Source organism: Bacillus sp. FSL K6-3459 (assembly GCF_038003305.1).
GTDB classification, from domain to species: Bacteria; Bacillota; Bacilli; order Bacillales; family Bacillaceae; genus Bacillus; species Bacillus pumilus_O.
Map to the genome: position 1 here is coordinate 2,017,112 of NZ_JBBOOW010000001.1, position 227,090 is coordinate 2,244,201.

The 227,090-nt window shown below is 41.3% G+C and carries 258 protein-coding genes, 1 tRNA gene, 1 pseudogene and 4 riboswitches (2 of these 264 running past the window's edge); of the genes and pseudogenes, 40 read left to right on the top strand and 220 right to left on the bottom strand.

Annotated elements, in window-relative coordinates:
• The 16 genes from nth to MHI35_RS10130 form a co-directional block, all read right to left on the bottom strand.
• Nucleotides 1-494 carry the 5' portion of an endonuclease III gene (nth, locus tag MHI35_RS10055; RefSeq protein WP_211064263.1) on the bottom strand. The gene continues 169 nt to the left of window position 1, outside the view, so the window shows 494 of its 663 coding nt (coding positions 1-494); its start codon is at nt 492-494; its stop codon lies off the left edge, out of view.
• Nucleotides 495-511: 17 nt separating this feature from the next.
• Nucleotides 512-1,216, bottom strand: a complete 705-nt coding sequence (locus tag MHI35_RS10060; protein ID WP_335349470.1) for a DnaD domain-containing protein — start codon at nt 1,214-1,216, stop codon at nt 512-514.
• Nucleotides 1,217-1,313: 97 nt separating this feature from the next.
• Complete coding sequence (gene asnS / locus MHI35_RS10065; protein WP_335349469.1) at nt 1,314-2,606, bottom strand: asparagine--tRNA ligase; 1,293 nt, start codon at nt 2,604-2,606, stop codon at nt 1,314-1,316.
• A 115-nt stretch (nt 2,607-2,721) separates the two neighbouring features.
• On the bottom strand, nt 2,722-3,207 hold the full coding sequence (gene tseB, locus MHI35_RS10070; RefSeq protein ID WP_012010354.1) for a cell wall elongation/penicillin-binding protein regulator TseB: 486 nt from the start codon (nt 3,205-3,207) through the stop codon (nt 2,722-2,724).
• 12 nt (nt 3,208-3,219) lie between these two features.
• Nucleotides 3,220-3,390, bottom strand: coding sequence for a YpmA family protein (locus MHI35_RS10075; protein ID WP_003215469.1), 171 nt, complete (start codon nt 3,388-3,390; stop codon nt 3,220-3,222).
• A 133-nt stretch (nt 3,391-3,523) separates the two neighbouring features.
• A complete protein-coding gene (gene dinG, locus MHI35_RS10080) occupies nt 3,524-6,316 on the bottom strand; it encodes an ATP-dependent DNA helicase DinG (protein WP_335349468.1) in 2,793 nt (930 codons plus the stop codon).
• A 113-nt stretch (nt 6,317-6,429) separates the two neighbouring features.
• On the bottom strand, nt 6,430-6,813 hold the full coding sequence (gene panD, locus MHI35_RS10085) for an aspartate 1-decarboxylase (RefSeq protein WP_034620444.1): 384 nt from the start codon (nt 6,811-6,813) through the stop codon (nt 6,430-6,432).
• On the bottom strand, nt 6,806-7,672 hold the full coding sequence (panC, locus tag MHI35_RS10090; protein ID WP_335349467.1) for a pantoate--beta-alanine ligase: 867 nt from the start codon (nt 7,670-7,672) through the stop codon (nt 6,806-6,808). Before panC ends, panD begins: the two co-directional genes overlap by 8 nt.
• A complete protein-coding gene (gene panB, locus MHI35_RS10095) occupies nt 7,669-8,508 on the bottom strand; it encodes a 3-methyl-2-oxobutanoate hydroxymethyltransferase (RefSeq protein ID WP_335349466.1) in 840 nt (279 codons plus the stop codon). Before panB ends, panC begins: the two co-directional genes overlap by 4 nt.
• 196 nt (nt 8,509-8,704) lie before the next feature.
• On the bottom strand, nt 8,705-9,688 hold the full coding sequence (locus tag MHI35_RS10100; RefSeq protein WP_335349465.1) for a biotin--[acetyl-CoA-carboxylase] ligase: 984 nt from the start codon (nt 9,686-9,688) through the stop codon (nt 8,705-8,707).
• A complete protein-coding gene (locus tag MHI35_RS10105; protein WP_335349464.1) occupies nt 9,661-10,863 on the bottom strand; it encodes a CCA tRNA nucleotidyltransferase in 1,203 nt (400 codons plus the stop codon). The genes MHI35_RS10100 and MHI35_RS10105 overlap by 28 nt, the downstream gene beginning before the upstream one ends.
• On the bottom strand, nt 10,856-12,001 hold the full coding sequence (gene bshA, locus MHI35_RS10110; RefSeq protein ID WP_211064257.1) for an N-acetyl-alpha-D-glucosaminyl L-malate synthase BshA: 1,146 nt from the start codon (nt 11,999-12,001) through the stop codon (nt 10,856-10,858). Before bshA ends, MHI35_RS10105 begins: the two co-directional genes overlap by 8 nt.
• 2 nt (nt 12,002-12,003) lie before the next feature.
• Nucleotides 12,004-12,708, bottom strand: a complete 705-nt coding sequence (bshB1, locus tag MHI35_RS10115; protein WP_144521258.1) for a bacillithiol biosynthesis deacetylase BshB1 — start codon at nt 12,706-12,708, stop codon at nt 12,004-12,006.
• Complete coding sequence (gene mgsA / locus MHI35_RS10120; RefSeq protein ID WP_144521256.1) at nt 12,695-13,114, bottom strand: methylglyoxal synthase; 420 nt, start codon at nt 13,112-13,114, stop codon at nt 12,695-12,697. The genes bshB1 and mgsA overlap by 14 nt, the downstream gene beginning before the upstream one ends.
• Nucleotides 13,115-13,131: 17 nt before the next feature.
• Nucleotides 13,132-13,935 carry a 4-hydroxy-tetrahydrodipicolinate reductase gene (gene dapB / locus MHI35_RS10125; protein WP_058014826.1) on the bottom strand — a complete coding sequence of 268 codons (804 nt, stop codon included), beginning with the start codon at nt 13,933-13,935 and terminating at the stop codon, nt 13,132-13,134.
• A gap of 5 nt (nt 13,936-13,940) precedes the next feature.
• On the bottom strand, nt 13,941-14,276 hold the full coding sequence (locus tag MHI35_RS10130; protein ID WP_003215805.1) for a nucleotide pyrophosphohydrolase: 336 nt from the start codon (nt 14,274-14,276) through the stop codon (nt 13,941-13,943).
• Nucleotides 14,277-14,413: 137 nt separating this feature from the next.
• On the opposite strand from MHI35_RS10130, the gene MHI35_RS10135 reads away from it, so the two are divergent.
• Entirely contained in the window at nt 14,414-15,286 is an 873-nt protein-coding gene (locus MHI35_RS10135; protein ID WP_003215598.1) for a YitT family protein, read from the top strand.
• Between the two features lie 30 nt (nt 15,287-15,316).
• Here MHI35_RS10135 and ypjB read toward each other — a convergent pair whose 3' ends face one another.
• The 36 genes from ypjB to MHI35_RS10315 all read right to left on the bottom strand — a co-directional run bounded on the left by ypjB (nt 15,317) and on the right by MHI35_RS10315 (nt 47,065).
• Nucleotides 15,317-16,120 carry a sporulation protein YpjB gene (gene ypjB / locus MHI35_RS10140; protein WP_144521252.1) on the bottom strand — a complete coding sequence of 268 codons (804 nt, stop codon included), beginning with the start codon at nt 16,118-16,120 and terminating at the stop codon, nt 15,317-15,319.
• 65 nt (nt 16,121-16,185) lie between these two features.
• Nucleotides 16,186-16,779: a DUF1405 domain-containing protein gene (locus MHI35_RS10145; RefSeq protein WP_335349463.1), complete on the bottom strand. Its 594-nt coding sequence runs from the start codon at nt 16,777-16,779 to the stop codon at nt 16,186-16,188.
• Between the two features lie 101 nt (nt 16,780-16,880).
• Entirely contained in the window at nt 16,881-17,648 is a 768-nt protein-coding gene (locus MHI35_RS10150) for a menaquinol-cytochrome c reductase cytochrome b/c subunit (RefSeq protein WP_012010369.1), read from the bottom strand.
• Between the two features lie 42 nt (nt 17,649-17,690).
• Nucleotides 17,691-18,365, bottom strand: a complete 675-nt coding sequence (gene qcrB / locus MHI35_RS10155; protein ID WP_003215804.1) for a menaquinol-cytochrome c reductase cytochrome b subunit — start codon at nt 18,363-18,365, stop codon at nt 17,691-17,693.
• A 2-nt stretch (nt 18,366-18,367) separates the two neighbouring features.
• Nucleotides 18,368-18,874, bottom strand: coding sequence for a ubiquinol-cytochrome c reductase iron-sulfur subunit (locus tag MHI35_RS10160; protein ID WP_007500911.1), 507 nt, complete (start codon nt 18,872-18,874; stop codon nt 18,368-18,370).
• Between the two features lie 144 nt (nt 18,875-19,018).
• The gene (locus tag MHI35_RS10165) at nt 19,019-19,465 is read right to left on the bottom strand and encodes a YpiF family protein (protein ID WP_144521248.1); all 447 of its coding nucleotides are present in this window, start codon (nt 19,463-19,465) and stop codon (nt 19,019-19,021) included.
• Nucleotides 19,466-19,526: 61 nt separating this feature from the next.
• Nucleotides 19,527-20,066: a ReoY family proteolytic degradation factor gene (locus MHI35_RS10170; protein ID WP_003215573.1), complete on the bottom strand. Its 540-nt coding sequence runs from the start codon at nt 20,064-20,066 to the stop codon at nt 19,527-19,529.
• Nucleotides 20,067-20,141: 75 nt separating this feature from the next.
• Nucleotides 20,142-21,413 (bottom strand): tetratricopeptide repeat protein, encoded by a 1,272-nt coding sequence (locus MHI35_RS10175; RefSeq protein WP_211064256.1) that lies wholly within the window; start codon nt 21,411-21,413, stop codon nt 20,142-20,144.
• 291 nt (nt 21,414-21,704) lie between these two features.
• Nucleotides 21,705-22,991, bottom strand: coding sequence for a 3-phosphoshikimate 1-carboxyvinyltransferase (aroA, locus tag MHI35_RS10180; RefSeq protein WP_211064255.1), 1,287 nt, complete (start codon nt 22,989-22,991; stop codon nt 21,705-21,707).
• Between the two features lie 10 nt (nt 22,992-23,001).
• Nucleotides 23,002-24,117, bottom strand: a complete 1,116-nt coding sequence (locus tag MHI35_RS10185) for a prephenate dehydrogenase (protein ID WP_211064254.1) — start codon at nt 24,115-24,117, stop codon at nt 23,002-23,004.
• 113 nt (nt 24,118-24,230) lie between these two features.
• Nucleotides 24,231-25,328: a histidinol-phosphate transaminase gene (gene hisC / locus MHI35_RS10190; protein ID WP_335349462.1), complete on the bottom strand. Its 1,098-nt coding sequence runs from the start codon at nt 25,326-25,328 to the stop codon at nt 24,231-24,233.
• Between the two features lie 10 nt (nt 25,329-25,338).
• A complete protein-coding gene (gene trpA / locus MHI35_RS10195) occupies nt 25,339-26,142 on the bottom strand; it encodes a tryptophan synthase subunit alpha (protein WP_335349461.1) in 804 nt (267 codons plus the stop codon).
• The gene (trpB, locus tag MHI35_RS10200) at nt 26,139-27,338 is read right to left on the bottom strand and encodes a tryptophan synthase subunit beta (RefSeq protein WP_144471865.1); all 1,200 of its coding nucleotides are present in this window, start codon (nt 27,336-27,338) and stop codon (nt 26,139-26,141) included. Before trpB ends, trpA begins: the two co-directional genes overlap by 4 nt.
• Complete coding sequence (locus MHI35_RS10205; protein WP_335349460.1) at nt 27,319-27,978, bottom strand: phosphoribosylanthranilate isomerase; 660 nt, start codon at nt 27,976-27,978, stop codon at nt 27,319-27,321. The genes trpB and MHI35_RS10205 overlap by 20 nt, the downstream gene beginning before the upstream one ends.
• A gap of 5 nt (nt 27,979-27,983) precedes the next feature.
• A complete protein-coding gene (trpC, locus tag MHI35_RS10210) occupies nt 27,984-28,736 on the bottom strand; it encodes an indole-3-glycerol phosphate synthase TrpC (protein ID WP_144521231.1) in 753 nt (250 codons plus the stop codon).
• Nucleotides 28,729-29,751: an anthranilate phosphoribosyltransferase gene (gene trpD / locus MHI35_RS10215; protein WP_144521229.1), complete on the bottom strand. Its 1,023-nt coding sequence runs from the start codon at nt 29,749-29,751 to the stop codon at nt 28,729-28,731. Before trpD ends, trpC begins: the two co-directional genes overlap by 8 nt.
• Nucleotides 29,723-31,270, bottom strand: coding sequence for an anthranilate synthase component I (trpE, locus tag MHI35_RS10220; protein WP_335349459.1), 1,548 nt, complete (start codon nt 31,268-31,270; stop codon nt 29,723-29,725). The genes trpD and trpE overlap by 29 nt, the downstream gene beginning before the upstream one ends.
• 232 nt (nt 31,271-31,502) lie before the next feature.
• Complete coding sequence (gene aroH / locus MHI35_RS10225; RefSeq protein ID WP_144504655.1) at nt 31,503-31,886, bottom strand: chorismate mutase; 384 nt, start codon at nt 31,884-31,886, stop codon at nt 31,503-31,505.
• Nucleotides 31,883-32,974: a 3-dehydroquinate synthase gene (gene aroB / locus MHI35_RS10230; protein ID WP_144521223.1), complete on the bottom strand. Its 1,092-nt coding sequence runs from the start codon at nt 32,972-32,974 to the stop codon at nt 31,883-31,885. The genes aroH and aroB overlap by 4 nt, the downstream gene beginning before the upstream one ends.
• Nucleotides 32,974-34,146: a chorismate synthase gene (gene aroC, locus MHI35_RS10235; protein WP_088000992.1), complete on the bottom strand. Its 1,173-nt coding sequence runs from the start codon at nt 34,144-34,146 to the stop codon at nt 32,974-32,976. Before aroC ends, aroB begins: the two co-directional genes overlap by 1 nt.
• A gap of 73 nt (nt 34,147-34,219) precedes the next feature.
• Nucleotides 34,220-34,999: a CheR family methyltransferase gene (locus tag MHI35_RS10240; protein WP_088000990.1), complete on the bottom strand. Its 780-nt coding sequence runs from the start codon at nt 34,997-34,999 to the stop codon at nt 34,220-34,222.
• Between the two features lie 144 nt (nt 35,000-35,143).
• A complete protein-coding gene (ndk, locus tag MHI35_RS10245; RefSeq protein ID WP_144521217.1) occupies nt 35,144-35,590 on the bottom strand; it encodes a nucleoside-diphosphate kinase in 447 nt (148 codons plus the stop codon).
• Between the two features lie 130 nt (nt 35,591-35,720).
• Nucleotides 35,721-36,683, bottom strand: coding sequence for a heptaprenyl diphosphate synthase component II (gene hepT, locus MHI35_RS10250; RefSeq protein WP_335349458.1), 963 nt, complete (start codon nt 36,681-36,683; stop codon nt 35,721-35,723).
• A gap of 24 nt (nt 36,684-36,707) precedes the next feature.
• Nucleotides 36,708-37,412, bottom strand: coding sequence for a demethylmenaquinone methyltransferase (locus tag MHI35_RS10255; RefSeq protein WP_003215527.1), 705 nt, complete (start codon nt 37,410-37,412; stop codon nt 36,708-36,710).
• Between the two features lie 3 nt (nt 37,413-37,415).
• Nucleotides 37,416-38,183: a heptaprenyl diphosphate synthase component 1 gene (locus MHI35_RS10260; RefSeq protein ID WP_144521215.1), complete on the bottom strand. Its 768-nt coding sequence runs from the start codon at nt 38,181-38,183 to the stop codon at nt 37,416-37,418.
• Nucleotides 38,184-38,297: 114 nt separating this feature from the next.
• Nucleotides 38,298-38,528: a trp RNA-binding attenuation protein MtrB gene (gene mtrB, locus MHI35_RS10265; protein WP_003216082.1), complete on the bottom strand. Its 231-nt coding sequence runs from the start codon at nt 38,526-38,528 to the stop codon at nt 38,298-38,300.
• A 24-nt stretch (nt 38,529-38,552) separates the two neighbouring features.
• Nucleotides 38,553-39,122, bottom strand: coding sequence for a GTP cyclohydrolase I FolE (gene folE, locus MHI35_RS10270; RefSeq protein ID WP_003215789.1), 570 nt, complete (start codon nt 39,120-39,122; stop codon nt 38,553-38,555).
• 190 nt (nt 39,123-39,312) lie between these two features.
• A complete protein-coding gene (gene hbs, locus MHI35_RS10275; RefSeq protein WP_003215863.1) occupies nt 39,313-39,591 on the bottom strand; it encodes a non-specific DNA-binding protein Hbs in 279 nt (92 codons plus the stop codon).
• A gap of 374 nt (nt 39,592-39,965) precedes the next feature.
• A complete protein-coding gene (spoIVA, locus tag MHI35_RS10280; protein ID WP_008344534.1) occupies nt 39,966-41,444 on the bottom strand; it encodes a stage IV sporulation protein A in 1,479 nt (492 codons plus the stop codon).
• 204 nt (nt 41,445-41,648) lie between these two features.
• Nucleotides 41,649-42,374 (bottom strand): hypothetical protein, encoded by a 726-nt coding sequence (locus tag MHI35_RS10285; RefSeq protein ID WP_335349457.1) that lies wholly within the window; start codon nt 42,372-42,374, stop codon nt 41,649-41,651.
• 18 nt (nt 42,375-42,392) lie between these two features.
• Nucleotides 42,393-42,596: a DUF2768 domain-containing protein gene (locus MHI35_RS10290; protein ID WP_034318888.1), complete on the bottom strand. Its 204-nt coding sequence runs from the start codon at nt 42,594-42,596 to the stop codon at nt 42,393-42,395.
• A 265-nt stretch (nt 42,597-42,861) separates the two neighbouring features.
• Nucleotides 42,862-43,899: an NAD(P)H-dependent glycerol-3-phosphate dehydrogenase gene (locus MHI35_RS10295; RefSeq protein ID WP_335349456.1), complete on the bottom strand. Its 1,038-nt coding sequence runs from the start codon at nt 43,897-43,899 to the stop codon at nt 42,862-42,864.
• Nucleotides 43,900-43,913: 14 nt separating this feature from the next.
• Nucleotides 43,914-45,224 carry a ribosome biogenesis GTPase Der gene (der, locus tag MHI35_RS10300; RefSeq protein WP_003215663.1) on the bottom strand — a complete coding sequence of 437 codons (1,311 nt, stop codon included), beginning with the start codon at nt 45,222-45,224 and terminating at the stop codon, nt 43,914-43,916.
• A 156-nt stretch (nt 45,225-45,380) separates the two neighbouring features.
• Nucleotides 45,381-45,575, bottom strand: a complete 195-nt coding sequence (locus MHI35_RS10305) for a capping complex subunit for YIEGIA (RefSeq protein ID WP_003215794.1) — start codon at nt 45,573-45,575, stop codon at nt 45,381-45,383.
• A 6-nt stretch (nt 45,576-45,581) separates the two neighbouring features.
• Nucleotides 45,582-46,466: a YIEGIA family protein gene (locus tag MHI35_RS10310; protein WP_058014805.1), complete on the bottom strand. Its 885-nt coding sequence runs from the start codon at nt 46,464-46,466 to the stop codon at nt 45,582-45,584.
• Complete coding sequence (locus tag MHI35_RS10315) at nt 46,463-47,065, bottom strand: YphA family membrane protein (RefSeq protein ID WP_249407477.1); 603 nt, start codon at nt 47,063-47,065, stop codon at nt 46,463-46,465. Before MHI35_RS10315 ends, MHI35_RS10310 begins: the two co-directional genes overlap by 4 nt.
• A gap of 120 nt (nt 47,066-47,185) precedes the next feature.
• Here MHI35_RS10315 and MHI35_RS10320 point away from each other — a divergent pair, with 120 nt between their 5' ends.
• Nucleotides 47,186-47,317 (top strand): YpzI family protein, encoded by a 132-nt coding sequence (locus MHI35_RS10320; protein WP_081112329.1) that lies wholly within the window; start codon nt 47,186-47,188, stop codon nt 47,315-47,317.
• A 51-nt stretch (nt 47,318-47,368) separates the two neighbouring features.
• On the opposite strand, the gene fni is transcribed toward MHI35_RS10320, so the two are convergent.
• The 17 genes from fni to MHI35_RS10405 all read right to left on the bottom strand — a co-directional run bounded on the left by fni (nt 47,369) and on the right by MHI35_RS10405 (nt 63,393).
• The gene (fni, locus tag MHI35_RS10325; protein WP_211064249.1) at nt 47,369-48,436 is read right to left on the bottom strand and encodes a type 2 isopentenyl-diphosphate Delta-isomerase; all 1,068 of its coding nucleotides are present in this window, start codon (nt 48,434-48,436) and stop codon (nt 47,369-47,371) included.
• A gap of 14 nt (nt 48,437-48,450) precedes the next feature.
• Nucleotides 48,451-49,602, bottom strand: coding sequence for a 30S ribosomal protein S1 (gene rpsA / locus MHI35_RS10330; protein ID WP_144521207.1), 1,152 nt, complete (start codon nt 49,600-49,602; stop codon nt 48,451-48,453).
• Nucleotides 49,603-49,825: 223 nt separating this feature from the next.
• Nucleotides 49,826-50,503, bottom strand: a complete 678-nt coding sequence (cmk, locus tag MHI35_RS10335; RefSeq protein ID WP_144521205.1) for a (d)CMP kinase — start codon at nt 50,501-50,503, stop codon at nt 49,826-49,828.
• A gap of 71 nt (nt 50,504-50,574) precedes the next feature.
• Nucleotides 50,575-50,757, bottom strand: a complete 183-nt coding sequence (locus tag MHI35_RS10340; protein ID WP_003215744.1) for a DUF5359 family protein — start codon at nt 50,755-50,757, stop codon at nt 50,575-50,577.
• 63 nt (nt 50,758-50,820) lie between these two features.
• Nucleotides 50,821-51,468 carry a flagellar brake protein gene (locus MHI35_RS10345; RefSeq protein ID WP_335349455.1) on the bottom strand — a complete coding sequence of 216 codons (648 nt, stop codon included), beginning with the start codon at nt 51,466-51,468 and terminating at the stop codon, nt 50,821-50,823.
• Between the two features lie 101 nt (nt 51,469-51,569).
• On the bottom strand, nt 51,570-52,919 hold the full coding sequence (ypeB, locus tag MHI35_RS10350) for a germination protein YpeB (RefSeq protein ID WP_335349454.1): 1,350 nt from the start codon (nt 52,917-52,919) through the stop codon (nt 51,570-51,572).
• A gap of 16 nt (nt 52,920-52,935) precedes the next feature.
• Complete coding sequence (gene sleB / locus MHI35_RS10355) at nt 52,936-53,847, bottom strand: spore cortex-lytic enzyme (RefSeq protein WP_335349453.1); 912 nt, start codon at nt 53,845-53,847, stop codon at nt 52,936-52,938.
• Between the two features lie 131 nt (nt 53,848-53,978).
• Nucleotides 53,979-54,635, bottom strand: a complete 657-nt coding sequence (prsW, locus tag MHI35_RS10360) for a glutamic-type intramembrane protease PrsW (RefSeq protein ID WP_106049684.1) — start codon at nt 54,633-54,635, stop codon at nt 53,979-53,981.
• Nucleotides 54,636-54,790: 155 nt separating this feature from the next.
• On the bottom strand, nt 54,791-55,762 hold the full coding sequence (locus MHI35_RS10365) for a YpdA family putative bacillithiol disulfide reductase (RefSeq protein WP_335349452.1): 972 nt from the start codon (nt 55,760-55,762) through the stop codon (nt 54,791-54,793).
• A 123-nt stretch (nt 55,763-55,885) separates the two neighbouring features.
• Nucleotides 55,886-57,160, bottom strand: coding sequence for a Glu/Leu/Phe/Val family dehydrogenase (locus MHI35_RS10370; protein WP_003215501.1), 1,275 nt, complete (start codon nt 57,158-57,160; stop codon nt 55,886-55,888).
• A 195-nt stretch (nt 57,161-57,355) separates the two neighbouring features.
• Nucleotides 57,356-57,937: a genetic competence negative regulator gene (locus tag MHI35_RS10375; protein ID WP_003215601.1), complete on the bottom strand. Its 582-nt coding sequence runs from the start codon at nt 57,935-57,937 to the stop codon at nt 57,356-57,358.
• Between the two features lie 165 nt (nt 57,938-58,102).
• Entirely contained in the window at nt 58,103-58,891 is a 789-nt protein-coding gene (locus tag MHI35_RS10380) for a metallophosphoesterase (RefSeq protein ID WP_144521193.1), read from the bottom strand.
• An 87-nt stretch (nt 58,892-58,978) separates the two neighbouring features.
• Nucleotides 58,979-59,431 (bottom strand): DUF2663 family protein, encoded by a 453-nt coding sequence (locus MHI35_RS10385; RefSeq protein WP_211064247.1) that lies wholly within the window; start codon nt 59,429-59,431, stop codon nt 58,979-58,981.
• A 64-nt stretch (nt 59,432-59,495) separates the two neighbouring features.
• Nucleotides 59,496-60,257, bottom strand: coding sequence for a LysM peptidoglycan-binding domain-containing protein (locus MHI35_RS10390; protein WP_335349451.1), 762 nt, complete (start codon nt 60,255-60,257; stop codon nt 59,496-59,498).
• Entirely contained in the window at nt 60,202-60,843 is a 642-nt protein-coding gene (locus MHI35_RS10395) for a CPBP family intramembrane glutamic endopeptidase (protein ID WP_211064245.1), read from the bottom strand. Before MHI35_RS10395 ends, MHI35_RS10390 begins: the two co-directional genes overlap by 56 nt.
• The gene (locus tag MHI35_RS10400; RefSeq protein WP_335349450.1) at nt 60,840-62,348 is read right to left on the bottom strand and encodes a RecQ family ATP-dependent DNA helicase; all 1,509 of its coding nucleotides are present in this window, start codon (nt 62,346-62,348) and stop codon (nt 60,840-60,842) included. The genes MHI35_RS10395 and MHI35_RS10400 overlap by 4 nt, the downstream gene beginning before the upstream one ends.
• Nucleotides 62,341-63,393 carry a helix-turn-helix domain-containing protein gene (locus MHI35_RS10405; protein WP_335349449.1) on the bottom strand — a complete coding sequence of 351 codons (1,053 nt, stop codon included), beginning with the start codon at nt 63,391-63,393 and terminating at the stop codon, nt 62,341-62,343. The genes MHI35_RS10400 and MHI35_RS10405 overlap by 8 nt, the downstream gene beginning before the upstream one ends.
• 267 nt (nt 63,394-63,660) lie before the next feature.
• Here MHI35_RS10405 and MHI35_RS10410 point away from each other — a divergent pair, with 267 nt between their 5' ends.
• Nucleotides 63,661-63,909: a ferredoxin gene (locus tag MHI35_RS10410; RefSeq protein WP_003215700.1), complete on the top strand. Its 249-nt coding sequence runs from the start codon at nt 63,661-63,663 to the stop codon at nt 63,907-63,909.
• A gap of 102 nt (nt 63,910-64,011) precedes the next feature.
• On the opposite strand, the gene MHI35_RS10415 is transcribed toward MHI35_RS10410, so the two are convergent.
• Both MHI35_RS10415 and MHI35_RS10420 read right to left on the bottom strand, forming a co-directional pair.
• Nucleotides 64,012-65,367: an IS1182-like element ISBpu1 family transposase gene (locus MHI35_RS10415; RefSeq protein ID WP_340992056.1), complete on the bottom strand. Its 1,356-nt coding sequence runs from the start codon at nt 65,365-65,367 to the stop codon at nt 64,012-64,014.
• A gap of 98 nt (nt 65,368-65,465) precedes the next feature.
• Nucleotides 65,466-66,047 carry an ECF transporter S component gene (locus MHI35_RS10420; RefSeq protein ID WP_335349781.1) on the bottom strand — a complete coding sequence of 194 codons (582 nt, stop codon included), beginning with the start codon at nt 66,045-66,047 and terminating at the stop codon, nt 65,466-65,468.
• 144 nt (nt 66,048-66,191) lie between these two features.
• Nucleotides 66,192-66,323, bottom strand: a riboswitch (FMN riboswitch).
• Nucleotides 66,324-66,610: 287 nt separating this feature from the next.
• On the opposite strand from MHI35_RS10420, the gene serA reads away from it, so the two are divergent.
• Nucleotides 66,611-68,185, top strand: coding sequence for a phosphoglycerate dehydrogenase (gene serA, locus MHI35_RS10425; RefSeq protein ID WP_144521180.1), 1,575 nt, complete (start codon nt 66,611-66,613; stop codon nt 68,183-68,185).
• Nucleotides 68,186-68,220: 35 nt separating this feature from the next.
• Here serA and MHI35_RS10430 read toward each other — a convergent pair whose 3' ends face one another.
• The 15 genes from MHI35_RS10430 to MHI35_RS10500 form a co-directional block, all read right to left on the bottom strand.
• Nucleotides 68,221-68,865, bottom strand: coding sequence for a M23 family metallopeptidase (locus tag MHI35_RS10430; protein ID WP_144521178.1), 645 nt, complete (start codon nt 68,863-68,865; stop codon nt 68,221-68,223).
• A gap of 100 nt (nt 68,866-68,965) precedes the next feature.
• Nucleotides 68,966-70,075 carry a sigma X negative regulator gene (locus tag MHI35_RS10435; protein ID WP_144521176.1) on the bottom strand — a complete coding sequence of 370 codons (1,110 nt, stop codon included), beginning with the start codon at nt 70,073-70,075 and terminating at the stop codon, nt 68,966-68,968.
• Complete coding sequence (gene sigX, locus MHI35_RS10440; protein ID WP_144521174.1) at nt 70,020-70,595, bottom strand: RNA polymerase sigma factor SigX; 576 nt, start codon at nt 70,593-70,595, stop codon at nt 70,020-70,022. The genes MHI35_RS10435 and sigX overlap by 56 nt, the downstream gene beginning before the upstream one ends.
• Nucleotides 70,596-70,796: 201 nt before the next feature.
• Nucleotides 70,797-72,578, bottom strand: coding sequence for an ATP-binding protein (locus MHI35_RS10445; RefSeq protein WP_211064230.1), 1,782 nt, complete (start codon nt 72,576-72,578; stop codon nt 70,797-70,799).
• Nucleotides 72,575-73,297 (bottom strand): response regulator transcription factor, encoded by a 723-nt coding sequence (locus tag MHI35_RS10450; RefSeq protein WP_012010420.1) that lies wholly within the window; start codon nt 73,295-73,297, stop codon nt 72,575-72,577. Before MHI35_RS10450 ends, MHI35_RS10445 begins: the two co-directional genes overlap by 4 nt.
• 87 nt (nt 73,298-73,384) lie before the next feature.
• Complete coding sequence (ccsB, locus tag MHI35_RS10455; RefSeq protein WP_211064229.1) at nt 73,385-74,563, bottom strand: c-type cytochrome biogenesis protein CcsB; 1,179 nt, start codon at nt 74,561-74,563, stop codon at nt 73,385-73,387.
• A complete protein-coding gene (gene resB, locus MHI35_RS10460) occupies nt 74,547-76,226 on the bottom strand; it encodes a cytochrome c biogenesis protein ResB (protein WP_335349780.1) in 1,680 nt (559 codons plus the stop codon). The genes ccsB and resB overlap by 17 nt, the downstream gene beginning before the upstream one ends.
• A gap of 1 nt (nt 76,227) precedes the next feature.
• Nucleotides 76,228-76,758: a thiol-disulfide oxidoreductase ResA gene (resA, locus tag MHI35_RS10465; protein WP_144521168.1), complete on the bottom strand. Its 531-nt coding sequence runs from the start codon at nt 76,756-76,758 to the stop codon at nt 76,228-76,230.
• Nucleotides 76,759-76,848: 90 nt separating this feature from the next.
• Nucleotides 76,849-77,583 (bottom strand): 23S rRNA pseudouridine(2605) synthase RluB, encoded by a 735-nt coding sequence (gene rluB, locus MHI35_RS10470; protein ID WP_144521166.1) that lies wholly within the window; start codon nt 77,581-77,583, stop codon nt 76,849-76,851.
• A gap of 137 nt (nt 77,584-77,720) precedes the next feature.
• On the bottom strand, nt 77,721-78,257 hold the full coding sequence (locus MHI35_RS10475; RefSeq protein ID WP_003216139.1) for a spore maturation protein: 537 nt from the start codon (nt 78,255-78,257) through the stop codon (nt 77,721-77,723).
• A 4-nt stretch (nt 78,258-78,261) separates the two neighbouring features.
• Nucleotides 78,262-78,849 (bottom strand): nucleoside recognition domain-containing protein, encoded by a 588-nt coding sequence (locus MHI35_RS10480; protein ID WP_012010425.1) that lies wholly within the window; start codon nt 78,847-78,849, stop codon nt 78,262-78,264.
• The gene (locus MHI35_RS10485) at nt 78,837-79,988 is read right to left on the bottom strand and encodes a D-alanyl-D-alanine carboxypeptidase family protein (protein WP_335349779.1); all 1,152 of its coding nucleotides are present in this window, start codon (nt 79,986-79,988) and stop codon (nt 78,837-78,839) included. Before MHI35_RS10485 ends, MHI35_RS10480 begins: the two co-directional genes overlap by 13 nt.
• A gap of 309 nt (nt 79,989-80,297) precedes the next feature.
• Nucleotides 80,298-80,777, bottom strand: coding sequence for a YpuI family protein (locus tag MHI35_RS10490; protein ID WP_119125063.1), 480 nt, complete (start codon nt 80,775-80,777; stop codon nt 80,298-80,300).
• A gap of 113 nt (nt 80,778-80,890) precedes the next feature.
• The gene (gene scpB, locus MHI35_RS10495; protein WP_012010428.1) at nt 80,891-81,484 is read right to left on the bottom strand and encodes an SMC-Scp complex subunit ScpB; all 594 of its coding nucleotides are present in this window, start codon (nt 81,482-81,484) and stop codon (nt 80,891-80,893) included.
• Complete coding sequence (locus MHI35_RS10500) at nt 81,474-82,232, bottom strand: segregation/condensation protein A (RefSeq protein ID WP_012010429.1); 759 nt, start codon at nt 82,230-82,232, stop codon at nt 81,474-81,476. The genes scpB and MHI35_RS10500 overlap by 11 nt, the downstream gene beginning before the upstream one ends.
• Before the next feature lie 208 nt (nt 82,233-82,440).
• Here MHI35_RS10500 and MHI35_RS10505 point away from each other — a divergent pair, with 208 nt between their 5' ends.
• A complete protein-coding gene (locus MHI35_RS10505) occupies nt 82,441-82,533 on the top strand; it encodes a YjcZ family sporulation protein (RefSeq protein ID WP_012010430.1) in 93 nt (30 codons plus the stop codon).
• 87 nt (nt 82,534-82,620) lie between these two features.
• The gene (locus tag MHI35_RS10510; RefSeq protein ID WP_144521160.1) at nt 82,621-83,145 is read left to right on the top strand and encodes a DUF309 domain-containing protein; all 525 of its coding nucleotides are present in this window, start codon (nt 82,621-82,623) and stop codon (nt 83,143-83,145) included.
• Between the two features lie 24 nt (nt 83,146-83,169).
• Here MHI35_RS10510 and MHI35_RS10515 read toward each other — a convergent pair whose 3' ends face one another.
• The 7 genes and pseudogenes from MHI35_RS10515 to MHI35_RS10545 all read right to left on the bottom strand — a co-directional run bounded on the left by MHI35_RS10515 (nt 83,170) and on the right by MHI35_RS10545 (nt 87,507).
• Nucleotides 83,170-83,523, bottom strand: coding sequence for a GNAT family N-acetyltransferase (locus tag MHI35_RS10515; RefSeq protein ID WP_088000942.1), 354 nt, complete (start codon nt 83,521-83,523; stop codon nt 83,170-83,172).
• Between the two features lie 113 nt (nt 83,524-83,636).
• Nucleotides 83,637-84,101: a 6,7-dimethyl-8-ribityllumazine synthase gene (gene ribH, locus MHI35_RS10520; protein ID WP_012010433.1), complete on the bottom strand. Its 465-nt coding sequence runs from the start codon at nt 84,099-84,101 to the stop codon at nt 83,637-83,639.
• 47 nt (nt 84,102-84,148) lie between these two features.
• Nucleotides 84,149-84,754 (bottom strand): annotated as a pseudogene (ribB, locus tag MHI35_RS10525) (3,4-dihydroxy-2-butanone-4-phosphate synthase); the annotation flags it as partial.
• A gap of 11 nt (nt 84,755-84,765) precedes the next feature.
• Nucleotides 84,766-85,416, bottom strand: a complete 651-nt coding sequence (gene ribE, locus MHI35_RS10530) for a riboflavin synthase (protein WP_144521156.1) — start codon at nt 85,414-85,416, stop codon at nt 84,766-84,768.
• 254 nt (nt 85,417-85,670) lie between these two features.
• Nucleotides 85,671-85,812, bottom strand: a riboswitch (FMN riboswitch).
• 105 nt (nt 85,813-85,917) lie between these two features.
• Nucleotides 85,918-86,262, bottom strand: coding sequence for a hypothetical protein (locus tag MHI35_RS10535; protein WP_034623431.1), 345 nt, complete (start codon nt 86,260-86,262; stop codon nt 85,918-85,920).
• Nucleotides 86,263-86,484: 222 nt separating this feature from the next.
• On the bottom strand, nt 86,485-86,718 hold the full coding sequence (locus MHI35_RS10540) for a DUF2164 family protein (protein WP_144486435.1): 234 nt from the start codon (nt 86,716-86,718) through the stop codon (nt 86,485-86,487).
• Nucleotides 86,719-86,925: 207 nt separating this feature from the next.
• Nucleotides 86,926-87,507: a TetR/AcrR family transcriptional regulator gene (locus tag MHI35_RS10545; RefSeq protein ID WP_335349778.1), complete on the bottom strand. Its 582-nt coding sequence runs from the start codon at nt 87,505-87,507 to the stop codon at nt 86,926-86,928.
• Between the two features lie 244 nt (nt 87,508-87,751).
• Between MHI35_RS10545 and MHI35_RS10550 the strand changes: the two genes are divergently transcribed.
• Nucleotides 87,752-89,008, top strand: coding sequence for an MFS transporter (locus tag MHI35_RS10550; protein ID WP_335349777.1), 1,257 nt, complete (start codon nt 87,752-87,754; stop codon nt 89,006-89,008).
• 43 nt (nt 89,009-89,051) lie between these two features.
• Here the strand turns inward: MHI35_RS10550 and MHI35_RS10555 are convergent, their stop codons facing one another.
• Complete coding sequence (locus MHI35_RS10555) at nt 89,052-89,489, bottom strand: peptidylprolyl isomerase (protein ID WP_211064222.1); 438 nt, start codon at nt 89,487-89,489, stop codon at nt 89,052-89,054.
• A 323-nt stretch (nt 89,490-89,812) separates the two neighbouring features.
• On the opposite strand from MHI35_RS10555, the gene MHI35_RS10560 reads away from it, so the two are divergent.
• Complete coding sequence (locus tag MHI35_RS10560; protein WP_041815682.1) at nt 89,813-90,697, top strand: DUF1002 domain-containing protein; 885 nt, start codon at nt 89,813-89,815, stop codon at nt 90,695-90,697.
• Nucleotides 90,698-90,934: 237 nt separating this feature from the next.
• On the opposite strand, the gene lysA is transcribed toward MHI35_RS10560, so the two are convergent.
• The 23 genes from lysA to MHI35_RS10675 all read right to left on the bottom strand — a co-directional run bounded on the left by lysA (nt 90,935) and on the right by MHI35_RS10675 (nt 108,896).
• Complete coding sequence (gene lysA, locus MHI35_RS10565; RefSeq protein ID WP_211064242.1) at nt 90,935-92,260, bottom strand: diaminopimelate decarboxylase; 1,326 nt, start codon at nt 92,258-92,260, stop codon at nt 90,935-90,937.
• 115 nt (nt 92,261-92,375) lie between these two features.
• Entirely contained in the window at nt 92,376-93,848 is a 1,473-nt protein-coding gene (locus tag MHI35_RS10570; RefSeq protein WP_151021299.1) for a spore germination protein, read from the bottom strand.
• Nucleotides 93,802-94,410 carry a stage V sporulation protein AE gene (locus tag MHI35_RS10575; protein WP_151021297.1) on the bottom strand — a complete coding sequence of 203 codons (609 nt, stop codon included), beginning with the start codon at nt 94,408-94,410 and terminating at the stop codon, nt 93,802-93,804. Before MHI35_RS10575 ends, MHI35_RS10570 begins: the two co-directional genes overlap by 47 nt.
• Nucleotides 94,411-94,416: 6 nt before the next feature.
• The gene (gene spoVAE / locus MHI35_RS10580) at nt 94,417-94,767 is read right to left on the bottom strand and encodes a stage V sporulation protein AE (RefSeq protein ID WP_012010442.1); all 351 of its coding nucleotides are present in this window, start codon (nt 94,765-94,767) and stop codon (nt 94,417-94,419) included.
• Nucleotides 94,767-95,783, bottom strand: a complete 1,017-nt coding sequence (gene spoVAD, locus MHI35_RS10585) for a stage V sporulation protein AD (RefSeq protein ID WP_211064220.1) — start codon at nt 95,781-95,783, stop codon at nt 94,767-94,769. The genes spoVAE and spoVAD overlap by 1 nt, the downstream gene beginning before the upstream one ends.
• Nucleotides 95,784-95,795: 12 nt before the next feature.
• The gene (spoVAC, locus tag MHI35_RS10590; protein ID WP_144521147.1) at nt 95,796-96,248 is read right to left on the bottom strand and encodes a stage V sporulation protein AC; all 453 of its coding nucleotides are present in this window, start codon (nt 96,246-96,248) and stop codon (nt 95,796-95,798) included.
• A 19-nt stretch (nt 96,249-96,267) separates the two neighbouring features.
• On the bottom strand, nt 96,268-96,684 hold the full coding sequence (locus MHI35_RS10595; RefSeq protein ID WP_088000925.1) for a stage V sporulation protein AB: 417 nt from the start codon (nt 96,682-96,684) through the stop codon (nt 96,268-96,270).
• Nucleotides 96,674-97,294, bottom strand: coding sequence for a stage V sporulation protein AA (locus tag MHI35_RS10600; protein ID WP_211064219.1), 621 nt, complete (start codon nt 97,292-97,294; stop codon nt 96,674-96,676). Before MHI35_RS10600 ends, MHI35_RS10595 begins: the two co-directional genes overlap by 11 nt.
• A gap of 114 nt (nt 97,295-97,408) precedes the next feature.
• The gene (gene sigF, locus MHI35_RS10605) at nt 97,409-98,176 is read right to left on the bottom strand and encodes an RNA polymerase sporulation sigma factor SigF (protein ID WP_003215778.1); all 768 of its coding nucleotides are present in this window, start codon (nt 98,174-98,176) and stop codon (nt 97,409-97,411) included.
• Nucleotides 98,177-98,189: 13 nt separating this feature from the next.
• Nucleotides 98,190-98,630 carry an anti-sigma F factor gene (spoIIAB, locus tag MHI35_RS10610; RefSeq protein WP_012010447.1) on the bottom strand — a complete coding sequence of 147 codons (441 nt, stop codon included), beginning with the start codon at nt 98,628-98,630 and terminating at the stop codon, nt 98,190-98,192.
• On the bottom strand, nt 98,627-98,980 hold the full coding sequence (gene spoIIAA / locus MHI35_RS10615) for an anti-sigma F factor antagonist (RefSeq protein ID WP_335349776.1): 354 nt from the start codon (nt 98,978-98,980) through the stop codon (nt 98,627-98,629). Before spoIIAA ends, spoIIAB begins: the two co-directional genes overlap by 4 nt.
• A 161-nt stretch (nt 98,981-99,141) precedes the next feature.
• Nucleotides 99,142-100,296, bottom strand: a complete 1,155-nt coding sequence (locus MHI35_RS10620) for a D-alanyl-D-alanine carboxypeptidase family protein (protein ID WP_201792261.1) — start codon at nt 100,294-100,296, stop codon at nt 99,142-99,144.
• Nucleotides 100,297-100,453: 157 nt separating this feature from the next.
• Nucleotides 100,454-101,266, bottom strand: a complete 813-nt coding sequence (locus MHI35_RS10625; RefSeq protein WP_119125069.1) for a purine-nucleoside phosphorylase — start codon at nt 101,264-101,266, stop codon at nt 100,454-100,456.
• Between the two features lie 12 nt (nt 101,267-101,278).
• The gene (gene deoB, locus MHI35_RS10630) at nt 101,279-102,463 is read right to left on the bottom strand and encodes a phosphopentomutase (RefSeq protein ID WP_335349775.1); all 1,185 of its coding nucleotides are present in this window, start codon (nt 102,461-102,463) and stop codon (nt 101,279-101,281) included.
• A gap of 151 nt (nt 102,464-102,614) precedes the next feature.
• Nucleotides 102,615-103,505 (bottom strand): site-specific tyrosine recombinase XerD, encoded by an 891-nt coding sequence (xerD, locus tag MHI35_RS10635; RefSeq protein ID WP_335349774.1) that lies wholly within the window; start codon nt 103,503-103,505, stop codon nt 102,615-102,617.
• A 6-nt stretch (nt 103,506-103,511) separates the two neighbouring features.
• Nucleotides 103,512-103,739 (bottom strand): YqzK family protein, encoded by a 228-nt coding sequence (locus MHI35_RS10640; protein WP_211064217.1) that lies wholly within the window; start codon nt 103,737-103,739, stop codon nt 103,512-103,514.
• Nucleotides 103,740-103,856: 117 nt separating this feature from the next.
• A complete protein-coding gene (fur, locus tag MHI35_RS10645; RefSeq protein WP_003215577.1) occupies nt 103,857-104,309 on the bottom strand; it encodes a ferric iron uptake transcriptional regulator in 453 nt (150 codons plus the stop codon).
• Between the two features lie 118 nt (nt 104,310-104,427).
• On the bottom strand, nt 104,428-105,075 hold the full coding sequence (gene spoIIM / locus MHI35_RS10650) for a stage II sporulation protein M (RefSeq protein ID WP_034661156.1): 648 nt from the start codon (nt 105,073-105,075) through the stop codon (nt 104,428-104,430).
• A 116-nt stretch (nt 105,076-105,191) separates the two neighbouring features.
• Complete coding sequence (locus MHI35_RS10655; protein ID WP_335349773.1) at nt 105,192-106,322, bottom strand: S8 family peptidase; 1,131 nt, start codon at nt 106,320-106,322, stop codon at nt 105,192-105,194.
• A 109-nt stretch (nt 106,323-106,431) separates the two neighbouring features.
• Nucleotides 106,432-106,653: a hypothetical protein gene (locus tag MHI35_RS10660; RefSeq protein WP_335349772.1), complete on the bottom strand. Its 222-nt coding sequence runs from the start codon at nt 106,651-106,653 to the stop codon at nt 106,432-106,434.
• Nucleotides 106,654-106,721: 68 nt separating this feature from the next.
• Nucleotides 106,722-107,174, bottom strand: coding sequence for a GNAT family N-acetyltransferase (locus MHI35_RS10665; RefSeq protein ID WP_211064215.1), 453 nt, complete (start codon nt 107,172-107,174; stop codon nt 106,722-106,724).
• Nucleotides 107,161-108,342: a TIGR00375 family protein gene (locus MHI35_RS10670; RefSeq protein WP_335349771.1), complete on the bottom strand. Its 1,182-nt coding sequence runs from the start codon at nt 108,340-108,342 to the stop codon at nt 107,161-107,163. Before MHI35_RS10670 ends, MHI35_RS10665 begins: the two co-directional genes overlap by 14 nt.
• Nucleotides 108,339-108,896: an NUDIX hydrolase gene (locus MHI35_RS10675; protein WP_012010458.1), complete on the bottom strand. Its 558-nt coding sequence runs from the start codon at nt 108,894-108,896 to the stop codon at nt 108,339-108,341. Before MHI35_RS10675 ends, MHI35_RS10670 begins: the two co-directional genes overlap by 4 nt.
• Before the next feature lie 167 nt (nt 108,897-109,063).
• Here MHI35_RS10675 and MHI35_RS10680 point away from each other — a divergent pair, with 167 nt between their 5' ends.
• Both MHI35_RS10680 and MHI35_RS10685 read left to right on the top strand, forming a co-directional pair.
• The gene (locus MHI35_RS10680) at nt 109,064-109,987 is read left to right on the top strand and encodes an aldo/keto reductase (protein WP_335349782.1); all 924 of its coding nucleotides are present in this window, start codon (nt 109,064-109,066) and stop codon (nt 109,985-109,987) included.
• Nucleotides 109,988-110,241: 254 nt separating this feature from the next.
• Nucleotides 110,242-111,594 (top strand): IS1182 family transposase, encoded by a 1,353-nt coding sequence (locus MHI35_RS10685; RefSeq protein ID WP_172692994.1) that lies wholly within the window; start codon nt 110,242-110,244, stop codon nt 111,592-111,594.
• 116 nt (nt 111,595-111,710) lie between these two features.
• On the opposite strand, the gene MHI35_RS10690 is transcribed toward MHI35_RS10685, so the two are convergent.
• Nucleotides 111,711-111,974, bottom strand: a complete 264-nt coding sequence (locus MHI35_RS10690) for an LCI fold-containing protein (RefSeq protein WP_249407465.1) — start codon at nt 111,972-111,974, stop codon at nt 111,711-111,713.
• A 300-nt stretch (nt 111,975-112,274) separates the two neighbouring features.
• Complete coding sequence (locus MHI35_RS10695) at nt 112,275-112,496, bottom strand: YqkE family protein (RefSeq protein WP_335349507.1); 222 nt, start codon at nt 112,494-112,496, stop codon at nt 112,275-112,277.
• A gap of 125 nt (nt 112,497-112,621) precedes the next feature.
• Here MHI35_RS10695 and MHI35_RS10700 point away from each other — a divergent pair, with 125 nt between their 5' ends.
• Nucleotides 112,622-113,554, top strand: a complete 933-nt coding sequence (locus MHI35_RS10700) for an alpha/beta hydrolase (protein WP_211064210.1) — start codon at nt 112,622-112,624, stop codon at nt 113,552-113,554.
• A 26-nt stretch (nt 113,555-113,580) separates the two neighbouring features.
• On the opposite strand, the gene MHI35_RS10705 is transcribed toward MHI35_RS10700, so the two are convergent.
• From MHI35_RS10705 to MHI35_RS10725, 5 genes are all read right to left on the bottom strand, one after another.
• The gene (locus MHI35_RS10705; protein WP_012010464.1) at nt 113,581-114,843 is read right to left on the bottom strand and encodes a response regulator aspartate phosphatase; all 1,263 of its coding nucleotides are present in this window, start codon (nt 114,841-114,843) and stop codon (nt 113,581-113,583) included.
• A 306-nt stretch (nt 114,844-115,149) separates the two neighbouring features.
• Nucleotides 115,150-115,389 (bottom strand): YqkC family protein, encoded by a 240-nt coding sequence (locus tag MHI35_RS10710; RefSeq protein WP_012010465.1) that lies wholly within the window; start codon nt 115,387-115,389, stop codon nt 115,150-115,152.
• Nucleotides 115,390-115,401: 12 nt separating this feature from the next.
• Nucleotides 115,402-115,728, bottom strand: coding sequence for an iron-sulfur cluster biosynthesis family protein (locus MHI35_RS10715; RefSeq protein ID WP_088000252.1), 327 nt, complete (start codon nt 115,726-115,728; stop codon nt 115,402-115,404).
• A 115-nt stretch (nt 115,729-115,843) separates the two neighbouring features.
• Entirely contained in the window at nt 115,844-116,821 is a 978-nt protein-coding gene (locus MHI35_RS10720) for a GNAT family N-acetyltransferase (RefSeq protein ID WP_335349508.1), read from the bottom strand.
• A complete protein-coding gene (locus tag MHI35_RS10725; protein WP_088000256.1) occupies nt 116,818-117,297 on the bottom strand; it encodes a GNAT family N-acetyltransferase in 480 nt (159 codons plus the stop codon). The genes MHI35_RS10720 and MHI35_RS10725 overlap by 4 nt, the downstream gene beginning before the upstream one ends.
• Nucleotides 117,298-117,570: 273 nt before the next feature.
• On the opposite strand from MHI35_RS10725, the gene MHI35_RS10730 reads away from it, so the two are divergent.
• From MHI35_RS10730 to MHI35_RS10745, 4 genes are all read left to right on the top strand, one after another.
• Nucleotides 117,571-118,020, top strand: coding sequence for a YfmQ family protein (locus MHI35_RS10730; RefSeq protein WP_012010469.1), 450 nt, complete (start codon nt 117,571-117,573; stop codon nt 118,018-118,020).
• A gap of 149 nt (nt 118,021-118,169) precedes the next feature.
• Complete coding sequence (locus tag MHI35_RS10735) at nt 118,170-119,402, top strand: DNA polymerase IV (protein WP_211064207.1); 1,233 nt, start codon at nt 118,170-118,172, stop codon at nt 119,400-119,402.
• Nucleotides 119,403-119,417: 15 nt separating this feature from the next.
• On the top strand, nt 119,418-119,762 hold the full coding sequence (locus MHI35_RS10740; protein ID WP_211064206.1) for a YolD-like family protein: 345 nt from the start codon (nt 119,418-119,420) through the stop codon (nt 119,760-119,762).
• A gap of 189 nt (nt 119,763-119,951) precedes the next feature.
• Nucleotides 119,952-121,187: an MDR family MFS transporter gene (locus tag MHI35_RS10745; RefSeq protein WP_012010472.1), complete on the top strand. Its 1,236-nt coding sequence runs from the start codon at nt 119,952-119,954 to the stop codon at nt 121,185-121,187.
• A gap of 30 nt (nt 121,188-121,217) precedes the next feature.
• Here the strand turns inward: MHI35_RS10745 and coaA are convergent, their stop codons facing one another.
• Nucleotides 121,218-122,177 (bottom strand): type I pantothenate kinase, encoded by a 960-nt coding sequence (coaA, locus tag MHI35_RS10750; RefSeq protein WP_211064205.1) that lies wholly within the window; start codon nt 122,175-122,177, stop codon nt 121,218-121,220.
• A gap of 186 nt (nt 122,178-122,363) precedes the next feature.
• Here coaA and MHI35_RS10755 point away from each other — a divergent pair, with 186 nt between their 5' ends.
• The gene (locus MHI35_RS10755; RefSeq protein ID WP_335349509.1) at nt 122,364-123,692 is read left to right on the top strand and encodes a CoA-disulfide reductase; all 1,329 of its coding nucleotides are present in this window, start codon (nt 122,364-122,366) and stop codon (nt 123,690-123,692) included.
• A gap of 65 nt (nt 123,693-123,757) precedes the next feature.
• Here the strand turns inward: MHI35_RS10755 and MHI35_RS10760 are convergent, their stop codons facing one another.
• Together MHI35_RS10760 and MHI35_RS10765 are read right to left on the bottom strand one after the other, a co-directional pair.
• On the bottom strand, nt 123,758-124,534 hold the full coding sequence (locus tag MHI35_RS10760) for an SDR family NAD(P)-dependent oxidoreductase (protein WP_335349510.1): 777 nt from the start codon (nt 124,532-124,534) through the stop codon (nt 123,758-123,760).
• A 12-nt stretch (nt 124,535-124,546) separates the two neighbouring features.
• Nucleotides 124,547-125,497: an MBL fold metallo-hydrolase gene (locus tag MHI35_RS10765; protein ID WP_335349511.1), complete on the bottom strand. Its 951-nt coding sequence runs from the start codon at nt 125,495-125,497 to the stop codon at nt 124,547-124,549.
• Nucleotides 125,498-125,920: 423 nt separating this feature from the next.
• Here MHI35_RS10765 and proC point away from each other — a divergent pair, with 423 nt between their 5' ends.
• Together proC and MHI35_RS10775 are read left to right on the top strand one after the other, a co-directional pair.
• Nucleotides 125,921-126,748 carry a pyrroline-5-carboxylate reductase gene (gene proC, locus MHI35_RS10770; RefSeq protein WP_335349512.1) on the top strand — a complete coding sequence of 276 codons (828 nt, stop codon included), beginning with the start codon at nt 125,921-125,923 and terminating at the stop codon, nt 126,746-126,748.
• 153 nt (nt 126,749-126,901) lie between these two features.
• The gene (locus tag MHI35_RS10775; RefSeq protein ID WP_012010478.1) at nt 126,902-127,174 is read left to right on the top strand and encodes an antimicrobial peptide LCI; all 273 of its coding nucleotides are present in this window, start codon (nt 126,902-126,904) and stop codon (nt 127,172-127,174) included.
• Between the two features lie 156 nt (nt 127,175-127,330).
• On the opposite strand, the gene MHI35_RS10780 is transcribed toward MHI35_RS10775, so the two are convergent.
• Entirely contained in the window at nt 127,331-128,944 is a 1,614-nt protein-coding gene (locus MHI35_RS10780) for a M20/M25/M40 family metallo-hydrolase (protein ID WP_335349513.1), read from the bottom strand.
• 140 nt (nt 128,945-129,084) lie between these two features.
• Here MHI35_RS10780 and namA point away from each other — a divergent pair, with 140 nt between their 5' ends.
• Together namA and MHI35_RS10790 are read left to right on the top strand one after the other, a co-directional pair.
• Nucleotides 129,085-130,101, top strand: coding sequence for an NADPH dehydrogenase NamA (gene namA, locus MHI35_RS10785; protein WP_144521107.1), 1,017 nt, complete (start codon nt 129,085-129,087; stop codon nt 130,099-130,101).
• A gap of 119 nt (nt 130,102-130,220) precedes the next feature.
• On the top strand, nt 130,221-130,985 hold the full coding sequence (locus MHI35_RS10790) for an alpha/beta fold hydrolase (protein WP_335349514.1): 765 nt from the start codon (nt 130,221-130,223) through the stop codon (nt 130,983-130,985).
• Between the two features lie 46 nt (nt 130,986-131,031).
• On the opposite strand, the gene MHI35_RS10795 is transcribed toward MHI35_RS10790, so the two are convergent.
• Both MHI35_RS10795 and rnz read right to left on the bottom strand, forming a co-directional pair.
• On the bottom strand, nt 131,032-132,339 hold the full coding sequence (locus tag MHI35_RS10795; RefSeq protein WP_335349515.1) for an aminotransferase class I/II-fold pyridoxal phosphate-dependent enzyme: 1,308 nt from the start codon (nt 132,337-132,339) through the stop codon (nt 131,032-131,034).
• A gap of 138 nt (nt 132,340-132,477) precedes the next feature.
• Nucleotides 132,478-133,407, bottom strand: coding sequence for a ribonuclease Z (rnz, locus tag MHI35_RS10800; protein WP_144521101.1), 930 nt, complete (start codon nt 133,405-133,407; stop codon nt 132,478-132,480).
• A gap of 220 nt (nt 133,408-133,627) precedes the next feature.
• Here rnz and zwf point away from each other — a divergent pair, with 220 nt between their 5' ends.
• Nucleotides 133,628-135,103 carry a glucose-6-phosphate dehydrogenase gene (zwf, locus tag MHI35_RS10805; RefSeq protein WP_335349516.1) on the top strand — a complete coding sequence of 492 codons (1,476 nt, stop codon included), beginning with the start codon at nt 133,628-133,630 and terminating at the stop codon, nt 135,101-135,103.
• A 46-nt stretch (nt 135,104-135,149) separates the two neighbouring features.
• On the opposite strand, the gene MHI35_RS10810 is transcribed toward zwf, so the two are convergent.
• The 10 genes from MHI35_RS10810 to MHI35_RS10855 form a co-directional block, all read right to left on the bottom strand.
• Complete coding sequence (locus tag MHI35_RS10810; protein ID WP_003215808.1) at nt 135,150-135,872, bottom strand: GntR family transcriptional regulator; 723 nt, start codon at nt 135,870-135,872, stop codon at nt 135,150-135,152.
• Between the two features lie 153 nt (nt 135,873-136,025).
• Nucleotides 136,026-137,432, bottom strand: coding sequence for a glycoside hydrolase family 1 protein (locus MHI35_RS10815; RefSeq protein ID WP_417894685.1), 1,407 nt, complete (start codon nt 137,430-137,432; stop codon nt 136,026-136,028).
• On the bottom strand, nt 137,416-138,762 hold the full coding sequence (gene celB / locus MHI35_RS10820) for a PTS cellobiose transporter subunit IIC (RefSeq protein ID WP_012010487.1): 1,347 nt from the start codon (nt 138,760-138,762) through the stop codon (nt 137,416-137,418). Before celB ends, MHI35_RS10815 begins: the two co-directional genes overlap by 17 nt.
• Before the next feature lie 25 nt (nt 138,763-138,787).
• A complete protein-coding gene (locus MHI35_RS10825; RefSeq protein ID WP_144521095.1) occupies nt 138,788-139,120 on the bottom strand; it encodes a PTS lactose/cellobiose transporter subunit IIA in 333 nt (110 codons plus the stop codon).
• 3 nt (nt 139,121-139,123) lie between these two features.
• On the bottom strand, nt 139,124-139,435 hold the full coding sequence (locus MHI35_RS10830; protein WP_012010489.1) for a PTS sugar transporter subunit IIB: 312 nt from the start codon (nt 139,433-139,435) through the stop codon (nt 139,124-139,126).
• 142 nt (nt 139,436-139,577) lie between these two features.
• Complete coding sequence (locus MHI35_RS10835; RefSeq protein WP_144521093.1) at nt 139,578-140,363, bottom strand: SDR family oxidoreductase; 786 nt, start codon at nt 140,361-140,363, stop codon at nt 139,578-139,580.
• A 12-nt stretch (nt 140,364-140,375) separates the two neighbouring features.
• Nucleotides 140,376-141,224 (bottom strand): GRP family sugar transporter, encoded by an 849-nt coding sequence (locus MHI35_RS10840; protein ID WP_335349522.1) that lies wholly within the window; start codon nt 141,222-141,224, stop codon nt 140,376-140,378.
• Nucleotides 141,225-141,343: 119 nt separating this feature from the next.
• The gene (gene gndA / locus MHI35_RS10845) at nt 141,344-142,753 is read right to left on the bottom strand and encodes an NADP-dependent phosphogluconate dehydrogenase (protein WP_088000283.1); all 1,410 of its coding nucleotides are present in this window, start codon (nt 142,751-142,753) and stop codon (nt 141,344-141,346) included.
• 98 nt (nt 142,754-142,851) lie between these two features.
• Nucleotides 142,852-144,096, bottom strand: coding sequence for a DNA polymerase IV (locus MHI35_RS10850; RefSeq protein ID WP_144521089.1), 1,245 nt, complete (start codon nt 144,094-144,096; stop codon nt 142,852-142,854).
• Nucleotides 144,097-144,241: 145 nt separating this feature from the next.
• On the bottom strand, nt 144,242-145,234 hold the full coding sequence (locus tag MHI35_RS10855; RefSeq protein ID WP_249407463.1) for a carbon-nitrogen hydrolase family protein: 993 nt from the start codon (nt 145,232-145,234) through the stop codon (nt 144,242-144,244).
• A gap of 180 nt (nt 145,235-145,414) precedes the next feature.
• Here MHI35_RS10855 and MHI35_RS10860 point away from each other — a divergent pair, with 180 nt between their 5' ends.
• Complete coding sequence (locus tag MHI35_RS10860; RefSeq protein WP_012010495.1) at nt 145,415-145,696, top strand: hypothetical protein; 282 nt, start codon at nt 145,415-145,417, stop codon at nt 145,694-145,696.
• A 27-nt stretch (nt 145,697-145,723) separates the two neighbouring features.
• Nucleotides 145,724-146,542, top strand: coding sequence for a membrane protein insertase YidC (locus tag MHI35_RS10865; protein WP_058014732.1), 819 nt, complete (start codon nt 145,724-145,726; stop codon nt 146,540-146,542).
• A gap of 36 nt (nt 146,543-146,578) precedes the next feature.
• On the opposite strand, the gene MHI35_RS10870 is transcribed toward MHI35_RS10865, so the two are convergent.
• From MHI35_RS10870 to mce, 4 genes are read right to left on the bottom strand one after another with little or no spacing between them, the layout of a single operon-like run.
• Nucleotides 146,579-147,043, bottom strand: a complete 465-nt coding sequence (locus MHI35_RS10870; RefSeq protein WP_211064193.1) for a chemotaxis protein CheW — start codon at nt 147,041-147,043, stop codon at nt 146,579-146,581.
• A 14-nt stretch (nt 147,044-147,057) separates the two neighbouring features.
• Nucleotides 147,058-148,179 carry a M20/M25/M40 family metallo-hydrolase gene (locus MHI35_RS10875; protein WP_144457742.1) on the bottom strand — a complete coding sequence of 374 codons (1,122 nt, stop codon included), beginning with the start codon at nt 148,177-148,179 and terminating at the stop codon, nt 147,058-147,060.
• A 16-nt stretch (nt 148,180-148,195) separates the two neighbouring features.
• A complete protein-coding gene (locus MHI35_RS10880) occupies nt 148,196-149,659 on the bottom strand; it encodes an acyl-CoA carboxylase subunit beta (RefSeq protein WP_335349517.1) in 1,464 nt (487 codons plus the stop codon).
• Nucleotides 149,652-150,074, bottom strand: a complete 423-nt coding sequence (gene mce / locus MHI35_RS10885; protein WP_211064191.1) for a methylmalonyl-CoA epimerase — start codon at nt 150,072-150,074, stop codon at nt 149,652-149,654. Before mce ends, MHI35_RS10880 begins: the two co-directional genes overlap by 8 nt.
• A gap of 102 nt (nt 150,075-150,176) precedes the next feature.
• Between mce and prli42 the strand changes: the two genes are divergently transcribed.
• The gene (gene prli42, locus MHI35_RS10890; protein ID WP_017357951.1) at nt 150,177-150,269 is read left to right on the top strand and encodes a stressosome-associated protein Prli42; all 93 of its coding nucleotides are present in this window, start codon (nt 150,177-150,179) and stop codon (nt 150,267-150,269) included.
• Nucleotides 150,270-150,307: 38 nt separating this feature from the next.
• On the opposite strand, the gene MHI35_RS10895 is transcribed toward prli42, so the two are convergent.
• From MHI35_RS10895 to MHI35_RS10920, 6 genes are all read right to left on the bottom strand, one after another.
• Nucleotides 150,308-150,817, bottom strand: a complete 510-nt coding sequence (locus MHI35_RS10895) for a L,D-transpeptidase (protein ID WP_335349518.1) — start codon at nt 150,815-150,817, stop codon at nt 150,308-150,310.
• 52 nt (nt 150,818-150,869) lie between these two features.
• Nucleotides 150,870-151,823 (bottom strand): aromatic acid exporter family protein, encoded by a 954-nt coding sequence (locus MHI35_RS10900; RefSeq protein WP_335349519.1) that lies wholly within the window; start codon nt 151,821-151,823, stop codon nt 150,870-150,872.
• A 120-nt stretch (nt 151,824-151,943) separates the two neighbouring features.
• A complete protein-coding gene (locus MHI35_RS10905; protein WP_211064189.1) occupies nt 151,944-152,666 on the bottom strand; it encodes an amino acid ABC transporter ATP-binding protein in 723 nt (240 codons plus the stop codon).
• Nucleotides 152,659-153,315 (bottom strand): amino acid ABC transporter permease, encoded by a 657-nt coding sequence (locus tag MHI35_RS10910; protein ID WP_041815705.1) that lies wholly within the window; start codon nt 153,313-153,315, stop codon nt 152,659-152,661. Before MHI35_RS10910 ends, MHI35_RS10905 begins: the two co-directional genes overlap by 8 nt.
• Nucleotides 153,316-153,441: 126 nt before the next feature.
• Nucleotides 153,442-154,206: a transporter substrate-binding domain-containing protein gene (locus MHI35_RS10915; RefSeq protein ID WP_335349520.1), complete on the bottom strand. Its 765-nt coding sequence runs from the start codon at nt 154,204-154,206 to the stop codon at nt 153,442-153,444.
• Nucleotides 154,207-154,401: 195 nt separating this feature from the next.
• Nucleotides 154,402-154,839, bottom strand: coding sequence for a BrxA/BrxB family bacilliredoxin (locus MHI35_RS10920; protein WP_144521076.1), 438 nt, complete (start codon nt 154,837-154,839; stop codon nt 154,402-154,404).
• A gap of 170 nt (nt 154,840-155,009) precedes the next feature.
• Between MHI35_RS10920 and MHI35_RS10925 the strand changes: the two genes are divergently transcribed.
• Nucleotides 155,010-155,903: a YegS/Rv2252/BmrU family lipid kinase gene (locus tag MHI35_RS10925; RefSeq protein ID WP_144521074.1), complete on the top strand. Its 894-nt coding sequence runs from the start codon at nt 155,010-155,012 to the stop codon at nt 155,901-155,903.
• A gap of 117 nt (nt 155,904-156,020) precedes the next feature.
• A protein-coding gene (locus tag MHI35_RS10930; RefSeq protein WP_340991683.1) for an IS3 family transposase occupies nt 156,021-157,171 on the top strand; the annotation gives its coding sequence in 2 pieces (ribosomal slippage) (nt 156,021-156,294 and nt 156,294-157,171; 1,152 coding nt in all).
• Between the two features lie 19 nt (nt 157,172-157,190).
• Here MHI35_RS10930 and MHI35_RS10935 read toward each other — a convergent pair.
• The 9 genes from MHI35_RS10935 to MHI35_RS10975 all read right to left on the bottom strand — a co-directional run bounded on the left by MHI35_RS10935 (nt 157,191) and on the right by MHI35_RS10975 (nt 167,629).
• Nucleotides 157,191-157,502, bottom strand: a complete 312-nt coding sequence (locus tag MHI35_RS10935; protein ID WP_335349188.1) for a YesK-like family protein — start codon at nt 157,500-157,502, stop codon at nt 157,191-157,193.
• Nucleotides 157,503-157,567: 65 nt separating this feature from the next.
• Nucleotides 157,568-158,824 carry a dihydrolipoamide acetyltransferase family protein gene (locus MHI35_RS10940; RefSeq protein WP_211064187.1) on the bottom strand — a complete coding sequence of 419 codons (1,257 nt, stop codon included), beginning with the start codon at nt 158,822-158,824 and terminating at the stop codon, nt 157,568-157,570.
• Nucleotides 158,825-158,842: 18 nt separating this feature from the next.
• Nucleotides 158,843-159,826 (bottom strand): alpha-ketoacid dehydrogenase subunit beta, encoded by a 984-nt coding sequence (locus MHI35_RS10945; protein ID WP_003215848.1) that lies wholly within the window; start codon nt 159,824-159,826, stop codon nt 158,843-158,845.
• Between the two features lie 12 nt (nt 159,827-159,838).
• Nucleotides 159,839-160,831, bottom strand: coding sequence for a thiamine pyrophosphate-dependent dehydrogenase E1 component subunit alpha (locus tag MHI35_RS10950; RefSeq protein ID WP_012010510.1), 993 nt, complete (start codon nt 160,829-160,831; stop codon nt 159,839-159,841).
• 17 nt (nt 160,832-160,848) lie between these two features.
• Nucleotides 160,849-162,273, bottom strand: a complete 1,425-nt coding sequence (lpdA, locus tag MHI35_RS10955) for a dihydrolipoyl dehydrogenase (RefSeq protein WP_211064186.1) — start codon at nt 162,271-162,273, stop codon at nt 160,849-160,851.
• Entirely contained in the window at nt 162,263-163,384 is a 1,122-nt protein-coding gene (buk, locus tag MHI35_RS10960; protein ID WP_144521064.1) for a butyrate kinase, read from the bottom strand. Before buk ends, lpdA begins: the two co-directional genes overlap by 11 nt.
• A 33-nt stretch (nt 163,385-163,417) precedes the next feature.
• Entirely contained in the window at nt 163,418-164,512 is a 1,095-nt protein-coding gene (gene bcd / locus MHI35_RS10965) for a branched-chain amino acid dehydrogenase (RefSeq protein ID WP_144521062.1), read from the bottom strand.
• A gap of 24 nt (nt 164,513-164,536) precedes the next feature.
• Nucleotides 164,537-165,514: a phosphate butyryltransferase gene (yqiS, locus tag MHI35_RS10970; protein WP_260982958.1), complete on the bottom strand. Its 978-nt coding sequence runs from the start codon at nt 165,512-165,514 to the stop codon at nt 164,537-164,539.
• Between the two features lie 42 nt (nt 165,515-165,556).
• The gene (locus MHI35_RS10975; protein ID WP_335349187.1) at nt 165,557-167,629 is read right to left on the bottom strand and encodes a sigma-54-dependent Fis family transcriptional regulator; all 2,073 of its coding nucleotides are present in this window, start codon (nt 167,627-167,629) and stop codon (nt 165,557-165,559) included.
• 149 nt (nt 167,630-167,778) lie between these two features.
• On the opposite strand from MHI35_RS10975, the gene MHI35_RS10980 reads away from it, so the two are divergent.
• A complete protein-coding gene (locus tag MHI35_RS10980) occupies nt 167,779-168,015 on the top strand; it encodes a DUF2627 domain-containing protein (protein WP_003215815.1) in 237 nt (78 codons plus the stop codon).
• A 34-nt stretch (nt 168,016-168,049) separates the two neighbouring features.
• Here the strand turns inward: MHI35_RS10980 and MHI35_RS10985 are convergent, their stop codons facing one another.
• The 30 genes from MHI35_RS10985 to MHI35_RS11130 all read right to left on the bottom strand — a co-directional run bounded on the left by MHI35_RS10985 (nt 168,050) and on the right by MHI35_RS11130 (nt 193,586).
• Nucleotides 168,050-168,787, bottom strand: coding sequence for a glycerophosphodiester phosphodiesterase (locus MHI35_RS10985; protein WP_335349186.1), 738 nt, complete (start codon nt 168,785-168,787; stop codon nt 168,050-168,052).
• Nucleotides 168,788-169,012: 225 nt separating this feature from the next.
• Nucleotides 169,013-170,113: a Rap family tetratricopeptide repeat protein gene (locus tag MHI35_RS10990; RefSeq protein WP_144521056.1), complete on the bottom strand. Its 1,101-nt coding sequence runs from the start codon at nt 170,111-170,113 to the stop codon at nt 169,013-169,015.
• The gene (locus MHI35_RS10995; RefSeq protein WP_041815709.1) at nt 170,101-170,298 is read right to left on the bottom strand and encodes a hypothetical protein; all 198 of its coding nucleotides are present in this window, start codon (nt 170,296-170,298) and stop codon (nt 170,101-170,103) included. Before MHI35_RS10995 ends, MHI35_RS10990 begins: the two co-directional genes overlap by 13 nt.
• Nucleotides 170,299-170,569: 271 nt before the next feature.
• Nucleotides 170,570-171,373: a sporulation transcription factor Spo0A gene (gene spo0A / locus MHI35_RS11000; RefSeq protein WP_012010520.1), complete on the bottom strand. Its 804-nt coding sequence runs from the start codon at nt 171,371-171,373 to the stop codon at nt 170,570-170,572.
• Between the two features lie 285 nt (nt 171,374-171,658).
• Nucleotides 171,659-172,936 (bottom strand): SpoIVB peptidase, encoded by a 1,278-nt coding sequence (spoIVB, locus tag MHI35_RS11005; RefSeq protein ID WP_211064183.1) that lies wholly within the window; start codon nt 172,934-172,936, stop codon nt 171,659-171,661.
• A gap of 198 nt (nt 172,937-173,134) precedes the next feature.
• Nucleotides 173,135-174,871 carry a DNA repair protein RecN gene (gene recN / locus MHI35_RS11010; RefSeq protein WP_211064182.1) on the bottom strand — a complete coding sequence of 579 codons (1,737 nt, stop codon included), beginning with the start codon at nt 174,869-174,871 and terminating at the stop codon, nt 173,135-173,137.
• A 33-nt stretch (nt 174,872-174,904) separates the two neighbouring features.
• Entirely contained in the window at nt 174,905-175,354 is a 450-nt protein-coding gene (gene ahrC / locus MHI35_RS11015) for a transcriptional regulator AhrC/ArgR (protein ID WP_211064181.1), read from the bottom strand.
• Between the two features lie 363 nt (nt 175,355-175,717).
• Entirely contained in the window at nt 175,718-176,572 is an 855-nt protein-coding gene (locus MHI35_RS11020; protein ID WP_144557038.1) for a TlyA family RNA methyltransferase, read from the bottom strand.
• On the bottom strand, nt 176,569-178,470 hold the full coding sequence (gene dxs / locus MHI35_RS11025; protein ID WP_211064180.1) for a 1-deoxy-D-xylulose-5-phosphate synthase: 1,902 nt from the start codon (nt 178,468-178,470) through the stop codon (nt 176,569-176,571). Before dxs ends, MHI35_RS11020 begins: the two co-directional genes overlap by 4 nt.
• 150 nt (nt 178,471-178,620) lie before the next feature.
• Nucleotides 178,621-179,517 (bottom strand): polyprenyl synthetase family protein, encoded by an 897-nt coding sequence (locus tag MHI35_RS11030; RefSeq protein ID WP_213019783.1) that lies wholly within the window; start codon nt 179,515-179,517, stop codon nt 178,621-178,623.
• Nucleotides 179,501-179,761, bottom strand: a complete 261-nt coding sequence (locus MHI35_RS11035; protein WP_003215880.1) for an exodeoxyribonuclease VII small subunit — start codon at nt 179,759-179,761, stop codon at nt 179,501-179,503. The genes MHI35_RS11030 and MHI35_RS11035 overlap by 17 nt, the downstream gene beginning before the upstream one ends.
• Nucleotides 179,758-181,104: an exodeoxyribonuclease VII large subunit gene (xseA, locus tag MHI35_RS11040; RefSeq protein WP_012010528.1), complete on the bottom strand. Its 1,347-nt coding sequence runs from the start codon at nt 181,102-181,104 to the stop codon at nt 179,758-179,760. The genes MHI35_RS11035 and xseA overlap by 4 nt, the downstream gene beginning before the upstream one ends.
• Nucleotides 181,105-181,174: 70 nt before the next feature.
• Nucleotides 181,175-182,026: a bifunctional methylenetetrahydrofolate dehydrogenase/methenyltetrahydrofolate cyclohydrolase FolD gene (gene folD / locus MHI35_RS11045; RefSeq protein WP_335349185.1), complete on the bottom strand. Its 852-nt coding sequence runs from the start codon at nt 182,024-182,026 to the stop codon at nt 181,175-181,177.
• An 11-nt stretch (nt 182,027-182,037) separates the two neighbouring features.
• Nucleotides 182,038-182,433 carry a transcription antitermination factor NusB gene (gene nusB / locus MHI35_RS11050; protein WP_012010530.1) on the bottom strand — a complete coding sequence of 132 codons (396 nt, stop codon included), beginning with the start codon at nt 182,431-182,433 and terminating at the stop codon, nt 182,038-182,040.
• 210 nt (nt 182,434-182,643) lie between these two features.
• Entirely contained in the window at nt 182,644-183,051 is a 408-nt protein-coding gene (locus tag MHI35_RS11055; RefSeq protein ID WP_211064178.1) for an Asp23/Gls24 family envelope stress response protein, read from the bottom strand.
• Nucleotides 183,052-183,076: 25 nt separating this feature from the next.
• Nucleotides 183,077-184,426: an acetyl-CoA carboxylase biotin carboxylase subunit gene (accC, locus tag MHI35_RS11060; RefSeq protein ID WP_211064177.1), complete on the bottom strand. Its 1,350-nt coding sequence runs from the start codon at nt 184,424-184,426 to the stop codon at nt 183,077-183,079.
• 11 nt (nt 184,427-184,437) lie between these two features.
• On the bottom strand, nt 184,438-184,920 hold the full coding sequence (gene accB / locus MHI35_RS11065) for an acetyl-CoA carboxylase biotin carboxyl carrier protein (RefSeq protein WP_012010533.1): 483 nt from the start codon (nt 184,918-184,920) through the stop codon (nt 184,438-184,440).
• Nucleotides 184,921-185,116: 196 nt separating this feature from the next.
• Complete coding sequence (locus MHI35_RS11070) at nt 185,117-185,749, bottom strand: SpoIIIAH-like family protein (RefSeq protein WP_211064237.1); 633 nt, start codon at nt 185,747-185,749, stop codon at nt 185,117-185,119.
• Nucleotides 185,749-186,420 (bottom strand): stage III sporulation protein AG, encoded by a 672-nt coding sequence (gene spoIIIAG, locus MHI35_RS11075; RefSeq protein WP_144521036.1) that lies wholly within the window; start codon nt 186,418-186,420, stop codon nt 185,749-185,751. The genes MHI35_RS11070 and spoIIIAG overlap by 1 nt, the downstream gene beginning before the upstream one ends.
• The gene (spoIIIAF, locus tag MHI35_RS11080; protein WP_211064176.1) at nt 186,413-187,045 is read right to left on the bottom strand and encodes a stage III sporulation protein AF; all 633 of its coding nucleotides are present in this window, start codon (nt 187,043-187,045) and stop codon (nt 186,413-186,415) included. The genes spoIIIAG and spoIIIAF overlap by 8 nt, the downstream gene beginning before the upstream one ends.
• Before the next feature lie 14 nt (nt 187,046-187,059).
• Entirely contained in the window at nt 187,060-188,253 is a 1,194-nt protein-coding gene (gene spoIIIAE, locus MHI35_RS11085) for a stage III sporulation protein AE (RefSeq protein ID WP_144521032.1), read from the bottom strand.
• A gap of 19 nt (nt 188,254-188,272) precedes the next feature.
• Nucleotides 188,273-188,686, bottom strand: a complete 414-nt coding sequence (spoIIIAD, locus tag MHI35_RS11090) for a stage III sporulation protein AD (RefSeq protein WP_087978339.1) — start codon at nt 188,684-188,686, stop codon at nt 188,273-188,275.
• Nucleotides 188,683-188,889, bottom strand: a complete 207-nt coding sequence (gene spoIIIAC / locus MHI35_RS11095; RefSeq protein WP_003153142.1) for a stage III sporulation protein AC — start codon at nt 188,887-188,889, stop codon at nt 188,683-188,685. Before spoIIIAC ends, spoIIIAD begins: the two co-directional genes overlap by 4 nt.
• Nucleotides 188,890-188,908: 19 nt before the next feature.
• Nucleotides 188,909-189,424, bottom strand: coding sequence for a stage III sporulation protein SpoIIIAB (spoIIIAB, locus tag MHI35_RS11100; protein ID WP_034661265.1), 516 nt, complete (start codon nt 189,422-189,424; stop codon nt 188,909-188,911).
• Nucleotides 189,418-190,341 carry a stage III sporulation protein AA gene (spoIIIAA, locus tag MHI35_RS11105; protein WP_144521030.1) on the bottom strand — a complete coding sequence of 308 codons (924 nt, stop codon included), beginning with the start codon at nt 190,339-190,341 and terminating at the stop codon, nt 189,418-189,420. Before spoIIIAA ends, spoIIIAB begins: the two co-directional genes overlap by 7 nt.
• A gap of 66 nt (nt 190,342-190,407) precedes the next feature.
• Complete coding sequence (locus tag MHI35_RS11110) at nt 190,408-190,689, bottom strand: YqhV family protein (protein ID WP_050943774.1); 282 nt, start codon at nt 190,687-190,689, stop codon at nt 190,408-190,410.
• 176 nt (nt 190,690-190,865) lie between these two features.
• The gene (efp, locus tag MHI35_RS11115; protein ID WP_012010541.1) at nt 190,866-191,423 is read right to left on the bottom strand and encodes an elongation factor P; all 558 of its coding nucleotides are present in this window, start codon (nt 191,421-191,423) and stop codon (nt 190,866-190,868) included.
• 25 nt (nt 191,424-191,448) lie between these two features.
• Nucleotides 191,449-192,510, bottom strand: coding sequence for a M24 family metallopeptidase (locus tag MHI35_RS11120; RefSeq protein WP_213019781.1), 1,062 nt, complete (start codon nt 192,508-192,510; stop codon nt 191,449-191,451).
• Nucleotides 192,507-192,950, bottom strand: a complete 444-nt coding sequence (aroQ, locus tag MHI35_RS11125) for a type II 3-dehydroquinate dehydratase (RefSeq protein ID WP_144522026.1) — start codon at nt 192,948-192,950, stop codon at nt 192,507-192,509. The genes MHI35_RS11120 and aroQ overlap by 4 nt, the downstream gene beginning before the upstream one ends.
• Before the next feature lie 108 nt (nt 192,951-193,058).
• Nucleotides 193,059-193,586 carry a YqhR family membrane protein gene (locus MHI35_RS11130; RefSeq protein WP_211064175.1) on the bottom strand — a complete coding sequence of 176 codons (528 nt, stop codon included), beginning with the start codon at nt 193,584-193,586 and terminating at the stop codon, nt 193,059-193,061.
• 222 nt (nt 193,587-193,808) lie between these two features.
• Here MHI35_RS11130 and MHI35_RS11135 point away from each other — a divergent pair, with 222 nt between their 5' ends.
• Together MHI35_RS11135 and MHI35_RS11140 are read left to right on the top strand one after the other, a co-directional pair.
• Nucleotides 193,809-194,765 (top strand): DUF1385 domain-containing protein, encoded by a 957-nt coding sequence (locus MHI35_RS11135; protein WP_335349184.1) that lies wholly within the window; start codon nt 193,809-193,811, stop codon nt 194,763-194,765.
• 38 nt (nt 194,766-194,803) lie between these two features.
• Complete coding sequence (locus MHI35_RS11140; protein ID WP_003215754.1) at nt 194,804-195,199, top strand: SA1362 family protein; 396 nt, start codon at nt 194,804-194,806, stop codon at nt 195,197-195,199.
• On the opposite strand, the gene MHI35_RS11145 is transcribed toward MHI35_RS11140, so the two are convergent.
• From MHI35_RS11145 to MHI35_RS11155, 3 genes are all read right to left on the bottom strand, one after another.
• The gene (locus tag MHI35_RS11145) at nt 195,196-196,071 is read right to left on the bottom strand and encodes a patatin-like phospholipase family protein (RefSeq protein WP_144522032.1); all 876 of its coding nucleotides are present in this window, start codon (nt 196,069-196,071) and stop codon (nt 195,196-195,198) included. The two genes, MHI35_RS11140 and MHI35_RS11145, sit on opposite strands and share 4 nt — an antisense overlap.
• Before the next feature lie 103 nt (nt 196,072-196,174).
• Entirely contained in the window at nt 196,175-196,609 is a 435-nt protein-coding gene (gene mntR / locus MHI35_RS11150) for a transcriptional regulator MntR (protein ID WP_012010548.1), read from the bottom strand.
• 86 nt (nt 196,610-196,695) lie between these two features.
• Nucleotides 196,696-197,532 (bottom strand): lipoate--protein ligase family protein, encoded by an 837-nt coding sequence (locus MHI35_RS11155; RefSeq protein ID WP_003216009.1) that lies wholly within the window; start codon nt 197,530-197,532, stop codon nt 196,696-196,698.
• Between the two features lie 220 nt (nt 197,533-197,752).
• On the opposite strand from MHI35_RS11155, the gene MHI35_RS11160 reads away from it, so the two are divergent.
• Nucleotides 197,753-198,133, top strand: coding sequence for a rhodanese-like domain-containing protein (locus MHI35_RS11160; protein ID WP_041816283.1), 381 nt, complete (start codon nt 197,753-197,755; stop codon nt 198,131-198,133).
• A 43-nt stretch (nt 198,134-198,176) separates the two neighbouring features.
• Here MHI35_RS11160 and gcvPB read toward each other — a convergent pair whose 3' ends face one another.
• The 3 genes from gcvPB to gcvT are packed head-to-tail and all read right to left on the bottom strand — an operon-like array spanning nt 198,177 to nt 202,087.
• Nucleotides 198,177-199,634, bottom strand: coding sequence for an aminomethyl-transferring glycine dehydrogenase subunit GcvPB (gene gcvPB / locus MHI35_RS11165; protein WP_335349183.1), 1,458 nt, complete (start codon nt 199,632-199,634; stop codon nt 198,177-198,179).
• Complete coding sequence (gene gcvPA / locus MHI35_RS11170) at nt 199,627-200,973, bottom strand: aminomethyl-transferring glycine dehydrogenase subunit GcvPA (protein WP_335349182.1); 1,347 nt, start codon at nt 200,971-200,973, stop codon at nt 199,627-199,629. Before gcvPA ends, gcvPB begins: the two co-directional genes overlap by 8 nt.
• Nucleotides 200,974-200,989: 16 nt before the next feature.
• Nucleotides 200,990-202,087 carry a glycine cleavage system aminomethyltransferase GcvT gene (gcvT, locus tag MHI35_RS11175; protein ID WP_144522038.1) on the bottom strand — a complete coding sequence of 366 codons (1,098 nt, stop codon included), beginning with the start codon at nt 202,085-202,087 and terminating at the stop codon, nt 200,990-200,992.
• A gap of 104 nt (nt 202,088-202,191) precedes the next feature.
• A riboswitch (glycine riboswitch) is annotated at nt 202,192-202,288 on the bottom strand.
• 3 nt (nt 202,289-202,291) lie between these two features.
• Nucleotides 202,292-202,399: riboswitch (glycine riboswitch) on the bottom strand.
• A gap of 249 nt (nt 202,400-202,648) precedes the next feature.
• On the opposite strand from gcvT, the gene MHI35_RS11180 reads away from it, so the two are divergent.
• The 4 genes from MHI35_RS11180 (at nt 202,649) to sinR (ending at nt 205,847) form a co-directional block, all read left to right on the top strand.
• Nucleotides 202,649-204,319: a DEAD/DEAH box helicase gene (locus tag MHI35_RS11180; protein ID WP_335349190.1), complete on the top strand. Its 1,671-nt coding sequence runs from the start codon at nt 202,649-202,651 to the stop codon at nt 204,317-204,319.
• Nucleotides 204,320-204,333: 14 nt separating this feature from the next.
• Nucleotides 204,334-205,131 (top strand): YqhG family protein, encoded by a 798-nt coding sequence (locus tag MHI35_RS11185; RefSeq protein WP_224925732.1) that lies wholly within the window; start codon nt 204,334-204,336, stop codon nt 205,129-205,131.
• 182 nt (nt 205,132-205,313) lie between these two features.
• On the top strand, nt 205,314-205,478 hold the full coding sequence (locus MHI35_RS11190) for an anti-repressor SinI family protein (RefSeq protein ID WP_003217357.1): 165 nt from the start codon (nt 205,314-205,316) through the stop codon (nt 205,476-205,478).
• A 33-nt stretch (nt 205,479-205,511) separates the two neighbouring features.
• On the top strand, nt 205,512-205,847 hold the full coding sequence (sinR, locus tag MHI35_RS11195) for a transcriptional regulator SinR (protein WP_012010555.1): 336 nt from the start codon (nt 205,512-205,514) through the stop codon (nt 205,845-205,847).
• A 67-nt stretch (nt 205,848-205,914) separates the two neighbouring features.
• Here sinR and tasA read toward each other — a convergent pair whose 3' ends face one another.
• Genes tasA through tapA form a run of 3 tightly spaced genes read right to left on the bottom strand, consistent with a single transcriptional unit; the run spans nt 205,915 to nt 207,921 of the window.
• Nucleotides 205,915-206,715 (bottom strand): biofilm matrix protein TasA, encoded by an 801-nt coding sequence (tasA, locus tag MHI35_RS11200; protein WP_144462730.1) that lies wholly within the window; start codon nt 206,713-206,715, stop codon nt 205,915-205,917.
• 57 nt (nt 206,716-206,772) lie between these two features.
• Nucleotides 206,773-207,345 carry a signal peptidase I SipW gene (gene sipW, locus MHI35_RS11205; protein WP_211064171.1) on the bottom strand — a complete coding sequence of 191 codons (573 nt, stop codon included), beginning with the start codon at nt 207,343-207,345 and terminating at the stop codon, nt 206,773-206,775.
• A gap of 51 nt (nt 207,346-207,396) precedes the next feature.
• On the bottom strand, nt 207,397-207,921 hold the full coding sequence (gene tapA / locus MHI35_RS11210) for an amyloid fiber anchoring/assembly protein TapA (RefSeq protein ID WP_211064170.1): 525 nt from the start codon (nt 207,919-207,921) through the stop codon (nt 207,397-207,399).
• Between the two features lie 299 nt (nt 207,922-208,220).
• On the opposite strand from tapA, the gene MHI35_RS11215 reads away from it, so the two are divergent.
• Nucleotides 208,221-208,499: a DUF3889 domain-containing protein gene (locus MHI35_RS11215; protein ID WP_249407469.1), complete on the top strand. Its 279-nt coding sequence runs from the start codon at nt 208,221-208,223 to the stop codon at nt 208,497-208,499.
• 33 nt (nt 208,500-208,532) lie between these two features.
• Here the strand turns inward: MHI35_RS11215 and MHI35_RS11220 are convergent, their stop codons facing one another.
• The 9 genes from MHI35_RS11220 to MHI35_RS11260 all read right to left on the bottom strand — a co-directional run bounded on the left by MHI35_RS11220 (nt 208,533) and on the right by MHI35_RS11260 (nt 213,798).
• On the bottom strand, nt 208,533-208,727 hold the full coding sequence (locus MHI35_RS11220; protein WP_012010560.1) for a YqzE family protein: 195 nt from the start codon (nt 208,725-208,727) through the stop codon (nt 208,533-208,535).
• Nucleotides 208,728-208,786: 59 nt separating this feature from the next.
• A complete protein-coding gene (locus tag MHI35_RS11225; RefSeq protein ID WP_144522046.1) occupies nt 208,787-209,170 on the bottom strand; it encodes a competence type IV pilus minor pilin ComGG in 384 nt (127 codons plus the stop codon).
• Nucleotides 209,167-209,697 (bottom strand): competence type IV pilus minor pilin ComGF, encoded by a 531-nt coding sequence (gene comGF / locus MHI35_RS11230; RefSeq protein WP_249407460.1) that lies wholly within the window; start codon nt 209,695-209,697, stop codon nt 209,167-209,169. Before comGF ends, MHI35_RS11225 begins: the two co-directional genes overlap by 4 nt.
• On the bottom strand, nt 209,606-209,923 hold the full coding sequence (gene comGE, locus MHI35_RS11235) for a competence type IV pilus minor pilin ComGE (RefSeq protein ID WP_144522050.1): 318 nt from the start codon (nt 209,921-209,923) through the stop codon (nt 209,606-209,608). Before comGE ends, comGF begins: the two co-directional genes overlap by 92 nt.
• Nucleotides 209,907-210,353 (bottom strand): competence type IV pilus minor pilin ComGD, encoded by a 447-nt coding sequence (gene comGD / locus MHI35_RS11240; protein WP_144522052.1) that lies wholly within the window; start codon nt 210,351-210,353, stop codon nt 209,907-209,909. Before comGD ends, comGE begins: the two co-directional genes overlap by 17 nt.
• Nucleotides 210,346-210,639, bottom strand: coding sequence for a competence type IV pilus major pilin ComGC (gene comGC / locus MHI35_RS11245; protein ID WP_144522054.1), 294 nt, complete (start codon nt 210,637-210,639; stop codon nt 210,346-210,348). The genes comGD and comGC overlap by 8 nt, the downstream gene beginning before the upstream one ends.
• A gap of 17 nt (nt 210,640-210,656) precedes the next feature.
• Nucleotides 210,657-211,736 carry a competence type IV pilus assembly protein ComGB gene (gene comGB / locus MHI35_RS11250; protein WP_249407457.1) on the bottom strand — a complete coding sequence of 360 codons (1,080 nt, stop codon included), beginning with the start codon at nt 211,734-211,736 and terminating at the stop codon, nt 210,657-210,659.
• Nucleotides 211,678-212,748 (bottom strand): competence type IV pilus ATPase ComGA, encoded by a 1,071-nt coding sequence (gene comGA / locus MHI35_RS11255; protein WP_340992143.1) that lies wholly within the window; start codon nt 212,746-212,748, stop codon nt 211,678-211,680. Before comGA ends, comGB begins: the two co-directional genes overlap by 59 nt.
• 177 nt (nt 212,749-212,925) lie before the next feature.
• Complete coding sequence (locus MHI35_RS11260; RefSeq protein ID WP_211064168.1) at nt 212,926-213,798, bottom strand: STAS domain-containing protein; 873 nt, start codon at nt 213,796-213,798, stop codon at nt 212,926-212,928.
• 98 nt (nt 213,799-213,896) lie between these two features.
• Here MHI35_RS11260 and MHI35_RS11265 point away from each other — a divergent pair.
• Nucleotides 213,897-213,967: transfer RNA gene (locus tag MHI35_RS11265), tRNA-Gln, on the top strand.
• Nucleotides 213,968-214,021: 54 nt separating this feature from the next.
• Here MHI35_RS11265 and MHI35_RS11270 read toward each other — a convergent pair.
• On the bottom strand, nt 214,022-214,402 hold the full coding sequence (locus tag MHI35_RS11270; protein ID WP_003217382.1) for a Spx/MgsR family RNA polymerase-binding regulatory protein: 381 nt from the start codon (nt 214,400-214,402) through the stop codon (nt 214,022-214,024).
• Between the two features lie 212 nt (nt 214,403-214,614).
• Between MHI35_RS11270 and MHI35_RS11275 the strand changes: the two genes are divergently transcribed.
• A complete protein-coding gene (locus MHI35_RS11275; protein WP_003217440.1) occupies nt 214,615-214,857 on the top strand; it encodes a DUF2626 domain-containing protein in 243 nt (80 codons plus the stop codon).
• A gap of 244 nt (nt 214,858-215,101) precedes the next feature.
• Here the strand turns inward: MHI35_RS11275 and MHI35_RS11280 are convergent, their stop codons facing one another.
• Entirely contained in the window at nt 215,102-215,740 is a 639-nt protein-coding gene (locus MHI35_RS11280; protein ID WP_144522058.1) for an MBL fold metallo-hydrolase, read from the bottom strand.
• A gap of 157 nt (nt 215,741-215,897) precedes the next feature.
• Between MHI35_RS11280 and MHI35_RS11285 the strand changes: the two genes are divergently transcribed.
• Nucleotides 215,898-216,071 (top strand): DUF2759 domain-containing protein, encoded by a 174-nt coding sequence (locus tag MHI35_RS11285; RefSeq protein WP_003217333.1) that lies wholly within the window; start codon nt 215,898-215,900, stop codon nt 216,069-216,071.
• 28 nt (nt 216,072-216,099) lie between these two features.
• Here MHI35_RS11285 and MHI35_RS11290 read toward each other — a convergent pair whose 3' ends face one another.
• The 10 genes from MHI35_RS11290 to rpmG form a co-directional block, all read right to left on the bottom strand.
• The gene (locus MHI35_RS11290; RefSeq protein ID WP_211064167.1) at nt 216,100-216,414 is read right to left on the bottom strand and encodes an MTH1187 family thiamine-binding protein; all 315 of its coding nucleotides are present in this window, start codon (nt 216,412-216,414) and stop codon (nt 216,100-216,102) included.
• Between the two features lie 78 nt (nt 216,415-216,492).
• A complete protein-coding gene (locus MHI35_RS11295; protein WP_335349181.1) occupies nt 216,493-217,746 on the bottom strand; it encodes an MFS transporter in 1,254 nt (417 codons plus the stop codon).
• A 155-nt stretch (nt 217,747-217,901) separates the two neighbouring features.
• Nucleotides 217,902-219,026, bottom strand: coding sequence for a M14 family metallopeptidase (locus MHI35_RS11300; RefSeq protein WP_335349180.1), 1,125 nt, complete (start codon nt 219,024-219,026; stop codon nt 217,902-217,904).
• 86 nt (nt 219,027-219,112) lie between these two features.
• A complete protein-coding gene (locus MHI35_RS11305; RefSeq protein WP_144522062.1) occupies nt 219,113-221,032 on the bottom strand; it encodes an LTA synthase family protein in 1,920 nt (639 codons plus the stop codon).
• 213 nt (nt 221,033-221,245) lie between these two features.
• Nucleotides 221,246-222,199 carry an ROK family glucokinase gene (locus MHI35_RS11310; RefSeq protein ID WP_211064165.1) on the bottom strand — a complete coding sequence of 318 codons (954 nt, stop codon included), beginning with the start codon at nt 222,197-222,199 and terminating at the stop codon, nt 221,246-221,248.
• A 13-nt stretch (nt 222,200-222,212) separates the two neighbouring features.
• The gene (locus MHI35_RS11315) at nt 222,213-222,416 is read right to left on the bottom strand and encodes a YqgQ family protein (protein WP_335349179.1); all 204 of its coding nucleotides are present in this window, start codon (nt 222,414-222,416) and stop codon (nt 222,213-222,215) included.
• Nucleotides 222,417-222,482: 66 nt separating this feature from the next.
• Nucleotides 222,483-224,015, bottom strand: a complete 1,533-nt coding sequence (locus MHI35_RS11320; RefSeq protein ID WP_335349178.1) for a rhomboid family intramembrane serine protease — start codon at nt 224,013-224,015, stop codon at nt 222,483-222,485.
• Nucleotides 224,016-224,101: 86 nt separating this feature from the next.
• The gene (locus MHI35_RS11325) at nt 224,102-224,275 is read right to left on the bottom strand and encodes a hypothetical protein (protein WP_017367602.1); all 174 of its coding nucleotides are present in this window, start codon (nt 224,273-224,275) and stop codon (nt 224,102-224,104) included.
• Nucleotides 224,276-224,536: 261 nt separating this feature from the next.
• Entirely contained in the window at nt 224,537-225,097 is a 561-nt protein-coding gene (locus tag MHI35_RS11330) for a 5-formyltetrahydrofolate cyclo-ligase (protein ID WP_335349177.1), read from the bottom strand.
• A gap of 48 nt (nt 225,098-225,145) precedes the next feature.
• Complete coding sequence (gene rpmG, locus MHI35_RS11335; protein ID WP_012010579.1) at nt 225,146-225,295, bottom strand: 50S ribosomal protein L33; 150 nt, start codon at nt 225,293-225,295, stop codon at nt 225,146-225,148.
• A gap of 420 nt (nt 225,296-225,715) precedes the next feature.
• Between rpmG and MHI35_RS11340 the strand changes: the two genes are divergently transcribed.
• Nucleotides 225,716-226,063 carry a hypothetical protein gene (locus MHI35_RS11340; RefSeq protein WP_058014670.1) on the top strand — a complete coding sequence of 116 codons (348 nt, stop codon included), beginning with the start codon at nt 225,716-225,718 and terminating at the stop codon, nt 226,061-226,063.
• The gene (locus MHI35_RS11345) at nt 226,060-226,560 is read left to right on the top strand and encodes an endolytic transglycosylase MltG (RefSeq protein WP_335349176.1); all 501 of its coding nucleotides are present in this window, start codon (nt 226,060-226,062) and stop codon (nt 226,558-226,560) included. Before MHI35_RS11340 ends, MHI35_RS11345 begins: the two co-directional genes overlap by 4 nt.
• A gap of 43 nt (nt 226,561-226,603) precedes the next feature.
• Here MHI35_RS11345 and pstB read toward each other — a convergent pair whose 3' ends face one another.
• Nucleotides 226,604-227,090, bottom strand: the 3' portion of a protein-coding gene (gene pstB, locus MHI35_RS11350; RefSeq protein WP_335349175.1) for a phosphate ABC transporter ATP-binding protein PstB. It continues 296 nt past the right edge of the window; the window shows 487 of its 783 coding nt (coding positions 297-783); its start codon lies beyond the right edge, outside the window; the stop codon is at nt 226,604-226,606.

Genomic DNA, 227,090 nt, shown 5'->3' on the forward strand with positions numbered 1-227,090 from the left:
AAGGTTTGTTCTACTTCGAGAACAGAATCCTTCCAGCGGCAGATTCCAAGTCGTTTGCTGACACGTTCTACATGTGTATCGACTGCAATTGCCGGCACCCCAAAAGCGACCGAAACAACGACATTTGCTGTTTTTCGGCCCACCCCAGGAAGCTTCACAAGCTCATCCCGATCCTTTGGCACTTCGCCGCCATATTCTTCAATCAGCATTTTGCTCAACTTTTGAATATTTTTGGCTTTATTTCGATAAAGGCCAATCGAACGAATATCTTGCTGCAATTCTTCAAGCGGTACACTTAAATAGTCTTCTGGTGTTTTATATTTTTGAAATAACGTTTTGGTCACTTTGTTGACAAGCACGTCTGTACACTGCGCAGAGAGTGCTACAGCGATCACAAGTTCAAATGGATTGGAATGAACAAGCTCACACTCAGCTTCTGGATACATATCTCCTATAATATCTAAACATTCATTGATTTGTTTTTTTGATAACATGACTTCTCCTTTATTGGTTATTGTTCCAGCCAATTATAAAAAGGAACTTGTCGCTTATATGTTGACGTCTCTTCTTTTGAAGGTGGCGCTTTTTGCTGAGAACGGAAGTGCTGGCTATGCTCTTTTGCTTCTTCCGCTGTTTTCAGCCCTTTCTTTTTCCACTCAAACAAAATTCGATCAATATAACGGAAATTTAATTTTCCCGATAAAACGGCTTCTCTTAGCGCTAGCCGAATCATTTCAGCATCATGATGGTCTTGATCCATCCAGATCGAGAGTGTTTCTCCTTCAAGAGGAGAAAGCGGTCTGCCAAATTCATCTTCAAATAAAGCATATAAAGACCTTTCAGCCTGTACATGTTGTTTTTGACCTTCCTTCGCTTGTTTAGCCTCTAAAAAGTCATACAACACGCCCCATAATGGCTCAACTGAGTAACGGTCATGCTGAATACCAGACCCGTCCTCAAACGGCTGAATCGAAATAAATCCTTTTTGAATTAAATGCTGAACCATATACGCACACTCTTCAGCTGATATGGTCATGCCATGGGAAAGCTCTTCAAATGTTTGAAAGAACACACCTTGTTCTTCATTCATTTTAATCTTAAGCATCACCATCATCTGTGATTCATTCAGTCCTAATTGCTCATAATGAGCAATCAGCAAATTAGGCAAACTGGTCGACCCCATTTGCTGCATATTAATAAATTGCTGCCTATTCATCGGATACACCTCTTCACTTTAAGTATATCACGTTTTATTTCACGTGCCCCTTCAAAAACGTTTGAAAAAGCCTCCATATGTTGGAGGCTTTCACGTCTTAAGGATATAAACGGTTTAATAATCTTGGGAAAGGAATGGTTTCACGCACATGCGGCGCTCCACTAATCCAAGCAACTGTACGTTCAAGTCCAAGACCAAAACCTGAATGCGGTACAGAACCATATTGTCTTAATTCTGTGTACCATTTGTAAGTTTCTTTGTCTAGTCCATGTTCTTTCAATCTTGCTTCAAGAAGTTCTAGATCATGAACACGCTCAGAACCACCAATGATCTCTCCGTAGCCTTCTGGTGCAATCAAGTCTGCACAAAGAACGACATCATCACGATCTGGTGCAGGCTGCATGTAAAATGGTTTTAATGATGTTGGGTAGTGAGTGATAAACACTGGTTTATCGTAGCTTTCAGCGATCGCTGTTTCGTGAGGCGCGCCGAAGTCATCTCCCCATTCAATATCGTCAAATCCTTTTTCTTGCAAGAATTTAATGGCTTCATCGTAAGTGATACGCGGGAATGGTGCTTTGATATTTTCTAGTTTAGCTGTATCACGGCCAAGTGTATGCAGTTCCACTTTACAGTTTTCAAGTACACTTTGAACCACATGAGTCACATAGTTTTCTTGGTACTCAAGGTTTTCATTAAATTCGACAAAAGCCATCTCAGGCTCGATCATCCAAAACTCAATTAAATGGCGTTTTGTTTTAGATTTTTCAGCTCTAAATGTTGGACCGAAAGAGAATACTTTCCCAAGTGCCATAGCAGCAGCTTCCATGTAAAGCTGTCCACTTTGAGAAAGGTACGCGTCTTCATCAAAATATTTCGTCGCAAACAGCTCCGTTGTGCCCTCAGGTGCACTTCCAGTTAAAATTGGCGGATCTACTTTCACGAAGCCTTCTTGATGGAAGAATTCATATGTAGCACGAATGATTTCGTTGCGAATTTTCATAATGGCATGCTGCTTTTTAGAACGAAGCCATAAATGACGGTGATCCATTAAGAATTCTGTTCCATGCTCTTTTGGTGTAATCGGGTAGTCAGTTGCTTCGTGAATCACTTCAATGGATTTCACTTGCAATTCAAAACCAAGAGGTGAACGCTCGTCTTTTGTTACTTGTCCTGTCACATAGACAGCTGTTTCTTGAGTGACTGATTTCGCAAGCTTAAAGACTTCTTCTTCTACTTCTGCTTTTACTACGACTCCTTGAATAAAGCCTGTCCCGTCACGCAGCTGCAAGAATGCAATTTTACCGCTTGAACGTTTATTGGCAATCCATGCGCCGATGGTTACATCTTCATCGACATGTTTGAACACTTGATTAATCGTTGTTTTCAACATAATTCCCTCCAAAGCCAGAAAGAAGCTCACCTTTTCAATAGGTGTGATTCTTTTTTCATACATTTTATTATAACCGTTCTAAATCAGCATGGTCAACGCAAGACAGGAGAAACTATGGTGTTACATTTTTTTCTACGTGTCCTGTCGAGAAATCGACATAGCTAAAGCTGTATTGATTGTTTTCATTTAAGTACGTCACTTCCCAAAGGAGTACATCACCTTCTCTTGCTAATTGAACGTCCTTTAGCTTAGAGACCGTGTTCTCCTTTTGAACAGCTTGTACTGCTTGGTTTGAGGTTACACCATCTTTTGCCCTTTTTGCGATCACTTTTTCTTTTTTGCTGGCAGGTACCCAAACATAAGTTGTTTCATTTTGTTTGTTTTTGCCTTCAACAATAAATTGTTTTTCTTTTCCGACAAAGGTTTCTACTTGCTCCACTTGTACGATGTCTGCTTGTTTTTTTGCTCGTTCAATCGCCGTTTCATGCCCTTGTTCTTTTTGCCCCATGGCAATCTGATAAATCCACGTAAAGCTGATGATGCCAATAAGCAAAACGAAAGCCACAACGGATGAGATGATCCAAACTATTTTTTTCATGTCAAGCTTCCCCTATGTGCGATATATTGTAAATATCGCTTGATTTTGATCTTCTTGATCTAATGCTAGTCCAAACATGAGATCTTCTCTTTTAAGCGTTCTATTCAATAAGTCAACAATTTTATACAGGTCCTCTGAATGCTTAATGTGAACAGTTGAAAGTACCTCTATTTTACTTTCCACTTCTAATTCCTCCTCGGTACGTAAATATTGTTAGTCATACTTTTCGGCGCGGGAACCGATACTATTTTTACAACGGAACACAAAAAAGCCGTTACGATAAATTAACTCCAAACCCACACCAGCTAAAGGCCGCTTATGACAGCGGCTTTTCGTTGTTGAGCTTCTCTATATACGCCTCAAGTGATTCTTTTGTCATCTCGTGGACCGGCGCATGAGGGAGTGATTCTAAAAATAGCTTTCCATATGACGCGGTTTTCACTCGGCGGTCTAAAATGAGCAATGTCCCAATGTCTTTTTCAGAGCGTAGCAAGCGTCCTGCACCTTGTTTAAAGGTTAACACAGCTTCTGGGAGAGCAACGGCTTTAAACGGGTTTTTGCCTTGTTTTTTAGCGGCATCACATTTTGCTTCAATAAGCGGTGAATCAGGCGGTCGAAACGGAAGACGTGCCATAATGACTGTTGTCAGCTCTGATCCAGGAAAATCGACACCTTCCCAAAAACTACCTGTACCAAGTAAAATTGCATGTTTTGCTAATTTAAACATCTTCGTTAATTTAACAGGACTACCACCCGTCAAACCTTGAGCAAAAAGGGCGGCTTGCATCCCTTCTGTTTTCAGTTCATCATACACTGCTTTTAACATCTCATGTGAATTAAACAACACCAATATCTTCGCTTGATGCTGTTTTTCCATCATCTTAATGTACCGTACTGATTGCTTTACATAGTCGCGCTCATCACGGTTCGTAATCGGCGGCATATCAACTGGTACAATCACCTTGAGCTGTTTTTCAAGTTCAAACGGTGATTCAATCTGTACAAGATGCGGATAAAAGTCCTGCAGACCAAATCGTTCTAAGCAATAATCAAAACGACCATTGATTGTGAGTGTCCCTGATGTGAGAACAACACTTTTTTTGTTCATAAAAAACCGATCCGCTAAAAGCTCTCCAGTATCTAGCGGCTGCGCGTGCATAAAGACAGCATTTTTGGCACCCTTTGCATCAATCTCAATCCAAACCGTTTCATCGTTTTTCGGTTCAAAAATGAACCGGTACAGCGTACTGCAAAATGTTTGCATAAACGACATCACTTGATCGTATTCCTCTGCTTCAAACGCAAAGTGTTCTGTCAGTTGATCACTTTTTTGAAGAAGCTCGCTTTTCTGCTGTTCATACAGCTTTTCACAAGCAATTAACAAGGAACAAAGCTTACTTGCCGTCTCTTTAATCCGTTTCCACTGCGCATGCTTCGACTGATGACGTACTCTATGAATGAGACGATTGATGTCTGCTTTTGGTTTTGTCCTTTTGACAAAAGAATGGACGGTACTAAAAAAGGCGTCACTTTCCATTTGAAGCTGATAGAGATACTCATCCATTTCAATAAAGGTGTCCGTCTGTAAACCGGCACCGTGGAATCTTTTTTTCAGCTTCTTTAACAAACCACCCTGTAAGGAACCAAGCTGCGTTAATTTCGCATGAAGCTGGATATAAGATGCGCTATCCCCTAGCGTTTCATTGGCTGTTTTCTCAAATTGGTGAGCCTCGTCAATCACATATACGTCTGCATGCTGAAAGATAGATGATGCCTCCGTTTGTGATAAGAGCAGGCGATGATTCGTTAAAATTAAATCAGCTGTTTTCGCCCTTCTTTTCGCGCGCTCATAAAAGCAGTATTCTTTAAAGCGGCGCTTTTTCGATGTAAATGGCATGTGCACACACGAAATCCGGTCTTTTATATTGGCAGCTCCCGACGGTAAATTTAGTTCAGATAAATCACCCGTTTCTGTGACAAGGAGCCACATTAATATTTGCGCCTTCGTTAAGACCACATCATAGTTATCATCTTCCTCATGGAGCACATGCTCAAACTTATCTAAGCAAATATAATGCGCCCGACCTTTGAATACACAGGCTGCTGGCTCAAATGGTAGTAATTGATTTAAAATCGGCACATCGCGCTGAAGCATTTGCTGCTGCAAAAGAATGGAATATGTACTAATAATGACAGGTTTTCCTGATTTCTTTGCTTCTAATGCAGCTGGTATGAGGTATGCCAGCGTTTTTCCAATACCTGGTGCCGCTTCAATTAAAGCATAAGCTCTTTCATGAAACACATCTCTCACTTTATTCATCATCGTGAGCTGGCCTTCTCTTACTTCATAGCCTTCCACTGTTTGGGGCAGCTTCTTTTTGATCTCCTCAAACAGCTGTTCATCGTCTTCCCCTACTGAATTTGTCGTATCCTTTTCAGAATTAGTGACATCTTTAACAGCAAAAGAGCCGACTTCTACCAATGAATCTTCGCTGCTAGCATCACTCGTTTCAAGCTGCTGGATTAAAAGTCCTATATCACTTAAAAGATAAGAGGATAATCTGCGCAGCTGCTTAAGCACATTTGTCGGTGTATGCGTTAATTGATGGAGTAAGGTTAAAAATAACATAGCAGTAACTTCCGCATCACTATCCGCCCTGTGCGGGTGGTCATGTGGAAGCATGAGCTCTTCGCTTAATTCAGTGAGCTTATAGCCTTCAAGCTCTGGATAAAGAATTCTAGAAATTTCAACTGTATCAATCGCTAGCACATCCAGCTCATTTTTCCCGCATGCTTTTAGTTCATCATTTAAAAAATTCAAGTCAAAATGAACATTGTGCGCAACAAAATAAGCGCCTTGAATGAGATCATACACCTCTTGGGCAATGTCCTCAAAAAACACCGCATCGTCGACCATATGCTGCTGAATGCCTGTCAGCTGTTCAATAAATCCAGGGATCGCTTTTCCTGGGTTCACATATTTTGAATACCGTTCGACAATTTGTCCATTTTCAATGACCACCGCAGCAATTTGAATGATTTTATCACCCTTTTTGGGTGAATTTCCGGTGGTTTCAATATCAACGACAACAAACCTTTGATCGGCCATAAAATGGACACCTCAATTCCTCGTTTCACTCGAAGCGAAACACGATCTGGGCAAAAATAGCTGAAACAGAACAGCTTCTTTTCTTAAACTGTTCTGTTTCATTAGAGCATGCGTTATAAAATCGTTCTCGCAGGCTCTTGCCCAATCATTTGTTCAATTTGATTTTCTTTATTTAACACGACCACTTTTGGTGTATGCGTCTTTGCTTCTTCTTCTGAGAGCATTCCATAAGCAATAATAATCACTTCATCACCCGGCTGAACCAATCTTGCTGCTGCGCCATTTAGACAAATGACCCCGCTTTTTCTTTCACCCGGAATAATATACGTTTCAAGTCTCGCGCCATTGTGATTGTTGACAATCTGTACTTTCTCATTTGCCATCATACCTGCCGCATCAAGTAAATCTTCGTCAATGGTGATACTTCCAACATAATGTAAGTTTGCTTCTGTTACCGTCGCTTTATGAAGTTTAGAAGTCATAAAGGTTCTATACATGCTTTTCACCGCTTTCAGGAACATGGAATATGACATTATCAATCAGTCTTGCCCGTGAGAATTTCACCGCAATCGCAATGATGACCTGACCTGCTAACTGCTGAAGCGGCTCAAGCTCTGGATAGGAGTAAATTTCAATATAATCAATTTCCCCGCTTGTTTGAAGAATATCCTCTTCTACCAACTGATAAATGCGACTGACGTCACGTTCACCATTTTCAATCGCTGACTGTCCTTTTTTCAGTGCGCGGTACAAAGCAGGTGCTTCTTGTCTTTCTTTATCAGACAAGTACACATTTCTTGAACTTTTCGCTAAACCGTCTTCTTCTCTAACTGTCGGTACTGAGACAAGGTGAAGATCAAAGAAGAAATCCTTGATCATCGCGTCGATCACAGCGACTTGCTGTGCATCCTTTAGACCAAAGTATACATTTGTTGGTGCTACAAGATGAAATAGCTTTGTAAGCACAGTAACAACACCGTCGAAATGTCCCGGACGTTTTTTCCCGCATAAGACATCCGTCCGCTTTCGAACCGTCATCGTGATCGATGGTTCATTTGCATACATTTCTTTCACATCAGGTGTAAATAAAATATCTACCCCTGCTTCTTCTGCAAGGTGCTGATCTCTTTCCATATCCCGTGGATAGGATTCAAAGTCTTCGTTCGGTCCAAATTGCAAAGGATTAACAAAGATGCTCATGACTACAAGGTCATTTTGATCCCTTGCTTCTTTCGCAAGCGTCAAATGTCCTTCATGAAGAAAGCCCATCGTTGGGACAAAGCCGATGGAATGCTGCTTTTCTTGATGTTGCTTAATCAATTCCTTCAACTCGTGAATATGGGTGACAACGTTCATTTTTTGCCCCCCCCATATAAACCATCAAGGACTTCTTCTTTGATATGAAATGTATGCTTGTCTTCTGGAAATGTGTGTGCTTTTACTTCTTTCGTATATTGAATAAGCGCTTCTTCTAATACTGTATCAATTTGCGCGTATTGTTTCACAAACTTAGGTGTTCTAGACACCCCGTATCCTACCACATCATGGTAAACGAGAACTTGTCCGTCTGCGTCAGTCCCTGCACCAATACCGATCACAGGAATTTTCAGCATGTCGGTAATTCGTTTTGTTAGTTCACCAGGTACGCATTCAAGCACAAGTGCAATTGCACCAGCTTCCTCACATTTCAAGCTGTCTTCAATCAATTTCTGCGCACTTTCGTGGTCTTTTCCTTGCACTTTATAACCACCAAGTACTCCAACTGACTGAGGTGTGAGGCCTAAATGACTGACGACAGGAATCCCGCCTCTTGTGAGAGCTTGAATGGATTCAAATACGCCATCTCCGCCTTCTAGCTTTAAGGCATCCGCACCGCTTTCTTGCATGATGCGTGCTGCGTTTTTCAATGTTTCTGCTAATGAATAATGATAAGACATAAATGGCATATCCGTCACAATAAATGTGTCTTTTGCGCCTCTTTTCACTGCTTTTGTGTGATGAATCATGTCATCGATCGTGACTTGTACTGTCGAATCGAGTCCAAGTACAACCATTCCAAGTGAATCACCAACTAAGATCATGTCGACTTCCGCTTTTTCTGCTTGCTTTGCAGATGGATAGTCGTATGCTGTCAGCATCACAATGGGTTCGTTTTGTTCTTTCATTTTGAAAAAATCTAGCTTTGTTTTCATTTGTTCCTCCTCATTCTGGAGAGGAGATGGCTTGCCTCACATCACATGCTTGATCTCTCATGCGCGGCGAATCATCCCTCTGTCCAAGTCCCTTAGGATCAAGGCAGAAATTGATCAAATTTTTATTTCTAACAGGTACAGCTCTTTTCAGATACTGCCCACACGAAGTATATCAAAAATGTGCCGGGTGTTCCACTTAAGTTGACTTGATCTCGATGTCTGCGGAGTAGATTTTTTGGATCTCTTCCTCCGTTTCAAGCAATAAAACACCTTCTTCATTGATTCCGAGTGCTTTGCCAGTGTATTGCCCATTGACGGTGCGGGCCACAATATGCTGACCGATTGTCATCGCAAACGATTCCCATAATTGTTTAATGGGCGCAAATCCATGCTTCATATAATCAGCATATCTTTTTTCAAAGGTGGACATGATCTGTTGGATGAGCGTAGCACGGTCCACTTTTTCATTCAGTTCCATTCGCAGGCTCGTGGCGACATTTTTTAGTTCATCAGGAAAATCATCAGCCGTTTGGTTCACATTAATGCCCGGTCCAATAATCACCGCATGAACCTGATCCGCCTCTGCTTTTAATTCAGTCAAAATGCCAACGACTTTTTTGCCGTTTAATAAAATATCATTTGGCCATTTAATAGATGGTCTGAGTCCTGTTTGGTCTGCAATGGCTTCAGCGATGGCTACAGATGCCAAAAGCGTCATCTGCGGCGCTTTGTGCAGCGGAATTTCTGGCCGTAGAATGAGACTCATCCAGATGCCTGTCCCATTTGGTGAATGCCATGCTCTTTGAAGGCGGCCTTTCCCGTTTGTCTGGTGATCACTGACAACGAGCGTGCCGTGTGGTGCACCTTCATTTACAAGATCATGGGCAATCAGCTGGGTGGAGGCGACTTCTTTCTGAAAATATATGTGTCTGCCAAAGCTCTCTGTATCTAGACCAAATAGAATTTCGTCCTCACTAATTTTGTCTGGTTTACGAAGCAGACGATAACCTTTTCTTCTGACGGCTTCTACTTCATACCCCTCTTTTCTCAAGTCCTCCATGTGCTTCCAAACAGCCGTTCGAGAACAACCAAGCTCATCACATATTTGCTGACTCGAGACAAAGTTCTGGTTAGATGCTGTAAATAGTTCAATTAATCGTTTTCTAATTGCTGATCGCATGCGGTAAGCCACTCCTCTATGGCTTCTTTTCGGTTTTCCAAATGATTGTGCAGAACGGCTTTTTTCACCAAATCAAGCTCTTCTGCAATCCATTTTCCTGATGTCTTTTGCCGAAAGGCCATTAAATCTTTTCCTGAAACAGCAAGGTCTTGAAGTGTTTTAATCGGCAATGCATCATAAGAACTCTTGGCAGCCTCCAGTTCGTCAAAGAAAATGCGGCGCTCGTGTTTTAGCTGTGTGATCTTCAAGCTAGATAAAAGCACGTGTTCACCAGCTTCAAACATCTTTTCGGCATTCCATTCACAATCGACGTATCGGCTAATGGCGACCGCGTCTTTCAATAGCTTTGTTGACAGCTTCCATTCTTTTAAGAAGAGCGCGGCCTCCTCTTCATCTAAGCCAAGTAAATGGATAACAGCCCCCCATACTTCTTCCAGTCCATCCAGTAAATAATACGGAAATGACTGAAAGGAGTCTTGCAGACGATCCTTTTCGAGACCCGGCAATTCTTCATATAATTTGGTAGAAATGAGCACTTTGATCGCCTGCTCACAATAACGTCCTTTTAAAAGCTTTTCCATTTCAATCTTTTTGCGTTCAACGGATATATTGGCAAGAAGGTGCTTATCTTTTTCCATTGCTTCAGCTGTTTCTGCAGCGAGTTCAAAGCCAAGCTGGCTTAAAAAACGGACCGCTCTCATCATACGAAGCGCATCTTCCTGAAAGCGGCACGCAGGATCTCCTACGGTTTGAATTCGTTTCCGCTCAATATCCTGTTTGCCCCCTACATGGTCAATGATTTCTCCATTTATATCCATAGCCATCGCATTGATCGTTAAATCTCTTCTTAAAAGATCTTCCTTCAATGATGTGATAAACGCCACTTCTTTCGGTCTGCGAAAATCTTCATATTCTGATTCAGTTCGAAACGTCGTCACCTCATAGCTAATCCCATCATGTAACACAATGACCGTGCCATGCTCTTTGCCAACATCAACTGTTTTTTCAAATAAAGACTCGACCTTATCAGGCGTTGCATCCGTTGCTATATCGATATCGCCGATTTCCCTGCCTAAGAGGACATCTCTCACTGCTCCGCCGACAAAGTAAGCTTGATGTCCATGTTCGTGCAGTGTATGTAATATAGGGATCGCATGTGTGAATGGTTCATTCATGTTTATCATCACCTTCGATCAATTCTAGGTAAAGCTCTTCATATTCACTTACAATTTTTTCAGAAGAAAAATGGGCTTGAACGCTAGATTGGGCCGCCGCCGACACTTGCTCATGAAGCGCTTTGTCTTTGAGTATAGAGACTGCGTGTTTAGCTGCCGCGTCTATATCACCGAGCGGGACAAGGAAACCTGTTTCCCCATGTGTAATGACTTCTGGAATCCCGCCAACATCAGTCCCAATACATGGGACACCGCATGCCATTGCCTCAAGAAGCACAAGTCCGAAGCTCTCTTTCTCAGAAAGAAGTAGCTTCAAATCACTGATGGAATACAGCTCTTCTACTTTCTCTTGCTTTCCTAAAAATAACACGCGATCTGTCAGTCCTAGCTTTTTCACGAGTTCGCAAACAACCGATTTTTCTGGACCGTCCCCAATGAGCAGCAGTTTTGCATTCACCTGTTCAGAGATTTTTTTAAATACATGAATGACATCATGCACTCGCTTCACCTTGCGGAAATTCGATACATGGATGACGACCTTTTCATGATGTAAAAGACCATAGTGTCTCTTCAGCACATTGTGATCATCACGCAAGTATACACGCTCATCGACAAAATTATGGATTGTTTCGATCTTTTTATTCGGTTTGATGAGGTCGTACGTCTGCGCAGCTAATGAATGCGACACCGCTGTTACCCGGTCTGATGATTCAATTGCAAAGCGAATGACTTCCTTTAATGATGGATCATAGCCTAAAACCGTAATATCCGTCCCATGAAGCGTCGTGACAACTTTTACAGAGTGTCCAGTCATTTGCTTCGCTAAGTACGCACAGACGGCGTGAGGCACCGCATAATGTGCGTGAATAATATCAAGCTTCTCTCGTCTTGCGACTTCTGCCAATTTACTTGCTAATGCAAGATCATAAGGAGGATATTGGAAAACAGCGTATTGATTGACATCCACCTCATGAAAATAAATATTTGGATACACTTTATTGAGCCTAAACGGAATACTTGAGGTAATGAAATGAACATCGTGCCCTTTTTCAGCTAAACGTTTTCCAAGTTCCGTCGCAATAATGCCCGATCCGCCGACACTTGGATAACAAGTGATTCCGACCTTTAGTTTTTTCATAATTACCCCCCAAGTAAGTCGTCATCAATCAAAAGTGGTGTCTTTGTGATAAACCCTTCTGCATAAGCTTTATTGACTTCCCTTCCATACATAGACTCTCTCATTTTGACAAAATCAATATACCCGTTCACAAGAGGTGTCTCAACTGAATTCGCCGATTTCACAAATTGGCTTTGATACGCATGCAAGCTATCAATCTTTTGATGCATTTCCTCAGAAATGTCAATCACAAAATCTGGACGATGATGGCCGTTAATCATGTAATAATACATCTGACTTACTTTATGCGGCGGCTGCTTGTATGAATCTTCAAATTTATGTATCCCTGCCGAAAAAGCAGCCTCTTCAACAAGTGTACCCGCATGACCATGATCTGGATGCCGATCTTGGTGATACGGAGCAAAAATGAGTTTCGGTTTGTATGTACGAATCACGCCTGCAATGTCCTTCATTGCTTCGTCATTTACATAAAGCCCTCTGTCAGGCAGCGTGAGCTGGATTCTCGTTGACACGCCTAAAATGGCGGCAGCCGCTTTTGCTTCTTCTTGACGGCTCTCTACCGTGCCATTCGAAGATAATTCAGCCTGGGTCAAGTCGCAAATTCCGACACGCGACCCTTTTTTTACGTATTTTGCAATCGTTCCGCCCATACCGATCTCTACATCATCGCTATGGGCTCCGAATGCAAGGATATCAAGTCGTTTCATTAGTTCCTCCGTTTTTTGCTACATCTCGAAAATCAAACGTACCTTTATTTAAGTTCCTGACTAAAATTTCAGCGGTCCCCATATTGGTGGCTAGTGGGATCGTATACACATCGCAAAGCCGAATGAGTGCAGATACATCTGGTTCATGCGGCTGAGCGGTAAGTGGGTCTCTAAAAAAGAGCACAAGATCCATTGCATTATCAGCAATTAAAGCACCTATCTGCTGATCTCCCCCAAGTGGTCCTGACTGGAAACGATGAATGGTAAGCCCCGTCGCTTCTTTCACTCTCAAACCTGTAGTCCCTGTTGCGTAAAGTGTATGATTTGCCAATATATCACGGTACGCAATGGCAAATTGGATCATGTCACTTTTTTTCTTATCGTGAGCGATTAAAGCAATGTTCATCAGGAATCCACTCCTTATTAGTCGATGATATTTTCTAAACCATAGACGAGCTGATCAATGTGCATAACCTGTTCAACAGAAAGCTTTACACCTGACATAAATGAGGCACGGTTATAAGAGTCATGACGAATGGTGAGCGTCTGTCCATCCATTCCAAATAGTACTTCTTGATGTGCGATCATTCCCGGAAGTCTTACGCTATGTAAACGGATACCGTCATAATCTGCGCCTCGTGCACCTTCGATTAATTCTTTCTCTTCTGGATGTCCTTGTTTTTTGCTTTCTCTGACTTCCGCAATCATTTCAGCTGTTTTAAGCCCTGTACCGCTCGGAGCATCTAGTTTTTTATCATGGTGAAGCTCAATGATTTCAACGTCAGGAAAATAATTTGCTGCCATTTTGGCAAACTTCATCATTAAGACCGCACCGACAGCAAAGTTTGGCGCAATAATACAGCCTATGCCCTTTTCTTCTGTTAATTGCTGGAGCTCTTTCAGATCAGCTTCAGAAAATCCAGTGGTTCCGACGACTGGACGTACGCCATGTTCAAGCGCCTTTTTTGTATGTACTTTTCCTATTTCTGGTGTCGTCAAATCAATTAAGACATCAGGTGCTGTCTCTGAAAGACACACATCAATATCTGTATAGATTGGCGCCTCAGATGTTGTATGAATCACATCAGATAATTTTTTTCCTTCATGTGCGTGATCAAGGGCTGCCACTAGCTCAAAATGGCTCGTCTCTTCTGCCAGCTTCACAGCTTCTATCCCCATTCTTCCTCTTGCTCCAGCGATTACTACTTTGATGGTTTGGTTCGTCATCGTCTCTACTTCCCTTCTTTTTTCGTCCAGCGGTCTTTGTCTCTAGTATTGAATTTATGCATCACACGATCATGTGCTTCCTCTAGTGATATATCTAGTGAATTAGCGAGACATGTTAACACAAATAAAACATCGCCAATTTCTTCTTCCATGCTTTTTTCTGTTTCCGTTGTTTTTTTCGGCTTTTCTCCATAGTAATGGTTGACCTCTCTTGCTAGCTCGCCTAATTCTTCTGTCAGGCGGGCCATCATGGCAAGCGGGCTGAAATAGCCTTCTTTAAATTGTCCTATGTAATCATCTACTTCTTGCTGCACGTGACGCAGCGTTTTTTCATTCGTCATGAAGCTCATCCTCCTATCCATCTCTTACATGTTAGCGAAATCATAAATATTTGACAAATGTTTAAAACTCAGTTTGCTTGTTTCTCTCCCATACCATATAATATTATCGCTGTCTAAGCAAAAAAAGGAGTGGTCTCTTGCTAAAAGAAATTCGTCTTAAGAATATCGTATTTATTTTAATAGGATCTGCGATTTTTTCTTTCGGTCTTGTTCATTTTAATATGCAGAACAATTTGGCGGAAGGCGGATTTACAGGTATTACACTGCTTTTATATTTTCTATTCCACATTGACCCATCCATTTCAAACCTTGTCTTAAACATTCCGATCTTTTTTATCGGCTGGAAAATGCTCGGCAGAACCATGTTTACTTATACAATTGTAGGCACCGTCAGTCTTTCTGTCTTTCTCGCCATCTTCCAGCGCTTTCAAATACATATGCCTCTTCAGCACGATTTGGCCCTTGCCGCACTCTTTGCCGGTGTGTTTATCGGAACAGGCCTCGGGATCATCTTTAAGTTCGGTGGTACTACCGGCGGTGTCGACATCATCGCAAGACTCATCAACAAGCATTATCAGGTCGCTATGGGACGAACAATGTTCATCTTCGACGCTTGCGTCATTACGATTTCTCTAACTTATTTAAATTACAAAGAAGCCATGTATACACTCGTCGCAGTATTTGTTGCTGCGAAGGTCATTGACTTCATGCAAGAAGGCGCTTACGCAGCCAAAGGCGCCATGATCATATCTGAAAAAGATGACATCATTCAAAAGAAAATTACAGAGGAAATGGAGCGGGGTGTCACCATTTTAAAAGGGGTCGGTTCTTATACAAAACAGGAACGCAATGTCCTTTATTGCGTCGTCCCAAAAAACGAGCTTGTCCATCTCAAAAGCGTCGTGACCTCAGTTGATCCTCATGCGTTTGTATCCGTTAGTGACGTGCATGATGTGCTTGGTGAAGGCTTCACATTAGATGAACACAAAAAGCCGCTCAATCCGCATTAAAAAAAGAAGCCCAAAAATGGTGCTTCTTTTTTATGATTTCGGATAATCAGCTTGTCGCTTTTTCTTCTTCTCTTTTTCAGCCCGGTATTTCCGAAACCCAACATACGTTAACGTGAATAAAATGATGCTTCCCGTTGTTAAAATGACCCATAAAAGCGATGGGTCAGCCTCATCTTGATCAACGTGGGAGAACACACTCGATAAATCCTCTTCAAGCTTCGTGAGGCGCTCGAGCTTTGTCCCACTTGATGCTTTTAAAAATTCACCTTGCTCAATCACTTCCATATGTTGCTTGATCGTTTGCAGCTTTTCAGGCGAAACATCAATGGTTAAACTCGGATAGATCATATCGTATAAAGAAACCAGCTCATTCCAAGTTTCATAAAACGTCGTCGACTCCGGATCATTCACTTCTTTTTTCAACGTAGGAAAAGACCCCATAATGGGCTTCTCCAGCGAACCCCAAAGTGGCTCAGAGTCTGACTGGATCGCATCGAGCAGCATTCTAAACTGAGAGGCATAACGAAGCTTTTCGCGCTCATTCAATTCTTCCTGCGGCAGCCCTTTTATGATATCTTGATAGCCAACTGTAATTTGCCGAATCTGCGTATTTGTCAGCGTTCCGCGCCAATTCTCAGCTTTAAATGTCTTTTCAACATACAATGCGACCTGTAACGCCTCATCATATTTAGCTTGTCTTGTTAATTGAAAGATTGAATCTGATAGTTCCGTTAATTCTTGCAGCACACTAGCGGCTGTTTCCTCGCCTTTGGCAACTGATGGCTGTAATACGAGAAAAAATAATAGAATCATCGCAATTGGCTTTCGTTTCATGCAAGTCCCTCCTAGCCCTTCTCCATACAGCGTATGAAGAAAAGGACAAGGTTAGACCAATATTGTTAAGGGAGTTCAAGCTTGTTCGATTTTTTCGATAGGACGAGATAATATGAAACAAGAAGAACGGCAATGCTTAACCAAAACGTGACATAGCCGATCTCGTTTGTATAAGCAGACAGCATAGAATAACGCGGCATCATACCAAATACATAATCAATCACATCGTTATGTAAGATCCATATGCCAGCTACGACCAAATGACGCATGTTAAAACGATAATACGGTGCAAACAATACGGCTTGAACCGCCATCGCAAAGTGGGAGCCAATCAGCATGTATCCTTCCCACGGAAAGTCATCAACAGATAAAAGGACAAAGATATTCATCCCTACAGCCCATAACCCGTACTTCATTAAGGTCACGAGGGCAAGTGCTTCAAAATAAGGAGCGTTACGTTTCATCAAAAACGCAAGTAGAACAAATAAAAAGAAAAAGCTTGCCGTTGGACTGTCTGGAACAAAAGCTAAAAAGATAGCTGGCGTTTCAACAAGCTGTGGAATATACCAATAGTAGCCGTACACAGTGCCAAGGAAATTAATTATCAGGATTAGCACAAGCATATAGCGTGTGGCTAGTAGATATTGAATCCATCTCATACGTCTCTTCACTCACGATCTAATAAAATCAGAAAAAAAGCTGACAGCGCCAGCTTTTTCTCTTTTGAGTATATCCTTGTACTTGCATTTAAACAACTGAATTATTTAGATTTGACCTCAGATAAATATTTAGACAGCTTTTCAAGTTCTTCATCGCTGCCTTTAAAAATACCCTTAGGCATATTACCTTTTCCTTCAACAGCAATCTTAGCAATCTCTTCAGGTGCAAGACCGTTGTCAACAAGTGACGGTCCGGCTGCTCCGCCCTGCATGTTATCTCCATGACAGGAGATACATGTTTGCTCCTGATAAATTTTATACTCTGCCGCCGAGGTATCAATCTCTGCTTCTTTCTTAATTTCACCTTGCTTTGCCGCTGCTTCCCAATCATGAGTAGCAACAGACTCCCATGTTAAATATGTTGCTGCGCCGACTGCAAGGATCATCATCCCCACTGCAACCGGTCTTCTATACGGTCTACGTTCAGGACCAGAATCAAGAAATGGTGCGAGCAACAGTGCACCAAACGCAATCCCAGGCATAATCATCGCACCAACTACCGTATAGCCACCTGCAGCAAATTCATATTTTAATAACTGGTACAAGAATAGGAAATACCAGTCTGGCAGCGGAATATAGCCGGTATCTGTTGGATCAGCCATCCGCTCAAGCGGAGGTGCATGAACCACAGTTAGGACAAGAAATCCAATTAAAAAAACGGCACCTACAAGCCATTCCTTTAAAAGAAAGTTCGGCCAAAAGGCTTCTGTTTTTCCCGGATATTCGGAATAGTCTTTAGGTATGTTAGGTTTTCTTTCTGCCGGAATTCTAGAGTCTCCGACAAACTTCATCCCTTTTCCCCTATGCAAAGTCATCCCCTCCTCATTGAACATTCATCAAACGCAACTTTTTTATAGCGGTCCAGAAATTCCTTGCTTACGAATCATAATAAAGTGGGCAGCCATCAGCCCAAATAATGCCGCTGGCAAGAAAAAGACATGGATAGCGAAAAATCTCGTCAGCGTTTGTGCCCCTACAATGTCAGGATGACCTGCAAGCAGCGTTTTGATCTCTTTCCCAATGAAAGGTGTCGCTTCTGCAATTTGAAGACCAACCTTCGTCGCAAATAGCGCCTTCATATCCCATGGCAAGAGATAACCTGTAAATCCAAGACCAAGCATCACAAAGAAAATGAGCACACCAACAATCCAGTTGAGCTCTCTAGGCTTTTTATACGCCCCTTGGAAAAAGACCCTTAGCGTATGTAAAAACATCATGACAATAACTAAACTTGCACCCCAGTGGTGCATCCCTCTAACAATCTGACCAAATGCCACTTCATTTTGTAAATAATAAACAGATTCCCATGCGTTTTTAATATCCGGCACGTAATACATCGTTAAAAACATGCCCGAAAGGACTTGTATGACTGTCACAAAAAACGTTAAACCGCCAAAACAGTACACAAAAGCGGAGAAATGATGTGCTGGATTGACATGCTCAGGCACCTCATGATCCGCAATATCTCTCCATATTGGTGTAATGTCCAGCCGCTCATCTACCCAATCATAAATCTTGTTAAGCATCGTTACCCTTCCCCTTTCGGCACAGCTTTTCCAAGATAGAGGTATCCGTCCTTCACTTGCTGCTTATAATGGTCAAGCGGTGCAAGTGGCGGAGTTCCGGGTACGTTTGTACCATCCTTGTCGTACAGCCCATAGTGGCATGGGCAGAAAAATTTGTTTGGATTTTTTGGATCACTGTTCCAGTTCACTGTACATCCTAAATGTTTACAGATTGGCGATAAAGCGACAATTTCATCCCCTTCTTTGTACACCCATGCTGACCTAGATTCCTTTGACTCATACCATGCATCTACTTGATCAATTTTAAAGTCAAAGCGCTTCGGTTCCTTCGTCAGTTCATCTACACTGACAACTTGAACCATATCCTGATCCTCTGTTCCTTTTAGCACAGGGTCAAGCGCAAAGCGAACCATAGGCATGAGCATTCCAGCGGCCATAAATCCCCCCACGCCGGTCAACGTGTAATTCAAAAATTGACGCCTGGACACTCCATGTCTCTTCTCGCTCATTTTTTTCTCCCCCCCTCAGGTCGTCAGCTACTTTATAACTGAATTAGAAAAAATTTCATAAAACTAGGACACCCTCATAATATATCAATCTATTCACAAGGTCAACAGCCTAAAAAGCTATGTACAATGCAAATGTAAGGGTTTTTATGAAGGGTTCCACTTTTGTAACAAAAAGTTCAAAATTTGTTCCACACTATCTTGAACAATCTTTTGCTTTAATTCTACCTTTAAATGCTCGAGCGGAACCGGCTTTAATAAAAATAGTGATTCACTAACTGCCGCATGCTCTTTCCACCCGTGATCAGATGAGATCAATACGACATGCTGAAAATGATCTTCAAGCGATTGCTTCATCGTGAAGATGTCTTCTAGTTTTCGATCATTGATTTCTACATATGTATGTGATGGAAAAAGAAAGACCCGCCCTTTCAGCTGCCTTTCAAGTTCCTCTGCTACAAGAATAGTAAACTCCCCTAAAGATACGGTTTGCTTGATTTGATTCGCATCTATTCCAACTAATGGAATGATAGCGGTATCAATGTAATCTTTAGATTGTAAAAAGCGATCCGCATCCTCCGCTTGAAACTTCATCAATTTCCCCTCTTTCATGGCATAAGCCCTGCCTGGATAGGGCAAGGCTTATTCGTTCAGTTTATGACAAAAGGCTTAATTCTCTTGCTAACTTATTAAATGTTTCTTGATCATGACGGTCAAGTGCTTCATCTATCTCTTTCATAAGTCGTTCTTTTTGGAAAGTTGCGATTGAGTGTTCAAGTACTTTCTCTGCAAGATCCTTATCTTTTTCGTTCTCATAAAGATCCTTTGGAATATGAGGATTTGTTTCAAGCACAGCTGCATATTCCGGCGAACGATAAGCAGAACGGAAATTCAATTGAATAAATAAATCTTGCTGTTTATTCAAACGAATATCATGAAATGACTTTTCAGCATCTGTCGTCATGATGTTTTCTTTATAAAATCTAAAGGGAACTTCATCCACACAGTGTGTTGACATAATGATTCCCCTTGGGCAAAATTCTGCTTGCTCTACAAAATGAACCTTTTCCATCAAAGAGTCGTGACTCATTAAATAATTTAATATCCAAACACACTCTCTTCGCTTTAACTGATAATGGTTTAAAAACCACCGGATGAATTCCTTCTTTTCATTGACAGAAACAGGGGTCTGCATGTTATTCCCTCCTCTATCGTAAATTAAATTGCTATACATGAATTATTCAACAAACCAGTTCTTCATTCCTGCAAACTATAAGGAAATTTCGTCTTCAATTCTTAAAATCGTTTCTTCGATTTCTTCATTCGTGCCATCTTTCTGAAGAACTTTGCGTAATAAAGGCAATGCTTCTTTTTGTCTGCCTTCTTCTAAAAGGAACGTCGCGTATTCATATAAAAAGTCACGTTCCTCATCAAAATCAGGCAGAGCCAGCTTGAAGTACTCTGCTGCTTCTTTATATTCCTCTCGTCCAACAGATGCAGATGCAGCATACCAATTCCATTTTGGATCCTCTTCCCCAAAGCTTTTAACCTCTTTAATGACATCTAGAATTTCATCAAAAAGCTCTTCATTTAAGTAGATCGCAAGCAATGTTTGAATCGCTTCAATATAGCCTGGGTCAAGAGCAAGAGCTTCTTGAAGCAACTTTTTTGCATCTTCTGAATCCCCATTTTTCAAGTCAATCTTTGCGCCATATAAATATAATTCTTTGTTATACTCATCAATTTTAATACCCTCTTTTACTACCTCTAAAGCCTCGTGATATAGTCCTTCTTCCTCATAACTTTTTGCTAAAGGCATATAAAGAGACGAGTAAGACGGATCAATATCTTTTAGTTCAGAAAGCTGCTGAATGGCTGTTTTCGTTCGGCCAGCCCTCATCGCTGTAAATCCGTAACCAAAAAGGGTATTCGGGTCTGTTTGACCTTTCACTGCCTTTTCATACCATTCAAGCGCATCTTCAAATTCTCCAGCTGTGCTGAGTGATTCAGCGAGCCTCTGAAAAACATTGACGCCGCCAACCTCATGTTGTTGATCTGCGACCTTGTAAAAATAGTCAGCCGCTTTCTTTGAAAGACCTTGCGAAAAATACAATTCACCTAATGCAAAATCTATAATGGCTTCATTCGGTAGTAGCTCTTTTGCTTTTAAAAGTTTTTGTTCACTGACTTCAAATAGCCCTTGCATTTGATACAAATCTGCCATTAACAGTAGGCTCTCTGGATATGCAGCGTCATCTTTAGGAATTGTCTCTAATACCGAAATAGCCTTTTCTTCTTCATCAGAGTCAATCAGAAGTTCTGCATAAAAGCATGTTAACCCTGTTTCCTCTGGATATAAATCATGTAAATCACTGATGAGATTTCTCGCTTTATCGATATCTCCCCAATCATAATATAACTGAGCTGCCTGCGCCTTTTCTTCATCATGCAAATGCTTTTCTGCCTGAGCAAGTGTTTGAAGTCCTTTTTCAGTCTCACCCGCCTCAACTAATTTTATGGCTTCTTGTAATGAACTATTCAAATCAAACCGTTCCTTTCTGTTTTCCAAAAACCTAAACTATTGTTACTTCATATCATAATCGACAGGTACTCATCCAGCAAATATGTTGCACTCTTAAAATGAACCCAATTTTGTGTTTTAAAGACTGTTTTTCATTTCATCCTTTACGAAACGGAGGTTTTGTAAACTGAAAACACCTGAAATTCATTTTTTGATCAAATAAAATGATTTTTTTCCAGGTTTCATCTTGAGACAAGCTATGCTATATTCCTTACAAATATGCCTAAGAAAAGAAACAGCCTGAGGACATCCTCAGACTGTTTTGGTTAAGTATTCAATATGTTCAAAGAAATTCGGGTATGAGACGCGTACAGCATCTGTATCTTCAATCTCAACCGCTTGATTTGTGATACATGCAGCAATCCCAAGCATCATACCGATTCGGTGATCTCCGTAGCTTGATACAACAGCTCCGCCTTGAAGCGGGGTTTTACCATGAATCTTCATACCATCATCTGTTGCTTCAATATCAGCACCGAGTTTTTTAAGTTCTGAAACGACAGTATCTATTCGATTGGTCTCTTTTACTTTTAACTCAGCAGCATCTTTAATGATCGTTGTTCCTTCTGCTTGTGTTGCTAGAAGCGCTATAATCGGAATCTCATCGATGAGCCTTGAAATCACATCACCAGAAATTTCGATCCCTTTTAATGAAGAAGTAGAAATCGTTAAATCGCCATATGGTTCTCCGCCTTTTGCATCTACTTCATTGATCTCAAGATTCGCACCCATTTGTTTTAGAACATCAATAATACCCGTTCTTGTTTTGTTTAGCCCAACATTTTTTAACACAATTCGGCTGTTAGGAACAATCGATCCAGCAACAAGGAAAAATGCAGCTGAAGAGATGTCTCCAGGTACAAATATATCTGTTGCTTTTAATGTTTGACCGCCTTCAATGGAAACACTTTGTTCATCTTCGTCTAGTTTCACACCAAACATGGAGAGCATTCTTTCTGTATGATCTCTTGATTTATGTGGCTCAGTTAATGTCGTTGTTCCCTCTGCTTGAAGCCCTGCTAAAAGGACAGCGGACTTAATTTGTGCACTTGCCACTGGAGACTCATATGAGATTCCTTTTAAATGACCGCCACGAATAGACAGCGGCGTATACTCGCCATTTGCTCTACCATCTATCTTCGCTCCTAGTTGTTTAAGTGGACCTGTTACTCGTTGCATTGGTCTTTTAGCAATACTCTCATCACCAATCAGTGTACTGTGAAACTCACAACCAGCTAATATTCCCATCATTAATCGAATGGTTGTGCCAGAATTCCCGACATCCAGGACGTCAGACGGCTCCTTGAGCTCTTTCAGTCCCTTCCCATGGATCACAACATCTGTCCCTTTTTGTTCAATGTCAACGCCCATCTTTCTAAAACAATCAATTGTACTTAAACAATCAGCCCCAGGGAGAAAGTTTTTCACCACTGTCGTCCCATCAGCAATTGCTCCAAACATCACTGATCGATGAGAAATGGACTTATCACCTGGAATATGAATGACTCCATTCATTGGAGCATGTTTATGAATTTTCATCTTTGTCACCTCAGTCAGCATAAAATGTATCGTAATTCGCTCTATTTTTTATACAGATCTCTGCACGTTTACGGTCGTCTTCTGTTTGAAAACTAATGCGTAAAATCCCATTAATGTCTTCCCGCGTTTCAATAATACGGATATTTGTAATACTAATGTTCTCATTTGCTAAATGCCCTGTAATTTCCGAAATGACCCCTGGGTGATCTGGAACATCCACATAAAGGTCATAAAAAGCAGGAATAGCACCTTTTTTCCTCAAAGGAAGTCCATCACGATATTCCTTTGCCTCTTGAAAATAAGAGAACAAGCCTTCAGCGTCTTCTTGTTGTACAAAGGTCTCAATGCGGTCGATCTCTTTTTTCCATTCATGGAACCGGTCTAAAATCTTATTTTTGTTGTGCAGAAGGATATCTCGCCACATTGCAGGATTGCTTGATGCAATACGTGTAATGTCACGAAAGCCTCCAGCAGCAAATCGTTTAACAAGTGGGAATTGTTCTTCAAAATGATGTGCTTGATGCACAAGGCTGGCAGCAACAATATGAGGGAAATGACTAATCACACTTGTTACACCGTCATGTTCTTCTGGGGTCATTTCAATAAAATGAGCATTTGTCCCCTTTAACAAGTCCTTCAAACGATCAACAGCCTCGCGGTTTGTTTTCTTTGCTGGCGTTAAAATGTAGAACGCATTTTCAAATAAAAAGTCTTTCGCTGCAATGACACCTGACTTGTGAGAGCCTGCCATTGGATGTCCTCCAATGAATTGATAGTGATTAGGAAGCGTTTTTTCTGCAAAATGGACGACCTTTTGCTTTGTGCTGCCGACATCAGTAATTGTAAGCTCTCTCTCAATTCCAGAGTTTGCAATATCACGAAGCATCTTAACTGTTTGCTGAACTGGTGTTGCCAAAATAATAGTCGCACATTCAGCCAAACCTGCCGCAAATGAATCAGCTGCTAAATCAATGATACCCAGCTTTGTTGCTGCAATCATTTGTTCTTTGGACACATCGTATCCAACAATTTTTTTATAGGGATACTCTTTTTTGATCGACAGTGCGATGGAACCTCCAATTAAACCAAGTCCAGCGATTAATATTGTTTCATTTGCATCATTCATGTTCATCACCTGTTTTTTCGCGAAAATTAAAAAAGCCATTTCAAAAGCTTATATGTATGAGGTTGGTACAATGAAAGCCATATCCTGTAAAAGGATATGACTTTATGGTTATGCTACGTACGAATGCCTTGCAATAAATCAGCAAGTGTACTTAGAATTTCTGCATTTTGCTCCATTGTTCCGACCGTAATACGTAAAGACGTTGGAAAACCAAGTGCTTTACCAGATCGAACAATGTAGCCTTTTTTCAATAATGCATGAAATAATTCATCTGCATCTCTTTTAAAATCAATCAGCACGAAGTTTGTTTGAGACGGATAAATAAATAGTCCAAAACGGTCAGCAAATTCTTGATATTGCTTGAGACCTGCTTCATTTTTCTGTCTGCATGATTGAATGAAGTCCTGATCTTTTATCGCTGCTCGAGCAGCTGCCTGGGCGATACGACTCGTATTAAACGGCTCTCTCGCTGGCTCAATCGCAGTAATCAATTCTTCTGATGCAATGCCATAGCCTACTCGAAGCGCGGCCAGTCCATACGCTTTAGAAAACGTACGGAGTACGATAACATTTTGATAATTGTGTAATAAAGATAAGCTGTTCGGAAAGTCTTCCGCACGAACGTATTCGACATATGCTTCATCTAGTACTACAAGCACATGAGCGGGTACTTGATCTAAAAACACCACAAGCTCAGATTCTGACAAATGATTTCCTGTCGGGTTATTCGGGTTGCATACCCAAACGACCTTCGTGTTCTCATCAATTGCATCCAGCATGCCCTTTAGATCGTGAGCTCCTCCGTCTAAAAGCGGCACCTCTCGAATCTCTGCCCGCTCAATGATTGCATTGTGACGATATTGCGGAAAAGACGGAGCTGGTATGACGGTATTTGTATGTTGGTCAAGGAATGCCCTAGCAATAATTTGCACAAGTTCATCTGAGCCATTCCCGAATATTAATTGTTTTTCATTTACTTGAAGAAACTCAGCAAGCTCTGTTCTTAAACTTGCGCTGTATCCATCCGGATAGATCGCTAAATGTTCAAGCTCAGCTTGTATCGCCTCTCTTGCATGTGTGGAACATCCAAAAGGGTTTTCATTTGAAGCCAATTTCACAATTTTGTCTAATTGATATTCTTTTTTGACCTCTTCAATTGGTTTCCCAGGTTGATACGGTTTTAGTTGTTTTAATTGATCTTTGATTTGCAAAAGTTTCACCTCATTTGAATGAATAGAGGGGACTAAATGTTTTTGCATAGGTTTCAAATTCTCTTAAAGCGTCTTGACGTGTATCACTTGCTAACAATTGATCCTGAAGTTCTTCAATTTTTTTCACAAGTGCACTGCCTACAACGACGCCGTCACTCAGTTTATTCATTGAGTCTACCTGCTCTCTTGTTGAGATACCAAAACCGACCGCAACTGGTATGTGACTCAGCTGTTTCACTTGTTGAATAAAATCAGTAATCGATTCGTCAAAGGTTTGTCTGACACCTGTTACACCAAGAGATGAAACACAATACACAAAACCTTCTGCCTGCTCTACAATGTTTACTAATCGTTCCTTACTGGTTGGTGCAACGAGCGAAATATATGAAATGTCATAAGTTTGACAGTTCTTTTGCAGCTCACTGCTCTCTTCAAACGGCAAGTCGGGTGTTAAGAGTCCCGAAATATGATTTTTGCGCAGTAAAGCGAAAAAGTATTCTGTGTCTAATTGTAACACAGGATTATAATACGTAAATAGAATAACAGGAATTTTTACACCGTTTTTTTTCATCTTCCCTGCTAATTCTATCGCTTTTACAATATTCATGCCATGATTTAGAGCTCTTTTTGAGGCTCTTTGAATGACAGGACCGTCTGCTAGCGGATCGGAATAAGGAACACCTAGCTCAATCGCATGTGCACCGGCTGCTTGAAGGGACACAGCTAAATCAATCGTCACTTCTTCTGACGGATCTCCTGCCGTCATAAATGGGATGAATAATTTCTCGCCTTGCTCTAATTGAAATGTGATCATTTGGTTTTGCCCTCACTTTCAAGCACATTCATTAATGTATGCACATCTTTATCTCCTCTTCCCGACAGGCAGACAAGGATGATTTCATCTTCACTCATCGTCCTGCTCATCTCAAATGCCTTGGCTAAAGCGTGTGCTGATTCAATCGCTGGTAGAATTCCTTCCTTTTCTGTCAGCAGCTTGAGTGCATCCAGGGCTTCTTGATCTGTAGCACTCACATATTGAACGTGTCCACTCGCATGTAAATACGCGTGCTCTGGTCCGATCCCGGGATAATCTAAACCAGCTGAAATGGAATAGGGCTCAATAATCTGGCCGAATTCGTCTTGGATTAAATAGGTCAAAGATCCATGAATGACCCCTTTTGTCCCCTTCGTAATGGTTGCTGCATGAAGCGGTGTATCAATTCCTTTTCCAGCCGCTTCTACACCAATCAAATCAACCTCATCATCCAAAAACGCTCGGTACATTCCAATCGCATTACTTCCGCCGCCAACACAAGCAATAACTTTATGTGGGAGCCTGCCTTCTTTTTTAAGCATCTGCTCTTTTGCTTCATCACCTATCATCCGCTGGAACTCACTGACGATTTGGGGATATGGATGAGGTCCTACAACTGAACCAATCATATAGAAATGATCACTACAGTGCTGGACCCAGTAACGAATTGCTTCGTTTGTCGCATCTTTTAATGTGCCGTTTCCGCTTGTGACAGGTATAACTTCAGCGCCAAGGAGCTTCATTCGGAATACATTGAGTGATTGTCTTTCCACATCTTCTTTTCCCATAAATACCGTGCACGATAATCCAAACTTTGCAGCCACCGTTGCAGCTGCTACTCCGTGCTGTCCAGCGCCTGTTTCCGCGATGATGTTTGATTTGCCCATTTTTTTTGCAAGCAGGGCCTGACCAAGTGCATTGTTGATTTTATGAGCACCTGTATGGTTTAAATCTTCTCTTTTTAGATAGATTTTTGCGCCGCCAAGATATGCGGATAATTGATCGGCATATGTCAGTGCAGTCGGTCTGCCTGAATAGTTGTGCAATAGAGAAAGATATTCTTGCTCAAAAGCAGGGTCTTCTTTTAATTCGTTAAATGCTTGTTCGATTTCTTTGAGTGGCTGCATGAGCGTCTCGGGAACAAATTTGCCTCCAAATTCTCCATACCTGCCAAGCTCATTTGGATATGCGTACATTGTTTAACATCCTTTCTTCGAGCGCTTTGATCTTAGCGCTGCTTTTCTTCCCGTTTTCTTCTATGCCGCTTGAAAGATCGATCGCTTTTGGGTCATAGGCAAGAAGCTCTGGCAGTGTTTCTGGTGTTATTCCGCCTGCAATGATGCATGTTTTCTCCAGTCGTTTTGCATGCTGATTGTATACAGGTACCGCTTCCCATGTAAAAGCTGTGCCAGAACCGCCTCTCATCCCTTTTACTTTCGCATCAATGAGAAAGCCATCAACAAATGGCGCAAATGCCGTCATTTGATCAAGTGTTTCTTTTATATCGGGACCGTGATGAAAGACTTTCCACACTATCGTCCCTGTTTGTTGTTTTATTTGTTTTGCATCCTCTTTTGTTTCATCTCCATGTAACTGCACGATATCTAAAGGAATATGTTTTGTGATGTCACACACTTTTTGGGTGTTTTCATTTACGAATACACCCGTAATCTTTTTACGGCACTGCGACTTGGTGAGCCATTGTTTCACTTGATTTGGATCGACTTGTCTTTTACTTGGCGCAAAAATAAATCCGATCGCATCTGCTTGAGATTGAGCAATGCATTTTACATCTTCTAGTGAGCCCGCTCCGCAATATTTTAAAAAAGGTTTCATCGTGCTCATTCTCCAAATAACGTCTGAACGGCTTTTTCTTGTGATGGTTCTCTCATTAATGATTCACCTACAAGAACGGCACTCGCTCCATGTTTTTTGACAAAAGTCAGATCATCAAACGTTTGAATACCGCTTTCACTTACTAGTAAGACATCCTTTGGAACAAGTGGGGCAATCTCTTTTGTTTGCTCAACTGTTGTGTTAAATGTTTTTAAATTTCGGTTATTCACGCCAATGATTTCAGGGGTGAATAGGTTTAAAATTTGTTCCAGCGTCTCTGCTGCATGAACTTCGACAAGAATATCTAATCCTTTTTCCTTCGCTTCAATATAGAGTTCATGCAGCTGTTGTGGTTCAAGCACTTCTCCAATTAATAAAATGGCATCTGCACCGATACGTCTTGACTCTTCTATCTGTATGGAATCGATGATGAAATCTTTTCTTAAAATGGGACGTGCAATGTGTTTTTTAATGAGGGAAAGATACTCGTTCTTTCCTTGAAAAAATGGTTCATCTGTTAAGACTGATAAGCAATCAGCATTCGATTTTTCGTATGCTTTTGCTGTTTGCAGAGGATCAAAATTTGGCTGAATGATTCCTTTGGAAGGAGATGCCTTTTTCACCTCAGCAATCAGCCCAATCGAGCGGTGAGGGTTCACAAGGGCTTCTTTAAATGAGCGCCTTTCAAAGTGTCCATCATCAGGTAACTGTAACGTTTGGATATGTTCTTTTTTGCGTGCAATGATTTGATTAAGCATAGATCTCTTCCTCTTTCGTTTTTTGTTTTAAACGAGCCAATTGTTCTTTGGCTGCTCCGTTTTTAATCGTTTCTAATGCTTTTAATGTTCCTGCCATGAGGCTTTCAGACTTACCTGCGACATATAAAGCCGCTCCGGCATTCAGCGCTGTAATATGAAGAGGCGCCCCTTCTGTTTGATGATTCAATATATTCTGAATCAATTTTGCACTCTCATCCGGTGATTGGACCTGAATATCTGATAAGTATCCTTTCTCCAGTCCAAAGTCTTCTGGGTTTAGCGTATATTCTGTCATGGCACCTTTTTTGAGTTCAATCACATATGAATTGGCTGTAATCGTTAGTTCATCCAGCCCGTCTTCCCCGCATACAAACAGGACATGCTCTGGCTCTAATGGGGCAAGGGCTTCCGCCATTAATTTTGCCTTTTCCTTTGCATACACACCGATGATTTGCTTTTTGGCTTGCATCGGGTGGCAAAGCGGCCCTAATAAATTAAATACCGTCCTGAAGCCAAGCTGCTTGCGGACAGCCGCTACTTGTTTCATAGATGAATGGTACATTGGTGCAAATAAAAAGCCCATGTTTTTCTCTTGTATTTGTCTCCTTGTTTCTTCTGGAGTGGATTGAATGTGAATTCCAAGGCACTCTAGGACGTCGGCACTTCCACTTTTAGAAGAAACTGAACGATTTCCGTGTTTTGCAATTTTAGCACCAGCGGCGGAAGCTACAATTGCAGCTGCAGTTGATATATTAAATGTGGAGAGGCCATCGCCTCCTGTGCCGCATGTGTCAACGACATCAAGTGATCTTTCCGCTGGTTCTGCTTTTTGCCGCATGGCCCTCACGAAGCCCGTCATTTCCTCAGCGGTTTCTCCTCTATGCGCTAAAATCGATAGACTTGCAGCAACTTCGGCATCTGTTAAGAAGCCGCTCATCATATCATGCATGAGTTGATGTGCTTCATTTTCTGATAGGAAGCCTCCGTTAACAAGTGCTGATAGTCGCTGATTCATCTTGCACACTCTCCTTTTCTGAGAAAATATGTTCAGCAAGCTGAATGGCCCTCAGAAGCGCTCCTGCCTTGTTACATGTCTCTTCCCATTCATTTTCTGGTACAGAATCTGCAACAATGCCTGCACCTGCTTGTATGGAAGCGGTCTGATTTTTGACGCTCATGGTGCGAATGGTAATACAAGAGTCGATATTACCGTCAAATCCAATATAGGCAATACAGCCGCCATACGTTTCCCTTGGCTCTGGCTCCATTTCATTTAATAATTGCATCGCTCTTATTTTTGGTGCCCCTGTTAATGTGCCTGCTGGAAATGCGGACATGAGTGCATCAACTGGATGTGTATCCTGCTTTAGCTTCCCTGTCACAATGGAGATGATGTGCATAACATGTGAAAAGTTCACTACTTTTGTAAAGGTCGGTACGGATACGCTGCCGTATTCTGCTACGCGGCCGACATCATTTCTGGCTAGATCTACTAACATGTAATGTTCTGCTTTTTCTTTCTCATCTTCTATTAGCTCTCTTGCCAGCGCGGCGTCCTCTTCTTTTGTTGCTCCTCTTTTTCTAGTGCCTGCAATAGGATGAATTTCTAAGTGCCTATTTTTGGCATGAATTAATCGTTCTGGTGAGCTTCCGACTAAATCACGGTCTTTTAATTTCATAAAATACATGTATGGAGATGGATTCACAATGCGAAGCACACGATATAATTCAAATGAACTCACTGACACTGGGATATCGAAACGCTGTGAGAGTACGCCTTGAAAAATATCACCCGCTCGAATGTATTCTTTGATTTTTTCTACGTCCTTTAGAAATTGCTCTTTTTCATAGGTTGATGTCACATGTTCAAACGACGGTGATTCGTTCATATTCCCTGTTAAAATCAGTTCTTTCATATCAATCTTTGTATGGAGCTTGTGAATCATCTGTTCAAGCTGCTTTTGATTCTCTTCGTAAGCTTGTATTTTTTCGTCTTCTGTTTCATTTCCGGTTAACTGGGTGTATTGGATAAAATGAACGTGATTCGTTTCGTGATCAAAAGCAATCATCGTTTGGCAGACAAATAGAGTACAATTGTCTGTCGTTGATGCGCTTCGGTGAGGCCTGACAGAAGGTTCAATGCTTGGAATAAGATCATAACTTAAATACCCAACTGCCCCGCCTGTAAACGGGATGTCAACATCTGGTGTCTTGATTTGATATTGCTCTTTCATCCAGTCTAATAAGTCTTTCAGTTCTTGTTTTTTCATGACTTCCTGCCCAGCAGCGTCACGTGCAATATATTCGTTTTGGTCATCATGTAAGGTTAAAAAAGGATGTAATCCGATGAAGGAATATCTCGACCAGCTAGAAGACTCATCTTTACTTTCTAGTAGATACACAATATCTGCCTTGAGTTTTTCGACAATTTGAATCGGTGAGAGCGTATCAACTGTAATGGTTTCAACAATCGGGATCGTTTTGTGGGACTCGCTGTCCCTTAAAAATCGGGTTACATTTGAATGGGAATTCATAAGCACACTCCTTAAATGGGATTAAGGAGAATGAGGGGGACCTATAGAGGGTTTGTATGAGTATACGAAATAAGCCTAAAAGAGGGGTGCTCTTTTAGGCAGTATGATTAAATAGAAGTATCGTATCTCAGCTCAACTCTACTCATCTCAACTACCCTAGTCTCATTCTCATCTTCTCTAAACTTGCAATGCCGTTTACACCTGTGTGTAAACTTCGGCTGTTCATATCGTATTATAATTCCTTGTTTTTTGTCAACTGTAAATCAGGGCGAAGCGTCACAGCTTCTTCCAAGTACACATGCTGCACATCTTCCTGCTTTGTGTCTGTTTGGACCGTCATTAACACACGAATACAATGCTTTAGACCGCCATGAATGTCCAGCTCCTGCATACAAGTAACAGGCACATACGTCCACCCTTCAAACTGACGAAGGGCTTTTGCCGGAAAAACGGAGTGAATATCTTGTGTAGCTGAAATTAAAATCTGCACGACACGTTCTGGATCTACTTCATTTCTTGAAATAATCGCTTCTAGCAGCTGTTTCGTTTTGTTTAACACTTCTGTTTCTGTATCTTCTGCCACAGTTGTAGCTCCACGTATCCCGCGAAACATCATAGACATCCCTCCTCCCGTTTCCATTCTTCGAGCCATTGATGCAGATCATCTTTTGTGAAAGACTGCAAGACAGCATCTCCAACCTGTTTTAATAAAACAAATTGCACGGTTCCACCTCTTGCTTTTTTATCACCAATCATGCGGTCAACAAATGTTTTCGTGGAAATATCTTGGGTGACTTGTACCGGAAATCCGAGTTTTTTCATCCACTCTTTTAGTTCCGTACGATGAAGGCTGAGCCCCAGCTTCTTTTCGCTCACATATAGCGCAAACTGCATACCGATTGCAATAGCATCTCCGTGTGTAATAACGCCGTATCCATACTCTGCTTCAATGGCATGCCCAAGTGTATGACCTAAATTCAAAAATGCACGCACACCTTGTTCTCTTTCATCTTTTTGAACAATCGACGCTTTGACCTCAATGCCTTGATACAGCATATGTGCGAGCTCGCTTTTTGAGCATTCATCCAAAGAACGAATAGACATCAGCTCTTTTAAAAAGTCTTCACTTGAGATGAGGGCATGTTTGATGACCTCAGCAAAGCCTGACCTCATTTCAGTTTGAGATAGTGTCTCAAGCATGCTCGTATCATAAATAACGGCTTTCGGCTGATGAAACGCACCGATTAAATTTTTACCGAGAGGATGGTTAATCCCCGTTTTCCCGCCAACTGCACTGTCATGTGCCAGTAGCGTCGTCGGTACTTGAATAAAATCAATACCTCTCATATAACTAGCAGCAACAAAGCCCGCCAAATCGCCAATTACGCCGCCTCCAAGCGCAATGATGCACGAGGAGCGATCCAGCTGAAACTGAATCGCTTTTGTATGGATATGCTCAAACTCAGCAAAAGATTTCGACTGCTCTCCGCTTGGCACAACGACTTTATGCACAGACCATTTTTGTTCGAGTAATCGAACCATTTCATTACCGTAAATGGCATCAACCGCTGTATCTGTCACGATTAAGAGCTTCGTATAGGAATGCCCCGTGGAAGTCATCAAGTCGACGATATTGCGTTTAATCCCATCACCGATGTATACAGGATAAGTGGCTGAAGACGTCTTAACTTCCAGTGTTTTCATTAAAATTCCCTCTGAAGCTGGCGCATTTTTTCAACATTTTCTTTAATGCGGTCAATTTGATCAAGGCCAAACTGCTCCACTACAGCATTGGCGATTTCCCAAGCCACGACTGCTTCTGCGACAACACTTGCAGCAGGAACAGCACAGCTGTCAGAACGTTCAATACTTGCGGAGAAAGGTTCTTTCGTTTCGATGTCAACACTTTGAAGCGGTTTGTAAAGCGTTGGGATTGGTTTCATGACCCCTCTTACGACAATTGGCATACCAGTTGACATTCCGCCTTCAAGACCACCTAAGCGATTTGTTTTTCTCGTATAGCCCTTTTCTTCATCCCAGATGATTTCATCATGGACCTCACTGCCATTTTTAGAAGCCGCCTCAAAGCCGATACCGAATTCAACCCCTTTAAAAGCGTTGATACTCAGGACAGCACCTGCAAGCTTGCTATCTAATTTGCGGTCATAGTGAACATAGCTTCCGACTCCAACCGGCATTCCTTCAACGATAACTTCCACAATTCCACCAATTGAATCACCGTTTTTCTTCGCTTCATCAATGGCGTCCATCATTTTTTGACCTGCTTCACTGTCATAGCAGCGAACAGGTGACTCTTCCGTTACCTTTTGCAAATCTTCAATTGATTCATATGCCGTTTGAGCTGCTTTCACTCCGCCAATTTCAAGAACGTGGCCTGCTACCTTGATGCCTAAATGAGCCAAGATTTGTTTAGCGACTGCGCCTGCTGCTACGCGAACAGTTGTCTCACGAGCTGATGAACGCTCTAATACGTTTCGCATGTCACGATGTCCATATTTAATCGCACCATTTAAATCCGCATGTCCCGGTCTAGGGCGCGAAATTTGACGCTTCATTTCACTCTCTTCTTCTTCTGTGATCGGCTCTGCCCCCATCACTTTTGTCCAATGCTTCCAGTCGTTGTTTTCAACGACAAGTGCAATAGGAGAACCTAATGTTTTCCCGTGGCGAACCCCGCTTAACACTTTCGCTTGGTCTTTTTCTATCTGCATTCTTCTGCCGCGGCCGTGACCTTTTTGTCTTCTAGCCAATTCATAGTTAATGTCATCCTGCTCTATGTAAAGTCCCGCTGGAACGCCTTCAATAATTGTGGTCAATTGTGGACCATGTGATTCACCTGCTGTTAAGTATCTCATGACTTGATCTCCCTTCATCGCATTAACGCTTTTAAGTAAAACTATAATAACACACTTACGACTAAAAAGTCAGCTACATACCCTTTTTTTGATAAAAGAAAGTATCAGCAGATGTCAGTCCAAACTTTTCTGGGTGAAAAATTTGTTCAGTTGAACCAACAAATAATACGCCATTTGGTTTTAAACTACTGCTCATTTTCATGTAAATCTCTTCTTTTGCCTCTTCTGTAAAGTAGATAAGGACATTTCGGCACACGATAAGATCAAGCTGTTTTTCATAAGGATCTGCTAAAAGGTTGTGCTTTTTAAATTGAATATGCCTTCTCACTTCATCTTTCACAGTGTAAAATGAAGAATCTTCTTTTGTGAAATATTTTTGCTTAATTTGATCTGGTACCTCTTGTAGTGATCGTTCATGGTATCTTCCTTTTTGAGCTGATTGCAGCACTTTATCATCAATATCAGTTGCGATAATTTGGAAGTCCTTCACAAGTGGATGGCTTGATAGCAGCATTGAAAGTGTATATGGCTCCTCGCCTGTCGAACATGCTGCACTCCATATTTTCAAAGTCCCACCGTTTTTCGAAAGCAGTGGAAGAATTTTTTGATCAAGCACTTCCCAGCGCTGATAGTTTCGGTAAAATTCTGACACATTGATCGTCATTCGATCCATCGTCTCATCTAATAGTGCTCTATCCTTTTCAAGGGCAGCCGCGAACGCTTCAAAATCTCTATAGCCTTTTTTATCATAAAGTGACGTTAATCTTCGTTTCATTTGTGCTTCTTTATATAAATTCAGATCCACCCCGGTTAGTTTTTTCCATTTTCCAACAAATACTTGATATTGATCCATCAAAGTCCTCTCCTGTCTCATCTATCTTTGTCCTAGTATAGCTGTTTTTATCGAAAATTTGTATCTTCTCATGCTAAATTTCGTATAGAAATATTCATACAAAAAAGCCAAGGTGCTCATTTGATGAACACCTTGGCTTGAATTTTAATAAATCCAGCTTGAGATGGTTTGATCCCAGTTTGTAATTTCTTCTTGTTTAAAGAATAAGTTGATTTCTCTTTCAGCACTTTCTGGTGAGTCTGAACCATGTATAATGTTTTTTCCAACTGTCAATCCATAGTCTCCTCTGATCGTGCCCGGAAGCGCTTCCTTCGGGTTTGTTTTTCCGATAATCTGTCTTGTGACTTCTACTACCTGCTCACCTTGCCATACCATTGCAAACACTGGTCCTGACGTAATAAAGTCCACCAATTCCCCGAAAAATGGTTTTTCTTTATGCTCTCCGTAATGAGTTTCTGCTACTTCTTTTGGAATACTCATTAGTTTTGCACCAACAAGCTGAAGTCCCTTTTTTTCGAATCTTGACACAATTTCACCGATTAATTGTCTTTCCACACCATCAGGTTTGACCATAAGAAATGTTTTGTCCATATACGTTCTCCACCCCGTCGTTTATGTATGTATAGGCTTACATTGTTACAAAGTGATCGTATCATTTTTTTATACAATAATCAATTTTCGACAAAAAATTTCACAAAAAAACCAATCAACAATATGTTGATTAGAATTTTCGTTTTCCAATATATTTGGCAATGGAGGCGAGTGACGTTCTTGCCCGTCCTCGAGGAAGTTTGTCCAGCTGTTCGAATGCCTTTTTCAAATACATTTCACTCACTCGAATCGAGCGGTCGATCGCACCTGTTTGTTTGAGGTGTTCAATCACAGGCTTTAGCTGCATTTCTGTTGTTTCACTATTAATCAGCTTTAATTGGCCTTCGAGTGTAGGATTCTTCAGTGCATATAAGACTGGGAGTGTGACATTTCCTTGTAAAAGGTCCCCTCCAACAGGCTTACCAAGCTCTTCTTCGGTTGATGTGAAGTCGAGCACATCATCAATGATCTGATAGGACATCCCGACATAGTAGCCAAACCAGTAAAGGGCTTTATGTGTTTTCTCATCTGTACCTGCTGCTATTGCACCTAACTGACAGCTACCTGCAATGAGCAAAGCTGTTTTCCGTTTGATTCTTCTTAAATATGTACGCAGGTTTTGATCCATATTATATTTGTCTTTCACTTGCTCGATTTCACCAAGACAAAGCTCGACGACCATTTTTGACAAGATTTCATGCGCCATTGGGTGATTGATCTTTGTCATATACTCAAGTGATCTTGCAAACATATAATCTCCTGTGTACATGGCAATTCGATTGTCCCATTTTGCCTTAATCGTTGGCTTGCCTCTTCTCAGCTCTGCATCATCAATGACATCATCGTGAACGAGCGATGCCATATGAATGAGCTCAAGCGCAACGGCAACATATTTAATTTTATTAATGTCATAGTCGCCAAACATGCCTGAAAGAAGAACAAAAACGGGGCGGATTCGTTTTCCGCCCGCTTGCAGCAAATGAAGACCTGCTTCACTTAATAATGCATAATCAGAGCGAACTGTTTGTTCAAGCTCTTTTTCGATAATATCGATATCATGATTTAAAAAAGAGATCATTGCTTTTAGTTTCATTATTTTCACCCAAATATCGTTTATTCAAAGCTTCTTTCCGATATGTGTTGCTGCTACACCGCCTGTAAATGGATGATACGAGACATCAGACAGACCCGCCTCTTCGAAAAGAGCCGCCAATTCTTTCATGCCAGGGAACGCTTTGGCTGATTCTTGAAGCCATGAATACTCCTGATAGCTTTTGGCAAACAGTTTACCAAAGAGTGGCATGATGTATTTGAAATAGACATAGTAGCCTTGTTTAAACCCAATCATTTCAGGTTGTGATGTCTCTAGACAGACAACCATTCCACCAGGCTTCACGACTCTCGTCATTTCTTTTAGCACCGTTAAGTAATCAGGGACGTTCCGTAGGCCAAAACCGATCGTGACATAATCAAATGTGTTATCCTCAAAAGGAAGCTCCATCGCATTTCCGTGGAGCAATTCAATTTGATTATAGCCCCCAGTCTTCACCTTCGTTTCTCCAACACTCAGCATATTTTTACTAAAATCAAGGCCCTTGACCTCACCTTTGTCTCCAACAGCATCAGCAAGCGCAATGGTCCAATCGGCTGTTCCGCAGCATACGTCTAATGCTTTGGCTCCCTTTTGAACATTCATGAGTTTCATTGTTTTATCGCGCCATTTTTTATGCTGCTTAAAGCTAATGACAGAGTTCATTTGATCGTAGTTTTTATAAATTTTTTCAAATACACCGTGTACTCGCTGTTCTTTTGATTGCTGCATGACTTACCCTTCTTCCACTTTCTGATGATACGCAGGTTCATTTTTCATATGATCCAGGCGATTTAATAGCTCTTTTTGAACGACCGGAGATGAACCAAGATGCTCCTTGATTGATCGTTTGGCCTTTTCATAGCCTTCATTCTCAAAGTTGTCAAAACATGTATAGGCGTCCGTATAGCTATCGTTCAAAAAAAGTTTTAAATGTTTGTCATCTTCTGCTTGTTTCATGAAACGCTTATAAACAAGGAAACGACTTGCAATCTCATTCCAATGCGTTAATTGAAAATGCTCAGAAACCCTTTGAAATAACGCAGACTCAACCGTTGCTACACTTTTGTAAAAGTGCGCCGCATCTTGAATGGATCGATCATACAGTCTAATTTTATGTTCATTGATTTCTTTGATCGCCGTTGCGAGCGTGCGAATCATGTAGATGTCTTTCATGTCGGAGAGAAGAGAATAATAGAGACCGCTGAAATAGTCTCCTGCCAAGATAGTCAGCTGACGATTTTTGAATTCGTCTTGTTTGATCGCTGCAGCAGTTGTGACTTCGTCATGGGTATCAAGGGCAATTTGCACAAGCATCGCCGTTAAAATATAATTTTCCTTTTTCTCTGCATCAATTTGAGCTTCATCAAACATTGCATGAAAAAGAAGGAGCTTATCTTCATCGATGAGTGGCGCACGTAAATGTTTCGCCAAATAAGGATGAGAAAGCTTTTTATTTAATTTTATATTTAGATTAGATAAAATTCCGTAGATGTCTTGCAAAGATATCACCCTTGTCCCAAAAATTACAGTTTCATATGTAGCCCTGCACGTTGTATAGAGATTTATTATACCATATCAGCTCTCACTTTGATGCTATCAAGTGCATTCAAGTATTTATTTCTTTGCTTCGCTTTGAATTTCCCCGAAGCTTGTTTGAATGACAGCATCGCCTCTTACTTTGATCGCTGACGTATGCTCAGTAAATTGTGCAATGATGACTTCACCTTTATCGAGCTTTTCGGAATGGTGAAATCTTGTATCAGAGCCTCTAGTTAAGCCGATGACGTTTACACCATTTTCATTGGCTTTAATGACTACAAAATCAGATGCTTTATTTTCACTCAATCTGTTCACCTTCCATCTATTGAATTAGTCGTTTTTAATAAAGGAAAGCACTTCTGCTCTTGCCGCTGCATCATTTGCAAATGTACCGCGCACTGCTGAAGTCACTGTTTTTGCGCCTGGTTTTTTCACTCCGCGCATCGTCATACACATATGCTCTGCTTCAACGACAATCATCACGCCATGCGGATTGAGTGTTTCCACCATACTATCTGCAATGGTCGATGTGATGCGTTCCTGAAGCTGCGGGCGTTTGGCGACAGCCTCTACAGCTCTTGCAAGCTTACTAAGTCCTGTCACTTTTCCGCCACGCGGAATATAAGCGACATGAGCTTTTCCGTAAAAAGGTACAAGGTGGTGTTCACACATTGAATGGAAAGCAATATCTTTTACAAGAACGAGTTCTTCGTGGTCTTCACCAAAAATGGTTTTAAAATGTTCTTTTGGATCTTCATTTAATCCCGAGAACACTTCTTCATACATTTTTGCTACTCGTTTAGGGGTATCAAGAAGTCCTTCACGATCTGGATCTTCTCCGATGGCTTTTAATATATCGCGTACTGCGTGTTCGATTAGTTCTTTATTTATTTCACTCATGTATTATATCCTCCAAAGGCGATTACATTTCAATCAGATTCTAGCACACTTCAGATCCTAAAAGCAAAGGAGAGCGTTCTAAACGAACCTTTTGATTCAAAAGGAAAAGCCCCTTATGAAAGGGGCTTTTCTAGACCAGTGTGAAACTGTATATGTATAACTCCTGCAATAGGATCATTACACATAACGATTATTTACCTGCCACCGCGTCTTTAAGTGCTTTACCTGGTTTGAAAGCAGGTACTTTGCTTGCAGGGATTTCGATCTCTGCACCAGTTTGTGGGTTACGTCCTTTACGAGCTGAACGCTCACGTACTTCAAAGTTACCAAAACCGATAAGTTGGATTTTGTCACCATTTTTAAGTGCATCTAAAATTGTATCAAAAACAGAATCAACTGCTTTCGTCGCGTCTTTTTTAGATAACTCGCTTGCTTCAGCAACCGCGTTAATAAGTTCTGTCTTGTTCATGCCTTTCACCTCCTCCCAAAAATATGCATTCAATAGATTGTTATCATTTCTTCACAATTCATCTTCTTTCTATACACTTTTTTCGAAAAAAATAGCGTCTAGAAAGCGGTATACATGGCTTTTCATTAGAAAACAACTCTTTGAAGGAATGTTTGTCCAACAAAGTGAAGATTTTCTGTAAGTAGATTAACACATATGAAATACCATATCAAGCATTTTAAAGGGAAGAATCCTTATTCGTCAAGGATTAAGGGCACTTTTACGAACGAATATTCCTAATTTCAACCTGAATCTGACTAATCTTTATACAATTGTCTTTTTATGACTCATTCCATACGCAAAAAAAGACCCCCGTCAATGAGAGGTCTCACATGCTATAGAATAATCGCGATCAAACCGCCTGATCCTTCGTTGATGATTCTTTCAAGTGTTTCTTTCAGTTTATATCTTGCATTTTCTGGCATCAGTGACAGCTTTGCTTGAATGCCTTCTCTGACAAGAGAGCTGAGGGAACGTCCAAATATATCTGAATTCCAAATCGAAAGCGGATCATCTTCAAAGTCTTGCATTAAGTAGCGGACGAGCTCTTCACTTTGTTTCTCTGTTCCGATAATCGGTGCAAATTCACTCTCTACATCTACCTTAATCATATGAATAGATGGTGCAACCGCCTTTAGTCTTACGCCGAATCTCGAGCCCTGCCTTATGATTTCTGGCTCATCTAAACTCATATCTGACAAGGCCGGAGCCGCAATTCCGTATCCCGTCTGCTTTACCATTTTTAAGGCATCTGATACTTGATCATATTCTGTCTTCGCATGCGCAAAATCTTGCATGAGCTCTAAAAGATGGTCTTTCCCTCTAATTTCTACACCAACCACTTCTTTTAGAATATGGTCATATAGATCATCTGGGGCGTATAGGTCAATTTCCGCAATCCCTTGACCCATTTCAATCCCTGCTAAACCCGCTCTTTCAATAAAGTCAAATTCACTGAATTGACCAACGACACGGTCAACATCTCTTAATCTTTTAATATCTTTTACGGTTTCTTTCACTGAGTCCTGATAGCTTTCTCTCAGCCAGTGATCTTCTTTCAGCACCATGACCCAGCTTGGGAGGTTCACATTCACCTCTAGGACTGGGAATTCATATAATGCTTCACGAAGCACACTGAGGACATCTTGCTCTCTCATACTTTCTACACTCATGGCGAGTACTGGAATATCATATTTTTGGCTCAGTTCCTGCCGCAGCGCTTCTGTTTCAGGGTGATAGGGTCTCACAGAGTTGATCACCATAATAAACGGCTTTCCAACCTCTTTGAGTTCATCAATCACACGTTCTTCAGATTCAATGTAATCATGTCTTGGGATTTCCCCAATGGAACCATCCGTTGTAATCACAACACCGATGGTTGAATGCTCTTGAATGACCTTGCGTGTGCCAATTTCCGCAGCTTCATGGAACGGGATTGGCTCTTCATACCACGGCGTGTTAATCATTCTTGGACCATTTTCATCTTCATACCCGCGCGCACCTGGGACTGTGTATCCTACACAATCGACAAGCCTGATGTTGACATCAAGACCGTCACTTACATGAATTGATGCCGCTTGATTCGGTACAAATTTTGGCTCAGTGGTCATAATGGTTTTTCCTGCTGCACTTTGCGGCAATTCATCCTGTGCTCTTGCACGATCTGCCTCATTATTGATATTCGGGAGCACCACGAGCTCCATAAACTTTTTAATAAACGTAGATTTCCCTGTACGAACAGCGCCAACGACTCCTAAATATATATCGCCTCCTGTTCGTTCAGCGATATCCTTGAAAATATCGACTTTTTCCAAGTGATCCCCTCCCGGACTTGCTATCCTCGTTTTCAATTAAAATACTCTATTCTTCAATCAAACTTGCTTGAAAGGTGTCTGGACAATATATGTGTATGACGTTGTCCTATTTGAATATGACACCTTTTTTGTTTTGAGAGTATGTTTAGCCATAAAAAAACCTTTCTCCTCATTTATATGCAGAGGAAAAAGGTTCATTCTTGTTTATGAGGTCTTTTTTTCTAAAAAGTCGGGCTCGCCTTTTTTGTTGATGGTATATGGGACAGAAAACGCGGGTACAAACGGGGTTTCCTGCCAATAGACATCTTGAATGTTTTCACCTGGTTTCAACTTTTGTTTCGTATTCTTCAAAATATGAGCAAAATCACTGCGGTAGTCCACATAGATTTCGCCATTTGATGAAATCAGTAATGGGAGGGAATTCCCTGTCACAGGACTCATGACCGTAGGCGGCGATTTTAAGCCTAGCTTTTTTTCATTTAACGTATATAAATTGTTTGATACAACTTTGCCGTATGGCGGATATGTATGTTCATCTTGATATAATTTGATTCTAAGCCGTAATTCACTGATGGTTTGCGTCATTTTAACATCAAGCAGTTTCACAGTTGGTTTTTTTTCGACGTCTGTGAGGACATAAATATATTCTCCCCCACCTTCAAAGGAAGTAGACGGTACATCGTGTAAATATCTTGGTGATAAGCGCTTAAAGTCGATGACGTACTTCTGATAAACCGGCGTGTCTCCTTCTTTCGTTTCAATCGGCAAAAGACCATTTGTTGCTTTTTGAAATTCCTTAATCGCTGTCTGAACGCTTTGCAGCTGCTCTTCGTACGGCACACGGTTTTCAGTTTTGCGATTTTCTGGATACAGACATCCTGTTAGTAACATAAGTGCTAACAACGTGACACTGACTTTTGCTTTGATCATCACATTCTTCCTTTTTCTTTATTCATTGACCGGCCCGCTAAATACAACTAAAAACACAATGATACCTGATATCAGCATTAAGCTGTATGCGACGGTCGAGGCTGTTATTTTAAGAAACCGGCTCTTCAGCTTAAATCGACTGAAATAAATGGTTACTACAGCTAAAAACATGAGCCCCATTGAACCAAGTGCAAACCACATCTTGATTAAAGCAAAACTCATCGTGCCTGTCCCCCTTTAAAACGAACAAATTGTAAGCGTTTATATTTCATTCTAAACCAAAAATAAGGTAAATATCAATCATTTTTCCAATCATTCAGAAAAAAGCGCATAAAAAAACTGAAGCAAAGAGGGGGACTCCGCTTCAGTCATTAGGTCGACTATTTTTCCTCATTCTGTAGAGGCAAAGCTCTATTCAAACTTCATTGCTATGTTATGCAAGTCTTCCCCTTCTTGCATCCTCTACACGCCTAAGTTAGTCTTCCATTTATTTTGTTTGGTTCTCAAACATGTTCACAAGGTCTTCCATTTCATGTGTTTTCACACGTGCCATTAATGACTCGACAGCATCGTCCACCTTTTTCCCTTCAAACAGGACGTGGTAAAGCGCCTCTGTAATCGGCATGCTGACTTTGTATTCTTTGGAGAGCTGATAAGCGCCTTTTGTTGTACGGACGCCTTCAACGACCATCCCCATCTTCTCGAGCACTTCTTCAAGCTTATACCCTTTACCAAGCAGATTTCCGCAGCGCCAGTTACGTGAATGAACACTTGTACATGTCACAATCAAATCTCCAACGCCCGTTAAGCCAGCAAATGTCAGAGGATTCCCTCCCATTTTTGTACCGAGACGTGCAATTTCAGCGAGTCCTCTAGTGATGAGCGCCGCTTTCGCATTGTCACCATATCCAAGCCCGTCTGTGATCCCTGCCGCAAGAGCAATGATATTTTTCAGTGCGCCGCCAATTTCTACACCAATCACATCAGGGTTTGTATAGACTCTAAAGTTGTTGTTCATGAACAAATCTTGAACAAATTGAGCTGCTTCAATATTTTCTGATGAAACAGTGACAGTTGTCGGATGACGCAAACCTACTTCCTCAGCATGGCTCGGTCCTGATAAGACAACGACAGCTTCTCTTTTCTCGTCTGGGACTTCTTGTTCAATCATTTGAGATATTCTCAGAAGTGTATCTGGTTCAATCCCTTTACTTACATGGACAAACGGCACTTTTGATGTGATCAGCTCATTTGCCAGCTTCAACACTTCACGAATGGCCTTTGTTGGCACAGCAACAATAATAGCGTCTGTTCCCTCTAACGCCTGCTTCATGTCTGTCGTCGCCTTGATAGACGCTGGCAGTGCAACATTTGGCAAGTAATCATGATTTTCATGTTTCTCACTGATTTGGTCAATGAGCTCTTGTCTATGTCCCCACATGTGTACATCATGATGATTATCAGCTAATACAAGAGCAAGCGCTGTTCCCCAGCTTCCTGCTCCAAGTACTGAAATTTTCTTCATTCTGCTCACCCTTTTTATTTTCTCGCTCTCGCAAATATTTTAATCGGTGTTCCTTCAAAACCAAACGCATCTCGAATGCGGTTTTCTAGGAAACGTTCATAAGAAAAGTGCATAAGCTCTGGATCGTTTACAAACACAACAAAGGACGGAGGCTTAATAGCCACCTGTGTCGCATAATAAATTTTCAGGCGCTGTCCATTGTGTGTCGGTGTTGGATTCATTGCGACTGCATCCATGATGATATCGTTCAAAATATTCGTTTGAACGCGCATCGCATGATTTTCACTAGCTGTAATAATGGACGGCATTAACGTATGAATTCTCTTTTTCGTGAGAGCAGACATAAATAAGACAGGTGCATAATCTAGGAATTGAAAATGCTCACGAATGTTTTGCTCAAATTCCTTCATCGTACGCTCATCTTTTTCAACAGCGTCCCATTTGTTCACAACGATTACAACGGCTTTACCAGCTTCATGTGCATAGCCTGCAATACGTTTATCCTGCTCAATAATGCCTTCTTCACCGTCTAGAACAACAGCGACAACATCAGAACGATCAATAGCTTTTAATGCACGAAGCACACTGTATTTTTCTGTTGTTTCGTATACTTTTCCTTTTTTCCTCATACCTGCTGTATCAACAATGACAAAATCACGCTGATTGTACGTAAACATCGTATCCACAGCATCTCTTGTTGTACCAGCGATGTTGCTGACAATGACGCGGTCTTCTCCGAGCATCGCATTCACTAAAGAAGATTTCCCTACATTCGGGCGGCCAATTAAGCAGAACTGGACAACTTGTTCATCATACTGCGTATCTGGTAAGTTCTTAAAGTGTTCTGCAACTGCATCAAGTAGATCGCCAAGACCTAATCCGTGCGTTCCAGAAATCGGATATGGCTCGCCAAACCCTAGTGCATAAAAGTCATACACGTCACTTCTCATTTCAGGGTTGTCCAGTTTATTGACAGCAAGTACAACTGGCTTTTTCGTGCGATATAAAATTTTTGCGACTTCTTCATCCGCTGATGTCACGCCATCTCGGCCATTCACCATAAAGATGATGACATCCGCTTCATCCATTGCAATTTCTGCTTGATGGCGAATTTGCGCTAAAAATGGCTCATCTCCAATATCAATTCCACCAGTATCTATTAAATTAAAGTCATAATTTAACCATTCAGCAGAGCTATAAATTCGATCTCTTGTTACACCAGGTGTGTCTTCTACAATCGATATTCTTTCGCCTGCGATTCGATTAAAAATTGTAGATTTTCCAACGTTGGGCCTTCCAACAATGGCTACGACAGGTTTACCCATAGTACCCTTCCTTTCAATCCAGCCGCGATTCAATATGTTCATCATGTTTCAACCGGGATTTAAAATTTTCATTCAGTTTTATGAAATAAACCCTTCAAACATGAAGGGTTCAACTTATATATTATATCAATTTTTAATCAGACCACAATGAATAACTTAAAAATGTTTGACAATCAAGTAAAGATCTTCTCCAATTCCGTGTGCAATGCCATCTAAAATGGCCTCTAAATTCATGGCGTACATATCTAGTTCTTCTTTATTTTCACAGAAAAAAACCGCTGTTCCGCCCATGACCCGCTCTTTATTTGTTGTAGCCACAGCGAGTATAAATTGTTCAATGGTGTTCGCCATGCCCTATTACCTCACTTTCTTTTTTATGAACTCTGTCGGCATTCTGATGGCATTTTCTAAAATGGGTACTTCTTCTAATACACGGACAGCGAGATCTTCACGATACCATTGCGGTAAAATGAACACACCAAGTGTGCCGTTATTCAAATCACGCTTTGCGAGCGGACAGAGTGATGGTTCACCAGAGTCACGATACACACCAAGTACATTGGATAAATCAAATAAAATGGCTTGCCGCTGCCCAAGGTTAGCAATCGTTGTGGCTGCGTTGAAATTTTTCGGTGTCAAAACAAAACCCATCCCATGCTCTAAAATGAGCTTTTGTTTTTCGGGCAGTCCGATATTCATGATGTAAATATCGTTCACATAAAGCCCTGCCCCATCAAAGCGAAGTTCTCCTTTTTGTATGTTGACAATATCCTTTAATTGACTGCCAGACATTAATAGCTTTGCCAAGAAAAAACAAAGAATACCGACCACTGTTCCAATAACGAGCGAGAAGAAAATGCAAGCTGTAGTCGTAATCAGTGCCGTGAGAATCGCAATATAATTTCGACTTTCAAAAGCAATAGCAATGCCTTCTATATATGTACTGCCTCTTGATACTAGCTCATATGAATCCATTTGAGTTAACGTATTTCTTTCCATATTGCGGACATCTCGGAATTGCGTGGCCGCCAGTGTGAGAAAGGTAATTGCCGTAAATTCCTCCTGAATGAGTGCAGGCATAATGATCGCACCAAGTCCTGAAGCGATAAAACCAAGCGCAATGTGAATCACTTGTCCATGAATATACGTAGGATATTGCCGGTAATCTGTTCTTAACATATAAAGCCTTGCCGCCATCCCAAAGATGACACCAATAATCACAGGAAACGTATAATCCGTCATGTTGATTTTGCAGCCCCTTTTACTGGTTTTCTTGATGAACGGGCGTTCAAGAGCTTTTCAAGCTGATCGACACCTAATAGGAAGATGGACCCTTGAACAACAAGGGACAGAAAAGAGAGATCTCCTATGACAATCGATGATGTCAGGCGGTGAATCGTAAGCGCATAAAGGGCTTCGCCAAGACATATAGACATCATCCATAAGGTGACTCGTTCCTTGAAATCATGTCCATATGTCAAAGACATTAAGATCAGCAAGGTAAATACGACCCAATCCACTTTTATTAGCGTGAACCAAACCGGGTCATATAATGCAAAAATCATAAAAAAGGCATATGCGCTCACCATAGAACCTAATTGTATGATTCTCATTATTTGATGACCAGACCGGCATAGAACGAAACCTGCACATGCATATAAAAAGGTCATCAAGTACCCCGCATTCAGGCTCATGTCAAACATGGATATCATGAAATGACTACATATAATATGAACAAGAACACAGATGCCTAACACATTGCGCCATGAGCTTTTTTCCATAATAAATGTCACGATAATCCAAACGAACCAGATGGACCAATAATAGTACAAAGCCTCCAACGTCTCATCACCTCAATTACATTATGGGAAAATCCCCATTTTTTAAACGTAAGGTATTGCTTTGGGCATTGTATGAAATAAACAAGAGGTGACACCCTAATGGATGAGGAGGGATATATTATGGGAAGAGATAGACAGGAAAAACGTTTAAAGGCATCAAAGAGAGTGGAATCTGACCGTGATCAATCCATTCATTATAAAGGGGCAACAGCATTAGAAGGTCCAGATAGCGCACGAAAAAGAAATCAATAAAAAAAGCATGTGATCACCACATGCCTTAGATGGTAAAGGGCTAAACTCGCTTTAGCCCTTTTTCTTATTGGATCTTACACTATAGTACGTTGTGTCGATGCCTCTTTCTTTGAGCCAATGACTTGTTTCACCTGAAATGACAACTTGGGTTTGTCTCAGTTCTTCAATGGTCTTTACGCCAAGGACTGTCATCATCATCTTCACATCTTCTTGAAGATCTATCATATCTGCGATGAGACCGCTCTCCCCACCGTCAGTCAGTGCTTTTAAGAAAAAGCCAGCTAGACCAGCAGCGGATGCGCCGAGAGCAATTGATTTTGTGACATCAAGGGCGTCTTGTATACCTCCCGAGGCCAAAACCGTTTGGTCTGGAAAACTTGTATGTACTTCAGCAAGACTCGCTGCAGTTGGAATCCCCCATTGATCAAAATAATGAAGTGCTTTTTGGCGGCGAAGATTTTCGATCTTAGAAAAGTTCGTACCACCAAATCCGCCTACATCAACGGCAGTAACCCCAGCACGAAATAACTTTTTGGCCGTTTCCTTGCTCATGCCAAATCCAACTTCTTTTACGACAACAGGCACACCAACTGATTCATTGATGGCTGCGATGCGCTCAAGTGCCCCCCTGAAATCACGGTCCCCTTCAGGCATGACAATCTCTTGAATCACATTTAAATGAATCTGGAGCATATTGGCCTCCAGCATCTCAACTGCTTCCTTCGCTTGTTTTACCGTTGCCTCACTGCCTAAGTTCGCAAAGACAATTCCATTTGGATTCACTTTTCGAACAACTTCATACGTACGTCTTTCTTCTTTATCTTTCAGTGCAGCCATTTGTGATCCAACTGCCACCGGAATATTGGTTTCCTTCGCTGCGATCGATAAAGAGCGATTAATCTCATAGGTCGATTTTCCGCCCCCGCCAGTCATTGCATTGATAAAAATTGGCGAACCGAAAGTCAGTCCGCCAATTGTTGTATGTGTATCAATTTGTGATGTCGCAAGATCTGGTAAACTGGCGTGAACGAAGGAAACATCTTTTAAACCTGTTGTTGCATGCTGTCCAGTGGACAAGGCATGTTCAATATGCTGCTTCTTTCTTTCTGCTCGCGTCAATTTTGATCACCAAATTATTTTAATTTATTGAGCTTATCTCCGATCAGGTCACCAAGCTGGAATCCGCTTGTGTTTTCTTCTTTCGCCTGATATTGACGATAATTCTCTTCGATTTGTTTTTCAGGATTTTCTTCTAAATCACGAATGCTTAGTGAAATGCGCTCTTCATCTTCATTCACATCAAGCACTTTTACTTTCACAGTCTGCCCTTCTTCAAGGACTTCATGCGGTGTACCGATATGTTTATGAGAGATTTGGGAAATATGCACAAGTCCTTCGACGCCTGGCAGAATTTCAACAAATGCACCAAAGCTCACAAGACGTTGAACAGTTCCTTCAAGCACATCACCTTGTTTTACCTTTTCGCCAATCTGGCTCCAAGGTCCTGGTAATGTTTCTTTAATAGATAGTGAGATACGCTCGTTATCACGATCAACAGCAAGTACTTTGACCTGAACTTCCTGGCCTTCTTCCACTACGTCAGCTGGTTTTTCAACATGCGCATGGGATAGTTGAGAAATGTGAACCAATCCATCAATGCCGCCAATGTCTACAAATGCACCAAAATCAGTAAGGCGTTGCACTTTACCATCAATCACACTGCCTACCTCAAGTTTTTGCAGGAAGTCTTGCTTTTTGTCTAATTGCTCTTGCTCCACTACTGCACGGTGCGAGAGAATCACACGATTTTTTTCGCGGTCAAGTTCGACCACAACAAGTGAGAGTGTTTTACCTTTGTAGTCTGAAAAGTCCTCAACATAGTGCGCTTCTACAAGAGATGCAGGAATAAATCCACGCACACCAATGTCTACGACAAGACCACCTTTTACAACGTCTTTTACTTCAGCTTCAAATACTTCTTTTGTTTCAAACTTTTTCTCTAGGTCTTCCCAAGCGCGGTCTGCATCAACAGCACGTTTCGATAAAATCAAAGCATCGTCTTCTACTTTTGTTACTTTAAGCTCTAATTCGTCGCCATCTTTCACGACATCTGATGCTTTTTCAACGTGAAGACTTGATAATTCACTGATTGGGATGATCCCAGGCTGTTTCACATTGACGATATCTACATTGACATGCTTGTCCTCAACTTTAGAAACAATCCCTTTCACTACATCTCCAACCTCTGGTACCTGAACATCGATTTGATTCATTTCCTCTGTCATTTCGATAACCTCCTTGGTCCAAACCTACACAGCTTAGTTAAAACGACTGGGTGAATATGTGTCTTAAGCATGATGATTGCCAGCCGAGTATGTATTATAGAAACATTCAAATCAACAGAATTGCTTGAATGATCAATAAAAATAGTATTAGTATAAACTTCTAATAAAAGACCTTGTTTGTCAAGAGATAAACCTCTAACTTATAAAAGTTTTCTAAAATTTCTTACTGTTTCTCCACGCGGTCTGCTGCATCTAAAATTTTACCTGCTACCTCTTGAATGGAAAGAGAAGTGGTGTCAATTTCAATGGCGTCATCCGCTTTCTTTAGCGGTGAAACTTCGCGCTCAGAGTCAAGCTTGTCACGCCTTGCAATCTCTTCGATCAGTTGATCGTAATTGACATCGTAGCCTTTTTTCTGATTCTCTTCGAAGCGGCGTTTTGCTCTTTCTTCTACAGATGCAAGCAAGAAAATTTTCACTTCGGCATCAGGAAGCACGTGTGTACCTATGTCTCTTCCGTCCATCACGACACCGCCTTTTTTACCAAGCTCTTGCTGCCTGCGGACCATTTCTTCCCGAACAGCTCTGTGCTTTGCAACAACCGATACTTGGTTGCTCACGCGGTCTGTGCGAATCTCCTCTGTCACATCAGTATTGTCTAGATGAACTTTTTGACCCTCGTCTGTTGAGACAAGTTCAATCACAGTTTTTTTCAGTAGTGCATCAAGCGCCTGCTCGTCTTCAAGGTCTACACCATGTTGAAGTGCCGCAAGTGTAATCGCTCGGTACATGGCACCTGTATCGATATAAATATATGATTTTTTTGCTGCGACAATTTTTGCCACAGTGCTTTTTCCTGCTGCTGCAGGACCGTCAATTGCGATAGATAATTTCTTTTTCATAATACCTCTCCTTGATTGAATCTCCCATATGAATTGTAACACGATCACCGGTCAAACGGGGGAATTTTCTATCAATCCTTCTGCTTAAACGTCTCGATCCAATCTTCAATGCTCATGTTATTTACACCCTCGTATTGCACGACTTTTGACAAAAATAGTTCTCCTTTCGTCAAATGAAGTGTGATCTGAACGGCTAATAATAAGACAAGCTGAATGAGCACCGCTTTAAATAACCATCTTTCCATTGTTTTCATACAAAAAGCCTCCACACTAGATTTTATCACCTCTAGTATGGAAGCTTTTAACATCCTTTATTCTTATGCTTTTTTCACACGTGTTAAAAGCTGCTGCTGGAAGCAGTACTTCATAATGTGCTGCTGCTGATCATTTGAGATCTCAGAAAACTCCATGATCGCTCTTGTTTTGCCAGTCTGCTCATCTTGATAGACTCGGCTCATCTCTGCAACCGCTTTAATTTTGACAGGCTCTTTCAGCGGAAGTTCAAACTCTGTGATCACTTCTCCGTCTTCTTTCAATGAGACACCTTCAGGAACAGCAATGGCTAAGCCGCCAGCACTCATATTGACAATAAACGTGTCAAAGGATTCTTCACCCGTTTGTGTGATCGCGGCTTTGACCATAGTGTCGACTCTCAGATATTCTCTCCGCTGAAGCCGAATCATTTCTTCTTTTGGCGGAATGGAAATGACGATCATCGGAATATCTTCTTTCCTCTTGCCGATGACTTCGCTTGTGCATTTGTATGGAATTTGGCTTTCATCGAAAAAGAAAACGGTGATTTCTGTTTGCTGGTTTAAATAGATCGTGCGTCCCGTTTCTTTATCAGCTGGATAATTAATGCAAATATCATCGTTATTATTTTCCAAAACTTTCGATTTTGCAGTTTTCACTTCTTTGTTCTCATTGACATATTCAATTGTGATTGCATCCCCTATTTGTAACATTCCTCATCACTCTTTCATCTGTGAAATCATATCCTCTCCTATATTAAACCATGTATAAAACAAAAGGAAAAGGCTTATTCGCCTTTTCCTCACTTCCTTTTCTATAGGTCTTTATATATAGGTTCTGCGTTTTTTAGTTTATCTACTCGTTCTTCTTTTCCGGTATCCGCATTAATGAACATTCGGTACGTATCACTTTTTATCGTTCCAAGGAACTCATAGCATAAAACTTCTTCTGACATATCGTTTTGAACAATTGCCACATGAGTATCTTCGATTTTCACATGCTGATTGAGTGTTTTCTTCGCTTCTTTTTGTGAGATTTTAGGTGCTTTGATGTCTCTTGTTTTATGATTCGTTAAATAGTCTTTTGCTGAAAATCCAACCACTTCTCCATCATCTAATGCAACCTTCATGCGTACACTATCTGGATACAACAGTACATTTTTTTGTAGTGGCACATAGGTAAATACACCGATATTATCAAATTGCGCACTTTCATCTAAATGGAATGACTCTGCATCAAATCCTTGCTTCTTTAAAAAGCTGAGTGCTTTTTCTGATGCTTGGTTTAAACTGATTTTCTGTTTTTTTACGTCTCGATTTTGAAGAAGGTAAACGGGATGTCCTCCTTTTTCAGTCAAGTCTAAATAGAAATTCGCTTTACTATCTGGATCTGACATTGATAAGCTGTACACATCTCGATTGGTTTTGCTTCCACTTTTTCTCACCTTAAAATGTTGATTATGGTCAGGTGTGAATTGCTGGGCAATGCGTATCGCTTCTTTCTTTGAAATCTTTTTCCCTTTTAAATGATTATAGCCACGTGTTTCTGCTTCTGTCGACACATTTGTCGGTCCGAGATCGACATCTGCAAATGCATCTGCATTTTTCTCGACTGTTTTCAACCCGTCAATGATGGTATTATCGTTCTTTCGGTCACCATCAGCAAGTGCCATTTCAACATCCATCCATTTTAAATTTTTGTTGAGGACGAGATGCTGCACTTGTCTCAATTCGTTTTGGATATCAGATGCTTGTTGATATAAAGACGTAATGGTTTTGTGCGTATTTTTATTTAATGGTTCATCTGACAAGGACTTAACTGATGATTTGTAGCTAAAGTCTCCGACATTCGCCAAAAATTCTTCCGTTTTGTTAAAAGGCATTAATGTGAGCGGAAGCTGACTCACATTGTTATGTGCTTCTGATGACATTCTCCATACATCTGCAAGTGCCGGTGAAATCGATGATTGACTGTTCATCGCAAGCGTTGCTCCAAGTTTGTCGTGCAACTGATCCACTTGGTACGTTAAATCGTGGAAGGCCCTCTGATAGTTGTTCTCTGCGTGCAAAAGCACGGCGTCTTTTTCTTGATGCTCTTTATAGCCCCAATAACCTGTTGAGATGACAGCAATTCCTAATATGGCAATCAATATTCCTCTGATCATTTATTTACACCTCTTTCTATTCGCAGAAAATATGTTTCCCAATGCGTTTAATTTGTGGTCTTCCCCAAATCCATGGACTAGTGGCCGTATCAGGATTAAAGTAATAGACGGCACTCTCAGATGGGTCCCAGCCGTTAATGGCATCAAACACAGCCTTTTTTGCAGTTTCATTAGGTGACATATAAAATTGACCATCCGCCACAGCTGTAAACGCAAGCGGTTCAAAAATAACACCTGCGATTGTATTTGGAAAAGTCGAGTTGTTCAAACGGTTTAAGATGACAGCAGCGATCGCCACCTGTCCTTCATAAGGCTCGCCTCTTGCTTCACTATAAACCGCTTGTGATAAGAGCTGAATATCATTACTAGAAAAACCACCTGGCATGTTGGCTGCCGTTTGTTTCGGAGTTTGATTTGCTTGCTGATTGCCTGACTGTTTCGCAGACTTTCCAGATGCGCCACTTTTACTTTTTTGATTCTCTTTTGCACCTTGGGCTGTCTTTTTTTGTGAGCTTCTTTTCGCAGGAGCTTTTGTTTGCTGGTCAAGAGGTTTCCCGCCATAATGGGTAAACTCATTCCCCTTTTGCAGCTGCTGCTGAACAAAGTCTTTATAGTATTTTGTCTTTTGAACTAATAGGTTTTTTGTTTGTTTACCTACAAGTCCATCGACCTTCTTTACACCATATTGGCTCTGAAAGTTGCGAACGGCCCAGTACGTCCCCCAGCCATATACACCATCAATTTTGCCATTATAAAAGCCATTGTATTGAAGTCGTGCTTGAAGCTCGACTACATCTTCTCCTGTTGCACCACGCTGGATGACTTGACTGGTGAAGGCTTCACTTTTTTCAGCTGTCATCAGTGAAGTTGCGAGTAGAACGATTGAGAAGATAAGGACGATTTGTTTTATGAAACGAGCTTTGTCCATATTTGATCCTCCTGTACTTTTGATGTTTGAATATATATTTCTTCCAATCCCTATTTTTATACATTCATCACAGGAGAGAATTGGATGAAAGACAAAAAAACGCCCTATCAACTGATAAGACGTTTTCTACATTAAATTTGCACCATTTTCACGGAACGAGCCTTTTTTGCTTTTCGCAGGCCAAACCACCATAAAAAAATCATGAATGGCAGCATGATATATCCCCAATTTTTCATCCCTAACAAAATGAAATCATAAAGGCCGTGAAAAAGCACAGGAAGCGTTAAAGAAAGGATCAGCCACTTGCGTTGCTCCTTTTTATCAGAGAAGCGAGCTTTGCCGATATAAAATCCCATCACAACACCGAATAAAGCATGACTTGAGACGGGTAATAAAGCACGGGTGAAGGCATATTCGACTCCGTGACCGACCAAATAAAGAATATTTTCAAGTGTTGCGAAACCAAGTGAGACACTTGTTCCATATACAATCCCATCATAGTGTTCATCAAATTGTGCATGTGCATAGACACTGACCATTAAAATAAACCATTTTAAAGATTCCTCTAAGAAGCCCGACGTCACAAATGAAATCAAGATAGGGTTCGTTGCGATATGCTCCTCTTGAAGGACATATTGAATAAACATGGTTGGAAACACAAGTATAACGCCTAGCATAAAAGATCTGATGACCATGTGAACCGGCTCATTGTCGTACTGATCTTTCAAATAAAAATAACTTAAAAGTGCGATGCCGGGAGCTAATCCTGCTGAGATGATTGCGATCATAACCAGACCTCTTTCCCTACATTATCCTTCATTATCGTACCATGATTTACCCTTTTTTTATATGTCTCGAGCCCATTTTTATGAAATTCACTTTCTATATAATCCCATTTTATATCAAAAAGAACTGAATCCTTGAGAAGGATCCAGTTCTTTTTTTATCTCTTCATTCTTTTGTTGATTTCTTCTGCAATGAGCCCCCCATGAAATCTCCCATTTTCAATGAAAATTTCATTGGCATTATTTCCAGCTGCGATCACTCCTGCGATGAAAATACCTTCTACATTTGTCTCCATCGTCTGTTCATCAAACGCTGGACGGCCTGATTCTTGATCAATTGTCACTCCCATTTTTTCTAAGAAAGAATGATCTGGATGATAGCCTGTCATGGCAAAAACATAATCACTTTTCACTCGCTCTGTTTGCTCTTGCTGATTTGTAAAAATCACTTCTTCTTCTGTGATTTCTTTCACCTGCGCTCCAAACTCCATTCGTATCGTTCCATTCCGCACAAGTGCTTCAAACTCTGGCAAAATCCAAGGTTTGATGCTAGATGAATATTCAGTGCCTCGATACAGTACAGTGACTCTGCTTCCGCATTTCACAAGTTCTAGCGCAGCATCGACACTTGAGTTTTTCCCACCGATCACCGTGACATCTTTATCAAAGTATGGGTGTCCTTCTTTAAAATAATGATACACATGTGGAAGGTTTTCACCTTTGACATTCATATAGTTTGGATGATCATAGTAGCCAGTCGCAATCACGACATAATCACATACATAATCGTCTTTAGATGTGCTCACGGTAAAATGACCGTCTTTTTTCGTCACAGCGTTCACTTTTTCAAAGGCATGTACACGCAGGCTTTTTCTTCTGACTACTTCTCGATAATAAGAAAGTGCCTGGATACGAACGGGCTTGCGATTTTCAGTAATAAAAGCGACATCACCAATCTCAAGCTTTTCACTTGAACTGAAAAAGGTTTGATGTGTTGGATAATGATAAATACTATTGACGACATTCCCCTTTTCAATGACAAGTGCATCAATGCCGATTTGCTTGAATGCGATGGCAGCTGATAGTCCGCATGGGCCGCCTCCGATTATGATCGCTTTTTCTTGTTTCATTTGTTCCACTCCTGTCGTTTCAATGCAATAACAATTGCTAGCTGTTTCATGAGTTGTTCCATTCCATAAAAAAATCTCCTATTTAAGGATAGGAGATTTTAAGGCGCGATGCAAATGAGCCGCTTAAATCCAGCCTCTGAATCGAGAAGCTTCAGCCATTTTACGTACGCCGACCATATATGCAGCAAGACGCATATCGATGCGGCGATTTTGCGCCATTTCATAAATATTATTAAATGATTTCACCATCATATCTTCTAAACGAGTTTCGACTTCCTCTTCGGTCCAGTAGAACCCTTGGTTATTCTGTACCCATTCAAAGTAAGAAACCGTTACACCACCCGCACTCGCAAGTACGTCTGGGACAAGCAGTACTCCACGATCTGAAAGAATTTTTGTTCCTTCAAGTGTCGTTGGACCATTCGCTGCTTCTACGACAATTTTAGCTTTAATGTTTGCCGCGTTATCTTCAGTGATCTGGTTCTCAATGGCTGCAGGTACTAAGATATCACAATCGAGCTCAAGCAGCTCTTGGTTTGTGATGGTATCATTAAATAATTTAGTAACAGTTCCAAAGCTGTCACGTCGGTCAAGCAAGTAGTCAATATCAAGACCATCTTCATCGTATAATCCGCCGTAAGCATCTGAAATCCCTACGATTTTCGCTCCAGCATCATACATGAATTTAGCCAAATAGCTTCCTGCATTTCCGAACCCCTGTACGACAACACGTGCCCCGTTTATGTCAATTCCTTTTTTCTTCGCCGCTTCTTTGATGCAGATCGTCACACCTTTTGCTGTTGCAGTATCACGTCCGTGTGACCCTCCAAGAACAATTGGTTTTCCTGTAATAAATCCTGGCGAGTTAAATTCATCCATTCTAGAATATTCGTCCATCATCCATGCCATAATTTGAGAGTTTGTAAACACATCTGGTGCTGGTACATCTTTCGTTGGACCAACGATTTGACTGATTGCGCGAACATAGCCGCGACTTAGTTTTTCAAGCTCTCTAAATGACATTTCTCTTGGATCACAGATAATACCGCCTTTTCCTCCGCCATAAGGAAGATCCACAATTCCACATTTTAAACTCATCCAAATTGAAAGCGCTTTTACTTCTTTTTCAGTAACGTTCGGGTGGAAACGAATACCGCCTTTTGTCGGTCCAACAGCATCATTGTGCTGCGCGCGGTAACCAGTAAAAATCTTCACTGATCCATCATCCATCCGTACTGGAATTTTCACAGTTAATAGACGAATTGGCTCCTTCAGCAATTCATACACTTCTTGCGGATACCCTAATTTGTCTAGCGCTTTATGTATGACGGTTTGAGTTGACTTTAAAACATCTAGCTTATCTTCTGCGTTATGAGCGGCGTTTTGATCGGCTGCCATTAAAATAAACCCCCTAGAAATCTTTCATGATCTACTGCTCCCTTTCAAGCAATAGTATACACCTTCGTACTGGTAAAGCAAAGGTAAAAAACGTTTTTTATCAAAATAAAATATCAGCGTTTATAAATATAAAAAGGATATAAAAAAATACTGTTGTTTCATCACAACAGTATTAAATATAATAGAAAAAAGTGATTAAAAATACATTTGGATCGTTTTCACTGCATCATCTTGCATGATCACTTTTCCGTATTCTTTTAGCCGATGGATCGTTAATGTCGTAGGAGAACCGAACTCCGCTAAAATGGAAATGACGGTATCAGCTGATAGTTCTTCAAAATCATCTAGGCTGAGAAAATATTGACCTTCATAATGGTAAACTGTACCGCCTAAAAGTCCAATACGACTTAAACTATGGGACAGTTGAATCACATCTTCAAATGAGGCAAATTGATAGAGCACATGATGACTCTCGTCGAGCTTGACTTGCATCTCAATGTAATCTTCATCAAACTCATCATCATCAGCATCATCTTGCTGACTCTTTGTGACAATGACGACCATCCCCTGCGCCTGAAGTGAAAATACTTCAACAGCAATCGGTCCACTCGCTTCAAAACCGAGCTCTTGATTCGCTTCGTTCATCATGTCTTTAAACAGTTGATGGACTTTGAACGAATCTTTCCAAAGGTCTTCTTTCGTAAGACCCCGGTCTGTCAGGTCATCTAGTGTGAGAAAAATTTTGATTTTATTATAATTCAGACGCTCCAGTCGCATAACGTTCCCTCCTGCCTCTTCTAAACACACATCATACTGTAGTATATGAGATGATGAGTCATAGGTTCTTAATTTTGTATTCAGTTTACACTGTGTCAAGACGGAAGACAAGCATGAAGCTATGCTTACGGTGACTTTTATGGAAAATATTGAGGGCGCAGCCAGTCATCGCGTTTTGACAGGCATTAAATAGATCAGATGGGTTTCTGGCTCTGCCCCGAGACGCATTGGAATCTTCGTTGTCCCATAGCCATTACTAATGAGAAAAAATGCGCCTTTTACCTGACCTGTTCTTCCTTTTTCATACGGACCAAATTTCCCAATTCGGATCTGACCTCCATGCGTATGACCGCTCAAAACAAGGTTGATCCCCTCATCTTCACTCATTAAATGATGTACATCTGGGTTGTGTGATAAGAGAATATTTACATCACCTTTCGCAAACTCAGGTCGTATCGCTTCATAATCCGCCTTTTCAAGTCGAATATCATCGATGCCTCCAATTTTGATTGGTTGGCCTTCGAAATCCCACACTGCCGTTTCATTTTGCAGAGTCGTCACATCAAAAGCATGAAGAATATCTTTAAGCTTTTGCTGGTGCAACTCGTGATCATTATTTCCCCAAACAAAATAAACGGGCGCAATTCTTGATAAACGTTTCACATTTTCTTCAATTCTAGCGTAGGGTACACCTTTTTCTGCTAAGTCCCCGCCTATCATAATGACATCCGGTTTTTCTTGTGTGACCTCTGCTAATAATGAGTCACTAATCAGCCGCCGGTGTGTATCAGAAATGAAGAAAATCACTGCTGGTCGATCTGATTGAAGTGCTTCTATTGTAAAGTAATGCTTTTTGATGTTGTTTTGTTTTGCCGTTTTCACCATTTTTGCCGTTACACACACACCTGTTGTAACAGCCGCAATGGCGGCGGTAAATCCGATGGCATATTTCATCATAAATGGCTCCCTTGCATATGTGTCGTTCATAAGACGCTTGAATGAAAAAAGACGTTTCAACTATTAAAACGTCTTTTTACGCATTTATTTACTTTCATAATAGAGATTAATGTCATATTGCTGGTGCATATAGTGAAAAACCGCTTCACGCTCTTTCCACTGGTCTGATTGCGGCCATAAGTCTGTGCTTTTTTGTATAATCTCACATCTGAGGCGATGATATTCATCCTCAGCCTTTTCTTCTTTTTTCTTATAGTAATAAGAAGCATAAAAAGCAAACACCTCAGCCATGATCCAAAATAGAAAGACCTCATGACCGAGCAGTGTTGCAATCATCGCTTCTGGCTGAAGAGAGCCTCCCTTATTTGCCGTTATCACAAAATAAAACAAAAGAATGCCCAGTGACAAAAGGGCTGTCCATTGCCACCTTTTACACTGCCTAGCAAAGCCTTCATATTTGTGCTTTCTTTTGATCAACGTTTCCATCATTTTCTTTGTCGGCTGATCCATATAGCGGCTGATTGCGTGCAAAGTCATCACATACACCCTGTCCCTTTTTTCTACATATGTATGTGCTTTTTCATTTGTTCATGTCAGGTAATTAGTTTTCCAATGGAATGTTGAGTACTTGACCACTGTATACACTGTTCCCATTTAAATGATTATAGGCTTTTATTTTCTCTTCACCTGATCGGCTTTTGTAATATTTCATCGAGATTCGATACAGGTTTTCCTCTGGTCCAACAGTGTGCTGCACGACACGAACTGGCTTTTCTTCCTGCTTCTTTTTCTCCTCGGCTTCTTTTCGTTTTTTCTCTTCTTGCTGTTTTTGGAGGGCTAGCTGCTGCTGTTCACGCTTTTTCGCAGCTGCGGCTTTTTCACGCTCTTCTTTCTCTTTTGCAGCTTTTTCTTTTTTCTTCTGCTCTGCTTTTTCTTTTGAACGCTGCTTTTCTTTTTCTTCATCTTTCTTTTTCTTCTCTTCATCAGACGCATCCGCTTTATCAGCGTTTGCGTCATTTTTTGTTTCGGCTAGTGCTGATGGAACTGGGTCTGTGTCGGCACTTGAGGTTTTATCAATGTATACATCTTGATTGTTGTTATCATTTATTTCCTTTGATGTGTAGTAGATCAATAGAAAGAAAACAGTGATGACGATAATAGGAAAGATAATAGCCAATGTCGTAAACAAAGGATTGCGCACTTTTTTCGTACGCTGCTTCTTATATTCATGAAAGTCTTCTCGTGTAGGAAAGTGAGAGTCATCAGAAGGATGTACTTTGTCTTCAAGAATTTCCTCTACATTGTCGTCATGGTTGTTTGTGAGTTGCTCCTTCTTTCTCTGCATTCTCGACATTTCTTCCATGTTCATCCCTCCCCTTATATTTCAAACGAATTTGACAAGCAAAGACTAAATCAATGACAAAATGTGTCATAACAGGAACAAATAGATTCCCCGTCCACTCGTATAAAAGTCCTAAAAAAATACTAATGGAAACCACGAGGATAAACAAGAGTATTTTTGATAAATAGCGAAAGTGAAGAAGTGCAAACACGATGCTGGCAATCTCTAGCCCAAATTGTTGTTGAACAATTCCGCGAAATAGTATTTCCTCTGAAAAGGCAATGAGAAGTGCTAACCAAACAATATGCGGGATGCTTCGGTTTTTGAACATCTTTTCATTTAAACCGCCATCATCATACATATGAGCGGGAAACACCTTCATGACAATTGCATCTACAATAATGACGAGCAACGCACCGCCAATTCCATAAGTCAGAATGCGCATATCATGAATCTGCCAAAGGGATGTAAAATCTGTCCATTGATCGAACATAAATATGCCTAGTAAAAAAGAAACGATAAGCATAAGTAGCTGCGTGAAATACAGCTGTTCTACGACTTGTCGATCGGTTAATTTTTCAATGATTCGGCGATGTTGTTCTATCAATGCTGCGCCTCTTTTGTCAGATGAAATATACGATCCAGCACAGTCTTCCAGTGTTTCATTTCATTCAGCTCCAATGATTGTTCTTTTTTTTCATAATCAGACAGATTCAGTCCGCAAGAAGAGCAGCAATCGTCAGAGCATGCACGCTCTGCTTGATCAAGCTGTTCGTGAAAGTATGATAACAGAGATTGTCTAAAGCAGTCATGATCCATGATCCGCTCTTTAAATTGCCACACCTTTCTCAGCTTTTCTGTTTGTCTGTCCTGTAATTTTTCTTTTAGATTTATAAGGATTGCCGGGCGCTGCTTGGACTCATGCATCATGTAATAATGCGTCAGCATTCTTGCACGCGTCTCTTGAAGCCCTGTATCCATCAATCGTTCACGTAATTTTTTTTCATCATTTGTCTGCATTTGTGTCAGTTGTGCTAAGTAGAAATCAATTTCTGGATCGTCAAATCCTTCTGCTTGGATCAAGTGTTGCTGAATTTCTGCATCCTCTTCTGTATATAAAAGAATACTCACACTGTTTTTCCCGTCTCTTCCCGCTCTTCCAATCTCTTGCATAAATGCTTCAATCGATTGTGGCGGGCTCATATGAATGACAAATCGGATATTTGCTTTATCAATTCCCATGCCAAAAGCACTCGTACAGCAAATGAGATCAAGCTGACCGCTGATAAATTGCTGCTGAATCAGCATGCGGTCTCCTGCATCCATTCCGCCATGATAAAACTCAACTCGCTGATTGGTTTTTTGTTTCATACAGAGAGCAAGCTCTTCTGTCATTTGCCGAGTCGGGCAATAAATAATGCCTGGTCCTTGCAGAAAATCTACAAGCTCAATAGCCCGTCTCTCTTTTGCTTCTTTCGTTTCGTGCACTTCTTTGACTAAGGCAATGTTCGGGCGATTGACGGAATGAATATGAAAGTCTGGCTGCTGTAATCTTAACGTTTGCACAGTATCTTTTAGCGTTTGTTTCGTTGCTGTAGCTGTAAGAGCTAAAGCCACAGGATGACCTAACGCTTCTCTCCATTCTCCAAGCTTCGAATATTCAGGACGGAAATCATGCCCCCACTCTGATATACAATGCGCTTCATCGACAACAAACAGACCAATACGCATCGATTTGAGCTGTTCTAAGAGCACTTCTGACATCAATGCTTCAGGTGCGACGAATAGAAATTTATATGATGGCAAATGCCGAATGATATGTCGCCTTTCCTGAAAAGACAATGTACTATTAAGTGCCGCCACTCGTTTTTCTCCGCGCATTTTCATTCGTTCGACTTGGTCCTCCATTAGCGATAAAAGCGGCGAAATGATCAGAACTAACCCGTCTGTCATATAACCGGGAATTTGATAGCAAAGTGATTTTCCTCCACCAGTAGGCAGCATGGCCACCGTGTCTTTTTGATGCAGCACACTTCGAATAATGTCCTCTTGACCTGATTTAAATGTGCCATGGCCAAAGTATCGCATGAGCGTCTGATGAAGCTTATCCATTTGCTTTCACCATCCTTGTCAGTGCCAATCGTATTTGAAAATAAGTAAATGTATGCTCGAGTTTTTCTTTAATCAGCTTCATTTTATTTGTTTGCAGCTCTCTGGCTACAGCAAGAATTGCCTGCTGCTCTTCTATACTCACATATGGCTCTATTGAAAAGCTTGGCTCATGTATCGACAGCTCTACAATATGATCTTCAATCGTTGCCTTTTTTAATGAACGAATGTGAGCAATTTGTTCAATATCAAATCCTTTTTGGACAAGCTCTAGTGTTTTGTGAGTAGAAGTTGTTAACACGCGTTTAAATTCAAGATCACCTACGATTTGCTGCACAATCGGCGCTTCACCTTTTTGGGCAGATTGAATAAAATAATGGAGTACATTCCAAAAAAGCAGATACACATACCACACATCTTCTTTCATCCACTCCGCCATTTGCTGATACGTACGCCCGATTCGTTCATTTGAGGTCAATGAGTAAACAAAAATCAGTGCCTCTTGCTCACTAAGGTTCATCAGAAGTTTTTCTAGTTCATGATGTAGCTCTTCTGAAAGCTTGCTTTTCTGCTGATGCTGTTTCAAAAAAGATTTCGTCCAGCTTTGAACTGAGATATCTCTTTGTATTGGAACATATTGATGTGATCCAGCCATATGGTGAGAAAGCACTTGTACAAGTAAAGAGAGCCTCATCCATAGCATCTTTGCTTTATCATGATATTTGGCACCATGAAAATGAGCAGGCATCGGTTTTTCAGAAAAATGCTGGTGTAGCGTTCGCTGCCCTGCTTCAGTGATGCTGAGCGTCTCATCGCTCTTTCTAATGTAGTGCTTCTCTTCAAGCTTTAAAGCAGAACGATTCAGCTGATCCCTCGTAAACCCTGGGTAACAGCCGAAGTACCTGGAAAGCTCAAACAAGCTGGCATCCTGTATGGTTTGTGATGATTTTTTTCCTTTAAAAAGATGGTAGACAGCACTAATGGAGCGTTCTCCGTTCAATTTATATACGCTGTCCATTAACATGACATCCAAATAATGAAGAGTCATTCATCAAAGCACCTGTCTTCCTGACAAAATTCGAATATTTTCTCCCTTTATTTTAACAGATTTCATACAAGAAGAAATGTTTAAACTCAATTTATGGGGGAAAGTTATGAACAAACCCTTATGTGATAAGCATTCTCATTCACTTTACAGTTGAAATGTGAATTTAAAATCATTACAATAAGGTTTGAGGAAATTGTTTTTTATCGGTGAAACTAAACAGGTTAAACCATGTGTTCCATCGAACTATTTGGGAGGTATTTTTTTAACATGGCAAAATATACAATTGTAGACAAAGACACATGTATTGCTTGCGGCGCATGCGGTGCAGCTGCTCCAGACATTTATGATTATGATGATGAAGGCATTGCATTTGTTACGCTTGACGACAACCAAGGGACTGTAGAAGTTCCAGAAGTACTTGAAGAAGATATGCTTGATGCATTTGAAGGATGTCCAACTGACTCAATCAAAGTTGCGGATGAATCTTTCGAGGGTGACCCACTTAAGCATGAATAGTATAAAAGCCCCTTATGCAGGGGCTTCAGACCGTAGACAAACCCCACCTTTACTTCAAGTAAAAGTGGGGTTTTCACTTTTTTTGAAAAAACATCATGTGTTTTACGCTGGACATGGTACTTTCCATGTCCAGTTTGCTAGCTTTTTAAGGTTCATGGCAGCGAAAGTAAGCATCGCTTGCATTGAAACTTTTTTTAGTCCACGAAGTTTCGTCCAACGCATACCATGCTTTTCTTTTGCATCCGCAAAAACGCGTTCAATCGTTTCTTTCCGTTTTGCGTAGATGCTCTTATTTATTTCAGTAAGTCTCAGATTTTCTGCTTCATCTAGGTAATCCTGCCAAATATGCCGATGAATTTGTTTGGTGTGGTTTTGACTTTGGGTACAGTTATCTAAAAACGAGCAGGACTTACATACTTCTGAATCGGACGCATATTGCTTATAACCTTCTCTAGTCGTTGTACGATAAGAGAGAATTTGCCCGTTGGGGCAAATGTAACAATCAAAATATGCATCGTATACGTATTCATTCTTTTTCAAATAACCAGCTTTTGTTCTTGGACGAGTGTATGGCATGACAGGTCTTATCTCTTGATCCATTAAGAACTTAGCGATGTAAGGTGTTTTATATCCCGCATCTACTGCGACTACATTTGGTTTTCCGACTTTCTCTGTCACCTTTGATACGAGTGAATCCAACATACGACTATCATGAACATTTCCGCCTGTGACCAGCGAGCCTAAAATAAATCCTTTTGAATCACAAGCTGTATGAAATGAATAAGCAAATGACTTTTCACGTTCATCCTTTACATAATAGCCACTCTCTGGGTCAGTTGTACTGACTTTCATTTCTTTTTTCTTCTCTTTATTCTGTAGGGGTAACGGCTTTTTTCCATGTTCCTCACGATCAACATTGATCTCCTCATGAAGCTGATTTTGATAACTTCTCGTCTCTACCCGAACGATTTTCTTTTCAAGTTTTTTCTTATTGGCATTCGCTTTGACATGAGTGGAATCAATAAAGGCAATAGACGGGTCAACGAACCCTTTTTTCATCGCTTCTCTTAAGATTCGGTAAAAAATTTCTTCAAATAAATCTGTATCGTGGAAGCGTCTCACGTAGTTTTTACCGAAGGTAGAAAAGTGCGGAATTTTCTCCGAAAACCCATATCCAATAAACCAACGATAAGCCACGTTGGTTTCAATTTCTTTAATGGTTTGACGCATAGAGCGAATACCAAATAGATATTGGATTAAGACCATCTTAATGAGAACAACAGGATCAACACTTGGTCTACCATTATCAGAACTATAATGATCTTTGACAAGATCATAAATGAAGTCGAAATCGATTGCTTGTTCAATTTTCCGCACAAGATGATCTTCAGGCACTAATTCATCTAAAGCCACTACTTCTAATTGATTTCTTCTTTCTTCTTCACGTTTCGATAACATGTTTATCCCCCACAGATTATTGTTATTACCCTTATTATACAAAAAAGCTTGTAGACTTTGTCTACAAGCTGAAGCCCCTTAATGGGGCTTTTTTTATATTAACTATTTTGAAGTTGGCGTTTATTTTCAAACCATGGACGCATTTTCACAAAAATGAAGCTAAATACGATGGTAATGATGATTCCTTTAATAAAGTTAAAAGGTAAAATCCCTGCTGTAATGGTGGTCTTGAGCGCATGATCTGATAGTTCCGGTGCGTTTAAAAACCATGTGTAAGCTGGCAGGAATAAAAAGTAATTTAAAATGCTCATCATCACAGTCATAAGTAATGTACCCATGATCATTGACCAAGCCATTCCTTTTGCTGATTTAATTTTTTTGAACATAAAGGCGACTGGTAAGATGAATAGTGTGCCTGCAATGAAGTTCGCGACTTGCCCAACTGGAACGCCGGACATACTGCCTTGAATGAGATAATGCAGAACATTTTTTAATGCCTCAACGGCAATTCCTGCACCTGGCCCATAAATTAAAATCGCAATAATCGCTGGGATATCGCTGAAATCAATTTTCAAATACGCTGGAAGCCCTGGGAAAGGGAAATCCAATAAAATTAACACAAATGAAATACTGCTAAGCATACTGGTGACAACTAAACGTTTTACTTTACTTTGATTCAATATTCTCTCTCCTTTTCGATCAAATCTAACGAAAAGAGGATTGTTCAATTTCAGCCACAAAAAAACCGCTCATGAAAACAGGAGCGGGGAATTTAGGCTAGACAAATAAACGTGTGAAAAATCCAGTTTTCAACGTTTACGAACCTCCATCTTCTCCCATCCAGACTATACTGTCGGCTTCGGAATCACACCGAATCCTGCCAAAAAAGGCTCGCGGGCTTAGAGACTACGCTCATCACCGCCGGTAGGGAATTGCACCCTGCCCCGAAGATTGATCATTATTCAATTCGACATCATTATATATGATATATGAGCATTTGTACAGATAAAAATCCTGAGCAATTTCATCAGTTTTAAGAAATCGTAAAAAACTTAAAAATTATAATGACAAATGCGAAAAAATTGGTTATCTTTTGTTTAAAGGTGTCCATTCTTTATAAAGACACCAAGAAATGTTCGTGTTTTCTTTTTCGCTTTACTGCTTTAATTTGATTGACACAGTGAAAAGGAATATGGTAAATTATCAGATATTTATGACGTTTATTTTAGGAGGAAATCTTACGATGTTTCGAGTATTAGTCTCAGATAAGATGAGCAATGATGGTCTTTTACCACTTTTAGAATCTGATTTTGTAGAAATTGTCCAAAAAAATGTAACAGAAGCAGAAGATGAATTACACACATTTGATGCCTTACTTGTCAGAAGTGCGACGAAAGTGACCAAAGAGCTTTATGAAAAAATGACTTCATTAAAAATTGTCGGCCGTGCTGGTGTGGGAGTAGACAATATTGATATTGATGAAGCAACCAAGCATGGCGTCATTGTGATCAATGCACCAAACGGTAATACGATCTCCACAGCTGAGCATACATTTGCGATGATCTCTTCGCTTATGCGTCATATTCCACAAGCCAACATTTCTGTGAAATCAAAAGAATGGAACAGAGGTGCATATGTTGGGGCTGAGCTTTATGGAAAATCTCTTGGGATTGTTGGACTTGGTAGAATCGGCAGCGAAATCGCCCAACGCGCAAGAGCATTCGGTATGACAGTCAACGTATTTGATCCTTTTCTGACAAAGGAACGTGCAGAAAAAATCGGTGTCAACGCCAAATCACTTGATGAAGTACTTGAAGTATCAGATATTATCACTGTACATACCCCGTTAACAAAAGAAACAAGAGGACTTCTCAATAAAGAAACTATTGCAAAAACAAAAAAAGGCGTTCGCCTAGTGAACTGTGCACGCGGTGGTATCATTGATGAGCGTGACCTTCTTGAAGCGCTTGAAAGCGGTCATGTTGCAGGAGCTGCACTCGATGTATTTGAAGTAGAACCTCCTACTGATAATCCGCTTGTAGACCATCCGCTCGTCATTGCAACTCCGCATCTTGGCGCATCAACGAAGGAAGCACAATTAAATGTAGCGGCGCAAGTATCTGAAGAAGTACTTCAATTTGCAAAAGGACTCCCTGTGATGTCATCTATTAACCTACCAGCGATGACAAAAGACGAGTTCAAAAAAATTCAGCCTTATCATCAGTTTGCAGGAAAACTCGGACGTCTTGTCTCTCAATCAATGAGAGAACCAGTAAAAGAAGTAGGCATCTCTTACGAAGGCTCTATTTCAAAACTCGAAACATCCTTTATTACCAAAAGTCTTCTGTCAGGCTTTTTAAAAGAGCGTGTTGATTCGACTGTAAATGAAGTCAATGCTGGAATGGTGGCAAAAGAACGCGGCATTAGCTTTAGTGAAAAGATTTCTTCCAGCGAATCTGGTTACGAAAACAGCATTTCTATTGAAGTCAAAGGCGACCTTTCAACCTTTACTCTTAAAGCAACTTATATCCCGCATTTAGGAGAACGCGTTGTTTCCATTAATGGATTTAATATTGATTTTTATCCTGACGGACACCTTGTCTACATCCAGCATACCGATGCACCTGGTGTGATTGGAAAGGTTGGACAAATTTTAGGCGACCATGATGTCAACATTGCGACAATGCAAGTAGGACGTAAAGAAAAAGGCGGCGAAGCCATCATGATGCTTTCTTTCGACAAGCATCTTGAGGACAAAATTGTCAAAGAATTAACCGAAGTGCACGATATACTTTCTGTCCGTCTGATCGACCTATAAAAAATCAAAATAAACCTCATGCAAATGCATGAGGTTTATTTTTTTGAAATCATTAAACGATCTCCCGTTCTGATGAGATGAGTGGTCAGCTCATTGATCTGTTTCAATTGCTCCACAGACATCTCATGCGCCTTTGCAATTGACCAAAGGGTATCTCCTTGTTTAATGAGGTATGTATTGTTCTCTTGTCCGTTTACATGTAGAGCCGGCTCTTGGAAGCGATCCATTGCAATGATTGTGAGTGGATCTACCGCATCCTCTTTGCTGACTGACCAATGACCCCTGTGCACCTCAAAATGCAAATGAGTGCCTCTAGACGCCCCTGTGTTACCAATAATGCCGATCGGCTGTCCTGCTTCTACATGGTCACCCTTTTTAACAAAACGCTCGTGTAAATGGGCATAGACGGTTTCATATCCATTTGGATGCTGGATAAACACAACCTCGCCATATGTAGCAGATACATACGAACGCGAGATCTTACCTTCACTTGCAGCAAAGATGGATTCTCCTTCTGGTGCAGCTATATCTAATCCCATGTGCGAGCCGCCTCTTGTCCCAAACAAATCTGTGACTTCTCCTTTTATCGGCTCCACCCATTCGCTTGTTTCTTTTGCATGAGCAACAGGCGAAAAGATCATCAAAAAACAGCTGGCACATATGAAGCAATACCTTTTCATCAGTGACTCCCCTTCTTTGAGGTTCTTTTTATGACAGCTTAGTATACAGCAAGGAAGCTATTTTCTATACATCAAAAAAGAACGCAATTTCTCGCGTCCTTTAACGGTCTTTTATGACAACTGGATTCGGCAGAGCCGGCACCTCTATCGGTTCTTCTAATTCATATGGACCAACTTGATCTGTTCCCGCCTGTTGAATGGTAACCTCTGTAAAACCAAAATCTTTCGCTGAGAGCAGCAGACCTTCAATGAGTAAAATATGATCATTTGAGTCCGATAATTGCGCTGATGCTCCAAACGTAATGGTCACCTGTTTTCCTTTAGATGTCACTTCTTTAATCGGTTCATCTTTAATTAATGGATCAAGTCCTGCATCACTTGTACGCTTCATCGCTTCTACCGCATCTTCATACGATGAATAGTGCGTTTTTGAAGGCACCAAAAAAGTCCCGCTCTTATTCTCTAAAACATAATAAGCGTGCTTTGTTTGTTTTTCAATCGATATCGTTCCAACACTCCCATTTGCTCCTAGTTGAAGATGAGAACCTTTGGCTGTCTTGACCTGCACCTGCTTATATTTGCTCCATTTTAGCGTTTCTTTTACCATATCTTTAAACCGGTTGGCTTCTTTTAACGTATCTAGGGACAAATCACTTTTTAATTGAAAAATAAGTGTATCTCCCTTTTCGCGAAGATCCACCATATCTATATAAGATTGAAGAGGTTTTGTCATTTCAGGCAGTCGCACCTGTTCATATGTGTTCATCATATTCTGCAAATGATCATACTCATCCTCTTTTTCAATGCTAATTGGAACCACTTGAGAGGTCGATTCATCTATGTATGCAATGGTCATATACTTTTGCTGCTGATTACGAGAAACGACGTGTGAGGGTCCATCAGTCTGTTTGACCGCTTCTAATGTGGCGTTCACCTGGCTTTTGTCAGCACTTGAATCCATTTTCATTTGCTGATGGTGATCTTGAGCAACCTGCTGAAATAAATGAGGAGAAATTAAAAACGCCATAAATAAAACCACAACGGTTGCGACCGCTGGACCGATCCATTTGGCACTTTTCTTTTTCTGCCTGCTTGTCATCAGCATCTGCTGGTATATTTGCTTAGATGAACGGTTGTCCTCCACCTTTGGAAGCTCACTTAGTAACACCTTGATTCGTTCTTCGCTCCAATCGGACCTGTTCGTTTTCATTCACTAGCTCCTCCTTCAAAAGCTCCATATGTTTTCGGAGCACTTTCAGGCCTCGGTGCTGCGTTGTTTTGACTTTGCTTTCCGAGAACTTTAGCGCCTTTGCCGTCTCCATGATTGAGTAGCCTTGAATAAATCTTAAAATGATGACAGCTCGTTGATCAATCGTGCACTGATCAAGTGCGGCATAGATTTCTTTTACATTTTCATCCTGTACAGCTAGTTCGTCTGGGAGTAAGTCTGGGTCCTTTACATCCTGCTTATCCCAATCAAACGTGCCGAGTACCCGTTGCCTAATGGTTTGCTGTTTGCGAAACCAATCAATTGCCACATGCCTCGCAATTGAAAACAGCCATGTTTTCTCGCTGCTTCTTCCTTCAAAAGTTTTATATGAGTGAAGTACCCGAATGTAAACCTCCTGAACGAGATCCTCTGCCTGATTTTTATCTTTAACCATATAAAATAAAAACTGGTACAAATCTTGATGGTACGAATCATATATTTTTTGAAAGGTTTCATGCATAGGAAACCCCTCCGTTCACTTATTTTTGTCGAGTGACTCTTACAAAACGTTACATTACAACTTTATGACAAATATATTACAAGTTCGACAATTTGGAAAGGGCTTTTTGTTTAACTTCTCCTTAAAAATATGAAAATAAAAAAACACTTCTTTTTCTTTCGAAAAGAAGTGTTTCTCATGTAACAAGATTCTTCGTCAGGATTAGACGAGTTCCTGCTTTTTTCTCGGAATATAAAAGGTAAAGTGTGTACCAGTACCTGCTTTGCTATGTGCATGAATGGAGCCTTGATGTGCTTCTACGATGTTCTTCACAATTGCAAGACCAAGTCCAGTTCCAGAACGCCCTCTTGTTCTTGCCTTATCCGCTTTATAGAAACGTTCGAAAATAAATGGCAGATCCTCTTCTGGGATTCCGCTTCCTGAATCTTTCACATCCATTTTCAAACCGCTTTCCACCGATTGAACCGAGAAGTGAACCTCTCCGCCCTCTGGTGTATGACGAATGGCGTTATCAATGAGATTCGTAAACACCTGCTCCATCTTATCCGGATCAAGCACAAAGTGCGGTTCATCCACTTGAATATCATATGTGAGATCAACTTGCTTTTCTTTTGCTATACCAAGAAACTTGCGGTAAATCTTCTCGGTCAGCTCTTCTGTATCCGTTGATTCAAGATTCAGTGTAATATGGCCAGCTTCCATTCTCGCTAGGTCTAGAAGATCATTTACAAGACGTCCCATTCGAAGCGATTCGTCGTAAATAATTTGCGCAATCTCTTTCTTTTCCTCTTCTGAGCCTGCGATATCATCTACAATCGCCTCACTATACCCTTGAAGCATAGCAATTGGAGTACGAAGTTCATGACTGACATTGGCAATGAAGTCTTTTCTCAGCTTATCAAGTCTTCGTTCCTCTGTCATATCACGAAGGACCGCAACTGCTCCTCTAACGTCCTGCTGATTATAAAGCGGAGACATGAGAAGAACCCAAGTGCGCCCTTGCAGTGTGACTTCGATCATTTGCTCTTTTTCCGTGCTGACGGCTGTATGAAACAGTTCTCGAGCTTCTGGAGGTAGTTCATCTCCATCTTTGATCTTCATATTTTGCTCGTAATACCATGCCTGCAAGAATCGCTCTGCAGGAGGATTCGTCATGAGGATCGTTCCATCAATATTGATGGTGATGACCCCATCTGCCATACTGCTTAAGATGTTGGATAAATGTTCTTTTTCTTGATTTAGGGCTGTGATATGAAATGTAAGTTGCTTGCCCATTTGATTAAAGGCGATGGCCAGTTCTCCAATTTCGTCTTGCGTTAATATCGGAATCTTTGTATCAAATTTCCCTTTCGCCAGATCCTGTGCTCCCTCTTTCATCTTTCTAAGAGGATAGGTGACACGTGTTGATAAGAAGAAAGCGAAAATAGTGGTCAGAACTATTGCAATTCCGGCTGCTAGGAAGATATAACGCGTCGTATGTTTTGTTGTTTGTTCTACTGCGAGTAATGATTGAGAAAGAAAGACCATGCCTTTTTTACCGTTGGCCTCGAATGGAACACCGACGACAATTCGTTCATCTTTATGGTTGCCTGCATTTGGTTCTGCACGTTTACTGATTTTTTTACGATCTTTTAGTGCTTGATTCAAATCAACGTCTGCTTCAATTTGTTTCTTTGTAATCGCAGGAAGCTTCCCGTCTTTTTCAGACGAATACCACTCTAGCCCGTCCTCTTGGATAATTGCAATACTCGTCAATTTGTCAGCAAGTTCTGATGTGATCGACCTTGCGAGCGATTGATCGTCATGGCTTTCTAAAATGACTGCCACTTTATTTGCCATCTGCGTTAAATCTGACTTTGCTTCTTCTACATGGTAATTTTCAATAAACTCTAAAAGAAGCACGGTTAAAATAGATAAAACGATTAGGACGAGAAAGAGAATGGTTAACCATAGCTTTCCAACGACACTTTTCCACAGTTTCATTCAGCGCCGACCTCAAATTTGTACCCGACACCCCATACTGTCACGATTTTTTTCGCAGCTTCTGGTGACACTTTATTCAGCTTTTCTCGAAGTCGTTTGACGTGGGTATCGACTGTTCTCAAATCTCCAAAGAATTCATACTGCCATACTTCTTTTAACAGCTTCTCTCTGTCATAAACCTTATCCGGTGTTTTCGCAAGGAAATATAAAAGCTCATATTCCTTCGGCGTGAGACTGACTTCTTTGCCATCAGCTGTTACTCTATGCGCATCGTGGTCAATTGAAAGATGAGAAAACACAAGTACATCTTTTGTTGTTGTCCCAGTATTGAGATAAGACGTTTGAGAAGATCTTCTGAGCAATGCCTTCACACGTAAAACAACTTCACGCGGGCTAAAAGGCTTCACGATGTAGTCATCCGTTCCTGCCTCAAACCCTTGCACGCGGTTGGCTTCTTCTCCTTTTGCCGTCAGCATAATGATTGGAGTCGCTTTTTTGTCTCGAATTTGATTACACACTTCGATCCCATCTGTGCCAGGCATCATTAAATCGAGCAAAATGAGGTCATAATCTGATTGGAGTCCTTTTTGAATGGCCTCATCTCCATTTTCAGCTTCATCGATTTCATAATTTTCACGCTCTAAATACATTTTTAAAAGGCGGCGAATTCTTGCCTCATCATCTACGACTAATATTTTCGTTTGAGTTGTGTGTTCCATTAGACAATCCTCCTGCTTTCTCCGTTGTTACATTCATTTTAACAAAAAGCCGAATCGATTCATAAAAAGTTGGCCTTTTTCATGTGATTACGCGTATGAATGAAGCCCTGCAATCACAAGATTGACAAAGATGAGATTAAACATAATGATGGCGAATCCAATGACAGCTAACCAAGCGGACTTTTCGCCATGCCAGCCCCTTGATAAGCGAAGATGAAGGTATGCTGCATAAAAGAGAAACGTAATTAATGCCCATACTTCCTTCGGGTCCCAGCCCCAGAACCGAGTCCATGCAATTTGCGCCCAGATCATTGCAAAAATGAGCCCACCTAATGCAAATACAGGGAAACCAATGGAAACAGCTCTGTATCCAATTTCATCGACTAAATCTAGGTTTACCTGTTTCACGAGCGGTTGAAGCAGAGCACTCAGTCGTTTGCGAATGATCAAGCGAATCAGTCCATACAAGATCAGCCCAGTGCCGAATGACCATAACACCGTATTGACCTTTCTTCCTGAAAAAACAGGCGGCAAATCAACAAACGGTTCCAAACGATCTTGCGTCACAAGCTCCCCTTTATGAGGCCCTACTAGAGCTGGCAGCTCATAGACCATCTCACTTTCCTCTTTATTTTTATCCACCCAATTAAATTTTGCTTCGTATCCTGTCATTCTAAAGATTGACGTGACAGCGATAAATGCCAGTGTCACAACAATCATAAACATGACGAGCTCTAAACCAAATGTCTTCTTCCCTGGCTTAGTTTGATCGACATGCTTTAATAAGAAAATGACGCCTGCCACAAAGCTGATCGCTAAAATAGCTTGCCCTAGTGCTGCTGTTGTCACATGAATATAAAGCCAATTACTTTGTAATGAAGGAATTAGCGGTGATATATCAGATGGGAACATACTTGCATAGGCAATAATCAATAAAGCGATTGGAAGTGTAAATAACCCAAGTACAGACACTTGATACACAAAATATAAAATGATGAATGCAAGCACAAGCATCATGCCAAAAGCCGTTGTGAATTCAAATAAATTACTGACTGGTGCATGACCAGACGCCATCCACCTTGAAATAAAGTAGCCAAATTGACTTAAAAAACCAATGATGGTAAGCGTAATGCCGATAAGTGCCGCCTTATTCCTACGCGGTCCATCAACTTTCTTTTTTCCTTTAATGGCACCACCAAAAAAAGGAACTGCCGCTAAATACAATAGAAAAGCTGCAAATAACAGGTTTTCACTGACTGCTGCCATCTAATCCTTCCCCCTTGCTTTTGCTGATACTTGTTGTATCAGGCAGTTCTTTTTGATCAACTGGCTGTTTAATGCCACTGTCACTTATGATCACGCCAAGATCAGACTTTAAGCCAAACCAGTTTTTGTTTGTATGTCCTGCCACGAATACTTTTCCATCCCTTGCAGACAGCCAAATTCTTCTATGCTGCCAATACATCCCCTGTACGACACCAATCATGAAGATGATCCCGCCTACGATGAGCACCCCAAGAGTTAAATCTTTTCTCACCGTCAATCCCGTGACGTTTTTCGTTTCCACTCGATCAAACTTCATTTTATATAAGTTATTATCCGAGCCCTCTACTGTCTCTTGAATCGCCACAAAGCTTTTTTCACCTTTAGGCTTTTCAGGAGAAACCATTTCAAACACGAAAGCAGGATTATTCGGATTCCTTGTCTTCGTACTCGGCGTTCCATCATCGTCAAAATAAAAATCAGGGAGATAGCTCATCACTTTAACTTTGTAACCGCTACCAAGATCATATTCTGACTTAGGCTCCAGCAGATTAATCTTCACTGTTCCGAAAGATTTTTCTGTATCTTTACGAATCAGCTGAAAGACCATTTGATCGAGTTCGTTTTGTTTAAAATCCACTTGATATAATGAGAAATGATCAAACTTGAGCGGTTCGTTCACTTTGATATCGTGTTCTGTTACCTGCTTCAGTTTGGGCTTTTCACCAAACACAACTTCCCCTTCACGCTTGTATAAAGTGGCATCGGTTTTATAACTTTTCACTACTTGACCGTCGCCAGCTCTTTCAATCGCATTCTCAAACACTTCTTTTTCATTTCCAGTTTCATAGCGGTCAATCGAAAACGCATTATTTCTCAAAAAATATTGACCATCTGTGCCTGGAATTGGGGCAGTTTCACCCTCTCTAACCCACAGCGTTTCATCCACATACATGCCTGGGACAAAGCGGAGCATTGATCCAATGAGAAAGATGATTAATCCAATGTGATTGACGTATGGGCCCCAGCGTGAGAAGCGGCCTTTTTCCGCTAAAATATGTCCGTTTTCTTCTCGTACCCGGTAACGCTTTTGTTTCATTGCTTTCATGATGCCTTCATATGTATGCTGATCTAACGTTTTGTCTGTCTCACTGAACAGACGCTGTCTTCTCATAAAGCCTTCTTTTTTGATAACCCCTTGGTTTTTAAGTGCTCGATAAAGAGGGATAACCCGGTCGAGACTGCAAATGACAAGGGAGATTCCGATGGATGCGACTAAAGCTAAAAACCACCAAGAATTATAAAGATCATGGAATCCAAGTGTGTAGTACAGCTTACCAAACGATCCATATTGTTCTTCATAATAGGTGGAAGCAGATGCACCTGGTGGAATAAATCGCTCCTGCGGAAAAATCGTTCCTAATGAGGAAGCAAGTAGTGTAATGACAATCAGCCACACACCCACCTTAACGGAAGAAAAAAAGTTCCATACTTTATCAACAATCGTTTTGTTGTATGTTTGCGAGCGTCTCGCACTGCCGTCATATCTCATATCAAGCAGCTTTGAAGAGTTTTTCTCTTTAGCTGCAATAGGATTCCCGCACGACTCACATAAAACAGTACCGATTGGATTAATATGTCCACACTCGCATTTTACCTCTTTCATTCTATGACCCCTTTGGTTTAATCAAATTCATATATTCATAGACATTACGTTCTGTCATGGTTCCCTTTATGACTTTGATTACCTTGCCTTCAGGATTAATTAAAAATGTGGTTGGCAGCGGCGTAATATCATATGCCTCTGTCACTTGACGATCTTTGTCCATGGCAACAGGAAAATTAACGCCATAGGACTCCATAAAATTCTTCACGGCAATATTGGATTCCCCAACATTCACTGCAACAATTTCCACACCGCGATCCTTGAACACTTCATATTGATTTGCCATGTAAGGGAATTCTTGTTTACATGGACCACACCAGGTCCCCCAAAAATTAAGAAAGACACCTTTGCCTTTTAAGTCCTTTAATTCAACCCGATCCCCATCCACAGATTGAAGGACAAAGTTTGGCGCAATAGATCCTTCTTTGACCCGATCCTGTTTGGCAAAAACTGAGTTATACATGGTATAACATAGTGCAGCAAGCATCACGAGGAGAATGCCCGTCCGTATGAAAAACCGTCTTTTTTTCATCTGAAGTACCCCTTCCCCATAGACATTCAGGTAAATTATAGCATTCTCCTTCTTTTGATGCTTCTTCATTTTTTGAAGTTTATGTGAAAATTAAAAAGCGCTTTTTCCGTGATCCGCAATCGCTCTCAGACGCTTCACTTCATGTGGAGACAATTCTCTGCGGTCTCCTGGTCTCATGCCTTCAATATGAAGGAACGCATATTGCTCTCTTTTTAGCTTTAACACATCATGACCGATCGCTTCAAACATGCGTCGCACTTGTCTGTTTCTGCCTTCATGAATGGTTAATTGGACAATACACGTTTGCTTTCGTTTATCAATCGAAAGCATTTTGGCACGGGCAGGTGCAGTTTTTTTATGATCTAGCATAATCCCTTTTTCTAACTTTCTAATCAATTCCTTTGATGGGATTCCTTTTAGCTTCGCTGCATATGTTTTATCAATTTCGTATTTCGGATGCATGAGCTTATGGGCAAACTCCCCGTCATTTGTAATTAAAATCAAACCGCTCGTATCATAATCTAACCGGCCGATTGGGTAAAGTCTCTTCGGGACGTCATCAAAGAAATCTGTGACAACCTTACGTCCTTTATCATCCTCGGCAGCTGAAATGACCCCGCGCGGTTTATAAAGCATAAAGTAAACCGGTTCTTCTCTTTCAAGCTTTAATCCGTTGACTTCAATTTTATCTGAAGAGCCCACTTTTACTCCGAGCTCAGTCACTGTTTGACCATTAACGGTAACTCGTCCTTCTTTAATTAATTCTTCTGCCTTTCGCCTTGAAGCCACGCCGGCATGTGCAATTACTTTCTGTAAACGTTCCATTTTGTCTTTCACCTCATGTACTATCTTACTTGCTTGACTTAAAACAAACAAGCATTCGTGGAAAAATAAGCGATTCGTCTGTTTAATTTCAGCTAAAAAGCCATTTTCCATCCATTGAAAGACAAAAAAGCGCCTCTTTAGGCGCCGCTAAATAACAAACTGACGATGATAACAGATGCAATGATGCCAATGAGGTCCGCTAATAGACCTACTTTCAGCGCATCTCCCATTTTTTTAATACCGACTGCCCCAAAATAAACCGTTAAAATGTAGAGCGTGGTATCAGTTGATCCTTGCATGACAGCTGCGAGTTGTCCGATAAAAGAATCTGGTCCATATGTCGCAATGAGGTCTGATGTCATCCCGAGTGCAGCTGTGCCAGATATCGGACGAATAAACGCAAGCGGCACTACTTCTGCTGGGAAGCCGATTGCTGTAAACACGGGTTTTAACAGTCCCATGACAAAGTCAAGTGCACCAGACGCGCGGAATATCGTAATGGCCACGAGCATGCCGACTAAATAAGGAATGATTGAAAAGGCAATTTGAATACCCTCTTTCCCGCCCTCGACAAATGTTTCATAGGTCGGTACCTTCTTAATGGTTCCCGCAATTAAAATGCCTGCGATGATCAGTGGGATCAAAGCAAGTGACAGCCAGTTAATAAATGACACGAGATCACCCCCGCCTGCTTCTGCGATAGTGGAAATAGCGATCAATGAGAATGGCACCAATGCCTGAAATGAGTGTCGCCAAAATGGTTGGGCCCACAATGTCTGTTGGCTGATCTGCACCATAGGTCATTCTAATTGCAATGACAGTTGTTGGCACGAGTGTGATAGAGGATGTGTTGACCGCTAAAAATGTAATCATGGACCGGCTTGCTTCATTTTTCCCGCCGTTTAATGCTTTCATCTGCTCCATTGCCTTAATTCCAAGCGGTGTAGCGGCATTCCCGAGACCAAAGAAATTCGCCATCAGATTGGACAAAATATATCCCATCGCAGGATGATTAGGCGGAATATCCGGAAATAGCTTTGAAATAAAGGGACGGCACAATTTACTAAAGAAATTTAACAAACCTGCCTCTTCTGCAATCTTCATCAGCCCAAGCCAAAAAACAAGGACACTAATCAGACCAATTGAAATGGTCACTGCTTCCTTTGATCCTTTAAATACAGCTTCGTTTACTTCCTCCATCGTTCCGTTGAACATCGCATACACAAGACCGATGACAGTGAGGAATACCCAAATTAGATTGACCATGAAGATCCGCCTATCGATGTCTGAAAGACAGACTTAAACATTTCTTGGAAGCTTTTTTGAGGCATTCGATTTCGTTTATTTTCATAAAAAATCGGTACTTGCTCGATCACCTGACCATCTAATAAAAACGTCATTTTCCCTACAACATCTGGGATGGCTTCGGCGTTTTTTGCCCACTTCTTTTGAGGAGTAAGCATTTCGGTTTCAATTTCTACTAGCTTTTTCTCATCTTCATTTAAAAAATAGTCCACATCACGTTTGATAAATGCCTTTTTTTCGTAAAAGGTTCCTTTTAATGAAGCGAGTCTTCCTTTTTCAGCAAGTACGTACGTTTTATAGTGATCAAACGCATATTCAAACATAGAGATATGATCCTTCCAATCATCTGGCGCATTAATGGTCACAGCAATCAGCGCTGCATCCCCTTTTGCAGCAGTAGAAACAAGTGTGCGTTTTGCAAGTTTTGTATATCCTGTTTTCCCCCCAGTAGTATATTGATATAAACCAGTGAGGAGCTTGTTTTTATTTTTCCAATAGCCTTCCATCGTTTTTGCTTTATAGAAAGTCGTGCCCGCAATTTTTTGATATTGTTTATGCTCCATTGCGTATTTTGTTAAGATGGCCATGTCATAGGCTGATGAATAATGGTTCTTATGATCATCGAGTCCATGCGGATTTTGAAAATTCGTATTCTCCATTCCTAGTTCAGACGCTTTTTGATTCATCATAAAAATAAATCCTTCTAAGCTACCGCCCACATGCTCTGCAATGGCAACAGCTGCATCATTTCCAGAACGCAGCATAAGCCCGTATGTCAAGTCTTCTAAGCTCACCTTCTGCCCTTCTTTTAAATAAATCGATGAGCCCTCTGCTTGAATCGCGCGCTTTGATACTTTGACGGTGTCTTTCATTTTCCCTGATTCAATAGCTAATACCGCCGTCATAATTTTCGTAATACTGGCGATTCTTCTTTTTTCATGCTCGTCCTTTCCAAATAGGACTCTGCCTGACTGTCCATCTATTAAAATGGCGCTTCTTGCACTCACCGATAATGACATATCTGCTTTGGCATGTGAGGAAAAAGGCAGTAAGAGTGTAAATAGAAGAAGGACTGCTGTTCCAATTTTTAAATAGGGCATGTTCATTCACGTCCTTGTCCGTTTTGTACAAGTGTATGCGCGGCTGAAAAAGTTATGATGCCTCGTCCATAAAAAAAAGCGTCTCTCTATGTAGAGACGCTTCAGCGTGTAGACAAACCCTCGCATTCGTTGTCAGATCTGCGCTCCGGTGCTCACGAATGTCAAATTCGCTCCGCGCCAGTACTCGTCCTTCCTAGACTACAAAGGTTTTCTATCACGCTAAAAGACAAAGGGCTAAAATTTAGATCATTTTAGCCCTTTGTCAACAATTTGAAGCGTCTCTCTACGCAGAGACGCTTTTTCCTCTTGCTATACCATTTTCATTTGCTGATGAGATGTCGTATATTCTAGCTCTTCTCTCATCACTAAAAAATCTTTTTCTAATGAAGAAAATAATCGTTTGATCTCAGCGGATACTTCATGGTGGAAAACAATGCTGCTCTTTCCTGTATACGCGGAACGGCTGTCCTCATACCATGTATCCTTTTTCGGCGTGAAAAACTCTTCAATACATTGATGATAAATACGGTGAAGCGTCTGCTGTGCGGCTTGCTGCGGGAATGTCTGCTGCTGGCTGATTTTCCTGCAAACTGCCGCTGCATCCTCGCTGTACACTGCAAGCTTCCGTAATGTATTCAATATGTCACAATAATAGGCTTCCGCTTCAGGGTTTAATCGTTTCATACTTGATAAGGTAGCTTCGTTCAGAAAACCATTCATTTCAGTTGCAACCTTTGATAAAAAGACGCCTGCTTGATCAACTTGAGCCTTTACATTCATATGTGCCATTTGTTTTGTGTTTACCTTCCCCTCATGGCTTTATGACCATTTTATCTGACATCAATAGATGTTAGACCTAAAATCTTCTTTATATTTTATCATACATTTTTCATTCTTTTGAACTATTTTATCTCTTCAAATGTTTGATTGAAGTTTTCAAAAAATAGATCAGCCTCTTCTTGTACACCATCTGCTTCCACATTCTCTGGAAGCGGCGGTAATTCATCCAATGCCTTTAAGCCAAACTGCTCTAAAAATGTAGGTGTTGTCCCATAAAGAATTGCTCGCCCAGGGCCATCGGCACGTCCAACTTCACAGAGTAGCGCTTTGGCTACTAAACTATGAAGCACTCGCTCTGATTTGACTCCTCTAATTTCTTCAACCTCACTCCGTGTGATCGGCTGTTTATAAGAAACGATTGCGAGTACTTCAAGCGCTGCCTGAGACAAACCTTTGGATGGGGTCTCGACTAATTTTTTTAAATAAATGCTGTATTCCTTTTTCGTCAGCAGCATATAAGAATCTGCATATTCGATGAGCTCAATTCCTCGTTCTTGTTTTTGATATTCTTCCTTTACGGCAGACATCATGTCAAGTAACGCTACCTCTTCTACTTCAAGAACAGACATAAGCTGTTTTTTTGTTAAGCCTTCGTCACCTGCTGCATAAAGCAGCGCTTCTATGATGGCTTTCCAATTCACGATATCAAGCGTCATGAATCGTTTCACTCCCTATTATATAAATGTCTTCAAAGTTTCCTTCCTGCTCTAACATGATTTGATGACTTTTCATCAATTCAAGAACAGCAAGAAACGTCACGACAAGGTGCTCCTTTTGATCATGTTGAAATAGAGTCATGAAATTGGTCCGCTTTTTCGTTTTTCTTAAATGGTTCATAATCTCATTCATTTTGTCTTCAATCGGGATTTCTTGTCTTGTAATCCTAGATGGTGCTGGTTTCGTTATTTTTTTTCGGTTCAATACCTTTTGGAACGCACCTAACATATCATACACCGTGACATGTAAGTTTGTGTCCTTCGCTTCCGATTCTTTTGCAAATTCGCTTAAATCACTCGGAGGTTTTGTAAAGGCATTTTGCCTTTCTTCCTCGCGTTCCTTTAGTTCTTGTGCGGCATCTTTATACTTTCGGTATTCAATCAGTTTGCCAATCAGTTCTTCTCGAGGGTCCTCTTCCTCTTCAAGCAGATCTTCATCAAATAGCTCTTCCTCTTGTTTTGGAAGGAGCATTCTGCTTTTAATACTCAGGAGGGTTGCAGCCATCACCAAATATTCACTTGCCACATCAAGTTCAAGCTCCCTCATGGTATGGACATATAATAAATACTGCTCCGTAATTTTAGCAACGGGAATATCATAAATATCAATTTCCAACCGGTTAATTAAATGTAAAAGTAAGTCCAATGGACCTTCAAACGAATCTATTTTCACCTGATATTCCAGCATTTTTTCTCACCATTTCTACTGTCTTCTAAGTACCGTTTCACCGGCTAACCTTTAGTATAAGACAGGATAAAGCTCTCGTCCAATATAATTTCGACCATGATGTCTTAGGCAAAATAAGAAAAACAGTGGTTTCGCCCATACCACTCAGGGCATTTATACATAGAATACCATTGTAAACAGAACTGATGAAAAAGGAGGCCGTATCATTATGGGAGATGGCTATAACTTTGGCGGAGGTTTCGCGCTTATTGTCGTGCTTTTCATCTTGCTGATCATCGTTGGCGCGGCTTGGGTTTATTAAAGAAACAGAGCGTCCTTTCACGAAGGGCGCTCTTTCTTCTTTTCTTTTCAATATGTTAGACTGAGAGTGGAAAAGGAGATGACCACTGTGTATCCTGAAGCGTACGTGGCTTTTTTACATGAATTTCATACGACAAGAGATTATTTTGAGTGTCATGAAATTCTTGAGGAATATTGGAAAGAAGACCCGCCTGAGCAGCGCAAAGAATATTGGGTTGGCTTCATTCAGCTTGCCGTTGCTCTGTATCATCAAAGACGGGGAAATGGAAAAGGTGCAAAACGGCTCATGTCAAATAGCCTTCACTTACTAGAAGCAAACCGGTCCGTATTATCGAATCTCGGCCTGGATGATGAGGCGTTTCTCAAACTTCTGAGAATGCTAAAGAAGAAAATGGCTGAAGACATGCCATACGAAAGTGTGATGCTCCCGATTAAAGATGAAGCACTCCTGTCTCTCTGCCAAGAAATAGCTCAAAAAGAAGGACTGACCTTTGGCCAGGAGAGTAACTTATCCCACACATTTTTGATTGAAAAACATAGACTGCGTGACCGGACAGATGTATTGCTTGAACGAAAAAGGCAAATCGAACGTAAAAAAAGCAGAGGACTGTAGCCTCTGCTTTTACATGTGTGATATTTAGTTTGTTTCGCTGTGACACTTATGAAAGAAGCCTTGCGTTAATTCATTTGGAATGAGTGTTTTGGTTTTGAATACCTCTTCCACGGCTAAAACCATTTCCTTGCCGATTCCTTGATCTCGATGGGATGGATTCACACTAATATGCTCGATTTGTACTTGGTCGTCTGTTTTCAACACACCAATGGCACCTACGATATCCTCACCATCTTTCCAAAGGAACAGCTGCCGACTTTCATCCATTTCATAAGACTTCATCGTCTGCTGAAGCTGTTTGACGTCTTTCTCACCCGGCATGAAGGAGAGTAGCCCCATGGCAATTTTTTCAAAAGACCTCTTATAACGAATTAACATATATACCCCTCAATATTCAAATTATCCTTATGTCCAGCAAATGTCTCACGAATCATTTGCTCATCACACATTATAAACATTTTTATATCGTTTTTAAACTCTTTTTCACTAAATTAACGAAAGGTTCGATTGAGATTCGCCATTTCAATGGCAGCTGCAGCCGATTCGCTACCTTTATTTCCAGCTTTTGTGCCGGCTCTTTCAATAGCTTGTTCAATGGATTCTGTTGTGAGTACACCGAAGATAATCGGTACCCCTGTTGACATAGCACTTTGAGCAATTCCTTTAGCAGCTTCATTACAAACATAATCGTAGTGAGTTGTTGCGCCCCTAATTACAGTTCCAAGTGTAATGACAGCATCATATTTCTCTGTTTCAGCTAGTTTTTTTGCCATATACGGAATTTCAAAAGCTCCCGGTACCCACACGACATCAATATCGTCACCGTTTGCTCCGTGTCTGAGCAATGTATCTTCTGCTCCATCAAGCAATTTACTTGTAATAAAGTCATTAAATCTCGCGACGACAATTGCAAATTTTAGTCCTTCTGCTACTACATGCCCTTGTATTGTATTCATATGTTGATCATCCTTTTTTGTGATTTTTATTTTGTTTCGATCGTTGCTGTTTCTTTATGATGTAAATAGGTCTGCAATGCTTCTATTGTCAGCATCTTTAGTCCGTGCTGTTTTTGGATATCTTTTAATTCTGGAACACGCGCCATTGAGCCATCTACATTCATAATTTCACATATGACACCCGCCGGCTGTGAACCTGCCAGTTTCGCAAGATCTACCGCTGCCTCTGTATGACCCGGTCTTTCTAGTACGCCGCCTTCTTTTGCAATGAGCGGAAATACATGACCTGGGCGGGCAAATTCTTCTGGTGTTGCGTCTTTATTTAACATGGCAAGCATGGTCATAGAGCGCTCAAAAGCACTAATACCAGTCGTCGTTGTCACATGATCGATGCTCACTGTAAAAGCTGTATGGTGTGCATCTGTATTTTGTTCTACCATTGGATGCAGGTTTAGGTGTTTGGCAATCGACGCATGGACCGGCGTACAAATGAGACCTCTTCCATGTAAAGCCATAAAGTTAATCACTTCAGGCGTGGCATGCTCAGCAAGTGCCACAAAATCTCCTTCGTTTTCTCTATCTTCATCATCCACTACGATAATGATTTCTCCTTCTTTTAGAGCTTTTACTGCTTCTTCTACTGAATGATACATACAATCGCCTCCTAGAATCCGTGCTCTTTTAAAAATGATGGGGTCAATCGGGATGGTTGCTTTTCGCTTTGTTCTTTTGTTAAGAAGCGATAAATATATTTACCGATCATGTCACACTCTATATTCACAATCTCTCCCATAGATTTAGTCGGGAAAATAGTTCCTTCGAGCGTATGGGGAATAATAGAGACTGTGACGTGTGAATCTTGCAAATCGAAAATGGTTAAGCTGACACCATCTATTGCGATCGAACCCTTTTGTGTGAGCATATCTGTGAGGGTCTTGTCCATCTCTAAATCATAGTAAATGGCATTACTTTTCTTTTCTATTCGGGTAATGACTGCTGTCCCGTCAACATGGCCTGAGACAAAATGACCGCCGAATCGTCCATTCGAGGACATGGCTCGCTCTAAATTCACTGGACTTCCTGATGTCAGCTGATCTAGTGATGTCGCTTTGACCGTCTCTGGCATCACATCTGCTGCGAACTGTGCTTTTGTAAAGCTTGTGACAGTAAGACATACACCATTAATCGCAATACTGTCTCCAAGGTGAACATCTTCTAGCACATGGCTACACTGAATGACAATTTCCATGGCATCTGCTGACTTTTTACTTAATGATTGAACGGTGCCTACTTCTTCAATTATCCCCGTAAACATGTGATCCTCCCTTTCTTTTCATTTGTATTTCTCACTTTATAAAAAAGCGATGTTAGGGACATGTGATCGATTGAACACCTTCGTCGCTTTTTATGGTCCATACAAGGTAGATGAGGGATCACCTAATAAACACTGTATGCCAGTTTATTCACTACATGTACATACAGAAAGCCCCGGAAAAAATTCCGGGGCTTTGGCTTTTTTGCATCAGAAATAAAACTATGATCAACAAATATTTTTCGTTCATAGCTTTCTTTATCCTTCTCCCATCCAGACTTTCACTGTCGGCTTCAGCTTTTCACTGAATCAACCGTTAATAAATTAACGGGTCACGGGCTGTAAAGCATTTGCTTTATTACCGTCGGTCGGGATTTTCACCCTGCCCCGAAGGATACAATCGATATTTAGCTGTCCTTAGGGGCTATTATAGCGATCCTCGTTGTCAAATGCAACAATCAAGATTTCTCACAAAAAAAGCCTCCTTATAGGAAAGGAGACTTGTTAATTAACGACTTTTACTACTTTTATAAGACCATCTATTCTTTTTTCATTACTAAAGTAGGCTTTAATACGATCACCTTTCTTCAAGTCAGCCACATCATCTTCAAATTTCTTTCCATTAAAAATGATTTTCGTGCCGTTTTTTGCTTGACCGTAATATTCATCTCCATCAATTTTCGTAATGGTATATTCATAGATGGTATAATCTTTATCATTATTTGTTAAGCTTTCACCGATGGCTGTTGGCACGTCTTCAATTTTCATGCCATTCATGTATAAATAACCTGCGCCTAAACAAAGCAGTAAAACAAATAAGATGGCCATTTTTAATTTAATTTTCCCCATATTTAGAACCTCCATCATCTGCACTTCGCCTATTTGTATGTTTTATTCCTTCTTTTGATGAAATAAAACCAAAAAGCTGATTTCCATTAATGGTTACTTATATAACGATTGAGATGGACCTTTGGTTCCACCTTTTCATCATTACATATGATACGAATATGCGTTCTTTGTTAAGGGGGTCTCTTTCCTCTTTATCAGTAGCAAGACGTACATCATTGATGATCATCTTTTTTCAAGTGCGAATAAATCTTCCTCTAACAATTGCGATCTCTGAACAGCGATGTCCCGGCTGTCACGAACCCCTTGATTATAATAATAGCTTCCAAGGTTTTTTGTGATAAATTCTAGTATATTGATGGCTGCTAATTCACCAATTTCTTCTTCTCGTTCTTCGGCAAAGTAACGCTGAATGGCAATCATCATTTGATTTTTTTCTTCTTTTGTTAAAGGTTTCAAATTATCTCCTGCTTTCTTTCAGCATGATCACGCTTTTTTGATTTGTACTGGCAATGTGGTGACACCTACAAATGCGAATGTTTGTTCTCTTATCATATCACAATATCGAGTTTTGTGCATCACTGTCCTAAAAGAAAAAGCGTATTTTGAATGTCAAAATACGCTATCGCTCTTATTGAAGGAGGATACCATAGCATGTTGGCCATTTTATTTTAATATGGAAAGTATCGTCGCTACAGAATGATCTACAAATGAACGCTCTGGACGAGATTTCATGAGAACGGTCAGTCCAATGAAAGAAACGACGAGTGTTTGTGCTAAAGCTTTCGCATTCAGGCTGCTTTTGAGCTCACCTAAGTGAATACCTTGAACAATTCTTTCTTCAAATATGACGGAAAGATACATCTGATGCTCTCTTGTAAGAATTTCAAATTTCTCTTCGTGTGGCGCAAGTTCCACTATTGTATTGATGCAAAAACATCCTTTACTCGGACCCTCTCTGTATTCCTCTTCTACTAAATCTGCATATAATGCATGAAATGCTTCTTTGACAGAAAGATTGTTTTGAAGTTTTGTTCGAATATGGGCAGCATGGTGCTTTGTATATTTTCGTAATGCGGCCTCAAATAATTCCTCTTTATCTCCAAACGCTGAGTATAAACTTGGTCGCTGTATTCCCATTTTTTCAGTCAAATCGCTTAATGTAGTAGCCCTATACCCCTTTTCCCAAAAAAGCATCATTGCCTCATCCAACGCTTTTTCCTTGTCAAATTCCCGTTGTCGAACCATCAGTAATTCCTCATTTCAACAATAAAATTTTTAACAAATTCAGCCATCTATATATCAATCTTTATTTTGATTACCAATCGGTACATTATCATTTTATTTTACCGACTTACTATTGTCAAATTGCCTTCCTCTTTCAAGATAAAAGTATTGACTTTAAAATGTTTTGATCGTTATCCTTAACAAGAACCATAATATACTGATCAGTATATTATACCTTTCAGTAAAAAAGGAGACGATGAAATGCATGGCGAAAGAAGAAAACACTTCCATTGAACATCTTGAGCTGGAAACGGCTCATTTACAAAACAAACCGAAACAAGCAATGACTCGCTATATGGCTCTGCTGTTTGCGTCAGCCTGCGGAATGGCAGTTGCAAACATATACTTTGCACAACCATTATTAGACTCCCTCGCATCCGAGTTTGGTATCACCTATTCATCTATAGGCATGGTCATTACGATCACTCAGCTTTGTTATGCACTGGGACTGCTCCTGATTGTACCACTTGGTGATTTGTTCAACCAAAGGCGGCTCATCATGGCTCAAATGCTTGTTTCCATATTATCTCTGATTCTAGTCGGCATCGCCCCTTCTGCCGCCGTCCTGTTCATAGGGCTAGCTGCTGTCGGTATGCTTGCTGTGGTCACTCAGGTACTCGTAGCGTTCGCCGCGACATGGGCTGCTCCTGAAGAACGAGGCCGTATCGTGGGTTTGGTTCAAAGTGGCATTGTGATTGGTATTCTCCTCGCACGAACGTTCGCTGGAATACTAACCGATCTCGCCGGCTGGAGGTCAGTCTATCTCGCGTCTGCCGTTATGATGCTCATCATAACAGCCGTGTTATACCGGTATCTCCCGCGCACTGACAGCATGAGAGCGTCAATATCCTATATGAAGCTGCTCGCTTCAATGTTTACATTGTTAAGACAAGAACGAATTCTTCGTATCCGAGGTATACTGGGTTTTCTGATCTTTATCGTGTTTGGTACGTTGTGGACTTCGCTCGTGCTACCTCTCAGCAGCTCGCCATACAATCTTTCACATACGGCGATTGGTGCATTTGGTCTTGCCGGAGTTGCAGGAGCTTTAGGCGCTGCCCAGGCTGGAAGCCTTGCTGATCGTGGCTTAGGCCAATTAACAACTTGTATCGCCCTTGTCCTATTATTCGTTTCATGGTTTTTTATCTTTTTCACTGAATATACACTTATTTTATTAATCATCGGTATTATCATTCTTGATCTATCTGTGCAAGCTGTTCATGTGACCAACCAAAGTATGATTTTCACAGTGCTGCCTGAGGCGAGAAGCCGGCTGACTGCTGCTTATATGATTTTTTACTCCCTTGGCAGTGCGACTGGTTCCATTGCTTCCACTAGCATATATGCAAACAATGGCTGGAGCGGAGTATGTTTATTTGGCGCCTCTGTTAGCGCCATTGCATTTTTATATTGGTTCATCACCTACCGCTTCACGAAACAAGTAACCTTCAAATCCGATTGATAATAAAAAAACACCGCGTTTAAGCGGTGTTTTGCATTAAGCATTAAGCATCGAAAACTTCGACTTTTTCCATTCCTTGGCCTTGTTCCATATCTAGAACAGCCTCGATACCAGATGTTACTTTGCCAAAAACAGTGTGAACACCGTTTAAGTGTGGCTGCGGGTCATGTACGATAAAGAATTGGCTACCGCCCGTGTCTTTACCAGCATGCGCCATAGATAATGAACCTCTTTCGTGCTGATAAGGATTCCCTTCTGTTTCACATTTAATTGTGTAACCAGGACCACCAGTTCCATTACCGTTTGGATCGCCGCCTTGGCTTACGAAACCAGGGATTACGCGGTGGAATTTCAATCCATCGTAGAAGCCTTCATTCGCTAATTTTTCAAAGTTTGCTACTGTACCTGGAGCAGCCTCTGGGTATAGTTCAAACTCAAGTTTCTTACCATTCGTTAGTTGTATGTATCCTTTTTTCGCCATTTTCCACATTCTCCTTTCAGGTTAAACAACGCTCATTATAGCACATTTTCGGTCATGTTAAACATCCCCTGCTCTTTGATTGTGATTTACCTCTTTTCTTAGGATTGATACAATAGTAGAGCTTAATCCTTTTTTCCTATTAAATTGATGACAGTATGAGCAACATGTCTTTATTTTTTGGAAAAGGAAAACATCTTAAAAAGAAAATTGAAACGTCGAATCGATTTGTTACGTCTATATGATGGAGTACATTTCTTTACACGTGTACTCAAAAGATGCGTTTCTCTTGAAAGAGGAACCCTTTCGACTTGAAGGAGGTCAACATGTTTAAAAAATCAATGCTTGGTATGATGGCAGCGCTCCTTTTCCTTATTGGTGCGCCAAAAGTCAGCTTAGCGGATGCAGCTGTCGGCGATGTCATCGTCACACTTGGGCAAGACTTAACTCCGGCTGATCGCCAGAAGGTGCTTGACGAGTTGAATCCACCTGAAAATGCGACAAAAATTGAAGTAACCAATAAAGAAGAGCATGAATATTTAGGAAAGTATATCCCTCGTTCTTCTATCGGGACGAGAGCATTATCATCATCATCTATCACCATAGAAAAATCAGGTACTGGTCTGACTGTGGATACACATAACATCAAGACCATTACAGATGAGATGTATTTAAATGCTTTAATGACAGCCGGTGTCAAGGATGCCAAAGTTGTTGTGACTGCACCGTTTGAAGTTTCTGGTACAGCCGCACTGACGGGTTTATTAAAAGCCTATGAAGTGTCTAGCGACAAAGCTATCCCAGAAGATGTGAAGCAGGTAGCAAACGAAGAGCTTGTGACAACGTCTAAATTGGGTGACTCCATCGGGAAAGACAATGCGTCTGCCCTTATCGCAAAAATCAAGGATGACATTGCGAAAAATGGTGTCCCTAAAACAACAAAAGAAGTAGAAGAAAAAGTGGATCAGGCTGCTTCTGATTTAAACTTAAATCTAACGCAAGAGCAAAAGGATCAGCTTATTTCACTATTCGATAAAATGAAGAACATCAATATTGATTGGAACCAAGTAGGATCTCAAATCGATAAAGCAAAAGACAAGATTACGAAATTCATAGAATCAGATGAAGGGAAAAACCTACTTCAAAAGATTTGGGATTTCTTTGTCTCCATTTGGAACGCGATCGTCTCTGTATTTACTGGAGGAAAATAAGTCATCATAAAAAGCTGCCTGGTATACAGGCAGCTTAGATTGTTGACAAAGGGCTAAAATGATCTTGATTTTAGCTCTTTGTCTTCTTTTCAGCGTGATAGAAAACCTTTGAAGTCTAGGAAGGACGAGCATCGGAGCGGAGCGAATTTGACATTCGTGAGCACCGGAGCGCAGATCTGACAACGAATGCGAGGGTTTGTCTACACGCTGAGCTGCCTGGTATACAGGCAGCTTTTTTTACGTAGATGATTTTACTTTTGATTGATACGGTAAATCAAGTTTGACAATATCCGCATATGTTTCGCGTTCAACGACAAGCTGCGCTTCCCCGTCTTCTACAAATACGACAGCTGGGCGCGGGATACGGTTATAGTTGTTAGACATACTGTAGCCGTAAGCTCCGGTACAAAAGACAGCTAATAAGTCACCTTGTGATAACTCTGGCAAATCGATATCCCAAATAAGCATATCACCACTTTCACAGCATTTCCCTGCAATGGAAACCGTTTGATCGTGCGATTGACTCATTTTGTTGGCACTTGCTGCTTCATATTTCGCTTGATATAAAGCTGGACGAATGTTGTCACTCATTCCCCCATCTACCGCAACATAATCGCGAATACCAGGTACGTGTTTTGATGAACCGATTGTATAAAGCGTTGTCCCTGCATCACCAACAAGAGAACGGCCTGGCTCAATCCAAATCTCCGGCATATCAAACGCATAGCGTGTCACATTCTCTTTTACAGCTTGGATAATTTTCTCGACGTATTCTGTCGCGGGAAGTGGTTCATCCTCTTCTGTATAACGGATACCAAAGCCGCCGCCTAAGTTTAATACGGTCGAAATAAAACCAAATGATTCTCTCCATTCATCCAGCTTCAAAAAGATCTTGTCTGCTGCAAGGACAAAACCAGCTGTATCAAATATTTGTGAACCGATATGGCAATGTACGCCCAACAGCTCAATCACTTCTGATTCAAGCACTTGTTTCACCGCTTCATCTGCTTGTCCATTGTGAAGGTCAAAACCGAATTTAGAATCTTCTTGGCCTGTTGTAATATAATCATGCGTATGCGCTTCGACACCTGGTGTGATACGCAGCAGTACTTTTACTTGTTTTGACAGCTCTTGACCAAGCTCTTCAAGAAGCTTCATTTCGTAAAAATTATCTACAACGATACAGCCGATCTCGTTTTCTAACGCCATTTTTAATTCATCTCTGCTTTTATTGTTACCATGGAAATGAATTTTTTCTACCGGAAACCCGGCGCAAATGGCTGTGTGAAGCTCCCCGCCTGATACGACATCAAGAGATAATCCTTCTTCTTTGGCAAGCTGAAACATCGCGATGGAGGAAAATGCTTTACTCGCATATGCTACCTGCGCCGTTAGTTCTTCTTCTATAAATGCTTTTTGAAAGCTTTTTGCGCGCTCCCGTATTAAAGCCACATCATATACATAAAGTGGTGTCCCGTACGTTTCAGCTAAAGAAACGGCATCAACACCACCAATTTCTAAATGACCGAGTTCATTTTGTCTGCAAGTGCCGTGTAAATACAATGTCATTCCCTCTTTCTCCGCCTCGGCTGAAAAAAGACAGCTGCGTGAGCTGCCTTTTGCCGTTTCTCAAAGTTAAAAATACAATATCACAATCTTCAGCCACTTTCAATGAGCGTTAAGAATTTGGCGGAATTTTTGATCTGTTTTGAGGGTGGACAATGCTTGGCCTTACTTTTGAGCCAGGAACAGACGTCCGAATTAACACTTGCCACAAAGCCTTCCCGTTAAAAGGAAGGAATGGCCACATATAAGGCGTCTGCAATGAACGAATGGATGTTAAGTAGATGAGTAACAACGTAAAACCAATGATGAGTCCATTCAGCTTAAAGATCGCCACAAGCGCTAATATGATGAGTCGTACAATCTTATTGGCGACACTCAGCTCATAGCTCGGGGTTGTAAATGTACCGATAGCTGCTAGTGAGACGTATAAGATGACCTCTGGTGTAAATAAACCGACATCAATGGCAATTTGTCCAATTAAAACAGCCGCAATCAGTCCCATGGCGGTCGACAATGCGGTTGGCGTATGAATTGCAGCCATCCTTAAAAATTCCACCCCAAAATCAGCTAGAAATACTTGTAAAATTACAGGGATATGAGACGGTTTGTTAAAACCAATATAGTTTAAATGATCTGGCAGGAGACTTGGTTCAAGGATAAACAGAAACCAAATCGGTAAAAGAAACGTTGAACATAAAATGCCTAAAAAGCGAACCCATCTTAGGAACGTCCCAACTGCAGGTGCCTGGCGGTATTCTTCTGCATGTTGAACGTGGTGAAAAATGGTGGTTGGCGTAATGATGACGCTAGGAGATGTATCCGTAATAATGATGACATGCCCTTCTAGTATATGGTTAGCGGCAACATCTGGACGCTCGGTGTAACGTACAAGGGGAAAGGGATTATATCCTTGTTTAATAATGAATTCTTCAATCGTTTTATCAGACATCGTCAGCCCGTCGACTTTGATTCCTGACACTTCTTTCTCTATGATATCGACAAGATCTGGGTCGGCAATATCTTCAATGTAGCAAACACATACATCTGCTTTCGAACGTTCGCCTACTTTAAGCATTTTGTATCTCAGTTTTTCATCTCGCACCCGTCTTCGTATGAGTGCTGTATTGACAATAATGTTTTCAACAAAACCGTCTCTTGCGCCCCGGACAACCTTTTCTGTATCCGGCTCCTCTGGCGTTCTGCCAGGATAGCTTCTGACATCAATGATAAATGCGTAGTTTTCACCTTCAACTACAACTGCCACAAGGCCCGACAACACTTGGTCTACCGCTTCATCAAGTGTTTCAACCTTTGAGACCTGCTGATTGACAAGACGGTTCTCAATCACACGGGCCATGTCATCTGATTCAGGTTCGTTGTCATTGATTTCAACTAACTCTTTTAATAAGTAGATGACATACTGTGTATCACATAGTCCATTTACATAGTAAAGTTGGATTTCCTGATCGTGTATATAAATTTTCCGCACGCCAAGGTCAAAGCTGAGCCCCATTCCGACATTTTCTTTAAAGTAATCTTCATTTTTCTTCGGATCTCGGTACACGTTTACCTTGTCTTTCTTCATGGAAACCACTCCTTTCTAAAATTAATTCAACTGCTTTCATTGTGATCGGAGATCCTTTGCTCAGATCATCTTTCCGTCCCATTTTGCCAATATCTCCAATTCCAACAACAAGTGGAAGATCGAGCGAGTCAAGACAATACACGGTATCTCCGCTCATTTTATGAGGCTCCATTTCGGGAAGACCATGCTTGTCGACACCGTATTCTGTCAGTTCACCCTCACGGTCAATGGCAACATGAACCTTTGTCCATTCAGCTTGATGCGTTTTGGATGCAACGGCGATCGCCCCGATGACTTCAATTTCAGGGTGACGCGCCACATGCTTCATCGCTATCTCCCCTGTTCCTTCGCCTGTCAGGCCAGAATCATCAAACATGACAAATACTGGATCATTCGGCGTTTTTAAAATCATCTGCACAAGTTCAGGTCCTGTTCGTTTGCTTGGATTTCCTTTTGAGCTGGAAATACATCGCCCACCGACATTTTTAGCAGCAAGCTCAATGGTTTTGGCAGCATATATATCTCCGTCTGTCACTAAAATGACTTTCCGTCTTTGCCCCATATTAGGTTATCCTTTCGGTTTAAAGATAAGAGCGATAAGAAATGAGAATAAAATCGCAGCTGAAATCCCAGCAGAAGTTAATTCAAAAATACCGATCCCGATTCCGATGAACCCGTGTACATCTGCCTGATGCATCGCTCCATGAAGCAAGCTATGGCCAAAGCTGACGATTGGTACGGTTGCCCCCGCACCCGCAAATTCAATAAATTTATCATAAATACCGAATCCGTCTAAAATGGTACCCGCCACAACAAAGGTAGTCATGACATGTGCAGGCGTCAGTTTGAGTACGTCTAGTAAAAGCTGACCAATGACGCAAATAAGTCCGCCTGCAACAAAAGCGATAAGATAATCCATTAGCTCTCTCCTCCTGCACGCTCAAATACGACACCGTGCGCAATGGTTGGAATGGTCTCTTTTTGCTGGACCATCATAGGGCTTAGTAGCGCTCCGGTTGCCACAACGAGTACTCTTTGCAGATTCCCTGCTTTCATTTCTTGAAAAATGTGACTAAATGTCACAACAGCTGAACAAGCACAGCCACTCCCACCAGCGAACACATTTTGATCGGGTGTATAGATGATTAACCCGCAATCATCATGCTTCCTCCCAAGTTGAATGCCTTCTTCCTTCAGAAGATCCTTTAAAATTGGTGAACCAATACCAGATAAATCTCCTGTTAAAATCAGATCGTAATCGTCAACCGTTCTTCCGAGGTCTTCTAAATGCTGCTTAATGGTATCCGCCGCTGCCGGCGCCATGGCCGATCCCATATCAAATGGATCTGTAATCCCAAGATCCATCACCCTGCCTACTGTCGCGCTTGTAATTTGAATTGGAGAGGGCGCCTGGCTAATAATAACGGCCCCGCTCCCAGTGACAGTACTTGTAGCTGTATCTGGTTTTTGTCCGCCGTATTCTGTTGGATTACGAAATTGGCGTTCTGCCGTTGCATTATGACTGCTTGTCGCTGCAATGGCTCTATTGGCAAAACCGCCATCAATGAGTGCTGACGCAATGGCGACCGATTCCATTGAGGTTGAGCATGCCCCAAACAAACAGAGAAACGGGATTTTCAGTTCTCTTGCCACATAGTTTGCTGTGACGTTTTGGTTAAGTAAATCCCCTGCCAGCAATAGATCAATATCGTTTTTTTGTAAATTTGCTTTTGATAAAGCACTGGATATCGCATCTTCCATCAGTTTTCTTTCAGCCATTTCCCAGTTCTTTTGATCACAATGCATTTCATCATACGTTTTATCAATTAAATGACCAATCGGTCCTTCTTTTTCTTTCGGTCCTGCAGCTGTTCCCTCTGCATTGACGTAAAGCTTGTGCTCAAACACCCAAGATTGTTTACCTGTTAGTTTCACGTTTCATTCCTCCTACGAAAACATCTTTTCAAAGATGTATCGAATGATCCCTACGACATATGCCGAGACGACACCAAACACAATGACGTTCCCAGCGAGTTTAAACATATTGGTGGCGACCCCTAAAACAAGCCCTTCACTTTTATGCTCAAGGGCAGCGCTTGTCATACTGTTAGCAAATCCTGTCACCGGAACAGCCGATCCCGCTCCAGCAAACTGGCCAATTTTATCGTATATACCGATACCAGTTAATATAGAAGAAATTAAAATGAGGGTCGCCACTGTTGGGTTCCCTGCTGTTTTTTCATTAAAATCAAAAAAGTGAATATAGAAATTTTGCAGCCCCTCGCCTATGGCACAGATCAATCCACCAACAAGAAAAGCCTTGATGCAGTTGAGGACATAAGGAGGTTTAGGCTGATACGTTTTCACCTTAGATGGATAGTTCTCTTTTAAACTCGACACGGTTGTTCCCTCCAAATTTTTAAATATAAATTAGCCAATGGAATAGTGAACCAAACACTTTGCCTAAGACAATGGCCATGAGAAGCAAAACAATTTTCCCGTCCATTCCAATTCTTTTCGTTAATATAGGAAGTACATTTAAGACTTCAGTCAGAGCAGCTGCAAGCATGCCGACGAAAATGCCAGCCAAAAGACCGATCGGGAGCACAAGCCATTTGGATAAATGCAAATGCACTTCGCTCAAGGTTGCCCAGCCGCCAACGACCGCTCCGGTGATGACAGCTGCCTCGTATCCTTGTATGAAACGCTGCGTTTTCGTTAATTGCATTAAACGAGGGATGATGCCTAGCACTGCGAGAAATGCCACAAACCCTGCTCCTACCGTTAAACCGCCGCCAAGTCCAACTAACGCGACAAAAAGCCACTTACCGATCATGGATATCTTTCATTGTTTCTTTATTTTCTTTAAGGGCGACATATTGATCGAGATCGAGCTGGTATTTAAACATTTCCACTTCGAGCGGACTTGGTTCTTCATTTAAACGCTTTTTAAATACATGATTGAAAAATAAAATCATGCCAAAGCCTAGTCCGAAGCTATATGGAATTTGCAATAAATAAGGATGCTCAACCGTTTTTCCAGTGATCATTTCATATAGGCGGATATGGACGAGCCGCATACTGACATCCTCGTGGAAATTCATAATGGCAAGCGCCGCTCCGACAAATAATAAAAGCCACACGAACACAAATAATACGGGAGAAAGCTGGCGTTTGCCTGTATCAATTTCAACAATGGCTTCAGCGCCTCCGACAGTTTGAATGTCGATGGCTGGCCATGTTTTTTTGATCGTTTTGACCACATGCATGATATCAAGAACGGCAATGTGACGATCCTTTTTACTGACATGATATATCGGCATCTTGCTAAGCTTTTGCACAGCCAACTCATCACCAGTGATTTGGGCGATATCTTCTAAATAAATGAGCTGATCATTACCGGTCTTAATGCGATGGCGCAGCCGAATAAAGATTTGTCCGTCCATCCAAGTCACTTCCTATACGATGGGTTAAAAATAGTATGTGGTGAAAAATGGTTCTCATACCGAGAGAACTTCATTTACCGGTAATTACCACACAAAAAAAGCCAGCCGAATTGGCTAGCTCTCTTTTTGATCCATTTGCATTTGGATTTGTTTTAAAATTTTCTTTTCAAGCCGCGAGACTTGTACTTGTGAAATGCCGAGTCTCTCCGCTACCTCAGATTGTGTTTGGTCTTTATAATATCTTAAGTACACTATGAGTTTTTCTCGTTCTTCTAATTCCTTGATCGCTTCTTTCAGCGCGATTTTATCAAACCATCTTTCTTCTGAATGATCGGCAATTTGATCAAGTAATGTAATCGGGTCCCCGTCATTTTCATACACCGTTTCATGAATCGACGATGGCGTTCGGACCGCTTCTTGGGCGAGGACGACATCCTCTGGTGTGATATCTAGATATTCGGCTATTTCCTGGACGGTCGGCATTCTTCCGTGAGACTTAGACAATTCATCTCTTGCCCGCCGGATTTTATTTCCGAGTTCCTTTAGTGACCGGCTGACTTTGACTGTTCCATCATCTCGAATGAATCGCTGGATTTCACCAATAATCATTGGAACAGCATAGGTCGAAAACTTCACATCATATGACAAATCAAATTTATCAACGGATTTTAGTAGTCCAATACAGCCAATTTGAAACAAATCATCTGGTTCATATCCTCTATTTAAAAAGCGCTGAACAACGGACCAAACAAGACGCATGTTTTTTTCTACGAGGAGGTCTCTTGCTTGCTGATCACCGTCTTGGCTTTTTTTGATGAGCTCTTTGACTTCATCATTTGACAGCTGGGCTTTTTTCGCTTGCTTTTTTACCTCCACATCCATATGAGCAGCTCCTTTAATTACAAAGCGCTTTGCTTTTTGATAGATGCTTTGTTAAACGGATGGTTGTGCCCATTTCTGGAGATGAGTCTATCATGACATCATCCATAAAATTCTCCATAATGGTAAAGCCCATGCCAGAGCGTTCTAAGTCTGGTTTTGTCGTGAAAAGTGGTTGTCTTGCTTCTTCAAGATCTGTAATGCCCATTCCTTCGTCACGGATGGTCAGGTACACAACATGGTCATCAAGTGTGACTTCGATATGCACCTTGCCATCTGGATTTCCATCGTAGCCATGGATAATGGAGTTTGTCACCGCCTCTGACACAACCGTTTTGATTTCAGTTAGTTCATCTAATGTCGGATCAAGCTGGGCGATAAACGCTGCGACTGTTACCCTCGCAAAGGATTCATTTTGACTTAAAGCAGAGAATGTCAGGTTCATTTCATTCCTCATGATGCCACCCCCAATGTTTGCAATGCCGTTTGCTCTGAAGGCTCCATACGGATAATTTTAAATAAGCCAGACATATCAAATAACCTGTTTACTGCTGGCGAGATAGCACAGACGACCATTTCTCCACCAAGCTGCTTAATTTCTTTATATCTTCCTAAAACCACTCCGAGACCTGAGCTGTCCATAAACGTTAAATCAGCCAAATTCAGCACAATGTGGCGAATGTCCTCTGTTTCCAAATAATTCGTCACCTTTTGTCTCAATGTTTCTGCGGAGTGATGATCGAGCTCTCCTGTTAATCGAATGCAAAGTACGCTCTCTTTTACTTGAAAATCAATATCAAGGCTCATCTTTGTATTCCTCCTTGCTCTAATTTCGGATAAAGATTGTTTCTCTTTTTTATTAAGTAAATCCTTCACCATGACAAAACTAGTGACCATTCGTCACATTTAGATGTTCTTTTCTTCTTCTCATAGCAAAAAGACTGCCAATTACAGCAGCCTTTCACATTTTATTTCCATTTCACAAATTCAGCCATCGCTCGTTTGAAGAATGTCCAAACGCCGGCTTTTTCCATTCCTTCTTTGGCTTGTACAGGGCTTTCATGCAACACTTTTCCGTCTTTTTTCAAGACAATGGTTCCAAGTTCCGTTCCTTTTGAGAATGGGGCCGTAACATCCTGAGACAATTTGATTTCTTTTTTAATCTGATCCACATTTTCGCCTTTTTTCGTTAAAAGGGAGATTGGTTCAGAGGTGACAAGCTGAATTTTTTTCTTTGTCCCTTTGCTTACTTTGATTTCCGCTACATCTTGTCCTCGTTTGTAAAGCGGGTGTGTGGTGTATTGACTAAATGCATAGTCTAACATTTTGACCACTTGGGCGTTTCTGTCTTTCGGTGTACTTGCCCCGAAGACAACTGCAATGACGCGCATGTTTCCTTTTTTAGCGGATGCGGTCAAACAGTATTTGGCTTCGCCTGTAAAACCTGTTTTCAACCCATCGACACCTGGATAAAATTTAATCAATCGGTTCGTATTCACAAGCCAGAATTTTTTATCGGTGTTTTGACGGAGGTAGTCTTCGTAGACACCTGTAAATTTGGTGATTTGTTCATATTTCAACAGCTCTTTTGCCATTTTAGCCATATCATGAGCTGTACTGTAGTGGTCTTTTTCAGGAAGTCCTGTTGGGTTTTGAAAGACCGTAGAGGTGAGGCCAAGTTCTTTTGCCTTCTTGTTCATTTGCTCCACAAATTGTTCTTCAGATCCTGCAATATGCTCTGCCATGGCAACTGAAGCATCATTTCCAGACGCAATCGCAATGCCTTTCAGCATTTCTTTCACGGTCATTTCTTCTCCAGGTTCAAGGAAGATTTGTGACCCTCCCATTGAAGCTGCATGGTCACTTGTTCTTACCTTGTCAGTCATTTTCAGTTTTCCTTGATCAATCGCTTCCATGATGAGAAGCATCGTCATGATTTTGGTCATACTTGCGGGTGCTAGCTTTTCATCGCTGTTTTTGTTGTAAAGCACTTTTCCCGTGTCACGTTCTATTAAGATGGCTGATTTGGCTTCGTGTGCCAATTCTGATGTTTGTTTTTCTTCTGGTTTTTCAATCTTTTCTTTTGCTATCGCTGATGGTGAAACCATTGAGATAAGGATCATTAAAGTAAACAATGCACATATATGACGTTTCAAGTGGCAGACCTCCATTATCGTAATCCTTTCTATTTTTTCCTCATCGAGGCTGTTTTATTCAGAGATCGTATGATTGCCATAAAAAAAGCCTTCTGTCGATAAACAGAAGGCTTCTTGAAACATGCTATGAGAGTTGTTTGACAATGTCTTTGACTAAATCAAGGAAACTTGCTTTCACTTTTTCCGTTACTTCAATGACTTCATCATGAGACAGCGGCTGATCTAAAATACCTGATGCCGCATTAGAAATGCATGAAATACCTAGCACTTTGATTCCTGCATGACGCGCAACAATCACCTCTGGGACTGTCGACATGCCTACAGCATCTGCGCCAAGTGTTCTGAGATAACGAACTTCAGCTGGTGTTTCATATGAAGGACCTGTCATCCCTGCATAAACACCTTGCTGTACAGATATGCCTAAGCGCTGAGCTGTTTCTTCTGCAAGTGCCAGCAAATCTTTATCGTACGGGGCAGACATATCAGGGAAACGAACGCCTTGACTGTCATTTGGTCCAATTAATGGATTGGTCCCCATCATATTGATGTGATCTGTAATCAGCATGAGATCGCCTGGATGGAATGAAGTATTTACACCGCCGGCTGCATTTGTCACAATGCATGTCTCAATGCCAATTTCTTTCATCACACGGACTGGAAACGTCACTTGCTTCATATCATATCCTTCATAGAAATGAAAACGTCCTTGCATCGCACAAACGACAGTGCCTTTCAGTGTCCCGATGACGAGCTGTCCTGCATGACCTTCTACTGTTGAAACAGGGAATCCAGGAATATCTTCATATTTCAATTTGATTGGATTTTCAATCTCATCTGCTAAAATGCCAAGCCCTGAACCTAAGATCAATCCAACTGTTGGTACGTATGTCGATGCTTGTTTAATGTATGCCGCCGCTTCTGAAAACTGTGCTCCCACGAGATTTCCCCCCTATTTGAGTTTAGATAAAAAGCTTGTGCCGTATTTTGGCATCGTTGTCTTGAAATTGTCTGCGACCGTTGCTCCAAGATCAGCAAAGGTTTTTGACGTTGGCAGTTCATTTGCTCCTTGATGCTTTTTGCTGTAAGCAATGAGCGGAACATATTCTCTTGTATGATCTGTACCGTGATGAACAGGGTCATTTCCATGATCTGCTGTAATCACAAGAAGATCATCTTCTTTTAACAGGTCAAACACTTCAGGAAGACGGGCGTCAAATTCCTCTAGTGCTTTTCCGTAGCCCTCTGGATCTCTTCTATGTCCGTAAAGAGCATCAAAATCAACAAGGTTTAAAAAGCTGAGTCCTGTAAAATCTGTTTTAAGTGTATCGACCAGCTTGTCCATTCCGTCCATGTTCGATTTTGTTCTGAGAGAAGAGGTGATTCCTTCGCCATCATAAATATCAGAGATTTTGCCGATCGAAATCACATCGAGCCCACTATCTTTCAGCTCATTCATCACTGTACGGTCAAATGGTTTTAAAGCATAGTCATGACGGTTTGGTGTTCTGACAAATGCGCCAGGCTCCCCGACAAATGGACGAGCGATAATGCGTCCAACCATGTATTTTTCATCTAATGTGAGCTCACGTGCAATTTCACAAATACGATAAAGTTCTTCTAATGGCACCACTTCTTCGTGCGCAGCAATTTGCAGCACAGAATCCGCAGATGTATAAACGATTAGATCGCCTGTTTTCATGTGCTCTTCGCCAAGCTCGTCTAAGATTTCAGTACCAGACGCAGGTTTATTCCCAATAATGCCTCTACCTGTTTTTTCTTTTAGTTCATTTAAAAGTTCATCTGGGAACCCGTCTGGAAAAACTCTGAACGGTGTGTCTATGTAAAGACCCATAATTTCCCAGTGTCCTGTCATAGTATCTTTACCATTTGATGCTTCCTGCATTTTCCCATAATACGCAAGCGGTTTCTCATCCGCTGGAATTCCTTTGATTTCTTTAATATGACTCAGCCCAAGCTTCGCCATATTTGGCATATGAAGCCCGTTCATTTTTTCAGCAATATGTCCTAGTGTATCTGCACCTACATCATTAAATTCAGCAGCATCAGGTGCTTCCCCAATTCCTACTGAATCCATTACGACGAGGAAAATGCGTTTATACTGATAATCAGGCATTAAAAAGCGCCTCCTTCAATATTCTTGTCTTTTAACCTTTTAAAAAGAGAGGTCTGACATCTCAAGTATAAACCGTTTACAAGCTGGTTGACAACCATAAACGGTGCAAACATAAAAAAGCATGACACACGTTCACCGTGCCATGCTTTACTTATGCCCTTGGATGGAATTTGTGATACACATCTTTCAATCTTGTTTTCGTCACGTGTGTATAAATTTGTGTTGTCGAGATATCGGCATGCCCGAGCATCTCCTGCACAGCTCTTAGGTCTGCACCGTTTTCAAGCAGATGTGTTGCAAATGAATGCCTGAGTGTATGGGGTGTGAGTTCTTTTTGAATCCCTGCTTCGAGAGCTCTTTTTTTTAGGTTCTTCCAGAAACCTTGCCGCGACATTTTTTTTCCGTGATGATTGAGAAATAAGGCATCTGCTGGCTGTTTTTTTAACAGTTTGCCTCTTCCCTTTTCGAGATATTCTTCAATCGCACTTGCAGCTGCTTCACCAATTGGCACAATTCGTTCTTTTCTTCCTTTTCCAAAACAACGGATAAAGCCCATTGTGAGGTGAACATCTGCAAGTGTCAGATCCAGCATTTCACTGACGCGAATGCCTGTTGCATATAAGAGCTCAAGCATCGCTTTGTCACGGTAGTCAAATGGCGTGTGCTGATTTGGTGTATCAAGCAATTTTTCGACTTCCCCTAGTGATAGAACTTTCGGTAGTTTCCGCTCTGTTTTTTGCGTTTCAATGTTCCATGACGGATCGTCTGTTGTCACTTTTTCCCGGAGCAGAAATTGGTGGAAGGAACGGATCGAGGAGAGATGCCGCACTGACGTTTTGCTCGATTTCCCTTCCTCTTTTAGCTGTTTTAAATAATGAATGATATGCAGGCGCGTGACATCTTTTATATCTGACAACTGCTCATGTGTCATTAAAAAAGACAAGTAGCTCTGTAAATCTCGTTTATAAGAAACAATGGTATTTTCAGAGAGTCCTCTCTCTACTGTCATAAAATGAATAAAGTCGGATAATTGATCGTTCAATGATTTCTACTCCCCGTTTTGATAAAAATAAATCAATCGGTCTTGCCAGTTGTCTTGATTCGGCTGATCCATTTCCATCACTTTAATTGCTGCACCCTCTGGTTTATCATAACGATGGTAGCTTTCATATTCTGAATTTATCCATATCATAGCATAATAGAACAGGACGGTAAAACCAGTGAACAAGATAAATACCTTCAACACTTCACCTGTTGTTTTGAGCCATCTTCGCATGATTCTCATGTCCTTTCTCAGCTTCTCATTACTTCAGCATATGCCAGATGGGACAAGGAATATACAGCGAAAATGCAAAAAACCTCTTCATCTTAAATGAAAAGGTTCCAATTCGGATTATTTGCCGGATTCATCATCATGACACCGGTGGCAAATGCCATGGAATGTCAATCTATGATCCTTAATTTTAAATTTCCAGTCACGTTCAATAATCTCTTCAACGTCTTCTAATAAATCATCTTCTATCTCATCGACTGTCCCGCACTCCATGCAGACAAGATGATGATGGAAGTGAGCGGCTCCTTCTTTGCGAAGATCATATCGCGAAACGCCGTCTCCAAAGTTAATTTTATCAACAACTTTTAGTTCAGTTAGCAATTCTAACGTTCGATAAACAGTAGCAAGACCAATTTCAGGAGACTTCTCTTTTACGAGGAGGTATACATCTTCTGCACTTAAATGGTCTTCTTCATTCTCAAGCAGTACTCTTACTGTTGCTTCACGCTGTGGCGTGAGCTTATAGCTGGAAGAATGAAGCTGTTTCTTAATTCGATCAATCCGATTTTCCATTGACTTTCCCTCCTACGCCACATTACTTGATCATTATATCAAATGATGTGCGAGGAGCCAACTATAATCATTTTAAATTGATAAATAAATTGATTATTATTTAATAACAATTATAAATTTATGAGAAAAGAACACCTGCCAGCTTTTTCATGAGCATGAAGGAGACGTACGATTCAAAAAAGGAAGAAAGTGCAGCAAGCGCTAAAATCATCAGTAGAACAGATGCATAACGGGCGAACCATTGAACAGGTGCTTGACTGATGGTTTTTTTCATGAACAGTTGCCCAATGAGCCGGATAGAAAACGCAATCGCGCATGTCCCAATCACTAAGTAGGCTGGAATAAGCAATATGTTTTGCGGAAGAACTGATACGAACGAAAGGAAGAAACCACTCAGCCCCATTTGATTTACTAAAAAACCAACTGTAAACCCCACAACAATTCCTTTTAAAAAGATCATGAGAAAGATGAGTGGCAGACCAATGATAGAGATTCCTAGGATCCACATAAGACCTAAATATTTCATATGATGCAAAAAGCTTTGCAAAAACATTTCTTTTGATTCTGCTGCTTTCTCATTTGTCAGCTGACCAAAAAATTGATTTAAATAATAGAATAAATCTTCTTTTTGACTTATTGTCATACTATTGACGATGATAGCACCAAAGATCACGCCCATTAAAAAGAGTACAGAGACAAACAAATAAATCGATAGATGGTCTTTTACGTGCTGAAGAAGATGTTCCTTCCAAGACTTTTTCCGCATGCGTCTTCCTCCCAAATAGTAAAGGTTACTAGATTCTATGAGAGAGATTACGAAACATGACAGTTTTATTGAAAGAAAAAAGAGAAAGCAGCCTAAACAGTGCTCTCTCTTCCTAGTTATCGTGCCGCTTTTTGTACGTTCACTAGCCCGGCACCATAGTAAAAAGGTTCTCCCAGCTGTGTAGCCGTTTTTGTAAGTCTCTCGCGCACTTCATCGTTTGTCAGATTCGGATGTTTTGATAGAATGACAGCCGCAGCTCCTGCTACATGTGGTGATGCCATGGAAGTTCCGCTCTTGTAGCCATATTCATTATGAGGAATGGTGCTGAGCGTTGAAACGCCCGGTGCTGAAACTTCCACTTCTTCTCCGACAGATGAATCAAAGGCTCTTTGTTTTCTTTGGTCAACAGAAGCCACCGCTATTACTGAGCTGTATTTGGCTGGATAATCAACCGTGTTGAGAGAGCCATAACTTCCTGCATTCCCAGCAGAAGCCACAATGAGAATACCCTTGTCATATGCTCGATCTACCGCTTCTTTCAGCGCTTCAGATTCACTTGCTCCTCCCATACTAATATTGATGACATCCATGTCATTCTCAATGGCCCATTCAATTCCTTTAATGATCCAGCTATAGTAGCCGTCACCGTTTTCATCTGCCACTTTGACCGCATAGATTGAGGCTTTTGGTGCAACACCGACGACACCTACCTTATTATCTAGCGCTGCAATTGTGCCCGCCACATGCGTTCCGTGTTCATGAGGGTCAACAAGCGGATCTGACTCTGTTGGAACAAAGCTGACTCCGCCGGTGACATGTAAATCTTCATGTTTGCCATCAATACCGCTGTCAAGAACGGCTACTTTCACATTTTGTCCAGCGTATCCCCGTGTATGTACCTTATGTGCTTTAATGCTTTTGATGCCATATGGAACTGTTTGACCACTTGTTTTTGCCTTTTGGTCCTCTTCAATGAAGGTCACTTCTTTTACCTGATTCAGTTTCTCTTTCGATGCCTCATTCAAGGAAACTTTCATCATATCTATTTTCTCTATGGATTCTTTAACATGTCCACCAGCTTCTTCAACAAGCTGTTTTTGCGTATGATCTTGAACGGAAGAAGAAAAGCCGATCATGTACTCTTTTTTTGCTTGCTCCTTTGCAGAAATATGTGAGGCGCCGAACGCGACCGATGCCAGCATCATACTTGCCATACAAAGCCCTGCTCCAATTGACTTGACGTTCACAATACCCACTCTCCCTTTCATCTTTTTGTCATTTAACTACATTTTTAGACAAAAAGAAACGATCGTTTGTCCTATTTTTTTAAATTTTTCCATTTATTTAAGCTAGTTGTCACAAAAAAGCAAAATAAAAATGCTTATGATCCTCTTGATAGTGATCATAAGCATTCCTTCTTTTATGTTTTCTCATCATGTGCTGCAAGGCTTCTTGTTTTGTTTTTGTCTTTCTTTCATGTGTACTAAAGTGCGGCATGTTCGCTCTCGACAATTCCGGGTTTCGGCTGTGCTGCCTTTCAAGATGTTCTCGTTTTTTCTTTGCATTGCTTTTTCCCATTTGGTAAAACCCCTTTCGTTGACGTTATGATACACGATATGACATAAAAAAGATAGACGTCTACACGCCTATCTTTCTGTTTTCACCATATCAAGATGCGGAATCCCATCTTCATCGTAACAATCTGAAACGGCCTTAAAACCAAAGGATTCATAGAACGACTTCAAGTAGGCTTGCGCCTGAATTTTGACTCTGGTTTCACCTAATTCACTCAGCTTTTCCAAAGCCTTGCTGAGCAGCATTTTTCCATAGCCTTTTTTTCGGCCTGCCTGCGTCACAAGAACGCGGCCAATGGACGCTTCTTCGTACATCATTCCGCTTTGGAAAATTCGGCAATAGGCCACAATCGTGCCGTCCTCTTTTGCCATCAGGTGAAGCGCTTCTTGGTCCCGATGATCAATTTCAGGGTAAGGGCATGTTTGTTCAACAACAAATACATTGACTCTTTCCATTAAGATCAGGTAAAGATCCTCTTTTGACAATTGTTCAAATGTTTCACATGTCCAGTTAACTTGATTCATGATTGATATCCACCTTACCGTACACGCCGCCCCCGCCAGCGATCAGTTCAACTTCACCTTTTCTTGCCTTGATGATGTAATTGGCTGTTTTTTCTGGCAGCACAGCTTTTAGTTCTTGTTCTGTTGCTTGATGAAGGATATTCATCTCTGTGTGAAACACGGCTTTTAGCTTCTCCAGCGTTTTGGCTCCGACACCCGGAATAAATTGAAGTGGAAGCTGATGAACATAAGGAGGTCTTGTTCCTTTGTCACTTTCTTGATCAGCCAGCTCCTTTAAACGCTCACTCACTCCTTTTGTCATTCGGGTATGTCCGCATGCATGGCACTTTTCTTGATCTAGCGCGCGAGGTCTTACTCCGCACTTCTCGCAGGTTGTATGATAGTACTTCCCAAGCCGCGGGGCGAGTCCATAATTTCCTGTGATGGCTCTCCCCTCTTTCCCTTCAAGGGCTAGTTTGAATTCGGTAAAAGAGGCATGATCCATGCGGATTTTTGTATATTCTCTCGCGATTTTTCCTAAAGAATGAGCGTCTGAATTCGTTAAAAAGGGATAACGGTTCAGTTCGCTTAACTGAGACGCCATTGACGTATCGCAGCTAAGTCCTAGTTCAACAGCATCAATGAGGTCTGGATCGAATACTTCCGTTAAAGATGTGCTGACTCCTTTGCCAAATAAGCTTTTATGCGGTGTGAAAATATGAGCAGGAATGAATAAGCCTCCTAGCTCCTTGGCCTTATGCTGAAGTGTTTTCCCATCCACATAGAGGCGCTGTGAACTCAAATGCACATTTTTCATATGAAGCGCGAGCCATGCGGAAAACTCAGTCATTTTACGCAGTGTGGGCATAAATGCAAGCACGTGAATCGGACCTTTTGAATGATTATCGTTAATTTCTAATTCACTGCCTAAAAGCAGCACCGTCTGTTCAAATGATAGACCGCCATCACTTAGTTCAGTATATTTGCCTTCCTCTACACCTTCTATTAATTCTTCTAGGACTTCTGGAGATTGTGCATCAATCACACCTATCATCCCCATCCCTTTACTTTGCGTTGCTTCAATGAGAATTTGGTCAATGGTCAGTGACCTTGCACCTGTAATTTTAACAGCTCTACCTGTTCTTGTTCTGCCAATATGAATATGGATGTCTGCAAAAAACTCCCTCATTTTGTTGACTTAAGTACCTCTTGCAGTTGTAAGTACTGAATGGCATATGCTGTTTTTGCATCATAAATATGCTGCTTTTCAATGAGGTGCAAGGCTTCTTCTAATGAAACTTCCATCACTTCAACAAATTCGTCTTCATCCAGCTCTCTTTTTTCTTCAAGCGGAATTAGCTGATCTGCAAGATACATATGGACAATTTCATCTGCAAAACCTGGTGATGTATAAAAAGCCGTCAGCTTTTGAAGCTTCTGCGTGGTGTATCCTGTTTCTTCTTCTAGTTCTCGCAGTGCTGTATGTGCTGGCTCTTCCCCTGGCTCTAATTTACCAGCCGGAATTTCAACGATGGCTCTCTCTAGTGCTTTACGGTATTGCTTGACCAAGATGATTTTATTTTCGTCTGTCCGAGCAATGACGGCTACTGCACCAGGATGTTTGATGATTTCGCGTTTGCCTTGTTTTCCGTTTGGCAATTCTACATCTTCAAGAACCAAATCAATGATTTTTCCGTTGTATAATTCTTTGGTCGATAATGTTTTTTCTTCAAAGTCCTTCAATTTTGTCAGCTCCTCGTTCTACTTTCACTTTTTACTTCATTCATTTTAACATAGATGATTTAAGAGAAGCGAAATGCGGACACTTGCTTTAATGCGCCACTTGAAGTCAACTAGCTTGAATTTCAGATTTTTTTCACTTAATGTGAAAGGATAGGAGTGTGATGAAATTGAAAAAAAGACGAATTGGTACATCAGATCTTTTGGTGAGCGAAGCGGCTCTAGGATGTATGTCCCTTGGAACAGAAAAAGGAAAAGCGCTCTCCTTATTAGATGAAGCCATTGATCTTGGAATTAACTATTTGGATACAGCCGATTTATATGATTTTGGGACAAATGAGGAAATTGTCGGGGAAGCGATTAAAAACAGACGACAAGATTTAATTTTGGCCACAAAAGGCGGCAACCGCTTTGAAAAAGGAAAATCCGGCTGGGACTGGGACCCTTCAAAGGCATACATAAAAGAAGCCGTAAAACAAAGCCTCAAGCGCCTGCAAACAGATTATATTGATTTATACCAACTGCACGGAGGCACGATTGATGATCCTATTGATGAGACGATTGAGGCTTTTGAAGAATTAGTGGAAGAAGGCGTTATTCGCTATTATGGCATTTCTTCTATCCGTCCAAACGTTATTAAAGAATACGCCAAAAAATCGAATATCGTTAGTGTCATGATGCAATATAGTTTACTCGACCGCCGTCCAGAGGAATGGTTCTCTCTTCTTGAGGAACAAAGCATTAGTGTCGTGGCCAGAGGACCTTTAGCAAAAGGGCTTTTAACTGAAAAACCACTTTCGCAAGCAAGTGCCTCGATTCAAAAAAACGGCTATCTTCAATATTCATTTGACGAGCTAGAGCAGGTCATTCCTTCTTTAAAGAAAGTCGCTTATGACCTATCACTCACAGAGCTGTCCATTCAATATTTGCTTAAGAATTCTGCCGTCAGTTCCGTTGTATTTGGCGCAAGCTCGGTGGAACAATTAAAAGAAAATGCGGCAGCGGCCAATGCACGTTCTTTAAGTGACCAAGAAGTAAAAGCATTGACTTACTATACAAAGCCATCTGTGTACGAGGTGCACCGGGTTAAATAAGATAAAAAAGAGATCACTGTATGTAATCTCTCGCGATTGTAAAGAAACTCATGTTTTTCTACAATTTTTTATTTTATCGTATGTATGATGAGTGAACTCTTTTCAAAAAATTCTACAGACATGGGAAAAGCAAGAAGGGGCTAAAAGCCCCTTCTTGCTGTCGAGAAAATCTCGGCAGCTTTATTTTTCCCTTAAATTTTCCACCACTCCATTTTATAATAGAGAAAAGCATTCTAAAGGAAGGTGTTTTTCTCATGTTCCACACTAGAAATTCTTCTCAGCACGAAGCCGAATTTGTATTGCTAGATCAACTGGTCGAAGAGGATCACCTGCTTCGTAAAATTGATCAGTACATTGATTTTTCATTTATCGTAGATAAAGTAAAACCCTATTATAGTGAGAATAAAGGTCGTCCTTCTCTTGATCCGCTTATTTTGTTCAAAATGATGTTTATCGGATACCTTTACGGTATCCGTTCTGAAAGACAACTCGAAAAAGAAATTTACTATAACATGGCGTATAGATGGTTTTTAGGTTTGAACATCAATGATCCCGTTCCCCATCACTCCACTATTAGTTGGAATCGTCGTACTCGATTTAAAAATACAACGATTTTTCAAGACATTTTCGATGAGATTGTGCTTCAAGCTATCAATCATGATATGGTAGGAGGTCGCGTTCTTTTTACTGATTCAACTCATCTTAAAGCCAATGCTAATAAACATAAATATACGAGAAAAACGATTGAACAAGATACCCAGAACTATATCAATGATTTAGAAGAAGCAGTCCAAGAAGATCGGGTGGCACATGGAAAAAAGCCCTTAAAGGTAAAAGAGGAGGTGAAAACAGAAAAAGACATTCGTCAAAGTATGACTGATCCTGAAAGTGGCTATCTATATCGCGAAAACAAGCCTGAAGGCTTTTTCTACCTAGACCACCGGACAACAGATATGAAGTATAATATCATCACCGATGCTCATGTCACGCCTGGAAATGTCCATGATTCTGTTCCATATCTTGATCGGTTAGATCACCAAATCGCACGATTTGGTTTTCAAGTAGAAGCTGTTGCGCTTGATTCAGGTTATTTGACAACACCAATTTGTAAAGGTTTATCTGATCGACATATTTTTGGTGTCATTGCCCATAGACGTTTTCATCCAACAAGAGGATTATTTGAGAAGTGGAAATTTCAGTATGATTCTGAAAATGATCATTACATATGCCCAAAAGGTGAGAAGCTTTTATATACGACAACAGATCGAAAAGGTTATCGATTCTACAAATCAGATCCTAAAAAATGTGCATCGTGTCCTTTCCTTGAAAGATGCACAAGGTCGAAAAATCATCAAAGAGTCATCTCAAGACACATATGGGAAGAACATAAAGAAAAGATCAGACAGAATCGTCTAACTGTTTCTGGAAAAGAGCTATATAAAAAAAGAAAAGAAAAAATAGAGCGAAGCTTTGCAGATTCAAAACAACTGCATGGGCTTCGCTACTGCCGGTTAAGGGGGAAACAAAATGTGAGTGAGCAAGTTCTCCTCACAGCTGCGTGCCAGAACATGAAAAAGATTGCCACACACCTAGCGAAGCTAGGCTAGGTGTGTGGGAGGCCTTTTTCATTAAATCTCATCCATCATAATTACGATGAAAATAAAAAAGCCTGTAGAAAAACATGAGTTTCTCTACAAGTGAAGGGGCTAAAAGCCCCTTTGTCTTATCTTGCACTTTCGTAATATGCATAATTTCCAGATTTGCCTTTAAGATAAAATGTCGTACCAAAACGACTGAAACTATTTGCAAAAGAACCATTATCCGAATACATACATAATCGATTACTTGCGCCTTTAAAAGGAGTGACAGAACAATCTACAATTGAAGTAGCATTTGTACGAAAATCTGCATTCGTTAAATCATTTGTAGCAAGAGCTTGTCCAGAAACAGGTAAAAGCAATCCTAAAGATAGAGTGACTCCAGCCATAATTTTTCTCAATTTGATGTAAATCATCTCCAATCCCAAATATTGTAATTCATCTTCATTATAAGTATTACGACCTCCTAAGAAAAGGGACTTAAATACTATATTTGTTATAAAAAGGAACAATATTGAATCATACTAGCCTTTCCTTTTGTATAAACTGTTGGTGGAATTTAGTGATAATTCATATTGTCACATGGGGTCGAAATGAAGTAAGAATAGAATGAGCAGAAGCACTTGTGTGTTGGTCAATTTCCATGACCATGATGACATAAAAAAAAGAAGCAACAGTGCCCCCTTTTTTTAGCTTTTATATTTTCTCCAGTCCAAATGACTTTCATCTAGCAACTCGGAGAAGCTTTTGTTTTTTTCTCTTTCTTTCTGCTGCCGAAGGAGGTCTTGCCGTTTTTGTTCTTCTCTTTTTTCTGTCTCGGCGGCCAGATTCTGCTTCATTTGAAGGAGCTGCTTTTTGAGATCCTCGTTTATGCCGTCCTTTAATTTCGCTTGATCATTGTTCTTTTTCATTGTGCCTCTCTCCTTTTGCCTCTAAGTGTATCATCCGTTTTATTTCCTGAGCAAGAGTCACGCCATTCTCCCAACATGTGGTATGATCGTCATAAGAAAAACCTCGGAAAGGAAGAGGCAGCTAGATGAAAAAATGGATCGCTATACTTGCCTTCATATTATGTCCGCTCATTGCAATCGGCATTTTTTTCACCAATAAAATGATGTATATTCGAAAATTAACAGATGAAGAGCTCATCAAACGAGAATCAGATGAAGGGCATTATCATCATGAAGAGTTTCAACAGCTTAAAAAAGAGAAAGTGTGTATTCCTTCAGCATTTGGTTATGATCTCCATGGCTATTTTGTGCCGCACTCACATCCGCATACGACACGCACCATCGTACTTTGTCATGGCGTCACAGTCAGTTTAATCAATTCCGTTAAGTATATGAAATTATTCCAAACCCTTGGATGGAATGTGATGCTTTATGATCATAGAAGACATGGAATGAGCGGCGGAAAAACCACGAGTTATGGATACTACGAAAAAGAAGATTTAGCGCAGGTCGTGAAGTGGCTCAGACAAAGACTCGGGGAAAATGCTATTATCGGTATACACGGAGAATCAATGGGGGCAGTCACGACTTTGTTATATGCTGCAAAGCCGGAAGCAAGCGCCAATTTTTACATCGCTGACTGTCCTTTTGCTTCTTTTGAGGATCAGCTTCTCTATCGATTAAAAACAGATTTTCGTCTTTCAGGGAGATGGATTCTTCCACTAAGTGATCGCGTGTTAAAATGGCGTGATGGATACAGCATTCGGCAAGTGTCACCGCTTGATGTGATCGATCAGGTGAGAGAACCTGTACTTTTTATCCATAGCCTTCACGATGACTATATTCCATGCGAGCAGAGTCAGCAGCTATATACTCGAAAAAAAGGTGAAAAACAACTATTTATAGCGCCGCACGGGGCTCATGCGATGTCTTTTAGCGAAAATAAAGAAGCTTATGAACAAGAAGTTCAAGCATTCCTACAACCATTTGATTTGAATGAAGATAAAAGAGGAGAATGAACAGCGGTTCGTCTCCTCTTTTTTAGTTAACTTATACGATAGTCACCACTGTTGTATGGTGTCTGCCCGCCAGTTCCATATGGCTCTCTTCCGATTGTTGCTGACTCATGACCGATAATCCTGCAGTTGCTGCCAATAAAAGAACTATCAAACTCGTTTTCATATAAATGACCCCCATTTTGAATTTTTGATATGGCTTGAATCTTCCTTTCATAAAACCGTGTCGATGCTTCATACAGTCCAAGCTCATTGTAATAATGAGCCGCATCAAGTGCCAATTCCTCAATGTCTGGGTATAAGCGCTTGTCCTCGAGCAGGTCTAACGTATCGTCTATGATCGCTATTTCTGCATCAACGTATAAGGCTTTTAAGAACTGAAATTTGCAAATGTAAATTTCATCTTCTAATTCACAGGCTTTCATAATACCTTTTTGATAGAGGGTTAATGACTCTTCTATTTGTTTTTGTTTAAACAGGATTTGGGTGAGCATAAATAGTGGGTCTAGAGAGCGATTAAGATGGGTTAAATTCTCCTTTTCAAACACTTCAAGAGAGTCTTTCAGATAACGGCTTGCTTCCGCAAGGTCGTTCATTTGGTAATAACAGTTACCTAAGTTGAAAAGGGCCGAACCTATGACTCGAGGGTTTCCAATTGAGCGTGCTCGATTTAGAGCATTTTTAAAGTAGGGCAATGCATGTTCATAGCATTTCAAATCATCATAGTTTGCACCGATGACAAATTCACAGTGGATGATTCTCAGCGTGTACGTTCTGTAGGCAGAGTACGTATCTAACGCTTGCAAGGCATAGTGCATCGAAAAGTGGGTTTGTTTCATGTGGTAGTATATTTCAGCTAATTTAAAGTAAAATTCTGCTCTTTCTATATCATCTGATATGAGATTGAGCTTTTTTTCTGCTGAACGGTAATAGGCAATGGCACTTAAATAGTTTTGCTGTTCAAACTCAAACATTCCTGTGAAAAAATGAACATAGTATTCAAGCATGTCCGTTAATTTCGTTTGCGAATGTTCGATCGTTTCTAGCAGGTTTTTAATTTCTTCATCATTTGAGGCTTTCTTTGCTGGTTCAAAATATTCAAGCATCACCTTATGGCGAAAATCCATCAGCTGGTAAAACAGCAGCAAGTTTTGATCTTGCTCCATCTCCAGAATTTCCTGCTCGATCTCGGCCTTCAGCTTCTCTGCTTTCATGACATGAAATCCGCAAATCTGCCTATACCATTCGTTTATTTTAATTCCAACCTGAGGCGATGACAGCTTGAGCTTCAATTCACTTTAGCACCTCCCTTCTCATATACGATACATGTTGTATTCTATCATATTTCCTCGAATGGAAGAAATATGAAATGTCATTTTTCGCAAAGTTTGCGGTATCCCGCAATAACCGCTTCCATTGCCTATTTTTCGGCATTTATATCCACGTTTTTTTCATTTCTATTTTTCTCATTTTGTCGATTTGGTTGTTATAAAACGGGTTATTTGCCTTGCAAAAGATCATTTTTCAAATTAGACATTCTCAGTTGCTTGATGAGATGATGAAGGCACGAAAAAAAACCCTTTTGTCAAAAAGGGCTTTTATAATACATCTGTTACCTGTTCCATATTCTCTTTAATCCAATTGACAGCTAATTCGAGCGTTGGAAATTCTTCCGTTTCAAAAGTGACTTCATCTTGAAGAAGCCAAACATCCTTTTTCACCGAATCCATTCCACCTATTGACCAGTGCAAAAGGGTATAGGGATGATTGTTATTTAAAAACGACACCCATGTCTTATTTTGTGCCGTGTTTTGTATCACTTTTAGCTTTTGATCCACTACATTTCCACCTTACTTTACAAGTATACCCATTCTCGGGCTGAGTATTTGTTGAGGGCTTTTCAGCATGAGTGTGTTGGCTTTTTCATTAAAATCAATGGTCATTTCCTCGTCAAAAAAGACCTTTTGTGCTGTGTGTATATACAGTTTAAATGGCTGATTATGCTTGAGCTGTTCCCACTCACCCGTTCTTTCACCTATGAGCCAAATCATGGGGACACCGCTTACCGCACAGCCGCATCCATCTGAATCATAGCGAAGAAGCAGTTCTTTCGTTTCATGCTCTGCTTGTCGTTTTGTAAGGAACGCTGCTGCTGGTTCTGTTATATGAATATACATGCCGAACATCCTTTTTTCGTTGATTGTTCCATTGTAACATACCAACCATCAATTAAACACGTTCATCCCCTTGCCAGGCTCATTGCCAAAATACCTTGTTCTATGTAATAACCCTTTACTTGTCCCGTCCTTTGTCTTTCAACTGCTTTGACCATTTGTATGCCTCTTGTTCAATCTCTTTAATAATGGCATCTTTTCCATTGATATAATTTTCCATATCTTCCGGATGGGCTTTTGCCAATTGGCGCTTTTTATCTGCATAAGCTTTGGCACGCTCAGGTGCTGCTTTTAAATAATCACGAAACACCAAATGTCTTTTCACATCATTATGACCAGTTTCATAGGCGTGAACGTGATGTGATCGATTCAAACCGCCTTTTCTAAAAAAACGTCTTCCTTGAAGTCCATATTCTCCTAGTGGTTCATATCCAAGCTGACGAAACAGATGGTTACACTCATCTAAATCACTAATATGTTTCACTTCTAGCAGGATATCAATGATCGGCTTGGCGGCCATACCTTTGATTGACGTACTGCCAATGTGGTGACCATCGACCCAGTTACTGCCCACCACCTCTTTCAGCTTGGCAAGCTCACGGCGACATTCGTCTGGCCAGCTCGTTTGATATTTAATCACTTTTACCTTTCGAAGCATCGACCGTTCCATTTTGGTTAAGATCAGATTGTTTTCTACTTGTAAACGATCCGTCTGTTGAAACCCTAGCTTTTCATAGAGCTGAATCGCTGGGGTATTCGCTTCCGCCGTAGTGAGCTCGATTGGTAGTTGATGATTGATAATGAATTGCATCAGCTTTGTTCCGATTCCTTGATGGACATGATGAGGGTGCACAGCCAATCGGCTGAGGACAATCCGGTCCTCATGCATTTCATATGAAGCGATTCCTAACAACTGTCCTTCTGTCTCAAACCCTATGAACTTTTCATCTGTTTTCATAATGTCTTTGACCGTTTGTTTTAAGGGTGGTAAATCTTGATAGCCAATTTGTTCTGCCTCGCGCTGATATGCGGCAAGTTGGATATGTAAAATTTGTTTTGCTTGCTCTTTGTTTTGTTGATTGAGCCGAATGATCATACCTTTTCCTCCAGCTTTTTCACAAATAACACACGGTCTTCATGAATGCCGTCGTAATCTGAAAAAACTGAAATGCCGTCCACTGTTTTATCTCCCTTTTCGATTTGAAAACCAAGTTTTGTATGGTAAGCAATGGAGACTCTATTAACAGGAGCTGTGACAGCTTTAATTGTTGTTCTCCCTTCCTTTTGAGCCGCTTCATAAAACGCTTGATAGAGGATTTTGCCGATCTTTAATTTCCGGTGATCAGGATGTACCCCAACAAAGTGAATATACGCTTCATCTGAATGAGATTGCGATAAAAAACCGACTAAAAAGCCAATCAGTTCCCCTTTTTCGACGACGACAAAACTTGTTTGCTGAAAATGTTCAAAAAATAGTTTCGGCAATTTTGCGCGCAAATCCCTACCTCCCCACCAGCTTTGGATGACGGATGTGACGGCATAAAAATCTGACGGCTTCACTTGACGTATCATGATGACCTCGCCCCTTTTCATTTTGGCTTACCTCTCTCTTTTTTATAAAAACCTGTTGTTTCAATAGTCTACCTGCCCGATGAATTATTTGTAAAGATTACGTGCCTGCCTTTTTTCTTTCAGCTTTGTTGATTTCGTTCTTTCACCGTCATCTCCTTTTAAATCTTCACACTTATTTCAAAAAGTTCACTTTTTGTGCGAAAGTTTCATTCTTTTGGTATGTTAAGATGGTTCATATAGGAATGTAACAAATGTTTATTGGAGATGATGATATTGGTTTGGATTGTTACTTCACTTGTTGTGTTTAGTCTCTTAAAGCTTCTTGTCACTTCGCTGCCTTCTGGTGTTGTGGAACGCCTTTTTAGTCGTTATGCAGTGCATGCAAAAGTAACAAGTGATCAAACAACGATCATGTTTGAGGATCGTCCGCTCGATGATCAACAAGCATCTGACATTATTCAACATTTTAATGATGCGATCTTTATTGAACGCTATTATATTTATCCTGGTGATGAGGAGCGTTTTCTTCATCCGCAGGAAGGGCCTGCGCCGCTTACTATGCAAACAAAGCTTGGTAAGCATGATGTGACCCTTTATCTGTATCATTACGATGACCACGTAGATGTGGTTCGGCAATTTACTCATAAGCCTAAGAAAAAACTGACGGCCTATCGTTTGCGTTCTGAGCCGCTCCAAACATCTTACAATTTAGCACATGCTTAAAATATGTTGTATCAAATGAGACGAAGTGTTTTCCACTTCGTCTTTTTTGTATGGTTTTACACTCTTTTCTTTGAATGATTTACCAGTATCAATTTCGCCTCCTGACGGTTAAAATAAGAACAGAACATACGTTCTAAGAGGTGAAAATAATGAATGAACGAGCCATTCTGCTTGTGGATATGCAATCGTTTTATGCGTCAGTCGAAAAAGTGGAGGCTCCCCACTTGAAGGATGTGCCGCTCATCGTCTCTGGAGATCCTGAGCGGCGGAGCGGGGTCGTACTTGCCGCCTGCCCGCTTGCTAAAAAACGGGGCGTACAAAATGCATCAAGATTATGGGAAGCACAGGAGAAATGCCCCGAGGCTGTCGTCGTACGCCCTCGGATGCAGCGTTATCTTGATATTTCTGTCATGATCACAGAGCTACTTGAACAATACACAGATCTTGTCGAACCATATTCAATTGATGAACAATTTCTCGATATTACAGGCAGTCTGACACTACTTGGTTCTCCCCGTGAGATCGCTCAAAATATACAAACAACCATTATGAATCAGACGGGTATTTACGCACGTGTTGGCATCGGTCCTAATAAAGTGCTCGCCAAAATGGCTTGTGACCATTTTGCTAAAAAAAACGCATCTGGCATCTATGAACTTCGCGCAGACAGTGTTTCGGCTGATTTATGGCCGCTTCCGATTGGAAAATTATTTGGCGTTGGCAAACGAATGGAGCACCATTTAAAACGAATGGGCATTAGTACCATCGGAACGCTTGCTACTTATCCGTTAGATCGGCTTAAAAAACGCTGGGGAATCAACGGAGAACTTTTGCAGCGAACAGCATTAGGGCATGATCCCTCTCCGGTCACCGTACACACACATAATGAGCAAAAAGCGGTGGGACATCATATGACTCTCCCCCATGATTATGCGTCTTTTGAGGACATCAAAGTCGCTCTTCTTGAATTGAGCGAAGAAGTGGCAAGACGTGCACGCTTTAAGCATTATCTTGGTCAAACAGTGTCTGTTGGCGTGAGAGGCGCTGATTTTTCTCACCCGACTGGATTTCATAGACAAATCAAGCTTCATTCACCTACACAGTACGGGACAGATATTGCAGAGGCAGCTATTCAGCTATGTCAGCAGCACTGGGATGGTCAGCCCATTCGGAGTGTCGGTATTACTCTCTCACAGCTGCAGCCTGACAGCCAGTATCAGCTAAATTTATTTGATCATCATGTTCAAAAAGACAAACTCAGCAAAGTATTTGATATGATCCACATAAAGTATGGACCTGCTGCCTTGCTGCATGCTTCGTCACTGACAAGCGCAGGGCAGGCGTATCACCGCGCCGAAAAAATTGGCGGACATTACAAATAACGGAGGCGAACAGCCATGAATCCCAATAAATTAACACCTGGACACAACCTCATGTGGGAATCAAGCCGAATGATGCTTCCAGAGCACCGGGAGCAGCTGCTTGCTCAAAAACGGCAGAAAAAAGAATACACCCCTCCCCCGCTGAGCACCGATCAACTGGAGGAAATGAATTTTTTGATCACACAGTCGATTACCGAGGATCAAGCGATTTGCGTAACATATGCCGCAGCAGGTAGGAAAGAGCAGTTTTGGGGCTGGGTAAAAGCCATTCATTATGAAATGCAACGCATAAAAATCGTCAATGATGAAGATGTTCTCAACCTGTCCTTGCAACAAATCGTCGCGATCGACCTTGATTAAATGAGGGCAAATGACCGCGCGAATCAGTGTGATAAAAGCACCGTCAGAAAAAAGCACGTCTCTTTCAAATACGAGCCAATCAAGCCTCTCTGCCATATGGCGGATGTCCTCTCCATCAAATTGTGTATTTAATTTGCACAATTTTTCATGTATGATTGGAACATCTTACAAACTCAGGGGAGAAACAGCATGAAAAATAACTTACGTACGCTACATCCGCTTAGTTGGACGATCATCATCGGCACCATATTTGGCCGAATGGCGACGTCCATGAGCATTCCTTTTTTGGCCGTTTATTTAACACAAGTCAAAGGCGCCTCAGCTTCTTCTGCTGGATTAATCATTGCCGTTAGCTCTCTGATTGGGATCGTTGCAAGTTTTTACGGTGGATATATTTCTGATCGTATCGGAAGAAAAAAGGTCATGCTTCTATCAATCTTTGGTTGGACACTTGTCTTTGTTGGCTTTGCATTTGCAGATGCCATTTGGGTCTTCTTTATCATGAACGCTTTAAACGGACTGTGCCGAGCACTGTTTGAACCAACATCTAAGGCGCTCTTATCTGATGTCACTCCATCAAGTATTCGGTTGTTTGTGTTTAATTTACGATATACAGCCATTAACATAGGGGTCATCTTCGGTCCTCTACTTGGCTTATATCTCGGGTCATCGAAAACAACCTTTCCATTTCTCGTCGCTGCCTTCATTTATTTGTTATACGGATTAACGCTAGCCTGGCAATTTCAGAAGCATCCAGTTGCTGCTCCAGAAAGCACGAAACAAATTGGTGTCAAAAAAGCGCTTTCCATTATCCAAAAAGATACGGTCTTTAGCATTATCCTCATCGGCGTTACCCTATGTTCATTCGGGTATTCGCATTTGAGCTCAACGCTACCTCAATATTTATCCGCTTCGCCTATGATTGAGGATGGCCCGAAGCTATTTGGATACCTTTTATCTTTAAATGCAGTTGTTGTCATTGTTGTACAATATCCGCTCATCATGATCGCCAAGCGCTACTCCACCATTTTGTCGCTCACCACTGGGAATGTTCTTCTTGCCGGCAGTTTGTTTGCCATTGCTTTTTCACAGAGTCTCGGCATGCTTGCTTTCATCATTGTCGTGTTTACAATTGGAGAGGTTCTGCTGTTTGCGATGATGGACCTTTTTGTAGACAATGTGGCAAAGCCCGAAGTAAAGGGATCGTACTTTGGCGCGATGGGATTTTCTCAGCTCGGTAGCGTCATCGGGCCATTTGTCGGCGGACTGTGCATTGACTATTTTGGCGCAGCCCATCCCTTCTCCATTTTTTCAGTCTTGTCGATCATCACGATCGCGGGTGTTCCGTTCCTACTTATTGGATACTACCGCCTGAAAAAACGATCCGCGGCTACGGTCGCTGTGAAAGTAAGTGGAGGTCATTAAAAAAACCGCTCTCGTATGAGCGGTTTTTCTTTATACTCGGCGGATAGCAATCTCTTCCACCTTATGCCGATCACCTTTTTTCAAAATGAGATCAGCTCGATATTTTGTCGGTAAAATATTTTGATATAAATTAGGGCGATTGACTGTATTCCAAATGGTGCTTGCCATGTGATCTGCCTGTTCATCCGTCAAATCTTTGTATTGATGAAAGAAGGATTCAGGGTCTTGGAAAGCTGTTTCCCTCAGCAAACGGAACCGTTCTTTATACCACGATTGAATTTGCGATTCAGCCGCATCTACATAAATCGAAAAATCAAAGAAATCTGATACAAACACACGCGGTTCATCCTTCAGATCATCCAGCGCTGGGGATTGCAGCACATTGATTCCTTCAATAATGACAATATCGGCATCCTCCACCGTTTCATACACCCCTTCAAGCCGGTCATAGGTCAAATGCGAATAGACCGGGGCATGCACAGTTTGTTTCCCTGATTTTAATTCGTTTAAAAAAGACAACAAGGCTTTGACATCATAGCTTTCCGGGAAGCCTTTCTTTTCCATGAGGCCTCGATCCTTTAATTCTTTTTGAGGATACAAAAAGCCATCCGTTGTCACAAGACTCACTTTTAGCCCGTCTCCAAGCCTCGATAACAGCGTTTCAATGATACGGGCCGTTGTGCTTTTCCCGACAGCCACACTTCCCGCAATCCCAATTAGAAAAGGAATTTTCGCATGATGCGGGTAATTTAAAAAGGCATTCACATGCTGATTTTTTTGTTTTTCTGCAAAGACATGCAATGTCAGAAAACGAATAAGTGGTATGTAAATATCTTGAACTTCTTCAAGCGATAAATAGTCATTTAATCCTTGAAGTGCTCTTGCTTCCTCTTCTGAAACAGATACCGGCATATATTCTCCAAGAGCAGACCAAGCCTCTCTTGTATGACGTGTATATAAAGTATTAAAATCTAGTCGCGCATCACTCAAAGTCTTTCCCACCAATCTTCACTAAACTCGTAACCAAAAAGACGATAATCCGATTGTAGCTTAAAATGAAGGCGCTGTCTTTATTTTTCCACTAAAGTTTCCTTCTTTTGCGAAAAAAAGCATTAAAAAAAGGAAAATGAGGGTAAATAAGAGTATTCAGTTCGATAAATAGAAGGGAGCAACCAAATGAAATATGTGATCATTGGCGGAGATGCAGCAGGAATGAGCTGTGCGATGCAAATATATCGAGAGGACCCAGATGCACATATTGTCGCTTTTGAAAAAGGAGAGATTTTTTCATATGGACAGTGCGGCCTTCCCTACTTGATTGGCGGTCTCATTGATCATCACAGCAAGCTGATTGCACGCAGCGCTGAAACGTTTCGCGACAAATACGGAATTGATGCTAGATGCTTACACGAAGTGACCTCCATTGACCCAAAGCAAAAAACGGTGTCAGGGTCTCATACAAAAACAAAAGAACCCTTTACCGAAAGCTATGACCGCCTCTTAATTGCCACAGGAGCAAGCCCAGTCACACTGAATTTAAATAATCAGCCGCTAGAAGGCGTACACGTATTAAAAACCATTCCGCATGCGCTGTCCATTTTAAATCACTTAAAACAAAATATCACACATGTCACGATCATTGGCGGTGGATATATCGGTTTAGAGATGGCTGAAAATTTAAAAGCGCTGGGGAAAAAGGTACATATCATTCAGCGGGGTTCAACGCTTGGTCCGGGCTTTGACCCCGATATGGCAAAGCACCTGAAAGAAGAGGCGAATGCCGAGGGTATTCACGTGACACTCGGGGAAACCGTGCAGACATTAGAGGGCAAGTCACATGTCACAGCAGTTCAAACAGACAAACAAACCATAAAAACTGATATGGTCATCATGGCCATCGGCGTCACTCCGCAAACATCCTTTTTAGACAAAACAGGAATCAAACGTCTTTCAAATGGCGCCATTGTTGTAAATGAATACATGCAAACCAATGTAAAAGACATCTATGCTGCCGGGGATTGCGCAGCCACTTATCACCGCATCAAACAATCACTCGATTATATTCCGCTCGGCACAACGGCGAATAAACAGGGAAGAATCGCTGGTTTTCATATGACGGGAACAAATCGGGCGTTTCAAGGGGTGACTGGAACGGCCGTCATGAAATTTATGAGCATGACAGCAGGACGAACGGGTTTATCTGAAAAGGAAGCACAAGCTGCTGATATTCCTTTTTCCACCATCACCATTGACAGTACGGATCACGCTGGATATTATCCAGATGCGCAGAAAATGAAAATCAAACTGATTTACAGAAGTGATGACTACACCTTGCTCGGTGCCCAAATCATCGGAAAAAGCAGTGTAGATAAACGGATCGATGTGATGGCAACTGCTCTTTACCAGCAGTTAACCATAACAGATCTTGAAGATTTAGATCTTAGCTATGCACCGCCTTTTAACAGTGTGTGGGACCCGCTTCAACAAGCAGCAAGGCGGAGTTAAAAAGACGGTCACAATAGCGGCTTAGTTCAAAAAAAGAAACCAGTTCACAACCGGTTTCTTTTTTGTTATTTTTTCATCATCGCTTTGCGTGCTGCTTTTTCAAATAAAAATGGGAATAATTGATACAATTTACTGCCAGCGTTCATCCATCCAGGCAGATTAATCTCTCTTTTTTTCGTCATCATAGCGGATACGACCTTCCCAGCCACTTTGTCCGCACTAAGCATCATGAATTCCACATTCTTCACATATTCACCGCTGCGATCGGCGATGGTAAAGAAGTCAGTGGCAATCGGGCCTGGATTCACTGTCGTGACGTGAATGCCGATGTCTGACAGCTCCATTCTGAGACTGTTTGAAAAGCCAAGGACAGCATGCTTCGATGCGGAATAAATGGCTGATTTCGGGGTGGCAATCTTTCCTGCCTGGGAGGCAATATTGATAATATGTCCATGTCCTCTTTGTTTCATCTCTGGGATGACCTTTTTCGTGCAGGCGATTAAACCAAACACGTTTACTTCAAACATCGACACCATTTCCTCAATGGATGCATCTTCAACGAGGTCAAACGCACCAAAACCGGCATTGTTCACCAAAATATCAACTGCCCCCACTTCTTCATATGCGCGATCAATGTCCTCAAGATGGCTGACATCTAGCTCCACGATGTGACACACCCCGCCAGCATTCGTAATCTTTTCTTTTACATCCGTTAACTTTTCAATACGTCTTGCTGAAATAATAATCTCTGCGCCTTCTTCTGCTGCCAAGTACGCCATTTTTTCACCAATGCCACCAGATGCGCCTGTAATCCATATTCTCTTTCCTGTTAATCGCCCCATGCGTTTCACTCCTTAGTTTACCCTGTAATAGAGAATTCCATCTTTTTGAACTTCTTCAATTTGTCCAGCTTCTAAGAGGACATCAAGCTGCCCAACTGTCTCTGACAACGTTAAAAATAAGGCCTCTTCGTAAAGCACTGGAAATAGCTTGCGGCAAAGATGAAAAGCAGTCATTTCTTTTCGTTTGAGCAGCTGATACATCGTATTTGCCCGTTTTTCTTGTTTCTTAAATCTTTCTTCGATTAATTCATGATGAGACGTGATGAGTTTCCCGTGTCCTGGATAAATCGTCTTGATGGGTAGATGAAGTAATCGATTAAGTGATGCTTTATATTGAAGCAGCGATTTTTGGCGTTCCTCCCCTTCAAACGGCGCTTCCATTAACGGGTTTGAGGAAATGGTCGTCAAAAGCAAGTCTCCACCAATGAAATGACCCGTTGTTTCATCTAAAAAGGAAAGATGAGATTGTGCATGACCCGGTGTTTCCATCACGAAAAAATGTTCATGCCCTTTCAATCGATCGCCTTCTTTGATGACATCATCAACATGTGCAGTACAGGAATATGTATAAGATTGCTTCACGATTCTTTCACACTCATCAGGGCGAAGCGGCACACCTAATTGTTGAAAAAGGTGTTTCGTAAAAGCAATTTGACGCTCTTTAAACGCAGGGTCTTGGCTAATATACGGCTCATTTAACTCATGTCCAATCACACGGACATGAGGTTTCATCAGATTTAAAAGACCGACATGATCTGCATGATGATGGGTCAACACCACTTGATCAATATCGTCAATTGATAAACGATGCTCATGTAATTGCGTGACAAAGGCGTGCTCCGCCTCTTCTGTCATCGGCCCGCAGTCCACTAAGGTCACAGCTTCACCTTTTAAAATATATGCATGTACATCCCCCACAGCGAATGGTGTCGGGATGGATAATTGAATGATGTCTTCTTTCACTTTTTTATGTCATCTCCTGATTTTTGACTCATGATTCATTGTATCTACGTCTTCTTTATTCATTGTATCCTGCAAAGGGCAGACTGTCATGCGGTTTAGGCGGTCAATTTTTTTATCTGTCCCTATTGACACAAACTTGTCCATCGTTGCATAATGAACAACAAATATAAGATGCGTGATGACAAGGATTAGTAAGCAAAATAATGATGTAAGAGAGTGAGGTCCACCGGCTGTAAGACCTCACCATCCTCTTATTTGCTGAACCTGCCCTTTGAGCTGTTAGGCAAACCTAAACGTTTCCCGCGTTAAGGGACTAGAGCTGAGTATGCATATTTGCATGCTAATTGAGGGGGGGTACCGCGAAAAACCTTTCGTCCTTTTCAGGCGAGAGGTTTTTTTATTTTCTACAAGGAGGAGCAGCTTATGAGTAAAATTGGATTTATTGGTGCAGGCTCAATGGCAGAGTCTATGATAAAAGGTTTATTAAAAAGCGGCATCATGTCAAATGAAGATATGATTGTCACAAACAAAACAAATGAAAAACGGCTAGAAGAATTAAAGGTGCGTTATGGGGTGAAAACGGATTTCTCTCGTTCTTTTATTTATGAAGAAGCCGATATTCTCGTATTTGCTTTAAAACCGAAAGATGCGGAAAACGGGATATCTGAAGTGCGGCCTCATTTACAAGGGCAGCTGATCATTTCGATTTTAGCGGGCATCTCCATCGAAACGATTCAACACTATGCTGGCGAGAAGACTGCAGTGGTTCGCGCGATGCCAAATACATCTGCGGCCATTCAGCAATCAGCAACAGGCATTGCCGTTAGTCAAGAAGTGACAGAGGATCAAAAGAAAAAAGCAATCGAGCTGTTTGAAACGATCGGTCATGTGACGGTATTAGATGAATCACAGCTAAATGCTGTTACGGCTATTGCAGGAAGCGGCCCAGCCTTTATTTATCATTTGATTGAAGGAATGGAGCGTGGCGCTTCGGAACTTGGGATGGACCAAGCAACTGCGAAGCTGCTCATCTGCCAAATGATTGCGGGCGCCGCAAACATGCTTCAAAGCAGCGGTAAAGAACCTGCTGAACTGCGCAAAGAAATCACAAGTGAAGGCGGAACGACAGAAGCCGGCCTGAACACACTTGCTGCCTATCAATTTGAAGAAGCAGTTGTCGATTGTGTCAAAACCGCAACAAAACGCGCAGCAGAATTAAACGAAATGTTTTCAGCAAACACGTATAAATGATAGAGAAAAGCACCTGTTTTGATGACAGGTGCTTTTTATTTTTATATAATAAATGATTTGTCACAAAAAATTAACAAATATTAACAAGGGATATATTACCTTTTATTGAATTACTTATATGTACCATAAAAATGAGGAAGAGGAGTGTTTTAAATGAAATTAGTTAAGGTTCTTACTGGATCCGCATTGTCACTCGCTTTACTTTTTTCCGCAGCACCGGCATTTGCTACAAGTGCACATTCTAATGCAGAGGATGTCCGTGTAACAAGTGATTTTAAAGCTCAACTTTACACATGGGATATTACCAACTCTACTGGTATTTTTGCCAATTCGTTTGAACAAGATGGGATTAAGTGGTATATAAAAGGCATCACTAAAAATTCTGATGGAACTTGGACAGCTCATTATGAGGGTAGACGAGTATAATTCTAACTGGGAGCCTATGGCTCCCCTTACTATTTTAAAGTAATAAAACATTCTCCCCCCTTCTTCTTTTCTCATTAACCTTCATTTACTCTACATCCTTCACTCAAAAGCACATAAGCTTTCAAAGACTCTAGAAACCTCATACATAAACAAGACTTACTTTTTCTCTAACAAAGCATGAATCGCTGATTCTAGTAATTCTGGCAAAATGCCGAATGAGAACGGAATGTGCAGGCGCTCTGTCCATTTGTGCGGGTCCTTACCTAATGGACCCACGTTGATGACTGGAACGTAAAGTGCTTCCTTTTCTCCTTCTGGTAAAGAATAGCCTTTCTGGTAAAGCGGCATATTGGTCGTGTAATGCCCTACGTCCTGTTTTTCGAGCTGTAAGTAACTTAAATCAGACAATCCTGGAAAATATTTCACTTCTTCTATTTCAAGCCCATAACTCTTCTTTGCCTCTATTTGAACCCTCTTTAAGGTCGCTTGAATATGCGGATCTTCCGTTGAGGAAACCGCTGGATAAAATGGTGGACTATAAAATAGAACAATGAGCGGCCCTTCTTCCTTACAAAGCGTCGTCAGCTCAGAGACGATTTTGGTTGAAAAATCACGGTCTCCAAGCTCACCTCGATTGGCGAACGCATAGTTCACAATGCGTTCAACCTCCTGTTTACTTGAGCGTTCAGCAGCTTTTTGATACAGCTCATAATACGTGAGAACAGTAATCTTCGTATCTATCGGTGTAAAAGATTTAAAGCGCTGAAATTCTGCTGTTTTTTGTTTGAGATCAGCTTCGATTTGGTCTGCTGCTTGTTTCGCCGTATCATAAAGAAGCCCGTGCAGTTCTTCACTTGAACGATTCATCATCAGCACATTAAATAAAGAAACAGCTGTGTGAGGTGTTTGAACGGAATAGGCTTCTTTTAAATCCTTTTGCATTAAGTTGGTTGGAGGCGGCGTGACTTCACCGTCTACTTCCTCACAGTAATCACTATTCAGCTCTAACAACCGATTTAATTCAGAGACCATAAAATTCGCATTTAAGCCTGAGAACGGCTCCCCTACATGTGTTTCAATTCCTTTGCAGAAAAATCCAGCCAGCACCTTCCCGATACTGCCTGTATACATATAATAATGTTCATCACCTGGATATTTTTCAAACATAGGCTCACTGTTTAAGCACGCGGTATAATCAAGATTGTGCTTTTCTTTAAGCTCTTTTAGTTTTGGAACAGCTTCAAGCATTCCTTGAGAATTCACTTCTTCATCCGGCACTGTGACGAGTAGCACATTTCCATCAAATGTCTCTGCCATCGCTCTTTCCAGCATAGACAGCTGTACAGTAAGCCCTGCCTTCATATCCATGGCACCTCTTCCAAACAACCAGTCACCTGAAGCTAGATCTTCTCTTGCTCTTTTTGGAAGAAGCGCACTTTTTTGAGAAAATGACGCCATTAACTCCTCTGGCTTGCATGCCATGTTTTGAAATTCACCGTAATCTTCTGTATCGACGACATCGAAATGACTGAGCAGCAAAACGGTACGAGAAAGAGAACTACGCTTTACAAGCGCCGTTAAATAATACCGGCCATCTTTCATCGGATGCAGAGCCAAATGATCAGGATTCTGCTTGTAATAAGGCCGCTCCCTCAGTAAATAATATAAATATTCAGCTAATGCCACTTCTCCAGTTGTACCCGATATGCTTTCGTACTGCATTAGAGCTGTGAGCAGTTCCTTTCGTTCACTCTCTGTTTGCCATTTCATTCGTTCTCCCCCTTTGTTGTCTCTATTTCTTCATTATACAAAAACGTGTATAAAAGCTATATTCTTTGAGCACCTTTTATGACGAAAGTTTGAATGGCTGTTATAATCGGCTATACAATTCTATGAGGAGGCGAAGGTATTTGGAATCAAAACTCTTTTCACCTTGGACATTAAAAGGTGTGACGCTGAAAAACCGCATCGTGATGTCCCCGATGTGTATGTATTCATCCTATGATCATGATGGAAAATTACAGCCTTTCCACTATACACATTATATTTCCCGTGCCCAAGGTCAAGCTGGCCTGATCATGGTGGAGGCAAGTGCCGTTTCACCCGAGGGAAGAATTAGTGATCAAGATCTCGGGATTTGGAGTGATGAGCATATTGAAGGCTTCGCTTCATTAACCGAACAAATCAAAGCATACGGAACCAAGACAGCCATCCAGCTGGCTCATGCAGGACGTAAAGCTGAACTAGATGGTGACATTCTGGCACCATCCAGCATTCCATTTGATGAACAGTCAAAAACCCCTGTCCAGATGTCTGTCGATCAAATCAAAGATACCGTTCAGGCGTTTCAAGATGCAGCTGTCCGGGCAAAAAAGGCCGGCTTTGACATCATTGAAATTCATGGTGCGCATGGCTATTTGATTAATGAATTTCTTTCACCGCTAGCAAATCATCGAACAGATGATTATGGCGGTTCACCAGAGAACCGTTACCGTTTCTTAAGAGAAGTTGTCGATGCAGTCAATGAAGTATGGGACGGACCATTATTTGTCCGTGTGTCGGCTTCTGACTACACGACAAAAGGACTTGACATTGCCGATTACATTGGCATTGCCACATGGCTGAAGGAACAAGGTGTCGACTTAATCGATGTCAGCTCAGGCGCTGTCGTACAGGCGAGAATCAGCACATTCCCTGGCTACCAAGTGACCTTCGCAGAAAAGATCAAAGAAGGTGCCGGTATTCAAACAGGTGCTGTCGGACTGATCACATCTGGTGTACAGGCAGAGGAGATTCTACGAAATCAGCGTGCAGACTTAATTTTTATAGGCAGAGAATTTTTACGGGATCCATACTTTCCAAAAACAGCTGCTGAAGAGCTTCGTACATCCATCGAAGGCCCGCGTCAATATGACCGCGCTTGGTAAAAGTGCATAGGAAAAAGGTGTCTATTTTTTAAAATAGGCATCTTTTTTGTTTTTAAGAGAAACATCTCTGCCTTTTGTGCCGTCTTTTAGCTAAAGAACCACTTAGAGGAGATGGAATAATGAACTCGGCAATGATTGAAAGAATGTATCATATAGATGGACACCATTTTTATACAAAACATCGTCAGGGCAAAAGGCAAGCCACCATTATCTTTGAAGCAGGCTACGGCATTTCCGGTGATACGTGGTCGAATATGGCCCATGATATTGATCCTGAGCTTGGGGTTTTCTTATATGATCGATTAGGAAATGGAAAAAGCAGTGACAGCAGTGAAGGAAGAACATTACATGATCTAGCAGATGATTTAGATATGCTACTAGAAGAAGCCAATATTCAGCCGCCCTTTCTCATTGTAGCTCACTCATTTGGCTCACTTGTCGGCCGGTTATGGGCAAGCCGCAGAGGAGATGACGTCATTGGAATGGTGCTGTTAGACCCAGCAAGTGAGGAACAAGAGCAGGTCATCCTCCCGCTTTTATCAAAAGAAGAACGCACCTCATACATGGCACAATTTACAGCAGAATGTACCCACGAGGACTTTCAGCAAATGCTATGCACAATGAAAGAGGAACAAACTCATTATGGAATGATGCCGCTCCTTGTGATTTCATCAGGTAAGAACCGGTTGTTTCATCCAGCACACGAGGCTTGGCTCAGACTTCATAAACGGATGCTGTCTTTGTCATCCCAAAGCGGATGGATTCAAGCACAGAACAGCTCTCACTATATTCATCTTGATGAACCGCATATTGTACAGCTTGCGATCTATGATGTATGGTGCGCAACCAAACAACCTGTTTCCTATTATCAAACAGCCAATTAAAAACAAAAAACTCCTTGACTAGTGATGCGTCAAGGAGTTTTTTTCTTTATACCGTTGGAGCTGACTGGCTTTTTTTAGACAGCAGCTTTTCAATGCTGACAAGCTGAACACATAAAGTAAAGATGTCAATCGCTTGCTCTAGTTCTTCAAGTGATGGGAACGTTGGCGCAATGCGAATGTTACGATCAAGCGGGTCTTTTCCATAAGGATAAGTCGCGCCTGCACCTGTCATGGTCACACCTGCTTCTTTTGCCTTTTGCACAACAGCTTTTGCACAATGATCGAGCGTATTTAAACTAATAAAATATCCGCCATTTGGCTTGTGCCATTCTGCAATGTTCTTCCCGCCAAGTGTTTCATCAAGAATGGAAAGAACAAGGTCAAACTTTGGCTTAATGATCGCTGCATGTTTTCTCATATGTTCCTTCAAGCCTTCTGGATTCTTGAAGAAACGAAGGTGTCTTAATTGATTGATTTTGTCTGGTCCAATCGTTTGAATCGATAATTGTTTTTGAGTGAAGCTCACATTATCCGGGCTTGATGCCATGAGTGCAATACCAGAGCCTGGGAATGTAATTTTAGAAGTAGACGCAAACATAAACACACGATGAGGGTGCCCTGCTTCCTCTACTGCTTGAAAAATATCTTTTAACGTATCAGGCGTATCAGTTAGGTGATGTACTGCGTATGCATCATCCCAAAAAATGCGGAAGTCGTCTGCTTTTGTTTTCATTGAAGCAAGGCGGTCAACCACCTCATCTGAATACGTAATGCCATCTGGGTTGCTATATTTTGGTACACACCAAATGCCTTTAATCGCTTCGTCCTCTGCGACCAATTTTTCGACCTGATCCATATCGGGTCCATCAGCTTTCATATCTACCGTGATCATCTCTATGTTAAATAGCTCACAAATGGAAAAGTGACGGTCATATCCTGGGCTTGGTGCAAGGAATTTTACCTTTGGCAGCTTTCCCCAAGGTGTTTTGCTATCATATACGCCGTGGGTCATGGCACGGGCAATGGTATCGTGCATCATATTAAGGCTGGAATTACCGCCGATGATGATTTGTTCTGGCTTTAGATTGAGCACATCTGCAAAAAATGTCTTCGTTTCAGGAAGCCCTGTCAAACCGCCATAGTTACGCACATCTGTGCCATCTTCAGCAGTCATCGCATCCTTTGATGTGACGACATCGAGCATGCCCATAGACAAATCGAGCTGTTTTGGTGAAGGTTTTCCTCTAGACATGTCTAAGTGTAAGTTTTTACTTTTATACGTTTCGTACTCATCTTGTAGTGCTGCATATAGGTCATTTAATTCTGCTTCACTTAACGCTGTAAAACCGCTCATCTTTGATTGTGCCTCCCGTATTCTTCATAGTTTCATTCGTCATTTGTTTTTCTTCACCATTTTACCACTACCTGAAAAAGAGAGTCATTATAAATATCAAAAAAATCGCACAACTTTTTTTGACGATTCATCCAATTTTTACAGGGTGCGGTCAATGGAAAAAGTAGAGAAATCCTGCGCAGCTTCTGTCAGCGGGAATATATCGCGGGCTTCTTTCAATAATTGGTTTAGTGCCTCTTCTCCTTGATAACGTGCACTAATATGGGTCAAAATTAATCTTTTTGCGCCTGCTTCCTGCGCTGTTTTCGCTGCTTGTTCTGTCGTGCTGTGATAATAATTGTAGGCTAGATCAGCATCTTCTTTACCGAATGTTGCTTCATGGACTAACACATCCGCATCCTTGGCAAGCCTTGTTATATTCTCGCATAAACGGGTATCTCCTGAAAATGCAACGATTCTCCCTTTTTTAGGGGGTTCCAAATAATCGGTTCCATCAATGATTCGTCCATCTTCGAGCGTCACGGTTTCCCCATTTTTCAACTTCTGATACAAAGGTCCAGGTTTTACACCGATTTCTTTTAGGTCTTCGGCTTTTAATGCACCTGGTACATCTTTTTCCACTACCCGATAGCCGTAAGCTGGAATACCGTGAGATACTCGTCTTGCTTCTACTTGAAAGGTATCATCTTCAAATACGATCCCTTCATCTATCTCTATGATATGCAGCGGATATGTCAAATGCGTTTGTGTAGCTGAAAGTGTTGCGTTTACAAATGCTTTGATGCCCTTAGGTCCATAGATCGTTAGTTCATCCTCTCCGCCTTGAAAGGATCTGCTACCAAGCAGCCCTGGGAGACCGTATACATGATCACCATGCATATGAGTGATAAATATTTTCTCAATCTTTCTCGGTTTAATCGTTGTATGTAATATTTGATGCTGCGTCGCTTCTCCGCAATCAAAAAGCCACACTGCCTTTCTTTCTTCTAAAAGCTTTAGCGCAGTGCAAGTGACGTTTCTAGTTTTCGCAGGAATGCCTGCACCAGTTCCTAAAAAGAGCAGTTCCATTACTTTTCCTCCTAAAGCCGGTATACAATATCTTCATTCATATAGAATACATGAAGACAAGGTAAATGTGAATTCAGCGGAATTTTCGAAAAAAGTCAAACGAGAGCAGAAAAAGTCGAATCAAATGTTTGCTTTACGAACAATGAACCTTTAAAATAAAGAAAATGTACATACATTCTCGGTTTTACAACAATGCTACGAATAAAGTGAGGTACTTTTCGTGAATACAGAAACTAACAATCCAAAAGCAGTCATTGTCATTTTTGGCGCAACAGGAGATCTTGCCAAACGCAAGCTCTACCCTTCTATACATAGACTTTATCATAGCGGAAAACTTGGCGATCAATTCGCCGTAGTCGGTGTTGGACGCCGTCCGTGGTCTCATGAGGACCTACGAGCTGTGGTGAAAGAATCTGTTTCTTCTGATGATGCAGAAGCGAAAATAGAGGAATTCAGTTCACATTTTTATTATCACGATTTTGACGTATCAAGTCCTGCTTCCTATCAATCGCTTAACACACTTCTAGCAGGCCTTGAAGATACGTACAGTATCCCAAACAACCGGATGTTCTATTTAGCGATGGCACCGGAATTCTTCGGAACGATTGCAAAGTTCCTAAAAAGTGAAGGCGTATCGAAAACAACTGGCTGGTCAAGACTTGTCATTGAAAAACCATTTGGCCATAACTTGCCAAGTGCGAAAAAGTTAAATGAAGAAATTAGGGATGCATTCTCTGAAGATCAAATTTATCGTATTGACCACTACCTTGGTAAACAAATGGTGCAAAACATTGAGGTCATCCGTTTTGCAAATGCCATCTTTGAACCACTTTGGACAAACCGATATATCTCAAACATTCAAATTACATCTAGTGAATCATTAGGGGTTGAAGACCGGGCCCGCTATTACGAAAGTTCAGGTGCACTAAGAGATATGGTTCAAAACCATATGCTTCAAATGGTTGCACTTTTAGCAATGGAGCCGCCAATTAAGCTGAATACCGAGGAAATCCGCAGTGAAAAACGGAAAGCATTACGCGCTCTTCGTCCTTTCTCAAAAGATGAAGTCGATCAATTCTTTGTCCGAGGACAGTATGATGCTGGTACGGTTGATGGCGGTATGGTTCCTTCCTATCTTGAAGAGCAAAATGTTGACCCGAACTCAAATACGGAAACATTCGTTGCCGGGAAGCTACTAATTGATAACTTTAGATGGGCCGGCGTGCCATTTTACATTCGTACTGGAAAACGTTTAGAAAAGAAATCTACTCAGATCGTTGTTCAATTTAAAGACATTCCAATGAACTTGTACTATGGGAACGGAAATGCCATGCATCCGAACTTACTCGTCATTCATATTCAGCCAGATGAAGGCATTACCCTTCACCTGAACGCGCGTAAGCTTGATGGCGGTACATTTGCAAAGCCGATTAAGCTCGACTATCAAACAAACTATAACGACATCATGAATACACCAGAAGCCTATGAAAAGCTGATTCATGACTGCTTGCTAGGCGATGCTACGAACTTTGCGCACTGGGATGAAGTGGCGCTTTCTTGGAACTTTGTAGATCCAATTTCTGAGCAATGGGCAGAAAACAAAACATTAAAACCAAATTATCCTGCTGGTTCTATGGGACCGAAAGAAGCCGATCAGCTTCTAGAAAAAGATGGGTATCATTGGTGGAATATATAAAATGATATAAAAAAGAGCAGTCTCCCTTGGGGGTTCTGCTCTTTTTTTAACGTCCTGTTTTCGTAATTTCGACCGTTGAAAAATCGAACTTATCATAGCGATGATGGCTAAAGGAGTACTCAAACGGCCGACCTGTGTTTAAATAAGCGACCTGTTCGACTTCTAGCACAGGATCCGTTGGGTCACAGCCTAAATATTGCTGATCCAGCTCATCCGATTTAGCCGCTCTAATTTTCTTATGCGCTCCTGCCACTTTTAAATTCAAATCATTTGATATGTAACCATAGATTGATCCCAATAGAACCTCTTCATCTATCCCCTTAATGAGATTGACGGGCATAAACGTTTTTTCTAACACATATGGCTCCTCGTCTACAAGACGGAGACGGATAATGTCATAAATGGGTGTGGTAGAGTCTATGGATAAGTGGGCTGCCACCTCTTTGCTTGGAAAATGGACATCAAAGTGAATGATTTGAGTCGTGACGTTTTTATCCGCCATAACTTTTGTGAACCCTTTATTTTCATGTCCTGACACATTGATTGCCCCTTGATTGAGCGCTGCCTTCACAATAAAGGTACCGTGACCTCTTTTTCTAAAGAGAAGCCCTTCTGCTACGAGAAGATCGAGCGCACGCTTCATCGTCATTCGGCTGCATTGAAATTCAGCGGCAAGCGAGTTTTCATCTGGAATGGGTTGATCTTCTGGATAATATGCTGTTCCTATTCGTTTTCTGATTTCTTCTGAAATGAGTTCATACTTTTTCATCTCACACCACCAACTGACTTGTTTTTTCATAGCTTCCTCTCATTCTACACTAAGCCTAGTGAGCTTAAAAGGTACGAGCCATTTTTGTTTCATCCGCTTACCATCACATAAGAAAAATACTTGCCCTTTTCAAAGAAAGAGCAAGTATCTTGATTAAAAACCGTTATTTTGTGATACCGATTGAAACCAGTATCCGCTTTTCTTAATGGTACGTTTTCCGTCTTCTTGAAGATCAACTGAGACAAATCCATAGCGATTCTTATAGGCATTCGACCATGACCAGTTATCCATAAACGTCCACAGATGATAACCTTTTATATTACTTCCTTCTTGAATCGCTTGATGAACCCATTTAAGATGCTCAGCAATAAAATCAATACGGTAATCGTCATGAATCATTCCTTCTTCATCCTTAAACCGCTCTTCTCCCTCGACACCCATTCCATTTTCAGAAATAAAGCATTCAATATTATCATAGTCTGTTTGGACTTTTTTCAATATATCATAAATGCCTTTTTCATAGATTTCCCAGCCACGATACACATTCATTTTTCTTCCCGGCATGTCAAACGCATCAAAATAATGATTTGGCATAAATGGTGCATTTGGATGCGGCATATGCTCTTTCGCTTTCACTCTTCTTGGCTGATAATAGTTGATCCCAAGGAGGTCGACGGTATTCTCTTGAATGAGCTCAAGATCTCCTTCTTGCATACTTGGCATAAAGCCTTCCTTCTTTAAGACCTCTACTAGTTTTTCTGGGAAATGTCCCTTCACCGCAGGATCTAGGAAGGACCGGTTAAAGAAAGCATCCGCCATCTCAGCTGCTTCTACATCGCGCGGATTCTGGCTTCTCGGATAAGATGGGGTAAGATTGAGGATGATGCCAATCTTACCGTCTTGCTTCAGCTTTTTATAAGCCGCTATCGCCTTCGCATTTGATAAAAGTTCATGATAACCGACCTGCACAGCCTTTTGGAAATCGACTTCGTTTGGATAATGGAAGCTATACATATACCCGCCCTCTACAGGAACGATCGGCTCATTATGTGTAAACCATTTTTTCACCCGGTCGCCAAATAATTGAAAGCACAATTCCGCATAGCTCACATAATCATCTACTACCTGTCTATTGACCCAGCCGCCTTTTTCCTGTAGCGCCATCGGCATATCGAAATGGTACAGGTTCACAAACGGTTCAATATCATGTGCAATCAGTTCATTGATCACATCATTGTAAAAAGATACTGCTTCTTCATTTACCGCACCTGTCCCTTCAGGTAAGAGACGTGACCATGAAATGGACAATCGGAATGAATTGTGCCCAATTTCTTTCATCAAACGAATATCCTCTTTATATTTTCTGTAAAATTGGGATGTCACGTTCGGTCCTACGCCATCAAAAAAGCGAGTCGGCTCTTGCTCAAACCAATGATCCCAAATATTCGGTCCTTTTCCATCACCAGGAACGCTCCCTTCTGTTTGCGTAGCAGATGCAGAAGATCCCCACCAGAAACCTTCTGGAAATGTATATGATTGTTTGTTATTTTCCATCGACATGTATTGAGTCTCCTTCACCTTTGATGTTGGTTGTCTTTGTTTTTTCCGTTGTGGTTATTTTTTCATTTTTCACATTCATACGGTCAATAAACTTCAGGAATGGGAACCAAATAACAAACACGATCATCAGGTTAAACAGCTGAAGCAGACCGCCCGCTAGTGAATTGGTTGCCATTATTCCACTTATAAAGATCGGCACTGTCCAAGGAATATTTACGCCCGTCGGCGGCGGTACAATGCCTGATGCCATCGCAAAATAAGAAATACATGTAATAACCATTGGTGCCAAAATCCATGGAATGAGAATAAGCGGGTTCATGACAATCGGTAAGCCGAAAATAATCGGTTCATTGACGTTAAATAATCCTGGTCCTAAGCCAAGCTTTGCTACCTGTTTTAATTGCTTACTTTTCAGGAAAATTAAAATCGTAAACACAACAGCTAGCGTCATACCGGTTCCGCCCATACCAACCGTATAAATTTCGATAAACTGCTTGCTGATGATATTCGGAACCTCACCAGTTTTTGTATAGCTCTCTAGGTTTTGAATGGACAACGTATTCCAAATGGGGTCCATGACAGAGTTGATAATAATTTGGCCATGAAGCCCAAAGAACCAAAGAATTTGTATAAAGAAAACAGCGATTAAGGTCGGAATGATACCGCTTCCAAGTCCGACAAGCGGTGCCTGAATCGCATGATAAATCAGGTCATGCATATTTGTTTTAAAGCCTTGTGTAATGATGATATTGATCAGTAAAAAGGTTGTGAGTGTCAAAGTAGCCGGGATGAGTGCAGCAAAAGACTTTGAAACAGCTGGCGGAACTCCTTGCGGCATATTGATGACAAATTTCTTTTGGACAAAATAACGATAAATTTCAGCAGACAAAAAGCCTGTGATCATTCCAAGGAACATCCCCTTTGCTCCTAAACGATCGACTGGAATTACGCCTGCAATAGATGCACCACCTTCTTGTTCTAGTAAAAACGGCGTCAGAAGTAGGAAAGAGGCTAATGCAATCACGCCGCCAAATACAGCTTCCACATCATAGCTTTTCGATAAATAGTAGCCAATCCCAAATACAACAAACACACTCATAATGCTGATGGTCGCACTTGGCGCGATATTCAGTGCAGACTGGACGCCTTCCAGTGCGGTTTGACTCATGATTTTATCTAAAAATGGCAAATTCATTAGCACAACCATAATGGAACCAAAAATAGTAAGCGGGAACGCAAGCATAAAGGCATCCCGTAATACACCTAAATAGCGGTTGTTGTTCAGTCTCCCAGCAATCGGAACCAAAATAGCACTTATTTTATCAAACATTGGTTTCCCCCCTTGTTTACACCCTTTATTGTTTAAGCGATTGGAAAATCGGTAGGAGCTCTCCTACAAGCTCCTTGATCGTCATAGTCGACATTAAGTGGTCTTCTGCGTGCATGAGCAATAAGGAGAAAGGCGTCTTCTCCCCGCCTGCCTCTTGCTGTACGAGTTGAAAATGGATGCCGTGTGCATGACGTAAATCTTCTTCTGCTTCTTTCATAAGACGAAATGCCTCATCTTCTTGACCTTCTCGAAATTGTTTAAGAGATTGAAGCAATTTGCTGCGGGCATTTCCGCTGTGTAAGATCAATTGAAAACTGACTTGTTCCTCCGTGAGCCCTTCGAGTGTTTTCTTTTCCATTCTTTACGATTCCTCCATCAATGAAACGGCTTGTTCATACGCTTTTTGTCCATCGGCAAGCCCGTACGCCTGCATATCGATGACCTCCACTGCAATCCCGTATTTTGTTGCTTCTTTTTGAAGATCCCCTTTTAAAAAGCTCATTTGCGGTCCAATTAATACAACATCCGCATTCGCCATTTCTTTTCTCGCTTGATCTTGCCCAACTGCCCAAATGTCTGCCTCGTCCCCGATAGAGTCGGCATGAGCCTTCATCTTTGTAACTAGTAAACTTGTAGACATTCCTGAACTGCATGCTAATAAAATACGTTTCATTTCTCTCACCCCATTGTTGTAATAAAAGCGCTTCCAGTTAATATTATATATTTTTATTTCTAAATGTCTAGACATTTAGAATCATTTGTCTGTATTTTATGTAAAAAAAGAGCGTATGTGTGTACGCTCTTTTGGTTTCTTCTTATCCTTTTCCTGCTTGGAAGCCAGGATACTTAGTCATGCCGCCATCCACATAGAGCGTCAAGCCTGTCACGTAGCTTGCCTCTTTTGACGCCAGCCACACAGCACACGCTGCCACCTCTTCAGGTTTTCCAATATAACCAATGGGGATCAGTTCAATCACGCCTTTTTTCAATTCGGGATCATCGAGTTTTTCCGCATTGATCGGGGTATCGATGGCGCCCGGTGCAATACTGTTTACACGGATTTTTTTAGGGGCATATTCTAGTGCCAGCGTTTCTGTCAGCAGCTTGGCGCCCCCTTTACTTGCTGCATAATGCACGAAATGTGGCCAAGGGATTTGCTGGTGAACCGACGACATATTGATGATCGATCCTTCTATTCCATGATCTGTCATATACTTCAGTGCATCACGGCAGCCGAGAAACATACCTGTTAAATTGGTCGACATGACTTTGTTCCAATTATCCAGCGTCATTTCGGTAGAAGGCACTTCATTTTCAATACCTGCGTTATTGATCATGACATCAAGACTGCCAAATGTATCAACGGCTTTATCAATCATCGCCTGCACATCTTCTTCCTTCGAGACATCTCCCTTGATTTTCACAGCCTGTCCGCCATTTTTTTGAATATCCACAATGGTGTCATCTGGATTTTCTTGATCTGAGAAATAATTGATCACCACATTGGCTTTTTCTTGTCCAAACCGGCGCGCCATCGCTTGACCTATTCCTGTACCAGCTCCTGTGATCAGGACTGTTTTTCCTTCTAAATCTGGATACATTCGTTTAACCTCCTATTTTGTAAAGCCTAGCAGCACGCCGCCTGCAATGATCATCAAGCAGCCTGCAATGACAAAGCTTGTTCTGGATGCTTTCTCTTTTAATAAATAAATGCCGCCTAATGTTGAGATAACGATCCCTGTCTGTGACATCGAAAAACTGACCGCGACACCAATGAGCGGGATAGCCAAAAGAAGTCCGAGATTTCCTGTCGACCAAACAAGGCCGGCAATGATATTTTTAAACGTATATTTACTAAACGGATTCTGCTTGAGACTAATCGCCAAGGATGAAAGCAGCATGCCGACTGATTGCGGAACAAGGGCAGACCAGCCATCAATATGAAACCACCTTAAAATGACGACATACCCAACGTAGCCAACCGTTGAGATAAGCAGAATGACGATCCCTTTCTTGAAATTGCCTCCATCGTTCCCACCGCCATTCTTTTTTTGACCAAGCGATGTCAGCACAACACCTACAATAATCAGTAAAATGGCACAAGAACCAATGAGTATGACCGTCATCGTTTGCCATTCTTTGAAGACCATGACGCCAAATAAAGTCGTGCTCACAAGCTGCATGCCCGTCGACAAAGGAACCGCCTTCGAGACTCCGAGAAACGCAACGCTTGAAAGCTGATTCATTTGTCCAATGCTCCAAAAGATGCCTGAAATGACAGAGACCGCAAAAATAAACGGTGTCAGCTCTGGCATTTTGATAAAGAAGGCTGCAATTGAAAAGATAAATGCGCCAAGCGTTATACCGAGGGTTTGCTGGTATGCATTCCCGCCAAGTTTGACACTGATGAGAACAATACTTCCCCAAAATATCGCTGGGAGAAGTGCATATAAGATGCCCACTTCGATCCCTACTTTCTTTTCTTTTTTACATAGCATCCCTCTTTTTCGCATTTTTAGCCGAAAAGATGCAAACACAAAAAAACCTTACCAAAGGGTAAGGTTTTTCAGTCGTTCTATGTTTATTTCATCCATTCTGTATGGAAGATGCCTTCTTTATCTGTACGCTCATACGTATGTGCACCGAAATAGTCACGCTGCGCTTGAATTAAGTTCGCTGGCAGGACAGCTGTGCGATAGCTATCAAAGTAAGCAAGTGCACTTGAGAATGAAGGAACAGGCACTCCTTGCTCCACTGCAAGTGAAATGACTTTACGAAGAGATGATTGATAGCTTTGAGCAATATCCTTAAAGTAAGGATCAAGCAATAAGTTTTTTAGTTCTGGGTTACGGTCATATGCTTCTTTAATTTGTTGTAAGAAGGCTGCACGAATGATACATCCACCACGGAAGATCATTGCAATTTCACCGTATTTTAAATCCCAGTTATACTCGTCAGATGCTGCTTTCATTTGCGCAAAACCTTGTGCATATGAGCAGATTTTACTCATGAATAGGGCTTTTCTAACCGCTTCGATCAGCTCTTGTTTATTCTCTGCTGATTGCGCTGGCTTAGGACCTTCGATTAATTGACTTGCTTCAACACGCTCATCTTTCATTGCTGAAATGTAGCGCGCGAAAACAGATTCAGTAATGATTGGAAGCGGAACACCTAGATCAAGAGAACTTTGGCTCGTCCATTTTCCAGTTCCTTTTTGTCCAGCTTTATCTAAGATCACATCCACAAGCGGCTGATTTGTTTCTTCATCCACTTTTGTGAAAATGTCAGCTGTAATTTCAATTAAATAACTGTCAAGCTCGCCTTTATTCCATTCTGAGAATACTTCGTGAAGCTCCTCTGCTGACAATCCAGCCACATGCTTCAAGATAAAATATGATTCAGAAATCAATTGCATGTCTCCGTACTCGATGCCGTTGTGGACCATTTTGACATAATGTCCTGCTCCATCTGGGCCGATATACGTTGTACATGGCTCGCCATCTACCTTCGCAGAAATCGCTTCTAAAATTGGTTTCACTAGCTCATGCGCTTCTTTTTGACCGCCTGGCATGATTGATGGGCCTTTTAGTGCACCTTCTTCACCGCCAGAAACACCTGTACCAATAAAGTGGATACCACTTTCCGCAAGCTCTTGATTACGTCTTTGCGTATCCTTGTAATATGTATTTCCGCCATCAATCAAGATGTCACCTTTCTCTAGGTGAGGAAGTAATGATTGAATGGTTGCATCCGTTGCTGCACCAGCTTTTACCATTAAAAGAATTTTACGCGGTGTTTCAAGCGACTGAACAAATTCTTCGATGCTGTATGTGCCTACAACGTTTTTCCCTTTTGATTCTTCGAGAAACTCTTCTGTTTTGCTGCTAGATCTGTTATAAACGGACACGGAGAACCCGCGGCTTTCAATATTAAGGGCAAGGTTTTTCCCCATAACGGCTAGTCCAACCACACCGATTTGTTGTTTTGACATAATTCTGACGTCCCTTCTAACACACTATATTGATTACTGCTGAAATGATGTACCCTTTGAAATTACCACAACATCACCTCTTTTATCAAGTTTTCAGGCTAGTCATTTCCTCTTTCGTCCTGAAAAAAATCTTTATTAAAACTTGTTCCACTTGTTTTGCTCTCTTTTTCCTTGATGGTCATCCCTCTTTGAACGAGTGATTTCCCATACTTTTCTTTCAGTCCTTCTAAAATGGTTTGGAGAGGCTCTTCTTTTGCATCTTCTGTATAGGAGAATAAATCAAGCTGTTTAACAGCTGCTTTTCGTTCTACAAGGTCTGTCCCCGTCACACCTAATAGCCTCACAGGTTGGTCATTCCAATGTTTAAGGAATAACTGCCTTGCTGCCTCAAATAAGTCTTCCTTCCGATCCGTGGGATTCGTGAGGGTCAAACTTCGCGTAATATTTTTCCAGCTTGCATACCGAATCATGATAAGGAGCCGATTTGCCATTACTTCTTTTCTCCTTAACCTTGCACTCACAGATTGTGACAGCTTATCAATTAACGCGACAAGTTCATCTGGATCGTCAGAATCATGAGGGAGGGTTGACGAATTCCCGACGGATTTAAATTCGTATATTCTTTCTGGGTCCACAATGCCGTCATGTTCACCATTGGCCTTTTGCTTTAATCTCGGTCCATTGATACCCAGTAATTCCTTTAGTGTATACTCATTTGCTTTCGCTAAGTCTTCAATGGTATGAATGCCAATCGTTTTCAATTTATCTGCCGTTTTTTGTCCCACTCCGTGCATGTCACCCGCTGGCAGCGGCCATAGCATTTGGGGGACATCTCGTTTACGCAAAATGGTGATGCCCATTGGTTTTTTCCAATTAGACGCCATTTTCGCTAAAAACTTATTCGGTGCAATGCCAATACTTGAAGGAAGCATAAGCTCCTCTACAAGCCTCGTTTGAATATCATGAGCCGTTTTCACCGCGTGCTCGGCATAAGGTGTATGCGTTAAGTCAATATAGCCCTCGTCAATAGATACGGGTTCGACTAAATCGCTGTATTCTCTTAGTATCGTAAACATCTCTTGTGAGGAGCTTCGATACCGGTCAAAATTTGGTGTACGGACAATCAGCCCCGGACAAAGCCGCTTCGCTTCCCATAAAGGCATCGGAGGCTTTACACCTAGCGCTCTTGCCTCGTAGCTGCACGTCACCACAATCCCTTTACGCTCTTTCGCATTTCCGCTAATGGCTAAAGGTTTCCCTCTCAATGAAGGATCATACGCCATTTCTACATTGGCATAAAACGCATTCATGTCTATATGAAAAATAATATTTGACATTGGCATAACCCCATTTTCTTCAATCCCTATATGTTGATCAAAAGTTTCGAATCAACCAAACATGATGAATCTCTTTTATGGTCAATTATACATTGATTTATTTCATCTTTCCTCAAAAAAACCTTCTCTAAAAAAGAGAAGGTTTCACAAATTACACTTTTTCTTCAATCATACCATTTTGATATTGTAATGCCTCGTATGTTAACACTTCATTTTTATTGTCATTCAAATGTTTTACAACCGGAGTAGGCTGCTGATTAAAATTCATACTCAAGCTTTGATTGGAGTAGTGGCCAGCTGGATCAATATAATACTTGTAATCAATGACTCTTTCCACATCAATGTCTGCGTAAGCAATTCCCTCTGTTTCAGCTGGAACCATATCACTGATCGGCTCTCCATCTGGACCATAAATACACGTGTGCCCACTCTTAAATGTGTCAAAGTAATCTCTTTGCTCCTGCGTTAAACAAATCATCTCTTTCATTTCTTCCGTATAGATAGAAGAAGTCATCAGCACAAAAGTTTGTGTCGCGATGGCATAATATCTGCTTGAAATTTCATCATCAAAATAACCAGGCCAAGATGCTACATGCACCTGTTCATTTTGAGCATTCATCGCCATCAGATCTAGTGGTACTTGATGCTCCCAGCACATCAATCCGCCAAGGTTGCCAATTTCAGTTTGAAAAACTGGCATCATGCTGCCACTTCCATCTCCCCAAATCAGTCTTTCTGCTACAGAAGCTCTCATTTTCCGATGCTTTCCTATTAAATCCCCCTTTGGATTAAACCAAAGTTGAGCTAAATAGAGAGAGCCGCCATCTTTTTCACTGCATGATATACAAACGTACGTTTCATTCCTTTTTGCTGCCTCGCTTATTTTTTGGATAGCTAAGCTAGGGATTTCGACTGCATTTTTATATAATTCGTGATAGAACTTTCTTGTATATTCTGGATGACCAATAAAAGCAAACCAAGGATAACCAGGTAAAAATGCTTCTGGGAATGCCACAAGTTTTGCACCATTTGAAGCCGCCTCGTCGATCAGTTCACATGATTTCTGAACCGTTGCCTCCAAATTTAAGTAGATAGGTGCTGCTTGTACCGCAGCTGCTCGAAACTTCGGGTAAATACTTGTCATATTCAAAACCTCCATTTCTTCTATTCCCCCTCATTATAAAATAGGAATGGTGAAGTTTGGATGACAAATACCATTTTATGAAAAATTAGGATTTACTCTCAGCTGAGAAAACACGTGGTCCTGTTAGACATTTCACAATGTGTATAGTACACTGTGAGTAATGAAATGGATGTGATAATCATGATTATTGATACATTCAATGAAGTCTTTTTCCTTGTTGAATTCTTTACGATTATTCTTCCAGCGCTGACGGCCATCGGCATTGCTTTTTTATTAAAAGACTGTCGTATGAACGAACACCTCGGTGGACATCGTTTGGAAGAGTTGGACGCATCTTTATTGAATCGAACAGACTTTCTGTTTATCATATATGATCGCATTACAACTTGGATTAGTAAAGTCATTCGAATGAAACGATCATCAAACGATGATGAAGACCATTTGCTTCCTCTCTCTAATTAATTTTTTTAAAAATGAGGAGGAAACGAATTGAAACGTTTATTAACGATTTGTACGACTTTATGTTTAATGATGATTGCCTCACCTGCTTTTGCAGCAAGTGGGCAAACGAATGCGAGCTCTGATGGGTTTTTCCATCATTATTTTGTCCAGCCTTTTTCGGAGCTGATTATTTGGCTTGCGAACTTCTTCCATGATGATTATGGTTTATCGATTATGTTCGTGACTTTGATCGTCCGTCTGCTGATCTTCCCTCTTTTTGCGAACCAATTTAAAAAGCAAAGAGTGATGCAGGAGAAGATGGCACTGGTAAAACCTCAAATTGACGACATTCAAAGCAAATTGAAGAAAACGAAAGAACCTGAAAAACAAAAAGAACTACAAATGGAAATGATGAAAGTATACAAAGAGAACAATGTGAACCCACTAGCAATGGGCTGTCTGCCTATGCTAATTCAAATTCCAATTGTTCTTGGCTTTTACTCAGCGATCCGCTCTACACCTGAGATTGCAACACATTCGTTCCTATGGTTTAACTTAGGACAAACCGATCTATTGGTCGCGATCTTCGCAGGTGCAATGTATTTCTTGCAATTTTATGTTACGCAAAGATTTGCGAAGCAATCAGGCACCCAGACAGAGGCTGCGCTAAAGCAAGCAAAAGTAATGGGTATGATTTTCCCAATCATGATGCTGTTTATTTCAATCAATGCACCCGCTGCCCTTCCTTTATACTGGATGACAAGTGGATTATTACTCACAGTCCAAACGATTATTTTGAATGTCATGTACCAAAAATCAAAATCAAAAGCTGAGGCAAACGACCAAGCGAGCCCAGCTGCTGAATAAAAATAACCCCCTTATCATTTGATAAGGGGATTTTCTTTATGCCAATTCTTCTTTTAACCGCGCTGGCAATTGATCGAGATCCTCAATTTTCCCAAGGAACTTATTCGGGTCCACTTGTAAAATCATCTTGTTTTCTCTCTCTACAACGCCGAAAAAATATTCAGAGGCTTTTGTGTTCATATGAAATGGCTTGATCTCACTTAGCTCGATATCAATAATATCTTTTGCATCTGAGACAAGACAGCCTACCATTTGTTCGTTTAATTCAAATAGCAACACCTTGGACTGTTCGTTCACATCAAGAGGCTTTCCGTGAAGCATCACGCCTGTGTCACTGACAGGAATGACTTCTCCTCTTAAAGACATGAGTCCTTTTATTTCTTTTGGAAGGTTCGATACTTCTTGTAAATAAGGGACCTTCTCAATCGAACGAATATGTTCTACACTGATGCCAAAATCCTCTTGCCCCACTTGGAAAATAATGATTTTTTGCGTGCTCACAGAGTCTCCTGCCTTTACGATGGATTTGTCGTTTCTTCGATAATGGCGAGAACCATTTCAGCTGTTTTGACTAATTCTTCAATCGGCATTTTCTCATTTTTTGTATGAATATCTTCATATCCAACAGCTAGGTTGACAGTTGGGACGCCGTTTCCTGCAATGACGTTTGCATCACTGCCTCCCCCGCTTGTCTGTAGTTCTGATGGACGGCCAATTTTCGCAGCCGCTTTTTTTGCCACTTCTACGACTTGATCGCCGTGAGAGAATTTGAAGCCTGGATACATGATGTCAATGTGTACATCGGCACTTCCGCCCATTTCTTTAGCGGTTTTTTCAAAGGCTTCTTTCATCTTCGCTACTTGTGCTTCCATTTTTGCAGGTTCTAAAGAGCGTGCTTCCGCAAGGATATCGACTTGATCACACACAATATTCGTTTGCGTTCCGCCTTCAAAACGACCGATATTCGCCGTTGTTTCTTCATCAATTCGGCCAAGCGGCATACTAGCAATAGCTTTTGATGCAATGGTAATCGCAGACACACCTTTTTCAGGCGCGACACCTGCGTGAGCTGTTTTCCCGTAAATCGTTGCGCGTACTTTCGCCTGTGTTGGCGCTGCAACGATAATGGTTCCAACCTTGCCATCTGAATCAAGGGCATAGCCATATGCGGCTGTCATCAACTTCGGATCTAACGCTTTTGCTCCGACAAGTCCTGACTCCTCACCTGCTGTGATGACAAATTCAATCGTTCCATGCGGTACATTCTTCTCTTTCAGCACACGGATTGCTTCAAACATTGCGGCAAGTCCTGTTTTATCGTCAGCACCAAGAATGGTTGTTCCATCTGTTTTCACATAGCCGTCTTCAATGACTGGTTTTACGCCATTACCTGGAACCACTGTGTCCATATGAGAAGTGAAATAGATGGTATCAGCCTCTTGAGTGCCTTCCAGTGTACAGATGAGGTTGCCTGCACCGTGGCCTGTTTTTGCTTTTGAGTCGTCTTCCACCACTTTTAGTCCAAGCTGCGAGAATTTTTCTTTTAAGACTTCCACAATTTTCTCTTCATGTTTTGTTTCAGAATCAATCTGAACTAGTTCTAAAAATTCGTCTAGTAAACGTTTTTCATTGATCATGATGATGCTCCTCCTCTTATAGCGGCATGTTGCCATGCTTTTTTAACGGTCTATCTTCTTCCTTCCTGCGAAGCAAATCAAATGAGCGAATCAATCGCTCTCTCGTTTCAGACGGCATGAAAATATCATCTATCAGCCCTGCCTGAGCCGCTTTTAATACACTTGGCTTCGTCTCAACCACGCGCGAAGCAGGATGAACGATTTCGTCAGCGAACGTTTTCCCCATGACATCAATTTCTGCCGCTGGCCATGCATAGACAAAATCAGCGCCTAATCCTTTGCTATTCATTGCGACATACGCACCGCCAAACGCCTTTCTTAATATCACGGTGATTTTTGGAACGGTCGCTTCAGCGTACGCATATAAAAGCTTTGCACCGTGACGGATAATTCCCGCATGCTCGGCTTTCTCACCTGGTAAAAAACCAGGGACGTCTACAAGCGTTAAAATCGGAATGTGAAACGCATCGCAAAATCGAATAAACCTGGCCGCTTTATCAGCAGCATCAAGGTCAAGGCTGCCTGCCAGCACCTTAGGCTGATTGGCTACTACACCAATTGAATCCCCTTGTAATCTGGCAAACCCTGTGACGATATTTTTTGAGAAACAAGGCTGCGTTTCAAAGAATGAGTCTGAATCGATGATGGCTGTCACCACTTGTTTGACATCATAGGTGCGTGATGGATTCTTCGGCAAGATGTTGCCTGGATCAGCTGCGTCTTGCTTACTCGTTTCAGCATCCGTGACAGCCTGTTGTTTCGTTGGTATGTACGTTAAAAGTGTTCGAACCGCTTTTAACACGTCTTTCTCATCTTTCCCCGTATAGTGCACATTCCCGCTTGTCTGATGCTGAACACTTGCACCGCCAAGACGGTCAGGACAGACCGTTTCTCCTGTTGCCTTTTCTATGACTTTCGGACCTGTTAAAAACATATGAGCTGTCTGCTCTGTCATGAACACAAAATCAGTCAAGGCAGGAGAATAGACTGCTCCTCCAGCACAAGATCCTAAAATAACGGATATTTGCGGGATTTGACCAGAGTACAACACATTCCGTTTAAAAATCTGTCCGTATCCTTCTAATGATACCACACCCTCTTGAATTCTCGCACCACCTGAGTCTTTCAGACCGATGATCGGCATCTGATGTTTAGCTGCTAGATCCATTAAAGAAGCAATTTTTTTGGCATGTATTTCGCCTAAAGCCCCCCCATGCACGGTTGCATCTTGTGCATAAACACATACCGGCCTTCCATGAATGAGTCCAGTTCCAGTGACGACACCATCACCGACATGCTCTGACATGCGGCCTGTTGCAAATGCTTGAATTTCCATGAAACTGCCTCCGTCAAGAAGTTCATGCAGCCGCTGACGCACCGATAGTTTTCCTTTGTTCCGGTGCGCGGCTGCACGTTTCTCGCCACCGCCCATGAATGCTTTTTCGCGCCATTTCGCCAAGTCATTAAACGATTCATTCATTGCCGTGTTCCTCTCCTTTCAAGGGCTCGCACAATTCGAATAACACACCAGACGTTTCTTTCGGTGAAATAAATGCAATCCGCTTCCCGCTTGCGCCTATCTGTGCTGATTGTTGGAGAAGCTCCACGCCAAGGTGATCAAGACGGTTAAGGTCCGCCTGTATGTCACCTGACTTTAGCGCAATATGATGGAGTCCCTCTCCTCTTTTTGCTAAAAAAGTATGTAGTTTGCTGCTGCTGGACATCGGTTCGATTAATTCAATGTGCACATGATCAAGTGAAGCGAAGGACGCTTTAATCTCCTGCTCAGGAAGCTCTTGTATGTCTGAAAAATGCCAGTTAAACAGCTGTTGAAAAATGCGAGAGGTGTTTCTTATAGAAAAGACCGCAATGGCAATATGGTCGATTTGATTCATCCGTTCACTTCCTTTGTTAATCACTTGTCGCATTTGAAAAAACGAGCTAGAATAAAGAAAGGTGCGTTCGTCGCAAAAAATCTTCGGTTATAGGGGTGCGATATGTCTCAGAAATTCATGAAATTTATGGTATTGCTTATGATTAGCCTGCTGCTCATTTCTTCACTTTTAGCAGGAGCAGCAGCCTTTTTATAAGGTTTGAATAAAAGCAGACAAGCAGGTGATTCGTTCAATCAACGAATGGCCTGTTTGTCTTTGGCAAGCTTTTCAAATGAATCGGTTGAGGTTGTAATCCATACTTTTGTCCCGACCGGAAGCTTGTCAAATAGAAGCTCTACATCTTGATTATGAAGTCTCACACAGCCTGCCGTAATAAATTTCCCTATCGATGTTTCGTCACTCGTCCCATGAATTCCGTATGTTCTGCCATCTGTTCCTCGTGCATCAAATCCAATCCATCTTCTGCCAAGAGGGTTATTCTTCGCACCGCCTTCGATATTCTTTTTTCTGTAATACGGATCTTTCGCTTTGATCATAATGGTAAATTCCCCTTCTGGCGTTAAATCTGTCGTTTTCCCTGTTGAAGCTGGATATATTTTTTGGATTTGACCTTGATCAATATAGGCAAGTTCATTTGTTTGTTTATTAATAATGACATACGGGTCTCCTGGAAGCGGGTTTTGTCCGAGCGGCCAGATAGGTGAAAGGGACATAGTCAATACGGTATAAAATAAAAGACGCATAGGCTCCTCCTTTTTCATTAGATTGACCAATGAAGGAGGAACTCATGCGTCTCTATTCTTTCATCCCTTTAAAATAGCTTTTCAGTACTAAATATTGTTCCATTTCTCCGAGGAAATGAAACAGTGCAGCTCTTGCCTCAAACTCTTCTCGTGTTTGCGGCAGCGGGAGCTTATCGAACTCTTCTTTCATATCAATGAGGCGTCTTAAAAACTTATGCGCCGTATTCCCAGGGTGAATATGTTCGCGTAAGTCTCTAATGTATTCTGCTATGATTTGTCCATGCTCTGTTGTGATAGAAATGGACGTGATCTTCGGAAGTACACGCTCGATGATTTCGAATTGCTTTTGCCTCATATTGAAATAATGATAATACAGATTTTCATGTCTTAAGACATGGTTCTCAACATCACGATATGCAAGAGCTTTCGCTTCTTTGATCAATTGATGTGTCTCTGGTATTTCTTTGCCTGTCCAGTCTTGTTTCCCTGTCATTAAATATTGTTCGATTTCCTCAAAAATTTTTGCGAAATTGGCTTCAATCTGTTCGCTGTAGCGTTTGAGCTTTTTATCGACACTTGGCATATACAGGTTCATGATCAGTGCCACGCCAACACCAATCGTAATGAGTAGTAGCTCATTCCAGATGAGGTGAAGGGTAATCCCGCCGGACATGTATAAATGGAGGATGATGACTGAACTTGTGACAATCCCTTCTTTAATGCGTAGCAATACGGTTGTCGGAATAAAGACAAGCAGCATCAGCCCAATCACAAAAGGATGATACCCAATCAGATCGAAAAATAGATAAGAAAATAAAATGGCAAGACTGCATGCGGCAAAGCGGGCGCCTGATGCGTGAAGCGACCGTTTCTTTGTCACCTGAATACACAGGATCGTAATAATCCCGGCAGCAGAATAATTTTGAAGGCCCAGCAGTTGCGCAATGTAAATGGCGATCGCTGTTCCTAATGCTGTTTTCAGCGTTCGGTAGCCGATTTTAAACATGATGTGAGTCACTCTTTTCTGTCTTGTTTCTATTCACTTATTGTGAAATGATGAACTTTTTTTACTTTCCCCATTATAATCAAAAAAAGAAGGAGATGTTAAGTCTCCTTCTCTTTTTCTTTATAATATTTTTTGTAAAAAGTCTTTCGCGCGCTGTGACGACGGTGATTCAAAGAATTGCACAGGGTTCGCATCCTCTACAATTTTCCCATCATCCATAAAGATCACGCGGTCAGCCACTTCTTTTGCAAAGCCCATTTCATGAGTGACGATCACAAGTGTCATTCCAGATTGAGCCAGCTCTTTCATGACCTCTAGTACTTCCTTGACCATTTCTGGATCTAAGGCAGAAGTTGGTTCGTCAAACAGCATGATGTCTGGTGTCATTGCAAGCGCACGTGCAATTGCAACACGCTGCTTTTGACCACCTGACAAACGGTTCGGAAAATCATCTTTTTTCTCTAAAAGCCCTACTTTTTTCAGTAGATCTTCTGCTTGTTTGATGCTGTCTTCCTTCGATTGATTCTTCACATTCATTGGCGCATATGTGATATTTTCCAGCACCGTTTTATGCGGGAATAGGTGAAAATGCTGAAACACCATTCCGATGTTCTCACGCACTTTGAGTGCATTGGTTTTTGGGTTTGTGATTTCAGTATCCTGAATCGTAATGACACCAGAAGTCGGCTTTTCAAGCAAGTTGATGCAGCGAAGAAACGTCGATTTCCCTGAACCAGATGGTCCAATGACTGCAACAACTTCCCCTTCTTTAATGGTGGCGTCGATCCCTTTTAATACTTCATTTTTACCAAAAGATTTTGTAAGTTTCTCTATGTTAATCATTTGATTTTAACTTCCTTTCCACCGATTTGCCGACAAAGGTGAGAACAAGCACGATGACATAATAGATGAGGCCCGCAAAAATAAGCGGTTCAAGATAATTATACGTGACGGCACCTGCTTGATAGGCTCGTCTCATGACATCGCCTAATCCAATGACTGTCACAATAGCTGATTCTTTTGTCAGTGTAATCGTTTCGTTCACAAGTGCAGGTGAAATATTTTTAAATGCTTGCGGAAGCAATAAGTCCTTCATCATTTTAGCATAAGGGATGCCTAAAGCAACGGCTGCTTCTTTTTGACCTTTATCAATAGCATTAATACCAGCACGAATAATTTCAGATACGTATGCCGCAGAGTTTAGTGTAAATGCGGCTACAGCAGCCCAGTATTGATCGATTTGAAACCCAAGAAGCTGAGGCAGACCGAAATAAATAATGAGCAATTGAAGCACAAGCGGTGTGCCTCGGAAAATGGATGTATAAAAATCTGCAAGCCAAATGAGCGGCTTAAATACACTAATTTTGCAAAGCGTTAATAAAATCCCTAAGATAAATCCAAGAAAAAGTGATACCACTACAATAGAAAGTGTGACCTTAAGCCCTTCTAAAATAAAGGGCATCTGAGGTATTACATCTTTAAAATCTAACATGACAGTCTCCTTTTTTATGCCTTCATACAAAATCAAAAAATAAAACAGGAAAAAAGTTCAACATGAGTTGAACTTTTCAGCGCTTTCTACTGAATTTTCGTAAATGACGCTGATCCTTTTCCTGACTTATTTTTCATCAGCAAACCATTTTTTAATTAATTTATCAAGTTCGCCATTGTCTTGCATTTCTTTTAATGATTTATTAAATTTAGCTGTTAAATCGCTATTTTTCTTGAATGCAATAGCTGAACCTTCGTTTGAACTATTCAATCCAAATGCTTGTAAGTCTTTTTCTTTTTTCAAATAACCAGCAGCTACTTTATCTTCAATAATGGCTGCATCAAAACGACCTGCTTTGATTTCTTGAATGATATCAGAGATTTTATTACGGTCTTCCACTTTTAAGTTATATTTCTTTTGCAAACCGTTTGCTTCATCCTGCTGGATTGAACCTAATTGAACGCCGACTGTTTTATCTTTTAAGTCTTGCTCTGTTTTCATTCCGCTAGATTTCTTTGAGACAACTAAGTTTTTAGCATTGTAATAAACATCAGAGAAATCTAATTGTTTTTTACGTTTTTCTGTAGGAGTCATGCCTGCAAGGACAATATCAGCTTTATTTGTTTTAAGCGCTGATACAAGACTTGCAAAATCCATATCTTGAATTTCTAGCTTGTAGCCGTTCTTTTTCGCTAGTGCTGTTGCAAGATCAACATCAAAACCGACAATTTTATCTCCGTCTTTTGATTCAAATGGCGGATAATCTGCTGATGTTGCCATAACGAGTGTTTTGTCATCTCCTGATGCGTTTGAATTATTAGAAGAAGTTCCACAAGCTGCGAGTGCAGCTGCAAGACCAGCTGTCATAAGTAATAATAACCACTTTTTCATAAGATAATGCCTCCTAGTATTTAAAATCATGTATTGTTTTGAATATTTATTCACTATAATGTATTTTAAACACTTTCTTTTTAAGATGCAATAGTATTTTGCTAAAATTATTTTGATTCAATGGTCTTATAAAACAAAAAGCAGACCGATCTAAAGACCGGACTGCTTTATATGTCATCATTCAAACGTCACACGTTACATTTCTTCGCAATGCTCATCGAATGCAGCTTGAAGCTTTGACACGACTTCCATTGGTTCATGTCCTTCAATTTCATGGCGTTCGACCATTTTAATAATCTTTCCATCTTTTAACAACGCAAAGGATGGTGAAGATGGCGGGAAGCCTTCAAAGTATTCACGGGCTCTTGCTGTTGCCTCTTTGTCTTGTCCAGCAAACACTGTCAGCAATTGATCCGGGCGCTTATCGTAATGAACAGAATAGCCTGCAGCTGGTCTTGCAATACCGCCAGCACATCCGCATACCGAGTTCACCATCACAAGTGCCGTGCCTTTTTTAGACAAAGCTTCATCCACTTCTTCAGCTGATGTAAGCTCAGTATAGCCAGCCTGTTTGATCTCTTCTCTCGCTTGTTTCACAATATCATTCATAAATAAATTAAAATCAATATTCATTGTCCGTCCACTCCTTTAGCATACCAAAACCATTTTAACAACATCATATCAAGGAAAACGCCTGCGGGCAAATGTGTTGTCTTTTCATTCCCCACTTTTTCTGAACATCGTTTATACGCTTCGAAATTGGGGAAAAGTGATGATAAAGAGATGTAAGGGAGAACTGCGTGATGGCACAATTCAAAAAAGCGATGCTCATTTATAATGGAAATGCTGGACAAAAAAACATGGAAAAAGTTCTCGGTCAAACAGTACCTCTTCTTTCTCTACATATTGATGAACTCATTCTTAAACCAACAAAGCAGCCAAATGATGCTTATCAATTCTGTCGTACAATTGATGAGACAATAGAATTGCTGATCATATTAGGCGGAGATGGAACCGTGCATGAATGTATGAATGGCATCGGCGGGTTAGAAAAAAGGCCAGCTGTAGCGATTTTACCTGGCGGGACATGCAATGACTTTTCTAGAACCCTTGGTATCCCGCAACAAATGCAAAAAGCCGCTCAAATGATAATAGATGGCGTAGAAAAAAAGGTCGATCTCATCAAGGCAGAAGATCGATACTTGTTAAACTTTTGGGGCATCGGGCTCATTGCAGACACGTCCAACAATATTAATGACAAGGAAAAAGCTGTACTTGGCAAAATCAGCTACTTCACAAGTGCCCTGCGCACCTTGCAGCAAACAGATCCTTTTCACGTACGAATTGAAACAGAGGAGGAAAACTGGGAAGAAGAAGCCGTCATCGTACTTGTCATGAATGGACATTTTATCGGGACAAATAAAATTGATTTGCCGAGTGCAGCAATTGATGATGGGAAAGCTGAAATCTTAATTTGCAGAAATACGAGCTTCTCAGCTCTAAAAGAAATCTTTTCTATGAACCGGGAAGAGCTGGAAGACTTCACCGGCGACCTCTCCCTCATTCAAGCATCCAGAATTCAGATCCACACAAAAGAGGAAATGGATGCTGATACAGATGGCGAAGTGTACATGACAGCACCTGCTTCTTTAGAAGTGTTAAAACAGCATTTGACCTTTATTGTTCCAGCAGAATAAAGAAAACGCCCGAGATCATTCTGGGACTGACCCCATAAGATGAGACAAATAAAAAACACCTTCAAGTTTGAAAACGGATCGTTGTGATCCGAAATAAAACATGGAGGTGTTTTTTCTATGGGGACAAGAGTGAGTTATCCGGTTGAAGTCAAACAGAAGGCTGTGGAAATGAGGTTGGCAGGCGTACCTATGAAAGAGATCATGCAGGAATTGAATATCAAGAATAAGACGCAGGTTCAGACATGGGTGAGATGGCATAAAGCTGGGGATACACACAGGTTCGAACAACCTGTTGGAAAACAATATACCTATGGAAAGGGTCCCGAGTACTCTTCTGAATTAGAGAGACTACAGGCAGAAAATCGCTATTTGAGTCAACAGAATGAAGTTTTAAAAAAGTACAACGAATTGGAAAGGAAGTTGATAAGGAAACGTCAATCAAACTGGTAGAAGAATTTCGCAAAACGATGACGGTACAGGACATCTGTGTCCATTTAGGCATCTTACGTACTTCGTATTATAGATGGAAAAAAGATTTGACTCAGACTCATTCTGAAAGACAACTAGAGAAACAGGTCGGCACGTTGTGCCGAAAGCACAAATATCGATATGGTTATCGGAAAATCACAGCCATACTAAAAATGAGAATGCGTATTAACCATAAAACTGTTCAACGTATCATGCAGAAAAACCAGTGGCAATGCCGGGTTAAAATGAAAAAGCGTAAGAAGAATGGGCAGCCTTATGCCGTAGCCGGTAATATACTGGATCGGAATTTTCAGTCTGATCGCCCTCTTGAAAAACTAGTAACGGACATCACGTATTTGCCTTATGGACAGAAACAATTGTACCTTTCCAGTATATTGGATTTATATAATGGAGAAGTGATTGCTTTTACGATTGGTGATAAGCAGGACACAGACTTTATCTTAAACACACTTAATCAGCTCCCAGCACTTCCTGAGAATTGCGTGTTACATAGCGATCAAGGTTCTGTGTATACATCTTACGAGTATCAGAAAGCGGTTCATATAAAAGGCATTACCATGAGCATGTCCCGTAAAGGGACGCCCGCTGATAATGCCTCCATCGAATCGTTTCATTCCTCACTAAAGTCTGAAACGTTCTATCTTAACAGGATTGATCGCACTACAACCACCATCGTAGAACGCACTGTCAAAGAATACATTTATTATTATAACAACATTCGTATTCAAACGAAACTAAACAACCAATCACCGATAAACTATCGGCAATTGGCTGTATAAAGGTGTTTTGATTCCTGTCTCAAAAACGGGGGTCAGTCCCTTCTTTTTCGGGAGTTTTTTTGATATAGCGTCTGTATAAATATTCAAGTGCATATCCGAGCAGCGTTCCGATAAGAAGAGAAATTCCTAAAAGGCTATTCGCTGCTCCTTTAAATCCACCGACAAGCAGCAAGCAATACAAAACTTGAATAATAGAAACGATTGATATGATCAGTAGTAATCTTTCAGGATGATTGCGTGATTTAGAAATATATCGAAGAAATGCGAACGCAATTGCTGTGATAAACATGAGTCCAATCGTTAAAAATGCAAAAAAGTCTAGTCCAGACATATCATCGCTCCTTTCTCATCATGGGGAAATCCCCCTCTCCATAGCGGGAGGGGGACATTCTTGTTTTAGTAAACAGATGTCTGCTCATCAATGCCTTCAAGAATTTGTTTAATCCGTTGAAGGAATCTGCCGCATACAAGACCATCGAGAACTCTGTGGTCTAATGAGAGACAAAGGTTGACCATGTCTCTCGCTGCAATCATACCATTTACAATCACCGGACGCTTCACGATCGATTCTACTTGTAAAATCGCCGCTTGCGGATAATTAATGATTCCCATCGATTGTACAGAACCAAATGATCCCGTGTTGTTTACAGTAAAGGTGCCACCTTCCATGTCACTTTGTTTCAGCGTACCTTGTCTCACCTTGGAAGCAAGCTCATGAATTTCCTTGGCAATGCCTTTAATCGTTTTTTCATCTGCATCCTTAATGACTGGAACAAAAAGAGCGTCATCAGTCGCAACAGCAATCGAGACATTGATCGCTTTCTTTTGCACAATTTTATCTCCAGCCCACATGCTGTTCATTTCTGGGAATTCCTTTAAGCCCTGTGCCACTGCTTTGACAAAGAACGCAAAGAACGTCAAATTAAAGCCTTCTTTTTCTTTAAATTGGTCCTTGAGCTGATTTCTTCTAGTCACAAGGTTTGTCACATCAACTTCCATCATTGTCCATGCATGCGGAATTTCATGTTTGCTTCTCAGCATATTTGCCGCAATCGCCTGCCTGATTGGCGTGACTGGCAGTTCAATATCACCAGGCATTGTAGAGATGGAAGGCGCCGCTTTTGGCTTTGATGACTGCACAGGCTCTGGCTTGATTGCCTGTTCATTAACAGGTGCTGCCTTCCCTTGCACGCCGCCACTTTCAATTAGCTGAAGTAAATCTTTTCTTGTGATTCGTCCACCTGCTCCCGTTCCTTGCACTGCCGCTAAATCAATGCTGTGCTCATCTGCTAAACGAAGGACTGCTGGAGAATAGCGTTTCTTTTGACTTTGATCCTCTTTTGTTTGATCTGCTTCAGGTGCTTCACTTTGCTCAGGTGCCGCTTCTTCTTTCGCACTTTGCTGTGAGCTGCCTTCCACTTCAATTTCACAGAACACTTCTCCTACTTGAAGTGTATCGCCTTCTTCAGCTGATAGTTTTGTAATGGTTCCTGTAAAAGATGACGGGACTTCTGCGTTCACTTTATCCGTCATGACTTCTGCAATTGGATCGTATTTATTCACATGATCGCCAGGTGAAACGAGCCATTTGCTGATGGTTCCTTCTGTTACACTTTCACCTAACTGAGGCATTTTCATTTGTTCAGTTGCCACTTGAAACCCTCCTCTTTCTTAAAACGCCGCTAGCTCTCTCATTTCAGCTTCTACCTTATCTGGGTTGACCATAAAGAATTTTTCCATTGTCGGTGCATAAGGCATTGCTGGGATTTCTGGTCCGGCTAGACGTTTGATTGGTGCGTCTAAATCAAATAAGCAATGCTCTGATATGATCGCCGCTACCTCACTCATGATGCTGCCCTCTTTTGTATCTTCCGTTAGAAGAAGCACTTTGCCTGTTTTTGATGCCGCTTCAATAATGGCTTCCTGATCAAGCGGGTACACTGTTCTCAAATCGAGAATATGCGCAGAAATGCCGTCTTTCGCAAGGCGGTCTGCTGCTTGTAGCGCAAAATGGACGCAGAGGCCATATGTAATGACCGTGATATCATCGCCTTCACGTTTCACATCTGCTTTTCCAATAGGAAGTGTGTAATCCTCTTCAGGTACTTCTCCTTTAATGAGACGGTAGGCACGTTTGTGTTCAAAGAACAATACAGGATCTGGATCTCGTACCGCAGCTTTTAAAAGACCTTTTACATCATAAGGCGTAGAAGGCATAACAATCTTCAAACCAGGCTGGTTGGCAAAAATCGCTTCAACTGATTGTGAATGATAAAGCGCCCCGTGAACTCCGCCCCCATAAGGTGCGCGGATGACCATTGGACAGCTCCAATCGTTATTTGAGCGGTATCTAATCTTCGCCGCCTCTGAAATAATTTGGTTAATGGCAGGCATGATAAAATCCGCAAATTGCATCTCAGCAATTGGGCGCATTCCATACATCGCTGCTCCAATCCCTACACCTGCAATGGCTGATTCTGCAAGAGGTGTATCCATAACGCGCGCTTCTCCGAATTGCTCATAGAGACCCGCTGTCGCTTTAAATACGCCGCCCTTTTTCCCGACATCCTCTCCGAGCACAAACACTTTCGGATCTCGCTCCATTTCTTCTTTCATTGCCAGTGTAATGGCGTCTATATATGACATAACAGGCATTTTTCTTCCCCCTTACTCCGCATACACGTAACGAAGTGCGCTTTCAGCATCAGCATAAGCAGCGTTTTCCGCTTCATCAGTGGCTTCGTTTACGATTTGCATGATTTCTTTTGTCATCTCTTCTTTCATTTCTGAAGTCATGACGTTTCCTTCGGTTAAATACGTTTCATATTTGATGAGCGGATCTTTCTTTCTCGCTTCGAGCACTTCTTCTTTTTCTCGATAGCTTGAATCATCGTCATCACTTGAATGCGCAGTTAAACGGTAAGAGATCGTTTCAATCAACGTTGGTCCTTCGCCTCTTGCCGCACGGTCTCTCGCTTCTTTGACAGCGGCATATACTTCAAGCGGATCATTGCCATCAACGGTTACGCCAGGCATTCCGTACCCAATCGCACGATCTGAAATGCGTTCACAAGCTACTTGTTTGTCGTACGGCACGGAAATTGCATACTTATTGTTTTCACACATGAAAATAACAGGCAGCTTATGCACAGCAGCGAAGTTAGCCCCTTCGTGGAAATCACCTTGGTTTGAAGAGCCTTCACCGAACGTGACAAAGCTGACAAAGTTTTTCTGATCTAGTCGTCCAGCAAGTGCGATTCCGACTGCATGAGGAACCTGCGTTGTAACAGGTGAAGATCCTGTCACAATTCGATTGGATTTCTGTCCAAAGTGCCCTGGCATCTGTCTTCCGCCTGAGTTTGGATCGTCTTGTTTTGCGAAACCTGACATCATTAAATCTTTTGCAGTCATTCCAAATGCAAGGACAACCCCCATATCGCGGTAGTAAGGTAAGACGTAATCCTCTTCTCTATTGAGAGCGAAAGCAGCACCAACTTGCTGCGCTTCCTGCCCTTGACAAGAGATGACGAATGGAATTTTACCTGAACGGTTTAAAAGCCACATCCGTTCATCAATTTTTCTTGCCAGAAGCATTGTTCTGTATATATCAATTGCTTGTTCATCAGATAATCCTAATTCATGATGACGCATGTTACTCATCTTATTTCCCTCCTTGATTAAAAATGGATCGCTTTCCCGTCAACAGCAAGGGCTGCCTCGCCAATCACCTCTGACAAGGTTGGGTGCGGGTGAATTGTTTGCCCGACTTCCCACGGCGTTGCATCAAGTACTTTAGCTAATCCAGCTTCAGATATCATATCTGTGACATGAGGACCAATCATATGAATCCCTAAAATATCATCTGTCTTTTGATCAGCAATGATTTTGACAAATCCATCTGACTCCCCGTATACAAGTGCTTTTCCGATCGCCATGAATGGGAATTTCCCCATTTTGACTTCGAAGCCTTGCTCTTTTGCCGCCTGTTCAGTGAGCCCAACACTAGCGGTTTCCGGGTGAGAGTAAACACATTTAGAAACGAGCGTTTCATCGAGCGGCTTTGGATCTTGACCAGCCATATGCTCCACAGCAATCATACCTTCGTGTGAAGCCACATGTGCCAACTGAAGTCCGCCAATGACATCTCCTATTGCATAAATATGTGATTCTTTCGTTTGATAATGTTCATTCACGACAATGCCTTGTTTTTCTGTTTGGATGTCTGTGTTTTCAAGACCAATGCCTTCAATATTTGGTACTCTGCCGACTGATAGAAGAAGTTTTTCCGCTTCAAACGTCTGAATGTCTCCATCCTTTTCTGCTTTAATCGTCACGAGGTTCTCCTGCTTTTTGACGGTATCTGGCAATACTTTCGCATTTGTCATAAAGGTGATGCCTTTTTTAGATAAAAGCTTTTCCATTTCTTTAGAAATGTCATGATCCTCTGTCGGCAATATGCGATCTGCAAATTCAATCACCGTCACCTTCACACCAAAATCATTGAGCATAGAAGCCCACTCGATTCCGATCACCCCGCCGCCGACAATGAGCATCGACTGCGGAAGCTCTGGCAGTTCTAGTGCATCATCTGATGTAAGTATGTGCGTCCCATCTGCTTCAAGCCCAGGCAGAACACGTGGTCTTGAACCGGTCGCAATGATGACCTGCTTTGGAATGAGCATTTCATTTTCATCTCCATTTGCCATTTCTACGGAGATGGTTCCTGGCATTGGTGAAAAGATAGATGGACCAAGAATGCGGCCGATCCCTTCATAAACATCAATTTTCCCTTGTTTCATTAAATGTTTAACGCCGCCTGCTAGTTTCTCTACAATCTCTGCTTTTCTTTTCTGCACATTGGCAAACTGCAAAGCGATGCCATTTGCCTCAACGCCAAAATCAGCAGCACGTTTGACGGTTTGATAGACTTCAGCACTTCTAAGGAGCGCCTTAGACGGAATGCATCCTTTATGGAGACATGTTCCGCCAAGCTTTTCTTTTTCTACAACTGCTGTTTTCAATCCAAGCTGCGAGGCACGAATGGCCGCTACATAGCCGCCTGTGCCTCCACCAAGAATGACGAGGTCATATTCAGTTGCCATGACTTGTCACTCCTTTCTTCATCTGTTGATCATTTGGGTATTCTTTCGGAGATTCTTCTTCTTTTAAAATACGAAGTGCACCTTCCGCTAAGGATTGCAGTTCATTTTCACCTGGATACACGACAACATCTGAAATCCAGTCAATGTGACCTCTAATACTTGATGTAATTTGTTTGCTATACGCAAGTCCGCCTGTTAGAACAATGACGTCAACTGCGCCTTTTAGGACAGCACTAGCCGCACCAATTTCTTTGGCAATTTGATAGCACATCGCCTCATAAATCAGCGCTGCTCGTTCATCGCCTGCTTCAATCATCCGCTCTACTTTCACAGCATCTGTCGTACCAAGGTAGCCCGCAAGACCACCTTCACCAATAATGCGCTTCAGCATTTCCTCTTGGGTGTACTCACCAGAAAAGCAAAGATTGACAAGATCACCTGTTGGCAAGGTTCCCGCTCGCTCCGGACTGAAAGGTCCTTCGCCATGTAGTCCGTTATTGACATCAATGACTTTCCCTTTTTCATGGACACCAATCGTGATGCCGCCGCCCATATGTGTAATAATCATGTTCAAATCTTCGTAGCGCTTCCCAAAAGATGCAGCTGTTTTTCTTGCGACTGCTTTTTGGTTTAATGCATGGAAGATGCTTTTTCTTTCAATCGTTGGCAGCCCTGAAATACGAGCAATTGGTTTTAGTTCATCCACTACAACTGGATCGACAATAAAAGCTGGGATGTTCAAGCCAAGTGCAATTTCTCGTGCGATGATACCGCCTAGATTAGAGGCATGCTGTCCAGCATATCCTTCTTTCAGGTCTTGCACCATTTGCTCATTGACTTCATATGTGCCACCTTCAATCGGACGAAGAAGACCGCCGCGCGCACAAACTGCATCAAACTTTGAGATGTTCATCCCTTGTTCATGCAGCGTCTTCAGGATGGTTTCTTTACGAAATGAAAACTGATCAATGATATGAGGGAATTGCTTTAATTCCTCATCTGTATGTCTCAGTGTTGTTTCAAAAATAGATCGTTCATTGTGAAACACACCGATTTTTGTTGAAGTAGAGCCAGGATTAATTGTGAGAATACGCCATTCTTTTGTCAGCAAAAAGAAAACCTCCGTTTCAACTCATTCTTCTAATTAGCGACGACTTAATATATGTTGGCCATTTTGCAGGAATTGACTTCTTGATTTGCGCATTCTTTCAATTCGCTCCTCCGCCAATCGGTCTGCCGCTTTATAAGTTGGAATGGCATCACGGTTTGAAATTTCAATGACGCGTTCAATGTTTTGGTAAATACCTTCTACCTTTTTCATCGCACGATCTGCATTATAACCATAAAGTTCATCAGCAACGTTAATGACGCCGCCTGCATTGATTACATAATCAGGTGCATACACAATGCCCATTTCATGAATCAGATCGCCGTGATGCGTTTCTCTCAGCTGGTTATTCGCTGCACCTGCGATCACTTTTGCTTTCAGCTTAGGAATCGTTACATCATTAATCGTTGCACCAAGTGCACAAGGTGCATAAATATCACATGTTTGATCATAAATATCGTCAGGGTCTACTGCTTTTGCGCCAAAGTCTTCTACAGCTCGTTTTACAGAGTCTTTGTTGATATCTGTGACAATTAGCTGTGCGCCTTCTTCGTGCAGATGTTTACACAAATTGTACGCGACATTCCCAACACCTTGGACTGCAATCGTTTTTCCTTCTAATGAATCGGTACCGAATGCAGCTTTGGCAGCAGCTTTCATCCCTTTATATACACCGTAAGCCGTAACAGGTGACGGGTTTCCGGATGAGCCAAATGCAGGAGAAATACCTGTCACAAAGTCTGTTTCTTCATGAATCAGATCCATGTCTTCTACCGTTGTACCGACATCCTCCGCTGTGATATAGCGGCCATTCAACCCTTGTATGTAGCGTCCAAACGCACGGAACATTTCTTCATTTTTATCTTTTCTTGGGTCACCGATGATAACTGTTTTCCCGCCGCCAAGATTCAGACCTGCTGCTGCGTTTTTATAAGTCATCCCTCTTGCTAGACGAAGCGCATCTTCGATCGCTGCTTCTTCATTTTCATATGTCCACATTCTTGTCCCACCTAATGCTGGCCCAAGTGTTGTATCATGAATGGCAATGATGGCTTTTAAACCAGACTGTTCATCCTGACAAAATACAAGCTGCTCATAATCGTATCGTTCCATATATTTAAAAAGTTCCATGTTTATTCCTCCTATGACTTTCGCTTAATTTGATGTACAGATGGCAAGCGCGATTGAATAAAGCTTACTTTCGGCTGTATCCGACCGGCTTGTTAAAGCAATCGGCGCCTTCGCTCCTGCCACCACAGCCCCCACCTTTGCATGTGCAAAGTAGATGAGAGATTTATAAAGAATGTTTCCTGCTTCAATCGTTGGCACAAGCAAAATATCTGCATGACCGGCGACATCACTCGTAATATTTTTATGAGAAGCGGCTGTTTGAGAAATGGCATTGTCTAATGCCAAAGGTCCGTCAATGAGGCAGCCAGAAATTTGCCCTCGCCTATTCATTTGCGCCAGGCTTGCCGCTGTCAATGTGGAATCCATTGCCGGGTTCACAACCTCTACCGCAGATAACACGGCCACCTTTGGCATGTCATTTCCGACAGCTTGTGCTACTTGAACAGCATTGATCGTGATCTCTTTGAACATGTTTAAATCAGGCGCGATGTTCATCGCAGAATCCGTGACATAAATAAACCGATCAAAGCCTGGCACTTCGAATGCCGCGACATGTGATAGAACACTCGCCGTCCGTAGCCCGTACTCTTTATTCAGAACAGCTTTTAAAAGAACGGCTGTCGTGACATGTCCCTTCATCAATATATCCGCATGCTTCTCACTCACTGCCTGCACGGCAATTTTGGCTGATTCTTCAGGAGAATCCGAATGAATAATATCTATCCAGTCTTCATTGATCTCATGCTGTTTCACCAGCTCCTTCAGGTTGCGTTTGTTCCCAACCAGCAGGAAGCGAGCGACTTTGCGTTCAATTGCCATCTTGATGGCATGAAGCACTTCTTCGTCTTCTGCATGAGCCACAGCAGCAGTTTTATTCTGCAGCTGGGCAGCTTTCATAATCAGATCGTCAAGCTTCATATATGCCCACCTTTCCTTATGCTCGGGTTCATGGTTTTTATATGCAAGTTCTATGCCAGCTTGAAACGCAGCGAAATATGGCATTTCGCATGAAATACGTGCAACTTCTTGCAGGTAACGTGCATTTTATTGCATGCTATCTTTTGCAAGTTGATATTTATCCATTTTATAGTAAAGATTTCGAATGCTAATCCCTAACGTTTTCGCTGTTTTCGTGCGGTTGAATTGATGCTTTTCAAGGGTTTGTTTAATCAGCTGCGCTTCAAACGCTTCAACAGCATCCGAAAGAGTCTCTCCCTCAAATTGACTGACAGCTAGTTCCTGCTGCTCTTTTTCTTCCTGCTCTTCTGACTCCATGAAGGAAATATGATCTTCATCGATCCATTCTTCTTGCGGATTCAAAAAGATCATGGCTCGTCCAAGAACATTTTCCAGTTCTCTTACGTTCCCTGGCCAGCTGTAGGATCGAAGTCTATCGAGCGCACCTTCTGTTAAGCCGCTCACATTTCGACCATAGTCTAAATTGATTTTCTGAATGAGACGTTTACTTAAGGAGTCAATGTCTTCAAGGCGCTGCCTTAGAGGCGGAATAGAGATCGGATATCTGTTCATCCGGTAATATAAGTCCTCTCTGAACTTACCTTCCGCCATCGCTTTTTCAATATTGACATTTGTTGCAGTAATCACACGCACATCAACTGGTATCGCTTTTGTTCCGCCTACTCTCACAATTTCTTTCTCCTGCATGACGCGTAATAATTTCGCTTGTGTACTTGGCGTCATTTCACCAATCTCATCTAAAAAGATACTGCCATGATTCGCTTCTTCAAACAGCCCTTTCTTCCCGCCTCGCCTCGCACCAGAAAATGCACCTTCCTCGTAGCCAAAAAGCTCTGACTCTAAAAGTGTTTCTGATAAGGCAGCACAGTTGACTCTCACAAAACGATTATATTTGCGGTCACTTTCATTGTGTATAGCGTGCGCAAATAATTCTTTCCCAGTACCTGACTCTCCTCTGAGTAAAATGGTGGCTGGTGTTTTTGCCCCTAGCTTTGCCTGCTCAAGCGCCACAAGCATTTGCTCACTTTCTCCAATAATGTCTTCAAAAGTGTACTTTGCCTCAAGTGTTCGGATGAGCTGTCTCGCTTTATTTAATTCATTCGTGAGTGATTGAATTTCTGATACGTCATGAATGACGCCGACACTGCCTTTTAAAATGCCATCAACGATCACTGGTGCTACGTTGACGATCACATCCTTCTTATTCGGTCCGACTTTCATTCTGACGCCTCGAACCGGCCTTCTTGTTTCAAGCACCTTCAAATGCATGCTTTCCCCTTCAGAAATATCCGCACCCGCAGGTTTGCCTACAACCTCTTTGTCTGTTAATCCCGTCATTTTCGTATAAGCTCGGTTAATTAAAATTCCTTTTCCCTGCTCATCTACGACGGATATCGCTTCATCTGATGATTGAATGATAGCCTCGAGCATCGTGCGCACTTCTTTGAGGTTTGTGACTTCTTCTGCAAGTTCCACTGCATCTGTAATATCTTTAAAAATGGATAGAGCGCCTAGCATTCTTCCTGCATCATCAATAATCGGCAAACGTGTTGTAACAATTTGTATTTGCTGATTCAGAAATTGTTTTTGATGAAATTCTGGCTCCCTCGACCTTAAAATATCGGGGAGTTTTGTATTAGGGATCACTTCACGTATGTGCCGGCCAATCGCATCTTTTTGCGAACGTCCAACCATTTTGGCAGCCGATCGATTAAACAGAACGACTTCTTCATCCATGTTAATAAAAATCATGCCATCATTCGTTGCATTAAAAATGCGGTCATGTTTATAGGTTTGTTCTTTTAATATTTGAATGAGCTGATGCTTTTCTGACATTAATTCTGATATGACGTAAGCCATCGAACTTGGAACAATGACAGACTGCTCTGTTTTTTCTTCCATCAGTTCTTTAAGAACAACTGAACTGCCCGTTGTTTCGATGATGATATCAATGTCATCTTTTATGTATTCTTTCCAATCCGTTGTCGTATCAATTCCATTCTTTTTCGCTTCTACCATCCCCGGTGCCCCAAGATCAAGGTCGGCGATTGCAACGATTTGAATCATATTTGTTTTCAGCAATGTTTCAAGTAATGCTGATCCACCCTGTCCTGCACCGACAATCAAGACTCTCTGCATCCCGTTACCCCTTTATATGAAAAAATTTGCACACCATATTTTTCCGTTGCAAAAAATTGCACAACTCTTATATTACCACGTTTTCCTTTCTTGACAAAATATTTTTTGAATTAGACAATGGAAGTAAATGACGTTTAAGGGGACATTTGATGGGGAGAATACTTGCATTAGTGATTATTTTAATACCTGGCGCGCTTGCTGCACTTGGGATTAAGCTGTTGCGCGACACTGTTTTCGGTATCATCATTGCACCATTTCCATTTTTATGGCTGCAAGGAATTGCAGGGTTGGTTTTTTTAGGAGGAGGTCTTTACGTAGTTGCTGGCTTTATTTTATATAGAGACCGAAAACGAAATAAAGTAACCACCCGCTTTAAACAGAGATAAACATGAAAAAAGACCCGCTATTGATCGCAGGTCTTTATTTCATTTCTTCTCTTATTTTAACGGCTCTATCAGGAAAATCTGTGAAGATTCCGTCGACACCTAAAGAAAACATGTTTTTCATTTGCTTTTCACTGTTGACTGTAAATGGCCTGATGACTTGCTGGTCAGCATGGAGAGCCGATACGACTTCTTTTGTTACCCCTGCACCCTTTATATTCGGGTGATACCCTCTTGCAGGTACTGTTTTTATATACATCTCTGGCTGATGAATCACATCCATTGTGAGAACAGCAAGCTCAACATGCGGCATTAGCTTGTGAAAAAAAGCTAAACTGCCGTGATGAAACGATGAGACAAGTACACGATCTTCTATTTGAAAGTGTTCAATTTGCTCCTTTACCTTCTCTTCAATACCTGGATATCGATAAATGGAGTTTTTCAGTTCAATATTCATAATGAGTGATGATTGCGGCGTCACGAGCTCTAATACTTCCTCTAAAAGAGGAATGGATACAGCACCGGTTTCTTCATAAAAAGAATGACTCGCATCTCCTGCTTTTAACTCATCATATGTATGGTCTTTCACTAAGCCTGTCATATTCGTTGTTCTGTTCAGCTTCTCATCGTGAATGACAGCAAGCCTGCCATCTTTCGTCAGCTGGACATCCAGCTCAATCCCGTCAGCTCCTGAATGAAGTGCGTGCTCAAAGGCTATCATCGTATTTTCAGGATAGATTCCTTTAAAACCTCTGTGTGCAAAAATTTTCGTCATATGTCACCTCTAAGTCTGATGCTTCCTTTCATTATGACGTCTCTCTTTTCATTTTTCCAGTTTCAGCACATAAAAAAACCTCTTCTGATGAGTACGAAGAGGTTCTGTATAAATTCGATCACGTAATCGCTCTGATGGCTTGCTCTGTCGTCTCGGCGTCAAGAGCAAAAAGGGAAGAAACAACTGCGACTGCTGTAACGATGGTTAAACCTAACAACAACTTTTTCATAAGATAACCTCCACTTTCTTTTGAAGTATTTGTGCATCGAATTTCTTTTCAAGAAAACGAATGGCATTTTGATAATCATTTCGTTCCTTGAAGTATTTCGATATTTGTTCAGACAAATCCTCAAGCTCCACATATAATCTATTTTTTTCTATGTAGTCTAATTTTTCAGAGAATACGTCTGCTGCTCCACTATTTTCGCACATCAAATCCAAAATTTCAAATTTTACTATATATTCATTATTTTGGATATCGCAGCTATACATAATGCCTTCTTTAATATATTCCTTCGCCTCTTGATCTCCTAGATGAACCAAGGCATTTGCTAGAACATATAAAGATTGGATGTAATAATGGCTATTGTCACGGTGCATTTGAATGCCCATCCCTTTTTTGGCATATTTTGCGCTTTTTTCGTAATCATGCTTTGCATAATAAAGAACAGCTAAATTGTGATAGCATTTCCCAATCAGCACTTCATTGTTAATGCGTTTACTTTTCTCAAGTGCTTCTTGGTATTTTTCTTCCGCTTCGTCAAATTGGATCAAATCGATACAATTACTTGCATGTAAAATCAAGCTGTCAATCGCCTGCGCTGTATACTCTTCATGCGCTTTGAACGTATCGATGGCTTTTTTGATATGATTAATGGATATGAAATTTTGTTTCAGTTCGTAATAGATTGATGCAACCTTATGATGAAAAGTTCCTACTTCAAGGTCCTCATTTACACGTTTTAGGCGTTGTTCTGCAATTTTGTAAAAGCTGATGGCTTCATCATACTTTTTCACATATGCAGCATATTGGCCTTTGTAAAAGTAAAAATAAAAATTAATAATGTCATCTGCTTTCTCATCAAGCGTTCCGACACTCTTCATAATGTGATTGGCTTTTTCAATATTTCCAAGTAACATTTCATGTCTGCCATTAACAAGCTGATAATACAGGAGAACTTCACGGTCTTCATCTGTATTTTTTAGCAAATTCTGAATTTTCTCTTTATAGATAGCAGATTTTTCTAGGTCATTTTGAGAAATGACCCTCGTCCACTTGCTAATTTCGTTCGCTACCTCAGCAGAGTGGATTTTCAGCTTTCCCATAACCTCACCCTCTTCTTTTCATTATTATAGCATAGTAAAAGAATGTGAAAATTATTAAATTCGACAATGGGAATATTCAGTTCAAATGGCACAATCTCTAAGAAGCCAGTGACTTTAAAACGCCAACCAATCAGGTCAATAGCAATAGAACTTTCGATCTCATTTGCTTTATTTACCAAATCCATCAGACCTTTTCCTCTCATCCTTTTTCTTACGAATGAGCGTTTCCTTCTTCTATTTTGAAGACCTAACAATTGATTGGCGTAGCTGATTACCACTAATTTATGTCATACCCATTTCATTCATGCTCTATTTTTCATTTTATTCTGAAAATAAAACAAGCTGTATTGTCCAAATGAGACAATAAGATGATTGTATCAACACAAACAATTTTTAACAATACTTTCCAAAATAAAAAAACGCCTCTTTGAAGAAACGTTTTTTTATGAAAATGAACTAGCTAGCTCTATGTTCCAAGCGTAGACGATCAGCCACCATTGCGATAAATTCCGAATTGGTTGGTTTTGCTTTAGACATGCTGACTGTATAACCAAAGAGTGAGGAAATGGAATCGATGTTTCCTCTGCTCCAAGCCACTTCAATCGCATGACGAATCGCCCGTTCTACTCTGCTCGCGGTCGTGTTAAATTTCTTCGCAATGTCTGGATACAACACTTTTGTGATGCTTCCGAGAAGTTCGATGTCATTGTACACCATCGAAATGGCTTCTCTTAAGTATAAGTAACCTTTAATATGGGCGGGTACGCCAATCTCATGAATAATCGTCGTAATGCTTGCATCTAAGTTTTTACGTTTCGGCTCAGGTTTATTTCGAAGAACACTGTTTTGGATAGATGAAGATCGATGGGTGACTTGTGTGCCGTTTCCACTGACTTGACGAATATGACCGACTAAGTTTTCCATATCAAATGGCTTTAAAATGAAATAAGATGCGCCCAAATCCACTGCTTTTTTCGTCACATCTTCTTGTCCAAACGCTGTTAGCATAATCACACTTGGCTGTTTGGTCATGTCATTGTTTTCACGGAGGCGTTCCAGTACAGCAAGGCCATCTAAATGAGGCATGATAATATCTAAGAGGAGAACGTCGGGCTCTTTATCTTTAAATAATGTCAGACATTCCTGACCATTATACGCCACGCCTAGCACTTCCATATCTTCCTGTCCCTCGATATACTCTGTCAAAAGGCCAACAAGCTCTCGATTGTCATCAGCTACACACACTTTAATTTTCTCCACGTTCTTTCCTCCCCAATGTCGATTCCTTTAGTCTTTTGTATTTCTCTTCTGAGTGTTCAATTCGACAAAACCATGCTATCCCCTTTAAAAAACTTTAATTTTCCGAATAATAGAGCATTATCTTGCTTTTTCTACGTTTTTCTTAACGAATCGACGATTATTGCAATTTGACAACATGCTCATTTCCATTTTGTCGAAAAATCTCTTTTTCCTTATTTTATAACATGATGACAGAGAAAGAAAGGGGAGAAAAAAACTGCCGGAAAATTCGCGGCAGTTTGATGATCAGCTTGCTTTTTTGTTTTTTTGATAAAGATCGATGCCTGCTTCTGACAGCATCCATTCAATGTGTACGCCGTAGCCGCTGGTCGGGTCATTGACAAATACGTGTGTGACCGCCCCGATGACTTTTCCGTTTTGGATGATCGGGCTTCCGCTCATGCCTTGGACGATACCGCCCGTTTTACTTAGAAGACGCTCATCTGTTACCTTTAATACCATCCCTTTTGTTGCCGGAAATTTCTGCGGAGTCGTGCTGACGATTTCAATATCAAACTTCTCCACTTTATCATGATCAACAACGGTTAAAATTTCTGCTGGTCCTTCTTTTACTTCATTTGATAAAGCAACTGGAAGTGGTTTGTCTGATACATGATTTTCAAGGCTTTCGGTTAACGTACCAAAGATACCAAATGGACTGTTGCGGGAGATATCCCCTATCGTTTTTCGTTCGGAAGAGAATCTTGCCAATTTTTCTCCAGGATTGCCTCCTGTGCCTTTTTCAATCGATGTTACGGTTGATCTGACAATCTCACCATTGTCGACAACAATTGGTTTTTTTGTATCCATGTCAGAAATGACATGACCAAGGGCACCATATTTTTTAGAAGATGGTTCATAGAAGGTCATTGTGCCGATTCCTGCTGCGGAATCTCGAATGTAAAGACCAATTCGATACGTGCCTTCACTTGCATCTTTTGCGGGTGTTAATGTTGTTTGAAAGGTTTTATGGTCTCTTTTTATGAGTAAACGAAGCGTTTCACCTGTTTTTCCTGCTTTCTGGATAAATGGGGTGAGGTCGTTCATTTTCTCCATCTTTTGACCATTGATTTCAATGATCATATCCCCTGATTGAATGCCTGCGGCTTCGCCTGGTGATTTTTTGCCGTCTGCTGTTGTGATTTGATGAAAACCTACAACGAGAACTCCTACAGAATGGAGCTTGACGCCAATGGATTGTCCTCCAGGAACGACTTTTAATTCAGGGAGAACGTCGACTTTTGTTTTCTTAATAGGAAATCCTTTAAAATCATAAACAATTTCGGCTTTTCCTGCCTTTTGTCCTGTTACTTCAAGCTGATTCTTTTTCTCTGAAAGACTAAAGGCTTGCGAAGAAGCATTGGATGACGCTTCTATTGATGTGTCAATTGAGTGCTTCTGTTTTTCAAATACAGCAACATTTGTTGGAATGCTGATGTATTCCTTCACTATGCTCATAAACCCTGTACTTATTAAAGAAACAAGGAGAATCACACCAATGGCTTTTCTCATCTTTTCGGGCATTCATTTTTCACTCTCCTCGCTCCTTACCCACACCAGAACACTCATGTTTTGGCTACATCTTTACTTTTGCCTTCTTCGCTTTGATTTATAACCAGCAGCGATAGAAAATGATTGGATAAATTGATAAAAGAAAAAGACGATTTCGTGGGTATATACAGCGATTTTGACACAATATAAAAAAGGCAGCTGGTTTTTCAGCTACCCTGTTGTTTTGACATCATTTGCTTGGTGGAGCAATTCTTTTGCATGCTGTTTTGTCAACTCAGTCACTTCCACCCCCGCAATCATTCGGCCAATTTCACTCACTTTTTCTTCATGACTTAATGGTTTGACACTTGTCAGTGTTCTACCAGCTTTAGAGCGTTTTGAAATGAAGAGGTGCGTGTCAGCCATTGCTGCTACTTGCGGGAGGTGCGTAATGCAAAGCACTTGTGAGCCAGTCGCCACTTTGTAAATTTTTTCGGCAATCGCCTGTGCAACTCTGCCGCTTACGCCCGTATCGACCTCATCGAAAATAATGGAAGTGACTTCTTGTTTGGCTGAGAAGATACTTTTCACGGCGAGCATGACTCGTGAAATTTCTCCACCAGAGGCTACTTTTGATAAAGATTTCATCGGTTCGCCAGGATTAGTAGAAATCACAAATTGAGCTTGGTCAATTCCGTTTTTTCCAAGCTGGACGGGCTTTCCATCTAGGAGCGGATTATCTGTGCTGCTATAAGGCGCATATCGAATGGAAAAGGATGTATCAAACGTTGACTTCTCCATATATAAATCCTTTAGTTCTGTTTGAATTTGCTTCGCTAGCTTTTTGGCCCATTTTTTACGAAGCTCCGAAACGTTAAGTGCTTCAAGCAGTGCGTCACGGCTCATTGCATCCAGTTTGTTTTTAAGCGTCTGCAGATGAGTGTCTCGATTTTGAATTTGATCGATTTCTTCTTCAATCTTCGCCGCATACTCCAAAATTTCCTCAACCGTTGTCCCGTACTTCCGCTTTAACTGTTTCATTTCATTCAGCCTAGACTCAATAAAATCAAGACGTGCTGGGTCGAACTCTAATTGATCCAGCATGCCCCGCATTTGGAACGTCGAATCCTCTAATAAGTAGTAGGAGTTCGACACTTGTTCGGATAGCTTTTTCAGATCGTCGTTGATCTCAGAAACTTGCTCCAGCTCGCTTGATGACATGCCAACCCAATCAAGTCCCCCCTGTTCATTGCGCAAGGCATTATAGGCGTTTTGGAGTGAGGAAAAGATTTTTTCGTAGTTGCTGATCTGATGGCGCTCTTCTTGAAGCTTCTCATCTTCTCCCGGCTCTAATTGCGCCGCTTCAATCTCCTCTAGCTGAAATTGCAGTAAATCTAACCGGTGCACCATTTCTTGCTCATTCTCAGAGAGCTGTTTTAGCTTTTGGGCTGTCTTTGTGTATTGCTCATATGCTTCTTGATACTGCGACAAAGCAGGTGCAATTTCTTCTGCACCAAATTGATCGAGCAAATGCAGATGGTTTTCATCCTCCATCAATAACTGGTTATCGTGCTGTCCATGTATATCGAGCAAAAGGCGTCCTACTTCGCGTAAAAGTGAGATTGTGACGAGCTTGCCATTGATGCGGCAGATGCTTTTCCCGTTATTGTTCATATCACGGCGAAGAATCATCATTTCATCCGATGCGTCAATTCCCTGCTCCTCACATAAAGCGAATACAGGGTGATCAGCTGCTGGTACAAGAAAAAGCCCTTCAAGCTCAGCCTTTTTCTCACCATAACGAACAAATTCAGACGACCCTCTACCTCCCACAAGAAGTGAGACAGCGTCAATCATGATGGATTTCCCTGCACCTGTTTCCCCTGTTAGAACTGTGAGTCCTTTTTCAAATGAAACCGTTAACTCTTCAATGATTGCAAAGTTTTTAATGGTTAGTTCTGCTAACACTCATTTGACACCTCTTTTTGTAAACCTGATTCTTTATAGAAGTTCTAAAATTTTGCTTGAAACTGTTTCCGTATCATCTGGTGTGCGGCAAATGATCAAAATGGTGTCATCTCCGCAAATGGTTCCCATGATTTCTTCCCAATCTAAATTATCCATTAAAGCCCCAATCGCCTGTGCATTACCCGGCATAGTTTTGAGGACGATTAAATGACTGGCAGCATCCATTTTAATAAATGCATCCATTAAGGATCGCTTTAGTTTAGACAGCGGATTAAACCGTTGATCCGCAGGAAGGCTGTATTTATATGTTCCATTATTCGTCGGCACTTTCACTAATTGCAATTCTTTAATATCTCTTGAAACGGTCGCTTGTGTAATGTTATATCCATCGGCTTTTAAAATATCGACTAGTTCATCTTGTGTTTCAATCTCTTGACTCGCGATGATTTCTCTAATCTTAATATGCCTTTGACCTTTAGTCATTTTTGACCCCCCTAGGCGTTTAATCTCAGTTTGTCTTTACGTTCTATGTTATATGAATCACAGTTCAAAAAACAAGCGTTACGTGAGAAACGGCCAATTCTCATCTTTTGACCATGTAAAAAGGAATAATAGCGAGCTATTATTCCCTCAGCGTGTAGACAAACCCTCGCATTCGGTGTCAGGTCTCTGCTTCGGTGCTCACGAATGTTAAATTCGCTCCGCTCCGATGCTCGTCCTTCCTAGACTTCAAAGGTTTTCTATCACGCCGTAAAGAAGCCAAAGGGCTAAAATAAAGATCATTTTAGCCCTTTGCCAACAATCTAAAAGGAATAATAGCGAGCTATTATTCCTTTTGTTTCAACCTCATGTGTCAGCCGGCTCAGGACTGTTTTTCTTTTCTTTCAATACAGAATGGGCTTCCTTGACGATCTTTTCAAGCTCTGAAACCGGGAGTGCCGCATTCTCTTCTTGATCGGGATGAAGCTTTAAATGGAGCAGGAACTCAATATTCCCGTCACCGCCAGTAATAGGTGAAAATGAGACATCCTTCACATCATAGCCTTCTTTTGCAGCAAATTGATTCATCTCTTCGAGTACACCAAGGTGGACAGATGGGTCTCGCACGATGCCTTTTTTCCCAACAAGCTCTCTGCCTGCTTCAAATTGAGGCTTGACGAGTGCAATACAGTCTCCGCCAGGGACAAGAATGTGCTTTAAAGCCGGCAGAATGAGTTTCAGTGAAATAAAAGAGACATCAATTGACGCTACTTCTGGCAATCCTTCAGTAAAATCTGCTGGGACGGAATGACGGAAATTGGTGCGCTCCATGACGATGACCCTGTCATCCTGCCTTAATTTCCACGCAAGTTGATTGTAGCCAACATCAACAGCATATGATTTGACTGCTCCATTTTGAAGAGCACAATCTGTAAAACCACCTGTTGATGAACCAATATCAATTAGCAATTTCCCTTCAACGGTTAAGTCGAATTCTTTTAGCGCTTTTTCCAGCTTTAATCCGCCGCGGCTCACATATTTCAGAGGGTTCCCTTTCACAGTGAGCGGTGTATCACGTGCGATTTTCTCTCCTGGTTTATCCAAACGGTTTTCATTTGAGTAAACGATCCCTGCCATGATGGCACGCTTTGCTTTCTCTCTCGTTTCCATTAGTCCTTGTTCGACTAATAAAACGTCAAGTCGTTCTTTCTTTGATGTCATGATCCAATTCCTTTTCTTGGTGCTGCGGGAAGCAGGTCACGTAAAGTGTCAGCAACCTGTACCTTCGTCAACCCAATTTCTTCAAGTAGGGCATCAACACTTCCATGCTCAATAAATTCATCTGGAATGCCCATACGTTCTACTTTAATATGAGAAGCTTTTTTATCGTGTATATATTCTAAGACGCTGCTGCCAAATCCGCCTTGGAGCACAGCTTCTTCAATCGTTAAAATTGGAATACCTTCAGAAAGAATATCATTTAACATCGCTTCATCAAGAGGCTTAATAAAACGAGCGTTGACCACACGAACCGATTTCCCTTCTTTTTGAAGTTCTTCTGCTGCTTGAAGCGCCATTTTAATCGTCGTACCAAATGTTAAAATCACAGCATCCTTCCCTGGACGAAGAACCTCCCAGGACCCAATCGGAATGGTCTTCAGCTGTTCATCCATTTTGACACCTAGCCCATTACCGCGCGGGAAACGCATAGCAATAGGACCGTCATCATACTGAATGGCTGTATTGACCATGTGCTGTCCTTCATTTTCATCTTTTGGCATCATGAGCACCATATTTGGCATATGACGCATAAAGGCAATATCAAACACACCTTGATGGGTTTCTCCATCTGCACCGACAAGTCCCGCACGATCAATGCCAATAAACACATTGAGATTCTGGCGGCAAATATCGTGCAACACTTGGTCATAGGCTCTTTGCAGGAACGTTGAATAGATCGCTAAAAATGGCTTCATATCCTGCGTCGCAAGCCCAGCTGCCATTGTGGCTGCATGCTGCTCGGCAATTCCTACATCAAACATTCGCTCTGGAAATTCCTTTGCAAAGCCTTCAAGCTTTGAACCAACAGGCATCGCAGGCGTGATCGCAACAATCCGCTCATCTTCCCGCGCCAGCTTTCTGACCGTTTCACTGACGAGACCACTCCAAGACGGAGCTGCTGCTGCCGGTTTTACAAAATCACCTGTATCGATTTTGTATGGACCCGTACCGTGCCAAGTCCCGATTTTATCGGACTCTGCTGGCTGGTAGCCTTTTCCTTTTTTTGTGATGACATGCAGAAGAACAGGACCTTTTGTTTTCTTGGCATATTCAAGGTTTTCAAAAAGATCTTCATACGAATGTCCATCGACAGGACCTAAGTAGGTAAACCCCATTTCCTCAAAGAACATGCCAGATACAAGTAAATACTTGAGACTGTCTTTGATACGCTCTGCTGTGGCAGCAAGCTTACCACCTACAGCTGGAATGCGCTTGAATAAATATTCGAGCTCGTCCTTAACCCATTGGTATTTGCCAGCTGTACGCAATCTGCCAAGCATAGTATGAATCGCACCGACGTTTGGCGCAATACTCATTTCATTGTCATTTAAGATCACAATCATATCTTTCTTTTCATCACCGATATGATTCAAAGCTTCTAGCGCCATACCTCCGGTTAGTGCACCGTCTCCGATAATCGGCAGGATATATTCATCTGTCCCTTTGATATCACGCGCTGCCGCCATACCCATCGCGCCAGATAACGAGGTTGAACTGTGACCTGTTTCCCAAACATCATGCTCGCTTTCATTTCGTTTAGGAAAACCGCAAAGCCCTTTATATTGACGAAGTGTATCAAACTCCGCCCCTCTTCCCGTTAACAGCTTATGAACATAAGACTGATGTCCAACATCCCAGAGGAACTTGTCTTTTGGGCTGTCAAATACTTTATGAAGCGCAACAGTCAGTTCAACGACTCCGAGGTTCGGACCGATATGCCCTCCAGAGTTAGCTAAGGATTCAATTAAAAACATGCGAATGTCAGCACTGAGCTCCTCTAATTCTGCATTTGACATTCCTTTTAGAAACGTTGGATTTTTTATTGATAAAAGATCCAATTAGGATCAACTCGCTTTCAACAAAATTTCTATATACATCTATAATGCCTTATTCCTTTGAAAACCAGTAGGGAATAAGAGTTGTCTCATCATAATAAACTGTTTACAGTTTACCACAATTGCTCGAGGACCCTCAAATCTAGGCTGTTTTTAATGATCTCTTGAGGCAATTAGATCACATAAACCATGCAGCAATTGCTGCTCTAATTGGAGATTTGAGACGATTTCTTTTGCACGCGTGATGTGCTCATCCAGTTTTTCTTTTGCTCCTGAAAGCGTTAATAAAGAAGGATATGTCGACTTTTCATTTGCTGTATCAGAGCCGACCCGTTTTCCGATTTTCTCTTCGCTTCCTTCGAGATCTAAAATATCATCACGGATTTGAAACGCAATGCCAATATGATAGCTGAATTCCCTTAGCTTTTCGATATCGTCATCTGATGCTCCTGCCAGCATTGCACCAGCTGCGACGCTGAATGTGAGAAGCTTTCCTGTTTTACGGGCGTGAATGGATTCTAGTTCAGCAAGCGACACTTGTTTTTGCTCTGCTTCCATGTCATCAAATTGACCGCCAACCATTCCTAGTGCACCTGCTGACTTTACAAGTTCATCTACAATTCTGAGTTTTTTATCAGCAGAGACGTTGCTAGACAGCTGTGATGTAATCAGACGGAAGCTCTCTGTTAAAAGGGCATCACCTGCGAGAACCGCTGTTGCTTCTCCGTACACTTTATGATTCGTCGGTTTTCCTCTACGAAGGTCATCGTCGTCCATACAAGGAAGGTCGTCATGTATCAATGAATACGTATGAATCATCTCAACCGCACAGCCGACAGGTATACCATCTTCTTCATTTTTACCGTAGGCATTTAGAAGAGCAAGAACGAGAACAGGTCGAAGCCTTTTCCCGCCCGCTTTCAGTGAATAGAGCATAGAAGATTTCAGATCTTCAGGAATTGTCAATTCCTGAACATATGTAAATAAATAATCTTCGATGGCCTGTTTTCGTGTTGTTAAAAATTCATTTAAATTACTTGTCACCAGCATCTGCCTCCTTCACCGAGAAGGGAGCCAGCTCACCGTCCTCTTTTAAAATGAAATCCATTTGTTTTTCAACATGCTGTAATTTTTCATGACAAAGCTTCGAAAGGGTCATCCCTTCTTGAAAATAATGAATGGCCTGCTCAAGTGGTACATCTCCCTCTTCGAGCTTTCCCACAATCTCCTCAAGACCTTTCATCGCCTCTTCAAATGTCATTTGTTCTTCTTTTTGTTTATTGGATTCTGTCATGATGATTGCCCCTCCTTCTCAATAACCTCACAAATGAGACGTCCATCCTTCATCGTGATAGTCAGCTGATCCTTCGTCTCTACTTGGTTCACACTTTTTATTAATTCATCTTCTTTATAGGCTAAGCTGTAGCCTCTTTCCATCACTTGAAGTGGATTTAATGCATTTAGTTTACCAAGAACCGATTGGAACTGCGAATGAATTGTTTTCATTTGCACATTCATACTACGAATGAGTTGTTCTGTTTCATTAGCATGTCTTTTTTTCGCTTGAAGCAGCTGCTCTTTAGGATGAAGCGGCTTCAGCCTGTATGTCTGGCGGTCTAGCTGACTGCGTTTTTGCTCAATTTGTCTTGTCAGCTGTTTTTGAAAACGGTCAAATACCAAATCGAATTGCTGCTCTTTTTGCTCCTGTAATCGCTTTGGGAAACGGAAGGCATAAGAGGACTGCAGCGCCAAAAGGCGGTCTTTTGCTTGTGAGGTTTGATTCTTCACAGCTCTTGTTAGCCGTATATCAATTGATTTGATTCGCTCTATTAAATCCGTCGTGCTAGGAACAGCAAGTTCGGCTGCTCCTGTTGGTGTGGGTGCTCTCATATCTGCAGTGAAATCACTGATCGTAAAGTCTGTTTCGTGCCCAACTGCAGATATGATTGGAATGTCTGATGCGAAGATCGCCCTTGCCACAGCTTCTTCATTAAAAGCCCAAAGCTCTTCAATCGAACCGCCTCCTCTTCCGACAATCAAGACATCACAGAGCTGTTTTTCATTCGCTTCCTTGATCCGCTCTACGATGGAACGGGTCGCATGCTCACCTTGGACGAGCGCCGGAAGCACAATGATTTTCGCCTGCTGATAGCGCCTATTGATGGTCGTAATGACATCTCGAACAGCCGCTCCTGTTGGAGACGTAATGACACCAACAACCTCTGGATATTCAGGGATTGGCTTTTTATAGCGCGCATCAAATAAGCCTTCACTTGCTAGCTTTTTCTTTAGCTCTTCATAAGCAAGATGAAGAGCACCAACACCATCAGGCTGCATTTCTTTCGCATATAACTGATAATTGCCGCTTGGTTCATAGACTTGAATTCCGCCGCGTACAAATACTTTCATTCCACTCTTAGGTGAAAAAGGCAGCTTCGCCGCAGAGCGCTGGAACATGACAGCTTGCATGCGTGCGTTTTCGTCTTTTAAGGTAAAGTACACATGCCCTCTTGAATGAATCTTGACATTGGATAACTCACCTTTGATCCAAATATCTTCCAAATGCGGATCAACATCAAATTTTCTTTTTATGTATTTTGTAAGGGCTGTGACCGTCACAAAGGCTTTTTCACTCATGACGTATTCCTCCTCTTCAAAAACGCACATTCATCCACCAGCAGCATGCAGGTGGATGAATGGATAAAGCTTATGCTAATGTACGTTTTGCTGATTTAACCGTATTATGTGCAAGCATCGTAATCGTCATTGGACCGACTCCGCCAGGGACTGGTGTGATATAAGAAGCTTTTTCTTTTGCCTCTTCAAAATCAACATCTCCAACAAGCTTCCCGGTATCTAAACGATTGACTCCTACATCAATCACAATAGCGCCTTCTTTAATTTGGTCAGCTTTAATAAAGTTTGCTCGACCGACGGCAACAACTAAAATATCCGCTTTCAACGTATGTTCTGAAATATTCGCTGTTCTTGAATGACAATAAGTAACCGTTGCGTTTTCGTTTAACAGCAATTGTCCTACCGGTTTACCGACAATATTGCTGCGTCCGACAACAACGACTTCTTTTCCAGAAAGGTTGACACCCGTTTTGTTGAGTAATTCAACAATCCCTGCTGGTGTGCATGGAAGGAATGTGTCTTCCCCAAGAAGCATTTTCCCGATATTCAGAGGATGGAAACCATCCACATCTTTTTCAGGTGAAATACGTTCTATCACGGCTTTTTCAGAAATATGTTTTGGCAGTGGAAGCTGAACAAGAATCCCGTGGAATTGATCGTTCGCATTGTACTGATCAATGAGCTGAAGCAATTCTCCTTCTGTTAAAGAAGCATCTAAATGATCTAGCTGGAAATGCATCCCCATTGCTTCTGCTGCTTTTTTCTTCCCGCGTACGTAAGAAAGTGAAGCCGGATCATCACCGATTAGAATAACGGCAAGACCAGGTGTGACACCTTTTTGTTTTAGCTCTTCTACTTCTTTTGCTAATTGCTCACGCTTTTCTTTTGCTGTTTCTTTCCCATCGATGATTGTTGCTGTCATGTCGAATCCTCCTATTGCTGCTTTAGGTCGTTTTTAATGTTTGAAAGTACTCCATTTACAAATTTCGGCGCTTTATCATCACCGAATAATTTGGCCAGTTCAATCGCTTCATTCATTGAGACACTAACCGGGATATCTTCTTGATACACCATCTCGTACACAGACAGCCTTAAAATGGCTCTGTCTACGTTTGCAATACGATCGAGTTTCCAATTCACTAAATGCTGTGAAATCATATCATCGAGCTTGTCCTTTTGTTCAAGCACACCGAAAACCAGCTCCTCGAAAAAAGGATCTGATTCTTGTTCATCCAGCGCATGTGTAATGGCCTCTTTCGGATCAATATTGCTCACATCAATTTGAAATAATGTTTGTAGCGCCTTTTCTCTTGCAGTTCTTCTTTTCATTATTTACTCCTTTAACCACTTTATCCGCTTGTCGTTAAGCCATACAGAGATCATAACATATTTTGACCGTGGTCGCACCAAGATCCATGCGAGCTGTGACGAAAAACGAATCAATCCACGTATGAGGTCATTATGATTCGAAAATGGCCCAAAAATGGGCTTTAAAAAACCAAAGAGGCGATGCCTCCTTGGTTTCACTTGAACTCTTTTTTACATTTCTTGATCTACTTCAGCCTCAGCTGACTTTGTATCAAATTGAATACCAACGACATGAATATTGATTTCATTAATCGTTAAGGCAGTCATGTTCAAAAGAGTTTGACGGATATTTTCTTGTACAGCAGTGGATACCTTTGGAATGGATAGGCCAAATTCAACCACACAATATACATCGATGGTGATGCCTTCATCATAGACATCTACTTTCACACCTTTACGGTGATTTTTTTTACCAAAGCGTTCTGCTACATCAGCAGCGAAATTGCCGCGCATTTCGGCAATGCCTTCGACTTCTGAAGCGGCGATCCCAGCAATGACCTCAATCACTTCTGGTGCAATTTGCACTTTTCCCAATTGATCTTCATCAAGGTTCATTTCAAGCAAATTGTTTTCTGACACGATCATTCACCTCCGAAAGCTGTGATTATTTCATGATTTGGTATATTTCTAAAAACTTCGTATTAAAATTACCACTCACAAATGTTTCATGCTCAAGCAATCTTAGATGGAATGGGATCGTTGTGTAGACTCCTTCAATGACGAATTCTTGAAGCGCACGTTTCATTCTCGCAATCGCTTCTTCTCTCGTCTTACCATATGTGATTACCTTTGCAATCATACTATCGTAATATGGCGGAATCACATAGCCTGGATAAGCGGCAGAATCAACTCGTACTCCTAGACCGCCTGGCGGAAGATACATTTTAATTTCACCAGCTGATGGCATGAAGTTTTTCTCTGGGTTCTCTGCATTAATACGGCATTCGATTGCCCATCCTTCATATACGACATCCTCTTGTGTAAGAGAAAGCTTCTCACCTGATGCCACTTTAATTTGTTCTTTGATCAAGTCAACACCTGTGACCATTTCTGTTACAGGATGCTCTACTTGAATACGGGTATTCATTTCCATGAAGTAGAACTTCTCTTCATTATAATCATAAATGAATTCGACTGTTCCAGCACCAGTGTATTCAACAGCTTCTGCAGCTTTTACGGCTGCTTCACCCATTTGCTCACGGATGTCTGCATTCAGCGCTGGTGATGGCGTTTCTTCAAGAAGCTTTTGCATTCTTCTTTGGATTGAGCAATCACGCTCTCCTAAATGAATGGTATTGCCATGCTGATCTGCAAGCACTTGGATTTCCACGTGTCTAAAGTCTTCAATGAACTTTTCTAAATAGACGCCAGGGTTACCAAAGTTTTGCGCTGCTTCCTGCTGCGTGATGGTGACACCGTTAATGAGCTCTTCTTCGTTACGAGCCACACGGATTCCCTTACCACCGCCGCCGGCAGTTGCTTTTATAATCACAGGATACCCGATACTTGCTGCTGTTGAAACAGCATCATCAAGATCTTTTACAATTCCTTGAGAACCAGGAACAATCGGAACGCCAGCGTCTTTCATTGTTTCCCTTGCGACATCTTTTGTTCCCATTTTGGAAATCGCTGACGGAGTTGGCCCGACAAAGATGACATTGCATTCCTCGCAAAGCTCTGCGAAGTCTGCATTTTCAGCAAGGAAGCCGTATCCTGGATGGATGGCATCTGTACCTGTTAATTTTGCTACACTGACAATATTCGTGACATTTAAATAACTATCTTTTGAAGCAGTCGGTCCGATGCAATATGCTTCATCAGCCATTTGAACATGAAGCGCATCGCGATCCGCTTCAGAAAATACCGCAACTGTTTCAATTCCAAGCTCTTTACAAGCGCGGATAATTCTAACTGCGATTTCTCCTCTGTTTGCAATTAATAGCTTTTTAATCATGATCGTACTCCTTACTCTGCTTTCACTAGAAAGAGGGGTTGTCCGAATTCTACAAGCTGACCGTTCTCAGCTAATACTTCGACGATTTCACCTTTTACTTCTGCTTCGATTTCATTAAACAGTTTCATCGCTTCTACGATGCACACAACTGTGTTTTCGTTCACCTTAGAACCTGTTGTCACGTAAGGACCTGCTTCTGGTGAAGATGAAGCATAAAATGTGCCAACCATTGGGGATGTAATTTTATGCAGATTGTCAGACGCAGCTGCCTCTTGTGCAGGGGCTTCGGTCTGGGCTGGAGCTTGTGCTTTAGGAGCTTGTTGAGCTGGAGCTGCTTGGACAGGAGCCACTGATGCTTGTGCCGCAACTTGCTGAACGACTTCTTTATTTTTCTTCAGTTTGATTTTTGCACCTTCGTTTTCGTACGTAAATTCATCAATTGTAGATTCGTCAATTAATTTAATCAGTTCATGAATTTCTTCGATTTTTAACATGGATTTGCACCCCTATGTATGGATTTATCTTTTTCTTTATAGGCTAGTACTAAAAGTACATACTATAACCATCTTACAGGAGGATTTCATTGAATTCAACTACTATTGTGGCGAAACACTTTGCGAGAGCATCTTGGAAAGGGCGTCAAACCGCATCAAAAAACGCCCTTTTCGGCAAAGGGCGCCTGTTCATTTTTTATTCGTTAGTGGGCTCAAAAGTGACTGCTACGTTATCAAGACCTCTCATTTCTTTTGTGACCATATCAATAATGTCGGCCGCTTGAGCCTTTGATTTTTTGTCAGAACGAACTGTGATGCTCACTTTATCACCCTCTGCACTCACTAGCGCATCTTTATAACCTTTTGTTTTAATTAAGGTTTCAAGTTGACGCTCCGTTCCTTCTGCTTCACTAAGCGCTGTCATTTGGTCATACGCTTCGCTTTTTTCTTGTGCTGTTGCATCATCACTAGATACAATTTCATTGAACTCTTCACGCTGCTTGCTTCGTTTATCTTCAAGCTCTAATCTGTAGGTTGTAAAAAGCTCATCGTCTGTTTGCTCTGATACAGCCTTTCCTTCTTCACCGCTTGTTTCGATATCCTCTTGTTTACCATTTGTTTCTTTGTCAGTGGACTTATTATCAGCGCCTTTTTCCGATCCTTTGTCCATTCCTTTTTCTGGTTCAGTCTTTTTCTCTTCCGTTCCTTTTGATTTCATCTCTTCTACTGTCACTGCATTTTCACCTTGTGGAGACATGATATAGTACACACTTAAGACGACAACTAAACTTAGCATCGTTAATAGCCAAACCGTTTGTTTTTTTAACATCATTCCGAATCCTCCTTGATTTTTTTAGGGGCAACAGCCACTCTATGGCTCGGTACATCAAGCACTCGTGTAACCGCTTCAATGATGGTTTTCTTTATTTGAACGTTGTCTACTCCTTGAGCAACAACGAGAACACCTCGAATATCTGGTTTTTTCGTTTGCACGACGACTGGCGTTTCTTCATTGCCATTTTTGATGATGACGATTTCTTCTTCTTTTGTTTGATCGGTGACACTTCGCACGCCGCCTTCTTTATCTGTTTCTTCGGTCGTTGTGCTTTTATTGGATTTGTTTTTTTCAAACACTTTTAAAGAAGTTGCGTCTACATTGACCACAATCGATACATCCTCAACGCCAATAATCGTCTCTAAAATTTCTTTCAGCTGATTTTCGTATTCTTGCTCCACATCTTCAATCGAATTCTTTGATTTACTTGACGATGCCGGCTTGAATACCTCCTGCTCTTGTGAGGTTGTTTTTTTAGAAGCAGGAACAGCAGCTTGTTCTTTATTTGATGGCGGTGACAAGATCTGACTGACTAACATGAAAGATACGCCGATGATGAATACAAGAAGTAAGTAATGGTGCTTCGTTAATTTTGGTTTCCCCTCACCTTTTTCAGGCGGCTGCAAGAATGATTTCAGCTTTTGTTTCCAGTCCTTGTTATTCATGATCTGCTGCGTCACCTCCCTCAATGTTCAGCGCAATGTGCTCAGGACTCGTATTCCAAACATCTGCAAGCGTCTCTTTCACCCTCTTGATCTCTTTGCTAGAAGATCCAGCGCTTTCCTCCTTTTGCCTGGAGAGATCAATGTCCACCTTTGCCACCGTTTCTACAGCATCACCTGTGAGCGGGGAAAGAACTGCTTTGATGCGAAATTGATCGGCCTCCATATTCTGATCCAGGTGCTCTTCATCTGCCAACACTTCTACGTGTTTCATTTCATAGCTCTCCTTCTCCAGTGGCTCCTTTGCGCTCTTTTCTAGTTGGACAGCCATTTGCTTTAAAATATATGCACGCTGAGAGGCTTGTATTTCTTTTTTTTCTAAATTCATCTGATTTTTTATTTCTTCTGACTGTGCTTCTTCCTTCCCCTTCATCAATTCTGAGAAAATTCGGTCAGGGTCTGCCCGAAATAAAGCAAAAATCGGATTGAGCATCACCACAATCAACAGGAGGCTGACGACCATTTTGGCATATTTTTGCATGCTTGAATTGGGAAGCAGAAGATCAATGACAATTGCAAATAAGATAAAGAGAATAATACTTGTGATCCATTCCGTGAGAAAACTCAAAAGGTGTCCCCTCCTTACTTCATCATCATGGTCAGGTTGCCAGCAGTAATAATGACGGTAATGCTTAAAAAGAACATGAGCGATACAACAGCAAGTGCAGCAAAGATATAAAGTACACTTTTTGAAATAACATCAAGGCAGCTGATAATCGGACCGCCTCCTAATGGCTGAAGAATAGCTGCGGCAAGCTTATATATAAGAGCTAAAGAAAGCACTTTAATTGCAGGGAAAGCGGCAATTGATATGAGAATAGCGACGCCAACAAGTCCGACCGTATTTTTAAGTAAGACAGAGGCACTGATGACAGTGTCTGTCGCATCTGTAAACATTCTGCCAAGGACGGGGATAAAATTTCCGGTAATAAATTTGGCTGTACGAAGTGCGATACCATCCGTAACCGCAGCAGATGCACCTTGCACAGAAATGACGCCAAGAAAGACAGTTAAAAATACGGCTAACCCACCTATCGCCACATTTCTTAACAGCTGGGCAAGCTGGGTGACCTTGTATTGTTCAGTCAGCGTACTGACAATGCTCAATATCGCTGATAAGAAAATAAGCGGAAGAACGACATATTGAATAAAAACGCCGCTCGTATTCATCAAAAATAAGATAACGGGATGAAAGAATCCGGCTGAGACAAGTCCGCCTGATGAAGCAATCAGTGCTAATAACAGAGGAATAAGAGCAAGAATAAAACTGGTCATCGTTTGAATGGCTTCCGTTGCATAAGAAATCGCCACATGAAAGCTGTTGAGTGCAATAATGATCAGCACCATATAAACAAGTGCGTATGCGACTTTACTGACAGTGCTTTGTTCAAATGCATTCTGCAAAAGCTGCAAAAGCGAACAGAAGATGGTGAGTAAAATCAGTGTACCAAGGAGCTTTCCGTTTGCGATGACCTCGTGAAACAGATAATGAACAAAGGCTTTCAGCCATGTCTGGGGAGACAGCTCTTTATCGCCGTCAATCATTTCCTTCACTGTTCCTTTTTGGCTTTCTGGCAGAAAGCCGCCATACTCGTCCAATATGGTTTCCCAAAAGTCACTAATGGAGTGAAGCTCAAGTGCATCAGCCTGTCCAGCCGCTACTTCTTCTGCTGCTGGTGCTTCATTGGATAACGGCTCCTTTTCTTCTGCCCCTGCGTGTGGAGCGATCAGCCAGAAGAAAAGCATCAGTCCCAAAACAGCTGTCACCCGTTTCATTGTCATCACCTCTTTTCAATTACGTCATGGACGGGATCATACCTAAGATGGTCTCAATAATGACTGTTAAAATGGGAACTGCCATGACCAAGATGAGAATTTTGCCGCCAAGCTCTATTTTTGATGCAATGGCGCCTTGTCCAGCATCTTTTGTCAGCTGGGCGCCGAATTCCGCAATATAGGCAATACCAATAATTTTTAAAATGGTTTCAACATACTTCATATTGACACCGGCACTTGCCGCAATTTTTTCTATCATGGAGATAATGGCATAGATTTGATCTATTAAATAAAGAAAGATCACACACCCTGTAAATACAACAAGCATAAAGGCGAAGGTCGGCTTTTGTTCTTTGACGATTAATGCTAAAAAAGTAGCAATTAAACCAAGTCCAACAATTTGTATGATTTCGATTTGTAAGCCCTCCCCTATCCTTGAAATAGAAATACGGCTTTAATCTTTTTAAACAAATCATCTACAATGGTTGCTACCATAAACAAAATGTAGATAAACCCAAGCAGCGTGACCCACTGAGCGTACTCCTTTTTCCCCATTTGATCTAAAATCGTATGGAGGAATGCCACAACGATGCCTACTCCCGCAATTTGAAAAATGACGTTTACATCAACGCCCATGCTCTCGACTCCCTTCCTCTCACATCAATAAAAGAATCAGTAGTAATCCGCTTAAAAATCCGAGGCTTCTGACCATTTTTTCATTTTTGGCTTGGGCGATTTCAGCTTCCTTCTCCTCCGATTCCAAATGACCTAAAGCAAGCTTGATATATTTTTGCTGAGACGTGACATCATGCTGGCCAAGTGTTTCTCCAAAGTGCTTCAGTGCCTCATATTCGCCTTTTTTTAAAACGGTTTTTTTCCAAACATCCTCAAGACTCTCATTCCATGCATGCCGTGCAGAAAAAGTGCCGACTTTCAGCTTTTCAGCAAATTGTTCGAATAACCGATTCACAGGAGGACCTACTTGCGACGCAATTTGCTCTGCAGCACGCGCTAGAGGTGTTTGACCATACATAATTTCAGCTTCAAGAGACTGAAGCGCAAACCGGAGCTGCCGAATTTGTTTCGGCCGGTCACTATATCGTTTGGCAAACTCGAACCCTCCCCAAGTCGTAGCCGCGACAATCAAGATAGCGCCAATGAGCTTTAACATACGTCCACTCCCCGCCTCCATTTCATTTCTTGTCCGTCTTGATCATATATCCGCCCGATCGTGCCAGGACCGTCCTTACGATTTAATTCAACATAACGTTCAAACACACGAAGCTCCCATAACGGCTTCAATGATGGACGTTTATACACATCTTCTAGTGAGTAGCCATGAACGGAAACGATAATGCTGACCCCAGCATGAATCGCTTCTAAAAGTGCCTGCACATCCTCGCTTTTTCCGATCTCATCGACAATCATGACCTCTGGACTCATAGACCGAATCATCATCATCAAGCCCTCAGCCTTTGGACACGCATCGAGCACATCCACCCGGTGTCCAAACTGGTGCTGCGGTACCCCTCTTATGCACCCAGCGATTTCTGAACGCTCATCTATAATGCCTGTTTTTTTAGGAGGAATGGCTTTTGTCCCCGTACTAGCAAGTCTTGCGATATCCCTCAATAATGTCGTTTTTCCTGTTTGCGGTGGACCGATGATCAGTGTATTGCACCAGTGCTCGTCATATAAATAGGGAAGAAAGGGGAGTGCAATCCCGACTTTTTCTTTTGCGATGCGGATATTAAATGAAGAGATATCTCTCAATCCTTTGACAATGCCGTTTTCAACGATCACCTTGCCTGCAAGTCCCACCCGGTGTCCGCCTGAAATGGTGATGTAGCCTTGCTTTAGCTCCTCTTCAAGTGTGTACATGCTGTAATTGCTCAGTCTGCCTAATAGCTGAGACGCATCTTCTCCTGTTGTGTGATAAGAAAGAAAGCGCGGCTTTCCTCTTTGCATTAATTCAATAGGACGATCCGTGCGAATGCGGATTTCTTCTATTTGATCCCATTCTGCTTCTTTTAGCAGTCTAAGTTCTTGTCCAATCGCGTGCGGGAGAATATCCAACAAACTCCGCAACGAATTCCCCTCCTTTTTTTCTTCTCTAAAATGTATGATGGGAGATGTTAATTATGCCAAGCCGTTTCACTTATAAATCCCAACAAGAATAAAGACAACACCAATGAAAATAAAGACGAGCTTGGCATAGGATAACTGCCCTGCGATTTGATAGATTCCAATCGTCATTGTGATAATAAAAATGAGCGGTCCAATGATCGCCAAAATACTATTGATGACAACCGCTTTTCGAACGTCATTTGTGACTAAAATGAGAATGGCGGCCGTCAGTTCAATCGCTGCCGATAAAAACCTCATGCCTGCCATCGCAGCGACTGACGGGTGTAGACCTGGGAGAAATTGTTTCATATAGAACCTCCAGCTTTTTTTACACTATATGCTTGTCTAGCTGGAAGTAGTCTTGTTTTTCGGGAAGGAAAAAAGATGAATGAGAGAATTGAGAGAAGGTTAATCATTTGGGGAGTCTTACATGTTTTACAATAAAAAAAGACTGTAAACACTAGGTTTACAGTCTTTTTCGTTCATTACGCTCTTGACACGTATGAGCCGTCAGATGTATTAATCACTAGTTTATCTCCTTGGTTTACAAAGAAAGGAACGTTAACGATTAAACCAGTTTCTGTTTTTGCAGGTTTTGAGCCGCCTGATGTTGTGTCACCTTTAATACCGGGCTCTGTTTCTACTACTTCTAGTTCTACTGTGTTTGGAAGTTCTACTCCAAGAGTTTCAGCACCGTACATCACGATTTGAACCGACATATTTTCTAGCAAATATTTCAATTCATCTTTAATTTGTGTTTCACTTAGTTCAAGCTGCTCATAAGAACTTGTATCCATGAAGACATGTTGGTCGCCATTTGCATACAAGTATTGCATTGTTTTTGTTTCGATTTGAGCTTTCGCTACTTTTTCGCCTGCACGGAATGTTTTTTCTTGAATAGCACCAGTACGTAGGTTACGCAGTTTAGAACGAACAAACGCTGCGCCTTTCCCTGGTTTTACGTGTTGGAAATCCACTACACGCCAAATACCGCCGTCTACTTCAATTGTCAGGCCTGTACGAAAATCGTTTACTGAAATCATTTTGTCATCCTCCTACATTTCACCATCATAATATGATAAGTTCTTTCGGTGAGTGGGTCAATCGTTTATTGCCGTCAGCTGTCAGGACTATATCATCCTCAATTCTCACGCCGCCGACATCCGGCAAGTAAATTCCCGGCTCAACTGTCACGACCATTCCCTCTTCTAAAACGACTTTTGATCGTGAGGAAAGGCCTGGCGCTTCATGTACTTCCATCCCAAGCCCGTGGCCAGTTGAGTGCCCGAAGTATTGACCATAGCCATACTTTTCAATGATGTCACGTGTGATGCGATCAGCTTCTTTTCCTGTTAAGCCTGGCTTGATTCTATCCACACCAGCGTTTTCTGCTTCTAATACGATATGATAAATTTCCTTTAGCTTATCGCTCGGTGTGCCAACAGCAATCGTTCTTGTCATATCAGAACAATACCCTTTATAATAAGCACCGAAATCGAGTGTGACTAAATCACCAGATTCAATCACCTTTTCACTCGCTCTTCCGTGCGGCAGGCTTGAACGAACACCTGAGGCGACAATCATATCGAATGAAGATCCTTCAGCGCCTTCTTTTCTCATGAAAAATTCAAGCTCGTTCATGACAGCAATTTCCGTCAGGCCCGGCTTGATGTAAGTGAGAATATGATCAAAGGCGTGATCTGCAATCTTCGCAGCTTCCTCTAATATCTTAATCTCTTCACTAGACTTAATCAAGCGCAACTTTTCTACTGATTCTGAGACCGGAACAAGCTCTATATCGCCTGCTTTACCTGCATACTGCTGGTACGTGGCAAATGTCATATGGTTTTGTTCAAACCCAAGACGTTTGATCCCAAATTCCTTTGCTGTTTGAGCTGCGGTTTCTGCGATGTTTCCTTTATGTTCAATAATGTCGAAGCCTTTTACTTGGTCCTTCGCTTGCTCTGTATAACGGAAGTCCGTGATAAAAGCTGCCCGGTCCTTTGAAACAACGGCGAGACCGGCTGAACCAGTAAAGCTGGTCATGTACTGTAAATTAAAGCTACTCGTAATGACTAGACCATCGATGTCTAAATCAGATAAAAGCGTTCTTAATTTTTCAAGTTTCATGATACTGCTCCCCCTTCACTCACTAAATAACGAATCGCCAATTTATACCCTTCTAAACCAAGACCAACGATTTGCCCTTGGCATACTGGAGCAAGTACAGAATGATGGCGGAATTCCTCTCTCTTATGAACGTTTGAGATATGTACTTCAACGACGGATAAAGAAATACTTGCAATGGCATCTCTTAGGGCATAGCTGTAGTGTGTAAAAGCTCCCGGGTTAAACACGACTCCATCGTACTGTTCTTCTGCCTCGTGGAGCGCATCAATCAAATCTCCTTCGTGATTTGATTGAAAGAACGTTAACTGGATATTGGCTCTTTCTGCAAACTGGAACAAATCTGTCTCTAAATCTGTCAGCGTCTTACTTCCGTAAACAGCCGGCTCTCTTTTGCCAAGCCTATTTAAATTGGGCCCATTCAGTATAAGAAAATGAGGCATACAACCACTCCTTCACCCTAATTCAATCTATATCGAGATCTGTTTCTTTTTCCTTAGAAACCTTTCGTTTCCAAAAATATTTTATCATATGAATAGGTGATTTACACTTTATTCTGTCTTTTTCCCGAGTGCCCTCGCAAGCTTTTGGCTCGTTAATTCATTATATTCAAACGAAATACTGTACCCGACAAACATACCGTATAAAATATATAGGCAAAATGTCGTAACGATGGTGCTTTGCTGCAAATCTTGGACTTGCTTTACATCTGGGAAAATCGGATTAAATACGTAAAAAACGAGAAGCCATAAAAGCGCGCCATATATTAGCCCTATCCAATAGCCTTTGATCCGTTTCAAAAGCCCATAATAAATAAAGGCTGCTCCGATCGATAAAACCCCTAAAAGCACAATGCTGATAAAAGTACCAAGTCCCCCCTTTTTCCACTCCCCGAGCACAAAAGGCTGAAGGAGCATATTGGGACTCACCTCTGAGAAATGAAACATATGGGTCAGAAACCCGATAAAGCCCCAAAAAACACCGCCAACAAAGCCTGTCGCAGCTGCTCTTGCAACTAGCGATGATGTTTGTACAGACTGATTTTTCTCTTCTTGGTTTTTCTTTTCATCACGTTTCATTTGTGAACACCTCCAGCAAGTAGTATGTCCAAAATGTGATAAAAAAAAGGATTTCCATACGTGAGTGTAAAATTTTTATATCAGGGTATACTGGCTAAAAAGAGGTAGATAGAATTCTAGTAGATAATCGACCTGTGAGCTAGTGATTTCCCCTCATTTCCTGTACAATAAAGGTATAAGGAAATGCATGTAAATTACAGGAAACAGGCAGGTTGATGAAATATGTCCAATCAAACAAAACCTCCAGCATATGGAGGGCAAGCAGTTGTCGAAGGTGTCATGTTTGGAGGTAAAAAGAACTATGTGACAGCGATTCGGCGTAAGGATCAGTCCATTGAGTTTTTAAAGCTTCCCCGGACTTCCAATAAACGAACCGCCTTTCTCAAGAAAATCCCTTTTGTCAGGGGTGTTGCTGCACTTGTTGAAGCAAGCGCAAATGGCAGCAAGCACTTGAACTTCTCCAGCGAGCGCTATGACTTAGATCCTTCAGAAGATCATACTCTTGAAAAAGAACAAAAAAGCTCGAAATTATCCATGATTTTCGGCATTGCTGTGATCGGAGTTCTCTCTCTTCTCTTTAGTAAATTTGTCTTTACCCTAGTACCTGTCTTTTTAGCCGAACTTGTGCGGCCCGTCTTTTCAGGGAATTTTGCACAAATCGCAGTGGAAACATTCTTTAAACTGGTCTTATTATTAGGCTATATTTACTTTATTTCCATGACCCCTTTAATTAAAAGGGTATTTCAATATCATGGCGCAGAACATAAAGTCATAAACTGCTATGAACAGAATCTTGACATCACAGTGGAAAATGTCCAAAAACAACCACGCCTTCATTATCGATGCGGTAGCAGCTTTATTTTATTCACTGTCATTGTCGGAATGTTCGTCTATTTACTCGTACCGACAGATCCTTTATGGGTGAGAGTTCTGAATCGCTTGGCGCTCATTCCAGTTGTTCTAGGCATTTCATTTGAAGTGCTTCAGCTTACGAACAAACTCCGAGAAGTGCCTGTGCTGAAAGTGCTTGGCTATCCTGGCCTTTGGCTGCAATTGCTTACAACAAAAGAACCCTCTGACGATCAAGTCGAGGTAGCCATTGCAAGTTTTAATGAACTTCTTCGTTTAGAGGAAGCGTCTCTAAAACAAGCGTCAGATTCTGCTCATCAAGTGATCTAACTTATAAATCCGGTAAATTCCTTCGGAGGTGGACAGTTATGAATCGCCGAGTACATCCTGCTTTTACCATTATTTTCGCTTTAGGTGTTTTGGGATTTGTGTATTTACTCACAACGAATCCAGGCAGACTTTTTACAATGCTGCTATCAGTTGTGATCATTGGAGCGGTTATGTTTTTCCTATTTAGATGGCTGATGAATCGAAGAACTGGAACAGAGGGCAATCTTTATCGTAAAGCAGTCAAACAATCAAAGCGTCGCTACCAGCAGCCTAAACCAAAAACGAAAAGCCAGATGAAAAATCGGGTCACTCATTTGCGAAGCGTGCCGACTGACCACAAGTCTAAGCCCGTCCTTCTCAAAAAGAAAAGCCAAACACAGTTAACTGTGATTGAAGGCAAGAAAAACAAAAAGAAGAATCGCGCTTTGTTTTAAAATGTCCAGCTTTTTAAAAATTGCTCGGCCTTCTGTCTGCCTAGATCGACGAGCGCCTTTTTCTTTTCTGCCATTAGCTGAAAATCAGTGGCAATGACGTGTTCTACAGGAATAAAAATAACATGACGTTCGTGTTTTGTGGCAATGTGTCTTTCGTCATGAGCACCACGCATCGTTTCAAAAAGAGCGCCAAACAGTTCAAACGCATTGCGGATGGAGTGTTGAGGGCGTTCTTTTTCGTTTGGGGTTAATGTGACACCGACGAATGGTCTTTTTTTCTCTTCGGCAAACAACCAAATTGGAAAATTGCTCAGCACGCCTCCATCCACAATGGTACAAATGCCTTTTGATGACTTTAGTTTGACTGGCTCGAAAAAATACGGCAGACTGCAGCTCATCCGGATTGCCCTGGCAACAGAAAAGCGCTCTGGATTTAAGCCGTATGAAGGAAGGTCGTCTGGCAAAACGAGAATTTTCCCATTTGTTAAATCAGAGGCAACAATTTTCAGCGAATCTTTTTTGAGATCCCCAAATACGGTGACCCCCTTTCGTTTCAGCACATCTGTCAGCCATTTTTCCAGCCGGTCCCCTTTGTAAAGACCGAGGCGCCAGTAAATGGAGATCCACCGGAGCATTTTGAACGGAATGAATTGACATCTCCTATCAAGCAAGTGATGTTCATCCATTTCATCTAACAGCTCCCGCATCTCCTGACTCGTAAAACCTGCCGCGATGAGTGAAGCAATGATCGCTCCAGCACTTGTACCAGCAAGGCGGACAAACTGATATCCTCTCGCTTCAAGCGCTTCATAGGCACCCGCAAGTGCTGCCCCTTTAATGCCTCCACCTGAGAACACACCATCTATCTTCATCAAGGAGCCCCCTTTGATATCACGCTATTAATAGTGTAAGAGCATATGCTTTCAATTAGAACTTTAATCAAAAAGGACACCCATGCTGAGGGTGTCCTTTTTCTTAAGATTCTTGATTTGTTTGTTCGTTTTTCTTTTGAATCGCTTTCAGCTGAACAGATCGCTCGTCACTTTCTTCAAAGAATTGAACGAGATCGCCGATGCGGTCAATGCTGTTCCAGCTGAGATGATGTTCAATGCCTTCTACATCATCATAGATTTTCTCTTCATCTACACCAATGATTCTTAAAAATTGCTCTAGCAGTTCATGTCTGTATACGAGACGTTTTCCAATTTTTTTGCCTTTCGGGGTTAAAATTAGACCACGATACTTCTCATAAATGAGGTATTCATCTTTATCTAGCTTCTGAACCATTTTTGTTACAGAGGAGGGATGGACAGCGAGTGCTTCTGCAATATCAGAGACTCTGGCATATCCTTTTTCTTCTATCAGCATATATATTTGTTCAATGTAATCTTCCATACTAGGTGTAGTCATAAAACCCCTCCATAATGCACCTTTACTTAATAATCATAACAATTCTACACCATCGCCCATTAAAAAACAAGGAGTGTCCCCTGTCTTTAACGCTTGTAATTCCACTCGTCTGAGGCATATTTCGTTTTGGCAAGATGATGGACAAATGCTAATTCTTCATCTGTGAGCTCATAAGGCACAAGCTCAATATTTAATCCTTTTTCAAATCCTCGTTTAAACGCCACACGCGCATCGTCTATTGTACAAGTTCGGTCTGAGATTTCATTGATGGCGACCGCTTTGTTTTTAAAGCTTCTCTGCATCCGCTCTCTCACACGGTCGTTTGGATAAAGAAATAAATCAAACAGTTTGTCCTCATCAAGGTCAATTAAGATGGAGCCGTGCTGGAGGATCACTCCTTTTTGTCTTGTTTGAGCACTGCCTGCTACCTTTCTACCTTCTACGACAAGCTCATACCAGGAAGGGGCATCAAAGCATACAGACGATCTTGGATTTTTTAAGCTTTCTTTTTCTTTATCTGTACGAGGAATGGCAAAATACGCATCGAGTCCCAGTTCTTTAAAGCCCTCTAAAATGCCTTCTGAAATGACGCGGTATGCCTCTGTCACTGTCGCTGGCATTTCCGGATGTTCCTCTGATACAATCACGCTATAGGTCAGCTCCTGATCATGAAGAACCCCCCGCCCTCCAGTCGGTCTGCGGACAAATCCAAGACCATATCGCTCGACTGCTTCCATGTTGATTTCTTTTTCAACATGCTGAAAATACCCAACAGACAATGTCGCCGGATTCCATCCATAAAAACGGATAACAGGCGGGATGAGCTTCTCACTATGCCAATAAAGCAAGGCTTCATCCATTGCCATGTTAAAGGCAGGGTCTTGATTTCCTGTATCAATGAAACACCATTTCTCTTTTTGCATATAAAAATCCCTTCTCTTTTACGTAGTCAATGTTAGATGATGGTGATGGCCACCGATTTTCTCTCTTCATCAGTCTATCAAATAGGGAACGAATTGAAAATAATTCTTACCATTTATAATGACAAGTTTCTTTTGCTTTACTATAATAGTATTTGTCTAAAACGTACCATCAGACAGGCCACTGTGCTGATGCTCAAGAAGGAGTCGAGTTGTATTGTCAATGTTCAACTATATCGTCCTCTCACTTTGTGGACTTTTCGTTCTTTATTCTGTCGGCAGCTACATTTATCAGCAGCGTATTATGAAAACGCTGACGGAAGCAGAATTTATTAAAGGTTACCGCAAAGCCCAGCTCATTGATGTGAGAGAGCCAAATGAGTTTGATGGCGGACATATTTTAGGGGCAAGAAACATCCCCCTTTCCCAGCTAAAACAGCGCAAGAATGAAATTCGTCCTGACAAGCCTGTATATCTCTATTGCCAAAACAATTTGAGAAGCGGAAAAGCAGCGCAAACTTTACGTAAAAACGGCTGTCGTGAGATTTATAATTTAAAAGGCGGCTTTAAAAAATGGGGCGGCCGCATCAAAACGAAGAACTAACAAAAAAGACTCTGGGAGCATGATCCCCATGAGTCTTTTTTCTTTATCTTTCAAAAACGAGAACTGGATTTCGCGCGGCCTTTGTTTCGTCCATTCGTTTGACGACCGTCGTATGCGGCGCTTCCTGCACCACTTCTGGATTCTCTTCTGCTTCTTTGGCAATCTGAATCATCGCTTCGATGAAGGCATCAAGAGTTTCTTTTGATTCTGTTTCAGTTGGTTCAATCATGATGCATTCCTCTACATTGAGCGGGAAGTAGATCGTTGGCGGATGATAGCCAAAATCAAGTAATCGTTTGGCAATATCCAGTGTACGCACACCTAATTTTTTCTGACGTTTACCTGAAAGGACAAATTCATGCTTACAGTGCCGGTCAAATGGCAAATCGAAATGAGTGCTTAAGCGGCGCATCATATAGTTCGCATTTAACACGGCATTATCAGTTACAGCCTTTAAGCCATCTGGACCCATAGAGCGAATATACGCATATGCTCTGACGTTAATGCCGAAGTTACCATAGAACGGCTTCACGCGGCCAATTGATTCTGGTCGATCATCATCGAAATAAAAGCGTCCTTCTTTCTCCACAAGCACCGGCTTTGGCAAGTACGGAATTAAATCCTTTTTTACGCCTACAGGACCTGAACCAGGGCCTCCGCCTCCATGCGGACCTGTAAAGGTTTTATGAAGATTTAAATGAACAACGTCAAAGCCCATATCCCCTGGTCTTGCTCTGCTCAAAACGGCATTCAAGTTGGCGCCGTCATAATAAAGCTTGCCGCCAGCTCCATGAACGATTTCAGCCATTTCTAAAATATTTTCTTCAAATAGGCCGAGTGTATTCGGATTCGTCAGCATTAAAGCAGCAGTTTCTTCGTTAACAACACGGCGCAGGTCCTCTAAATCAACAAGCCCATTCTCATCAGATGCAACGGTAATGGTTTCAAATCCAGCCACTGTCGCAGATGCCGGGTTCGTTCCGTGGGCAGAATCTGGCACAATGACTTTTGTTCGCTTATGGTCCCCTCTTGCTTCATGGTACGCACGGATCATCATGAGCCCTGTCCATTCACCGTGTGCTCCTGCCGCAGGCTGTAATGTCACAGCGTCCATCCCCGTGATTTCTTCCAGATGATCACCTAGGTCATATAGCAATTCTAATGCTCCCTGCACAGTGTCTGCTTCTTGTAGTGGATGGACTTGCGCGAAGCCTGCAAGGCGTGCAACCTTTTCATTAATCTTTGGATTATATTTCATCGTACAAGAGCCAAGAGGATAAAATCCGGAATCGACCCCATGATTACGTCTTGATAAAGCTGTATAATGACGCATAATATCAAGCTCAGATACTTCTGGAAGCTCAGCATCCTCATGACGGATGTACGCCTCATCAAATAAGGACGGGATCTCCTGTTCAGGTACATCTAAATCAGGCAGACTATAACCAATTCTTCCTTCTTTGGATAATTCAAAAATAAGCGGCTGATCTTGTTTATTCATGGCGATCCCCCAATTCCTTAATGAACGTATCAATTTCTTCTTTTGTTCTTAGCTCTGTCACGGCGACAAGCATGTGATGTTGAAGCTCTGGGTAGTCTCTCCCTAAGTCATAGCCGCCGATGATTCCTTTTTTAAGTAATCGGTTATTGGCTTCTTGTACAGGTTCTTGTAATTTGATGACAAATTCATTGAAATGGGCACCTTCTACATCAGCAAGCAGTCCATATGCTTCTGCCTGCGTCTTTGCATAGTGGGCTTTTTGTACATTTTGATAGGCAATGTCTTTGATGCCTGTTTTTCCGAGTGCTGTCATGGCAACGGAAGCGGCTAATGCATTTAATGCCTGATTCGAACAAATATTAGACGTCGCTTTATCTCTTCGAATATGCTGCTCACGCGCTTGAAGGGTTAATACAAATCCACGAACACCATTTTCGTCTTCTGTCTGCCCGACTAAACGACCTGGCACTTTGCGCATTAACTTTTTCGTCACAGCAAAATATCCGCAATGCGGCCCGCCAAACGCTGCTGGAATGCCAAACGGCTGCGCATCACCAACGACAATGTCTGCTCCAAGTTTTCCTGGGGGCGTCAGTAACCCGAGTGCAAGCGGATTACTAGAGACAACGAACAGACTTTTTCCTTTATGTGCAATAGGTTCGATGTCTTTTAACGGTTCGACGACACCAAAAAAGTTTGGATATTGCACAAGAACGGCTGCTGTCTCGTCGCAGACAGCTTTTTCTAATGCTGCTAGATCCGTCTGTCCTTTTTTCGCAGGCACTTCAACAACTTCGATGTGCTGTCCTTTGGCGTATGTTTTGAGCACGGCTCTTGCTTCAGGATGAACCGTTTCAGAAACAACGACTTTTTTCTTTTTTGTATGTCCAGCAGCTAACATCGCCGCTTCAGCTAATGCTGTCCCGCCATCGTACATCGAGGAGTTAGCAAGATCCATACCCGTCAGTTCAGCAATCATTGTTTGAAATTCAAAAATGGCTTGTAATTCACCTTGTGAAATCTCCGGCTGATAAGGTGTGTATGCTGTATAAAATTCAGAACGCGATATGACATGATCCACAATGACAGGCTGGTAATGATCATATACACCGGCACCAAGAAACGATGCATAGGAAACCGTATCTTTATTCTTTGCAGCTAATCGGGATAATTCCCTTACAAGCTCTGTTTCAGATGCGGCTGGTTTAATGTGATATGTTCCTTTAAATCTCACTTTTTCTGGGATATCTGAAAAAAGCTCATCAATCGACTGGACGCCGATGACATCCAGCATTTCTTTTTGATCTTGCTCGGTTTGCGGCAAATACCTGTGCTTCATCCTCTATTCCCCCTCGTTATTTGGCTCTTTTATAAAATGGTGTTGCGACGATTTTCGCTTTTAGACGTTTTTTGCGAACTTGAACTTCTATCTCTGTTCCAAGCTGCGCCTGAGAAGATTCGATTAAAGCAAGCCCGATATTTTTCTTTAATGTTGGGGATTGTGTGCCCGTTGTGACTACCCCAATCTGCTTTTCTCCTGAAAAGACCGGATAGTCTGTGCGCGGAATCCCTTTATCTATCATTTCAATGCCGACAAGCTTTCGCTTCGGCCCTTCTTCTTTTTGCTTCTTGAGCGCTTCTTTGCCAATAAAATCGGCTTCTTTATCCGTTTTGACCGCAAAGCCAATCCCGCCTTCTAATGGAGAGATATCCTTTGTCAGCTCCTGGCCATAAAGCGGAAGTCTTGCTTCAAATCTCAAGGTGTCTCGTGCACCGAGCCCGCACGGTATTAACCCTTTTGGTGCGCCTGCTTTTAATAAAGCCGACCAAATGTGGACCGCATCTTCTGACTGGCAGTAGATTTCAAAGCCGTCTTCTCCTGTGTAGCCCGTTCTTGAAACAAGCACCTCTTTTTGAGCAACCTCAGCTTTTGATAAAAATGCAAATGGCTTGAGCGATGTCACTTCTTCATCCGCTACATCTTTCATGATGTCAGCAGCAAGAGGTCCTTGAAGGGCTAGCAAGGCGATTTGATCCGAGACATTTTGGATCAATACGTCATTCTCACCTTGGTGCTGAAGCAGCCATTCCACATCTTTTTCGATATTTGATGCATTAATGACAAGCAAATAATCGTTCTTTTCTTTTTGGTAGACGAGCAGATCATCCACTGTCCCGCCATCTTCATAGCACATGGCTGTATATAGTGCCTTACCGTCTGTCAGCTTAGACACATCATTGGTTAATAACCTTTGTAAAAAAGGAAGGGCGTCTTGACCTTTGATTTCCACCTCACCCATGTGAGACACATCAAAAAGCCCTGCTTTTTTTCGAACAGCTTCGTGCTCTTCTTTAATGGAAGAAAATTGGACAGGTAATTCCCAGCCCCCGAAGTCAATGGTTTTTGCGCCAAACGTTTCATACGCATGAAAAAGCGGTGTTCGTTTCAACATCAATCGTTTCCCCCTTTTTTCTTTCAGTGCAGATCACAAGCTGAATTTTCAGAAAAAAATCACAGCAAAAAAGGACAGAGCGCTCCCTTTTAACAAAAAGAAGTCTCTGTCCTTGCACCTGAAAGTTTACAGCACAACATCATTGTGCGTTTTCCCCTTTGGTGGTTTGCTAAAAAAACGATGAGCAAACACTCTCCAGAGTTGCGTCCGGTAAGAGTACTTTTGCCTGAGAGATTCACTGAAACGATTCAGTTTGCTCCTTCGGCGCCTGCCGGTGCTAAATAACCGCCAAGTCTCTCCCCATACCATCATCCGCTCATATTTTTCACATTTGTTGGACATACTATCAAAATGGGTGATTTATTTTCTAGATCACTTACCAACATCCTACCATTAGAAACGGATGAAGAGCAACAGAAAAATCATTAACATTTCTTAAAAAACCATTCAATATCGTTCGCTTTTATTCAAATATCTAGTCTTTTCAAGACCTCTTAAAAAATGAAGCGTTTAAATACAGAACAATTTTATCCTCACCTACTAGAAAGGCAGGCGACCACATTGAATATTCAAACGATTTTTGATCAGGATTGGGCCAGTGAATTTCAGCAGCGGCTTACAGCAGACGGCCCCTGGGCAAACTGGGAAATGTACCGTTTAGCGGCGCAGATCCAAAAAATCACAGCCATTGATTCATTTGAAGGACTGCAAGCTCCTGCCCATCTGCCTGCATTCACGCCTTTAAAACATCAGCTTGAAGTAGCCAGAAGAGTCGTAGAAGAAATGAATGGAAAAGCCATTTTAGCAGATGAAGTGGGACTTGGAAAAACCGTAGAAGCAGGACTGATTATCAAAGAATACATGATTCGTGGACTTGCCAAGAAAATTCTCATACTCGTCCCCGCCTCTCTCGTATCTCAATGGGTACAGGAGCTGCGGACAAAATTTTATATTGATGCTGTCGAACAAAAAAAGAGCTACGTATGGGAGCAGTGTGACGTCGTGGTTTCCTCCATTGATACAGCCAAAAGACAGCCGCACCGAGACACTATTTTATCCATTGCCTACGATATGGTCATTATTGATGAAGCACACAAACTGAAAAACAATAAAACGAAAAACTATGAATTTGTGAGAAATCTAAACAAGAAATTCTGCTTGCTGTTGACAGCGACGCCTATCCAAAACCGTATTGGAGAAATATTTAATCTTGTCTCCCTTCTGAAGCCAGGTCACCTAGGAAATGAACATCAGTTTAAAGATGTCTTTGCCAAAAAGGATTTACAGCTAGAAGACCATGATCGTTTAAAACAGCTTGTGAATAAAGTGATGATTCGTAACCGAAGACAAGACACAGGCATCGAGTGGACAAAGCGGCATGTCAAAACGATTTCCATTGATTTCTCTCCAACGGAACAAGCATTATATGATGAAATCTGTAAGCTGAAAGAGAACCCGTCCTATACTAAACACATGTTTTCCATCATGACTTTGGAACGGGAATGCTGTTCAAGCCGCGAGGCGGTCTATATGACAATTAAAAAAATGCAGGAAGATGAAAAACATATCCTTGGATCCTCTGCAATAGCGCAAATTATGGAGAAAATCAATCAAGTGCAGCAAAACACAAAGGCACTTGAAGTCGTCAAGCTTATTCAGCAGTTAAATGAAAAGGTCATTATTTTCACCGAATACCGCGCGACACAAATTTATTTACAATGGTTTCTTCAGCAAAATGGCATCAGCTCCGTTCCTTTTCGTGGCGGCTTTAAGCGAGGCAAGAAGGATTGGATGAAAGATTTATTTAGAGAACGGGCGCAAGTGTTAATTGCCACAGAAGCAGGCGGCGAAGGAATCAATCTTCAGTTTTGTAACCAAATCATCAACTACGATCTTCCGTGGAACCCGATGCGTCTAGAACAGCGAATTGGACGTATCCACCGCCTTGGACAAGAGCGAGATGTCCACATTTACAACATGGCAACAAACGGTACCGTTGAGGAACACATCTTAAAACTTTTATACGAAAAAATTCAATTGTTCGAAAACGTCATTGGCGATCTAGATGATATTTTAACGCGAATCGATATCAAAGATGCCGAAACAAAGCTGCATCAGATTCTCTTTCAGCACGAATCTGACGGTGACATGAAAAAGAAATTAACCCAGTTTGCTTCCTATTTAACAGAAGCCAAAACACCGCTTTTAGAAAAAAGACAGCAAGGCTCATAAAGGAGAGTTGACCAATGGAGCAGCGTGACATTCATACCTTTCTTCTCCGTTTTTTTCAGGCAAATCAATGCGACATACTAGAAGAAAGTACAGGACATATGACCGTACAACTGACCATCGAGATGGACAAATTAATTATGAACCGCCCTTTTTATTGGCACTGGCTTGAAAAAACTGGTGGAGTTCCGGAGCCGCGGCAATTGACCCTCATCACCGATCAAAAAAAAGTGGATGATACCATTGAGGGTGAATTTATCCACTTTGGCTCCCCTCGTTTATTTCAAATTTTTGAAGCTGTCAAACAGCAGGGCCGATTTATCCGTCTCTATGAACGAGTCACTCCGCTCATGAAGAACCAAATCGCACTCGAGCCTTGGCTTGGTCTCAATGTGAAAATTTCTTATCTCGCAGATCGAAAGAAGGATAAGCTATTGTCACTAGGACTTCATCTAATACGCGGAGAAGTCGTTGAACAATTTCAAGAAAAGCTGGAAACCCGTGAGCTGTCATCTCAAATTCCCGATTATTGCTTTACGATGAGTACAATGATCAAGCCAGAAAGCGGAGTCAAACGGCTCTACAGTTTAATGGAGCATTACGCCCATGAAGAACCAGATGATTGGGCGGTAAGAGCTGTTCAAAAATGGAAAGAAGACACTGAACTTTTAAACCAATTTTATGAAGGGACTTCAGACACGTCTGTAGAATATGAAATAGAAAGACAAGCACTCAAAACTTTATATGAACCAAAAATCAGTCTTACGATTGAAAATGGCGGACTTTTTTACTTACAGCAAAAAAGAGGAGGTTGACCTATAGGTCCCCTCCCTTTCATGTGACGAACAATTTTCGATCAGCCAAAAGCAACGTTTGTCTGTTTGTATTGGGCGGAAAAATGACGCAAGCAAACTATGAGGTCTTACCACCTGTGTCTTTCCATTTCATGCGTTAAGTGCCTGAAATACATGATTCAGTATTTTAGGAGGGTATTTGTATGGAAAAGAAAACGAACATATTAGACAGTGAATGGGTTCAATTATTACTTGAAGCTCGTAAAGCAGGGCTAACAGTTGAAGAAGTCCGTCAATTCCTCAAATCAAGTGAAAAGTCCTCTGAGTCTCACCCTCTGGTAAGAAGTCATTCTATCAAACCTTTCTGAATGTGCTATAATATCGAAAGGAAGGTGATGACATTGATTGGCCAGCGTATTAAACAATACCGCAATGAAAAAGGCTACTCACTATCAGAACTGGCCGAAAAGGCTGGGGTAGCGAAGTCTTATTTAAGCTCAATAGAAAGAAACTTGCAAACAAACCCCTCCATTCAATTTCTTGAAAAAGTCTCCGCTGTTCTGGACGTCTCGGTTCATACACTGTTACACGAAAAAGATGAAACCGAATACGATGGTCAATTAGATAGTGAATGGGAAAAACTAGTTCGAGATGCAATGACATCAGGGGTTTCGAAAAAGCAATTTCGTGAATTTTTAGATTATCAAATCTGGAGAAAAAAGCAAGAAGAGGAGTAAAGCGCACATTTTAGCGCATACTCCTCCAATTGCTATGCAGAACTTGATATCAGTCTAAAGACTGGCTTTATTTTTTATCTTCGCTGTGTGCTTTTTCGTTTTCTTTCACGTAGCCTTTTTCATCCGTATGCTTTTTGGGATTGATCGTTAAACCATTCCACTGAGTCGCTTCGAAGGAAAGATCAATTTGAATCGCATCGCCTTGGTATTTATTTTGGATATAGTGACCGGCTTTATCCTTCGTCTGGTCATTGACAAATTCAATGATCATTTCCATTTTATCGTAATCAAACGGGTTCTTTGGTATGCCGTCATACTCTGGAGCCACTGTTCCATCAACAGTTGCTACATTAATCTTCCCACTTTCATGTAAAAACTTCTCATCGACGGCATGACGAAGCTTTTCAAATGCGGTCTGATCCTGTTTTGCCGTTAGTTGATGCAAGTCAAGCAGGTTTGCAGCGTCTAAGATAATATTTTTCGGATAACCATTTCCACCTTCGGCTCCAACCGTCAGAACACTCACCTGAAACTGGCTAAGAAATTCTTCAGCTGTATTCTTACCGCCATTTTTCGCGGAAGCTCCATCTTGAAACTGGCTGTAATCAAGACTCATCAGCACTTGATTGATCGCAAGTGATCCTTTATTTTCAAAATTAAATTCTTTCTTGATGCGATCACCAGGTTTTAAGTTTGAAAGGTTGATGGCGCCGGAGTTCTCTTTTGCAGATAAATCCAGCTCTCCTGTCGAATAGACCGCATTTGCCGTTTCTACATCGTTAAACGCCGCCCATGTCCCCCCACCGATTAATGCCAGGCCTAAAGCCCCTGATAATACACCTAAACGAATTGATCTTTTCTTTGCCATGAATGAACCCCCTATTGAATTGTTTTATTGAAACCTAATTAGGTTACAAACGAAAATTTAAGCTTGTTCCTCTGACATCTGTAAATCAGCCGTGTGTCTTCGGTGTTTTGCAGCTCCCACAAAATGAAGAGTTGAATAAACGAGCAGCATCACACCTGGTATAATGAGTAGCAACGCGGTTCCAGCCGAGGTCCCTGCATACGAAAGAAGCGTTCCTGCATAAGGAATGTTCACACCCGTATACTGCGCAGTCACCTGATCCGCTTTTACTAGCGTGCCGTCCTGATACATATTGTTGTCACCTTTCGTCTCAAAGGCTTTATTTGCTCCCTTTCCTTTCACTCCAACAATTCGGTGGGTCACATAAGACTGGTCCTGCTTCGTTTGAAACGTGATAATATCTCCTTTTTTTAGCGCCTCCGGTGAAGTCACTTCTTTTACGACAATGAGTGAGCCAGTCGTAAATTCTGGTTCCATTGAGCCAGATAATACTTGTTTGAATTGATAACCGAAAATTTGAGGATCTCCCCCAGTAGTTCTTGATGACAATACGACAATAATACTTGCAATCATCACCGTGAACACCACTACATAAAGAATACTTCCAGACATCTTCATCCATTTTTTCATGATCTCTTCTCCCCTTCGCCTATCATTGTTTCATTTCAAAGACAGCTCCATTTAGGATGCCTTTTCTTGACACTTTGCGAGCTGCATTGGTTTAGACCATATAAATGTTTCTTCAGATCCTTCAAAACCTTTAGGATAATAGATTTTGAACGCATAGATTCCATTCGTTTTTGCTTTATCTGTCGTGACAGTCGTTGTTTCTTGTGAAAGAAGGGACTGTATAGAGCCTTTTTCAAGAATATGACCATCTTGTAACGGCTCCTCACTTTTCACTTTATGTAATTCCCATTTCCATTCAGAGTGTGCAATAGGCTGTCCACTATTTTTTAATGTCATGCTCAAGCTTTGAGGTGCGCAGACTGTTCCTTTGATCATCGTTTGATCGATGAGTTCCAAATGACTTCTATCCCATTTGGTAGGTTGACAATGCTGGTCCGTCTGTTCAAAATTTTCGCATGTTTTCATGACGAAGTTTGAGTGCTCAACATCGTTAAAAGAAGCGTTCGTTGGTGTGATCAAGAGAGACGTGAAAATCAAACAAATGGCACAAAAGAGTACAAAGAGCGACTGTTTCATTCATTCTCCAACTCCTTGAACGATTGTTCTTTAAAAAGAACGATTACATACAGTATAAGGAAATACCTATAAAACCCAAAACGTCAAATTAGTCCATTTTGTTCTTAAACAAGAACCATTACGAGAAATTTCTTCCATTTTCTCGTTCTTTCGCCGTATTCAACATTTTTTTGTGTGACATTTGTACTTCTTAAAAATTTACATAAAAGTGCAGCATTTGGTCAGAATAATAACAGGTGAGGTGATGATAAGTGAAATACGGAAAGATGATAATTATGCTCGGTTTACTGTTGGGTCCTATGATTCAAGACGCCAATCCTGCGGATGCGAAAGGGTTCACTGCCGCAGCAGATCAATGGGAAACACGGGCAGTCAAAGAAGCAAAGAAACGATATCCGCTAACGCAAGTCTTATTCAAACAAAAAGTATGGGACCGTCATCGTGAGAAAGAATCTGTAAAACAGTATCATATTACGTTAAAAGACCACACCAAAGAATTTGGGGTATATGTCACTATTTCTTATAACCCTTACTCAAACAAGGTCAATAAAGTGATTGTTGTGGAAGAGTATAGCTAAAGAGGCATAAAAAAACCGCCTGCTGGCGGCTTTTTACTTTTGACGATGTCGTTTACGTTTTTTTAGCATCATTGAAAATCCAAACGGCAAAACCCCAAATAAACGCTGTGAAAATGGCGGTTTCGTTTGCAATTTCTCTTGTTTATGTTCCTTCCGTTCGTCTCGCGGTGTATTCATATATTTAATGATTTCCTGTGTCATATATTTTACATAGTCATTGGTTTTCAAGCACATTCACCTCTTCTTTCTTCAAGTGTTACCAGGAAGAGGATCATTTTATACACTGGCTATTCAGGGTTTGTCCATTTCATAATTTCATGGGTCTTCCAATTTAGCACGAGTTCCCGCTCATCTGATAAACCATCCTTTGTTTTCACACTGACTAACATGTGGATACGCTTTTTCTTTTGATCACATGTCATCTGCCTTAAAGTCACGCGACCTTCTTCCGTGTGAATATGAGTTTGCTGCTTTTCACACAAATGATGTATTGGACGGATAGCTTCACTCACCCCCACCCTGAAAAGCTGCTGTTTTTTATAAAAAGAAATCGTCAGCTCTGCACTTCTCAGCTCTTTTTGAAACCCCATCGTCATCGCCCCTAGGATCAAGAGAAAAAATAGAATTGCAGCCAGTACATGCAGATAGATAAATCCTCCCTCTCTTTTCACGATGTAGGAACCACCCCTTTATATATGAAAAAAACAGCTTCATACACCTTACCAGATTCATCTGTGACTTTAAGGATAGCTCTATGCTGATTTGTTCTTACGCGACATTCTTTCACCTTTTGTAATAAAGGAAGATGACCAGCTTGATCCATTCGTTTTCGAAGCATTTCTTGATATGGTTCAATCGTTACGACTCGCCCTTGATCAGATACATATTCTAACGCTTTACCTCCCTGCACCGATCGAATAGCCGTTGCTCGGCTTAATTCTTCATCTAATTGCAGGACAGTCTGTTTCCACTCCATTAGTGAAAATCGGTTCATCTCTTCAAAAGGATGAGCTTTCGAAGCTGTTGAAAAGAGCGGTACACAGCCAAAAGAAAGGAACAAAAATAGCTGCAATTGCCACAGAGCCTGGACAAGCGTAAAACCTTGTTCACCGTTCAGCAGCCTGGTGAAAACATATGGTCTGCTTTTTGTGTAAGTTGTATGATACACATCCCTTCTCTTTACTCCAATTGAATGCATATGTGATGTCGCCTCGCTTTTTTTTGACAGAGGATTTTGTACCCTTTATGAACGATTCATTCATCTGTTCATGCAAAATTTGGTAAGCTTCAAGTTTGGCTCTTACTTCATTTTTCCCTATCATGATTTTTTCATAGGATGGCATGAGAACAAGGACTGCAAATAGGAAGATATGACAAGCAAACAGCGTTTCAACCGTACTAAACCCCCTATTGCTTTTGAACATGGATTCGCCCGCTTCCTAAATAGATCGTGAGCTTATACGTTTGGCTGCCAAATTGAATAATGAGAGACCCGCCGCTGCTTGGATGTCCGTTTACATTAAAATAGATACCTTGTGTAAATGTTGAAGCCTTAATACTTCCCTTTTGTTGCTGAAAAGAAGCAATTACTTCGCCATCTTTTTGATCAATTACTTGATACGATACATGTGGTAGATGCAATTCCACATACACACGTGTTTTTTTGACAAATGCAGTATAAGCAGCTAATTGAAAATCTTGTTTCATGATGTTCACTTGTCTTTTGGCTTCAGCACCTTCTATTACATTTGGGATTTTTACCCCTATGATCGACAATAGAGTCGATAGAACCAGTAAGATCATAAGCTGTTCTATGAGGGTAAAACCCTTTTCATGAAAAACTAATTTATTCATGTTTCACATGCCCGTTTTGAATAACAATCGCTTTTCCATTAGGACACGTTAATCCCTTTTTGACATAGCCTTCTTTTTCTAATTCAGCTAAAGATGGTGTCTTGCCATCGTGCTCTAATTCATATGCCATCACCTGTGTGTTCACCATTGATTTAAGCCCTTCACAGCCCTTTGCTTGAATCGTTTGATGGTGACGAGTGATATTCGGAATGGTAATAAGTAAAAGAATCGAAATCACAAGCATGACAATTAACATTTCTAACAGAGTAAATCCTTTATCATTCAATGTCTTTGTCCTCCTTCTTACACTTGCTCCATCAGTTGATACATTGGTAAAAGAATAGATAAATACACAACGAGTATTAGAATTGCCGTCAGACCATAGATAACCGGCTGCAGCCACGACATCCATTTTTCAATTTTTAGCTCTGCATTCTCTAATAGAAATTGGCTGTACGTGTACATTTCTCTTGCAAGCATCCCGCTCGCTTCACCATGCTCGATGACGGCAGCAAAATGTTTTTCAAAAAAGGGAGACAGGCTCACTTGATATGCCATGCTCTCTCCTTTTCTTAACTCTTCAATCATCTGTACTGATATTTCTTGAAGAAAGGGTAAGTAGCTTTGCTGCTTAAAAGCTAGTAAGCTCTCGTACATCGATAATCCAGCCTGAAGCAGTCCGCTTAACTGTAGAGAGAAAAGGTACGTATGCATGAGCCTCATTCCTTTATATAAAGAAGGAAACTTGCTGATCACCCTCAGCTTCTCAAGGGTAGATTTTTTCCTAAAAAAGAAGGTATAGTATCCAGTCAGACAAATACACGCACAGCCGATGAGAAGGAGAGATACATGCAGTATTTGGAAAAATCCAAACATACCTTGAATCAGCCATGACATTCGGGTATCCATCGAGGAGTACAAGAGAGAAAATTGAGGAATGATCATTTGCTGAACAAGTATGAGCACGATCAAAACCGTAAAGATGAGGAAAATCGGGTAACGTAACATGCGTTTAAACGTGTCTGTCTGTTTGATTTTTTTCTCTAAAAACCGTGCGCTTTGTTCAAGTGCTGTTGCTAGACTGCCATGCTTTTCGGAGAAACTTAAAATGGCGATGACTTCCCGCTGAAATTGGAGTCTTTCTAGCACCACATAAAAAGGCTCCCCTTCGAGCAGCCACTGAATGCCCGGTGTTAATTGTTGCTGCTGTTTATTCGACAACTGAATATTTACCATTGTTAATGCCTCAATCAATGTATATCCAGCCTGAATCAATTGAGAAAGTTTTGATAGACATTCCGCTTGATCCTTTTTAGACCACGCTTTAGAGGCTTGCTTCTTCATAAACCCAGCGATGATAGGTATTTTTCGATAAATAGCCAAGTGCCACTCCTTTACGAATTAATCTTTGCAGTGTTTCATATGACGAGTGAGCATATTCTCCTTTCGCCTCCTTGATACACTCACCAAGCTCTTTTCCGAACAGCAGTTCAAATACATTTGTTCGCCTGACTGGTCGATTTAATTTACAGTAAAGCTGACATATTTCTCCGCAAAAAGGACAGGTGAGCTCGATTAATCGCTGCGCAGCAATCGCAACCATTGTTTGTTCAAGTTCATTCATTGTGACACCAAATTCAAGCATACGATAAAGAGCTCCTTTTGCATTTTTCGCATGGAGTGTACTCATCACTAAATGGCCAGTTAGCGCTGCTCTAATTGCCGTTCGTGCCGTTTCAGCATCTCTTATTTCTCCTAGCACAATCATATCTGGATCATGTCTTAAAATAGCGCGTAATCCTGCGGCATATGTGATGCCGGCTTTTTCATTTACTTGAACCTGTAACACTTCTTCATTTCTTGTTTCTACTGGGTCTTCAAGTGTAATAATATTTCGGTTGAAATTCTTTTTTGCAAACTGGATCAATGAATAGAGGGTTGTTGTTTTCCCTGAATTGGTTGGACCGGTAAATAAAATCAGCCCATGCGAATGATTCAAAAACGATAATAATTTGGTGGAGGCTTTCGGAAATAGTGACAGATGTTTTATTTTCGGAACATGATCCTGCGGCAATATTCTAATCACTAAACTCTCATTATTTACAGTTGGTAAGGTAGACATTCGAATAAACACCTGGCCTCTTCTTAGCATCACAGCTAGTGACCCATTTTGAGGTCTCCTTTTTTCCCCAATATCCATAGAAAATAAAAATTTAAAATGAGCAATGAGTCGCTCGCCACTTTTTTTATCAATAGTTCTTTGCTGAATTAAATCTGAGTCTACGCGGAAAGATACCGTCGCTTCCTTTTCTTTTGGAACAATGTGCACATCAGATGCTCTCATGCGGCATGCTTCTTCTAGCAGCTCTTGTCCCAAATTTTCAATCCCATACAAATGGTTCACTCCCTTCTCTGACTATATTGTAAGTCGGAGGAATCTGTCTGACAAAAGAGCAATTTATCATTTTAACGCCTAATCAAACGAAAAAATCATCAGCTTGCGATGGAAAACGTGGTTTTTAAAAAAAGTGCATATAAAAAAACCTGACTTTTACAAGTTCAGGTTTTTTGGTCATGTGGCTTCTTGCGGCTGCTCTTCAAAGATACGAAATCCTCTTTTTTCTAACGCTTTTGCAAGGCTGTGCTCAGTATTTACTTTTGAGAAATCAATGCCGAGTTTCACTACAGTTTGAGCGATCTCTGGGCGAATCCCTGATATAATCGTCTCAATTCCAAGTAGCTTCGCGCTGTCCACCACTTTAAACAGCTGATAAGCAACCATCGTATCAACGATAGGTACGCCAGATATGTCAATAAATAAATGCGTTAGACGAAGTCTTGAAGCCTGTTCTAGCACAGATTCCAGAATGATTTTGGCCCGGTACGTATCGATTTCTCCGATCAGTGGCAAAATCCCGATTTCCTTTGATACTGGAATAACAGGAGCACTCAGCTCTTGAATCATCTCTCTTTGTGCATTCAGCTGACTGAGTGTCACGCGGTCATATTCTTCTGATAAACGCTCAATCATGTCATCAAATGTGGCGTGAAAGTGCTGATTCCACTGACACACATCTTGCAGGGTCACTTCAAGCTCTGTTTCTTGGGTGAATGTCTCAATTCTCGAACAGAAAATGTGGCGGAAGATCTTAAATTGTCCAATGATTTCATATAACGGCACCTCGTGCACTGCTCGATCACGGGCAATATCAACAGACCACTTTTTCAAATGATTTTCTACTTTATCTGATAGCGTCACAAGCGTTGCTGCAATGGTTTGAATAAACGCTGTGTTCTGTTCCTTCAGCTTCATTTCCGTTTCCTCTGAAGCATGTTTGGAATATAATGAACCTTCTTCTGTTCTTGTCTTTAGCCATTCTTCGGTCATGACAGGGGCTTCTTTTAGGATAAATTCATATAATTGCTTAGATTTTTCATTTTTCATTTACTTCTTCCGCTCCTTTTTCACTTAAAACTCGTGACATACAACTTTTATGTATAAATGACCGTAGATGGTGAACAATATCATTACACGTTTGATATTGGGCTATAGCCAAGTGGTAAGGCAATGGACTTTGACTCCGTGATCGTTGGTTCGAACCCAGCTAGCCCAGTTCAGCACAAAAACGAAGACGGCTGAAGCATGTTTCAGCTGATCTTCGTTTTTATTAGGAAACTGATTGATGAATCGCTTTCTTTTTTGATAATTTCATGAGTTCTCCGGGATTATAGCCTACTACTAATTTATTTCCATCAATGATAATTGGTCTTCGGAGCAGTTTTGGTTTTTCAATGAGAAGTTGAAGAACCTCGTTTACTTTTAAATCATTAATATTTAAATTTAAGCTTTTAAAAGCCTGGCTTCGTGTGGCTAAAATTTCATCCATTCCTTCTGTTGTTAAGGAAAGGATCTTTTTTAATTCTTCTAGGGTTGGCGTTTCTCTGAAAAGGTGACGCTCTTTAAAATCAATTTGATTCGCCTTAAGCCAATGTTTTGTTTTGCGGCAAGACGTGCAGCTCGGGTATGAATAAAAAGTAATGTCACTCATTAGTCTTCCTCCTTAGGTCGTTAACCTTTTCTCTTATGGAGTAAGTACCCTCATGTATTTCGGCATAAACACGTTTTGTTCACTTTTTCAAAAAATTTTTTTCTACTCGCAAAATAAATGTTCACACGTTGTCAAAAATGTAAATGTTTACATAACAAGTGGTGATCAGCTATAATATGAATCAAAGGGGTTTTTTAAGGGGAGGGAAAGAAATGAATCGCATGTTCCGCGTGCTTGGCTTTTGGACGGGTATTTTTGCTGTCATGTTCTATTTAGGGCATATGAAAGATGCATCGTTGCTGTTCTTCGGTCAAACCGTTCTTTTTGTATTTTTATCCTACTTGAATTTATCCGAAAGAATGTATATTTACATTTTCGGAGCGTACTTGACGATTTTCTTTGCCGGATTTACATATTATTCGATTTTCATCATGGTTCCCGGTACCGGACATTAATTGAAAAAAGCATCTCTATCAAAAGAGATGCTCAGATTGTTGACAAAGTGCTAAAATGATCTTGATTTTAGCACTTTGTCTTCTTTTCAGCGTGATAGAAAACCTTTGAATTCTAGGAAGGACGAGTACTGGCGCGGAGCGAATTTGACATTCGTGAGCACCAGCACGCAGGACTGACAACGAATGCGAGGGTTTGTCTACACGCTGAGCATCTCTATCAAAAGAGATGCTTTTTTTCATACGTTTAAAGAGAAAAACCATTGATAAATGGATTTTGTTCCTGCTCCGTGAGTACAGTCGTTTCACCGCCATGTCCACTTAAAACAAGAGTTGATTCTGGTAATGACAATAATTTGTTATGAATTGATTGAAGCAGCACTTCTTGACTGCCCCCTACTAAATCGGTTCTTCCGATGCCGCCTTCAAATAACGTGTCACCAGAAATCACAAATCCTTCTTCGGCCGAATAGTAAGATACACTACCTGGTGAATGCCCAGGAGTGTGGAACATTTCTAATGTAAACGATCCAATTTGAAGCGTTCCTTCTGACGTAATTAATTTTTCTGCTTCCTTGACCGTAATTCCATTCCCAATCAATCGAGCTGAACCGTTTAATTCAGCGTTCGTGAGCCATTCTTTTTCATTCTCGTGTACATAGAGTGGCACTCTCCACTCTGCACGCACCTCATCTGCGGCACCGATATGATCAAAATGAGCATGTGTCAGTAAGACAGCAAGCGGTGTCAGCTGTTTTTCTTTTACATAGGAAATCAGCTTTTGTGCTTCACCGCCTGGATCAAAGATTATGCATTCTCCGTGCTCATTTTTCCAAATATACGCATTCGCTTGTACATAGCCTAGTGGCATTCTTCTCCAATTCATTTTCATCACCTACTTTATTCATTCTTTTTTATTATGAAGGTTAGACAATAAAAATTCAAACAATCGTCAACTGGAATCTACTCGACAAGCTTTATGAAAACGGTTAAAATGAAAAGAAAGGAAATCAAGGGGATTGATGACAAAGGGGGACTTTCACATGATGCTCGTCATTATTTTTGGTCTAGTCACGATTTTAGCTGCGCTCGGAATCTATCGTTCACTTAAAAAAGTGAATGTACTTGCCATCGCTTTTGCTGGCGCAACATTTTTGGTTTTTGGCTGGTTTACTGTCATGACCATCATCTATAGCGGTTATCCAACTGCACATTAAAAAAAGCCTGCATAGAGCAGGCTTTTTTTTATTGATTCAAGTGCTTATTCACGCTTTCTATTTTACTTGTAAGCGTTGTGGTTTGGTCACGCCTGTCATCAATGCGGATATTGGTCGCTACGCGGTGCAGTCCCTTTTCAAAAGGTGCTTCATGAATGCGCTGAATGACTTCAAATAAAACGGCTAATTCACCTTCAATTAACGTATTCATTGGTGTTAATTGATAATTAATTTTCCCTTCTTTTTGAAAGCCTTCTAAAATTCTTTGTACATCTGCTACATAAGCACTGACACTTGGTGTTTCTGTGCCTATTGGAATGATGGTGACATCTGCTATGGCCACATTTCTTGCCCCTTTCCATTGAAATCCTCATGTTTTCTCGTCCTCATTGTAACCTATTCGCAATCCATCATGCCATGCTCATGTTGCATTTAAAGAAGGTTTGTCCCGTTCAATCGTCAAATCCGCCCTCTCTACCTTTCCAATCTTTGTGAATAACAGCAGGCATATCCCAGACACAGCTTCAATAATGCCGCCCGCCGCAATGACATACCCAGACCCAAATCGTGTTGCCATATAGCCGCCAATGAGAGCGCCTAATGGGATCATGAAGAAGGAGATCATATTGATAATTGCATACACTTGCGGCTGATCCTCTGCTTTTACTGACAATTGAATCATTGTATGTTCAGGCACGTTGACTGCACTGATGGCGGCACCTAATGCAAAAGCTGATATAAAGACAAGTGGTAAAAATGCGTTCATGCCTGTAATAAAGAATGAGATTCCATCAACAATCCCGGCACCTATAAACAGCAGCCCATACCGGTTCACTTTTACCTTTGTCAAAACAAACCCCATCAAGAATGCACCTAGTGCTGTTGTGACTTTAATTAATGAATAGACCACTGGTCCACTATGTAAATCCTCTGTTAAATAAATAACAGACAATGCTTCCCATGGTGCGGCAGCAAAGTTCGAGCAGACACAAAAAATCGCCAATGGAAATAATATATGATGCTTTCTCACAAGTGAAAATCCTCGAATCAATCTTTTACCGTATGATAGCCCTTTTTTGGCTTGATCAATGATGATTTCTGTTTCATATGTAATGATGAATACGAGTAAAGCGGACAAGAGATAAAGAGGAATAATCACAAGCATTGTATACCCTACCCCTACAAACGCAATCATGACACCACAAACCGTGACCGTCACAAGCCTGACTACATGACTTGCTGATTGAATAGTTGCATTCGCTTTTTGTATGAGGTCCTCATGGACAAGCTTTGGAATAATGGATACAGACGCTGGTTCGTAGGAGCCACCTGTCGCCGAATGAAGTAGCATACAGCCAATAACAAGTGCTAACGGCGTGAAACCATTGAAGTAACTGACCACGATCACAAGAATGATTGCTCCTCTAGTTAAATCAGCAAAGCACATCCAAAATTTCAGTTGATGCGGCTTCATCATTGGGGTAATGAGCGGCCCGACAATGGCTTGCGGAACGAAGCTGACCGCAATAAAAAAGGCTGTTCCAATTGCCCCTTTTCCGCCTAGTACTAAAAGCCACAAGATGGTATTGAAAGATAAACTATCAGCTGTTATTTTGCACATTTTAGACATAAATAAGTAAGTGAAATTCCTTTTCCACAGGCTTTGAGCACTCAATGATCGACATCTCCCTAAAACATATCCTTTTTTTTACATGCACACCTTTCACAATAGCTCACAGGGCGGTCTTCGTCAATTACCCTACCATTATTTTTATTGACAATAAGAAATCGCTTCATGTTCAAATGTAAAAAGCACCTGTCAGGTGCTTTTTAACACTTACATGCTTCCCATAACAACTGCTTTGTTTTCTCATAGATGGTGTCGAATTGATTCATGGAAAGAGGATTTTTTCCTAGACCAAGCTCGACTGTATAGCCCTCATTGTGACATTGATAAATAAACCAATCGCGATAGCCTGCATAGCTATCAAGATATTGAACTGGTTTATAGCCGCTGACTTGCTCGAATCGTTTGACCGTTACTTTTGAGATGGCTGGTTCATGACCAAGAAAGCCCCAGTATATCTCTTCTCCTTGTGTATGGAGAGCAACAAGCCGGTCAAAGCGTTTTCGTAACGCTAGATTTGCCATTGCTTTCGCTTCTGGCTCTGTTAGCGGCTGATATCCAGGAAAACCTCGATTGGACGGAGCCTTCGTCTCATGACGGTAGTATTCGATCTCCCAATAAGCAGGAAATTGATTGTTCAAATCCACCCCTCTTATATTTGCTTTCCATTCCTGATAATCAGCATATCTATCATGTACCGATGTGAATTCTTCACTGCTGAGACCAAGTGACTCTGGTCCATTCCGTACGAGGTCCACACCATCTGGATTCACCATAGGTACGATGGAGAGAGCTGTGGTTCGCAGAATATGAACAGCTTCATGGTGCCTTGCTTGCACAGGATCAGATGCAGCCAAACAAAGCGATTTCAGCCATTTTATTAAAACAGACGTCGTGATCCATTCATTTGCATGAAAAGAGGCATTCAAATGAACAGAATGTAAATGCTGAACAGGCTCTGTTCGGATTTCATAAATAGGTGTATCTAGCACTGAATGACCTATGATGCTCATTTGAAGAAAAGGAAATGCGGCTTTCAAGCGGCTCAGCTCTTCCTCTAATTGAGCACTATCATATTCATACGTTCCATTGATCCAATCATCGGATTGCTGCAGCCTGTAAGGCGCAATAAATTTCTGCAACTCACCTATGGAAGAAAATGAGTGGATGCCTTCCGGAAGTCGATATCCCGGTAAAAGGAGATACTCAGTGCTGATTTGATTGGATAAATGGAAAGCCGCATTCCCTATCCCTAGCTGCTTTGCTACATGATCCTTTTCCTCTCCATCTAGCTCCCATTCAATTTTCCCAAACGACGTTGTCTTCATTTACATCCCTCCTCTCATAGTATATGAGCCGGCAGACAAAAAAAGAAAACCTCCGCATGTAAAAATAACAGAGGTTTTCTCATATGTTAGGACGCCTTTTTCAGCTTCGTTTCATCTTCTTTTTTGGATGGAGAATGGTCCGGGCTATTCCGGTCATAAAATCTAAGGAGATCCCCATAGATGATTTGATCAGAGAATTGAAGCTCCTGCTTTGCCTTCTCTTCATAAGACTGACACACAGTCTCATCATCTCTTGGCTCACCCGTTTTTTTATTGTAGCAAACACCATCTGTGAAAACACTGTCCTTCGTAATAAAGCTGCCATCACGGAGTACGGTAAAATCATTCGTCTCTTTTGATAAAAGATCATGACCAAATTGAATTTGTTTACTTGTATCAATTCCTAAAAGATTGAGTACAGTTGGGCGAAGATCCACCTGACCACCTACCGTATCAATTTCTTTTGGATGTTGGTCTGTGATCCCTGGAATGTGTACAACAAACGGGACTTTTTGTAGCTGTACTTCTTCAAATGGCGTAATCTCTTTATTTAAAAATTGCCCCATGGCTTCGTTATGGTTTTCTGAAATTCCATAATGATCCCCGTACAAAACAAAAATGGAGTTATCGTATAACCCAGCTTCTTTCATCTTTTTAAAAAAGAGCTTAAGTGCTTCATCTTGATAACGCACTGTAGGGAAATATTTGTTTAGCGTTTTGCTCTTAGAATCATATTCATCAATGAGCTTATCTTCTTCATCTAGATCAAACGGAAAATGATTGGTTAATGTAATCAATCTCGTATAGAAAGGCTGCGGGATCGACTTCATCAATTCTGCTGACTGTTCAAAGAATGGACCATCTTTCAGCCCCCAGCCAACTGAATTTTCTTCATTCACATCAAATGATTTAATATCAAAAAACTTATCGTAGCCAAAGCTATCGTAGATCAGATCACGGTTCCAGAAACTTTTGTTATTCGCATGAATGACAGAAGAATGGTACCCTTCATCCTTTAACAGCTCAGGTGTCGCTGTATACTCATTACTTGGATTTGTGAAGAACACAGCCCCTCTTCCAAGCGGATAGAGAGAGTTATCAACAATAAACTCTGAGTCCGATGTTTTCCCTTGACCTGTTTGATGATAGAAATTAGTAAAGTTGTAGCTTTTCTTGATTAGTTTGTTTAAAAACGGAGTGATTTCTTTCCCGTTTAATTTTTCATTGATCACGAAACTTTGTGTAGATTCAAGTGAGATAAGAATGACGTTTCTCCCTTTTGCTTGACCAAACGTCTTTTCATTACGGTCGGTTTGATTTGCGCTTACATAGTTTTCAATTTCTGTTAAGCTATTGCTGTCAGCAAGGGCTCGTTGAGCAGACTGCTTCGATTGCAACACCCCATCATAAATATGGAAATTATATAAGCTAATATTTTTCACCAGCATCTCACGGTCAAATGAGCGAGTGAGCAGTTCTGGTCTTTCTGTTTCAGCCAAACCTAGGTTAAAGAAAAAAGTCGCCGCCACAAATAAATAATACGCTGCTCGTTCTTTTCGTGAAATGGTGACAGCCGTTCTAAAGGTAGGCTGCTTTTTATAGAGCCACATTAAAATGATAATATCAACGAACATTAGAAAATCGACTGGTTCAATTAAAGAGGTAATACTTGACCCGAGGTCACCCATATTGTTTGTTTGAAATAGGACGGGGATGGTTAAAAAGTCACTATAGAATCGGTAAAAAACAATGTTAGCTAACAAAATAAATGTCAGAATAAAGCTCGTCACGATAATATATCGATTGCGATTTTTTTCTTTCATAAATAAACCGATACCGAAGATAAACAAGATAAAGCTAAGCGGATTAATAAACAGGATAAACTCCTGCATGAAATTTTCTATTTTAATATTGAAGCTAGATTTATAGATAACATAGGTTTTGACCCACATGAGCAAAGTCGCAATCAGTAAAAATGAAATCGCCTTTAATCTTTTCTTTCGCATTGTAACCTCCTTATGCTAAGCGAGCACTCAAGCTAGGGATACACCCTAATTATTGGTGCTTCTTCAAAAATAACTAAACTATATCTTATCCTGTATGTGCTGGAAAATCAATGTCTTTTTCCTCATGACAAACTTATGAATATGCTAAACATTTCATTTCATGCCCATCTATCGCTTTTTTTAATAAAAATGACATCATGATGACTTTTTTGTTTAAGACAACCATTTGTTTTTTGCCATCCATGCACCGCCGATGACTCCTGCATCGTTTCCGAGCGAGGCAATCACGACTTCGACATCATTAGCGCAAGGCGGAAATGCATGATGCTTAACAACGTGCTCTACTTTACTGCGAAGGAGTTCACCTGCTTTTGAAACACCGCCACCAATGACAATTTTAGTTGGGTTTAACGCACTAGCAAGGTTCGCTAAGACAAGGCCAAGGTGAGTCGTCACTTCTTCTACGACACGCATGGCAAGGTCATCTCCACTTTCAGCGGCCTTAAACACATCCTTTGCAGTCAGCGAAGAGAATGTGCCAAGTGAAGAGGTATGCTGCTCTGTGACTAATTGATCCTTTGCAAGCCGGACGATGCCAGTCGCAGATGCAATGGTTTCAATACAGCCTGTTCTTCCGCAGTTACACGGAGCTCCTTGGAATGGAACGGCACAAATATGGCCAATTTCTCCGCCAGCCCCTGTCTCACCTTGAACAACTTCACCATTTACAATAATACCGCCGCCAACACCCGTGCCAAGTGTGACCATCAGGATGTTTTTTGCGCCATCGCCTGCACCCTTCCACATTTCACCGAGTGCAGCAATATTCGCATCATTTTCGATGACAGATGGAAGTCCTGTCTCTGCCTCTAGATGGTCTTTGAGTGGATAGTTTGTCCAGCCGAGATTCGTTGTTTTATAGACAATTCCAGATACTTTATCTACAGGCCCAGGTGCACCCATTCCAATCCCAATCAGCGATGATTTGGGCATACTGATTTCGGCCAATTTGTGGTCTATTGATTTGGCAATATCGACTGTGATCGTCTGCCCTGATTTATCCGTAGGAATCTCCCACTTATGCTGAATTTCACCATATAGATTAATGAACGCAAGCTTAATTGTCGTACCGCCAAGATCAACTCCTACAAACCAATCCCCTATCATAAGCCCTCCACCTTCACATTGTTTTTCGATTTAATTTGGCTAGTTCCATTTGAAGAATCGTCATTGCGTTTGACCATTCGGTCCGGTCCATAATGCCCGATGTATACATTTCCTTTAGTTCATCTGCCATAAATTCTAATTCCACTTCACGATCTCCGAAATACACATAATTTCCAAATCTCATGAGTAGCTGCTGTACATCATATAACGTTTTCATTGTTTCCACCATTTCTTCTCATCAACAGATAGGATAAGCGTATTCATAAATGCGCTTTCAGTCAAGTCATTCAATATTTTCAATATATTGTTTCAGCTTTAACAATTGGTCATTTTTTGAATCTTGGTCTAACCCTTTTTCTATTAGATCCTCTGCTTTCGCTGTCTCTCCTTTTTCTACGTACAACAACGATAAATGATACAGTTTATTTGGATCATCTGGATCTTTTTTAAGCGACCTTTGTAAAAATCCAATCGCTTTGTCAAGGTGGCCGAGCTGGGCTTCCGATAGTGCATATATATGGAGAGACTCGGCTGATGCATCTTTTTGATGTACATATTCCTCTAGACGCTTACTTGCTTCGTTATAGTTCTTATCGTCAAATAGACTTGCTGCCTCACTTACTGCCGCCGCTTCCTTTTGATCGTCTGAATGAAACCCTGTATACAATCCAAAAACACCAATCAACAATAGAATAACACTAGCAAGAAACATCTTGACAGGCTGCACCTGTTTAGGGAGTCGGACAGCTAAAGCAGCCAAAAAACCACCAACCAGACCGCCAAGGTGCCCTGCGTTATCAATACCTGATACGGTAAAGCCGATCCCTAAATTAATGAGGATGATCACAATAATATTTGTCCCCATCGTCCGAAAAAAGAGCTTACGGTTAGAGATTGCCAAATATAATAGTGCACCTAAGCATCCAAAGATCGCACCTGATGCACCGGCTGCGATAGCGGTATTAAAGACAAAACTCGCGATTGAACCAAAAATGCCGGAAATGAAATAGATGAGCAAAAATCTCCATGATCCATAAATTCTCTCAACGGCCGCTCCGACAGACCAAAGAGCAAATGTATTAAAGAGTAAGTGCGTAAAGCCAATGTGCAAAAACATTGGGGTAATCAGGCGCCACCATTCTCCCTCTAAGATCAGCCCATTATTTTTAGCACCAAACGCTGTTAAAGTTGCCGTATTGGTACTTCCGCCAAATAGTTCAAGTAAAAGAAACATCACCACTTGAACAGCAATGAGCAGGTAGGTGAAAGTCGGTCTGCCATTTTGAAAAACGGCACGTTCCCGTTCACGTTGCTTTTCTTGATGATCGAATGCTTGAAGTACGTTCGCTTTAAGCTTTATGACATCTTCAGCTGCATCTCTTTTTGCCTCTTCTATATCCACTGTCAGCGATGTATTGAGCCATTTTTGCAGCTCGTTCACGTCATGTTGTAGAGTATCTGCATTTAGTAATACAGGTGTAACCGTCACCTTTTGCTTTTTTTGCGGCTGACCGTTTAGGTCCTCCCAATCATCTACAGGGTGGTCAGCTGTAAATTGGAGCTGTAAGAGATGAAGAGACCGTTTACGCATGGCCTCTCTCAGCTGATTCATCCGATACGTCTGCTCTTCAATATCTCGAACGATCTCCTGTCTAAAATTCACATCTTTTCTATATAGACGGATAAGATCATACCCTGAGTTTCGTGGTGCTTCGAAAAATATTTCATCTTCTGGATACGGACTTTGAATCATTTCGTACCCTTTTTGTCTTAATTCATCCACAACTCGCCAAAATAAACTATCTATAACATTCATTCATTCGCGCTCCATTTTTTACATTATTATAACAAGAATCGTTCTGATCCGCATTTCTGAACAAAAAAATCCCGGCGTGTGCGGGATTAGAATGCTTGGCGAATAAATTTCGTCCGAAAGTATGGGATTTTCATCAACCACTTAATAAAAAAGTGACGCACTTGATTTTGACCTAAAATCAAATTCATCAGCCGATAACGATTTTGCACGAGAACGAATGCAAACAATGTGAACACAATGCTCCAAATCATTTTATTCATCAGATTCCCTCCTATGTTCGTATCGTGGCTTAAATAGGATGTGTTTATGCATGAACCATTATTTTTATCGCTTACAATGCTATCTACTTTCACAATCTAATCCCTTGTTCTTTTGATTGAATATAATAGACCTTTTCACACTCAGATTGACCATAAGAAATGTCAAATTGATGACGGTCGATTAAATCCTTGAACGTATGAGGCAGCTTACAATTCCGATGAAACACGAAAAAGCCCGTTCTTTGGACAATGAGCGGACTTTTACTTTTGATATAACGCGCCTTTTTCACTGACAATCATAGATACCGGTATATCGTGTGCTTCTGAGGGCACATGCTTGATTTGCTGTAAAGATAGACAAAGTGCAATGGTTAAACCGTGATAGTCAGCTAAGTAGCGGTCATAATAGCCGCCCCCAAATCCAATCCGGTAGCCTTTTTGATCGAAGCATACCCCAGGCACAATGATTAAATCAATGGTTTCTTTATGTACAACTGTTGATACATGAGGGTCTGGTTCCAGTAGTCCAAAGTAGCTGGATGTCATCTTTGTTGCGGGTGTATATTCATAAAAGATCATCTCTTTTGTTTTTGGAAAGCAGGTAGGGATACAGACTGTTTTTCCTTCTTCCCACGCTTTTTTAATCAGAGGCAATGTCGGTATCTCTTTTCCTCTAGACATTGTCAAAGCGATCGTTTTCGCCTGTTTCCATGCTGACAGCTGCAATAAGTGCTCATGAAGTAAAGCAGTGCTGCGCTCAAATTCTTCAGTACTTACCTGATCAAGCTTGGCTAATGTTTGAAGGCGAAGCTCCTTTTTCATGCAGATCATCTCCCATCATAAAAAAACAGCAGGAAAATTCCCTGCTGCTTACTTTGTTTCACGATGTACAGTTTGTTTTTTATCACGTGAGCAATACTTTTTGAATTCAACGCGATCTGGATTGTTTCGCTTATTCTTTTTAGTAATATAGTTACGCTCACCGCATTCAGTGCAAGCTAGAGTAATATTTACGCGCATATTTTTCCCTCCAAACTAAAATCAATTCACATTCAGACCTAACTATAATACCACTTCTAGCTTAGGAATGCTAGAATGTTTTTTCACCAATTTCATTTTGAGTGCTTTCACTGACATATCGCTTGTTTATGTCATGAAAAATCATCTTCTCCCCTATAAAACCTGATCCTTTGTCGTACTGTATACATGAGACCCCTCTTCTCCTCGCCGCTTTCATTTATTTTGACAGCGAAGCAAGGTTTTCATACCCGTTTTACATATAAAAAGAAAAAAGATGAAAAAAAGGTGATTTTCTTCAGCAATTCCTTTTGAAACTAGCTTTTTTATGGTATAAAAAAGAAGGGTCGAAAACTGTCTGAAACAATCTTGGAAGCCTTTTATGGCTTTCAGCATTAAAATATGAATAAAAGGTGATGAAACATGGAAATTGCAATTATCGGATTGCTTGTTGTCAGTATTGTACTGATCGCATTCTCATATTTTCAAAGAGAGCCGATTAAAGAAGTCGAGCAGGAACTTGAAACACTTCAACTATCTGCAATGCAAGAAATCTATAAACTGAAAAAGAAAATGAAAGTGCTTGAAGAAGAATTACTTGAAACAAACATCGTCGTTCGCCAACATTCAGAAATTGATCCGTCAATCGCAAGACAGATCATTTCAAAGCATCAAAATGGCATGTCTCCTGAAGCCATTGCGCGCGCTGAGCATGTATCTGTAGAAGATGTCAATATGATCATTAAAGACAACGAGAGGGTGCTTGTATGACGAAAAAAAGCATCCAAACGTTTGCAGCAGGTATGATTCTTGCAACTGGGGTTCTTGCGATCGTTTTTTTCCTCACTGGAAAAGATGAGGCAGCAGCTGATACAACAACAAAAGAAACCCTCGCACAGAAAGTAACTGACACTGACGTGAAAAACTATTTAGACTCCAAAAAAGAAGTCACTGTCAGCCGCGAAACGTACCAACAGCTTCTTGACTATAAGGAAAAAGCGCTGAAGGCAAATGAAGACGGCGATTCTAAGAAGGATCAACAAAAAGAGGATAAGCCTAAAGGCAAATCAATCAAATTTGTGATTAAAAACGGTATGAGTACAAGTGATGTTTCAGACATGCTTGAAAAGGAAGGCATCATCAACTCGTCTAAAGATTTCAATGATTACGTGATTGACGCCGGCTACCATAAAGAAATTCGTGCAGGCAAATTCAATTTAAAAACAGGAATGACATTTAAACAGATTGTCAAAGCCTTAACAAAATAACAACAAAAACCCCCTGGCGGCACTGGCCTCCAGGGGGTTTTTCTTATCCAAATCGACCAGATATATAATCATTCGTTCTTTGATCGTTTGGCTCAGAAAACATCACATTTGTATCATTCACTTCAACAAGCTCCCCCATTAAGAAGAAGGCCGTTCGGTCTGATACCCGAGCCGCTTGCTGCATGTTATGCGTCACAATGGCAATCGTATATTTCTCTTTCAATTTCATAATCAATTCTTCAATCTTTAATGTTGAAACAGGATCAAGCGCTGATGTTGGTTCATCCATTAATAAGATGTCTGGGCTTGTAGCAATGGCTCTTGCGATACAAAGACGCTGCTGCTGACCGCCAGAAAGACCTAGAGCGGGAGCACTTAATCGATCTTTCACTTCATCCCATAGGGCAACATCTCGAAGCGCTTTTTCCGCGATTTCTTTCAATTGCTGCTTGCTCTTAACCCCGTGAATTCTTGGTCCGTATACGACATTATCAAAGATTGACTGAGGGAATGGATTCCCTTTTTGAAAC

What these genes read in the sequence shown, in the direction of transcription:
- ribE (WP_144521156.1), bottom strand. Translation starts at nt 85,416, where the DNA reads ATGTTTACGGGGATAATTGAAGAAGTAGGCACCGTTCAATCATTAAGT.
- prli42 (WP_017357951.1), top strand. Translation starts at nt 150,177, where the DNA reads ATGTCTCAGAAATTCATGAAATTTATGGTATTGCTTATGATTAGCCTG.
- spoIIIAC (WP_003153142.1), bottom strand. Translation starts at nt 188,889, where the DNA reads ATGGGCGTTGATGTAAACGTCATTTTTCAAATTGCGGGAGTAGGCATC.
- MHI35_RS10715 (WP_088000252.1), bottom strand. Translation starts at nt 115,728, where the DNA reads ATGTATATTCATATAACAGAACCAGCAGCAGCGTTCCTTACAAAACGA.
- MHI35_RS10105 (WP_335349464.1), bottom strand. Translation starts at nt 10,863, where the DNA reads ATGAATGAACCATTCACACATGCGATCCCTATATTACATACACTGCAC.
- MHI35_RS10575 (WP_151021297.1), bottom strand. Translation starts at nt 94,410, where the DNA reads ATGGGGCAAAGACGGAAAGTCATTTTAGTGACAGACGGAGATATATAT.
- MHI35_RS10595 (WP_088000925.1), bottom strand. Translation starts at nt 96,684, where the DNA reads ATGATCGGTAAGTGGCTTTTTGTCGCGTTAGTTGGACTTGGCGGCGGT.
- MHI35_RS11280 (WP_144522058.1), bottom strand. Translation starts at nt 215,740, where the DNA reads ATGAATTGGAGAAGAATGCCACTAGGCTATGTACAAGCGAATGCGTAT.
- MHI35_RS10835 (WP_144521093.1), bottom strand. Translation starts at nt 140,363, where the DNA reads ATGTATCCAGATTTAGAAGGAAAAACAGTCCTGATCACAGGAGCTGGT.
- MHI35_RS10365 (WP_335349452.1), bottom strand. Translation starts at nt 55,762, where the DNA reads ATGAAACAAGAAAAAGCGATCATAATCGGAGGCGGCCCATGCGGACTA.
- bshA (WP_211064257.1), bottom strand. Translation starts at nt 12,001, where the DNA reads ATGAAAAAACTAAAGGTCGGAATCACTTGTTATCCAAGTGTCGGCGGA.
- MHI35_RS11340 (WP_058014670.1), top strand. Translation starts at nt 225,716, where the DNA reads ATGGAAATTGCAATTATCGGATTGCTTGTTGTCAGTATTGTACTGATC.
- folE (WP_003215789.1), bottom strand. Translation starts at nt 39,122, where the DNA reads ATGAGTGAAATAAATAAAGAACTAATCGAACACGCAGTACGCGATATA.
- MHI35_RS10700 (WP_211064210.1), top strand. Translation starts at nt 112,622, where the DNA reads ATGAAAAAATGGATCGCTATACTTGCCTTCATATTATGTCCGCTCATT.
- scpB (WP_012010428.1), bottom strand. Translation starts at nt 81,484, where the DNA reads ATGACGCTTGATATCGTGAATTGGAAAGCCATCATAGAAGCGCTGCTT.
- MHI35_RS11160 (WP_041816283.1), top strand. Translation starts at nt 197,753, where the DNA reads ATGTTCAACTATATCGTCCTCTCACTTTGTGGACTTTTCGTTCTTTAT.
- mgsA (WP_144521256.1), bottom strand. Translation starts at nt 13,114, where the DNA reads ATGAACATTGCTTTAATCGCTCACGATAAGAAAAAAAGTGACATGATC.
- MHI35_RS10310 (WP_058014805.1), bottom strand. Translation starts at nt 46,466, where the DNA reads ATGACGGATTATACGTTTCCTGTGATTATTGGTGTCATCTTTGGGATG.
- fur (WP_003215577.1), bottom strand. Translation starts at nt 104,309, where the DNA reads ATGGAAAATCGGATTGATCGAATTAAGAAACAGCTTCATTCTTCCAGC.
- MHI35_RS10780 (WP_335349513.1), bottom strand. Translation starts at nt 128,944, where the DNA reads ATGAAATGGCAAACAGAGAGTGAACGAAAGGAACTGCTCACAGCTCTA.
- MHI35_RS10685 (WP_172692994.1), top strand. Translation starts at nt 110,242, where the DNA reads ATGTTCCACACTAGAAATTCTTCTCAGCACGAAGCCGAATTTGTATTG.
- MHI35_RS11190 (WP_003217357.1), top strand. Translation starts at nt 205,314, where the DNA reads ATGGAAAAGAAAACGAACATATTAGACAGTGAATGGGTTCAATTATTA.
- MHI35_RS10435 (WP_144521176.1), bottom strand. Translation starts at nt 70,075, where the DNA reads ATGAAAACGAACAGGTCCGATTGGAGCGAAGAACGAATCAAGGTGTTA.
- mntR (WP_012010548.1), bottom strand. Translation starts at nt 196,609, where the DNA reads ATGACTACACCTAGTATGGAAGATTACATTGAACAAATATATATGCTG.
- comGF (WP_249407460.1), bottom strand. Translation starts at nt 209,697, where the DNA reads ATGCATTCAATTGGAGTAAAGAGAAGGGATGTGTATCATACAACTTAC.
- MHI35_RS10975 (WP_335349187.1), bottom strand. Translation starts at nt 167,629, where the DNA reads ATGCAGAGAGTCTTGATTGTCGGTGCAGGACAGGGTGGATCAGCATTA.
- MHI35_RS10385 (WP_211064247.1), bottom strand. Translation starts at nt 59,431, where the DNA reads ATGACTTTGCACGCAATCAGCCGCTATATGGATCAGCCGACAAAGAAA.
- spoIIAB (WP_012010447.1), bottom strand. Translation starts at nt 98,630, where the DNA reads ATGAGGAATGAAATGAACCTGACATTCTCTGCTTTAAGTCAAAATGAA.
- MHI35_RS10375 (WP_003215601.1), bottom strand. Translation starts at nt 57,937, where the DNA reads ATGCGACTGGAGCGTCTGAATTATAATAAAATCAAAATTTTTCTCACA.
- dinG (WP_335349468.1), bottom strand. Translation starts at nt 6,316, where the DNA reads ATGGCCGATCAAAGGTTTGTTGTCGTTGATATTGAAACCACCGGAAAT.
- comGD (WP_144522052.1), bottom strand. Translation starts at nt 210,353, where the DNA reads ATGAATAAATTAGTTTTTCATGAAAAGGGTTTTACCCTCATAGAACAG.
- MHI35_RS10370 (WP_003215501.1), bottom strand. Translation starts at nt 57,160, where the DNA reads ATGGCAGCCGATCAAAACGCCGCTCATAACGCAGAAGATAAGCTAGAT.
- sigX (WP_144521174.1), bottom strand. Translation starts at nt 70,595, where the DNA reads ATGCATGAAACCTTTCAAAAAATATATGATTCGTACCATCAAGATTTG.
- panB (WP_335349466.1), bottom strand. Translation starts at nt 8,508, where the DNA reads ATGAAAACAAAGCTAGATTTTTTCAAAATGAAAGAACAAAACGAACCC.
- trpC (WP_144521231.1), bottom strand. Translation starts at nt 28,736, where the DNA reads ATGCTTAATCAAATCATTGCACGCAAAAAAGAACATATCCAAACGTTA.
- MHI35_RS10690 (WP_249407465.1), bottom strand. Translation starts at nt 111,974, where the DNA reads ATGGCTGGAGTCACTCTATCTTTAGGATTGCTTTTACCTGTTTCTGGA.
- aroA (WP_211064255.1), bottom strand. Translation starts at nt 22,991, where the DNA reads ATGAAAATTCATAAACATGCTCCAATGAATGGAGTCATTCATATTCCA.
- MHI35_RS11320 (WP_335349178.1), bottom strand. Translation starts at nt 224,015, where the DNA reads ATGAATGTTATAGATAGTTTATTTTGGCGAGTTGTGGATGAATTAAGA.
- MHI35_RS10550 (WP_335349777.1), top strand. Translation starts at nt 87,752, where the DNA reads ATGGCGAAAGAAGAAAACACTTCCATTGAACATCTTGAGCTGGAAACG.
- spoIIAA (WP_335349776.1), bottom strand. Translation starts at nt 98,980, where the DNA reads ATGAGCCTTGATATTGATTTTCAAGTAAAAGAGAGCGTACTTTGCATT.
- MHI35_RS10170 (WP_003215573.1), bottom strand. Translation starts at nt 20,066, where the DNA reads ATGCAGACCCCTGTTTCTGTCAATGAAAAGAAGGAATTCATCCGGTGG.
- sipW (WP_211064171.1), bottom strand. Translation starts at nt 207,345, where the DNA reads ATGAAAAAATGGATGAAGATGTCTGGAAGTATTCTTTATGTAGTGGTG.
- MHI35_RS11215 (WP_249407469.1), top strand. Translation starts at nt 208,221, where the DNA reads ATGATTCAAGACGCCAATCCTGCGGATGCGAAAGGGTTCACTGCCGCA.
- MHI35_RS10905 (WP_211064189.1), bottom strand. Translation starts at nt 152,666, where the DNA reads ATGATTAACATAGAGAAACTTACAAAATCTTTTGGTAAAAATGAAGTA.
- sleB (WP_335349453.1), bottom strand. Translation starts at nt 53,847, where the DNA reads ATGGACAAAGCTCGTTTCATAAAACAAATCGTCCTTATCTTCTCAATC.
- MHI35_RS10060 (WP_335349470.1), bottom strand. Translation starts at nt 1,216, where the DNA reads ATGAATAGGCAGCAATTTATTAATATGCAGCAAATGGGGTCGACCAGT.
- MHI35_RS11110 (WP_050943774.1), bottom strand. Translation starts at nt 190,689, where the DNA reads ATGAAACAATTTCTCCCAGGTCTACACCCGTCAGTCGCTGCGATGGCA.
- rpsA (WP_144521207.1), bottom strand. Translation starts at nt 49,602, where the DNA reads ATGACAGAGGAAATGAATCAAATCGATGTTCAGGTACCAGAGGTTGGA.
- MHI35_RS10345 (WP_335349455.1), bottom strand. Translation starts at nt 51,468, where the DNA reads ATGTTACAAATAGGGGATGCAATCACAATTGAATATGTCAATGAGAAC.
- celB (WP_012010487.1), bottom strand. Translation starts at nt 138,762, where the DNA reads ATGTTTGATAAAATAAGTGCTATTTTGGTTCCGATTGCTGGGAGACTG.
- MHI35_RS10255 (WP_003215527.1), bottom strand. Translation starts at nt 37,412, where the DNA reads ATGCAGCAATCAAAAGAACAGCGAGTACACGGTGTATTTGAAAAAATT.
- proC (WP_335349512.1), top strand. Translation starts at nt 125,921, where the DNA reads ATGAGTAAAATTGGATTTATTGGTGCAGGCTCAATGGCAGAGTCTATG.
- MHI35_RS11325 (WP_017367602.1), bottom strand. Translation starts at nt 224,275, where the DNA reads ATGAATAAAATGATTTGGAGCATTGTGTTCACATTGTTTGCATTCGTT.
- MHI35_RS10735 (WP_211064207.1), top strand. Translation starts at nt 118,170, where the DNA reads ATGAATGAACGAGCCATTCTGCTTGTGGATATGCAATCGTTTTATGCG.
- MHI35_RS10340 (WP_003215744.1), bottom strand. Translation starts at nt 50,757, where the DNA reads ATGAAAACAATGGAAAGATGGTTATTTAAAGCGGTGCTCATTCAGCTT.
- yqiS (WP_260982958.1), bottom strand. Translation starts at nt 165,514, where the DNA reads ATGCCATATTTCGCTGCGTTTCAAGCTGGCATAGAACTTGCATATAAA.
- MHI35_RS10850 (WP_144521089.1), bottom strand. Translation starts at nt 144,096, where the DNA reads ATGCCAATGTCAAATATTATTTTTCATATAGACATGAATGCGTTTTAT.
- resA (WP_144521168.1), bottom strand. Translation starts at nt 76,758, where the DNA reads ATGAAAAAAAGACGGTTTTTCATACGGACGGGCATTCTCCTCGTGATG.
- MHI35_RS11275 (WP_003217440.1), top strand. Translation starts at nt 214,615, where the DNA reads ATGAATCGCATGTTCCGCGTGCTTGGCTTTTGGACGGGTATTTTTGCT.
- MHI35_RS10535 (WP_034623431.1), bottom strand. Translation starts at nt 86,262, where the DNA reads ATGGGGAAAATTAAATTAAAAATGGCCATCTTATTTGTTTTACTGCTT.
- dapB (WP_058014826.1), bottom strand. Translation starts at nt 13,935, where the DNA reads ATGACGAACCAAACCATCAAAGTAGTAATCGCTGGAGCAAGAGGAAGA.
- MHI35_RS10920 (WP_144521076.1), bottom strand. Translation starts at nt 154,839, where the DNA reads ATGAATATTGATTTTAATTTATTTATGAATGATATTGTGAAACAAGCG.
- MHI35_RS10380 (WP_144521193.1), bottom strand. Translation starts at nt 58,891, where the DNA reads ATGAAATATGCCATCGGATTTACCGCCGCCATTGCGGCTGTTACAACA.
- MHI35_RS10935 (WP_335349188.1), bottom strand. Translation starts at nt 157,502, where the DNA reads ATGTCTGGACTAGACTTTTTTGCATTTTTAACGATTGGACTCATGTTT.
- MHI35_RS10795 (WP_335349515.1), bottom strand. Translation starts at nt 132,339, where the DNA reads ATGAGCGGTTTTACAGCGTTAAGTGAAGCAGAATTAAATGACCTATAT.
- aroB (WP_144521223.1), bottom strand. Translation starts at nt 32,974, where the DNA reads ATGAAAACACTGGAAGTTAAGACGTCTTCAGCCACTTATCCTGTATAC.
- MHI35_RS10720 (WP_335349508.1), bottom strand. Translation starts at nt 116,821, where the DNA reads ATGATCATTCGGCTCAATCAACAAAACAAAGAGCAAGCAAAACAAATT.
- panD (WP_034620444.1), bottom strand. Translation starts at nt 6,813, where the DNA reads ATGTATAGAACCTTTATGACTTCTAAACTTCATAAAGCGACGGTAACA.
- MHI35_RS10560 (WP_041815682.1), top strand. Translation starts at nt 89,813, where the DNA reads ATGTTTAAAAAATCAATGCTTGGTATGATGGCAGCGCTCCTTTTCCTT.
- MHI35_RS10480 (WP_012010425.1), bottom strand. Translation starts at nt 78,849, where the DNA reads ATGGTCAATCTAATTTGGGTATTCCTCACTGTCATCGGTCTTGTGTAT.
- accB (WP_012010533.1), bottom strand. Translation starts at nt 184,920, where the DNA reads ATGTTAAAAATCGAAGAAATTCATGAACTGATTAAATTAATTGACGAA.
- MHI35_RS11135 (WP_335349184.1), top strand. Translation starts at nt 193,809, where the DNA reads ATGTCCAATCAAACAAAACCTCCAGCATATGGAGGGCAAGCAGTTGTC.
- MHI35_RS10410 (WP_003215700.1), top strand. Translation starts at nt 63,661, where the DNA reads ATGGCAAAATATACAATTGTAGACAAAGACACATGTATTGCTTGCGGC.
- prsW (WP_106049684.1), bottom strand. Translation starts at nt 54,635, where the DNA reads ATGATCGCAATCATCTCAGCAGGATTAGCTCCCGGCATCGCACTTTTA.
- MHI35_RS10450 (WP_012010420.1), bottom strand. Translation starts at nt 73,297, where the DNA reads ATGGAACACACAACTCAAACGAAAATATTAGTCGTAGATGATGAGGCA.
- trpA (WP_335349461.1), bottom strand. Translation starts at nt 26,142, where the DNA reads ATGATCACATTTCAATTAGAGCAAGGCGAGAAATTATTCATCCCATTT.
- MHI35_RS10665 (WP_211064215.1), bottom strand. Translation starts at nt 107,174, where the DNA reads ATGAATCAAGTTAACTGGACATGTGAAACATTTGAACAATTGTCAAAA.
- MHI35_RS10740 (WP_211064206.1), top strand. Translation starts at nt 119,418, where the DNA reads ATGAATCCCAATAAATTAACACCTGGACACAACCTCATGTGGGAATCA.
- MHI35_RS11130 (WP_211064175.1), bottom strand. Translation starts at nt 193,586, where the DNA reads ATGAAACGTGATGAAAAGAAAAACCAAGAAGAGAAAAATCAGTCTGTA.
- rluB (WP_144521166.1), bottom strand. Translation starts at nt 77,583, where the DNA reads ATGGAACGTTTACAGAAAGTAATTGCACATGCCGGCGTGGCTTCAAGG.
- MHI35_RS10295 (WP_335349456.1), bottom strand. Translation starts at nt 43,899, where the DNA reads ATGAAGAAAATTTCAGTACTTGGAGCAGGAAGCTGGGGAACAGCGCTT.
- MHI35_RS10860 (WP_012010495.1), top strand. Translation starts at nt 145,415, where the DNA reads ATGATTATTGATACATTCAATGAAGTCTTTTTCCTTGTTGAATTCTTT.
- MHI35_RS11315 (WP_335349179.1), bottom strand. Translation starts at nt 222,416, where the DNA reads ATGAAAACGTTATATGATGTACAGCAGCTACTCATGAGATTTGGAAAT.
- MHI35_RS10130 (WP_003215805.1), bottom strand. Translation starts at nt 14,276, where the DNA reads ATGACGAATGAAAAAACGCTGCGTCACGTGCAGCAAGAAGTAGATGAT.
- MHI35_RS10390 (WP_335349451.1), bottom strand. Translation starts at nt 60,257, where the DNA reads ATGGAAGAAATGTCGAGAATGCAGAGAAAGAAGGAGCAACTCACAAAC.
- ypeB (WP_335349454.1), bottom strand. Translation starts at nt 52,919, where the DNA reads ATGATCAGAGGAATATTGATTGCCATATTAGGAATTGCTGTCATCTCA.
- MHI35_RS10100 (WP_335349465.1), bottom strand. Translation starts at nt 9,688, where the DNA reads ATGCGATCAGCAATTAGAAAACGATTAATTGAACTATTTACAGCATCT.
- MHI35_RS10950 (WP_012010510.1), bottom strand. Translation starts at nt 160,831, where the DNA reads ATGAGTAACATGCGTCATCATGAATTAGGATTATCTGATGAACAAGCA.
- MHI35_RS10400 (WP_335349450.1), bottom strand. Translation starts at nt 62,348, where the DNA reads ATGGATAAGCTTCATCAGACGCTCATGCGATACTTTGGCCATGGCACA.
- MHI35_RS10600 (WP_211064219.1), bottom strand. Translation starts at nt 97,294, where the DNA reads ATGGACGGACAAATCTTTATTCGGCTGCGCCATCGCATTAAGACCGGT.
- MHI35_RS10620 (WP_201792261.1), bottom strand. Translation starts at nt 100,296, where the DNA reads ATGATCCTTATCTCAATGGTTTCACCATCAGCGATAGCAAAAGAAAAG.
- MHI35_RS10945 (WP_003215848.1), bottom strand. Translation starts at nt 159,826, where the DNA reads ATGCCTGTTATGTCATATATAGACGCCATTACACTGGCAATGAAAGAA.
- ribH (WP_012010433.1), bottom strand. Translation starts at nt 84,101, where the DNA reads ATGAATACAATACAAGGGCATGTAGTAGCAGAAGGACTAAAATTTGCA.
- sigF (WP_003215778.1), bottom strand. Translation starts at nt 98,176, where the DNA reads ATGGATGTGGAGGTAAAAAAGCAAGCGAAAAAAGCCCAGCTGTCAAAT.
- MHI35_RS10915 (WP_335349520.1), bottom strand. Translation starts at nt 154,206, where the DNA reads ATGAAAAAGTGGTTATTATTACTTATGACAGCTGGTCTTGCAGCTGCA.
- MHI35_RS10745 (WP_012010472.1), top strand. Translation starts at nt 119,952, where the DNA reads ATGAAAAATAACTTACGTACGCTACATCCGCTTAGTTGGACGATCATC.
- MHI35_RS10290 (WP_034318888.1), bottom strand. Translation starts at nt 42,596, where the DNA reads ATGAGTTTTGCTTTAATCAAGATGTGGTTTGCACTTGGTTCAATGGGG.
- spoIIIAB (WP_034661265.1), bottom strand. Translation starts at nt 189,424, where the DNA reads ATGTTAAAGCTCATTGGCGCTATCTTGATTGTCGCGGCTACGACTTGG.
- MHI35_RS10430 (WP_144521178.1), bottom strand. Translation starts at nt 68,865, where the DNA reads ATGAAAAGGTATTGCTTCATATGTGCCAGCTGTTTTTTGATGATCTTT.
- MHI35_RS11285 (WP_003217333.1), top strand. Translation starts at nt 215,898, where the DNA reads ATGATGCTCGTCATTATTTTTGGTCTAGTCACGATTTTAGCTGCGCTC.
- spoVAE (WP_012010442.1), bottom strand. Translation starts at nt 94,767, where the DNA reads ATGGATTATCTTATCGCTTTTGTTGCAGGCGGACTTATTTGCGTCATT.
- MHI35_RS10485 (WP_335349779.1), bottom strand. Translation starts at nt 79,988, where the DNA reads ATGCCCTATTTAAAAATTGGAACAGCAGTCCTTCTTCTATTTACACTC.
- MHI35_RS10815 (WP_417894685.1), bottom strand. Translation starts at nt 137,432, where the DNA reads ATGTCGATGGAAAATAACAAACAATCATATACATTTCCAGAAGGTTTC.
- aroH (WP_144504655.1), bottom strand. Translation starts at nt 31,886, where the DNA reads ATGATGTTTCGCGGGATACGTGGAGCTACAACTGTGGCAGAAGATACA.
- aroC (WP_088000992.1), bottom strand. Translation starts at nt 34,146, where the DNA reads ATGAGATACTTAACAGCAGGTGAATCACATGGTCCACAATTGACCACA.
- MHI35_RS10660 (WP_335349772.1), bottom strand. Translation starts at nt 106,653, where the DNA reads ATGGGAAAAAGCAATGCAAAGAAAAAACGAGAACATCTTGAAAGGCAG.
- MHI35_RS11300 (WP_335349180.1), bottom strand. Translation starts at nt 219,026, where the DNA reads ATGAAGACAACGTCGTTTGGGAAAATTGAATGGGAGCTAGATGGAGAG.
- MHI35_RS10165 (WP_144521248.1), bottom strand. Translation starts at nt 19,465, where the DNA reads ATGAAGTTTCAAGCGGAGGATGCGGATCGCTTTTTACAATCTAAAGAT.
- MHI35_RS10695 (WP_335349507.1), bottom strand. Translation starts at nt 112,496, where the DNA reads ATGAAAAAGAACAATGATCAAGCGAAATTAAAGGACGGCATAAACGAG.
- MHI35_RS10900 (WP_335349519.1), bottom strand. Translation starts at nt 151,823, where the DNA reads ATGTTTAAAATCGGCTACCGAACGCTGAAAACAGCATTAGGAACAGCG.
- MHI35_RS11145 (WP_144522032.1), bottom strand. Translation starts at nt 196,071, where the DNA reads ATGAAGATAGATGGTGTGTTCTCAGGTGGAGGCATTAAAGGGGCAGCA.
- xseA (WP_012010528.1), bottom strand. Translation starts at nt 181,104, where the DNA reads ATGAGTGAAAAAGCCTTTGTGACGGTCACAGCCCTTACAAAATACATA.
- efp (WP_012010541.1), bottom strand. Translation starts at nt 191,423, where the DNA reads ATGATTTCAGTAAACGATTTTCGTACAGGCCTGACAATTGAAGTAGAC.
- MHI35_RS10500 (WP_012010429.1), bottom strand. Translation starts at nt 82,232, where the DNA reads ATGCTGGAATATCAGGTGAAAATAGATTCGTTTGAAGGTCCATTGGAC.
- bcd (WP_144521062.1), bottom strand. Translation starts at nt 164,512, where the DNA reads ATGGAACTTTTTAAATATATGGAACGATACGATTATGAGCAGCTTGTA.
- MHI35_RS11185 (WP_224925732.1), top strand. Translation starts at nt 204,334, where the DNA reads ATGGAGCAGCGTGACATTCATACCTTTCTTCTCCGTTTTTTTCAGGCA.
- MHI35_RS10990 (WP_144521056.1), bottom strand. Translation starts at nt 170,113, where the DNA reads ATGGGAAAGCTGAAAATCCACTCTGCTGAGGTAGCGAACGAAATTAGC.
- gcvPB (WP_335349183.1), bottom strand. Translation starts at nt 199,634, where the DNA reads ATGAATAAACAAGATCAGCCGCTTATTTTTGAATTATCCAAAGAAGGA.
- MHI35_RS10570 (WP_151021299.1), bottom strand. Translation starts at nt 93,848, where the DNA reads ATGAAGAAAGACAAGGTAAACGTGTACCGAGATCCGAAGAAAAATGAA.
- MHI35_RS10285 (WP_335349457.1), bottom strand. Translation starts at nt 42,374, where the DNA reads ATGATCAAAGCAAAAGTCAGTGTCACGTTGTTAGCACTTATGTTACTA.
- panC (WP_335349467.1), bottom strand. Translation starts at nt 7,672, where the DNA reads ATGAACGTTGTCACCCATATTCACGAGTTGAAGGAATTGATTAAGCAA.
- MHI35_RS10185 (WP_211064254.1), bottom strand. Translation starts at nt 24,117, where the DNA reads ATGAATGATGCAAATGAAACAATATTAATCGCTGGACTTGGTTTAATT.
- MHI35_RS11330 (WP_335349177.1), bottom strand. Translation starts at nt 225,097, where the DNA reads ATGAAAAAGGAGCTTCGCCTTCAAACATTAGCCAAGCTTGATCAGGTA.
- MHI35_RS10305 (WP_003215794.1), bottom strand. Translation starts at nt 45,575, where the DNA reads ATGGCGAACACCATTGAACAATTTATACTCGCTGTGGCTACAACAAAT.
- MHI35_RS10240 (WP_088000990.1), bottom strand. Translation starts at nt 34,999, where the DNA reads ATGGATCAATATCAAGTATTTGTTGGAAAATGGAAAAAACTAACCGGG.
- MHI35_RS10775 (WP_012010478.1), top strand. Translation starts at nt 126,902, where the DNA reads ATGAAATTAGTTAAGGTTCTTACTGGATCCGCATTGTCACTCGCTTTA.
- MHI35_RS10640 (WP_211064217.1), bottom strand. Translation starts at nt 103,739, where the DNA reads ATGCGAAGATGGCTCAAAACAACAGGTGAAGTGTTGAAGGTATTTATC.
- MHI35_RS10670 (WP_335349771.1), bottom strand. Translation starts at nt 108,342, where the DNA reads ATGAGGGAGTTTTTTGCAGACATCCATATTCATATTGGCAGAACAAGA.
- MHI35_RS11140 (WP_003215754.1), top strand. Translation starts at nt 194,804, where the DNA reads ATGAATCGCCGAGTACATCCTGCTTTTACCATTATTTTCGCTTTAGGT.
- MHI35_RS10810 (WP_003215808.1), bottom strand. Translation starts at nt 135,872, where the DNA reads ATGAAAAAGTATGAACTCATTTCAGAAGAAATCAGAAAACGAATAGGA.
- tseB (WP_012010354.1), bottom strand. Translation starts at nt 3,207, where the DNA reads ATGAAAAAAATAGTTTGGATCATCTCATCCGTTGTGGCTTTCGTTTTG.
- MHI35_RS10515 (WP_088000942.1), bottom strand. Translation starts at nt 83,523, where the DNA reads ATGTTAATTCGTTATAAGAGGTCTTTTGAAAAAATTGCCATGGGGCTA.
- MHI35_RS10545 (WP_335349778.1), bottom strand. Translation starts at nt 87,507, where the DNA reads ATGGTTCGACAACGGGAATTTGACAAGGAAAAAGCGTTGGATGAGGCA.
- MHI35_RS10755 (WP_335349509.1), top strand. Translation starts at nt 122,364, where the DNA reads ATGAAATATGTGATCATTGGCGGAGATGCAGCAGGAATGAGCTGTGCG.
- gcvT (WP_144522038.1), bottom strand. Translation starts at nt 202,087, where the DNA reads ATGTTGAAACGAACACCGCTTTTTCATGCGTATGAAACGTTTGGCGCA.
- MHI35_RS10830 (WP_012010489.1), bottom strand. Translation starts at nt 139,435, where the DNA reads ATGAAACGTATTTTATTAGCATGCAGTTCAGGAATGTCTACAAGTTTA.
- ndk (WP_144521217.1), bottom strand. Translation starts at nt 35,590, where the DNA reads ATGGACAAAACATTTCTTATGGTCAAACCTGATGGTGTGGAAAGACAA.
- mce (WP_211064191.1), bottom strand. Translation starts at nt 150,074, where the DNA reads ATGAATCAAATCGACCATATTGCCATTGCGGTCTTTTCTATAAGAAAC.
- gndA (WP_088000283.1), bottom strand. Translation starts at nt 142,753, where the DNA reads ATGTCAAAACAACAAATCGGTGTGGTTGGACTAGCCGTTATGGGGAAA.
- spoIVB (WP_211064183.1), bottom strand. Translation starts at nt 172,936, where the DNA reads ATGCCCGAAAAGATGAGAAAAGCCATTGGTGTGATTCTCCTTGTTTCT.
- ypjB (WP_144521252.1), bottom strand. Translation starts at nt 16,120, where the DNA reads ATGAAACGAAAGCCAATTGCGATGATTCTATTATTTTTTCTCGTATTA.
- MHI35_RS10555 (WP_211064222.1), bottom strand. Translation starts at nt 89,489, where the DNA reads ATGGCGAAAAAAGGATACATACAACTAACGAATGGTAAGAAACTTGAG.
- hepT (WP_335349458.1), bottom strand. Translation starts at nt 36,683, where the DNA reads ATGAAACTAAAAGCAATGATCTCTTTTTTAAATCATGATATCGATATT.
- spoIIIAG (WP_144521036.1), bottom strand. Translation starts at nt 186,420, where the DNA reads ATGAATAACAAGGACTGGAAACAAAAGCTGAAATCATTCTTGCAGCCG.
- MHI35_RS11020 (WP_144557038.1), bottom strand. Translation starts at nt 176,572, where the DNA reads ATGACATCAAAGAAAGAACGACTTGACGTTTTATTAGTCGAACAAGGA.
- bshB1 (WP_144521258.1), bottom strand. Translation starts at nt 12,708, where the DNA reads ATGAAACGACTTGATATCCTTGCATTCGGAGCCCATAGCGATGATGTA.
- gcvPA (WP_335349182.1), bottom strand. Translation starts at nt 200,973, where the DNA reads ATGAAGCACAGGTATTTGCCGCAAACCGAGCAAGATCAAAAAGAAATG.
- MHI35_RS10880 (WP_335349517.1), bottom strand. Translation starts at nt 149,659, where the DNA reads ATGAATGAATCGTTTAATGACTTGGCGAAATGGCGCGAAAAAGCATTC.
- MHI35_RS11155 (WP_003216009.1), bottom strand. Translation starts at nt 197,532, where the DNA reads ATGCAAAAAGAGAAATGGTGTTTCATTGATACAGGAAATCAAGACCCT.
- MHI35_RS11305 (WP_144522062.1), bottom strand. Translation starts at nt 221,032, where the DNA reads ATGCGAAAGAAAAGATTAAAGGCGATTTCATTTTTACTGATTGCGACT.
- der (WP_003215663.1), bottom strand. Translation starts at nt 45,224, where the DNA reads ATGGGTAAACCTGTCGTAGCCATTGTTGGAAGGCCCAACGTTGGAAAA.
- cmk (WP_144521205.1), bottom strand. Translation starts at nt 50,503, where the DNA reads ATGAAAAAGAAATTATCTATCGCAATTGACGGTCCTGCAGCAGCAGGA.
- folD (WP_335349185.1), bottom strand. Translation starts at nt 182,026, where the DNA reads ATGACAGCAACAATCATCGATGGGAAAGAAACAGCAAAAGAAAAGCGT.
- accC (WP_211064177.1), bottom strand. Translation starts at nt 184,426, where the DNA reads ATGATTAAAAAGCTATTAATTGCAAACAGAGGAGAAATCGCAGTTAGA.
- ahrC (WP_211064181.1), bottom strand. Translation starts at nt 175,354, where the DNA reads ATGACTAAAGGTCAAAGGCATATTAAGATTAGAGAAATCATCGCGAGT.
- deoB (WP_335349775.1), bottom strand. Translation starts at nt 102,463, where the DNA reads ATGCCTGATTATCAGTATAAACGCATTTTCCTCGTCGTAATGGATTCA.
- MHI35_RS10985 (WP_335349186.1), bottom strand. Translation starts at nt 168,787, where the DNA reads ATGACGAAAATTTTTGCACACAGAGGTTTTAAAGGAATCTATCCTGAA.
- MHI35_RS11035 (WP_003215880.1), bottom strand. Translation starts at nt 179,761, where the DNA reads ATGACAGAATCCAATAAACAAAAAGAAGAACAAATGACATTTGAAGAG.
- MHI35_RS11030 (WP_213019783.1), bottom strand. Translation starts at nt 179,517, where the DNA reads ATGCTGGTGACAAGTAATTTAAATGAATTTTTAACAACACGAAAACAG.
- nusB (WP_012010530.1), bottom strand. Translation starts at nt 182,433, where the DNA reads ATGAAAAGAAGAACTGCAAGAGAAAAGGCGCTACAAACATTATTTCAA.
- MHI35_RS10320 (WP_081112329.1), top strand. Translation starts at nt 47,186, where the DNA reads ATGGGAAGAGATAGACAGGAAAAACGTTTAAAGGCATCAAAGAGAGTG.
- trpE (WP_335349459.1), bottom strand. Translation starts at nt 31,270, where the DNA reads ATGAATTCCCATTCAAATGTAACCCGATTTTTAAGGGACAGCGAGTCC.
- tasA (WP_144462730.1), bottom strand. Translation starts at nt 206,715, where the DNA reads ATGGCAAAGAAAAGATCAATTCGTTTAGGTGTATTATCAGGGGCTTTA.
- lpdA (WP_211064186.1), bottom strand. Translation starts at nt 162,273, where the DNA reads ATGGCAACTGAATATGACCTCGTCATTCTTGGTGGAGGCACAGGCGGC.
- MHI35_RS10490 (WP_119125063.1), bottom strand. Translation starts at nt 80,777, where the DNA reads ATGGCACATATGAATGTAAAGGCTCAAGTTGATCAAGCAGGCGTCTTT.
- aroQ (WP_144522026.1), bottom strand. Translation starts at nt 192,950, where the DNA reads ATGCCTCATTTTCTTATACTGAATGGGCCCAATTTAAATAGGCTTGGC.
- MHI35_RS10145 (WP_335349463.1), bottom strand. Translation starts at nt 16,779, where the DNA reads ATGAGATGGATTCAATATCTACTAGCCACACGCTATATGCTTGTGCTA.
- spoIIIAE (WP_144521032.1), bottom strand. Translation starts at nt 188,253, where the DNA reads ATGAAACGGGTGACAGCTGTTTTGGGACTGATGCTTTTCTTCTGGCTG.
- MHI35_RS10760 (WP_335349510.1), bottom strand. Translation starts at nt 124,534, where the DNA reads ATGGGGCGATTAACAGGAAAGAGAATATGGATTACAGGCGCATCTGGT.
- MHI35_RS10160 (WP_007500911.1), bottom strand. Translation starts at nt 18,874, where the DNA reads ATGAGCGAGAAGAGACATGGAGTGTCCAGGCGTCAATTTTTGAATTAC.
- MHI35_RS10825 (WP_144521095.1), bottom strand. Translation starts at nt 139,120, where the DNA reads ATGGAAAAGAAAACACTCGAAGGGCTCACGGAGGAACAAGTCAGTTTT.
- MHI35_RS10205 (WP_335349460.1), bottom strand. Translation starts at nt 27,978, where the DNA reads ATGAAACCTTTTTTAAAATATTGCGGAGCGGGCTCACTAGAAGATGTA.
- MHI35_RS10995 (WP_041815709.1), bottom strand. Translation starts at nt 170,298, where the DNA reads ATGGATTTGGTAAATAAAGCAAATGAGATCGAAAGTTCTATTGCTATT.
- rnz (WP_144521101.1), bottom strand. Translation starts at nt 133,407, where the DNA reads ATGGAACTGCTCTTTTTAGGAACTGGTGCAGGCATTCCTGCGAAAACT.
- qcrB (WP_003215804.1), bottom strand. Translation starts at nt 18,365, where the DNA reads ATGCTTAACAAGATTTATGATTGGGTAGATGAGCGGCTGGACATTACA.
- MHI35_RS10895 (WP_335349518.1), bottom strand. Translation starts at nt 150,817, where the DNA reads ATGCGTCTTTTATTTTATACCGTATTGACTATGTCCCTTTCACCTATC.
- MHI35_RS11120 (WP_213019781.1), bottom strand. Translation starts at nt 192,510, where the DNA reads ATGAAACTTGAAAAATTAAGAACGCTTTTATCTGATTTAGACATCGAT.
- resB (WP_335349780.1), bottom strand. Translation starts at nt 76,226, where the DNA reads ATGAAAGAGGTAAAATGCGAGTGTGGACATATTAATCCAATCGGTACT.
- MHI35_RS11270 (WP_003217382.1), bottom strand. Translation starts at nt 214,402, where the DNA reads ATGAGTGACATTACTTTTTATTCATACCCGAGCTGCACGTCTTGCCGC.
- MHI35_RS10980 (WP_003215815.1), top strand. Translation starts at nt 167,779, where the DNA reads ATGGGGAGAATACTTGCATTAGTGATTATTTTAATACCTGGCGCGCTT.
- MHI35_RS10875 (WP_144457742.1), bottom strand. Translation starts at nt 148,179, where the DNA reads ATGATCAATGAAAAACGTTTACTAGACGAATTTTTAGAACTAGTTCAG.
- ccsB (WP_211064229.1), bottom strand. Translation starts at nt 74,563, where the DNA reads ATGGCAGCAGTCAGTGAAAACCTGTTATTTGCAGCTTTTCTATTGTAT.
- MHI35_RS10405 (WP_335349449.1), bottom strand. Translation starts at nt 63,393, where the DNA reads ATGACTCTTCATTATTTGGATGTCATGTTAATGGACAGCGTATATAAA.
- MHI35_RS10725 (WP_088000256.1), bottom strand. Translation starts at nt 117,297, where the DNA reads ATGATACGTCAAGTGAAGCCGTCAGATTTTTATGCCGTCACATCCGTC.
- spoIIM (WP_034661156.1), bottom strand. Translation starts at nt 105,075, where the DNA reads ATGCGGAAAAAGTCTTGGAAGGAACATCTTCTTCAGCACGTAAAAGAC.
- trpB (WP_144471865.1), bottom strand. Translation starts at nt 27,338, where the DNA reads ATGTACGCATATCCAAATGAGCTTGGCAGGTATGGAGAATTTGGAGGC.
- comGE (WP_144522050.1), bottom strand. Translation starts at nt 209,923, where the DNA reads ATGTTCAAAAGCAATAGGGGGTTTAGTACGGTTGAAACGCTGTTTGCT.
- serA (WP_144521180.1), top strand. Translation starts at nt 66,611, where the DNA reads ATGTTTCGAGTATTAGTCTCAGATAAGATGAGCAATGATGGTCTTTTA.
- MHI35_RS10855 (WP_249407463.1), bottom strand. Translation starts at nt 145,234, where the DNA reads ATGACAAGTATTTACCCGAAGTTTCGAGCAGCTGCGGTACAAGCAGCA.
- hbs (WP_003215863.1), bottom strand. Translation starts at nt 39,591, where the DNA reads ATGAACAAGACAGAACTTATTAACGCGGTTGCTGAAGCAAGCGAGTTA.
- MHI35_RS10415 (WP_340992056.1), bottom strand. Translation starts at nt 65,367, where the DNA reads ATGTTATCGAAACGTGAAGAAGAAAGAAGAAATCAATTAGAAGTAGTG.
- MHI35_RS11070 (WP_211064237.1), bottom strand. Translation starts at nt 185,749, where the DNA reads ATGTTAAAAAAACAAACGGTTTGGCTATTAACGATGCTAAGTTTAGTT.
- MHI35_RS11310 (WP_211064165.1), bottom strand. Translation starts at nt 222,199, where the DNA reads ATGATAGGGGATTGGTTTGTAGGAGTTGATCTTGGCGGTACGACAATT.
- MHI35_RS10505 (WP_012010430.1), top strand. Translation starts at nt 82,441, where the DNA reads ATGGGAGATGGCTATAACTTTGGCGGAGGTTTCGCGCTTATTGTCGTG.
- MHI35_RS11260 (WP_211064168.1), bottom strand. Translation starts at nt 213,798, where the DNA reads ATGAAAAATGAAAAATCTAAGCAATTATATGAATTTATCCTAAAAGAA.
- MHI35_RS10790 (WP_335349514.1), top strand. Translation starts at nt 130,221, where the DNA reads ATGAACTCGGCAATGATTGAAAGAATGTATCATATAGATGGACACCAT.
- trpD (WP_144521229.1), bottom strand. Translation starts at nt 29,751, where the DNA reads ATGAATCAGCGACTATCAGCACTTGTTAACGGAGGCTTCCTATCAGAA.
- MHI35_RS10910 (WP_041815705.1), bottom strand. Translation starts at nt 153,315, where the DNA reads ATGTTAGATTTTAAAGATGTAATACCTCAGATGCCCTTTATTTTAGAA.
- MHI35_RS10445 (WP_211064230.1), bottom strand. Translation starts at nt 72,578, where the DNA reads ATGAAACTGTGGAAAAGTGTCGTTGGAAAGCTATGGTTAACCATTCTC.
- MHI35_RS10925 (WP_144521074.1), top strand. Translation starts at nt 155,010, where the DNA reads ATGGCACAATTCAAAAAAGCGATGCTCATTTATAATGGAAATGCTGGA.
- tapA (WP_211064170.1), bottom strand. Translation starts at nt 207,921, where the DNA reads ATGAAACAGTCGCTCTTTGTACTCTTTTGTGCCATTTGTTTGATTTTC.
- MHI35_RS11345 (WP_335349176.1), top strand. Translation starts at nt 226,060, where the DNA reads ATGACGAAAAAAAGCATCCAAACGTTTGCAGCAGGTATGATTCTTGCA.
- rpmG (WP_012010579.1), bottom strand. Translation starts at nt 225,295, where the DNA reads ATGCGCGTAAATATTACTCTAGCTTGCACTGAATGCGGTGAGCGTAAC.